The 230,686-nt window shown below is 49.2% G+C and carries 223 protein-coding genes, 3 tRNA genes and 6 pseudogenes (1 of these 232 cut by a window edge); 162 read left to right on the plus strand and 70 right to left on the minus strand.

The window, feature by feature from the left end; genetic code table 11:
- Window positions 1–39: 39 nt before the first annotated feature.
- Both U6B65_13265 and U6B65_13270 read left to right on the plus strand, forming a co-directional pair.
- On the plus strand, window positions 40–813 hold the full coding sequence (locus tag U6B65_13265; GenBank protein ID WRS27282.1) for a threonine/serine exporter family protein: 774 nt from the start codon (window positions 40–42) through the stop codon (window positions 811–813).
- Window positions 810–1,262 carry a threonine/serine exporter family protein gene (locus U6B65_13270; protein ID WRS27283.1) on the plus strand — a complete coding sequence of 151 codons (453 nt, stop codon included), beginning with the start codon at window positions 810–812 and terminating at the stop codon, window positions 1,260–1,262. The genes U6B65_13265 and U6B65_13270 overlap by 4 nt, the downstream gene beginning before the upstream one ends.
- 59 nt (window positions 1,263–1,321) lie before the next feature.
- On the opposite strand, the gene U6B65_13275 is transcribed toward U6B65_13270, so the two are convergent.
- The 5 genes from U6B65_13275 to U6B65_13295 all read right to left on the minus strand — a co-directional run bounded on the left by U6B65_13275 (window position 1,322) and on the right by U6B65_13295 (window position 7,790).
- The gene (locus tag U6B65_13275) at window positions 1,322–2,821 is read right to left on the minus strand and encodes a 2-isopropylmalate synthase (protein ID WRS27284.1); all 1,500 of its coding nucleotides are present in this window, start codon (window positions 2,819–2,821) and stop codon (window positions 1,322–1,324) included.
- 92 nt (window positions 2,822–2,913) lie between these two features.
- The gene (locus tag U6B65_13280) at window positions 2,914–4,035 is read right to left on the minus strand and encodes a class I SAM-dependent RNA methyltransferase (protein ID WRS27285.1); all 1,122 of its coding nucleotides are present in this window, start codon (window positions 4,033–4,035) and stop codon (window positions 2,914–2,916) included.
- Window positions 4,036–4,068: 33 nt separating this feature from the next.
- Window positions 4,069–4,938 carry a DegV family protein gene (locus U6B65_13285; protein ID WRS27286.1) on the minus strand — a complete coding sequence of 290 codons (870 nt, stop codon included), beginning with the start codon at window positions 4,936–4,938 and terminating at the stop codon, window positions 4,069–4,071.
- A gap of 290 nt (window positions 4,939–5,228) precedes the next feature.
- Complete coding sequence (locus U6B65_13290; protein ID WRS27287.1) at window positions 5,229–7,016, minus strand: penicillin-binding protein 2; 1,788 nt, start codon at window positions 7,014–7,016, stop codon at window positions 5,229–5,231.
- A 216-nt stretch (window positions 7,017–7,232) separates the two neighbouring features.
- Window positions 7,233–7,790, minus strand: a complete 558-nt coding sequence (locus U6B65_13295; GenBank protein WRS27288.1) for a hypothetical protein — start codon at window positions 7,788–7,790, stop codon at window positions 7,233–7,235.
- Between the two features lie 267 nt (window positions 7,791–8,057).
- On the opposite strand from U6B65_13295, the gene U6B65_13300 reads away from it, so the two are divergent.
- Both U6B65_13300 and sigE read left to right on the plus strand, forming a co-directional pair.
- Complete coding sequence (locus U6B65_13300) at window positions 8,058–8,930, plus strand: sigma-E processing peptidase SpoIIGA (protein WRS27289.1); 873 nt, start codon at window positions 8,058–8,060, stop codon at window positions 8,928–8,930.
- Between the two features lie 185 nt (window positions 8,931–9,115).
- Window positions 9,116–9,844 carry an RNA polymerase sporulation sigma factor SigE gene (gene sigE, locus U6B65_13305; protein WRS27290.1) on the plus strand — a complete coding sequence of 243 codons (729 nt, stop codon included), beginning with the start codon at window positions 9,116–9,118 and terminating at the stop codon, window positions 9,842–9,844.
- A 229-nt stretch (window positions 9,845–10,073) separates the two neighbouring features.
- Here sigE and U6B65_13310 read toward each other — a convergent pair whose 3' ends face one another.
- The 5 genes from U6B65_13310 to U6B65_13330 all read right to left on the minus strand — a co-directional run bounded on the left by U6B65_13310 (window position 10,074) and on the right by U6B65_13330 (window position 18,376).
- A complete protein-coding gene (locus U6B65_13310) occupies window positions 10,074–10,685 on the minus strand; it encodes a hypothetical protein (protein ID WRS27291.1) in 612 nt (203 codons plus the stop codon).
- Between the two features lie 20 nt (window positions 10,686–10,705).
- On the minus strand, window positions 10,706–16,258 hold the full coding sequence (locus U6B65_13315; GenBank protein ID WRS27292.1) for an RHS repeat-associated core domain-containing protein: 5,553 nt from the start codon (window positions 16,256–16,258) through the stop codon (window positions 10,706–10,708).
- A 20-nt stretch (window positions 16,259–16,278) separates the two neighbouring features.
- Window positions 16,279–17,439 carry a hypothetical protein gene (locus tag U6B65_13320; GenBank protein WRS27293.1) on the minus strand — a complete coding sequence of 387 codons (1,161 nt, stop codon included), beginning with the start codon at window positions 17,437–17,439 and terminating at the stop codon, window positions 16,279–16,281.
- Window positions 17,440–17,539: 100 nt separating this feature from the next.
- Window positions 17,540–17,788, minus strand: a complete 249-nt coding sequence (locus tag U6B65_13325) for a hypothetical protein (protein WRS27294.1) — start codon at window positions 17,786–17,788, stop codon at window positions 17,540–17,542.
- A gap of 15 nt (window positions 17,789–17,803) precedes the next feature.
- Window positions 17,804–18,376: a hypothetical protein gene (locus U6B65_13330; GenBank protein ID WRS27295.1), complete on the minus strand. Its 573-nt coding sequence runs from the start codon at window positions 18,374–18,376 to the stop codon at window positions 17,804–17,806.
- A 434-nt stretch (window positions 18,377–18,810) separates the two neighbouring features.
- On the opposite strand from U6B65_13330, the pseudogene U6B65_13335 reads away from it, so the two are divergent.
- The 12 genes and pseudogenes from U6B65_13335 to glf all read left to right on the plus strand — a co-directional run bounded on the left by U6B65_13335 (window position 18,811) and on the right by glf (window position 31,791).
- Window positions 18,811–19,239, plus strand: a pseudogene (locus U6B65_13335) (sigma-70 family RNA polymerase sigma factor).
- Window positions 19,240–20,063: 824 nt separating this feature from the next.
- On the plus strand, window positions 20,064–21,551 hold the full coding sequence (locus tag U6B65_13340) for an ABC transporter permease (protein WRS27296.1): 1,488 nt from the start codon (window positions 20,064–20,066) through the stop codon (window positions 21,549–21,551).
- 17 nt (window positions 21,552–21,568) lie between these two features.
- Window positions 21,569–22,297 carry an ABC transporter ATP-binding protein gene (locus U6B65_13345; GenBank protein WRS27297.1) on the plus strand — a complete coding sequence of 243 codons (729 nt, stop codon included), beginning with the start codon at window positions 21,569–21,571 and terminating at the stop codon, window positions 22,295–22,297.
- A gap of 61 nt (window positions 22,298–22,358) precedes the next feature.
- Complete coding sequence (locus U6B65_13350; protein ID WRS27298.1) at window positions 22,359–23,135, plus strand: glycosyltransferase; 777 nt, start codon at window positions 22,359–22,361, stop codon at window positions 23,133–23,135.
- Window positions 23,128–24,132 carry a DUF4422 domain-containing protein gene (locus U6B65_13355; protein WRS27299.1) on the plus strand — a complete coding sequence of 335 codons (1,005 nt, stop codon included), beginning with the start codon at window positions 23,128–23,130 and terminating at the stop codon, window positions 24,130–24,132. Before U6B65_13350 ends, U6B65_13355 begins: the two co-directional genes overlap by 8 nt.
- Before the next feature lie 33 nt (window positions 24,133–24,165).
- Window positions 24,166–26,172, plus strand: coding sequence for a DUF4422 domain-containing protein (locus tag U6B65_13360; GenBank protein ID WRS27300.1), 2,007 nt, complete (start codon window positions 24,166–24,168; stop codon window positions 26,170–26,172).
- Window positions 26,173–26,207: 35 nt separating this feature from the next.
- Window positions 26,208–26,984 (plus strand): glucose-1-phosphate cytidylyltransferase, encoded by a 777-nt coding sequence (rfbF, locus tag U6B65_13365; protein WRS27301.1) that lies wholly within the window; start codon window positions 26,208–26,210, stop codon window positions 26,982–26,984.
- Window positions 26,984–28,039, plus strand: coding sequence for a CDP-glucose 4,6-dehydratase (rfbG, locus tag U6B65_13370; protein WRS27302.1), 1,056 nt, complete (start codon window positions 26,984–26,986; stop codon window positions 28,037–28,039). The genes rfbF and rfbG overlap by 1 nt, the downstream gene beginning before the upstream one ends.
- A complete protein-coding gene (locus U6B65_13375; protein WRS27303.1) occupies window positions 28,040–28,966 on the plus strand; it encodes an NAD(P)-dependent oxidoreductase in 927 nt (308 codons plus the stop codon).
- A complete protein-coding gene (gene rfbC, locus U6B65_13380) occupies window positions 28,963–29,538 on the plus strand; it encodes a dTDP-4-dehydrorhamnose 3,5-epimerase (GenBank protein ID WRS27304.1) in 576 nt (191 codons plus the stop codon). Before U6B65_13375 ends, rfbC begins: the two co-directional genes overlap by 4 nt.
- 1 nt (window position 29,539) lies before the next feature.
- Window positions 29,540–30,634, plus strand: a complete 1,095-nt coding sequence (locus tag U6B65_13385; GenBank protein ID WRS27305.1) for an acyltransferase — start codon at window positions 29,540–29,542, stop codon at window positions 30,632–30,634.
- 5 nt (window positions 30,635–30,639) lie between these two features.
- The gene (glf, locus tag U6B65_13390; protein ID WRS27306.1) at window positions 30,640–31,791 is read left to right on the plus strand and encodes a UDP-galactopyranose mutase; all 1,152 of its coding nucleotides are present in this window, start codon (window positions 30,640–30,642) and stop codon (window positions 31,789–31,791) included.
- Window positions 31,792–31,869: 78 nt separating this feature from the next.
- On the opposite strand, the gene U6B65_13395 is transcribed toward glf, so the two are convergent.
- Together U6B65_13395 and U6B65_13400 are read right to left on the minus strand one after the other, a co-directional pair.
- A complete protein-coding gene (locus U6B65_13395) occupies window positions 31,870–34,974 on the minus strand; it encodes a polysaccharide pyruvyl transferase family protein (GenBank protein WRS27307.1) in 3,105 nt (1,034 codons plus the stop codon).
- Window positions 34,975–35,025: 51 nt separating this feature from the next.
- Window positions 35,026–36,129, minus strand: a complete 1,104-nt coding sequence (locus tag U6B65_13400; protein ID WRS27308.1) for a glycosyltransferase — start codon at window positions 36,127–36,129, stop codon at window positions 35,026–35,028.
- Between the two features lie 212 nt (window positions 36,130–36,341).
- Between U6B65_13400 and U6B65_13405 the strand changes: the two genes are divergently transcribed.
- Both U6B65_13405 and U6B65_13410 read left to right on the plus strand, forming a co-directional pair.
- Complete coding sequence (locus tag U6B65_13405) at window positions 36,342–36,464, plus strand: hypothetical protein (GenBank protein ID WRS27309.1); 123 nt, start codon at window positions 36,342–36,344, stop codon at window positions 36,462–36,464.
- A 74-nt stretch (window positions 36,465–36,538) separates the two neighbouring features.
- The gene (locus U6B65_13410; protein ID WRS27310.1) at window positions 36,539–37,372 is read left to right on the plus strand and encodes a zinc-binding protein; all 834 of its coding nucleotides are present in this window, start codon (window positions 36,539–36,541) and stop codon (window positions 37,370–37,372) included.
- A gap of 57 nt (window positions 37,373–37,429) precedes the next feature.
- Here U6B65_13410 and istB (U6B65_13415) read toward each other — a convergent pair whose 3' ends face one another.
- Together istB (U6B65_13415) and istA (U6B65_13420) are read right to left on the minus strand one after the other, a co-directional pair.
- Window positions 37,430–38,227: an IS21-like element helper ATPase IstB gene (gene istB, locus U6B65_13415; protein ID WRS27311.1), complete on the minus strand. Its 798-nt coding sequence runs from the start codon at window positions 38,225–38,227 to the stop codon at window positions 37,430–37,432.
- Window positions 38,220–39,437 carry an IS21 family transposase gene (istA, locus tag U6B65_13420; protein ID WRS27312.1) on the minus strand — a complete coding sequence of 406 codons (1,218 nt, stop codon included), beginning with the start codon at window positions 39,435–39,437 and terminating at the stop codon, window positions 38,220–38,222. The genes istB (U6B65_13415) and istA (U6B65_13420) overlap by 8 nt, the downstream gene beginning before the upstream one ends.
- A 198-nt stretch (window positions 39,438–39,635) precedes the next feature.
- Here istA (U6B65_13420) and U6B65_13425 point away from each other — a divergent pair, with 198 nt between their 5' ends.
- From U6B65_13425 to U6B65_13435, 3 genes are all read left to right on the plus strand, one after another.
- Entirely contained in the window at window positions 39,636–39,971 is a 336-nt protein-coding gene (locus U6B65_13425) for a type II toxin-antitoxin system RelE/ParE family toxin (protein WRS27313.1), read from the plus strand.
- A 181-nt stretch (window positions 39,972–40,152) separates the two neighbouring features.
- Entirely contained in the window at window positions 40,153–41,139 is a 987-nt protein-coding gene (locus U6B65_13430; protein ID WRS27314.1) for a Fic family protein, read from the plus strand.
- Between the two features lie 551 nt (window positions 41,140–41,690).
- Complete coding sequence (locus U6B65_13435; protein WRS27315.1) at window positions 41,691–42,725, plus strand: hypothetical protein; 1,035 nt, start codon at window positions 41,691–41,693, stop codon at window positions 42,723–42,725.
- Between the two features lie 131 nt (window positions 42,726–42,856).
- Here the strand turns inward: U6B65_13435 and U6B65_13440 are convergent, their stop codons facing one another.
- On the minus strand, window positions 42,857–43,186 hold the full coding sequence (locus U6B65_13440) for a helix-turn-helix transcriptional regulator (protein ID WRS27316.1): 330 nt from the start codon (window positions 43,184–43,186) through the stop codon (window positions 42,857–42,859).
- A 266-nt stretch (window positions 43,187–43,452) separates the two neighbouring features.
- Here U6B65_13440 and U6B65_13445 point away from each other — a divergent pair, with 266 nt between their 5' ends.
- Both U6B65_13445 and U6B65_13450 read left to right on the plus strand, forming a co-directional pair.
- Window positions 43,453–43,980, plus strand: a complete 528-nt coding sequence (locus tag U6B65_13445) for a hypothetical protein (protein WRS27317.1) — start codon at window positions 43,453–43,455, stop codon at window positions 43,978–43,980.
- Entirely contained in the window at window positions 43,977–46,010 is a 2,034-nt protein-coding gene (locus U6B65_13450) for a hypothetical protein (GenBank protein WRS27318.1), read from the plus strand. Before U6B65_13445 ends, U6B65_13450 begins: the two co-directional genes overlap by 4 nt.
- A 350-nt stretch (window positions 46,011–46,360) precedes the next feature.
- On the opposite strand, the gene U6B65_13455 is transcribed toward U6B65_13450, so the two are convergent.
- Window positions 46,361–47,404: a hypothetical protein gene (locus U6B65_13455; GenBank protein WRS27319.1), complete on the minus strand. Its 1,044-nt coding sequence runs from the start codon at window positions 47,402–47,404 to the stop codon at window positions 46,361–46,363.
- A 142-nt stretch (window positions 47,405–47,546) separates the two neighbouring features.
- Between U6B65_13455 and U6B65_13460 the strand changes: the two genes are divergently transcribed.
- The 8 genes and pseudogenes from U6B65_13460 (at window position 47,547) to pseI (ending at window position 55,721) form a co-directional block, all read left to right on the plus strand.
- The gene (locus U6B65_13460) at window positions 47,547–47,912 is read left to right on the plus strand and encodes a hypothetical protein (GenBank protein WRS27320.1); all 366 of its coding nucleotides are present in this window, start codon (window positions 47,547–47,549) and stop codon (window positions 47,910–47,912) included.
- A gap of 236 nt (window positions 47,913–48,148) precedes the next feature.
- Window positions 48,149–49,597 (plus strand): FtsK/SpoIIIE domain-containing protein, encoded by a 1,449-nt coding sequence (locus U6B65_13465; protein ID WRS27321.1) that lies wholly within the window; start codon window positions 48,149–48,151, stop codon window positions 49,595–49,597.
- The gene (locus U6B65_13470) at window positions 49,590–49,796 is read left to right on the plus strand and encodes a helix-turn-helix domain-containing protein (GenBank protein WRS27322.1); all 207 of its coding nucleotides are present in this window, start codon (window positions 49,590–49,592) and stop codon (window positions 49,794–49,796) included. The genes U6B65_13465 and U6B65_13470 overlap by 8 nt, the downstream gene beginning before the upstream one ends.
- Before the next feature lie 195 nt (window positions 49,797–49,991).
- Complete coding sequence (locus U6B65_13475) at window positions 49,992–50,162, plus strand: hypothetical protein (GenBank protein ID WRS27323.1); 171 nt, start codon at window positions 49,992–49,994, stop codon at window positions 50,160–50,162.
- Between the two features lie 70 nt (window positions 50,163–50,232).
- Window positions 50,233–51,603, plus strand: a complete 1,371-nt coding sequence (locus tag U6B65_13480; protein ID WRS27324.1) for a recombinase family protein — start codon at window positions 50,233–50,235, stop codon at window positions 51,601–51,603.
- Window positions 51,604–51,618: 15 nt separating this feature from the next.
- Window positions 51,619–52,113 (plus strand): annotated as a pseudogene (locus tag U6B65_13485) (sigma-70 family RNA polymerase sigma factor).
- A 299-nt stretch (window positions 52,114–52,412) separates the two neighbouring features.
- A complete protein-coding gene (locus U6B65_13490) occupies window positions 52,413–53,981 on the plus strand; it encodes a M23 family metallopeptidase (GenBank protein WRS27325.1) in 1,569 nt (522 codons plus the stop codon).
- A gap of 195 nt (window positions 53,982–54,176) precedes the next feature.
- The gene (gene pseI / locus U6B65_13495) at window positions 54,177–55,721 is read left to right on the plus strand and encodes a pseudaminic acid synthase (GenBank protein ID WRS28959.1); all 1,545 of its coding nucleotides are present in this window, start codon (window positions 54,177–54,179) and stop codon (window positions 55,719–55,721) included.
- 66 nt (window positions 55,722–55,787) lie between these two features.
- On the opposite strand, the gene U6B65_13500 is transcribed toward pseI, so the two are convergent.
- Both U6B65_13500 and U6B65_13505 read right to left on the minus strand, forming a co-directional pair.
- Window positions 55,788–56,174: a thioesterase family protein gene (locus U6B65_13500; GenBank protein ID WRS27326.1), complete on the minus strand. Its 387-nt coding sequence runs from the start codon at window positions 56,172–56,174 to the stop codon at window positions 55,788–55,790.
- 130 nt (window positions 56,175–56,304) lie between these two features.
- Window positions 56,305–58,764, minus strand: a complete 2,460-nt coding sequence (locus tag U6B65_13505; protein ID WRS27327.1) for an ATP-dependent Clp protease ATP-binding subunit — start codon at window positions 58,762–58,764, stop codon at window positions 56,305–56,307.
- Between the two features lie 455 nt (window positions 58,765–59,219).
- On the opposite strand from U6B65_13505, the gene U6B65_13510 reads away from it, so the two are divergent.
- A complete protein-coding gene (locus U6B65_13510) occupies window positions 59,220–59,375 on the plus strand; it encodes a hypothetical protein (protein ID WRS27328.1) in 156 nt (51 codons plus the stop codon).
- 333 nt (window positions 59,376–59,708) lie between these two features.
- A complete protein-coding gene (locus U6B65_13515; GenBank protein WRS27329.1) occupies window positions 59,709–60,881 on the plus strand; it encodes an NADP-dependent malic enzyme in 1,173 nt (390 codons plus the stop codon).
- A 74-nt stretch (window positions 60,882–60,955) separates the two neighbouring features.
- On the opposite strand, the gene U6B65_13520 is transcribed toward U6B65_13515, so the two are convergent.
- The 3 genes from U6B65_13520 to U6B65_13530 are packed head-to-tail and all read right to left on the minus strand — an operon-like array spanning window position 60,956 to window position 64,364.
- Window positions 60,956–61,855, minus strand: a complete 900-nt coding sequence (locus U6B65_13520; GenBank protein WRS27330.1) for a bifunctional enoyl-CoA hydratase/phosphate acetyltransferase — start codon at window positions 61,853–61,855, stop codon at window positions 60,956–60,958.
- Window positions 61,856–61,894: 39 nt separating this feature from the next.
- Window positions 61,895–62,611, minus strand: a complete 717-nt coding sequence (locus U6B65_13525; GenBank protein ID WRS27331.1) for a YebC/PmpR family DNA-binding transcriptional regulator — start codon at window positions 62,609–62,611, stop codon at window positions 61,895–61,897.
- Window positions 62,612–62,639: 28 nt separating this feature from the next.
- Entirely contained in the window at window positions 62,640–64,364 is a 1,725-nt protein-coding gene (locus U6B65_13530) for a PASTA domain-containing protein (GenBank protein WRS27332.1), read from the minus strand.
- 674 nt (window positions 64,365–65,038) lie between these two features.
- Between U6B65_13530 and U6B65_13535 the strand changes: the two genes are divergently transcribed.
- The 12 genes from U6B65_13535 to U6B65_13590 all read left to right on the plus strand — a co-directional run bounded on the left by U6B65_13535 (window position 65,039) and on the right by U6B65_13590 (window position 77,019).
- Window positions 65,039–66,241: a flagellin gene (locus U6B65_13535; GenBank protein ID WRS27333.1), complete on the plus strand. Its 1,203-nt coding sequence runs from the start codon at window positions 65,039–65,041 to the stop codon at window positions 66,239–66,241.
- A gap of 251 nt (window positions 66,242–66,492) precedes the next feature.
- On the plus strand, window positions 66,493–67,674 hold the full coding sequence (locus U6B65_13540; protein WRS27334.1) for a flagellin: 1,182 nt from the start codon (window positions 66,493–66,495) through the stop codon (window positions 67,672–67,674).
- A gap of 108 nt (window positions 67,675–67,782) precedes the next feature.
- Window positions 67,783–69,000: a flagellin gene (locus tag U6B65_13545; protein ID WRS27335.1), complete on the plus strand. Its 1,218-nt coding sequence runs from the start codon at window positions 67,783–67,785 to the stop codon at window positions 68,998–69,000.
- 293 nt (window positions 69,001–69,293) lie between these two features.
- The gene (locus tag U6B65_13550) at window positions 69,294–70,532 is read left to right on the plus strand and encodes a flagellin (protein WRS27336.1); all 1,239 of its coding nucleotides are present in this window, start codon (window positions 69,294–69,296) and stop codon (window positions 70,530–70,532) included.
- 108 nt (window positions 70,533–70,640) lie between these two features.
- On the plus strand, window positions 70,641–71,831 hold the full coding sequence (locus U6B65_13555; GenBank protein ID WRS27337.1) for a flagellin: 1,191 nt from the start codon (window positions 70,641–70,643) through the stop codon (window positions 71,829–71,831).
- Between the two features lie 108 nt (window positions 71,832–71,939).
- Window positions 71,940–73,118, plus strand: coding sequence for a flagellin (locus U6B65_13560; protein ID WRS27338.1), 1,179 nt, complete (start codon window positions 71,940–71,942; stop codon window positions 73,116–73,118).
- Window positions 73,119–73,309: 191 nt separating this feature from the next.
- A complete protein-coding gene (gene rplU, locus U6B65_13565) occupies window positions 73,310–73,621 on the plus strand; it encodes a 50S ribosomal protein L21 (GenBank protein WRS27339.1) in 312 nt (103 codons plus the stop codon).
- Window positions 73,622–73,626: 5 nt separating this feature from the next.
- Window positions 73,627–73,944 (plus strand): ribosomal-processing cysteine protease Prp, encoded by a 318-nt coding sequence (locus tag U6B65_13570; protein ID WRS27340.1) that lies wholly within the window; start codon window positions 73,627–73,629, stop codon window positions 73,942–73,944.
- 3 nt (window positions 73,945–73,947) lie between these two features.
- Window positions 73,948–74,229, plus strand: a complete 282-nt coding sequence (gene rpmA / locus U6B65_13575) for a 50S ribosomal protein L27 (GenBank protein WRS27341.1) — start codon at window positions 73,948–73,950, stop codon at window positions 74,227–74,229.
- 172 nt (window positions 74,230–74,401) lie between these two features.
- Window positions 74,402–75,673 carry a GTPase ObgE gene (gene obgE / locus U6B65_13580; protein ID WRS27342.1) on the plus strand — a complete coding sequence of 424 codons (1,272 nt, stop codon included), beginning with the start codon at window positions 74,402–74,404 and terminating at the stop codon, window positions 75,671–75,673.
- A 48-nt stretch (window positions 75,674–75,721) separates the two neighbouring features.
- On the plus strand, window positions 75,722–76,129 hold the full coding sequence (locus U6B65_13585; GenBank protein WRS27343.1) for a ribonuclease III domain-containing protein: 408 nt from the start codon (window positions 75,722–75,724) through the stop codon (window positions 76,127–76,129).
- An 8-nt stretch (window positions 76,130–76,137) separates the two neighbouring features.
- On the plus strand, window positions 76,138–77,019 hold the full coding sequence (locus tag U6B65_13590; GenBank protein WRS27344.1) for a YitT family protein: 882 nt from the start codon (window positions 76,138–76,140) through the stop codon (window positions 77,017–77,019).
- Window positions 77,020–77,187: 168 nt separating this feature from the next.
- Here the strand turns inward: U6B65_13590 and U6B65_13595 are convergent, their stop codons facing one another.
- Window positions 77,188–77,352, minus strand: coding sequence for a hypothetical protein (locus U6B65_13595; GenBank protein WRS27345.1), 165 nt, complete (start codon window positions 77,350–77,352; stop codon window positions 77,188–77,190).
- 236 nt (window positions 77,353–77,588) lie between these two features.
- Here U6B65_13595 and U6B65_13600 point away from each other — a divergent pair, with 236 nt between their 5' ends.
- Window positions 77,589–78,134: a ferritin family protein gene (locus tag U6B65_13600; GenBank protein ID WRS27346.1), complete on the plus strand. Its 546-nt coding sequence runs from the start codon at window positions 77,589–77,591 to the stop codon at window positions 78,132–78,134.
- 117 nt (window positions 78,135–78,251) lie between these two features.
- On the opposite strand, the gene U6B65_13605 is transcribed toward U6B65_13600, so the two are convergent.
- Window positions 78,252–78,764 carry a hydrolase gene (locus U6B65_13605; protein WRS27347.1) on the minus strand — a complete coding sequence of 171 codons (513 nt, stop codon included), beginning with the start codon at window positions 78,762–78,764 and terminating at the stop codon, window positions 78,252–78,254.
- Window positions 78,765–79,212: 448 nt separating this feature from the next.
- Between U6B65_13605 and U6B65_13610 the strand changes: the two genes are divergently transcribed.
- The 3 genes from U6B65_13610 to U6B65_13620 all read left to right on the plus strand — a co-directional run bounded on the left by U6B65_13610 (window position 79,213) and on the right by U6B65_13620 (window position 81,143).
- A tRNA-Val gene (locus U6B65_13610) sits at window positions 79,213–79,288 on the plus strand.
- Between the two features lie 134 nt (window positions 79,289–79,422).
- The gene (gene pepD / locus U6B65_13615) at window positions 79,423–80,874 is read left to right on the plus strand and encodes a beta-Ala-His dipeptidase (GenBank protein WRS27348.1); all 1,452 of its coding nucleotides are present in this window, start codon (window positions 79,423–79,425) and stop codon (window positions 80,872–80,874) included.
- A 193-nt stretch (window positions 80,875–81,067) separates the two neighbouring features.
- Window positions 81,068–81,143: transfer RNA gene (locus U6B65_13620), tRNA-Lys, on the plus strand.
- A gap of 274 nt (window positions 81,144–81,417) precedes the next feature.
- Here U6B65_13620 and U6B65_13625 read toward each other — a convergent pair.
- The 9 genes from U6B65_13625 to U6B65_13665 all read right to left on the minus strand — a co-directional run bounded on the left by U6B65_13625 (window position 81,418) and on the right by U6B65_13665 (window position 90,883).
- A complete protein-coding gene (locus tag U6B65_13625) occupies window positions 81,418–82,146 on the minus strand; it encodes an ABC transporter ATP-binding protein (protein WRS27349.1) in 729 nt (242 codons plus the stop codon).
- 3 nt (window positions 82,147–82,149) lie between these two features.
- Window positions 82,150–82,899, minus strand: coding sequence for an ABC transporter ATP-binding protein (locus U6B65_13630; protein WRS27350.1), 750 nt, complete (start codon window positions 82,897–82,899; stop codon window positions 82,150–82,152).
- Window positions 82,892–83,926 carry a branched-chain amino acid ABC transporter permease gene (locus U6B65_13635; GenBank protein ID WRS27351.1) on the minus strand — a complete coding sequence of 345 codons (1,035 nt, stop codon included), beginning with the start codon at window positions 83,924–83,926 and terminating at the stop codon, window positions 82,892–82,894. Before U6B65_13635 ends, U6B65_13630 begins: the two co-directional genes overlap by 8 nt.
- 7 nt (window positions 83,927–83,933) lie before the next feature.
- Window positions 83,934–84,830, minus strand: a complete 897-nt coding sequence (locus tag U6B65_13640) for a branched-chain amino acid ABC transporter permease (protein ID WRS27352.1) — start codon at window positions 84,828–84,830, stop codon at window positions 83,934–83,936.
- A gap of 250 nt (window positions 84,831–85,080) precedes the next feature.
- Entirely contained in the window at window positions 85,081–86,322 is a 1,242-nt protein-coding gene (locus U6B65_13645; protein ID WRS27353.1) for an ABC transporter substrate-binding protein, read from the minus strand.
- A gap of 158 nt (window positions 86,323–86,480) precedes the next feature.
- Window positions 86,481–88,010 carry an FGGY family carbohydrate kinase gene (locus U6B65_13650; GenBank protein WRS27354.1) on the minus strand — a complete coding sequence of 510 codons (1,530 nt, stop codon included), beginning with the start codon at window positions 88,008–88,010 and terminating at the stop codon, window positions 86,481–86,483.
- A 75-nt stretch (window positions 88,011–88,085) separates the two neighbouring features.
- Window positions 88,086–88,913 carry a fructose-bisphosphate aldolase gene (locus tag U6B65_13655; protein ID WRS27355.1) on the minus strand — a complete coding sequence of 276 codons (828 nt, stop codon included), beginning with the start codon at window positions 88,911–88,913 and terminating at the stop codon, window positions 88,086–88,088.
- A gap of 49 nt (window positions 88,914–88,962) precedes the next feature.
- Entirely contained in the window at window positions 88,963–90,000 is a 1,038-nt protein-coding gene (locus U6B65_13660) for a zinc-dependent dehydrogenase (GenBank protein ID WRS27356.1), read from the minus strand.
- 31 nt (window positions 90,001–90,031) lie between these two features.
- The gene (locus U6B65_13665) at window positions 90,032–90,883 is read right to left on the minus strand and encodes a MurR/RpiR family transcriptional regulator (protein WRS27357.1); all 852 of its coding nucleotides are present in this window, start codon (window positions 90,881–90,883) and stop codon (window positions 90,032–90,034) included.
- A 408-nt stretch (window positions 90,884–91,291) separates the two neighbouring features.
- Here U6B65_13665 and U6B65_13670 point away from each other — a divergent pair, with 408 nt between their 5' ends.
- The 8 genes and pseudogenes from U6B65_13670 to U6B65_13705 all read left to right on the plus strand — a co-directional run bounded on the left by U6B65_13670 (window position 91,292) and on the right by U6B65_13705 (window position 98,439).
- On the plus strand, window positions 91,292–92,278 hold the full coding sequence (locus U6B65_13670; GenBank protein WRS27358.1) for a hypothetical protein: 987 nt from the start codon (window positions 91,292–91,294) through the stop codon (window positions 92,276–92,278).
- Window positions 92,275–93,198 (plus strand): protein-glutamine gamma-glutamyltransferase, encoded by a 924-nt coding sequence (locus U6B65_13675; GenBank protein ID WRS27359.1) that lies wholly within the window; start codon window positions 92,275–92,277, stop codon window positions 93,196–93,198. The genes U6B65_13670 and U6B65_13675 overlap by 4 nt, the downstream gene beginning before the upstream one ends.
- Before the next feature lie 160 nt (window positions 93,199–93,358).
- A pseudogene (locus U6B65_13680) lies at window positions 93,359–93,484 on the plus strand (zinc transporter ZupT).
- Between the two features lie 386 nt (window positions 93,485–93,870).
- Entirely contained in the window at window positions 93,871–94,770 is a 900-nt protein-coding gene (locus U6B65_13685) for a transporter substrate-binding domain-containing protein (protein ID WRS27360.1), read from the plus strand.
- Window positions 94,771–95,005: 235 nt separating this feature from the next.
- The gene (locus U6B65_13690) at window positions 95,006–95,746 is read left to right on the plus strand and encodes an amino acid ABC transporter permease (GenBank protein WRS27361.1); all 741 of its coding nucleotides are present in this window, start codon (window positions 95,006–95,008) and stop codon (window positions 95,744–95,746) included.
- Window positions 95,747–95,757: 11 nt separating this feature from the next.
- On the plus strand, window positions 95,758–96,492 hold the full coding sequence (locus tag U6B65_13695; protein WRS27362.1) for an amino acid ABC transporter ATP-binding protein: 735 nt from the start codon (window positions 95,758–95,760) through the stop codon (window positions 96,490–96,492).
- A 62-nt stretch (window positions 96,493–96,554) separates the two neighbouring features.
- The gene (locus U6B65_13700; protein ID WRS27363.1) at window positions 96,555–97,769 is read left to right on the plus strand and encodes an acetylornithine/succinylornithine family transaminase; all 1,215 of its coding nucleotides are present in this window, start codon (window positions 96,555–96,557) and stop codon (window positions 97,767–97,769) included.
- Window positions 97,770–97,806: 37 nt separating this feature from the next.
- Window positions 97,807–98,439: a cytidylate kinase-like family protein gene (locus U6B65_13705; GenBank protein WRS27364.1), complete on the plus strand. Its 633-nt coding sequence runs from the start codon at window positions 97,807–97,809 to the stop codon at window positions 98,437–98,439.
- Window positions 98,440–98,562: 123 nt separating this feature from the next.
- Here U6B65_13705 and U6B65_13710 read toward each other — a convergent pair whose 3' ends face one another.
- Entirely contained in the window at window positions 98,563–99,582 is a 1,020-nt protein-coding gene (locus U6B65_13710) for a putative sulfate exporter family transporter (GenBank protein ID WRS27365.1), read from the minus strand.
- Between the two features lie 121 nt (window positions 99,583–99,703).
- Between U6B65_13710 and U6B65_13715 the strand changes: the two genes are divergently transcribed.
- From U6B65_13715 to tnpA (U6B65_13780), 14 genes are all read left to right on the plus strand, one after another.
- On the plus strand, window positions 99,704–100,600 hold the full coding sequence (locus U6B65_13715; protein WRS27366.1) for a LysR family transcriptional regulator: 897 nt from the start codon (window positions 99,704–99,706) through the stop codon (window positions 100,598–100,600).
- Between the two features lie 214 nt (window positions 100,601–100,814).
- A complete protein-coding gene (ugpC, locus tag U6B65_13720; GenBank protein ID WRS27367.1) occupies window positions 100,815–101,927 on the plus strand; it encodes a sn-glycerol-3-phosphate ABC transporter ATP-binding protein UgpC in 1,113 nt (370 codons plus the stop codon).
- A gap of 508 nt (window positions 101,928–102,435) precedes the next feature.
- Window positions 102,436–103,473, plus strand: a complete 1,038-nt coding sequence (locus U6B65_13725) for a Gfo/Idh/MocA family oxidoreductase (GenBank protein ID WRS27368.1) — start codon at window positions 102,436–102,438, stop codon at window positions 103,471–103,473.
- Window positions 103,474–103,486: 13 nt separating this feature from the next.
- Window positions 103,487–104,548, plus strand: a complete 1,062-nt coding sequence (locus U6B65_13730; protein ID WRS27369.1) for a uroporphyrinogen decarboxylase family protein — start codon at window positions 103,487–103,489, stop codon at window positions 104,546–104,548.
- Window positions 104,549–104,606: 58 nt separating this feature from the next.
- Window positions 104,607–105,488 (plus strand): transporter substrate-binding domain-containing protein, encoded by an 882-nt coding sequence (locus tag U6B65_13735; GenBank protein WRS27370.1) that lies wholly within the window; start codon window positions 104,607–104,609, stop codon window positions 105,486–105,488.
- Between the two features lie 330 nt (window positions 105,489–105,818).
- Window positions 105,819–106,547, plus strand: a complete 729-nt coding sequence (locus U6B65_13740; GenBank protein WRS27371.1) for an amino acid ABC transporter permease — start codon at window positions 105,819–105,821, stop codon at window positions 106,545–106,547.
- Window positions 106,540–107,295, plus strand: a complete 756-nt coding sequence (locus U6B65_13745; GenBank protein WRS27372.1) for an amino acid ABC transporter permease — start codon at window positions 106,540–106,542, stop codon at window positions 107,293–107,295. The genes U6B65_13740 and U6B65_13745 overlap by 8 nt, the downstream gene beginning before the upstream one ends.
- Entirely contained in the window at window positions 107,282–108,034 is a 753-nt protein-coding gene (locus U6B65_13750; protein WRS27373.1) for an amino acid ABC transporter ATP-binding protein, read from the plus strand. Before U6B65_13745 ends, U6B65_13750 begins: the two co-directional genes overlap by 14 nt.
- A 431-nt stretch (window positions 108,035–108,465) precedes the next feature.
- Window positions 108,466–109,506 (plus strand): ABC transporter substrate-binding protein, encoded by a 1,041-nt coding sequence (locus tag U6B65_13755; protein ID WRS27374.1) that lies wholly within the window; start codon window positions 108,466–108,468, stop codon window positions 109,504–109,506.
- Between the two features lie 222 nt (window positions 109,507–109,728).
- The gene (locus U6B65_13760; protein WRS28960.1) at window positions 109,729–110,646 is read left to right on the plus strand and encodes an ABC transporter permease; all 918 of its coding nucleotides are present in this window, start codon (window positions 109,729–109,731) and stop codon (window positions 110,644–110,646) included.
- Window positions 110,639–111,433, plus strand: coding sequence for an ATP-binding cassette domain-containing protein (locus U6B65_13765; GenBank protein ID WRS27375.1), 795 nt, complete (start codon window positions 110,639–110,641; stop codon window positions 111,431–111,433). The genes U6B65_13760 and U6B65_13765 overlap by 8 nt, the downstream gene beginning before the upstream one ends.
- 202 nt (window positions 111,434–111,635) lie before the next feature.
- Window positions 111,636–112,553: a LysR family transcriptional regulator gene (locus U6B65_13770; GenBank protein ID WRS27376.1), complete on the plus strand. Its 918-nt coding sequence runs from the start codon at window positions 111,636–111,638 to the stop codon at window positions 112,551–112,553.
- Between the two features lie 95 nt (window positions 112,554–112,648).
- On the plus strand, window positions 112,649–113,785 hold the full coding sequence (locus U6B65_13775; GenBank protein WRS27377.1) for a 5-methyltetrahydropteroyltriglutamate--homocysteine S-methyltransferase: 1,137 nt from the start codon (window positions 112,649–112,651) through the stop codon (window positions 113,783–113,785).
- A 375-nt stretch (window positions 113,786–114,160) separates the two neighbouring features.
- Window positions 114,161–114,631 carry an IS200/IS605 family transposase gene (gene tnpA / locus U6B65_13780; GenBank protein ID WRS27378.1) on the plus strand — a complete coding sequence of 157 codons (471 nt, stop codon included), beginning with the start codon at window positions 114,161–114,163 and terminating at the stop codon, window positions 114,629–114,631.
- Between the two features lie 152 nt (window positions 114,632–114,783).
- Here the strand turns inward: tnpA (U6B65_13780) and U6B65_13785 are convergent, their stop codons facing one another.
- The 5 genes from U6B65_13785 to U6B65_13805 form a co-directional block, all read right to left on the minus strand.
- The gene (locus U6B65_13785) at window positions 114,784–115,485 is read right to left on the minus strand and encodes an ABC transporter ATP-binding protein (protein ID WRS27379.1); all 702 of its coding nucleotides are present in this window, start codon (window positions 115,483–115,485) and stop codon (window positions 114,784–114,786) included.
- A gap of 5 nt (window positions 115,486–115,490) precedes the next feature.
- Entirely contained in the window at window positions 115,491–116,342 is an 852-nt protein-coding gene (locus U6B65_13790; GenBank protein WRS27380.1) for an ABC transporter ATP-binding protein, read from the minus strand.
- The gene (locus U6B65_13795) at window positions 116,339–117,403 is read right to left on the minus strand and encodes a branched-chain amino acid ABC transporter permease (protein WRS27381.1); all 1,065 of its coding nucleotides are present in this window, start codon (window positions 117,401–117,403) and stop codon (window positions 116,339–116,341) included. The genes U6B65_13790 and U6B65_13795 overlap by 4 nt, the downstream gene beginning before the upstream one ends.
- 10 nt (window positions 117,404–117,413) lie before the next feature.
- On the minus strand, window positions 117,414–118,295 hold the full coding sequence (locus tag U6B65_13800) for a branched-chain amino acid ABC transporter permease (GenBank protein ID WRS27382.1): 882 nt from the start codon (window positions 118,293–118,295) through the stop codon (window positions 117,414–117,416).
- A 322-nt stretch (window positions 118,296–118,617) separates the two neighbouring features.
- Window positions 118,618–119,826 (minus strand): ABC transporter substrate-binding protein, encoded by a 1,209-nt coding sequence (locus U6B65_13805; protein ID WRS27383.1) that lies wholly within the window; start codon window positions 119,824–119,826, stop codon window positions 118,618–118,620.
- 806 nt (window positions 119,827–120,632) lie between these two features.
- Between U6B65_13805 and U6B65_13810 the strand changes: the two genes are divergently transcribed.
- The 12 genes from U6B65_13810 to U6B65_13865 all read left to right on the plus strand — a co-directional run bounded on the left by U6B65_13810 (window position 120,633) and on the right by U6B65_13865 (window position 130,082).
- A complete protein-coding gene (locus U6B65_13810; protein WRS27384.1) occupies window positions 120,633–120,893 on the plus strand; it encodes an HPr family phosphocarrier protein in 261 nt (86 codons plus the stop codon).
- Window positions 120,894–120,896: 3 nt separating this feature from the next.
- Window positions 120,897–122,603, plus strand: a complete 1,707-nt coding sequence (gene ptsP, locus U6B65_13815; protein ID WRS27385.1) for a phosphoenolpyruvate--protein phosphotransferase — start codon at window positions 120,897–120,899, stop codon at window positions 122,601–122,603.
- A gap of 136 nt (window positions 122,604–122,739) precedes the next feature.
- Window positions 122,740–123,483: a PTS sugar transporter subunit IIC gene (locus U6B65_13820; GenBank protein WRS27386.1), complete on the plus strand. Its 744-nt coding sequence runs from the start codon at window positions 122,740–122,742 to the stop codon at window positions 123,481–123,483.
- A gap of 2 nt (window positions 123,484–123,485) precedes the next feature.
- Entirely contained in the window at window positions 123,486–124,316 is an 831-nt protein-coding gene (locus U6B65_13825) for a PTS system mannose/fructose/sorbose family transporter subunit IID (protein WRS27387.1), read from the plus strand.
- A 238-nt stretch (window positions 124,317–124,554) separates the two neighbouring features.
- Window positions 124,555–125,226 (plus strand): ribulose-phosphate 3-epimerase, encoded by a 672-nt coding sequence (locus U6B65_13830; GenBank protein ID WRS27388.1) that lies wholly within the window; start codon window positions 124,555–124,557, stop codon window positions 125,224–125,226.
- Between the two features lie 53 nt (window positions 125,227–125,279).
- Window positions 125,280–125,669 (plus strand): PTS sugar transporter subunit IIA, encoded by a 390-nt coding sequence (locus tag U6B65_13835; protein WRS27389.1) that lies wholly within the window; start codon window positions 125,280–125,282, stop codon window positions 125,667–125,669.
- Between the two features lie 27 nt (window positions 125,670–125,696).
- Window positions 125,697–126,179: a PTS sugar transporter subunit IIB gene (locus U6B65_13840; protein ID WRS27390.1), complete on the plus strand. Its 483-nt coding sequence runs from the start codon at window positions 125,697–125,699 to the stop codon at window positions 126,177–126,179.
- 26 nt (window positions 126,180–126,205) lie between these two features.
- Window positions 126,206–127,267: a galactitol-1-phosphate 5-dehydrogenase gene (locus U6B65_13845; protein ID WRS27391.1), complete on the plus strand. Its 1,062-nt coding sequence runs from the start codon at window positions 126,206–126,208 to the stop codon at window positions 127,265–127,267.
- Entirely contained in the window at window positions 127,264–127,821 is a 558-nt protein-coding gene (locus tag U6B65_13850) for a sugar isomerase (protein WRS27392.1), read from the plus strand. The genes U6B65_13845 and U6B65_13850 overlap by 4 nt, the downstream gene beginning before the upstream one ends.
- Before the next feature lie 186 nt (window positions 127,822–128,007).
- Window positions 128,008–128,586, plus strand: a complete 579-nt coding sequence (locus tag U6B65_13855; GenBank protein WRS27393.1) for a hypothetical protein — start codon at window positions 128,008–128,010, stop codon at window positions 128,584–128,586.
- A gap of 18 nt (window positions 128,587–128,604) precedes the next feature.
- A complete protein-coding gene (gene deoC, locus U6B65_13860) occupies window positions 128,605–129,273 on the plus strand; it encodes a deoxyribose-phosphate aldolase (protein WRS27394.1) in 669 nt (222 codons plus the stop codon).
- Between the two features lie 20 nt (window positions 129,274–129,293).
- Window positions 129,294–130,082, plus strand: coding sequence for an SDR family NAD(P)-dependent oxidoreductase (locus tag U6B65_13865; GenBank protein WRS27395.1), 789 nt, complete (start codon window positions 129,294–129,296; stop codon window positions 130,080–130,082).
- A gap of 255 nt (window positions 130,083–130,337) precedes the next feature.
- Here U6B65_13865 and U6B65_13870 read toward each other — a convergent pair whose 3' ends face one another.
- From U6B65_13870 to U6B65_13950, 17 genes and pseudogenes are all read right to left on the minus strand, one after another.
- A complete protein-coding gene (locus tag U6B65_13870; GenBank protein ID WRS27396.1) occupies window positions 130,338–133,094 on the minus strand; it encodes a sigma 54-interacting transcriptional regulator in 2,757 nt (918 codons plus the stop codon).
- Entirely contained in the window at window positions 133,091–134,356 is a 1,266-nt protein-coding gene (locus U6B65_13875) for a hypothetical protein (GenBank protein ID WRS27397.1), read from the minus strand. Before U6B65_13875 ends, U6B65_13870 begins: the two co-directional genes overlap by 4 nt.
- 2,118 nt (window positions 134,357–136,474) lie before the next feature.
- Window positions 136,475–138,154, minus strand: a complete 1,680-nt coding sequence (locus tag U6B65_13880) for a recombinase family protein (GenBank protein WRS27398.1) — start codon at window positions 138,152–138,154, stop codon at window positions 136,475–136,477.
- An 84-nt stretch (window positions 138,155–138,238) separates the two neighbouring features.
- The gene (locus U6B65_13885; GenBank protein ID WRS27399.1) at window positions 138,239–138,502 is read right to left on the minus strand and encodes a hypothetical protein; all 264 of its coding nucleotides are present in this window, start codon (window positions 138,500–138,502) and stop codon (window positions 138,239–138,241) included.
- Window positions 138,503–138,638: 136 nt separating this feature from the next.
- Window positions 138,639–138,833 carry a hypothetical protein gene (locus U6B65_13890; GenBank protein WRS27400.1) on the minus strand — a complete coding sequence of 65 codons (195 nt, stop codon included), beginning with the start codon at window positions 138,831–138,833 and terminating at the stop codon, window positions 138,639–138,641.
- Window positions 138,834–139,284: 451 nt separating this feature from the next.
- Complete coding sequence (locus U6B65_13895; protein WRS27401.1) at window positions 139,285–139,707, minus strand: sigma-70 family RNA polymerase sigma factor; 423 nt, start codon at window positions 139,705–139,707, stop codon at window positions 139,285–139,287.
- Window positions 139,708–140,223: 516 nt separating this feature from the next.
- On the minus strand, window positions 140,224–140,997 hold the full coding sequence (locus U6B65_13900) for a MerR family transcriptional regulator (GenBank protein ID WRS27402.1): 774 nt from the start codon (window positions 140,995–140,997) through the stop codon (window positions 140,224–140,226).
- Window positions 140,990–141,901, minus strand: coding sequence for a DUF2268 domain-containing protein (locus tag U6B65_13905; GenBank protein WRS27403.1), 912 nt, complete (start codon window positions 141,899–141,901; stop codon window positions 140,990–140,992). Before U6B65_13905 ends, U6B65_13900 begins: the two co-directional genes overlap by 8 nt.
- Window positions 141,902–142,039: 138 nt before the next feature.
- Entirely contained in the window at window positions 142,040–142,201 is a 162-nt protein-coding gene (locus U6B65_13910; protein ID WRS27404.1) for a hypothetical protein, read from the minus strand.
- Between the two features lie 5 nt (window positions 142,202–142,206).
- Window positions 142,207–142,689 (minus strand): annotated as a pseudogene (locus tag U6B65_13915) (hypothetical protein).
- A gap of 86 nt (window positions 142,690–142,775) precedes the next feature.
- Window positions 142,776–143,573 (minus strand): IS21-like element helper ATPase IstB, encoded by a 798-nt coding sequence (istB, locus tag U6B65_13920; GenBank protein WRS27405.1) that lies wholly within the window; start codon window positions 143,571–143,573, stop codon window positions 142,776–142,778.
- Window positions 143,566–144,783 carry an IS21 family transposase gene (gene istA, locus U6B65_13925; GenBank protein WRS27406.1) on the minus strand — a complete coding sequence of 406 codons (1,218 nt, stop codon included), beginning with the start codon at window positions 144,781–144,783 and terminating at the stop codon, window positions 143,566–143,568. The genes istB (U6B65_13920) and istA (U6B65_13925) overlap by 8 nt, the downstream gene beginning before the upstream one ends.
- A 140-nt stretch (window positions 144,784–144,923) precedes the next feature.
- Window positions 144,924–145,253 (minus strand): annotated as a pseudogene (locus tag U6B65_13930) (type IV secretory system conjugative DNA transfer family protein).
- Entirely contained in the window at window positions 145,250–145,723 is a 474-nt protein-coding gene (locus U6B65_13935; protein WRS27407.1) for a PcfB family protein, read from the minus strand. The pseudogene U6B65_13930 and the gene U6B65_13935 overlap by 4 nt, the downstream one beginning before the upstream one ends.
- A 3-nt stretch (window positions 145,724–145,726) precedes the next feature.
- On the minus strand, window positions 145,727–146,602 hold the full coding sequence (locus tag U6B65_13940) for a DUF6017 domain-containing protein (protein WRS27408.1): 876 nt from the start codon (window positions 146,600–146,602) through the stop codon (window positions 145,727–145,729).
- 32 nt (window positions 146,603–146,634) lie between these two features.
- Window positions 146,635–146,946 carry a DUF5720 family protein gene (locus tag U6B65_13945; protein WRS27409.1) on the minus strand — a complete coding sequence of 104 codons (312 nt, stop codon included), beginning with the start codon at window positions 146,944–146,946 and terminating at the stop codon, window positions 146,635–146,637.
- 142 nt (window positions 146,947–147,088) lie between these two features.
- Window positions 147,089–148,555, minus strand: coding sequence for a hypothetical protein (locus tag U6B65_13950; GenBank protein WRS27410.1), 1,467 nt, complete (start codon window positions 148,553–148,555; stop codon window positions 147,089–147,091).
- Window positions 148,556–148,978: 423 nt separating this feature from the next.
- On the opposite strand from U6B65_13950, the gene U6B65_13955 reads away from it, so the two are divergent.
- The gene (locus U6B65_13955) at window positions 148,979–150,037 is read left to right on the plus strand and encodes an NAD(P)-dependent alcohol dehydrogenase (GenBank protein ID WRS27411.1); all 1,059 of its coding nucleotides are present in this window, start codon (window positions 148,979–148,981) and stop codon (window positions 150,035–150,037) included.
- Between the two features lie 186 nt (window positions 150,038–150,223).
- Here U6B65_13955 and U6B65_13960 read toward each other — a convergent pair whose 3' ends face one another.
- A complete protein-coding gene (locus tag U6B65_13960; protein WRS27412.1) occupies window positions 150,224–151,162 on the minus strand; it encodes a CAP domain-containing protein in 939 nt (312 codons plus the stop codon).
- 703 nt (window positions 151,163–151,865) lie between these two features.
- Here U6B65_13960 and U6B65_13965 point away from each other — a divergent pair.
- The 7 genes from U6B65_13965 (at window position 151,866) to tnpA (U6B65_13995) (ending at window position 159,785) form a co-directional block, all read left to right on the plus strand.
- Window positions 151,866–152,879 (plus strand): LacI family DNA-binding transcriptional regulator, encoded by a 1,014-nt coding sequence (locus U6B65_13965; GenBank protein ID WRS27413.1) that lies wholly within the window; start codon window positions 151,866–151,868, stop codon window positions 152,877–152,879.
- Window positions 152,880–152,910: 31 nt separating this feature from the next.
- Window positions 152,911–154,014, plus strand: a complete 1,104-nt coding sequence (locus U6B65_13970) for a substrate-binding domain-containing protein (protein WRS27414.1) — start codon at window positions 152,911–152,913, stop codon at window positions 154,012–154,014.
- A gap of 396 nt (window positions 154,015–154,410) precedes the next feature.
- Window positions 154,411–155,916, plus strand: coding sequence for a sugar ABC transporter ATP-binding protein (locus tag U6B65_13975; protein ID WRS27415.1), 1,506 nt, complete (start codon window positions 154,411–154,413; stop codon window positions 155,914–155,916).
- Window positions 155,913–156,905 carry an ABC transporter permease gene (locus tag U6B65_13980; GenBank protein ID WRS27416.1) on the plus strand — a complete coding sequence of 331 codons (993 nt, stop codon included), beginning with the start codon at window positions 155,913–155,915 and terminating at the stop codon, window positions 156,903–156,905. Before U6B65_13975 ends, U6B65_13980 begins: the two co-directional genes overlap by 4 nt.
- A 149-nt stretch (window positions 156,906–157,054) precedes the next feature.
- Window positions 157,055–158,101 carry a Gfo/Idh/MocA family oxidoreductase gene (locus tag U6B65_13985; GenBank protein ID WRS27417.1) on the plus strand — a complete coding sequence of 349 codons (1,047 nt, stop codon included), beginning with the start codon at window positions 157,055–157,057 and terminating at the stop codon, window positions 158,099–158,101.
- Window positions 158,102–158,139: 38 nt separating this feature from the next.
- Window positions 158,140–159,129: a sugar phosphate isomerase/epimerase gene (locus U6B65_13990; GenBank protein WRS27418.1), complete on the plus strand. Its 990-nt coding sequence runs from the start codon at window positions 158,140–158,142 to the stop codon at window positions 159,127–159,129.
- A 185-nt stretch (window positions 159,130–159,314) separates the two neighbouring features.
- Window positions 159,315–159,785, plus strand: a complete 471-nt coding sequence (gene tnpA / locus U6B65_13995) for an IS200/IS605 family transposase (GenBank protein ID WRS27419.1) — start codon at window positions 159,315–159,317, stop codon at window positions 159,783–159,785.
- Window positions 159,786–159,928: 143 nt separating this feature from the next.
- Here tnpA (U6B65_13995) and U6B65_14000 read toward each other — a convergent pair whose 3' ends face one another.
- Window positions 159,929–161,002 (minus strand): dihydrodipicolinate synthase family protein, encoded by a 1,074-nt coding sequence (locus U6B65_14000; GenBank protein WRS28961.1) that lies wholly within the window; start codon window positions 161,000–161,002, stop codon window positions 159,929–159,931.
- A gap of 448 nt (window positions 161,003–161,450) precedes the next feature.
- Between U6B65_14000 and U6B65_14005 the strand changes: the two genes are divergently transcribed.
- From U6B65_14005 to U6B65_14050, 10 genes and pseudogenes are all read left to right on the plus strand, one after another.
- Entirely contained in the window at window positions 161,451–162,488 is a 1,038-nt protein-coding gene (locus tag U6B65_14005; protein WRS27420.1) for a LacI family DNA-binding transcriptional regulator, read from the plus strand.
- Window positions 162,489–162,670: 182 nt separating this feature from the next.
- A complete protein-coding gene (locus tag U6B65_14010; GenBank protein ID WRS27421.1) occupies window positions 162,671–163,906 on the plus strand; it encodes an ABC transporter substrate-binding protein in 1,236 nt (411 codons plus the stop codon).
- A gap of 298 nt (window positions 163,907–164,204) precedes the next feature.
- Window positions 164,205–165,089 carry a branched-chain amino acid ABC transporter permease gene (locus U6B65_14015; GenBank protein WRS27422.1) on the plus strand — a complete coding sequence of 295 codons (885 nt, stop codon included), beginning with the start codon at window positions 164,205–164,207 and terminating at the stop codon, window positions 165,087–165,089.
- A gap of 14 nt (window positions 165,090–165,103) precedes the next feature.
- A complete protein-coding gene (locus U6B65_14020) occupies window positions 165,104–165,976 on the plus strand; it encodes a branched-chain amino acid ABC transporter permease (GenBank protein WRS27423.1) in 873 nt (290 codons plus the stop codon).
- Window positions 165,976–166,740 (plus strand): ABC transporter ATP-binding protein, encoded by a 765-nt coding sequence (locus U6B65_14025; GenBank protein ID WRS27424.1) that lies wholly within the window; start codon window positions 165,976–165,978, stop codon window positions 166,738–166,740. The genes U6B65_14020 and U6B65_14025 overlap by 1 nt, the downstream gene beginning before the upstream one ends.
- A gap of 1 nt (window position 166,741) precedes the next feature.
- Window positions 166,742–167,437 (plus strand): annotated as a pseudogene (locus U6B65_14030) (ABC transporter ATP-binding protein).
- Between the two features lie 70 nt (window positions 167,438–167,507).
- Complete coding sequence (locus tag U6B65_14035; protein WRS27425.1) at window positions 167,508–168,278, plus strand: glucosamine-6-phosphate deaminase; 771 nt, start codon at window positions 167,508–167,510, stop codon at window positions 168,276–168,278.
- Between the two features lie 39 nt (window positions 168,279–168,317).
- Window positions 168,318–169,061 (plus strand): creatininase family protein, encoded by a 744-nt coding sequence (locus U6B65_14040; GenBank protein ID WRS27426.1) that lies wholly within the window; start codon window positions 168,318–168,320, stop codon window positions 169,059–169,061.
- A gap of 51 nt (window positions 169,062–169,112) precedes the next feature.
- Window positions 169,113–170,189, plus strand: a complete 1,077-nt coding sequence (locus U6B65_14045) for a Gfo/Idh/MocA family oxidoreductase (protein ID WRS27427.1) — start codon at window positions 169,113–169,115, stop codon at window positions 170,187–170,189.
- The gene (locus U6B65_14050; GenBank protein WRS27428.1) at window positions 170,186–171,814 is read left to right on the plus strand and encodes a 4Fe-4S binding protein; all 1,629 of its coding nucleotides are present in this window, start codon (window positions 170,186–170,188) and stop codon (window positions 171,812–171,814) included. The genes U6B65_14045 and U6B65_14050 overlap by 4 nt, the downstream gene beginning before the upstream one ends.
- A 535-nt stretch (window positions 171,815–172,349) precedes the next feature.
- Here the strand turns inward: U6B65_14050 and U6B65_14055 are convergent.
- Together U6B65_14055 and U6B65_14060 are read right to left on the minus strand one after the other, a co-directional pair.
- The gene (locus tag U6B65_14055) at window positions 172,350–172,787 is read right to left on the minus strand and encodes a hypothetical protein (protein ID WRS27429.1); all 438 of its coding nucleotides are present in this window, start codon (window positions 172,785–172,787) and stop codon (window positions 172,350–172,352) included.
- A gap of 46 nt (window positions 172,788–172,833) precedes the next feature.
- On the minus strand, window positions 172,834–173,043 hold the full coding sequence (locus U6B65_14060) for a helix-turn-helix transcriptional regulator (protein WRS27430.1): 210 nt from the start codon (window positions 173,041–173,043) through the stop codon (window positions 172,834–172,836).
- A gap of 158 nt (window positions 173,044–173,201) precedes the next feature.
- On the opposite strand from U6B65_14060, the gene U6B65_14065 reads away from it, so the two are divergent.
- On the plus strand, window positions 173,202–173,477 hold the full coding sequence (locus U6B65_14065; GenBank protein WRS27431.1) for a hypothetical protein: 276 nt from the start codon (window positions 173,202–173,204) through the stop codon (window positions 173,475–173,477).
- A gap of 89 nt (window positions 173,478–173,566) precedes the next feature.
- Here U6B65_14065 and U6B65_14070 read toward each other — a convergent pair.
- The 3 genes from U6B65_14070 to U6B65_14080 form a co-directional block, all read right to left on the minus strand.
- A tRNA-Arg gene (locus tag U6B65_14070) sits at window positions 173,567–173,641 on the minus strand.
- An 80-nt stretch (window positions 173,642–173,721) separates the two neighbouring features.
- Window positions 173,722–173,973, minus strand: coding sequence for a preprotein translocase subunit SecG (gene secG, locus U6B65_14075; protein ID WRS27432.1), 252 nt, complete (start codon window positions 173,971–173,973; stop codon window positions 173,722–173,724).
- A 131-nt stretch (window positions 173,974–174,104) separates the two neighbouring features.
- On the minus strand, window positions 174,105–174,467 hold the full coding sequence (locus U6B65_14080) for a metalloregulator ArsR/SmtB family transcription factor (protein WRS27433.1): 363 nt from the start codon (window positions 174,465–174,467) through the stop codon (window positions 174,105–174,107).
- Between the two features lie 209 nt (window positions 174,468–174,676).
- On the opposite strand from U6B65_14080, the gene lysS reads away from it, so the two are divergent.
- The 17 genes from lysS to U6B65_14165 all read left to right on the plus strand — a co-directional run bounded on the left by lysS (window position 174,677) and on the right by U6B65_14165 (window position 191,890).
- Window positions 174,677–176,176, plus strand: coding sequence for a lysine--tRNA ligase (lysS, locus tag U6B65_14085; GenBank protein WRS27434.1), 1,500 nt, complete (start codon window positions 174,677–174,679; stop codon window positions 176,174–176,176).
- Between the two features lie 151 nt (window positions 176,177–176,327).
- A complete protein-coding gene (locus tag U6B65_14090; protein WRS27435.1) occupies window positions 176,328–177,308 on the plus strand; it encodes a Gfo/Idh/MocA family oxidoreductase in 981 nt (326 codons plus the stop codon).
- Between the two features lie 178 nt (window positions 177,309–177,486).
- Entirely contained in the window at window positions 177,487–177,849 is a 363-nt protein-coding gene (locus U6B65_14095) for a YlxM family DNA-binding protein (protein ID WRS27436.1), read from the plus strand.
- A gap of 24 nt (window positions 177,850–177,873) precedes the next feature.
- Window positions 177,874–179,244: a signal recognition particle protein gene (gene ffh / locus U6B65_14100; GenBank protein WRS27437.1), complete on the plus strand. Its 1,371-nt coding sequence runs from the start codon at window positions 177,874–177,876 to the stop codon at window positions 179,242–179,244.
- Window positions 179,245–179,311: 67 nt separating this feature from the next.
- On the plus strand, window positions 179,312–179,554 hold the full coding sequence (gene rpsP / locus U6B65_14105) for a 30S ribosomal protein S16 (protein ID WRS27438.1): 243 nt from the start codon (window positions 179,312–179,314) through the stop codon (window positions 179,552–179,554).
- An 83-nt stretch (window positions 179,555–179,637) separates the two neighbouring features.
- Window positions 179,638–179,871 (plus strand): KH domain-containing protein, encoded by a 234-nt coding sequence (locus U6B65_14110; GenBank protein ID WRS27439.1) that lies wholly within the window; start codon window positions 179,638–179,640, stop codon window positions 179,869–179,871.
- Window positions 179,872–180,018: 147 nt separating this feature from the next.
- Window positions 180,019–180,528 (plus strand): ribosome maturation factor RimM, encoded by a 510-nt coding sequence (gene rimM / locus U6B65_14115; protein WRS27440.1) that lies wholly within the window; start codon window positions 180,019–180,021, stop codon window positions 180,526–180,528.
- Window positions 180,518–181,267 (plus strand): tRNA (guanosine(37)-N1)-methyltransferase TrmD, encoded by a 750-nt coding sequence (trmD, locus tag U6B65_14120; GenBank protein ID WRS27441.1) that lies wholly within the window; start codon window positions 180,518–180,520, stop codon window positions 181,265–181,267. The genes rimM and trmD overlap by 11 nt, the downstream gene beginning before the upstream one ends.
- Window positions 181,268–181,604: 337 nt before the next feature.
- Window positions 181,605–181,868: an HPr family phosphocarrier protein gene (locus tag U6B65_14125; GenBank protein ID WRS27442.1), complete on the plus strand. Its 264-nt coding sequence runs from the start codon at window positions 181,605–181,607 to the stop codon at window positions 181,866–181,868.
- 125 nt (window positions 181,869–181,993) lie between these two features.
- Window positions 181,994–183,832 (plus strand): excinuclease ABC subunit UvrC, encoded by a 1,839-nt coding sequence (gene uvrC, locus U6B65_14130; GenBank protein WRS27443.1) that lies wholly within the window; start codon window positions 181,994–181,996, stop codon window positions 183,830–183,832.
- A gap of 260 nt (window positions 183,833–184,092) precedes the next feature.
- Complete coding sequence (gene rsmD, locus U6B65_14135; protein WRS27444.1) at window positions 184,093–184,647, plus strand: 16S rRNA (guanine(966)-N(2))-methyltransferase RsmD; 555 nt, start codon at window positions 184,093–184,095, stop codon at window positions 184,645–184,647.
- Entirely contained in the window at window positions 184,644–185,138 is a 495-nt protein-coding gene (gene coaD / locus U6B65_14140) for a pantetheine-phosphate adenylyltransferase (GenBank protein ID WRS27445.1), read from the plus strand. Before rsmD ends, coaD begins: the two co-directional genes overlap by 4 nt.
- A gap of 19 nt (window positions 185,139–185,157) precedes the next feature.
- Window positions 185,158–185,640 carry an ATPase gene (locus U6B65_14145; protein WRS27446.1) on the plus strand — a complete coding sequence of 161 codons (483 nt, stop codon included), beginning with the start codon at window positions 185,158–185,160 and terminating at the stop codon, window positions 185,638–185,640.
- A 38-nt stretch (window positions 185,641–185,678) separates the two neighbouring features.
- Window positions 185,679–186,509, plus strand: a complete 831-nt coding sequence (locus U6B65_14150) for a hypothetical protein (protein WRS27447.1) — start codon at window positions 185,679–185,681, stop codon at window positions 186,507–186,509.
- Between the two features lie 159 nt (window positions 186,510–186,668).
- Window positions 186,669–187,208 (plus strand): FumA C-terminus/TtdB family hydratase beta subunit, encoded by a 540-nt coding sequence (locus tag U6B65_14155; GenBank protein ID WRS27448.1) that lies wholly within the window; start codon window positions 186,669–186,671, stop codon window positions 187,206–187,208.
- A 403-nt stretch (window positions 187,209–187,611) separates the two neighbouring features.
- On the plus strand, window positions 187,612–190,566 hold the full coding sequence (locus tag U6B65_14160) for an acyl-CoA dehydratase activase (protein ID WRS27449.1): 2,955 nt from the start codon (window positions 187,612–187,614) through the stop codon (window positions 190,564–190,566).
- Window positions 190,559–191,890, plus strand: coding sequence for a 2-hydroxyglutaryl-CoA dehydratase (locus tag U6B65_14165; GenBank protein WRS27450.1), 1,332 nt, complete (start codon window positions 190,559–190,561; stop codon window positions 191,888–191,890). The genes U6B65_14160 and U6B65_14165 overlap by 8 nt, the downstream gene beginning before the upstream one ends.
- Window positions 191,891–191,948: 58 nt before the next feature.
- Here the strand turns inward: U6B65_14165 and U6B65_14170 are convergent, their stop codons facing one another.
- Window positions 191,949–193,136, minus strand: coding sequence for a nucleotidyltransferase family protein (locus tag U6B65_14170; GenBank protein WRS27451.1), 1,188 nt, complete (start codon window positions 193,134–193,136; stop codon window positions 191,949–191,951).
- A 547-nt stretch (window positions 193,137–193,683) separates the two neighbouring features.
- Between U6B65_14170 and U6B65_14175 the strand changes: the two genes are divergently transcribed.
- On the plus strand, window positions 193,684–194,889 hold the full coding sequence (locus U6B65_14175) for an acetate kinase (protein ID WRS27452.1): 1,206 nt from the start codon (window positions 193,684–193,686) through the stop codon (window positions 194,887–194,889).
- Window positions 194,890–195,082: 193 nt separating this feature from the next.
- On the opposite strand, the gene U6B65_14180 is transcribed toward U6B65_14175, so the two are convergent.
- Window positions 195,083–195,292 (minus strand): DUF378 domain-containing protein, encoded by a 210-nt coding sequence (locus U6B65_14180; GenBank protein ID WRS27453.1) that lies wholly within the window; start codon window positions 195,290–195,292, stop codon window positions 195,083–195,085.
- Between the two features lie 405 nt (window positions 195,293–195,697).
- Between U6B65_14180 and U6B65_14185 the strand changes: the two genes are divergently transcribed.
- Entirely contained in the window at window positions 195,698–196,063 is a 366-nt protein-coding gene (locus U6B65_14185; protein ID WRS27454.1) for an OadG family transporter subunit, read from the plus strand.
- 223 nt (window positions 196,064–196,286) lie between these two features.
- On the plus strand, window positions 196,287–196,757 hold the full coding sequence (gene tnpA / locus U6B65_14190) for an IS200/IS605 family transposase (protein WRS27455.1): 471 nt from the start codon (window positions 196,287–196,289) through the stop codon (window positions 196,755–196,757).
- Window positions 196,758–196,937: 180 nt separating this feature from the next.
- On the opposite strand, the gene U6B65_14195 is transcribed toward tnpA (U6B65_14190), so the two are convergent.
- Window positions 196,938–198,101, minus strand: coding sequence for an aminotransferase class I/II-fold pyridoxal phosphate-dependent enzyme (locus tag U6B65_14195; protein ID WRS27456.1), 1,164 nt, complete (start codon window positions 198,099–198,101; stop codon window positions 196,938–196,940).
- Window positions 198,102–198,515: 414 nt separating this feature from the next.
- Here U6B65_14195 and U6B65_14200 point away from each other — a divergent pair, with 414 nt between their 5' ends.
- On the plus strand, window positions 198,516–199,559 hold the full coding sequence (locus tag U6B65_14200; GenBank protein ID WRS27457.1) for an aldose epimerase family protein: 1,044 nt from the start codon (window positions 198,516–198,518) through the stop codon (window positions 199,557–199,559).
- Window positions 199,560–199,624: 65 nt separating this feature from the next.
- Here U6B65_14200 and U6B65_14205 read toward each other — a convergent pair whose 3' ends face one another.
- From U6B65_14205 to U6B65_14220, 4 genes are all read right to left on the minus strand, one after another.
- Entirely contained in the window at window positions 199,625–200,449 is an 825-nt protein-coding gene (locus U6B65_14205) for an amidohydrolase family protein (protein ID WRS27458.1), read from the minus strand.
- A gap of 71 nt (window positions 200,450–200,520) precedes the next feature.
- Window positions 200,521–201,735, minus strand: a complete 1,215-nt coding sequence (locus tag U6B65_14210) for a PLP-dependent aspartate aminotransferase family protein (protein ID WRS27459.1) — start codon at window positions 201,733–201,735, stop codon at window positions 200,521–200,523.
- Between the two features lie 330 nt (window positions 201,736–202,065).
- Window positions 202,066–203,652, minus strand: a complete 1,587-nt coding sequence (locus U6B65_14215; protein ID WRS27460.1) for a diguanylate cyclase — start codon at window positions 203,650–203,652, stop codon at window positions 202,066–202,068.
- Between the two features lie 103 nt (window positions 203,653–203,755).
- Window positions 203,756–205,285: a diguanylate cyclase gene (locus tag U6B65_14220; protein WRS27461.1), complete on the minus strand. Its 1,530-nt coding sequence runs from the start codon at window positions 205,283–205,285 to the stop codon at window positions 203,756–203,758.
- Between the two features lie 1,250 nt (window positions 205,286–206,535).
- Between U6B65_14220 and U6B65_14225 the strand changes: the two genes are divergently transcribed.
- The 4 genes from U6B65_14225 to U6B65_14240 all read left to right on the plus strand — a co-directional run bounded on the left by U6B65_14225 (window position 206,536) and on the right by U6B65_14240 (window position 210,553).
- A complete protein-coding gene (locus U6B65_14225) occupies window positions 206,536–207,552 on the plus strand; it encodes a Gfo/Idh/MocA family oxidoreductase (protein ID WRS27462.1) in 1,017 nt (338 codons plus the stop codon).
- 165 nt (window positions 207,553–207,717) lie between these two features.
- Window positions 207,718–208,377 carry a YIP1 family protein gene (locus tag U6B65_14230; protein ID WRS27463.1) on the plus strand — a complete coding sequence of 220 codons (660 nt, stop codon included), beginning with the start codon at window positions 207,718–207,720 and terminating at the stop codon, window positions 208,375–208,377.
- Between the two features lie 80 nt (window positions 208,378–208,457).
- Complete coding sequence (locus U6B65_14235) at window positions 208,458–208,964, plus strand: L-2-amino-thiazoline-4-carboxylic acid hydrolase (GenBank protein WRS27464.1); 507 nt, start codon at window positions 208,458–208,460, stop codon at window positions 208,962–208,964.
- A gap of 365 nt (window positions 208,965–209,329) precedes the next feature.
- Window positions 209,330–210,553, plus strand: a complete 1,224-nt coding sequence (locus U6B65_14240; protein ID WRS27465.1) for a BTAD domain-containing putative transcriptional regulator — start codon at window positions 209,330–209,332, stop codon at window positions 210,551–210,553.
- Window positions 210,554–210,793: 240 nt separating this feature from the next.
- Here U6B65_14240 and U6B65_14245 read toward each other — a convergent pair whose 3' ends face one another.
- The gene (locus U6B65_14245; GenBank protein WRS28962.1) at window positions 210,794–211,978 is read right to left on the minus strand and encodes an MFS transporter; all 1,185 of its coding nucleotides are present in this window, start codon (window positions 211,976–211,978) and stop codon (window positions 210,794–210,796) included.
- Between the two features lie 321 nt (window positions 211,979–212,299).
- On the opposite strand from U6B65_14245, the gene U6B65_14250 reads away from it, so the two are divergent.
- From U6B65_14250 to U6B65_14420, 35 genes are all read left to right on the plus strand, one after another.
- Window positions 212,300–213,082 carry an inositol monophosphatase family protein gene (locus tag U6B65_14250; protein WRS27466.1) on the plus strand — a complete coding sequence of 261 codons (783 nt, stop codon included), beginning with the start codon at window positions 212,300–212,302 and terminating at the stop codon, window positions 213,080–213,082.
- Window positions 213,083–213,232: 150 nt separating this feature from the next.
- The gene (locus tag U6B65_14255) at window positions 213,233–213,400 is read left to right on the plus strand and encodes a hypothetical protein (GenBank protein WRS27467.1); all 168 of its coding nucleotides are present in this window, start codon (window positions 213,233–213,235) and stop codon (window positions 213,398–213,400) included.
- Window positions 213,401–213,475: 75 nt separating this feature from the next.
- On the plus strand, window positions 213,476–214,672 hold the full coding sequence (gene alr, locus U6B65_14260) for an alanine racemase (protein ID WRS27468.1): 1,197 nt from the start codon (window positions 213,476–213,478) through the stop codon (window positions 214,670–214,672).
- Between the two features lie 109 nt (window positions 214,673–214,781).
- Window positions 214,782–215,516: a DUF1266 domain-containing protein gene (locus U6B65_14265; GenBank protein WRS27469.1), complete on the plus strand. Its 735-nt coding sequence runs from the start codon at window positions 214,782–214,784 to the stop codon at window positions 215,514–215,516.
- Between the two features lie 756 nt (window positions 215,517–216,272).
- Window positions 216,273–216,584, plus strand: a complete 312-nt coding sequence (gene rpsJ, locus U6B65_14270; GenBank protein ID WRS27470.1) for a 30S ribosomal protein S10 — start codon at window positions 216,273–216,275, stop codon at window positions 216,582–216,584.
- A 62-nt stretch (window positions 216,585–216,646) separates the two neighbouring features.
- Window positions 216,647–217,282 carry a 50S ribosomal protein L3 gene (gene rplC, locus U6B65_14275; protein ID WRS27471.1) on the plus strand — a complete coding sequence of 212 codons (636 nt, stop codon included), beginning with the start codon at window positions 216,647–216,649 and terminating at the stop codon, window positions 217,280–217,282.
- 17 nt (window positions 217,283–217,299) lie between these two features.
- Window positions 217,300–217,923 carry a 50S ribosomal protein L4 gene (gene rplD, locus U6B65_14280; GenBank protein WRS27472.1) on the plus strand — a complete coding sequence of 208 codons (624 nt, stop codon included), beginning with the start codon at window positions 217,300–217,302 and terminating at the stop codon, window positions 217,921–217,923.
- Window positions 217,923–218,219, plus strand: a complete 297-nt coding sequence (rplW, locus tag U6B65_14285) for a 50S ribosomal protein L23 (GenBank protein WRS27473.1) — start codon at window positions 217,923–217,925, stop codon at window positions 218,217–218,219. The genes rplD and rplW overlap by 1 nt, the downstream gene beginning before the upstream one ends.
- A 73-nt stretch (window positions 218,220–218,292) precedes the next feature.
- Window positions 218,293–219,126 carry a 50S ribosomal protein L2 gene (rplB, locus tag U6B65_14290; protein ID WRS27474.1) on the plus strand — a complete coding sequence of 278 codons (834 nt, stop codon included), beginning with the start codon at window positions 218,293–218,295 and terminating at the stop codon, window positions 219,124–219,126.
- A gap of 23 nt (window positions 219,127–219,149) precedes the next feature.
- On the plus strand, window positions 219,150–219,425 hold the full coding sequence (gene rpsS, locus U6B65_14295) for a 30S ribosomal protein S19 (GenBank protein ID WRS27475.1): 276 nt from the start codon (window positions 219,150–219,152) through the stop codon (window positions 219,423–219,425).
- A 24-nt stretch (window positions 219,426–219,449) separates the two neighbouring features.
- Window positions 219,450–219,788: a 50S ribosomal protein L22 gene (gene rplV / locus U6B65_14300; protein ID WRS27476.1), complete on the plus strand. Its 339-nt coding sequence runs from the start codon at window positions 219,450–219,452 to the stop codon at window positions 219,786–219,788.
- A 19-nt stretch (window positions 219,789–219,807) separates the two neighbouring features.
- Window positions 219,808–220,503, plus strand: a complete 696-nt coding sequence (gene rpsC / locus U6B65_14305) for a 30S ribosomal protein S3 (GenBank protein WRS27477.1) — start codon at window positions 219,808–219,810, stop codon at window positions 220,501–220,503.
- Window positions 220,503–220,931: a 50S ribosomal protein L16 gene (rplP, locus tag U6B65_14310; GenBank protein ID WRS27478.1), complete on the plus strand. Its 429-nt coding sequence runs from the start codon at window positions 220,503–220,505 to the stop codon at window positions 220,929–220,931. Before rpsC ends, rplP begins: the two co-directional genes overlap by 1 nt.
- Entirely contained in the window at window positions 220,928–221,131 is a 204-nt protein-coding gene (rpmC, locus tag U6B65_14315) for a 50S ribosomal protein L29 (GenBank protein WRS27479.1), read from the plus strand. Before rplP ends, rpmC begins: the two co-directional genes overlap by 4 nt.
- A gap of 19 nt (window positions 221,132–221,150) precedes the next feature.
- Complete coding sequence (rpsQ, locus tag U6B65_14320; protein WRS27480.1) at window positions 221,151–221,408, plus strand: 30S ribosomal protein S17; 258 nt, start codon at window positions 221,151–221,153, stop codon at window positions 221,406–221,408.
- Window positions 221,409–221,509: 101 nt separating this feature from the next.
- A complete protein-coding gene (rplN, locus tag U6B65_14325; GenBank protein WRS27481.1) occupies window positions 221,510–221,878 on the plus strand; it encodes a 50S ribosomal protein L14 in 369 nt (122 codons plus the stop codon).
- A 16-nt stretch (window positions 221,879–221,894) separates the two neighbouring features.
- Complete coding sequence (gene rplX, locus U6B65_14330; protein ID WRS27482.1) at window positions 221,895–222,218, plus strand: 50S ribosomal protein L24; 324 nt, start codon at window positions 221,895–221,897, stop codon at window positions 222,216–222,218.
- A 17-nt stretch (window positions 222,219–222,235) separates the two neighbouring features.
- On the plus strand, window positions 222,236–222,775 hold the full coding sequence (gene rplE, locus U6B65_14335) for a 50S ribosomal protein L5 (GenBank protein WRS27483.1): 540 nt from the start codon (window positions 222,236–222,238) through the stop codon (window positions 222,773–222,775).
- A 13-nt stretch (window positions 222,776–222,788) separates the two neighbouring features.
- Window positions 222,789–222,974 (plus strand): type Z 30S ribosomal protein S14, encoded by a 186-nt coding sequence (locus U6B65_14340; protein ID WRS27484.1) that lies wholly within the window; start codon window positions 222,789–222,791, stop codon window positions 222,972–222,974.
- A 65-nt stretch (window positions 222,975–223,039) separates the two neighbouring features.
- Window positions 223,040–223,438, plus strand: a complete 399-nt coding sequence (gene rpsH, locus U6B65_14345) for a 30S ribosomal protein S8 (GenBank protein ID WRS27485.1) — start codon at window positions 223,040–223,042, stop codon at window positions 223,436–223,438.
- A 15-nt stretch (window positions 223,439–223,453) separates the two neighbouring features.
- Window positions 223,454–223,999, plus strand: coding sequence for a 50S ribosomal protein L6 (rplF, locus tag U6B65_14350; GenBank protein ID WRS27486.1), 546 nt, complete (start codon window positions 223,454–223,456; stop codon window positions 223,997–223,999).
- A gap of 18 nt (window positions 224,000–224,017) precedes the next feature.
- Window positions 224,018–224,377 carry a 50S ribosomal protein L18 gene (rplR, locus tag U6B65_14355; GenBank protein WRS27487.1) on the plus strand — a complete coding sequence of 120 codons (360 nt, stop codon included), beginning with the start codon at window positions 224,018–224,020 and terminating at the stop codon, window positions 224,375–224,377.
- Between the two features lie 17 nt (window positions 224,378–224,394).
- On the plus strand, window positions 224,395–224,895 hold the full coding sequence (gene rpsE, locus U6B65_14360; GenBank protein ID WRS27488.1) for a 30S ribosomal protein S5: 501 nt from the start codon (window positions 224,395–224,397) through the stop codon (window positions 224,893–224,895).
- A gap of 16 nt (window positions 224,896–224,911) precedes the next feature.
- Window positions 224,912–225,088: a 50S ribosomal protein L30 gene (gene rpmD, locus U6B65_14365; protein WRS27489.1), complete on the plus strand. Its 177-nt coding sequence runs from the start codon at window positions 224,912–224,914 to the stop codon at window positions 225,086–225,088.
- Between the two features lie 19 nt (window positions 225,089–225,107).
- On the plus strand, window positions 225,108–225,545 hold the full coding sequence (gene rplO / locus U6B65_14370; protein ID WRS27490.1) for a 50S ribosomal protein L15: 438 nt from the start codon (window positions 225,108–225,110) through the stop codon (window positions 225,543–225,545).
- The gene (gene secY, locus U6B65_14375) at window positions 225,546–226,859 is read left to right on the plus strand and encodes a preprotein translocase subunit SecY (GenBank protein WRS27491.1); all 1,314 of its coding nucleotides are present in this window, start codon (window positions 225,546–225,548) and stop codon (window positions 226,857–226,859) included.
- A 30-nt stretch (window positions 226,860–226,889) separates the two neighbouring features.
- Entirely contained in the window at window positions 226,890–227,522 is a 633-nt protein-coding gene (locus U6B65_14380; GenBank protein WRS27492.1) for an adenylate kinase, read from the plus strand.
- Between the two features lie 4 nt (window positions 227,523–227,526).
- A complete protein-coding gene (gene map, locus U6B65_14385) occupies window positions 227,527–228,273 on the plus strand; it encodes a type I methionyl aminopeptidase (protein ID WRS27493.1) in 747 nt (248 codons plus the stop codon).
- A gap of 16 nt (window positions 228,274–228,289) precedes the next feature.
- Window positions 228,290–228,556, plus strand: coding sequence for a KOW domain-containing RNA-binding protein (locus U6B65_14390; GenBank protein WRS27494.1), 267 nt, complete (start codon window positions 228,290–228,292; stop codon window positions 228,554–228,556).
- A 1-nt stretch (window position 228,557) separates the two neighbouring features.
- Entirely contained in the window at window positions 228,558–228,776 is a 219-nt protein-coding gene (infA, locus tag U6B65_14395) for a translation initiation factor IF-1 (protein ID WRS27495.1), read from the plus strand.
- Window positions 228,777–228,866: 90 nt separating this feature from the next.
- Window positions 228,867–228,980, plus strand: coding sequence for a 50S ribosomal protein L36 (gene rpmJ, locus U6B65_14400; protein WRS27496.1), 114 nt, complete (start codon window positions 228,867–228,869; stop codon window positions 228,978–228,980).
- A 36-nt stretch (window positions 228,981–229,016) separates the two neighbouring features.
- Entirely contained in the window at window positions 229,017–229,385 is a 369-nt protein-coding gene (gene rpsM, locus U6B65_14405; GenBank protein WRS27497.1) for a 30S ribosomal protein S13, read from the plus strand.
- A 17-nt stretch (window positions 229,386–229,402) separates the two neighbouring features.
- Complete coding sequence (rpsK, locus tag U6B65_14410; protein WRS27498.1) at window positions 229,403–229,804, plus strand: 30S ribosomal protein S11; 402 nt, start codon at window positions 229,403–229,405, stop codon at window positions 229,802–229,804.
- Window positions 229,805–229,832: 28 nt separating this feature from the next.
- A complete protein-coding gene (gene rpsD, locus U6B65_14415) occupies window positions 229,833–230,423 on the plus strand; it encodes a 30S ribosomal protein S4 (protein WRS27499.1) in 591 nt (196 codons plus the stop codon).
- A 154-nt stretch (window positions 230,424–230,577) separates the two neighbouring features.
- Window positions 230,578–230,686, plus strand: the 5' end (the start) of a protein-coding gene (locus U6B65_14420) for a DNA-directed RNA polymerase subunit alpha (protein WRS27500.1). The gene runs 848 nt beyond the window's last position; 109 of the gene's 957 nt are visible here — the first part of the coding sequence; it begins with the start codon at window positions 230,578–230,580; its stop codon lies off the right edge, out of view.

Raw genomic sequence — 230,686 nt, forward strand, 5'->3', positions numbered from 1 at the left:
CTCATACAGGAAGAAAGTTATTTTAAAAGGATAAAAGCAATGAACGATCAGGAGCTATTGAATATAGGGGTGGAAATTGGCAAGCTTTTGCTGGTGAATGGCGGAGAAATCTACCGGGTGGAAGAATCCATGCAGCGGATATTTGCCGCTTATGGGGTGCATCAGGCGGATGTTTTTGTGATCCCCTCTTATATTCATGCAACCCTCACCAACTCGGAGGGAGCAAGCGCCACTACCATGCGGCGCATTTACACCCGCAAAACCCATCTGGACCGTGTGGAGCGTGCCAACGATCTCTGCCGGCGCATCTGCCGGGATAAACCGGATTTAGACCAGATTCGCAAAGAGATTGAGGCCATTTCCCGAATGCCTTCCTACAGCTTGGGCATGGAGTGCCTGTGCTTTGCTTTAGGCTCCAGTGCCTTTACGATGTTTTTTGGCGGCAGTGTTTTTGATGCCATGATTTCGGCTGTATGCGGTGTTGTTATCCGGCTGATCTTGTATCACAGCCTGCGCCTGAAAGGTAACGTATTCTTCACCAACATTGTTGCCAGCTTTATGGCCTCTCTGATCGCTTTTACAGTGGCTCTGGTGTTTCCCGGCCTTGTGGCGGATAAAATCATCATCGGTGCGCTGATGACACTGGTGCCCGGTATTGCCATCACCAGCTTTATGCGGGATATTATGGCGGGTGACCTGATGGCAGGCATGATGCGCCTTGCGGAAAGCCTGATGGTGGCGGCCGCCATTGCGCTTGGCTCCGGTGCGGCCCTGAGCCTGACCCATCTTTTTATGGGAGGGATTGGCGCATGAATTGGATGCAGTGCCTGTGGGCCTTTGTGGGCTGTATGTGCTTTGCCCTTGTGTTTAACATCCGCAGCCGCCGAATTTTAATTTTAGCCTCATTGGGAGCAGGCTTGGGGTGGATGGTATACCTTCTGCTTTCCTTTATGGGCAGCGATGTGATGCAGAGCTTTTTTGCAACCATTGTCCTCTCTTTTTATTCCGAAATTATGGCGCGGGTCTTTTTGGTTCCGGTTACCACCTTTCAGACCATCGCCTTGCTGCCTCTTGTACCCGGCAGCGGCATCTACCGCACCATGGAGTATTATGTTATGGGTGATACAGAGCTGTTTATCCAAACAGGGCTGCATACCTTTGCCATAGCGGGGGCGCTGGCTATTGGAGTTCTAATGGTTTCTTCCCTAGTTCGGGCATGGACTATGCTGCGCCGTCAGCGAAAGAAAAAAGGCACATGCTAAAGAGTAGTTTCATATAATAAGGCACTCCCGGGGGCTTTAAAGCCTGCCGGGGGTGTTTTTTAGCTTATGCACAGGGATTTGTTTACTGCGCTGATATAGGCGTGGATGCAGGCTCCCACAATATCATTGGCAAGGCCACGGCCAATAAAGGATTGACCCTTTAGACCCAGCTGCACCACCACTTCGCCCAGAGAATCCCGGCCTGCCGCCATGGACTGAATCACAAAGGATTCCAGCTGATAAACCTCCCCCACGATTTTATCCACAGCGTTGAAAGCCGCCAGTATAGGACTGGGGCCCCGGGCTACCTTCTCGTAGCATTGGCTGTCCTTTTCCAGGCAAACCACCGCCGTGGCCGAAATCAAAGTGCCGCTGTTGACAACAAAGCTTTTGAGGGAATAGGTCTGGCGGATTTGGGCCGCACCCTCTACCAAAGAGCACAGCTCCCGGTCGGTGATCGCCTTTTGGTGGTCTGCCAGCTGCTTAAAGCTTTTAAAAGCCGCCGCCAGTTTTTCCCCATCCAACGCATAACCCAGCTCCTTCATGCGCTGCTCAAAGGCCGCTTTGCCTGAATGTTTGCCCAACACAAGGGAGTTGGTTTGCAAACCAATGTCTGCCGGGGACATGATTTCATAGGTGAGGGGATTGTTCATCATACCGTGCTGATGCACCCCGGCCTCGTGAACAAAGGCATTTTCACCCACCACAGCCTTGTTGTGGGCTACGGGCTTATCAATAATGGTGGAAACAAGCCGGCTGCTGCGGTAAAGCTCCCGGGTGTTGATGCGGGTCTGGCAGCCCAGCAAATCCTGCCGGGTTTTCAGCGCCATAATGACTTCTTCCAGAGCGGCGTTGCCTGCCCGTTCCCCGATGCCGTTGATGGTGCCTTCAATATGGTCGGCTCCGGCGGCCACGGCAGCCAGCGTGTTGGCTGTGGCCATCCCCAAATCGTTGTGGCAATGAATGCCCACAGGGATAGCGGGGTTGATCAGATTTTGCTTGACATACCGGATAAGGGATTCTGTTTCCTGCGGGAGCAGATAACCCACCGTATCGGTTACATTGATGAGGGTTGCCCCCGCCTGTATGACCCGGTTGTATACCTCCATGAGGAAATCCCGGTCGGTGCGGGTGGCATCCTCGGCGGAAAATTCCACATCCGGGAGAAAGCGGCGGGCAAAGGCCACGGCGGAGACGGCTTTATCCAGCACTTCTTCCCGGGAGATGCCCAACTTATAGCGCAAATGAATATCGCTGGTGGCCAAAAAAATGTGGATACGGGGGGCAGCAGCCCCCTTTAGCGCCTCCCATGCGCAGGAGATATCCCCGGCAGTGGCCCGGCAAAGCCCGGCGATACCGGCTCCTTTGATGGTATTGGCAATGGCTTTCACCGCTTGAAAGTCGTCCGGTGAAGCAATGGGGAAGCCTGCCTCAATAAAATCCACCCCAAGGTGTTCCAGCTGCTTGGCAACCTCCAGCTTTTCTTTTAACTGCATGCTGCACCCGGGGGATTGCTCCCCATCCCGTAAAGTGGTATCCAACACAGTCAGTGTTTTCATATGGGTTCCTCCGCCTGTTGGCAAAAGCGTAGGGCAGTCAAACAAATGCTTTTGACCGCCCTGTGTTCACTCGATTTAATTCGTATGATCGCTTAGTTATAATACATAAACAGCTGGCACTTGATCATGCCATTATAGAGCTTGCGGCGCTTGTCCGCTTTGCGGCCAAACAAATCCTCAAAATCTTCATGTGGGGTGATGATATAATAGCTGAGCCCTTTCCGCTTGGGGAAGACCCGGCCCATGAGGCGGTAAAGATCTTCGGTTTCTTTGATTTCCATCATACGCTCGCCATAAGGCGGGTTGCATAAAATCACAGCCTGCTCCGCATCCACGGTGAATTGTGCCAGCCCGCGCATGGTGGCTTCAATTTTACTGCCGATTCCCGCTTTCACTGCATTGGCACGGGTTAAATCCGAGGCGGCTTTATCCAGATCATAGCCGATGCCGTGGAAACCAGAGGTGCGGTCAATGGCGGACAAAGCGGCCTTCCGCTCATCCTTCCAGATGGATGCATCGAAATAATCCCAGCTTTCGGCGGCAAAATGACGATGGATACCCGGTGCGATGTTATAAGCCCGCAGGGCCGATTCAATCAGCAGGGTTCCCGAGCCGCACATAGGGTCAATGACGAGGGCATCCTTGCGGATATGGGCAAGATCGGCGATTCCGGCGGCCAGCGTTTCCTTGATGGGTGCTTCCAATGCATCCCGGCGGTAGCCCCGCTTGTGGAGCCCGGTGCCGGACGTATCCAGCATAATGGTGACTTCATCCTTCATAATGGAAAACTGGATTTGGTGAACAGGCCCGGTTTCTTCAAACCAGCTTTGGCCGTAAACCTTTTCCAGACGTTTAACAGCGGCCTTTTTGAGGATGGACTGGCAATCGGATATGCTGAAAAGCTGAGATTTCAGCGACCAGCCCTTGACAGGGAAAGCATCGTTTATGCCAACAAACTCCTCCAGAGGCAGCTTTTCCATTTCATCAAAAAGCTGTGTGAAGGTGGTGGCCTGAAAGGTGCCCAGCACAATGCAGACACGCTCGGCCGTGCGAAGCCACAAGTTAGACCGGGCCACGAGAGAAGGGGCTCCTTCAAAGGTGACCCGGCCGTCGGCAACTTGTATATTCTGCCCGCCAATTTTTTTAACTTCGTATGAAAGCACGCTTTCCAGCCCGAAATGGCATGGACAGCAAATGGTCAAAGAGCTTTGCATGGTAATATTCTCCTATGTTGTGGGGCGAAGGGGTCAGCGCTGATTTCCCAGAATGAACAGAGCCATCGTGCCCGGCCCCGAGTGAGTGCCGATCACAGAACCTACATAATCGATGATGCCGGGCTTAATGCCGGTTTTTTCTTCCATCACCTTTGCCACGTATTGTGCCTCCTCGAGGCAGTCACCATGGCTGATGAAAAAGACCTCGTTGTGCCACTGGCCCATGTTGGCAGCGGCGTACTCTACTAGATAGTTCAGGGATTGCCTGCGTCCCCGAACCTTATGAATGGGGATGAGCCTGCCTGCATTATCCACATGCAGAATAGGCTTGATGCCCAGCATGGAGCCCATAATGGCCGAGGCTTTGGAAACCCGCCCGCCCCGGTGCAGATGCATCAGATCATCCACTGTGAAAACATGAACCAGATGGAGCTTGGTATCCTCCGCCCACTGAGCCACTTCTTCTATAGACATGCCCTGCTGCTTTTTCTGGTTGGCCAGATGCACCAACAGACCCTGCCCCAAAGAAGCACAAAGGGTATCCACAACGATGATTTTGCGCTGCGGGTATTCCGCCGCCAGCTCCTTGGCAGCGATCTGGCCGCTTTGGCAGGTGCCGGAAAGCCCGGAGGAAAAGCCGAGATACAGCACATCCAGCCCTTGGGTCAGAATGTTCTCAAAAAAGGAACGCATGCTTTCTACATTTACCTGTGCAGTTTGGGGCATTTCACCATCCCGCATCCGTTGATACAGGGTGCCAATGGGCATTGCAGCATCATAGGCCGCATATTCTTTGCCGCCGATGGTATAAAGCAGCTCCACTGAGCCGATATCGTTTTCCGCCAGATAGTCCAGCGGCAGATCACAGCTGCTGTCGGTTACCAGTTTGAAGGTATTGTTCATCCATGTTTCCCCCCTGCATAATTCCTAAAAAAGTCTGCTATAAAAGCGAATATGATGTCATTGCGCATCAGAGCGGGCGTGGCAAAGCGAGCGGATTACCCTGCCCATGGTAAAGCACAGTATTTACATCTGAAAATAGGATACCATGAACGCAGTGAATGGTAGAATTGGCCATCGCCGTAAGGTGAGCCATAGAAATGAAGTATAGTAGCGCTCTGTAATTATTATACCTTATTCGTCTGCCGAATGCAACCGCAATCCTCCATAGGGCCCTTTGGCAGCGAAGTTATTCAGGGGATAGGCACGGTTTTCTCCGCCGAGGAAAGCCCAAGGGTCTTAGAGGAACCGGCGGCCAAATCCAAGCCGATGATTCCATCCGCAACCTGTTTGAAAATAGGCCCCGCTGCATTTTCACCGGATTCCCCGCCTTCCACGAAAACGACAGCCGCATATTTGGGCTTGGCAGCCGGAAAAAAGCCTGCAAACCAAGCATGAACGATTTCTTTGCCGTTTTCATCGTATATTCCGGTCTGGGCAGAGGAGGTCTTGCCGCCCGCTCCGCCGGTGATGGGTCTTGCTTTGCGGCCGGAGCCTTCTTCAATGACCTTGACCATTAGTCCCTGCACGGTTTTGGCGGTGTTCTCGGATAAAATACGGTTGGGGGAATAGCTGGGATAGGAAACACTGAGGGAAGAACCGTCTTCCGTTTCGCCCATAACTAACCGGGGGGTTACGGCCATACCTGAATTGGCGATAGCGGAAATAGCCTGAGCCATTTGCAGGGGAGTGGCCAGCGAGCTGCCTTGCCCAAAGCCAAAGTTGGCAAGGGACGCCCGGTTGCTCAGCTCCTGCCGGGTGGGCAGATTACCGGATTGTGTGGTAAAGCCTTCCGCCAGCTCAGAGGCACTGCCCAGTCCCATATAGCTGGAAAGGGCAGGGATATAATCCGGCCCCAAGGTCAGGGCTAGGTTGATAAAATAGGTGTTGCAGGAAACCTCCAGTGCCCGCTCCATATCCACAGTGCCGTGAATGGCGTGGTTGTTGCAGCGGAAAACCTGCCCATCCACATCGATGGAGCCCTGACAGGTATAAGAAAAATCGGGGGTAATGCCGTTTTCCAGAGCGGCGGCGGATACAATTACCTTAAAAACAGAGCCGATGTTATAGCCGCTGATGGCCCGGTTGATAAAGGGGGCGTCCTTGCTTTCCAGGCTGGCGGCAATGTTGCCGGGGTCAAAATCCGGCACACTGGCCATAGCCAGAATGTCTCCGGTGCCGATATCCATAACCACTACAGCACCCTTTTCACAGCCTTTTTCCAGAGCGCTCTGAGTGGCGGCCTGCATGGAGGCATCCAAGGTCAGCACAACGCCGCCCCGGTCGTTTTCGCCGCTCCGGTCAATCTGCACCGCTCCGTTTTCCATGGAACGCCCCATAGCGTCCACCTGGTAGCGGGCCACGATCTGGCCGCCGCTTTTTTTCAGAAGGCTGTCAAAAGCCTTTTCAATGCCTGCGGCACCCGTTTGCTCCTGCCCGTTCAGGTAGCCGATGATATGGGGGGCAAGCTGCGGATTCTGGGAATACCGTTGGGAAACACGAAACACATCCACTCCCAGAGCGTAGAGATCGTTGGTGGGCACCTCCAGCGCAAAGGGGGAGCCGGCTGTGAGCATATTGAGTACAGCCGGGCGCTGTTTTTCCTCCAGAGCGGGCAGCAGCACGCCCGCCGCCTGTGGGGTGGGCAGCACCGAGGCAATGTATTTGGAACTGCTGTTGACAAGAGGCACCATACTGCGGTCATAGATGGTTCCCCGTGTGGTGGAGACCACCAACGCCTGTCTGCTCTGTACATCCGCCGCCATAGTCAGCGAATCAGATACATTGATGGCATACACACGAAAAAGGCAGACAGTCAGAAGCACCGCCATACAGCAGTAAACTCCGATCATACGCTTATACAAGGCTAACACCGACTCTCTGAATGAAATAGGTTCTTTGGGTATATTGTGGGCAGAGCCGCAGGCAAACATACCGCCCACAAAAAGAAAACGCCCTCCCACAGCCTTTTTCTCAGGCATTGTGGAAGGAGCGCATATGTATACTCATATAGTTTTAAAATTGTGGAGCAATTTTAAAACTATGGGCTTCGCCCACAGACACGCACTGCATGTATATGAGTATGAAGCCGGTATAGACCGCCTATGGCGGTTAGCGGCAGATTGCCGCTGTTTAAAACCACGTTGCGATTTTAAACCTATACAACTATAGCTGGCCTCGGGGTAGCGGGATCAAGATCATTCCAGACGTGTGCTGTAAAGCTCGGCGCAGGTGAGCCACCGGGGGCGGGTAAAGGTGGGCCAGAAGGTGTCGCGGCTGGATGCCAGATATTTGCCGCAGCCGCTGACAGTATCGCAGCATTCCCGAATATCGCCGGATTCCGCTGCTTCTTGAATAACAGTGCAATCGGTTGTGGGGGTGCTCACCAACTGTGTGGTGTTGACAGAGCTGACAACACCATTGGAATTGAGGCACCGTCCACAGAATCGGCAGCGGCAGGGAACACTAAAGCATTCACCCCGGCAAACCCCTTCGTTGGCGGCTTGTGTCAGGCAGGATTCGGTAGCTGCGGCACGGGTGGTAACCGCTCCCGCCCGATTCAGGCAGTTCCCGCAAAAGCGGCATCTGCCCAAAATGTTGAACAGTGTATTGCCGTTGGTACAGGTGCGGCAGGCACACCCGAGCTGGGTCTGGCGGGCCAGAGGTGAGGATGCGGTGGTGCCTTGGGTAAAATTGTTTCCCGAAATAGAAGTGGCCACATTTTGGCCATTGGAACGAACATTAGAACATGCCATGATTCATCACTCCATATGCAATCAAAAATGCGTCCTGTCAGCAAAGCCTGCAAAATGATATTCTCTTTATATACTATGGGAATCTGGCCAATATGTGAGGCTTTTTTACCCCGATTCGGTTAATTTGCCTCAAAACACATTTTCCGACAGAATCAAATCCTCTTTGTCCCCTATAATGGATGGCGATGGGACAATGAGCAGGCATGAATAATGGGGAGAAGGGTTTTACCATGTCCGTGCCGGGCCTGCAATGGGGAAGAGGCTGAAATGGATACATATGTTTATGTGGATGTGCTGATGGTCCTCAACTATGCTGTGACCATGCTGCTGATACTTTGCTGTTCCCGGCTTTCCGGCCGGATGCCCCGCCGCTCCCGGGTAATTCTGGGAAGCCTTGCGGGGGCCGCCAGCTCGCTGGTGATTTTTTTACCCTATATGGGTTTTATCCTTTCCACTTTGATCAAGCTGGCTGTTTCCAGCCTGATTGTAGCGGTGGTTTATGCGCCTTTGCGCAGGGGTGCTTTTTTAATGCAGCTTTTTCTGTTTTTTACGGTGAATTTCCTTTTTGCCGGCGTTATGGTGGCCTTGTGGTTTGCTTTTGCTCCCCAAGGGATGCTGTGTTTTAACGGCGCTGTGTATTTTGATATTTCCCCTGTGGTTCTTATTGGCTGTACCGGTGCCGCTTATCTAGTGCTGACGGTGGCAAACCGTATTTTCAGGGGAAGCCGCCTGCCTGCCAGCGTGTTTGAGGTGAAAATCTTCCTGAATAAAAAAAACACCCGAGTGACAGGGCTTCTGGATACGGGCAACAGCCTGTATGAGCCTTTTAGTGCCACTCCGGTGATGATCTGCTGGGTGGGTGATCTTGTTGAAATCTTGCCTCCCCAAGTGGTGGATTCGGTGCTTTCGGGAGAATACCTCACCGGGAAGGATTTGCCTCTTTCTCTGCGCTTGATCCCTTATGAAGGATTGGGCCAGGCAGGGCTGATCCCCGCCTTTCGGCCGGATCGGCTGGAGCTTTCCCGAAGTGGGCACTGCCACCGGGTGGAGAGAGTTTACATTGGGCTTTCTCCAAAAAAGGTAGGCACAAGTGATTACAATGCGATTTTGAACCCTGATTTGGCCAGTGTTCCGATCTAAGCCTAGGGGATAACAAATTCTGAAATACTGACAAAATACATTCATGGGGTGCTTCTCTACCGTATCACACGAATTCAACTATAAAATTCGGCGTGTCGCTGGCCGTAAAAAGCGACAGCCGCAGAACAGGGCCGGCTTAGGGCCTCCTTGCCGGTTTTGCGAAGGGCGGAGGATGGAGAGGGATTATGGAAAAGGGAACAAGGCTGCTGAGTCTGGAGAGCATTCGGATTTTTATCCTAACCCGCATACTGCGGGCAAAAATACGCAAAATTTATTACATAAACGGCCCGGATACGCTGCCGCCTCCCTTAACCAAAGAAGAAGAAGCCGGGGTTTTCCTCAAGCTGGAGGTGGGGGATGATCAGGCCAAACAGGAGCTGATTGTGCATAATCTGCGCCTTGTGGTGTATATTGCCCGTAAATTTGAATCCTCCGGTGTGGGGGTGGAGGATCTCATTTCCATTGGTACCATTGGCCTTATTAAAGCGGTCAACACCTTTTGCCCTGCCCGGGGCATTAAGCTGGCCACCTATGCCAGCCGCTGTATAGAAAACGAAATCTTGATGTTTATGCGCAAATGCCAATCGCAAAAGCATGAGATTTCCATTGATGAGCCTCTTAATATTGATTGGGACGGCAACGAGCTTTTGCTTTCGGATATACTGGGAACCGATTCAGATAGCATCAATCGGCCCATTGAGCAGGCCATTGAAAAAAATATACTGCTTGAAACGGTTAACAAGCTGGGAGAGCGAGAAAAAAAGATCATGCAGCTCCGTTTTGGTTTGCTGGATGGCGAGGAACGCACCCAGAAGGAAGTTGCGGATATTATTGGGATTTCCCAATCCTATATCTCACGGCTGGAAAAAAGAATTGTCAAAAGGCTGAAAAAAGAATTGGAACGTATTTCGTAAAAAATGAAATTTTGGATTGAAGGATGAAAGTGCCCCCTATCCAACCTGCTTACTATATGTAAGTAGATTGGATAGGGGGCACTAAGTGTGTTGATTGATAAAGAGGGTATTTAAGACAAGTAAAAAGATAAAGCTTCTGGTTCATATTAAAAATGGCGGTGAAGCAATATTATTGCCTGCAAAAGAAAGGCCTCCGGATTCACCGAAATTAAATTCGGTGGCTAATGTCTTATTTCGCTATTTCAAAACTTTCAGAATAAACTCTGCTTGGTTGGATGGCTTGATCAGGAAAGTCCTTTAATTCGCCTTTGTCTACAGCATAGAAATAAACTGTATTAGGCTCATATACCTTTGACATAAGTGGTACACCGTAGGGACAATACGGTTGATTGGAATAACCTTTATCCAGTAGGCTATAATATTTTTCTTTATAAGGTGGGTACATGCTTGCTTTAATATAACGTAGCTTTTCAATAGCTCTACCGTATGAAAATATAAGTTCTTGGTTTTCTTGAATTTTAGGATACTCAATCCCAAGTCCATTTGGATAATGCTGGTCTGTAACTATATCTCTAAAGCACCAGAATGTAGGAGTTGCCACTTCTTCTTCGGGTACATAATACAGAAAAGGCAAACATGCTTCCGGATTGACTTTATATACAGTTGAAATATAGGATATTGAAACTTCGTTGTACTCGAATGTACCATCTGCCAATAAAACTTCTTGTTGCTTGATGTTATATATTTTCACTCCTCCTATACAGAGAATGAATAGGCCAACCAAGATAAAAAGCACAGTCCTATACTTATATAAAAAAGATTTCATTTGTAATTTTTTCATCTTGGTTGGCCTCATTTCTATTATTTTGTCAAATTTGCCAACTGTGCAAAGGTCGGTTTAAAAGGGTCTTTTAATGGGACAGGTACCCCGCTAGACGTGCTATTCCACATTAACATTCCTTGCGGGGTATAACTGGAATTTGAGCTCGTGGAAGAAACGTTGATTGTAACGCCAGTAATATTTTTGTTAAACCAAGAACGCTCTCTGTTAAAGCCTACCCCTGCATCTGCTGCAAACATTGTTGTAATATTCATCTTATCCCAAAATGCTTGCGCAATATTATTGTTGCCGCCATTACCGGGAGCACCTGGTTCACATCCTAATAGATAAAGTGCCTCAATGGTTTTGACATCTAAATCGATGTCAACATCATTGATATTTATGTGGTGCATTGGACCTTTACCTCTAAGTTTGCGGGTAAGTTGTATTAAGTCTGGGTTTGCATGGGCATTAAATATTATTGCATCGGGATCGGATTCCATCGTATTATTCCAATAGTCCTTAAAGTCATTATAATCCTTTAGGGCATAAAGTACAATTTCCGAATCCATGTCTTTTTTTGAAATACCGTATCGTTTTGCCAACATTCGCTGAAAAGCCTGTGCAGTTTCATATGATAGCGCATTAGGATTCTTATCAATTTCGTTGTCTGCATCATCTCCAAATGGGTCGTAAAAGATATAGCTTTTTAGCCCTAGTGGGTCGATATACAGAATTGGATTTCCTCCACAATATGCATACCAATTTAGCCCCCACATTATCGGGTCTTCACTTATAAAGCGCCCGGTTACGGGCTCATAGTTCCTCGCCCTTAAATAAACTGTCCCGGCCTCCCGGTCAAAATACTCCCCGCAATAGCGGAAGGGGTTCCCATCCAGCTTCTCCGGGCTTTTCTCCACCCCAAAGGCATCGTAATCATAATTCTTGAGGGTGGTGCCGCTTTGATCGGTTCGCTCCACCGCATCCCCATGGGCGTTGAACAGGTAATACTGGCAAAGTCCGTCCTGCTCTCTGGCAATGAGGTTTATGCCCCGTAAATACCGTGCGAATATCCGACCACTTTCACCATACTCCGCCACCATATTTTGCCCATCCCAGATGTGGGTATGGCTGGTGCCATCGGCAAAACTCTTTTTGTGCCGCAGGCCGTCCGGGCGGTAGGCATAGCTTGTCACCAAGGTATCCCGATACAGGCTAACAAGCTGATTAAACCCATTATACCCTCGCTTTTCCAGAATGACAACATCCTGCCCGAACTTATTCGAATAGAAGCCGACCCGTCCCGGTTGCTTTTTTTCAGCATCGCCCTGCGGCGTGAGCCGCTCCCATTCCCGATAAAGTTGGTTGCCGTTGTAATCGTAGCGGTAATGGAAAATCTCCCTTGCGCCCTTGTGATCGGTTTTGGTTTCGGTTTCCAAACGGTTTCGCAGGTCGTATGCATAGGAGGTAACGGTATTTTTGCCGGATGCGTCGGTGACCGTCATGCGGGAGCGGTTGGAGAAGCGGTCATACTGGTATAGAATCCTTCTGCCGTCCTGCTCCTTTTCTTCGGTGAGCCGGCCAAGGCCATCATACAGATAATCGGTGATCCTATCCGCTCGCCCAGAACCCTTGCTGAGCTTGCGAGCTTGGTTGCCGTCCGGGAAGTAGCTGTAGTGGTAGGAGGAACAATGAGCACCACTCTTTTTGTTGGTTAGCCCGGTCACCAGATTGGCAGCGTTGTAAACATACTCGGTCGTGATACCGCTTTGTGGATAGACAAGGCTCTTGCGGTTGCCGTTTTCATCATAGGCGTAGGTGGCAAGACTGTGGCCATCCTTTTTCAGAACCGTAAGCCGATTCTGCCTGTCGTAATCGTAGGCAAGAGACAGTTCGGTAACGCCATCCTTACGGAGAATGAAGCTTTTGCGGTTGCCATACAGATCATAGGTATAGTTTTTGGTTACGGTGCTGGCGGAGCTGGAAAGGCAGACCTCGGTTTGGGAAAGCAGGCGGCCCATGCTGTCGTAGGCATACCGGATGCGAAGCTGGCTGTTTTCCTCCATGGCTGTTTGCCCGGTTTTGGTATAGACATACAAGCGAAAGGCATCCGCCTGCTTTTTCTCGCTGTCGGCGGCTCGCTCAGAAAGCACTCTGCCCAAGCCATCATAGGTATAGGTGGTCAGATCGCCGTTGCGGTCTTGTTTGGTGCGCAGCTTCCCGTAAGCATCGTAGCTGTAGAACTCGGTACGCCTTTCGGGGCTTGAAGGGCTGGGACTGTTGCCAATGGGATCGGTCATGGTTTGTACGCTGCCGAAGCGATCGTAGGTATAGGTGGTCTTGGCGGCTCCGGCGATGGAACTGCCCAGCATACCGGTATACACAGCGGCTTTGTTGCCAAGTGCATCGTACTCGAAACGGGTACGGGTTTCGGCCTTGCCGTCATACAGAATGGTATCCACCACCCGACTGCGACTGTCGTAGGTATAGCCGGTTTCCCGCCACACGCCATTATTCGCAAGGCTTTTCTGGCTGGTGACCTCACCGGAGGGATTGTAGGCATACCGAGTAATCATCCTTTCGGAGCCGTTTAAATCCACCGATTGCTCCAGCAGTCTGCCTGCGGCATCGTGCAGAAAGGTGGTGCTGTTCCCCCGAAAATCCCGGAAGTTTTGCTTGTGACCCAGCGGATTGTAGCTGGTAACAGCGGTAACCGATCCACTCTCGGTCGTTCGGGTCTCGGTTTCCATTCTGCCGGCATAATCATAGGCCCACAGGGTGATATTCCCCAAGGGGTCGGTCTGGGAAATCCGGTTGCCTGCCTGATTGTAGGCGTACCGGGTGACGGCGGCTCCCACCGCTTCTTCCCGCACCCTTTCCAACACATCCCTGAGTACTGTGGAAATCACAGTGGGGGAGTTGGCATCACCGATGACCTCTTTGGTATCTTTTCGCAGTCCCTGGGCCGGGTCAAAGGCATCATCATAGCTGTATCTTTCTTCGTATGGCGTTATGCCCGGCCCGGTTGTGGTCTTGGAAAGGATACGGTCGAAGGCATCGTAGGTATAGGCGGTAGCGGTGGTGCCTTCGGTGCTGTAGGCATATTCACGGACAAGGCGATTCCGGGCATCATAGGTGTGGTAGGTCAGGCAGGTTTCAGGATTCAGGGCATAGGTTCGCTGGATTTTGCCCAGAGGGGTGTATTCCAACCGATTCTGCCGCAGCAGCTTGCCGCTGGTATCCTTTTCGGATACCATAATCCAGTTTTGCGACTCGGAAACTACATACTGGGTTTCCTTGTGGGATTGATCGGGATAAACCTCCCGAATAACCCTGCCAAGCCTGTCGTAGGTATAGTTGGTCACCCGCCCGCTGGGATCGGTCACTCGCAGTGCCCGCCCATGGGCATCCCTACTGTATTTCTCCACCACATCGGGCAGTACTGCACCATTTGCATCTCGGAGGCCGATTATTCTCTTTTCGGTTAGGTATACGCCGCTATAGATGTTACTGTCCAGTTGGGGATTAGTGTTGCTGTAGGAATAGGAAATCACAGCATCATATGGGGAAGGCGTAAGGTTGAGGTTGGCATAGTGCCGCTCACTGGAAAGGTTGTTGTTTGCATCATACTGATACTGTGTGGCCTCTTTGAGGGTTTCCACACCGTTTTTCTGCTCATAGACCTTTTTCCACTCCACAAGCTTCTGATCGGAGCGCAAGGAATAGTTCTCCCGGATTTGGGTGGAGGCATCCTTGTACCAAAGCTTTTCTGTGAGCAGGCTGTAGGCGGCATCGTAGTCAAAGGTGGTGGTGCCCTGTAGGGGCAGGGTTTGGGTTTTCACATTTCCCTTTGGATCGTAGGTCCAGTTTGTCTGCGCCTGTAGAATCGGACGGGGAGAAGCTGTAACGGCATTATACCGTTTAGTGATCTGCTGGGTGCGCTGTTTGTTTTTATCATTGTCGTAATCAAAGAAATCTTCCTGCATAGCTACATTGTTATGAACTTCGGTAATCGATTGAAGCATGGATTTTTCGTTGAAGAGGAAAGTGCGCACCACCGGGATACCGGATTTTTCTTCCTGAATGGTAGCCTTGGACATGTAATGTAGAAAAACCCTTCTGCTACGCTTTTCATATACCCCTCCGGTGAAGGTGTAGTCCTGCCGATTCAGCGCTTGAGTACCATCATGATCCTGCCTCCACTGGAGCACATTGTATTGCCGCTGGCGGCCATATGAATATTCGCCAAACCGTTTACCCGACCAATTTCTTTTTTCCTGAGAGGAGAGCTCCTTAGGCGGATCTTCAACGTCAAATTCCCAATATTCCTCTTCCTGTGTTACCGTACTATATTTATACGTACTTTGAAGTCCAGTAGGATGAACAATTTCTTTAAGGTTGAGATAGGAGACTTTCTTATTAGTGTCCCCACTAATATTCTTGTTAATCTGCTGAAAGGTGTCGTTGATGGCGTAGTCATAGGAAGTTAACTGGTTTTCCTGATCCCTTACTTGTGAAAGACGAACACCTTCCTCAGCCTTGGAAATAGTGTATATGATTTTGCCGGTATCGGGGAGTTCCCAAGTCAGGGTATATCCGCTAGAGGTGTTGGTTCTGGTCAGCCTGACTGTACGCCCCAGCGAGTCAACCATCTCAGCGCCGCTGTCCTTGGTAAAGCGAAACAGGATGGTGTTGCCAAAGCGATCCTGGCGGGCGACAATGGTGCTGGAGCTCAGATAGTCTTTCTGGCCGTTTTTATAGGATAGGATGTATTCATAGGATGCCTGTGAACCGGCATGACTGATGGTACCTCCTGTTTGCTGGATGCGCACATCCCCCAGAGAGTAATCCACCAGATTGCTGCCGCTGGTGCTGGTGGGGGTATCTTTCAGACGGAGGGTTCTGCCATCGGCCAGATGCAGATACGGTCTGTTTTCCACATCCTTTCCGTTGCTCTTGACCTCGGCAATCTGCTCAATGGAGGGAAAGGCAAAGCTCCAGCCGTGCCCCAATCCATACGCATCTACAAAATAATTGTTTTCCTCTGTTTCGGTGTGACGGATGTAATACTCCACTTGGGTGTCCTTATACTTGAGGGTTTCTGTGATTTCTTCATCATCTTGGATAATGGATTTTATTACTTCATCTTTATATTCATCCATAGCCTTCGCTCTTGCTGCAGTGCGCTGATCACGATCCTGAAAATCGCATTCTCCCCACAAAGGCACATTGTTGGTTTCAATGGTACCGCCAGTTTTAATATTTTTCCTTACCGCATATTTGTAAATCACATAGCCATAACGTCTTTCTTTGCCGGTTACCTCACGAGATACTAGATTGTGCAGGGCAGCATTGCTGGAATTGTATTGCCGGGTCATGACCAAATCCAGACCGTTTTTACCGGGTAGGATAAAGTCGGTAGCAGTCAGCTGAAATGCACCTGTGCCCATGGAGGCACTTTCGTTTTCAGCCGATGAATAGGAAAACGGAGCATCGGGATAGTTCTTAAGAGGGGTAACATCTCCTTCTGTGTCGGATGATACGGCTTGGGCGGCAAGTTTATTTATAGAATCAGCTTTATATTTGTTATTCATCCTTTTATTCCTCCATTCTTTTAGGATAGGGTTAATAGAGCGTTCCCGGCCTGCAAGGCAGTAAACTGTGCGGATATTACTAGACCGTCCCATTCATAGCCTTTGGTGAGGGGTTGGGTGTATCTGAACTTCACCTGACCGGCCTTTTGGGAAACCAGTTGGATGGCAGGCTTGTAGGTCTTGCTGACAAAATCGCATTTTCCGGTGGGGGTTTCAAGGCCAAGCTCATCCAGCCTCAGCATGGTGGTGGGATATTCTAAAGCCATAACAATGCTCTTAAAATCATCGATATCCTTCGCATGAAGCTGCACTGCATAGCTGGAACCAGCTTTGACGGCAAGGGTCAGGCTATCCTCCCGGTAAAATATGGGGACAATGGGGAGCAAGCTCGTTTCCAGATAGGGAGACGCTACAGAATCCTCATAGGAGCGTACACGAAAGGTCGCTTTCTTCTTATGAGTGGGTATTTTAACGGTATGGGTGATGTGGGTCTTAGCATCGGCGGGATGCTTTTCAAGCTGCTGCCACGTGAGCCCCAGTTCCTCAAATTCATTCCAAGTAAGATAATGTCCATCTAGACTGCCCCAAGTTAAGCCGTAAGGCACCTGATTCTCAAGTTCCTGCCACGTCCAGCCTCTGGCCTCGATCTGTGTCCAAGTCAGGTTTTCGTTGTCAATTTGCGCCCAGTTCAAGCCAACGGACGGTTGCAGCTCAAAGTTCTGCCAGCTCCAGGCTCGGGCTTCGATCTGTGCCCAAGTTAGTCCCATACTGTCAATGTTCTGCCATGTCAGCCCCTGATCGGGTGCGGGTGTTTTTTCTCCGGTACCCTTGTAGACAGTAAAACGCACCGGCAGGCGCTGAATCTCAGACCAGCTCAGATTTTTCTGTTCTATCTCCGCCCAGGAAAGGTTGTGGTACTCGATGTTCTGCCAAGTCAGGCCCTGTGCAGGCAGTTTTTCAATCTGCGCCCACGTTAGGCCCTGCACATCAATCTGCATCCAAGTTAGGCCCGCTTCGTCCATGTCCCCCCATGTTTTGCCGATCGATGCCGCTTCAAAATCCTCGTCATAATGAATATCCAGCTCGTAACCCTCTGCACCGTCCACCGACTCCCAGCTTATGCAAGCCATGCTCTCCTCATAGAGGTCGGGGATGCGCAGGCAGGTGGGTCTTGCTAACATACGTTTTCCTCCTTTCGATGAAGAAGGCCGCCACGCAATGGGCGGCCTTCTTTAATTGTTATTTGTTTGAGTTCGATTCGCTTAAGGCAAATAAGGCGAATTAGAAAGTGGACGCTTGCTCCTTCATTTCAGTCTGTTTCTGCTGCCAAGCCGCAATAACCTCCGGTGTCCAGAGAGCTTCCATCACAGCGTATAAGTTGTCAGGTAGCATTTCCATTGCTCTCTCAAATTGGCCCGGAACAAGGGCCTCCCGGTGGTTTTGCGCCTCAAAGGTTTCGGGATCAATTTCTCTGATAAGTATCGAGCATGTACCAGTATCACTGATATTATCAATAAATATTTTTCTCATAATATTATTATCCTCCTATGTAATATTGTAAACTACATGGCCGAAGGGTGCGAATTTATCGGTAATGTCAACGCCAAACAGGCTTACAGTCCCTCCATTGCTATATGCCTTGTATAAATTAATAATATTGCCGCCTAGACCACCTAGACCGCCTGTAACGCCAAACAGACCGGATGACAATCCCCCATATCCTACGCCCGCGACCCCCACAAAGAATAAGCTTCCGGACTGAGCTGCGAAGGGAATCCCCGTTATCTGTAGTTGCCCCGATAAATCGCCTACCCCACTTATTGCAATATCAAACCGTGCCATGACGATATTTCCCATCCGCATGTAAGTCCCGGAACGTATTGTATACCCCGAAGGGGACCCTCCGTTCGCCCCTGTTATCGTAGGTTCCCATGTGCCACTTTCTATGGGAAAATTCCCACTGTCCCAACTAGTTGCACCTAAGACAGACAAGTTCGCCTTATTTGCCAATTGTGAATCAACGGCAGTGAAAGCTTCATTATAATCCCTCATACTAGGTTTGTCGTTCGGCTCCCATTGCGGGAGGTTATAGTTGGCTGTTTTCTTTGAGTAAGACATATTCAAAATTCCTCCTAAAGTGTAAAGTAGCGCATAAATCCGAATGCGCCTTTCGGATTTACACGCCAGTTTAATAATATAAACATATGTTCTATAATTAATTATAGCATTGATTTTTTAACCTGTCAAAGGAATATTGTTGCCACAGATCATCCTCTCCTTATAGACTGAAGCGCTGCTAGCCTGTTTACCTGTTTATATGTAACTCAACAATAAAATTCAGCAGCTATAAGGTGGGGCATACTGGAAATACTGTATTTAATAACCTGAAAAAGAATTGGAACGTATTTCCTGAAAACTGAAAATCCGATACTGAAAGCCTTTTGAAGGATTTTCCTGTCAGTGAATAAAATTCCCCGCTAAGCGTATGCATTTTGCACCCCTGCTATGCCAATACTTACATATGTAAGAAGGTTGGATAGGGGGAACAGAGTGTGCTGATTAATAAAGTGGAAATCTGCGGGGTAAACACTTCCAAGCTGAAGGTACTTAAGGAAAGTGAAAAGATAGAGCTGCTGGAACGGATCAAAAAAGGCGATGAAAAGGCTCGCAATGAGCTAATTAGCGGTAATCTACGCCTTGTTCTCAGCGTTGTGCAGAAATTCACCAACAGGGGCGAAAATCTGGATGACCTGTTTCAGGTGGGCTGCATCGGTCTGATTAAATCCATTGATAATTTTGATACCAGCCATAACGTGCGGTTTTCTACCTATGCTGTGCCAATGACTATATTTAGTCGAAATAGAAGGAGAAAAGAACCTGAAATGAATAGAAAGCAAGCATTGATGCGGGTCTGCGAGATGTTATCTACATATGAGCAAACAGCAGAAATCACCGAAATTACAGCCAAACTGCAGGAGGTAATGGCAGAGATCCCCTTTACCGCATGGTCGGAGGCAACCATCTTTGATACCATAGACCAGTGGATTTTGGAGAATGGAAGAGTTCCCAATACCAGAGATTTGACGAAAAAAGGGCTGCCACCTGTTCCGGTGATTAAGAACCGGTTTGGGATGACAGCCCGGGAATTCCTTGATGCCCATTACCCCAAGTCCCAGCTGCTGTGCCAGTCCCAGCGATACGGCCACAAAAGCACGGAGGATTGGGTGCGGGATTTTGCGGTGCAATATAAAGCAATTGACCCCGATTCGGCGGCTATGTATAACCGGAATCGCAGGGCAAATTCGCCTACTTGGGCTACTGTTGCACGAATGTGCGGGCTCACGCGGTGGGAGGAGCTGCTGGAGTATTGCGGGGTGGAGAGGGTGCGGAAGGTATGTGAGGGTGGTAGGACAAGGGTTGGGACTGTTTTGGAGGTCAGCCGGCAGAGTGATGTGGAGGAGATGCTGGGGCGGTTGTGAATCACAAAATATCCCTTGTTGCGAAGTGGATGCAGCAAGGGATATTTTATGTGAAAGCTATAAAGTCTGTCATATAGATTATCAGCTATGTTTGTAAACTGATAAAAGTAATTATGAACACTTGCATATTGAATCTTTGGCGCCTTAGAGAATTATGAACAGTAGGTGTGTGCCACATATATACTAAGCTTGACAGCGAATATCCGTTGTAGTAAACTAAAAAGTATAAAATTGCGGTAATATGGTGTTTTTTGTCAAAATAGTATTGAGTTGTAGTAAAGAATATAATAAAAAAGCTTCCTAAGTGAAGGGAATATAGGTGTTTTATGGAACCGAATATACAGCAATCAAGAGAGGAAAATCGATTAATTTCAAATCCAGTATTTAACCAAACCATGCTACGCAAAATAAGTGTTGTAATGATGCTTGGTTATTTGGCTTTATCCGTACTTTTTTATTTTTTAGCAGGGCGTCAACTTCATTTTCGACAATCCAGAGAGAATATAAGTATGCCTACACCTAATTCTGGATCGGTGGAGATAGTTACTGGGAATCAAGTTGAGCAAACGTTTATCAATAAAATTCAGCGTCTTACATCTATTTCTGTGGCTTGGGGAACTTATGGTAGAAGCAATTCAGGAACAGTGTTCGTTGATCTTTATGAGTTGAACGGAAACACACAACTTCTACATCAGGAGTTATCTGCTGCAGAAATAACGGAAGGATTCGTCAGTCTTATAACTTTGGAGCAACCCAAAGAGGGCTTATATGGTGTACCTTTATTGCTGAGAATTACTGCAGACTCCAATATAGGGAGTGCACTATCTCCCTTAATGAATACGGCTGCAGTAGAAGACGGCTTTCAGCTTTACTTGAATGGGCAGCCTGCTTCTGGCATGCTTTGTTTTTCAGTTCAAGGAGAAGAGTATATTTGGACGGGTCTGCATTATTGGAAGTTTGTTGCTGGCGGTGCAATTCTGCTTGTTCTTTATTTATGGACCACGCTGAGGTACGTTAAAAAAGGTAAAAAGCCCTTGATTCTTATGGCTTTCATTGCTATCCGAAAATATCGGTTTTTGATTCAGCAATTGGTTGCTAGAGACTTTAAGGCAAAATATAAGCGCTCTGTTTTAGGCGTTTTATGGAGCTTGCTAAATCCGCTTTTAACAATGATAGTACAATACCTTGTATTCTCCAGCTTATTCCGATTTGATATTCCCTATTATACGGTTTATTTGTTGTGTGGTATCGTAATGTTCAATTATTTTTCTGAAGCATGTGGTATGACTTTAGGAGCTATTGTTGGTAATGCAAATTTAATTACTAAAGTGTATGTACCCAAATATATTTATCCACTTACAAGAGTGATATCTTCATTCATTAATTTGCTGATTGCCATGGTTCCGCTTTTTATTGTAGCATTTGTCTCTGGACTTCATCCGACCAAAGCTTATTTCCTGTTGCCGTTTGTTTTGGTATGTTTGGCGGTACTTTGTTTGGGCCTTGGTATGCTATTGGCAGCCGCTATGGTATTTTTTAGAGATATGCAGTTTTTGTGGGGTGTGATTAGCATGATCTGGATGTATTTAACCCCCATATTTTATCCGGAGAGTATCCTTCCTTCCAATGTGGCTATGCTTTTAAAAGGAAATCCTCTTTATTATTTTATCAAATTTGTACGAACTTGTGTTATAGATGGGGTTTCTCCTGAGCTGATTATATATGTGCAATGTTTTCTTTTCGCTATCGGCTTCCTTGCGCTTGGTGCCTTTGTGTTTAAAAGGACACAGGATCGTTTTGTATTGTATTTATAAAAAAGGGGCTTTAAAGCATGAAAGAAAAAATGATAGATGTCAAAAACGTTTCCATGCAATTCCGACTGGCAGGTGATCGAATTATGTCGCTGAAGGAATTCATCACTGCAAAACTGGGTAGAAAGCTTACCTACCGTGAATTCTGGGCTTTAAAAGATGTGTCGTTTGAGGTGTTCCAAGGCGAGGTTCTGGGAATTATTGGACGTAACGGCTCAGGAAAAAGTACCTTGCTTAAGGTGATTTCAGGTATTCTAAATCCTACCCAAGGGACGAGTGTGTGCGGCGGCAATATTGTTCCTATGTTGGAGCTGGGTTCCGGTTTTGATATGGATTTAACCGGAAAGGAAAACATTTTCTTGAATGGCGCTATTCTAGGATACTCGGAAGAGTTTCTTAAGTCTGAATATGAGAAAATACTGGAGTTTTCAGAGTTGGGCCAGTTTATAGATGTCCCTATACGCAATTATTCATCCGGGATGTTAATGAGACTGGCTTTTTCTATCGCCACAGTGGTTAACCCCCAAATATTGATTGTTGATGAAATTTTAGCTGTAGGGGATGAGGCGTTCCAGAAAAAAAGTCGGGACCGCATGATGCAGCTAATGTCGGGCGGTACAACAGTGTTGTTTGTTTCTCACAATTTGAGTCAGATTAAAAAAATGTGTGACCGGGTTTTGTGGTTGGATCAAGGACGAGTTCGCATGTTGGGATTAACTGAAGAAATATGTGATCAATATGTACTTTGAAAAGAAACCATTTGTTTCTGTTATTATGGGTGTGCGTTACCAGAGGCGGGACACGCTGCTTTTGGAACGTTCTGTAAGATCGATTTTAAAACAAACATATTCGCATTTTGAATTTTTAATTTGTCAGTATAATTCTACCACTTCTGCTTGTGAATTGCTTGAAAGTTTGCAAAAAGAGGATGGTCGTATACGCTTAATCGATGGTACAAGTGCAGATACGTTGGCCCAAAAACTTAACCGCTGCCTAAAAGAAGCCAAGGGTACTTTGATTGCCCGACAGGATGATGATGATTATTCTCAACCTGCACGATTGGAAAGGCAAGTTTATTACTTAAGTAATAATCCAGGGATAGCGTTTGTCGGTTGCGAGGTTAGGCTAATGCAAGGCAAACGTATTGTTGGTATGTATCGTTTTCCCGAACGGCCGATTGTTCGCGATTTTCTTTTTACCCAACCTTTTATACATCCAACATTAGTATTTTATAAAAATGTATTAAATGCAGTTGACGGATATTGTGAAGAAAATCGATGTGATGGATGCGAGGATTATGATTTGCTGTTACGCCTCTATGAAAGAGGCTATATGGGGGCAAATATACAGCATCCATATTTTATATATACTATTCCGGACAAGGGAAAGACTAATGGAACTATCCATAGAAGAATCAATGAAATGAAGACTCGTTTTGTTTTGTTTCGGCGAATGGGACTGCTACCAAAAGCATTTCCTTATGTCTGCAAACCTGTTTTAGTTGGACTGATACCATCAGTTCTTTTAGATAGGCTAAAAGTTTTTAGACGCAATACTCCTCTCGGGAAGGATGGGTCAGTTGAGTAACATCAAAATATTAGTATCACACCGCATTGATATGGATAGTGAACTGATTTCTACTCCTCTGTATGTTCCTGTACGTTGCGGAGCTGTATTTGATACCAAAAATCGCATGAATATTCTGGGCGATGATGCGGGTGACAACATTTCGGAAAATCGCTTGAGCTTTTGCGAATATACTGTGCAATATTGGGCGTGGAAAAATGTACAGGCAGATTATTACGGACTGTGTCATTATCGAAGGTACCTTTCATTTTCCCAGCGCAGGTTTAAGACAGATGCGTTTAATATGGTTCAAGGCGCAGCTTTAATGCCAGCCAGTAAAAAACGATATGGATTGTTAAATGCTTCTATGATGGAACAGATGATTTCTAACTATGACATTATTGTATCCGAGTATGCAGATGTTCGGAAGATTCCAACCCCAAGAAATAAGCAGGACACTGTAAATCAAATGTGGAATGCCTATGTGGGCGAATTTTTTGAACAGTCATCCATAGATTTAATGTTTCAACTGGTTGATAAAATGGCTCCCCAATATAGTAGTTCAGCGAGAGAATATTTTGCCGGCAACCTACATAGAGGATTTAATTGTTATATATTGAAAAAAGAGTTATTCGAACGGTTGTGTGAATTTCAATTTCCAATTATGTTTGAAGTAGCGCGTAGGTTAGATACTACTGGTTATACGCAAACCATGCTTCGTACGCCAGCTTTTATTGGAGAGATGCTATATGGCATTTTTATCTATCATGTTTCCACCTATGAGCAGTGGAAGGTAAAAGAACTTCAACTGGTATTTTTTAATAAAACCAATCGAATAAAGGGCTTTTTAGATTTAATTGAGCGGTATATATTGAGTTGCATGGACCGTGGACTACGGGCTCTAATTGACCCAGTTATGCCGGTGGGTTCAAAAAAACGAGAAATTTTAAAAAGTATTTATTACTGGGTAGTAGCAGTTAAAAATAAAGAACATGGACAAAGCAAGGGCGCGCGATAGCCCACCATATAATTGCTAGAGGAGTTCTGAAAAATGGGAAAACCGATACAAAAGAAGCCTGACATCAAAATATTTGTATCCCACCGCATTGATCAAGATAGCGAAACGATTGACAATCCATTGTATGTAAATGTACGGTGTGGTGCGGTTTATGATAAACGTGAGAATATCACTATGTTGGGGGACAATACAGGGGATAATATTTCGGAGAAAAAAGATAGTTTTTGCGAATTAACAGTCCTGTATTGGGCGTGGAAGAATATCGAGACAGATTATTATGGTTTATGCCATTATAGAAGATTTTTGTCGTTCTCCGAGAAGAATTTTTCTGCAGCTGTTAATGATAGAAGTAGGACTGGCCTGGTATATTCACCTGATTTTGACACAAGTACCCAGAAATTCAAGTTAAATAATATAAAATTAATGCAGAATAAAATTGCAGATACCGATGCGTTAGTTTTAGAAAGATATGATGTAAAATCTGTAGGACACAATTCTGTCTATGAAATGTGGAAGCGCGATATTACAAATTTTGATGTAAATGTAATAGATACTGTTTTAAAAATTATTAAAACAGATTATGCTGATGCATTTAAATATGCGCAGGACTATTTCAATCAATCTAAAACAACGTTTTATAACCTTTTTATAATGAATAAAGAATTGTTTAATGAATATTGCGAATTCTTATTTGGAGTATTATTTAAACTTGAAACTGAAATTGATACTTCTCATTATAATTCTGAAAAAAAGCGTATTATAGGTTATGTAGGAGAACATCTGCTTGGGATTTTTCTATTAAAAATAGATAAGGATAACAAAAAAATACTATACACACAAGGAGTATTTATAGATGAAGTTGTAAAAAGATCGCCTTTGACTCCGGCTTTCCAAATCAAAAATAATGTAATTGTATTTTCCTCTAGTGATTTTTTTTGTCCTTATCTCGCTGTTGCTTTAGGATCATTAGTCGAGCATTCCACAGAACAAGAAAATTATGATATTATTATATTGGAAAAAAGCATAAGTGAACTTAATAAAAAGAAATTAAAATCAATTTTTAAAAAAGCGAATTTTTCTTTGCGCTTTATCAATGTCAAAACAATAGTTTATAATGCCAAATTTTATTTGCCGGAGGACAACGAAGAGTTGTCAGAAGAAACATACTATACCATTTTAGTTCCGTGGCTACTTGAAAATTATAAGAAAGCATTGGTTTTAGATTGTGATATCCTAATTAAAGATGATCTGTCAAAGCTATATACCTTGAATTTACAAGATAATTATATTGCGGCTGCAAAGGAAATTTTGTTTCATGGATTCCTTAACAATCCATATATCAATGTGGATAAAAGTATAACAAAATATTGCAAAGAAAATTTAGGACTCAAGGATGAATACAGTTATTTTAACGCGGGCGTACTGCTGATAAATCTCGAAGCATTTAGAGCAAAATTTACTCTGAAAAGTTTATTACAACAAATTTCCCAAAACAATTTTAGAATAGTAGAACAGGATTTGCTAAACAAAATATGTGAAGGAAAAATTGTTAATTTAGACTACAGATGGAATTTTATGGCTTGTATTAGTGATGAAACCAAGCCGCAGCTTTCTCTTGTTTCAGAAAATGAAAAGAAGCTCTATGATCTAGCGTCTGAATCACCCAGCATTTTGCATTATATCACGCAATGTAAGCCGTGGAAATATCCGGAATTGCAATATGCAGATGAGTGGTGGACTATTGCACGAAGGTCTGCTTTCTATGAGATTTGTCTCTATAGAATGATGGAGAACTGCACAGTTCGGAGAATTAAAAATATTGAGCCCGCAATTTATGATTTACAGGTATTTGCCGGATTTCATAAATTAATTGATCCTCGTTCCGGTGTGCGTAAATTAGCGGATAAGTTACTGCCGAAGGGTACACTTCGCCGAGAATTTGCTAAGAGGATTTTGCCAAAAGGTTCCAAGCGTTGGCGATTTTGCAAGCAGATTTATTACATATTCAGACCTCAATATCGACCCATTAAAGTAAAATAAAATATTGAGGATTAATAGAAAGTGGGGAAGCGATTATGAAAGTTGTACTTTTAGCTGGCGGTTTCGGTACCCGTATTTCGGAAGAAAGTCACCTTAAACCCAAGCCCATGATTGAAATCGGTGAACAGCCAATCCTTTGGCACATTATGAAATCCTACTCTTACTATGGCTTAAATGAGTTTGTAATCTGCGCAGGATATAAACAGCATGTAATCAAAGAATATTTTGCTGATTATTATCTTCACCGCTCGGACATTACCTTTGATTTTTGTAACGGAAACTGTATGACCATACACAACAATGTTGCCGAGCCATGGAAGGTTACAGTAGTGGACACCGGGCTGAATACTATGACAGGCGGTCGCATTAAGCGAGTAAAGGATTATATAGGCAATGAACCATTTATGCTGACCTACGGGGATGGCGTATGCGATATTGATTTGAGCAAACTACTGGAATTCCATCAGTCCCATGGCAAGTTGGCCACGATGACTGCGGTCCAACCTGGCGGGCGTTTTGGCACTTTGGAGATTTCTAAGGACAACACGATCAGTCGCTTTGCGGAAAAGCGGAAAGAAGACGGCGGCTGGATCAACGGCGGATTCATGGTATTAGAGCCACAAGTTTTGGACTACATTGCAGGAGATGCGATTGTTTTTGAACGGGAGCCCCTAGAACAATTGTCCGGAGAGGGACAGTTGGTTGCTTACCAATATGATGGCTTCTGGCAGTGTATGGATACGTTGAGGGACAAGCAGCATCTGGAGGAACTGTTGGAAAAAGGACAAGCCCCTTGGAAGGTGTGGAAGTGATGGCTGATCTTTCTTTTTATCAAGGTAAGCGAGTTTTTGTTACCGGACATACTGGTTTTAAAGGAGCTTGGCTCTCTCGTATACTGGTTGGTGCAGGCGCAATTGTAACCGGGTATTCATTGCCCGCACCTACTGAACCCAATCTCTTTTCCCTAGCTGGTCTTGCAGGGAAAATGACTTCTGTCATTGGCGATATTAGGGATCTTAGCACACTGAAAAAAGTTTTCGACAATGCCCATCCGGAAATCGTTTTGCATTTGGCGGCACAGCCAATTGTACGGGCCAGCTATAAAGATCCAGTATATACCTATGAAACGAATGTTATGGGAACAGTGAATATTCTGGAGTGTGTCCGGCAATCGCAGAGTGTAAAAAGTGTACTGAATGTAACCACTGATAAGGTGTATCACAACAACGAGTGGGAATGGGGATACCGGGAGAATGAACCGCTGGATGGGTTTGATCCCTATTCTAACTCCAAATCTTGTTCGGAGCTTGTGACTCACAGTTATGTGAACAGCTTCTTTGCTGAGAACGGAGTGGCTGTCAGTACAGCCCGGGCGGGAAATGTCATTGGCGGTGGAGACTTTGCCAATGATCGAATCATTCCTGATTGTGTAAGGGCGGTTAAGAATCGTGAGGTTATTATTGTGCGCAATCCTCATTCTACCCGTCCTTATCAGCATGTGCTTGAGCCGTTATATGCCTATCTTATGATTGCTCAAAAGCAGTATGAAGATAAAAAGTTTGCCGGTTGGTATAATGTTGGGCCCGATGATTGTGACTGCGTTACCACTGGTGAACTGGTGGATATTTTTTGTGCGACATGGGGTGTGGGTGCCAGTTGGGAAAATCGCTGGGTCGGAGGCCCTCATGAAGCAAATTTTCTTAAGTTGGACTGCTCTAAGATCAAATCAGTTTTTGGCTGGAAGCCACGCTGGCACGTTGTAGATGCAATTGATAAGACCTGCGAATGGGCAAAAGCATGGTTGGCTAAGGAAGATGTTGCAGGGGTTATGGATAGACAGATTAACGAGTATGGGAGTGAACTATAAATGAAGACAGCCGTCATTACCGGTGCAAATGGTTTTGTCGGAAGTGCTGTGGTGCGTGAGCTCCTTCAACATGATTACCGGATTTATGCATTGGATTTGGAAGGATGCAATCATAATATTCCGACTGATTCTCGAGTCCAATTTGTTGCCTGCGATCTTTCCAATTTAGCCTCTCTTACAGAAAAAACTCCTCTGCTAGAAGATGCTCTGTTTTTCCATTTTGCTTGGGCCGGGAGTGCAGGGCCTGCTCGTGCAGACACTGCCTTGCAGTTACAAAATGCACAGTGGACAGTGGATGCATTGCGGGTAGCAAAGCAGATTGGTTGCAGGCGCTTTCTGTGTGCAGGAAGCATCATGGAGCATGAAACAATGGCGGCTGCATATACCCAAGGTAATCGTCCGGGATTGGGGTACATTTATGGAGGCGGAAAACTGATTGCACACGTTATGTGTATGTCGGTGGCTGCTGAAATTGGCATCGAGATTGTCTGGCCGGAGATCACCAATGCTTATGGTGTTGGGGAACGCAGTCCTCGAATGGTCAATACTACAATTCAAAAATGCTTACGGGGGGAGTCTCCTCAATTTACAGCAGGTACGCAAAATTACGATTTTGTGTACATTGATGATGTAGCAAGAGCATTCCGCCTAATTGGAGAAAAGGGGAAACCGTTCCATGAATATCTCATAGGCAGTTCCACCGCCCGCCCTCTCAAGGAATTCTTATTGGAGATGCAATCCGCTATTGCCGTCGATCTGCCATTCCACTTTGGAGATGTTCCATTTACCGGCATTGATTTGCCTTTGTCCCGATTTGATTGTTCCGAGACTCAGCGTGACACTGGTTTTCGGGCTGAAATAAGCTTTGCTGAAGGTTGCCGGAAAACGATGCAATGGTGGAAGCCACAGGAGAGTGTAAGCAAATGATTCAAAAGTTTGAATTTCATGAAACACAAATTCCGGGTTTGTTGGAGATTACCTCATTTAATGCGGATGATATTCGGGGCTGCTTTACCAAAGACTACTCAAAAGAAGTTTTTGAAGCCAACGGCATCAAACATGACTTACAGGAAGTATTTTATACAACCTCTCACAAAGGCGTTATTCGTGCTTTGCATTTTCAGCGTGTCAAGCAGCAGCCAAAGCTGGTACGGTGTATTTGGGGTCATGTGTGGGATGTTGTTGTTGATTTAAGGAAGGATAGCCCAACATTTAAAAGCTGGTTGGCTTTTGACCTGATTGGGCAAAAGTATAACGAGATTTTAGTTCCTGCCGGTTGTGCTCATGGTTATCTGGTATTAGAGCAATCTGTTGTTTCCTATAAATGTGCTGAAAAGTTTTATGGTGAGTATGATGACGGCATTATGTGGAATGACCCGGATATTGCGATTGACTGGCCTTTGGACCGGATTGGTGGAGTGGAGCATTTAATTTTAGCGGATAAGGATAGAAACCTACAGCTTTTTAAAGCTTTTATGGAAACACATGGTGGGTTCTAAAGTGGTTGGCTGTGCATTTGCGGAAAAGCAGTCCGTTGTAGTGAACAGAGAACTAAACTTGCTTAGAATGTTGTTTGCATTTGTAGTGCATATGGTTCACACCAGTGGGCTGTCACCGGAGGATACTTACAGTTATCCTTTTACTGAGGGATATTTAGCAGTTGAATTCTTCTTTCTTCTGTCCGGTTTCTTTGCGGTACAATCCGTTCAAAAATCGACGATTGTTTCGAGGGCAGAGATTATGCGAATAGTTTGGAATAAATATCGTCGCATAATGTGTTATGTTATTCCGTCCACTCTTATTCATTATATTCTAATCAATCTGCTCGAAAAGCCAAGTCCATGGGTATTTGTACGCTCGCTGGTATATAGTGTGTTTGAAATGGCGCTGTTGCCGATGTCTGGGGTATACGTTACTTTTCTTAATCTGCCATTGTGGTATCTTTCTGCTCTATTTATAAGTCTTCCGTTTTTTATGCTGTTGGTTCAGGAGTGGGGGGAGTCTTTTTTATACATCGTTGCTCCCAGTGCTAGTTTGGTACTATATGGATATCTGTGTATGCGTACAGGGCATATTGATATTTGGGCAGAGCAGTATGGATTGATCTCGATTTCTCTGTTGCGAGCATTTGCGGGCCTTTGTCTAGGCGGGTGTTGTTACGTTTTGGCACTTCGTTTAAAGGCGGTATCTTTTACGATAGTGGGATCTAGAGCTTTAGCGTGTATACAGTTTATGTGTTTTGGTATTGCGTTTTTTTATATGTACACCCATAGGTATTCCAAGTTGGATTTTTTAGTTATTGCCATAATAGCGATGGGATGTATCATCGTCTTCTCCCAAAAAAGTTCAGTGAATTCAGTCTTAAATCTACCGTGGTTTAATCAGTTGGCGGACTATTCGCTGGCACTTTATGTGAGTCATTGGAGTATCCGCACGTACATTCCAATTTTGATGCCAAATGCTACCTATTGGCAGATGCTTTTTCCGTATATCATATGCTCGCTCGCATATGCAGCTCTCATACTTTGGGTGGCTAAAAGAGCACAAGGTGCTGCAGTGTGGGGAAAATGGCGAAACCTTTTCGTTAGAGAGTGATAAAAATGGATGTTTTGATTATTGGTTGTGGATTATGTGGTTCTGTTATCGCACGCCAGTTAGCTGAAAAAGGGTTACGGGTTCAAATTTGGGAACGCCGAGATCACATCGGTGGAAATATGTACGATTATCGAGATACTCATGGCATTTTGATTCAAAAATATGGGCCTCACACATTCCATACTAAAGAGCAGTACCTATATGAATATATATGCCGTTACGCTGATTGGCAGCCATACAAACTGACTTGTGGCGCAGTTTGGGATGATAAATATACCCCTACACCTTTCAATTTCACCACTATTGATACTTTTTATCCAAAAGAAGAGGCGGCAAAGTTGAAAGAAAAGCTGCGGAAGGCTTTTTCAGGACAGTTAACTGCTACTGTCGTGGAAGTTTTGCAGCATTCAGATCCGGATATCCGTGGCTATGCGGAATTTTTGTTTCGAGAGGACTACGCGCCTTATACCGCTAAGCAATGGGGTGTCCCTCCGTCAGAAATCGATCCCAGCGTTCTGAAAAGGGTACCATTACGTTTTTCCTATGATGAGGGATATTTCGATGATCCCTACCAAGTGATGCCTGCTCATAGTTTTGTAGCTTTCTTTCAGAAGTTGCTGGACCATCCTAACATTTCAATCCAACTGGGACAAGAGGCATTCGAATCTCTTACTGTTTCCCCTTCAGGGACGGAACTCTTGCAGGATGGACGGGCCGTTTTGATACCTGTGATTTATACAGGTGCGTTGGATGAGTTGTTTGGGTGTTGCGCTGGCCGGCTTCCGTATCGTTCCTTGCGTTTTGATTGGAAATATGAAGAGAAGGAGAGTTTACAGGATGCCCCGGTGGTTGCCTATCCTCAGGAGCCGGGCTACACTAGAATTACCGAATTTAAGAAGCTGCCGTTCCAGGATGTACGTGGGACTTCGTATGCAGTGGAATATCCGCTTCATTATGACCCTGAAGAGGTGAATGAACCGTATTATCCTGTACTCACGGACGAAAGCAAACGACAATATGACATCTACCGTAAGATGGCAGAAAGAATTTCTAACCTTATTCCTTGTGGTAGACTGGCAGATTTTCAGTACTACAATATGGACCAGGTACTGGCTAGGGCCTTGGAAACAAGTAAGAAACTTCTTGAACAAGCTTAAATTATAGGACATTATCTGTATAAGGGATTCAAAAGGGCCTTCCGGCTAAATGGAAGGCCCTTTCTAATTGATAGCAGGCTACCGTTTAAGTTTTTTATAAATTTTTTGTAGTATAGCGACAAACTTGCCGGGGAGGAAGGCGATACATCTCCCAATAAAATAAGATTTAGAACCATAAATATAAAGCAATTCATTCTCCAACATTGCAATTCGTTGTTCTATAAGCTGCTGTTTGGCCGTATACACTGAGATGTCCATAGTGGTTTGTGCACAGGCGGTTTCTATCAAAGAAATTTTGTCTGCTATATGTTTGGCAAACTCGTTATTTTGCTGAATCCTCTGGTGAACATTGCTTAATGTTTCGTCATTTAGCCTAAAATGCTGGTGCGCATTATTTACAAATTCATCATTCTGTTGGAGCCGCTGATGCACATTGCTTGTGAACTCATCTACGCCCGCAAAGCGTTCTCCGAAAATTTGTGCATAATCTTTTAAAAAATCATAGGTAGACTTGGATTTGCCCATTACCGGAACCAGCGCTTTTTCCAGCCACGTACGGCTCTTTTCAACTTCTTTTTCTAGCAGGAGAAATACACGATCATAATCGATGTCAAGCAAATGAGAAAGCCTTTCTTGAAGCTGATCTAAATGGCTGATTAGCCTGTCTTGCAGCCCCAATGTTTCCAGCAACGAAGTGAAGCGTGCGGTTCCTCTCCCTTCATTTGGGATGGCAAGAAAGGGTTTGCGATATATAATGGCAAAGCACATACCATGAAAAGAATCAGTGACAACAAATTCACTTTGCACAATACTTCTCAGCCAATCCTCGTTAAAAGTATCTTCGCTGGACGATATTCCCCATATTTGGCCAATGGCATCATGTTTGTACGCTATATCGGTGTGAATATTAGATTTTAATTGTAAACACTCCTCAATGGATGCAAGGATTGCCTTTTTATCAACATCCGGATCTAAAATATATGCTGCAACGTATTTTTTATCTGGTGCCTTGCCTTTTGCTGCTAAGTCATTAAAATGTTTTTTATCGCATAAAAATACAGGATCCAGCACAAGGTCTGCATCTACCTCCATCTGGCTTTTTGCAAAGTCCATGCTCGGACTATCCCGGAATGACAGGCAGTCAAACTTTTTCAGGAAATATGCTATTTCGGCCCTTATATCATCCCTTTGCACAAAACGATCTGCACCAAATGAAGTAGCGTAGGCGATTTTCTTTTTCCTATCTTCCACCCAATTCAGGGTGATATATTGTCCAAACTGCAGATACAAGTGGCCGTTCAAAAGTTGATCGGAACCTACTAGAAATAGGTCGCATTCGTTGTTCAGTTGCTGTAGTTCTCCTGAATTTGCATACAAGGGTGCTAAATCAAAAGGTCGATATGGGTTATGCTTGAATCCGGTTGGAGTCGGGTGTGGTTTCCACTCCGAATCGAGTGGCCGCTCAATCATAAGTGGTTCAAGACCCATGTCACGGATGATCCGATATAAAGCATAATAGGTCATATTGGAGCCATAGTTCTCTACACTCCATACCCCTACAATTCCTACATCATACCGAGGTTTTATAGCATACTCTGCTGCTTTATTAAAAGGTAAATATTTTGCGAGAGCATAGAGACGGTCTCTAGCGGGATGTACAGGAAACTGATTGTTTACGCGGTTGTTCATAATCCATTCAAGGGGTACTTCCTTACAAATCGTGTTATTCTCTTGGAGCATTTGTAAAAGGTATTTGCCCTTTGAATTATTTACAAGAATTACGCTTGTCCCTTTTCCGTCATTCAACGCAGGATCATAGCCTCCTATTCCATGAAAATCTCCGATGGTAATATCGCCCTGCCGGGGGAAACTAGAGAATCGGCAAATTTCACAGGCATCATTCATCAAAAGTCTACCGTGAAAACTTTGTTGATAAAAGTCCTGATCAAAAAGACGGTTTTGTTCGGTATTATCTTTAAAAGTCACATTATGAGCGTTACAGTTCCATCCTAACTCTTTAGTACGAAAAGTACAACTCGCAATGTTTTGCTTGCCGAAGGTATCATCCAAATATTGCTGGAAATGCTTGGATGATGGAGAATAATGGCATAATAAATCTATCGTATAAAGCAATTCGTACGGCTTTCCTAAATAAGCATTAAGAGCAGCCACCTGACAGGGGCATCCCGAAAACAGCACAGGCAATCCTGCTTCAAGATTATTTTGAATCTGTCGATAAACAAGCCTCACCTCACTTTGCAGATATTTTGAGCGGAGCAGGGTAGGCAGTTCTTCCAAATTATCTATGAGAATATGCTGAACACCAAAGTCTTTTTTCCAAGCGACGCCGCATGCAATACCGCCTTTGTCAAGGATTCTATGGGCGAGTAAAGGGAAAACACCACCAGAGGAACTATGAAAACGTGTATGATCATCTGCACAATAAGCATAGCAGGACGGAGCAGATGTATTGCTATATAGAGGATGCAAAACCGGGCATACCTGCACACATTTGTTACAGCTAATGCATTTTTGTAAAGATATCTGGGGACGAAAAAATCCGTCTTCATCTGGTTCCAGAACCAAAGCGTCAACAGGACAAATATTGGCGCAGGCTGCACAACCTGAGCAAAGATAATTTTTATTCAAATGCTCTGGCGTTGCCTGAATAAAACATAAAATGGCAGGTGTGCAAGGACGGATATTTTTTTTCGTCAGCATAAAACCTTTTGCGTGCAGAGTCGCTATAATCTGATCTATTGTGAAATCGTTAATCCAACCATATCCTCTTCGAAAATTCACGCTGGGAAAGGCTTCTTGGTCATGATAGGACAGAATAATTTTTTTTGCACAAGATGTAACATGGGTGAGAAACCATTCCATATCTTGAATATATTCTAGTACACCCGCAAGAAAAGCAATATCAGCTGAAATATGGGGAAATTCTTTTTTATTAAAATCACAAACCAATGTTTCTGAACATCGCTGTATGAAATCTACGGGGTAATATATAATATGCGGAGAAAGTAGCTTTTGGAGATACATATGTCTTGCAAACATATCTATAACGGAAGTATCTTCTTCATCTATAAATTCCGACATTTCTAAGATTCTTGCCTCATGCACACTCCAGTCCGTCTGATCATCTAAGCCACTATAGGATAATAATTTAATATTCTTCATTTGCGATATCTCCCCATCAAGATGAATATACATATTCATTCTTTGCATGCGCTATATAAAATGTTCTATATGCATATATTTCCCTAAAACCATTGGTAGGATACTATCAGTGGAACATTTGTCCAGTATATCGAACCAATCTATCAGTTTCATCCTTATTTGTGCATATTGGGCAAGCTTATCACAGAGTTCTAGCTCTGTATCAAACAAAAACTCTGCTTTATTTTGGACCAAATCACGATGGCCCTTTACATTACTTATTAATACAGGAAGCCCGCATGCCATCGCTTCCATAATATTAAAAGGGAGACCCTCTATTTTGCTCGAAGAAACAGCGGCATCGCAAAGCGGATAGAGTTCTTGCATTTGTCGCACATACCCTAAAAAATGAATACGATCTTGCATATGCAGTTTATCAACTAATTCTCTACATTGTTTTAGCAAGACACCGCTACCAGCCAAAAGCAGGTGAGCCTGTGGAATTTGATGGGCTACCTTGGCAAAAGCTTTAATCAATAATTGCTGGTTTTTCCGTTTGGAGAATTCTGCAGCATAGATATATAGGAAATCCGATGGAGAAAATCCCATTGCCTGGCGTCTTTTGCACCGATCTTCGTCAGAAAGTAGTTTAAATCGAGAAGAATCAAATCCTATTCCATGGATAAAGCAAAGCTGCTCTTTATAAAGATAATATCTTTTCGCCAGCTCTAAATCCTCCTGATTCATGACCATCAATACGTTGGTAACAGGAGCACATATTTTTTCAGGCAATAGATATATCCACTTTTTCCATCCATCTGATTCACCAAAGAGAAAACCATGTGCAATATAATATACGCGAGGCCTCTGATCTTTTGGCAAAAGTAAAATGGCCAACCGCAGGATTACGCTGGCAAGGGCAGTATGAGTACTGATTTTATCAAACCGCTCATTTTTAAGAAATTTTCTAAACTTAAAAATAGCGGTGATATTGCTAAAACTAAAAAGACTTTTTTTAAAGGGAAAAGCAACTGCACGCTTTGCATAAGGAATGGATTCGGCGCTGTTTGTCGCTACCCAAACTTCGTAGCCTCTTTCACTGAGCGCTTTTATATAGGGAAGGTGGAAATTTCGCATGTGTGATGCAGTAGAAGCGCAAAAGAGTATTTTATTCATAATAGTTTAAATAGTTTCCTTTCAAACCCAAGTACACACTCGACTAAGAGTATTATAACATGGGATTATGGTTTTGCGACGGTTTCCTTATAGTTTTGGCTGTACTAAATTTTCCCCCTATGACATATTAACGCAAAAGTGAATCTCCCGCATCCTCCACCCCTCCAGTCATATATTATCCCTCTAAATATATATAGAATGGAGGGGTCGCAATGACCAAGCTAAAAATAGCGGAGCTTGTGGTATTAGCCATATCCGCACTGGTGGCTGCTGTAAAGTCTGCTGTCCAGTTTATTGGCTATGTCGGTAAGCTCAGAAAAAAGAAACCCGCCTAACAATTGAAGAAGCGGTAACCTGCAAGGGCCTCCACCAAGGAGGCTCTATTTTTATGCTTGAAGGAGGAATCATCTTGAAAGAAACCATATTAATCTGCTGCAAATGTGGCTGTGAATTGACCGAGGATACCTACCAAACCTTTGATGGCAAGGTCTATTGTTCCCGCTGCATTGAGAAAGAAGCTATTTGCTGTGCCCGTTGTGGTGAGCTCATTGCAAATGATGGTGCCACTGTATGTGATCACTGCTACGATTATCATTACACCAACTGCGAACGCTGCGGAACCTTAGTTCCCAACGAGGATGTCTACTACACCGAGGATGACGATGACAATGACTACCCCTATTGCCAGACCTGCTATGATCGTCACGAGAAAAACATCTATCTGCATTCCTACAGCTACAAGCCCGAACCCATCTTCTATGGAGAAGGCACACGCTTCTTCGGTGTGGAGCTGGAAATCGACGATGCCGGGAAGGATGAATGCAATGCTCAAAAGCTCTGCGAGCTTGCCAACAGCCAGAGAAAGCGTATCTACATCAAATCTGATTCCAGTCTGGACGATGGTCTTGAGATTGTTACCCACCCCATGAGCCTTACTTACCACATGGAATCTATGCCGTGGAAGGTATTACTGGAGCAAGCATTGTCACTGGGATACAAAAGCCATATGGCACATACCTGCGGCCTCCACATTCATGTGGATCGCACTAGCTTTACCGACAGCTACGAATATCAGGAGGAATGCATTGCCCGTGTCCTGTATCTGGTGGAGCGCTTTTGGGAGGAGCTGCTTCGGTTCAGTCGCCGAACACAATCCCAACTGAAACGCTGGGCCAACCGATACGGTTACAAGGAAAAGCCCAATGATATTTTGGATGTCAACGGCGGTTTAAATTTGCAATAAAACGCCGAATAAATTTTGTAGGTTTTCGGCGGGAGGAATGTCGGGTATAAAGTTAGATTACTGAGCGTTCTGCTCAAACAAGGTATTGACGATTTGCTGCTTTTGCTTCATGTACTCTTTGCGCTCTTTCAGGCGATAACTTTCGCCCTTGATGTTGATGACGGTACAGTGGTGAAGCACTCTGTCGAGGATAGCGGAAGCAATGGTAACATCGGCAAAAACTTCATTCCACTGGGAAAAAGTCTTGTTTGAGGTAAAGATGGTAGAGGCTTTCTCGTATCTTTTGGCAATGAGTTGAAAGAACAAGTTAGCGCCTTGAATATCCATGGGCAAATACCCAATTTCGTCGATGATGAGCACCTTGTAACGGATGAGGGTGCGGAGTTTGTCTGGTAGCCGATTCTCGTAGTGGCTTTTCTTCAGCTGCTCAATGAGGGTATGGCAGTTGATGTAGTAGGTGGAGTAGCGGTTTTTGGCGGCAACCATACCCAGCGCATTGGCCAGATGGGTTTTGCCAACGCCAGGTGGCCCCAAAAACACTACATTCTCAGCATTCTCCACGAACCGCATGGTAGAAAGCTCGTCGATCTGGCGCTTGTCGATGGAGGGTTGAAAAGAGAAATCAAAGTCCTCCAAGGTCTTCTTGATGGGGAAGCCGGACATCTGAATCTGCTTCTCGTAAGCTCTCTGACGCTTGCTCCTAGCCTCTTCGGTGAAGATATGATCGAGGACATCCACAATGTTGAGTTCATCCTTGATAGCTCGTTCCAGGTAGTTGTCGATGATCTCCAGGGTATTGCGCATTTTGAGGGATTCCAGGTTTTCTTTGAGTCGCTCGTACAAAACTTCACTCATACTGCGCCACCTCCGCTACTTCATCGTATGCGGACAGACTTGGCGGCCGGATAGGAAAATCAATGACATTGTCGCCGTCCAGCAAGGTGTTTTCGATGTCAAATGATTGCTTAAGGGTTAATCTTCGGTAATGTTGGGCATTGACTACCATATCTTTTTTCTGGTACGATATGCGGTGCAGGGCGATTTGCTTTCCTTCGTAGTAGGCGGCAAGCATGTTGTCCAGGGCTACGACTGCCACATCTCTGCCGACGTATTCTGCTGGTACAGAATACTGATTGCCGGCATACGAGATGAGGCAGTCTTTTTGTACCCGGCGCAGGTTGATTTTGTCGATGATATATTCTCTGGAAAGGGGGCTGAGGCCCTCTTTTTTTAGCCTCTCAAATGGAATCTCATTTGTGGTGGCGTGCACTTTCCCATTGACCTTGTTGCACCATGCCACGGCCTGTCCGTTTAGGTCGTCAAGCGAATTGTACCGGATTCCCACCATGAAATTATCCCGAACAAACGCCACTGTCCGCTCCACCTTGCCCTTTGTCTGGCCCCGGTAGGGTCGGCACAATACCGGCTTGAACCCGTAGAATCCAGCAAAATCCTCAAATTGTCGGTTGAGCGTGCTGTCCTCCTGCCGGAGCAGACGCTTGACGACCACCTGCTTCATGTTGTCGTACAGTATCTCCTCCGGGTAGCCGTGAAAGTACCGAAATGCGTTCTGGTGGCAGCGGATCAGCGTGTTGGTGCTCATGTCCGTCACAAATTCTATGTACCGCATCCGGGAGTATCCCAGCACCATCAGGAAGCAGTACAGCTTCTTCTGTTTCCCATCTTCCAGCACAACATGATCTTCAAAGAATGCCCAGTCCACCTGGCCTTGTAGCCCCGGCATCGTCTCAAACCGCACCGTTGCTTTCTCATCCAACTGTCCTTTTTTCCCTCGCACGTAGTGCTTCACGATGGAGTATTCTCCCGGAAATCCCATTTCCTTGATCTTCTCCAGTATCCGCAGCGCCGAATACGGCGCTTCTTCCAGCCACACGTCAATCTGTTCTTTGTATGGATCCAGTTTTGATGGCTTGGGATCTGTCAGGCTGTACACCGGTTTTGTGTCGGCCTGGGCATATCGTTTTGCTGTGCGTGGGTCTATGTTGTACTTGCGGGCGATCTCTGTGTAGCTCATTCCTTTTTGGCGGTCGCTTCGGATGTCCATCCAGTTGTCTCCTTCCATTTTGCCACCCTTTCTATCTGCTTTTTACAGACAGAAAAAAGTGTATCATATGTCATCCCTATCCGCCAGAAAACTGCATTTTTTAATTGGCACTTTCCTTCATTTTATCATCGGCGCTGACAAAGTTGGAAGAAGCCCAGATACAAGCAAACGATCCAACTACCAAGTGGTTGAGCCATAATGAAGTATTCGGCAGGTTCAGGGAAAAATATGGCCATGAAGAAATATAGGGTCCGGTATTTGTCTATAGCAAATTTAGACCTAATGGTAATCGATGAGCAATTGGGTGCATTTCTAGCAAAGGCCGCAAGATTCTTTTCTATACTGGATAAGCAAGCCCCACAACTTGCAGACATGCCTGTGATGCATCCCATTTACGATGACATTTCTTTGTATCGCAAGATGGTTGTGCTTGATTATCTGGTGTTCTATATCGTGAATGAGACGAAAAAGACGGTGGATATTCACAGGATTATCAATGGCAAGATGGATGTACAAAGACAGTTCGCAAACTGAACAATGGCTATAATCGGTAGATTTGAAGGTATCTGCCGGTTATTTTTATTCAGGCTTATAGGGTAAACGACAAGCCTGCTTGTTCTGATAACATTCTTTTATGAGAGATAAAATGAGTGATGCGTTGTTTTTTCAATAGGCGTCGAGTATAATTAATATACCATTAATATGGAGGAGTAGCATGAAAAACAAGAAGCCTCCCTTCGAAATTACCAGCCAGATTATTAATTATGTGGCGGAAATTGCTGAGCAGATAGGGCATCTGACCTCTGTTCAACGGCTTTCCGGTAACCCCACCTTGCGGGGGGAAAACCGTATCCGGACAATTCATGGTTCTCTGGCTATTGAACAGAATACGCTGAGCATTGAACAGGTGACAGCCGTGCTCAACGGCAAGCAGGTTCTAGCGCCGCCCAAGGATATTGCCGAGGTTAAAAATGCTTACGAAATCTATGAGCGGATGGATGCGCTTGATCCCTACTCGGTGGATGACCTGCTTGTTGCTCATGGTGTCATGACTCACGGCCTGGTAGAAGAATCTGGTATATTCCGTACCCGGCCTGTAGGGGTAGCAGACCAAAGAGGAAACATTCTGCATATTGGGACCTTGCCGCAGTATGTTCCAGATCTGGTTGTGGAGCTATTGGATTGGATTAAGAACAGCGATTTGCATATGCTCATTCGCAGCTGTGTATTTCACTACGAGCTGGAACTGATTCATCCTTTTGCAGATGCTAACGGTCGTATTGGCCGCCTATGGCATACTCTGCTTCTTTCCAAATGGAATTCCATGTTTGCGTGGCTGCCCGTGGAATCGATGATTTATGCGCATCAGCAGGAATACTATGCAGCCATCAATGCGTCCAATAGTGCCGGTGAATCCACCGTATTTATCGAGTTTATGCTCTCAGTCATCAACTCATCGCTCATTGATGCGATTGAATTGATGGATGATATGAGTGATGTAACGATGGATAAGGCAGCAATGCGCTGGGGCAAGATACAAGCCTTTCTGGAAAGCCATCCCTTTATTATGAATGCTGATGTTCGAAAAATTTGTGGAGTATCTGCCGCTACGGCCAATCGGATTTTGGCAAAACAAGTGGTTGAGGGCAATTTGGTTAAATATCGTCAAGGCGGGCACTGGGCATATGGGTTAAAGCAGTAAATCCTTGCTTTCCGCAATTCTCTATAGTGCGCAGGATACGCTAGTCTGTCCATAAGATGATTTCACAATAAGCTATTAAAAGCAAGTCACTGGTTGGAGAGCAACCAGTGACTTGCTTTTATCTTTAATTAAAATTTGTATATATATTATTAATAAACAGAAATAATTGATATAGATATGTACAATATATCCATATTGCATACATACGAAACACGTGTGTCTTTAACAATATAAGGATTATATAAAATCTTAAAAATGCGTATACAAAAAAAGTAATCTGAATACCAAAATAATTAAAAAACACACTGGAGGAAATTGTTATGAATTTTAGTTCTATTGGATTCCACACGTTTACAATATCTCAAAGACTGACCACCAATGAGGCCATACAATTGTTAAAGGCATTTAAAGTCTACGAAGATGTCTATATTTTTTTAAGCAATCCCACTAGGATTCCTCCAGATGCGGATGCATTCGCACAATATTTATTTTCCCGTAGAACCAGATATTACTACATAAAATACAAGAATGCCCATAGAGGAATCAGTTGGATGATTACAACGGCAAGTGATTCTCCCGGATACATGAACAATTCACCTGCAGAGAACAAGCCTTGCAGCATCAAGGTGACAATCAATCCGAAACTGCTTGCAGGGATTACAGACTATATAACAGCGGCCAATGAGAGCTATCTGAATGTGGTGGAAAAAAACTTCAATCTTGAGGCAGGAAAAATATCACCGATTCTGAAAGACTTTACTTCCTATTTTTTGAATCGCATTGATTTTTGTGTGAATTTTGAGCTGCGGGAGCTGGATATAAATTGTGCTGTGGATCTGATCATGAAGCTGATTCAGAAGGCAGATATCCCCAATCATTTTGAGGAATGGACAGAATACCATAAGACCTCCAAGCGACAGAAGCCGTGTGAAAACAGTTTTTATTTGAAAAACGCCTGTGTAAACATCAATTGTTACGGAAAGTACAGCCAGCTTCAAAAAAAATATCCCGATAACCCCAGTCTGAAAGATGCTGTGGCTGTCATACGATTTGAGGTTCAGATCAAATATTTGAAAATTTATAGCGTATCCCAAGCAATGAAAAGCCCAGATATGTCCGGCTTTAACCTAATCCATGCACTTCTTTCCGATGAGTTTTCACAAGAGATGGTTACCCAATACTATTATAAAACCATCCGACGGGGCGATTATTACACCCTTAAAACTGCAAGGGAAAAAGTGAAGCGCTTCAACTTCAATGTCAACAAAAACGATCGGCTCATAGAGGCACTGGAGCTGGTCAATGCGTGTCGTGGAATCCCTAAGGCTCAAGAAACATTGCAGGGAAAAGAGTTGGAGGATTTCAGGCGCTCACTGAAAGACTTGGAGACAATTGGAATCAATCCTGTCACCATTCCTCAAAATTGGAAAATTCAGCACATTCCTAATTTATTAGATACATATATCGAAAAGATTGAATCCGAACGAAGTAAGAAGAAGCTGGAGCAGTTTCGACAGGAAGCCTTTGAAGAGTATGTCCGTGATTGTAAGAAATATAAAAAGTCTTGGCTGCATCCAGTCTCTTAGTTTGTATTGTTCTGGCGGGGTAAGGCTGTTTGGCAACACTGAATCATATCTGTTTATCCATAAAAATTTCCGGGATGGAATGGTGGGTTTTCCACTGTTCCACTCCGGATATGGTTTCTCCAACAATTTCTCTATCTGCTTGGGGATTCAGCATCCGCCTGTCTTTCAACAAAAGCGATAAACTGTTTGATCTGGTCAATCTGCTCTTGGCTCAGTGACCTGTTTAGTACAAGGGCATATTCATCCCGCCGATAGGAAGCTCGCTCCCGAATCAGCCCCAATAAGTAATCGGCCGAAATATCAAAGAGCTTTGCAATTTTGATCAGCATTTCATGGTTTGGTTGGCTTATATTTCGCTCATAAGAAGAAATTGTGTGATACGATACCTGCAGCTGATTTGCCAGCTCCCGCTGATCCCAGTCCCTATCCTTGCGCAGCTCTGCTAATCTTTCACCAATCAAGACCCTCGCCTCCTGTTGCTATACTGATTTTAGTATAAGCATTTGACGAGTACGGCTTAAATTTTCAGTAGAATCCTACGTTTGGTTCTTGAATTGCGCATGATTCTTATGTATAATTTTGGTAGATACGCAAGAAATCTGCGGTTTTAGAGGGAACACAAATAATTATGCCGGGGATCATAAGGGAGGGCGTGATGATGGAGGGGACAAAACGGTATCAGGAGACTCGGAGAATTTATACAAATACATGATTAAGGGTGAAGAATATGGACTTGAAACTGATTTTCGCAATATTTTTACGCTTGCCTGTGTGGGTCAAGGTTTTACTTGTTCTGATTGTGATTGGAATCCCTGTGACCATCTTTGAAAAAATACGGGAGATTGTTTTTGATCCCATTGAAAAGAAGGAAAATGCCCGGAAAGAACTGGAGGCTCTGAAAGCAAGATATGGAAGCGAAGAAAAAGTAGAAAAAGTCAAATCCATGTGGGAAAAAATCCGGATGCTTAACGACAAGAATCTGATCCTTACCATTGGTCTGGGTGGCAAGGAAAATATCCGGGAGCTGAAAGAAAACAAGAGTTACGGAGGGTTTCTCGATGTTTTGGTTTGGGATGCCGAAAAGGTGCGCATGGATTATATTGAAGCTGTCTATACAGTGAAATCCATAGAGTATGGGATTGTCAAATTGAACCTTCCATATAGTGAAAACGCTGACGCAGTGATCAAATCTTTACAGGAGTTTTGGACCAAAAGAGCTTCCGAGGTGACTACGTTAAAAGGAGCGGTGCTATGATTTATATCATCATAATCCTGGTGGCACTTTTCATAATTATGGCTCCTTTTTACGCATTGTATTTCAAGATTAAGGAGAAGGTACAGCGCAGCTCCCATGTATCCAGCTTAAAGCAGGACAGTCCCCAAAAGCTTTATCAGGATGCCATACGCCTGTTGGGCAAGGAGGAAGCCGACAGCATCGATCGGGAGATTGCCGCAAGCAAATTGATTGCCGTCGCCGAAAGAGGCCATCAGGCGGCCATGCTTGATTTGCTGGAGCTTACTTCGGATGATGGCCAGCTAAAGGACATATCTCTCCATCAAAAATATGTGGAGCTGTTTGCGCAAAAAGGCTTTGTCCCTGCCATTGTAGAGTTGTTTGGCATCAGCGATATTTCAATGGGCTCCAAGGATTATGACAGGGCCCTTGCCTGTCTGGCCAAGGCAAAAGGCGGCGGGCCGGATGAGGATGTGTATATCGAGTATTATAAGGGCGTCGTGACGCTGGAAAAGGATGACGCTGAAAAAGCGGCGGCCATCTTTGAATCCATTGACATGAAAGAAGCCTATGCTCTTTCCAATGAGCTTTGCGGCGCCATTCAATATTTGTCGGGCCTTAGCTACGAAAAGATGGGCAAATTTGTACCGGCTTCACAAGCATTTGCAGCAGCTTCGGAAATGGAAGGCGGCGGCTATGCCGAGGCTCAAAAAAGACTTTGGGAGTATTATTCCCATGGGCGGGAGGGGGTTCCGGTTAACTTACTCAAGTCCGCTTATTATGGCAAGCAATACTATGACAACGACGACAGTGACAAAGATTCGGCCGCAAAGGCCCTAGGGTGGTCCTACCACAATATCGCCGTGAAAATCTATGGCAAAGACAGTGTTTCACGGGACGATGAAAAGGCAATTTCCTCTTATGAGGCTGCCGCAATTCTAGGCGAATACAATTCCAGATACGTGGTAGCGCTATGCAGCCTCCAGGGCAGGTATGAATCGGTCCTTTTTCCTTATAACTATAACCGGGCGTGCGATTATCTGTCTGATGTCGCAACCAACAGCACCGGCTCCATGCAGGAGGCCGCCCGGGATATTCTGGCCCAATATGCTGTTGAGGATATACTGGTTATACCTGTATACTTGCCGGAGCTTCACTTTGCACTAAGCGGCGGCTACGAGCTATCCTGCTCCAAAGAGGGCTGGCAAGGCATCTATATCATCAATGCGACAGCGCGCAAGCGGCAAATGATTGTTGACCAGTTTAACCAGCTTTACTATGAGCACATGACAAGCTTTGGCATGCTCATGGCCAGAATTGAAAAAATCTACAGCACCTGTTTAATGCTTGCTCTCATGTGGGGCACGGGGGTGCTCTTAAAATTCGGAATCGATATCTATGATGCGGAAGCCCTGTATAACCTGTGCACGGATCGTTTGGCGCTGGAGGATAAAATACCGGCTTTCCTCAAAAAGGTTCGGCGCATTGAGGAGAGGGCCTCCGAATTGCAGATCAAGCGTGCCTACTCGCAGGCGGGTCGGGGACAGTGGATCGGCGGCGGCTTCGGAATAGAAGGAGCCATCAAGGGTGCCGTAGGCGCAGGGGTACTCAACGCCGCTAGCGGGGCAGTGCATTCCCTTGGAGACGGAATCATAAAATCCATGAACAATTCCGAAATAAACAGCCTTGAGGAAAAGCTGTTTAAGGACCCCGCAACCTGCCGAGGCTTTGAGAGCGCTGTAACGGTGGGGTGCACCCATATTTTTAACACAGTGGCTCTCATTCTGAGTGATAACGGTTTGGCACTTCCGGATTTTGAGGTTCCGATTGTTTTCCGACAAGAAAATCTGGGTGAGTTTAATGACCGTGAGCTGGAGGCAAAACAAAAAAGCAATGCCCACAATCCGCAGTATCGGTTTGCGCTGCTTACTGAAATGCTGCGCAGGGATTATAACAATACCGCTATCCTGCAAGAAATGCTGGACATTGCAAATGAACACGATAAAAAAGTAATAGAGCGGTTTGCTTCCGTTGTAACCGACAGGATGTAGTATTTGGGCCTCCACCATGGGGGCCTTTTTTGTTTGGAAAACTTACCCTGACCAAAGCCGCCTCCGACTGTGATATGTCTGTAGGCTGACCACTGCGACCAGTCCTGTCTTCAGAGGGGCCCTCATTTGGGAAAGAGGGGGCCTTCTATCGGTTCTTCTGTCCGTATGTGGTTCCATCGTCCACCGTCAGCAATTTGAAGCATCGCTCATTTATGCCATTGAGATGAAGGATGAAATGAGTGATGGAACGATAGACGCCATCTTTTTTATAGTATACAGCAAACATAGACTCCGGCAAGTTTGACGGCGATCCTCCTGCCAAAAGGCGGGGGATCGCCGTTGCTCTCTATCTATAAATGGAAATAGGCACCAAACTGGCTGATCAGAGCATCAAAAGCTTCTTGCTCAGAAATATCTGCATCTTCTTCAGCTTTTGGCAATGGCGGTACTAATGAGATGCCACAGATCTTTTCATGCAATGAGCTGATTTTAAAGCGGTAATCCATGGATTGAGAGTAGAATTCCATCATCAGCTCAATGGTGCTGTTTCTCAGTTTTATAATGTCACCAGATAATACAATGTGCTTACATATATACTCGTGATAATTTTCAAGAAGCTGCCCGAACTGTTGAATCTGTTGATAAATGCTCCCTTCTTGGTCAAGCACAAATGGGACTATGATCTTTGTTTCAACGTATTCAATAAATTGTCTTACTATTGATAGGGAGACCATCTTAATAGTCGACGGTGTTTCACCGGTGTTTGGAGAATCATTGGAAGACTCTTTCAGACGCTTTAAAGCATTGTCATCCATGACAAAATCATCAATCATTGGCGGCTGATCCATGCAAGTGTTTAGAACAAAAGGCCGGTACACCTTGAATAATTCATTATTAATGAAATCCGCAACCGAATAATCACGTATTGCTTGATTAAAGATGCCAAGCATCGCTTCCGATACCAGTTCACTATGAGACTTAGCATTAATTGAATTGGCCTTGCTAGCATAGGTAGCCAGTTCTTTCAAGATTAACACAAAGAGATCGTTACATTCATCAATGATGTCATTTTCGGTATATGTATCGATCTTTTTATTTTCCCATATATCATCACCAATTCGCTTAAGCACATGGTTTGGTAATTCCGACAAAAACCCCTTAAAGTTTTCGGAATCTAAATGTGAGAGAATCCATATGGCATCCTTGCGGCTTAAATCTTTTGTTCCGTTGAAAATTCTTCTAAGCGTATCATCTTGTTTGTTGGCAAGAGGAAAATCTGCATCCACAAAAGAATCCTTCATGATTTGGGCGGTCAAAAAAACGACAAACTCAGAGGGCTTTTTGTTTGTTCCAAGATATGGATATAAAATTTGCGCAAACTTGCTAAAAGTCAACGTATTGCACCTCTTTCCAAACGGGTTGTCCGCAAGCGTCCGCGTATGTCCGGTTCTGTCCTGCGTTGAAGCCCTATATTTGATATTTTATGCTTGTACCATGAGAAACCAATCAGCACCATAGAGAGAGGAGAAAAGCATTATGACACCAGACGGCACCTATACAGTTTTCCCAGTGGAATCCGACATGGCCTCTGCTTCAGCTGACAGCCAGATTGCACAAGAAGTCTACCGACTAATCCGCGATCAGGAAAAGCGAAAAAAGAAAAAGAAATCTAAAAAAAAGAAAAAAAGAGAAAAAGCGTTGGACAAGCTTCCAAAATCTAAGAAGAAGCCTAAAAAAAAATCTCGGAAAAAGAGCAAGAAGAAAGGCAAGTCCAAGAAGATCAATTGCTCTGACTGGGTCGACGATATCATTCGGGATTCGGCATCAACTATACTAAAAATAACAGAAATGTATGCGGAAAGTAAGTTCTTTCCCGGCGGCCGTACATCAAAGCTGCGGTAGCCTTAAATGAGGTTGGGTGCCCCTGAGCCAATTCTTCTCCTGGGCTTCCCGCCAACTATCACAACCGCAAAGAAGATCGGCTGGAAATAGACCAACAACACGTTGCTTCGTTCATTCGTTTACTTTGATATTCTATTATTCCGCTCTATCTTTACTTGAGCGGGTAATTGGCATCTGAATCTTAGACCAAATGTATGAAAGAAGGAACGATATTTTAAAATAAGGAGTTGTTCCATATGAATTATATGAAGAGGGCGAACAGGCTTGCCAATAAAATTAGAAAACACTATCGACACCATGGCGCTGATATTACGGTGACAGCGGTGCAGGTTATTTATGACTTGCAGAGGTATGTCTTTACCATCAGGCTAGCCCCCGGCACCAGAGTTCAAACAATTCTTGATCGTGCCAACGATGTTCAGGTTGCAATGGGGCTCCCCTTTTTTCACCCATTCAAAGAGGGAATATTTATCCGTATCGCACTCTCCGAGCATAAGGTTAGTGAAAATCGCTTGCTTAAAATACTGCGTAGCCCAATTTTCACTAACAGCAATATGATGCTCTCTCTTGCTCTTGGATATGATCTGCGAGGAAATATGGTTGTTGTTGATCTGGCAGCTATGCCGCATTTATTAGTTGCCGGTCCAACCGGAACCGGCAAGAGTGTGGCACTCCAATGTATTATCGTGAGCATCATTGTTGCTTGCCCCGTTTCGGATGTAAATCTGTTGTTGTTCGATATCGGTGCAAATAGCTTGTCACTATTCAATGATATTCCCAATCTTTCCCATCCGGTTATAAAGGATATCGAAACAGGCATCAGAGTATTCGATCAAGTGGTTGATGAAATGGAACAGCGGTTGAGCCTAGATGAAAATGAACTGCACAACAAGCCGTTCCTCGTTTGTATCATAGACGAATTTCTTTCCATGATCTCTCATGTGGACGATAAACAGGCGGCGAAAAAATTAGTGACAGCAGTAAACCATTTGTTGCGTCGAGGCCGCAAAGCCAAGATCAGCATGATTTTGGCAACTCATGATCCTACGCTGAAGAATGCCAAAGTGGATTTGAGTGAGATTATCTGCCGGATAGCGTTTCAATGCGCCAATCATCATAATTCTTCAACGGCGCTCGGGTTTGCTGGGGCAGAAAAGCTGCCCGGTGAGGGGGCGATGCTCTTTAAATCACAAAAAGGTGTTCAATCCCTTCAAGGCGCATATGTAGCGCCTGAAGAAATCAAACAAATACTCGCTGTTCCGCCTGTTGGCTATGATGAAACAAATAAATTTGTAATCAGCACAGCGGAGAAAGTCTCTGATGAAGCTATAAAAAATATTGTGTTTTATGATAAGCCTGTTGAAAAAGACACCAAAGAACTGGCTGATGTCCTTCTGTGGGCTTTGGGGCGTGACAGCATTTCAGCCCATCAAATTCAGAAACAATTTCGAATGGGCAATCGAGCTGCCGCTATTGTCGATGAGCTGTTTCGCCTGAACATCATCTCCGAAAAATTTGCAAACCAGCCAAGACGTGTGATTCCGCATAAGGTGGAGGATTTGTCAGATGAGGCAAAAAGGATTCTATTTAAATATGGTGTTTCGATGGATACCATTGCGACTGAATGTGGAAAGCAGCAAAGACCTAATTGCAGTCAACTGGAAGGAGGTGATTTTTGTGAATAATATCGAAGCTGTGAATGGGTTATTCGCTGACTACCCAGACATCGTTACCCATGCGAACCTGTGTGATATGTTGCGCATCAGCAAGAATACCGCATACGAGTTGTTGCGATCCGGGCAATTGCCCTATATCAAGATAGGGAGCAAATACCTGATACCTAAAAGCAGTATCATCGACTATGTGGCGCACCACCTTAGGTAATCACTTTATCTATCTTACCCTTGTAATATGCAGTTCGGGTCCATTACGCTCAGAAAGGCGTAAAGGGGGTCACTCCCTCATCCGCACATTCCAGCTCCCGGATGCTATATTCTTCTGTTGAACCGCAATCTTTTCCCTTACCTGATTACCACCAATTAACGTGGTGCATACTCTTATTACAAAGGAGGTGATGGCATGGTTGTCACGCTGTATATGGGCGGTCAGGAAATCTCCGAGGCCGATCTCCGCAAAGTCGCCATAACCCAAAGTGATCACGTTAATGCAATTATAGGCCGTGTCATTGCCCGTGTCAACGCCTCAGCACCGGAGCTTTCGACACAGAACCTTCCAGATCAAAAACGGTAGAAATTTTATCGTGAATATGTTACAATATAGGGGCTGTATAGTCTCTATTTTTTTTGTTGGGAGTGCTGAAATGGAACCTAAAAAAAAGGCAGCTTTATACATCCGTGTTTCCACCGAGGCCCAGCGTGAGGAAGGTTATTCCATCGATGCCCAGAAAGAGATGCTGGAGGCCCACTGCAAATCCAAGCGGATTGCAGCTTATGATTTTTATGTGGATGGTGGGTTTACCGGCTCCAACATTGAGCGTCCGGAGATGCAGCGCCTGATCGATGATGTGAAGCAGAATCGGATCAGCCATGTGATCGTCTACAAGCTGGACCGCCTTTCCCGTAGCCAGAAGGATACCTTGTACCTCATTGAGGATGTGTTCAATCCCCACAACGCTGACTTTGTCTCCCTCAATGAAAGTCTGGATACCTCCACCTCAATGGGCCGGGCCATGCTGGGCATCATGTCCGCCTTTGCCCAGCTGGAGCGGGAGCAGATTCGGGAGCGTACCCGCATGGGGATGAAGGAACGGGTTAAAACCGGCCTGTGGATGGGCGGGGGACGCGTCCCCTTTGGCTATGATTATGACCGTGATAAGGGAATTCTGGTACCCAACCGGGATGCGGAAACGGTGCGGCGTATCTATGAGCTGTATTTGCAGGGCTATTCTGTCAACCGGGTGGCCGAGATGGTGGGCCTTAAGTATGACCGGCTGGCCACTCAGATTCTTACCCGAAAGACCAACATCGGCGTCATCTGCTACAACGGCGTGGAATATCAGGGACAGCATCAGCCGATTATCGATGCGGAGACCTATGAAAGAGCCATGGAGATGATGCGGCAGCGATCGGTTCAGCGAACCACCACCACCGATAATCTTCTCACCGGCCTTGTGGAGTGCGGCCGCTGCGGCGCCAAAATGCGGTATCAGAAGTGGGGCAAAAACGGGCACAAGCTGGTCTGCTATTCCCAGCAGAAAACCAAGGCCTACCTGATCAAAGACCCCGACTGCGACAACGAAAAGGTGTGGGCCGATGAGGTGGAGGATGCGGTGGTCAAAAGTCTGTTCCAGTTTGCCGTTGACCAGCGGGACCCCGACAAAGCTCTGGTCACCGAAACAAACGCTCTGGAAATTCTACAGCAGCAATACCAGCAGGTTTCGGGGAAGATCAAGCGTCTGTATACCCTTTATGCCAACGATGGAAATGAATTGCTTCTGGAGACCATTGAGGAGCATAAGAAGGAGCTGGAGGGTCTCCATAAGCAGATGATCAGGGAACAGGAGCGTGGCACTGCCACCAATCGGGCCAGAGAAACCCTCTCCAAAATCGAAAGCCTGTCCGAGGTGTGGGACTACATGACCATCAAGGAAAAGCAGGAGGTGGTGCGCTGGTGCATCGAAAAGGTGGTTATCAAGGATAACCATGTGGGCGTTCATTTTAAATTACTATAATTTTTTCTACATGATACATTCATTCCAATGATAATAGGGGAAATCCGGCGCTACCTGCGGGATAACAACAGCATCCGTGTCAGCCGCAGTATGCGGGATACGGCCTATCGGGCCATGCAGGTCAAGGAGCGGCTGGTCAACGAGCAGCTCAAAGAGCCTACCATCGAGGAAATCGCCAAGGAAATGGGCGTAAAAAAAGAAGAGGTTGTGCTGGCCATTGAGGCCATTGTGGAGCCTATGTCCCTGTATGAGCCTGCCTATTCCGATGGCGGCGATACCATTTTTGTGATGGATCAGGTAGGGGATAAGCAAAGCGATAAGGATTGGCTGGATGAAATTTCCCTCAAAGAAGCCATCGAAAATCTGGGCGAGCGCGAAAAGAAAATTCTTTCCCTGCGCTTTTTTGTGGGTAAAACCCAAATGGAGGTGGCGGAAGAAATCGGCATCTCTCAGGCACAGGTGAGCCGTCTGGAAAAATCCGCCCTGAGCCGCATCAAAAAACAGATGTAATACGGCAAGATTATCCTGAAGCCTCTGGTTTAAAGAAGTAGTATCTTTATTATTAATTCTGGCCCAGTCGAATTGATTTCGACGCAGGAATTCCCGATTGTGCCGAAGTGGCCGGGTCGGGGGAGAATATGGAGGGCATTGGATGCCCCACATAGAGGGTGTAGACAAAAGTCTACACCCTTAAGTCTTTCCTTCGGGGAAGGATTTTTTCTTTTTATTGGCACAGCCTGCTCCGGTGTCTGTAAACCGAATGCTTTTTATGCTATACTCATACTATTAAGCAGAGGGGAGAGAGTGCCATGAAGAAAAGATGGAAGCTGATCCTGCTGATTGTGGTGCTGGCAGGCCTTGCTATTGGTATGCTCACGGTGCAGGGAGCCTATACGCCAGAAAAAGTGACAGCCTTTACCGTTTCGGGGGATGCCCAAATGCTTTCGCCCCGGCGGGTAGAGGATTCTAAACTGGTGGAGGCGTTCAACCAGCTTTTGATCCAATCCTCAAAAGCGGCTTCGCCGGAGGATGCCGGGGAGTTAGCACGATTCCAAACCGAGACCAAAGAGGGGAGCGGCACTCTGTATCGGGTGCTGTCGGATGAATCCAAGCTTTTTCTCCAGTTTTGGGGGAACTGCCGCCAGATTTCCACAGAAGCCTATGGGGCACTGTGGGAAGCCTTAGGGACGGATTTCTATCTTAACCGCCCTATCCCGAAGGCTGTTGCAGATTATGAGGAAAGCAGACAGGAGCTTATGCCCCTCGAGAGCACCTACAGCTATCTCCGCCCGGATGGGAAGTATTGCCGTACTGCCTTTACTCCCGCTGAAAGCACTCCCAGCTTTGTGTTGGAAGGGAAGGCCGCCTTCCCTAAGATAGAGCTTTCCCTTGAGCCTCAGTCCGCCGCTGTGCGTATAGCGCTGGCCGGAAAAACGGTTTTTGAAGGGCCTCTTGCACAGGCGGGGGATTTTCAGCCAGAGGCCAGTGGACGCTATCTGGCGCAAATCACAGCTGTATACGACTCCACCTACTATAGGGGCGAAGTTGTCTGGCCGCTGGAGCTGGAATACACTCTGCCGGTTACCTTTGAGGTGGCGGGCAGTGATACCTACCCCGGTGAGCTTGCTATTCTGCGGGCCTATAACGTGCCCAAGGGGCAGAGCGTTACCGCCTCTACCAATCTCAACTTTACCCCCACCTTTTTTGACCGGGGAGACGGCACACACGTGGCGCTTCTGCCGGTGAGCTGCTTTACCCAGAAGGGGGAATACAGCCTGACTTTGAGCAGCGGGGATGTTTCCGGTACATATAGCATCCGTGCCCAAAACAAAGAATTCCATGTCCAGCAGCTTACGGTCAGTGCTTCCACAGCGGAGCAGACCATTCTTTCTCAGAAGGCCAATGCGGAATATGCCCGGATTATTAACCCGCTCAAGGAAGTGCGGGATGCGGAAGCTTACTGGGAGGGACGCTTTATTTTGCCCGTTCAGGGAGGAAAAATTACCACGCCCTTTGGAACCATCCGCTATACCAATGGCTCTAAAGAAGGCTCCGTCCACGGGGCGGCTGATATTGCCCTGCCTGTGGGAACCCGGGTGGGTGCGACCAACAATGGCCGGGTGCTGTATGCAGGCTATTTGCAGCTCACCGGCAACACCGTTTTGATTGAGCATGGGTATGGCCTGAAAAGCTGGTATTATCACATGAATTCTCTTGCGGTTTCCACCGGGGATATGGTGACCACCGGGCAGAAAATCGGCGAGGTGGGCAGCACAGGCTTTTCCACCGGGCCGCACCTGCATTTTGGGGTAACGGTCAACAACGTTTCCATCAATCCCTATACAGCTATCGAAACGGATTTACTGGCTTGGAACTAGGGCGTGTTTGAAAAATCCAATTCAGTGTCGGATTGACTATCTTTTGCGCCTTTCAGCGTTGTTGTCAGTCGGAATGCGTCAGCATTCCTTCCTACTCCGCCTTGAAATGCATCAAAATCTGGTCAACTAGACCTCCAAAGCAATTTATCAAACATACCCTAGAAGCATCGGACGGAGGAAATTGGCAGCGTGACTATGTTTGAAAAGCTCACCCAAGGGGTGTATACCATTGCGGAAATGTCGGCCAATCATGCCGGCAAACTGGAAAACGCCCTTGAAATTGTCCGGGCGGCCAAGGAGGCGGGAGCGGACTGCCTGAAAATTCAGACCTATACCGCCGATACTCTGACCCTTGACTGTGATAATGAGTATTTCCGCATTGAAGGCGGACTGTGGGATGGTTATACCCTCCACGATTTATACAAAGAGGCATATACCCCTTGGGAGTGGCACGGCCCTATACAGGCGGAATGCCGCAAGGTGGGGCTGGATTTCCTTTCCACTCCCTTTGATGCCACAGCGGTGGATTTTCTCGAAGAGCTGGGGGTGGAATTCTATAAAATCGCCTCCTTTGAGCTGGTGGATATTCCCCTGATTGAATACACCGCCTCTAAAGGGAAGCCCATGGTGATTTCCTGCGGTTTGGGTTCACCCGAGGATATCGGCGAGGCATTGGTTGCCTGCCGCCGCATGGGAAACGAGCAGGTGATTCTTTTGAAATGCTGCAGCGAATACCCGGCCAATTGGGCAGACATGAATCTGGCGGTGATCCCGGAAATGCAGGCACGCTTCGGGGTGCCGATCGGGCTGTCGGATCATTCCATGGGGAGCCTTGCCGCTGTGGTAGCGGTTTCCATGGGGGCTTGTGTGGTGGAAAAGCACTTTTGCCTGAGCCGGGCCATTAAAAATCCGGACAGCGCCTTTTCCATGGAACCGGAAGAATTCTGTCAGCTGGTGCGGTATACCCAAGCTGCCCGGCAAATCCGGGGCCAAGGAGGCTACCGCCTGACCCCCAGTGAAACAAGCTCGCTGGCCTTTCGAAAGTCTATCTTTGTATCCAAACCCATTGTAAAGGGACAGCCCTTTACGGCCAATTGTGTCCGGGTGGTGCGCCCGGGCTACGGCCTGCGCCCCTCCTTTTGGAACGAGGTATTGGAGGCTACCGCTGCTCGTGATCTTTTACCCGGCCAGCCGCTGCACTTAGGGGATATTGAAGAGAAAAGTCTTTTTTTACCACGACTGAAAAATTTGGACTTTGAATCGGAACGACTGCTTTTCCGAGGTATTCGTCTGGAGGATAGCGCGGATATTTCTCGCTGGCGCAGCGATGAGGCCATTATCCGCTGGTTTAAAAATCCCCACAAGGTCACCCTTTCTGGACAGGAGCAGTGGTTTGGCCGGTATACTGAAGATGCCACTCGGCTGGATTTTATGGTGGAGGAGAAAGCAAGCGGCCAAAACATAGGTGTGGTGGGGCTTCAGAGCATCGACTATGGAATCGGCAACGGGGAAATTGCTTATCTGATCGGGGAGAAGCAAAGCCAAAACAAGGGTTATGCCACGGAGGCGGTCATGCGGCTGGAAAAATTGGCCAAGGAGATTCTGCTGCTTCGGCGGTTGGTTTGCACCGTGCATCCTCAAAATCTTCCTTCCCTGCGGCTGGCAGAGCGGCTGGGATACGCTCAGATTGAAGCGGGGGATTTTCTCACCTTTGAGAAGTCCCTTGGGTCGAAAAAATAACAGAAAGAAGCACCGCGGAACTTTTTTGTTCCGGGGTGCTTCTTTCTCAATACGCCATTGGTTTGATTAGGCGTTGCCCTGTGCTTTGGCCATAAACGCTTCTTCTTCTACGATAAAACGGGTATGGGTGCCTTTGCCGATTTCCTGTGCGCCGTCGTGGGCGGATACATCAAAAACCACCTTGCGGCGATCCACCAGCGTGACAGTGGCGGTGGCCGTTACCGTTTTGCCAACGGGGGTGGCGGCGGAATGGGTAGTCTGAATCTGCGTTCCCACCGAAGTTTGCCCGGGCTGTAAAGCGGGGACAATGCACCCGGCGGCAGCTTTTTCCATTAAGGCAATCATCATAGGGGTAGCGAAAACAGCCACGCTGCCGCTTCCCACCGCGGCGGCCGTGTTCTCCTGCGTCACCGTAGTAACAGCGGTGGCGGTTAATCCTGTTGTAAGCTCCATAGAGGGATACCTCCTGTTATTGGTTTCATTGAAAGTATACCTTTTGTAGAGCCGCCCGTCAAGAATACAGTATGCAAAGAAAGCAGAGAACCGGGAGATCGGTTCTCTGCTTTCTTGAAATTTCAGCCCTTTAGCTTTTCAGAAAAACAAATTCATCTTTGAAATCGCAAACCAATGATTCGCCGGATTTGATCTGGCCTGCCAGAATCTTTTCGGCCAAGCGATCCTCGATCTTCTGCTGAACAGCTCTGCGAAGAGGCCGTGCACCATAAATTAGGTCAAAGCCCGCCAGTGAAATCTGCTCCACAGCCGATTCGGTAAACTCCAGATTGATTCCCATTTCTTTTGTGCGCTGGGCAAGCTGACCAAACAGCTTTTCAGCAATCTTTTTGATTTCTTCCTGTGTCAGCTTGTTGAATACAATAATCTCATCCACACGGGTGATAAACTCCGGCTTAAAGGTCTGCTTGAGCTCGTTCATTACATCCCGCTTCATTTCGCTGTGCTCGGCGGATAAATCCTCCACCAGGCTGGTGAAGCCAAAGCTTTTTTTGCCTACAATATGCCGTGCACCAAGGTTGGAGGTCATGATAATCACGGTATTCTTAAAGCTGACTGTACGGCCTTGGGCGTCGGTGAGGATGCCATCCTCCAAAATTTGCAGCAGCAGGTTGAAAACATCCGGGTGGGCTTTTTCCATCTCGTCAAAAAGCAAAACCGAATAAGGCTTGCGGCGCACCCGTTCGGTGAGCTGGCCCCCATCATCGTAGCCGATGTAGCCGGGAGGGGAGCCGGTCAGCTTGGAGACAGCATGTTTTTCCATATACTCCGACATATCCAGCCGGATGAGGGAATCCTTCTTGGAAAAGAGACTTTCGGCCAGTGCCAGACACAGCTCAGTTTTGCCCACACCAGTGGGCCCTAGGAAAATAAAGGAGCCGATGGGGCGGTGGGGGTCCTTGAGGCCCACACGGCTGCGGCGAATGGCGTTGGAAACAGCGGCAACCGCCTCCTGTTGGCCAATCACCCGCTTATGCAGGCTTTGCTCCAGATTGATGAGCCTCAGGTTTTGCTCTTGGGTCAGGCTTTCCACCTGTATGCCGGTGGAAGCGGCCACAAGCTGGGCAATATCCTCCCGGGTTACCTGACGCTCGGTCGGAGCATCGATACCCGGCTTCATCATACGCAGCCCGGATATTTTGCTGTGCAGCTGTCGTTCCCGATCCCGAATCCCGGCGGCCAGCTCAAAATCCTGTGAATTGATAGCTCCTTCTTTCTCGGAGCGGAGCTGGGTGAGGCGCAGTTCCATATCACTGATATCCCGAGGGCCTGTAAAAGTTTTTAGCTTTACACGGCTGGCGGCCTCATCAATGAGGTCAATGGCTTTATCAGGCAGATAACGATCCTGAATATACTTGGAGGATAAATCCACGGCGGCCAAAATGGCTTCATCGGTTATTTTAATACGGTGGTGCTGCTCATAGCGGCTGCGTAGCCCCTTGAGAATGCAGATGGTATCCTCTTCGTTGGGGGGATCAACCATAATGCTCTGAAAGCGGCGCTCCAAAGCAGAATCCTTTTCGATATGCTTGCGGTATTCCGCAATGGTGGTGGCTCCGATCAGCTGGAGGCTGCCTCGGGCCAGCTGGGGCTTGAGAATATTGGCGGCATCGATAGCGCCTTCAGCGGCGCCTGCGCCCATAATGGTGTGGATTTCGTCAATAAACAGAATCACATCGCAGGCCCCTGAAACCTCCTGCAACACACTTTTAATGCGGTCCTCAAAATCACCCCGATATTTTGCACCCGCCACCATACTGGTCAAATCCAGCGTTACAAGGCGCTTTCCTTGCAGGGAATCCGGCACCATGCCATTGACAATGCGTTGAGCCAGCCCTTCCACAATAGCCGTTTTACCCACCCCTGCTTCACCGATGAGGCAAGGATTGTTTTTTGTGCGGCGGGAAAGAATCTGGATCAGGCGCTCAACCTCCTGCTCCCGGCCGATTACCGGGTCCAGATTGCCAAACCGGGCCTGATCGGTCAAATCCTGGCTGTATTTGTCTAGTGAAGGAGTGCGGCTGGTTCCGGTTTTGGGCGGGCGCACCATATTTCGCTTGTTTTTATCCAGTGGGTTCAGCTCCGAAAGCTCGGAGGATATGGCCTCGGTCATGGTGTTGTAGATATTATCCGGCTCACAGCCCAAATCCTTGAGCAGCTTGAGGCCATAGCTGTCGGTTTCCTTAATGAGCACCATTAAGATGTGCTCGGTTCCCACATAGGATTGCCCCAGCATGCGTGCCTTGATGATGGACATTTCGAGTATTTTCTTACACCGTGGAGTAAAATCCTCCGGTGTTAAAGCCGTTTTCTCACCTTTTCCCACTGTGGTGACCAAGCATTTTTCATAAGCCGCATAAGTGACGTTCTTTTGAGAAAGCACCGTATAGGCAGTCCCGCTGCCTTCATCCAGCATACCCAAAATAAGGTGCTCGCTTCCCACATAGGTATGCCCCATATTGGCGGCCTGGTTCATGGCAACATTGATGGCGTTGTTGGCCTTTTGGGTAAATCCACTGAATCGAAACATGAAAATCATCCCTTCCCATTGGAGCGCCGTCATTATGGCCTCCATGAAATATATGCGCACCACAAGCCCCTTTATTATACCCGTTTGCTATAGTTGTATAGGTTTAAAACTGCAGTGGGGTTTTAAACCTGCGGCGATCTGCCGCTAACCGCCAAAGGCGGTCTATACTGGCTTCATACTCATATGCACGTAGTGCGTGTTTGTGGGCGAAGCTATATGAGTATATAAACAGGTCTGCCAGGCCGTTTATACCCAATTCATTCGCTGGGGGAGCCCTTCGGCAGAGCCAGTGCAAATAGGGTGCGGTGATCTGATTTAGCGGCTTCTGGCCGCATCCATAATATTGACTGAGATAAAGAACCTTATGCCAAATGAAATTCCTAATTTTGCTGTAACCAACCGATGCCCAATCACATAGTATAGATTGAACCCAATGAAAAGGAGGAACTGCTTTTATGTTTAACAATTTCGGAGGAAATAGCTGCTGTTGGATCATCATCATTCTTCTCCTGGTATTCTGCTGCTGCGGAAATAGCTGGGGCGGATGCGGAAACAGCTGTGGAGACGGCTGCGGAAACAACTGTGGCGGTTGCGGCGGCGGATGCTGCTAGTCCTTGGTACACATTCCCTATAGAAAAAGGCCCCGGTAATAACCGGGGCCTTTTTGCATCTTATGAAGGCCGAGCCTTCAGGTGCAAAAATATTTTTTTCTTAAAACATATGCGGCCTTTAGATGGCCGTTAGCAAAAATGTGTGATTATAAAAAGTTTTTTCTGCAATTTGGGTGATATAAAAATATTCTGAAAGGAAAAAAGAATGTTTGATTTTTCACATAGGAACTAGTAAAATGAAAAAAGAAAGCAGTGTTTCCTTCACGGAGCTTTTGCATAGAGGGGCAAGCCACTGGCTGGAAGCGGAATAAGTATAAAAAAGAGGGGCTATTTATGACAAATCAGGAAAAAGCACTGGAGCTTCATAAACAGTGGCGCGGAAAAATCCGAGTGGAACCCAATTGCCCTATGGGAACAAGAGAAGAGCTGGCCTTGGCTTATACACCGGGGGTGGCGGAGCCTTGCAAGCTGATCAGCAAGGAGCCCGAACTGAGCTACCTTTATACCCGCCGGTGGAATACGGTGGCGGTGGTAACCGATGGAACCGCTGTGCTGGGGTTGGGGGATATCGGCCCGGAGGCTGGTATGCCGGTTATGGAAGGCAAATGTGCCTTGTTCAGTGCCTTTGGGGGGATTGATGCCATTCCTCTATGCGTGCGCAGCAAGGAAGTGGAGGATATAGTCAAAACTGTTACTTTGTTGGCAGGCAGCTTTGGCGGCATAAATTTAGAGGATATTTCGGCTCCCCGCTGTTTTGAAATTGAGCGCAGGCTCAAGGAAAGCTGCGATATACCGATTTTTCATGACGATCAGCACGGCACTGCGGTGGTGGTGGTTGCGGCAGTATTCAACGCCTTAAAGCTGGTTAAAAAAGAAATTGGGCAAATTCGAGTGGTGGTCAGCGGTGCAGGAGCCGCCGGTATGGCGGTAGCCTCCCTTCTGATGGAGGTAGGGGTGCGCCATCTTGCCATGGCGGATATTCACGGCCCTCTCTATAAAGGCCGGGTCAATATGGATGCTTTTCAGAAAGAAATGGCGGAGGTGACCAACATGGAAGGCATAACCGGGGCTTTGGCGGATTTGATGGTGGGTGCCGACCTATTTGTGGGGGTTTCCGCTCCCAATTTGGTAACCGCCGAAATGGTCAGAAGCATGAACCGTGACCCGATTATTTTTGCTATGGCCAACCCGGTGCCGGAAATTGATTATGACCTTGCTAAAGAAAACGGTGTGGCGGTTATGGGCACCGGGCGTTCTGATTACCCCAACCAGATCAACAATGTTCTGGCTTTTCCCGGGATTTTCCGTGGTGTGCTGGATGCAAGAGCCAAAGAGGTCAACGATGAAATGAAAATTGCGGCGGCAAAAGCGATTGCAGACTTGGTCAGCGATGAAGAGCTTTCACCTGAGTTTATTATTCCCTCTGCGCTGGACCCAAAGGTTGCCCCAGCTGTTGCGGCGGCGGTTGCAAAGGCTGCGGCGGAAAGTGGAACAGCCCGGATTTGATTTCACCACATATTCAATAATAAAAGAGGATGCAGGCTTGTCTGCATCCTCTTCTTGCATAAAGTGCGCATAATCTATTGGCAGGCTCCCACAGCCGCCGCACAGGCAATGGAATACACCTTGCTCTGGTGGGAATCGGCCCGGGAGGTCAGCGCAATGGGAACACGAGCGCCCATGACCACGCCGCCCATCAAGCAGTCGCCCATATTCACCATTGCCTTCATAGCGGCGTTGCCGGCTTCTATGTTGGGCATCAGAAGAATATCGGCCTGACCAGCCACCGGGGAATCCACCCCTTTGTGGCGGGCGGCTTCGGCATTCAGCACTAGATCCATAGCGAGAGGGCCATCCACAATGCAGTCTCGAATCTGGCCCCGACGGTTCATCATGGTTAATAAGGCAGCATCGATTGTGGGAGGCATATCCGGGTTCACCAGCTCTACAGCGGCAATAGCGGCCACCTTAGGCTGTTTCACCCCCATAGCCGAAGCCATTTTGACTGCATTGGCAATGAGCTCGGCTTTGGTTTTTAGGTCCGGATACATCACCATGGCGCTATCTGTGATAAAAAGGGTGCGCCCGGTGGAAAGGCAGTGCATGGCCCCCACATGAGAGAGGGTTTTCCCGGTACGCAGTCCTTTTTCTCGATGAAGCACTGCCCGTAGCAGATCGGCTGTTTGGAGCAAGCCCTTCATCAGCATATCCGCTTCCCCTTGGCGCACCAGCTCCACCGCCAATGCGGCAGAGCGGATAGGGCCTTCCGATTGGATTACAGGCATACCGGTCAAATCCAAGCTGAGCCGGCGGGCAAGCTCTTGAATCGTGGTGGTATCTCCAATTAAAACAGGCAATGTTATGCCCAAATGCAAACTTTCATGAGCCGCCTTGAGAACCTCGTCGTCTTCGGCGGCTGCGATAGCCAGCCTTTGGGGAGAGCGGGTTTTCAATTGGGCGGTTAAGGCTTCTAAATTCATAAACAGATTTCTCCTTAAAGGCCCCACAGTAACAGGCTTCTATTCTTCCCAGTTGTGCCAGACATTCTGCACATCGTCGTTATCTTCCAACATATCCAGCAGCTTTTCCATTTTGACTCTATTATCGTCATCCAGCCGCACATAGGTGGAAGGAACATATTCCGGCTCGGCGGATTCAAAGGTATAGCCTTTGGCCTCCAAAGCCTCACGGGTTTTTCCTACTTCATTGGGGGAGGTGAAAATTTCAACGGCCTCGGCTTCAATATCAAAGTCGATGGCGCCGCATTCCAAGCAGTCCTCCATCACTTTATCCTCATCCAGACCATTGTTTTCAATAATCAGTATGCCCTTGCGCTCAAATAAAAATCCAACGCTTCCGCTCTGGCCGAGATTACCGCCGTTTTTATCAAAATAATGGCGAAGATCACCTGCTGTGCGGTTGCGGTTATCGGTGAGGCACTCCACCATAACAGCCACGCCATTAGGGCCGTAGCCTTCGTAGGTGATGCTCTCGTAATTATCGTTATCCTTATCCCCGGCCTTTTTAATGGCCCGCTCAATGTTATCGTTGGGGACATTGAGCGATTTGGCTTTGGAAATCAAATCCCGCAGCTTGCCGTTGGCGATGGGGTCTGAGCCGCCCTCGCGAATGGCAACAGCCATTTCACGGCCGATCTTGGTGAAAATCTTGGCTCTCTGGGCATCGGTCTTGCCCTTTTTGCGTTTGATGGTGCTCCATTTAGAATGACCTGACATAAAAGAAATCGCCCTTTCCTAAAAAAATCTATTCATCGTCATCCAAATCCAGACTGTCAAAAAAGGATGGAGGCCGGGAGGAAGAAGCCTCCTGTGCCGGCGTAGATTTACTGGAGGAATCCGCAGCAGGGGTAATCATCAAAATCACCTTATCCCGCTTGAGGTCTATTTTGGTTCCTTCCTCCGGTAAAGTGGTGATAACAGTATCGGGGCTGATAGAAGGCTCTGCCTTTTCCAAGAATTCAAACTGAATGCCCAGCTCGGTGAGAATTACCATGGCCTCGCTGCGGGTTTTACCCACAAGTGCAGGAACCTCCAGCTCTTCTTTGCCTTTGCTGACAACCAGAGTAACATTGCCACGGTTGACCATTGCGGTTCCCTCTGTGGGAGATTGGCTGACCACAATGCCAGCTTCGTATATATCGTTGAATTCTTCCTTAATGACAAAATCAAAGCGTTCCTGATAGGCCTGATTGCTTTGAATATCCACCAGCTTTTTGCCCACAAACAGGGGGACGGCATTATCGGGGACAGCGGCGCCTGATTCTTCCTCCCAAAGGGAAGATTCTGCCGATGAAGAGGAATGGTTGCCCCTGATCGCATCAGCACCGTAATGAGTTACATAATACCACACTGCGCCAAAAAGGAAAAGTACCGTAACCACCAAAGCCAGCGCCACATATAAGATGTTGCGCAGGGTAAGCCGGTGCTTTTCTGCTCGTTCCTGAGCACGAATGCGGGCAAGCTCTTTTTTTTCACGGGCCAGATTGTCATAAACCATGGTGCTGTCGGATTCCCTTTGCAGCAGCTGGCCGGCCACACTGCCCACAACCTGTGTGCGCTGGTTGGTGGAAAGCTCCATCGCCTTTTGAACCGCATCGGAAATCGCCTGTGGAACATCAGTCAGCTCAGCCAGAGTGGCCAGAGGCCGATCCGGGCTGCGCATGATGGATTTAGGCGGAACAAAGCCGGTCAAAACCCGGTAAAGCAATGCGCCCAAGGCATAAACATCGGTCCAAGAGCCCTGCCAGCCGTTGGCGGAATATTGCTCGGGAGCGCTGTAGCCGTTGAACAGCTCTGCGCTCAGCTCGCTTTTTGCTGTGCGGGTGGCAGCCAGCGCAAAATCCCACAGGTAAAGCCTGCCCGCTTCATCGATGTAGATGGTGTAAGGGGAAAGACCCCGGTGGAGAGAGCCTTGTGCATGGATATTATCCACTGTATTCAGCAGAGGCATCATCAGCTTTTGAGTTTCCTCTAAAGAAAGCTTGCCCCCGTGATCGATGAGATAATCCTCCAGACTTTGTACACCCAGATCCTCATAGATGGCGTATACGGTGTTGTTGGCGCAGAAGGCATCCAGAATGGGAATCACCGCATCCGAAATGCTCAGTCTCCGAACCTCGTTGCAGAGATCCTGAAAATCCGACATCAACGCCTTGCACTGTGCACCCATGCCGGGAAGCGGCTCTAAAAAGCCGGTATCCGCTCGGCGGCCAGCTAAAGTGGTGGGGAAGTATTCCCGGATCCAAACCCGGCTTTTGCGCAGGCGGTCATAGCCTATGTAAGTGGCGCCCTCGCCGTTATAGCGATCCACACGCCCCAGCAGATAGCGGTCTTGCAGGCTGGTTCCCGGTGGGAGATAATCAGGGTTGTGAAAAGCGTGGTCGCCCTGATATTCACAAAACCCACAGCTTCCATCCTCCCGGAGAGGATTCATACAGCCCATGCAAAGGGATGTATCACTTTTATTCATGAAAATAATCACCCTTCAAAACAGTTCCCTGCTGTGCTCAAAATACTCCGAGCCGCAGGATAAGAATGCAGTATTGCTTGGTTTCAGTTCCCGGTATGCAAAGATTCAATAATGTTGCAGATCAATTCTGCCTACAAAAAAAGCCGTCACAACCGCTTAGTTTATCATACAATGTTTACGTGCCTTTTTCAAGTTTCGAATGGTGACAAACAGTTATGGAAAAATGAAAAAGCTCGTCTGCCCATGGTATGCAGCCGGAGCAGCAGGAGCGGGCTTTGGTCAATAGGCCAACCGGCCAAGGCATCGCAGATAAGAAAATGGATATATGGTGTAAACGATGCATCTGTCTAAAAGCTTATAGGCAATAAATATGTCCATATGATTATCAAGGGAAAATACAAAAGGACCATGGCGAATTGTAACATGCGCTTTAAAATTTTTCAAATAAAATTTTATGCGTAGCCATGCGGGTTTGAGTGAAAAGAGCAGCTGCAATTTTCGGAAATTCACTAAAGTGGATTAAAGTTATGCCGGATGATTCCCGATAATACTAATGAAAGCGGTGCAGAGAGCCGCACAGCAAAACAAAACCCGGCTTGGATAAAGGATTTATCAGGGCTGCGGGGTTTAGAAGGCGTATTTATAGAAGGACTATCGCAAGGAGGAAAAAACCAATGATTATTCAGCATAATATTTCTGCTCTGAATGCCCAAAGACAGTTGGGCATAAACAATTCTAGTTCTGCCAGCAATTTGGAAAAGCTTTCTTCCGGTTATAAGATCAACCGTGCTGCCGATGATGCCGCCGGTCTTGCCATCTCAGAAAAAATGAGAGGCCAGATTCGGGGCTTGGCTATGGCCGAAAGCAATGCCCAGAACGGTATCTCTCTGATCAAAACAGCAGAGGGTGGCCTTAACGAGACCCATGCCATTCTCCAGAGAATGAGAGAATTGGCAGTGCAGTCTGCCAACGGTACTTATGATGACGAAGTGGATCGCCTGAATATTAATAAGGAAGTCAGTGCCCTCAAGCTGGAAATTGACCGTATCGCTGCTTCCACCAATTATAACGGCATCAGCCTCTTGGATGGTTCCTTGGGCGGTGAGGTTATGAAAACAAAATCCGCTGCTTTGGAAGGGGTCGGCATTAAAAGTGCGGCTACTTTCGTCATGACAGGAACTAAGGTCGCCTCCGGCACCACCGTTAATTTGGTTGTGCGCCATAGCGGAACGGCCAAAGGAATTGCCTTACAAGTGGGTACCGAAACCATTACTGGTAAAACATCGGATGGCAACACCTATACTTTTAGCACAACTGATGGGGCTATCTTCACCTTGGCACAGGCTGCGGGTGTTTTTAAGTCTGATAGCACAGTTGGCGGCGTTATCACCGGAATGAAGGTAAATGCAGGCGGTGATACTCTTAATTATAGTGATCTCATGGTTGCAAAGGCTGCCTCTGAATTATCCTTCCAAATCGGGGCCAACGGCACTGCCGATCAGCAGGTGGGTCTCAAGGTCTTTAATATGTCTACCGCTTATATTGGAGACAGGGAAAGCGGAAATTACATCAATGATGTGACGGTTACTGTACAGGACGATGCCAATGCGGCTATCGGCGTTATTGACAAAGCCATCAATCAGGTTTCTACCCAGCGTGCAGGCCTTGGTGCTCTGCAAAACCGTTTGGAGCACACCATCAACAACTTGGGCGTAACACAGGAAAACCTGCAGGCTGCTGAAAGCACCGTCCGTGATGTAGACATGGCGAAGGAGATGATGGAGTTCACCAAAAACAACATCCTTTCGCAGGCCGCACAGGCTATGCTGGCACAGGCAAACCAGCTTCCTCAGGGCGTGCTTCAGCTGCTTCGGTAAGTGTGGGTGCCTCATCTATATTATTTATGCAACCAAAAGTGGGCGGATTCTTTCTGCCCGCTTTTTTTGTCCTATTCTCTCTAAAGTGCGAGATGGATCGCCCGATATACAGTGTATAGAAGGTCTATCTTCTGTATCAGGCAATATTACCGCGCAGATATTACCTGATAGCTCCTGACCGGCTGACGGAACAGCTGGGGGGCTGGGACAATATACAAAAAACCTTAGAAAATCACAAGGAGGAATTTCGTATGATTATTCAACACAATATTTCTGCTCTGAATTCCCACAGACAGCTTGGCATCAACAATGCCAGCACTGCAAAGAATCTGGAGAAGCTCTCATCCGGTTATCGGATCAACCGTGCCGGTGACGATGCCGCCGGTCTTGCTATCTCTGAAAAAATGAGAGGCCAGATCCGTGGTCTTGAAATGGCCACCCAGAATGCCCAGAACGGCGTATCCCTGATTCAGACAGCAGAGGGCGGCCTCAATGAGACCCATGCCATCCTGCAGAGAATGAGAGAGCTGGCTGTTCAGTCTGCCAACGGCACCTATGACGATGACGTTGACCGTCTCAATCTGGATGAAGAAGTTCAGGCTCTGAAAGCTGAGATTGACCGCATCGCTGAGTATACCTCCTACAACGGCATTAAGCTGCTGGATGGCTCTTTGGGCGGCAAGGAGGTGGCTTCTGCTGGTGATGTTCGGACTGCAATCGGTGGTTCTGCTGCTGCTGCTGTGACCATTGTTCTCAATTCTGGTGCTGGGGCTCAGGCTCTTTCCGGAAAAACCGCTACTCTTATTATGCGCAGCGGTGGTAAGTATGCTCTTCAGGTAGACGGCAAGACCTATTCTATGGGCACTGGCAATGCTTTTAAGGTAGGCACTGGTGCCGATGATACTGTTATTTTGGGAACTGGCTTTGCAGCCTCTACCAAAGCGGGTGTTATCACAGGCGTTGAGTTAACTGCTGCTGGTGCTGACTATTCCAATGCCATGGTGGGCAACAAAGCCTCCGAGCTGACCTTCCAGATCGGAGCCAACGGCACAGCCGACCAGAAGGTTGGCCTCCATGTGGATAACATGGCCACCGGCTATCTGGGCAACGCTACCGATGGTTATGTAGCGGCTGTTTCGGTTGCTTCTCAGACCTCTGCTAATGCTGCTATCGGCACCATTGATGCAGCTATCAACCAGGTTTCCACCCAGCGTGCAGGTCTTGGTGCTCTCCAGAACCGTTTGGAGCACACCATCAACAACCTGGGCGTAACACGGGAGAATCTGCAGTCTGCTGAAAGCTCTATCCGTGATGTAGATATGGCAAAAGAAATGATGGATTTCACTAAGAACAACATCCTTTCTCAGGCTGCTCAGGCAATGCTGGCTCAGGCCAATCAGCTGCCTCAGGGTATCCTCCAGCTGCTCCGGTAATTATTATCTTGACTTTTGCAGGCGCCGGAAGTGGAAAAAGGAAATGACCCTTCCGGCAGGTCTGCGGCTTTTGTATAGACTTAACACACTTACAAGGAGGAACATTTCATGATTATTCAACACAATATTTCCGCCCTGAATTCTCACAGACAGCTTGGCATCAACAATGCCAGCACTGCAAAGAATCTGGAGAAGCTTTCTTCCGGTTACCGGATCAACCGTGCCGGTGACGATGCCGCCGGTCTTGCTATCTCTGAAAAAATGAGAGGCCAGATCCGTGGCCTTGAAATGGCAACCCAGAATGCCCAGAACGGCGTATCCCTGATTCAGACAGCAGAGGGCGGCCTCAATGAGACCCATGCCATCCTGCAGAGAATGAGAGAGCTTGCTGTTCAGTCTGCCAACGGCACCTACGATGATGACGTTGACCGTCTCAATCTGGATGAAGAGGTTCAGGCTCTGAAGGCTGAGATTGACCGTATCGCCACCTACACCTCCTACAACGGCATTAAGCTGCTGGATGGTTCTTTGGGCGGTAAGGCTGGTTCTGCCGCAATGGCTGATGTAGGCCTTGGTGCCTTGAATACCAACTACACTATTGCTGGTGGTACTGGTTTTGCATCAGGGGCATCTTACAGCGGCTCCGCTACTTTTATTATCCGGGAGAATGATGTTCTGGTTCAGGTTGCGGGGATGAGCGGTGTTCAAAAGGTTACCAAGGCTGCTGCTGCTTTTGCCTTTAAAGATGCACAGGGTGCTACTATTACAGCTAGCGTAAACTCCACCGCCATGAAGGAAGGCGTTGTTTCTGGATTCAAGTGGTCTTATACAGCAGTTGCCGATGGTACGGCTATTGATGGTGCTACTGACACTGCTGACCTTTCTGGAGTAATGGTTGCTAACAAAAATTCTGAGCTGACCTTCCAAATCGGAGCCAACGGCACCGCTGACCAGAAGGTGGGTCTCCATGTGGATAACATGTCTACCATGTATCTGGGCAACACAGACGATGGCTATGTGATGGATGTATCGGTTACAACCCAGACCTCTGCTAACACTGCTATCGGCACCATTGATGCAGCTATCAACCAGGTTTCCACCCAGCGTGCAGGCCTTGGTGCTCTCCAGAACCGTTTGGAGCACACCATCAACAACCTGGGTGTAACACGGGAGAATCTGCAGTCTGCTGAAAGCTCTATCCGTGATGTAGACATGGCAAAAGAAATGATGGATTTCACCAAGAATAACATCCTTTCTCAGGCTGCTCAGGCAATGCTGGCTCAGGCCAATCAGCTGCCTCAGGGTATCCTCCAGCTGCTCCGGTAATTTCAGTTATTTCAAAATTCTCACTGTTGAAAGAGCTTTCGCTGCGCTTGCAGCGGAGGCTCCTTTGCGTGTGAAAAAATTATCTAATGTAGCTGCTCAAGTGAATAACAAATCGGACGAAATATGTAAGGAAGACGTAGAAGTATTTTACATTTGCGTCGGGCCCTTCGGTATATTTTGCGCGGATATACTGGTTGGCCGCAGGCTTGTCGACTGTGAGGAGAAAATGGAAATGAACCTCCAGCCGCTTTATATGTTTTATTTCTATAGACCTATTACAAGGAGGAAAAAGTATGATTATTCAACACAATATTTCTGCTCTGAATTCCCACAGACAGCTTGGCATCAACAATGCCAGCACTGCAAAGAATCTGGAGAAGCTTTCTTCCGGTTACCGGATCAACCGCGCTGGTGACGATGCCGCCGGTCTTGCTATCTCTGAAAAAATGAGAGGCCAGATTCGTGGTCTTGAAATGGCAACCCAGAATGCCCAGAACGGCGTATCCCTGATTCAGACAGCAGAGGGCGGCCTCAATGAGACCCATGCCATCCTGCAGAGAATGAGAGAGCTCGCTGTTCAGTCTGCCAACGGCACCTACGATGATGACGTTGACCGCCTCAATCTGGATGAAGAGGTTCAGGCTCTGAAGGCTGAGATTGACCGCATCGCTGAGTATACCTCCTACAACGGCATTAAGCTGTTGGATGGTTCCTTGGGCGGTAAGAAGGTAGATACAGCGGTTAACAAAACCACTGGCTCACAGGCAAAGTTCTTGATGGGCGAATTGGGCTTAGGTTCAGCTGCCTTTGCAATCACTGGCGGTACCGGACTGAAAGATATTAATGGTACTCTGATTGTTAGGGGAAGTGGTGCTACTGCTACCTTTGCTTTGCAGGTAGGAGATCAGGTTATTGCTGGCTCCGCTAATGATGCCACCTATGCAGATGCTACTGGTTTTGGTTTTACCTTTGAGGATGGGACGAAAGTCACCATGAGTATTGATGGTGCAATGAGCACTAAGACTGGAGCAAAGCAGGGCGTTATTACTGGCGTTCACTTTAACGCCGCTGGTACTGCAATTACTCTGAGTGATGCTATGGCTGGTACTAAGACCTCCGAATTGACCTTCCAGATTGGAGCCAACGGCACCGCTGACCAGAAGGTAGGCCTCCATGTGGACAACATGGCCACCGGTTTCCTTGGCAACGCCACCGATGGGTATGTGGCGGCTGTTTCGGTTGCTTCTCAGACCTCTGCTAATGCTGCTATCGGCACCATTGATGCAGCTATCAACCAGGTTTCCACTCAGCGTGCAGGTCTTGGTGCTCTTCAGAACCGTTTGGAGCACACCATCAATAACCTGGGTGTAACACGGGAGAATCTGCAGTCTGCTGAAAGCTCTATCCGTGATGTAGACATGGCAAAAGAGATGATGAATTTCACCAAGAATAACATCCTTTCTCAGGCTGCTCAGGCAATGCTGGCTCAGGCCAATCAGCTGCCTCAGGGTATCCTCCAGCTGCTCCGGTAATTATTATCTTGACTTTTGCAGGCGCCGGAAGTGGAAAAAGGAAATGACCCTTCCGGCAGGTCTGCGGCTTTTGTATAGACTTAAAACAATTACAAGGAGGAACATTTCATGATTATTCAACACAATATTTCCGCTCTGAATTCTCACAGACAGCTTGGCATCAACAATGCCAGCACTGCAAAGAATCTGGAGAAGCTTTCTTCCGGTTACCGGATCAACCGTGCCGGTGACGATGCCGCCGGTCTTGCTATCTCTGAAAAAATGAGAGGCCAGATTCGTGGCCTTGAAATGGCAACCCAGAATGCCCAGAATGGCGTATCCCTGATTCAGACAGCAGAGGGCGGCCTCAATGAGACCCATGCCATCCTGCAGAGAATGAGAGAGCTTGCTGTTCAGTCTGCCAACGGCACCTACGATGATGACGTTGACCGTCTCAATCTGGATGAAGAGGTTCAGGCTCTGAAATCCGAAATCGACCGTATCGCCAACTATACCTCCTACAACGGCATCAAGCTGCTGGATGGTTCTTTGGGTGGAACTGAGACTTCTACTTCCGCAGCTGCTCGTGGAGCGCTGGGATTCGGCGCTACCGGAGAAATTACACTTTCCGGTGCTGCAGCCACAACTTTTTCTGGTAAAACCGCAACATTTATCGTTCGCGGCAATGGAACCGATGCTACCTTTGCTCTGCAGGTGGATGACAAGACTTATGAGGGCAAAGCGTCTGGCACCGCTACGGTCTTCCAGATTTCCGATACTTTGGCGGTCAGCTTTGCCGGAGTTGCAGCTGGAACAGGTGTTAAAGAAGGCGTTATCACCGGTATTAAGTTGTCCGTTGCCGGTACAGATGCTTTTGCTAATACAATGGCTGGTATCGATAGCTCTGCGCTGACCTTCCAGATTGGAGCCAATGGCACCGCTGACCAGAAGGTAGGCCTCCATGTGGACAACATGGCCACTGGTTTCCTTGGCAATGCCACCGATGGGTATGTAATGGATGTTTCCGTGACAACTCAGACCGGCGCCAACAATGCTATTGGTGCAATTGATGCAGCCATCAATCAGGTTTCCACCCAGCGTGCAGGCCTTGGTGCTCTCCAGAACCGCTTGGAGCACACCATCAATAACCTGGGTGTAACACGGGAGAATCTGCAGTCTGCTGAAAGCTCTATCCGTGATGTAGACATGGCAAAAGAGATGATGGATTTCACCAAGAATAACATCCTTTCTCAGGCTGCTCAGGCAATGCTGGCTCAGGCCAATCAGCTGCCTCAGGGTATCCTCCAGCTGCTCCGGTAATTATTATCTTGACTTTTGCAGGCGCCGGAAGTGGAAAAAGGAAATGACCGTTCCGGCAGGTCTGCGGTTTTTGTATAGACTTAAAACAATTACAAGGAGGAATATTTCATGATTATTCAACACAATATTTCCGCTCTGAATTCTCACAGACAGCTTGGCATCAACAATGCCAGCACTGCAAAGAATCTGGAGAAGCTCTCTTCCGGTTACCGGATCAACCGTGCCGGTGACGATGCCGCCGGTCTTGCTATCTCTGAAAAAATGAGAGGCCAGATTCGTGGCCTTGAAATGGCAACCCAGAATGCCCAGAACGGCGTATCCCTGATTCAGACAGCAGAGGGCGGCCTCAATGAGACCCATGCCATCCTGCAGAGAATGAGAGAGCTGGCTGTTCAGTCTGCCAACGGCACCTATGACGATGACGTTGACCGTCTCAATCTGGATGAAGAAGTTCAGGCTCTGAAATCCGAAATCGACCGTATCGCCGAGTATACCTCCTACAACGGCATTAAGCTGCTGGACGGCTCTTTGGGTGGTAAGGAGACTGCTTCAGCAGGTGCTGTGTCTGCAGCTATCGGCGCAGGTGCCACCACAAACACCACGATTGCTCTTGGTGCTGGTACTGCGGCTCAAGCTTTGGATGGAAAAACCGCTACTGTTATTATGCGCAGCGGTGGTAAATATGCCTTGCAGGTAGACGGAAAAACCTATTCTGCTACTGGCAATGTGTTTAAGGTGGGTTCCGGTGCTACAGATACCGTAACTTTAGGAGATGCTTTTGATAGTGACACCAAAGCTGGTGTTATCACCGGTGTCAAATTGACTACTTCTGGTGCTGATTATGCCAATGCCATGGTGGGCAACAAAGCCTCCGAGCTGACCTTCCAGATCGGAGCCAACGGCACAGCCGACCAGAAGGTTGGCCTCCATGTGGATAACATGGCCACCGGCTATCTGGGCAACGCTACCGATGGTTATGTAGCGGCTGTTTCGGTTGCTTCTCAGACCTCTGCTAATGCTGCTATCGGCACCATTGATGCAGCTATCAACCAGGTTTCCACTCAGCGTGCAGGCCTTGGTGCTCTCCAGAACCGTTTGGAGCACACCATCAACAACCTGGGTGTAACACGGGAGAATCTGCAGTCTGCTGAAAGCTCTATCCGTGATGTAGACATGGCAAAAGAAATGATGGATTTCACCAAGAATAACATCCTTTCTCAGGCTGCTCAGGCAATGCTGGCTCAGGCCAATCAGCTGCCCCAGGGTATCCTCCAGCTGCTCCGGTAAACGCATAAACTTTTTGATTGGAAAAGGGCAGGATTTATTCCTGCCCTTTTTTGTTTTTGCCCTAAACTTACGGCTTGACAGGCTTTCTTATATATGGTAACATATATGTTGCCGCATGTTCCGGGTAGAAGTGCGCCCAGAGCGCCACCTTGATGAGCAGCGAGACTGAAGAAAGATACAGGTGTTTTTGTATGTACGCAGTTATTACCACTGGCGGAAAACAGTACCGTGTGCAGGAAGGCGATATGCTTTTCATTGAGAAGCTTGATGTTGAAGCTGACCAGACTGTGCAGTTCGATGAAGTTGTCATGATTGGCAAGGATGACGGCGTGGTTGTGGGCGATCCCACTGTGAAGGGTGCCAAGGTTACCGCCAAGGTTCTCAAAAACGGCAAAGCCAAGAAGATTACTGTCTTCACTTATCGTGCTAAGAAGGGCTCCAAGCGTAAGATGGGCCATCGTCAGCCCTATACCAAGGTGGAGATCCAGTCCATCCAGGGTTAGTCCCTGTGATACACGCAGCTTTTGAGCGCCAGGGAGATCAGATCACAGCAGTTTCAGTCAGCGGACATGCAGGCTATGCGCAGGCAGGTCGGGATGTTGTCTGTGCGGCGGTGACCTCAGCGGTTCAACTGACCGCCAATGCTCTCACTGAAGTGCTTCAAGAAAAAGCGCAGGTCGGATTGGAAGAAAACCTTATTTCCATAAGGCTTTCTGAGCCATTTTCCCCGCAGGCCACAGCTTTTATGCAGGCACTTTATCTGCATTTGGGGCTTCTGGCTGAGGATTATACGAAAAATTTAAGATTAACCGTTTCGGAGGTGTAAGCAATGCTGAGACTTAATATGCAGTTCTTTGCTCATAAAAAGGGAATGGGATCCACCAAGAACGGCCGTGATTCCGAATCCAAGAGACTGGGCGCAAAACGTGCCGATGGCCAGTTCGTTCTGGCTGGCAACATTCTGGTTCGCCAGAGAGGCACCAAGATTCATCCCGGCACCAACGTTGGGATCGGTTCCGATGATACCCTCTTCGCAACATCCGATGGTATTGTCCGCTTTGAGCGCTGGGGCCGCGATCGCAAGAAGGTTTCCATTTATCCTGCCAGCTAGTGGAAGAATGAATATGCCGCCAAAGTCTCAAGTCTAGCACTTGAGACTTTTTTGGTGTATAGAGGCTTTTAGCAGGAGATTGGATGTTTTTCAGTGGTTTCTGGGAACTCTATAGGCAATACCATTTCAAAGGCAGGCTGGTGCCTGCATTCCAAAAGGAGGTGTCCGGCGCATGTTTATTGATACCGCACGGATAAGAATAAAGGCTGGTGACGGTGGCGCAGGGGCAGTTACCTTCCACAGAGAAAAATATGTAGCTGCCGGCGGCCCCGATGGCGGCGATGGTGGCCGAGGCGGCGATGTGGTTTTTGTAGCGGATACAAATCTTTCCACTTTGGCTGACTTTCGCCTGCGCAAAAAATACGCCGCTGAAGACGGCGAACCCGGCAGAGGAAAGCGCTGTTTTGGTCGGGGTGGAAAAAATTTGGTTATTCGGGTTCCTAAGGGTACCTTGATTACCGAAAGCGAAACAGGCCGGGTGCTGGCCGATGTTTCCGGCACAGAGCCTATTACCGTAGCCCGGGGCGGTAAAGGCGGCTGGGGTAACTCCCACTTCGCCACACCCACCCGCCAGATTCCCCGCTTTGCAAAACCCGGTCTGCCCGGTGAAGCTTTTCATGTAAAGCTTGAATTGAAACTGCTGGCGGATGTCGGATTAGCCGGGTTCCCCAACGTGGGCAAATCTACCTTAATTTCCGCTGTCAGCGAGGCCAAGCCTGCCATTGCAAGCTATCCCTTCACCACCATTACCCCGGTTTTGGGTGTTGTGCGGGTGGATGATGAAAAATCCTTTGTCATGGCCGATATTCCCGGCTTGATCGAAGGTGCCAGCGATGGGGTGGGGCTTGGGCATGAATTCCTGCGCCACATCGACCGCTGCCGTCTGCTGGTGCATGTGGTGGATATATCCGGTCTGGAAGGGCGGGATCCCATTGAGGATTTTGCCATTATCAACGCTGAACTGACCAAGTTTAACACTGAGCTGGCTGCACGCCCTATGCTGGTGGCGGGCAACAAAGCGGATATCGCCGAGCCTGAGCAGCGGGAGCGTTTCAAGGCCCATATTGAGAGCCTTGGCTATGAATACTTTGAAATTTCTGCTGCTGCCTTCCAAGGGCTGGAGCCGCTGATTTATGCGGTATCCCGCAAGCTGGATACTTTGCCGCCCATTAAGGAATATGCGCCTGAGGCACCCTCTGTGGAGCAGCTGGAAAAGAAAATCGGCAATGCCTTTACTGTTACAGTGGAGGATGGGGTTTATCTGGTGGATGCAGATTGGCTTGCCCCTGTTCTTGGTTCTGTGAATATGGAGGATTACGAATCTCTCCAGTATTTCCAGCGTGTTCTGCGCAGTTCCGGCATCATAGACCGGCTGGTGGAGATGGGCGTACAGGATGGCGACACTGTCAGCATTCTGGATTTTGAATTTGATTATGTATCCTGACCGGTTGGGGCGGGAACGTTTTTAAGTTTTGGAAAGGAGGCTGTGCCATTGGAACAGCAGCTGCATACAGCCGATCCGAAAACCTACAGCCCGCTTACATTGGCTTTCTTGGGCGATGTGGTTTATGAGCTGATGGTTCGGGAAAAGCTGGTTGCACAGGGCAGCCGGCCGGCTGGCGAGCTTCATCGGCTGGCCGTGGGCATGGTGAGCGCTACGGCGCAGGCCAGCGTATACCCGGCGGTGGAAGCCTTATTAAATGAGAAGGAATTGGCTATACTAAAACGGGGGCGCAACGCCAATTCCACCAAAGCGCCCAAAAGCTGCACGGTGGATGAATACCGAAAGGCAACTGCCTTGGAGACCTTGTTTGGTTACCTTTACATGGAAGGCCAAATAGAGCGGGTCCGTGAGCTTTATCAGGTCATGGAGAGCAGCCTGAATACCATCGGGGAGTGATGCATTCGATGCAGATGCGAGGAGTAAAAAGAACCCCAAAGGAAATTTTTCTTGATATTTTCTGCGATGTGGTGGGAGGCGGCTTGTATGCCGTTGCCCTTCAGACCTTCAGTGTGCCCAATAGCATTGCACCCGGCGGGGTATCTGGTATTGCCGTTCTGATTAACCATTTAGTTGGTTTTTCAGTGGCAGGAGCCTCACTGGCCATTAACATACCTTTGCTGGCGCTGGCTTTTGCCTTTTTGGGCCACGGATTTACCCTAAAGACTCTCCAATCCGTTCTGATTATGACAGTGGAGCTGGAATTGGCGGCTGTTTATCTTCCCATTTATCAGGAGGACCATATGCTGGCCGCCCTTTGCTGCGGCGTGCTGGGTGGCATTGGTCTGGCGCTTGTTTTTATGCGGGGCAGCACCACGGGCGGCACCGATATTGTAATTCGCCTGATTCAGCGCAGGCTCCCTTATATGCAGGTGGGCAGGCTTATGCTGATTATTGATATCTGCGTGCTGCTTGCTTCAGCGGTGGTCTTTAGATCGCTGAGCAGTGCACTATATGGCATGGTTGCCATCTTCACCACCACCCGTATTTTGGATAGTATGCTCTATGGATTGGATAGCGGAAAAATGCTGATGATTATTTCTGATGCTACCGAGGATATTGTGCAGAAAATATCCGAGCAGCTTGGCCGGGGCTCCACGCTGGTGCGGGGCAGGGGAGCCTATACCCGTCAGGAAAAGGATATCATCTACTGCGCTGTCCGCCAGTCCCAGCTGTATGAGCTCAAGCAGATTGTTTACAGCTCGGACCGCCGTGCCTTTATCATCGCCACCGATGCGGTGGAGATTCTGGGTGAGGGCTTTCGAGAAAATTACCACCAGCACCGCTAGCAGAGCTTGGGTGGCAGCGACATAAAAAACAGCCGGAGCACACGGATGAAGGGTGCTCCGGCTGTTTGCAAGGTAAAGAAAATAATCAGACAGATTTTCCGGGAAAATTTCTCTTAAGGTCTTTGCGGGGGCTGTTTGCCGGGCTCCGCAAGGAAGTAAGGAGAGAGGCTATTTAAAATTATTGGTGCCGCCAGGATTGCCAGCCTTATTGGTGGAACCCTTCTTGTTGTTCATTTTGCTTTCCCCGGTGGTATGGTTCATCTGGGCATTCATCATATCCGCATTGTTTGTGGATTGGTTATCCTGGGATTGCTTATTTTTATTTTTGGCCATTTTTATCACCTCACTTTACCAGTAGTTTGAGCAAAAAGAATACAATTATTCAGGAGATATTTACCTTTTTATTTTTTGGATAAAATCTACAAAATAAGTATAATATAATTTCTGGCCACAGAAAAGGCATTGTTTATAGCAATTTGTTATGATATAATATTTACATGATCCGGCCGGGGAAAATGCGCGGCCAGATCCAGGGATAGGGGTTTATTAATATGAGGGAGGCAATAGCAATGGCAAAATACATTTGTTCTGTTTGTGGATATGTACATGAAGGGGATGCTCCTCCGGAATTTTGCCCTCAGTGTAAGGCGGCTTCTACCAAGTTTAAGCTTCAGAGCCAAGAGGGCCTTGCCTGGGCCGATGAGCACCGTATCGGCGTGGCCGAGGGTGTGGATAAGGAAATTTTGGATGATCTGCGGGCCAACTTCACCGGTGAGTGCACCGAGGTGGGTATGTATTTGGCCATGAGCCGTCAGGCTGACCGTGAGGGTTACCCTGAGATCGCTGAGGCCTATAAGCGTATCGCCTATGAAGAAGCTGAGCATGCAGCACGTTTTGCCGAGCTGTTGGGCGAGGTTGTGTGGGCCGATACCAAAAAGAATCTGGAAGCCAGAGTGGCGGCCGAATATGGCGCTTGCGAAGGCAAGAAAAAGCTGGCCACCATCACCAAACAGATGGGTCTGGATGCCATTCACGACACTGTTCACGAAATGTGCAAAGACGAAGCACGCCACGGCTGTGCATTTAAGGGCCTGCTGGACCGTTATTTCAAATAAGCTTCACAAAAAAGGAACAGCGCCTGCTGTTCCTTTTTTATATTTTTATAAGCTGCCATACATAGCAAAATAAAAGCCCCATTCCCGAAGGAAAGGGGCCGTTTTTATTCTTTTAGACTATACGTGAGCGTTGGCGGTGCGAACACGGCCTCTGGCGAAAATCCCAATGGAAAACTCGCGCAAAGCGCAGTATTTATCAACAAAGGTCACCACAAAGGCTTCTTTATATCGGGGAGGGGTCAAAGTGATCAGCCACATATGCTTGCGGATAATGTCCTCCTCTACGTGGTTTAGCTCACAAAGGTTCCGGGCATTTTCAAGAGCAACGATGGGGTGCGAGACCAAGTGCTGGCGACCAGTATGTATTTCCCGCCAATCGTAATAAAACAGATCGTGGAGAAGGCCACCTCGGGCCGCTGACTTAAAATCCCACCGAAACAGCCTTGTGATAAAAAAGCTGAAATAAGCCACATCCAAGGAGTGCCGCAGACGAGTGAAACAATGATGCTGAACAAAACTGTCAAGAGACTGAACCTCTTCTGATTCCAAAAGGTCTGCAACAATCTGCAAAAATTCTTCCATAGCATTAAGACGATACGTTTTAAATTTTGAAAACAAGGCAAATGCCATCGGATCAAACTCTCCTAATCAGTAGTCGTTGGTGTGCCATATGCTAATACCTTACTATATAGAGGCCGAAGCATCATTTCAGCTCAGAGCCTCTCTAAAATGCATACATCATTATCTGCCAAAAACAGGCCAAACAAAACGCTTATAACTTTGCCAACGATTTAAAGTATAGCATATTATTCAGAAAAGTACAGAGCAATTCTATAAGGATATTATGGAATCATTTTTTATTTTACCAGATATTTTCCTTCTCTTTTATTTTTTACAAAAAACCTTAGCAGTTTTTGGCGGAATACCCAGCCTTTATGTATAAACGCTACAATTTCTGTCAAGAATCCTTCTTACATAATAGAAATTTAACAATATTTTCATAACCTGTTGCGTTTTTTGTCATTTTAGGTTATAATCCATTATGTTGTGTACAGGCTGTGCCTGACATGCAAAACTTGGACGATTAGCTCAGCTGGTAGAGCATTCGCTTGACGTGCGAAGGGTCAGCGGTTCGAACCCGTTATCGTCCACCACGGGGTGCTGTCTCTGCAATAGTGGGGGCGGTACTTTTTTGCGTCTTTTTGGGGGTATATCCCCCTTTTTTGTATTTGGCCCAAAAGGGCATAGAATTTTGCGTTGGCTCAAATGCCAGAAATGGAGGCAGTTCATGGAATACTTGCTCAGGGATCGGCAGCCCCAGCACATCATGCGTTTTTTTGAGGAGATTAGCGCCATTCCCCGCTGCTCCGGCAATGAAAAGCAGATCAGCGATTATGTGGTGGATTTTGCGAAAAAGCAAAGGCTCTCTTTCCATCAGGATTCGTTTTTTAATGTAGTGGTTCGCAAGCCTGCCTCTCCGGGCTGTGAGAATAAGCCGGGTGTGATTTTGCAGGGGCATCTGGATATGGTTGGTGAAAAAGCCGAAGGTTCCAGCCATGATTTTGAATCCGATCCGCTTACCCTTGTGGTGGAGGGCGATATTTTAAGAGCTAAGGATACTACATTGGGGGCTGATAACGGCGTAGCCGTAGCCTATATGCTGGCGGCGTTGGAGGATCAGGCCTTAGTGCACCCGCCTTTGGAGTGCGTTTTTACGACTCAGGAAGAAGTCGGGCTTGTGGGTGCCACGAATTTGGATGGCAGCCAAATCGCCGGAAGGCGCTTAATTAATTTGGATTGCGGCCCCGAGGGAGCTCTCTTTTCAACCTGTGCCGGTGGCTTGCGCATTACATTGGATGCAGAAGTTCAGTGGGAACAGGCTAAGGGAACCGGTTTTTCTGTTGCGGTTCGAGGGCTGAAGGGTGGCCACTCCGGTGTGGAAATCGGTAAGCAGCGGGGCAATGCCTGCAAGCTCTTGGCTCGGGTTTTAGCTTGCCTGCGGGATTCCTTTGATGTTCGACTGGTTTCACTGGCCGGTGGGGATAAGGATAATGTAATCCCCAATAACTGCACCGGTGTGATGCAGCTGGTAACCGGTGATATGGGGCAAGTGGAGCAGGAAGTGCGCAAACTGGCGGCTGTGATCCAGAAAGAGCTGGCTGTTTTGGAGCCTGAGGTGGAAATCCACGTTGCTTCTGTGGGCAAGGTGCAGAAATCCCTCAGCAAGGCCGATACAGCCCGTCTGTTGGATCTTCTGCTGGCCCTGCCCAATGGTGTCAGAGGCATGAGCACGGCCATAGAAGGCCTTGTAGCCCTCTCAGCCAACCTTGCCAGTGTTTGCACCACCGATACAGGCTTTGCCGTTCGCATGTCCCTGCGTGCCAATGCGGACAGCCAGAAGGCGGCCCTGTATCAGGAAGTGGAGGCGATTGCCAGAGGCTTGGGAGTAACCTGTACCCCCAGCAACGGATATCCCGGTTGGGCCCATGCAGAGCATTCCCCCCTGCGGGAGCTTTGCCAGAAGGTTTATGGCAGCCTTTATAATAAGGAGTTCTCGATGGAGGGCACCCATGGAGGCTTGGAATGTGGTATATTGGGAGCCAAGCTGCCGGGCGTGGATATGGTAGCCATTGGCCCGGATAATATGGATTTCCATTCGGTTAAGGAAACTCTGGATCTGGCCTCTTTTTCCAGAGTGTGGGAGTTCCTTGCCACACTGATGGCAGAAATGTGCAAATAAAAACAAAATGTAAGAGATCCCCGCCTTTTCCGACTGGGCGAGGCGGGGGATTTTTAGCCCAATCTTCTTTTTCGATGAGGAAAGTGGTAAAGAGATTAAAAAAACTATTTTTCCCTATAATATTTGGTCAAAGAGTGTTGACAATGGGTTCTGTTATTGATATAATAGACAAGCGTCATGACCAGATACAGTTGATCCACTAGCTCAGTTGGCAGAGCACCTGACTTTTAATCAGGGTGTCCGGGGTTCGAATCCCCGGTGGATCACCAAGAAAGAGCCTATCATTTGATAGGCTCTTTCTTTCTATTATAAGTACTATTAAGGGTGGAGATGGCTGAGTCCTCTCTCCTTTAAGCCATAGTAGAATGTGTCTTAAACAGGTTTGCGGTTGGGCGTGTATAGCTATAAGCATTGCAGCCATTGGAATATGGGTATACAATAAAAAATCTTGCAGGTTTTAGGCCTGCAAGATTTTTTATTATAACCGATCCGTGAAACGTGTGAAAATACATGAGATTTGCCTAATTTATAACTACACTGATTTTATGCACCGGCCAGCTTGCCCAGATAGGCCTCCACCACACGGGAATCCTGCCGCATCTGTTCACTGGGGCCTTCCATGATGATTTGCCCGCCTTCCAATACATATGTGTAGTGTGAAACACCCATAGCCAGCTTGGCGTTCTGCTCCACCAGAAGCACAGGAACCCGCAGCTTCTCATTGATCTCCACAATCTTTTCAAATAGCTCGTTTACCACCACCGGAGCAAGCCCCATAGAGGGCTCATCCAGCATTAAAACCTTTGGGTGCGCCATAATGGCACGGCCAACCGCCAGCATTTGCTGCTCGCCGCCCGAAAGGCTCCAGCTCAGCTGTTTGCGCCTCTCCTTTAAACGGGGGAAAAGGCAGTAGACCTCTTCCAGCTCCTTGGTATAAGGCTTTCTACCAAAAAAGCCGTGCCAATTGATGGTGCCTGTCTCCAAGTTTTCTTCCACAGTCAATCCCGGAAAAATGTGGCGGCCCTCGGGAACATGAATAATGCCCTGCTTGGCCATATAGGTGGATTTCTTATCAATGAGCTGGCCGGTTTGGTTGAATACGATAGAACCAGTGCGCCGGATCATCCCGCTGATGGATTTGAGCAAGGTGGTTTTTCCTGCACCGTTGCTGCCGATCAGGGCTGTAATATTCCCTTCACCCACAACCAGATTAATCCCTTTCAGAGCTTCCACCTGTCCGTAATAGGCGTGCAAATCCTTGATTTCAATCATTGCCTACACACCTCCCAGATAAGCTGTAATAACCTGTTGATTGGTTGAAATCTCTCCCGGTGTGCCCCGGGCAATCAGCTGGCCGAAGCTGAGCACCACAATGTATTTGCAGATGTTCATAACCATATCCATCTGGTGTTCAATGAGAACCACACCGATGTTCTTTTCCTGTGCTGCATAATTGAGCAGAGCCATGGCGTATTCGATTTCCTTGGTATTCAGCCCGGCGGCCGGCTCATCCACCAGCATAACCTTTGGATGGCCCAGCAGGGAACGGACAATTTCCAGCAATTTAAGCTTTCCGTAGCTTAGGGAGGTAATGTCGCTCTCTAAATCCACCGAAAAGCCTGCAAGCTTCAGATAAATGGCAAGCTCATCCTCGAAATGATGGTTTCGTTTGCCGAAAAAGCTTTTCAGGTATCCCTTTTGATCGGCCAGATCGGTTCCCATCAGAAGGTTATCCCGGATGTTGGAGCGCTGCAAAAAGCGGGGTGTCTGAAAGGTGCGTCCGATTCCCATGCATGCCCGGGTATAAGGGGGCAGCTTGGTTACGTCCTGATCATTGAAGGTAATGGAACCGCCATCCACCTCATAGATACCGCTAATCATGTTCAGCATGGTGCTTTTTCCCGCACCATTGGGGCCGATCAGACCAATGACTTGCCCCTTGGGAACTGCAAAGCTTACATCGTCTGCAGCAACCACGCCACCGAAGCGTTTGCAGACCCGATCCAGTACCAATATATCACTCATGCACCCCAACCTCCTTTTCTGCCACTGGAGCATTGGCTTTTTTACTGATAAACGCCTTGAACCTTTTGCTGAGTGCAGAGGCCATACCGGCAAGGCCCATGGGCATAAATACCATCAGTACAATGACCAGCAGGCCATAGGAAAGCTGAAGGTAACGGTCGATTCCGGGGACACCCCGTAAAACCTCCGGCAACACGGTAATCACCAACGAACCGATGATGATGCCGAAGGAATTGTTGACACCGCCCACCATAGCCATGATGATAAACAAAGTGCTGCGCTCATAGGTAAACATATCCGCTCCAATAAAGCGCATTTGCAGCGCATAGCAGGCACCTGCCAGCCCGGCGAAGATACCGGCAATGGCGAAGGCCAGCACCTTGGTGCGGTAGACATTCACACCGAGGGTCAGGGCTGCTGTGTCGTTATCTCGGATGGAGGCCAAAGAGCGGCCAAGCTGGGTTTGACGAATGCGCTCCACCACAAAAGCCACAATGGCCAACACCACTACCAGAAAATAGAACCACAGATTGTAGTTGTTGCCAAAGCCGACGCCAAAAATCTTCATCTCGGCAATGTTGGAGATACCGCCCGCTCCGCCAAACAAAGGCTTGTAGTTGACAAAGAAGGTATAAGCCACCTGCACCAGAGCAATGGTGGAAAAAGTAAAATAAGTATCTTTCAGCTTTAGAAGAATCAGCCCAAGGCCGAAAGCCATCACACCCATTAACAGTGCGCTTATTAGAATAGCCAGAACCGGATCGAGCCAGAAGCCCAGCCGGCCGCTGCACAAATTGGCTGCGGTAAAAGCGCCGCCGCCCATAAAGGCAAGACCACCAAAGGTGAGCTGCCCGCCCATGCCCAGCATAATGGAAAGGCCATAGGAAACAATGGCAAAAATCAGTGCGTTGTTGACCACACGCATGGAATAATCGTTTGTTTGGCCCGGCAGAAACAGAACCGCCGCAATGCACAAGGCAAACAGAAGAATGGTGGAAATTTTCACCTTAGCTTTTGTATTTTCCATATTCACCTCACGCCTTATCCTTTATTTTCATGCCAAACAAGCCCTGGGGACGGAAGATGAGGAAGAGTAGCAACACAATAAACACCACCGCATCTTTGTAGGCACCCACCCAGACAGAAGCAAAGCTTTCCAGCAGGCCCACAAAAATAGAACCGATGATAGCGCCTTTAATATTGCCCATTCCTCCGATAATAACCCCGGCAAAGGCACGGAGCTGCAAGGTTCCCAGCGTGACATTTACAGTCAGCAAGGGAGCCATCATGAAGCCGCCCACACTGGCAAGACTGATGGAAATAACATAGGTAGCGGCTACCGTGAGTATGGTGGGGATACCCAAAAGCTCAGCTGAGTATTTATCCTGAGCCGCCGCTTCCATCATGCGGCCTGCATACAGCTTTTCAAACAAAACAAAGACCAGTATGATCGCGGCAATGCCCACCATCATGGTAATGAGCATCTGCCATTGGAGCTTTACACCGCTAATTTCCAGCAGCAAGCCGCCGCCGGTTTCCTCATTTTCCAGCAGAGGAGGCATAGGCCGGGGGAGACTGCCCCAAATAATTGTTACCAGTTCTTTGATCATAATGGATGTGCCGATGGTTGCAATAACGATGGCTGCCGGGTATTTGGCGTTGCGCAGCGGCCAGTAAATGCAAAACATAAAGATTAGCCCAATCATGGCATAGGCCAGCAGCGCTACCGGAATCATAATAGGCAGCGGCAGCTTCAGGTCAACCAGAAGACCCAGAGCCACATAGGCCCCCAGCATCAGGAAATCTCCCTGAGCAAAGTTTAGAACACCAATAGCCCGAACCAGCAAAATAATTCCCATGGCCATGAGCGCATAGACCATCCCCATGGCGGTGCCGTTAACCAGCAATGACAGCATTACATTTAGATTCAAACCTGCGTCACCTCATTCAGTACCAATTTAAAATCACCCTGTGTTGCTGCCCTTTTAAAGGAACATTTCCAAAACAGCAGCCCTTTTTTGGTGTTGTGTCATTTAAAACGGTGCTACCGTTTTAAACGCATACTATACAGCCTTGAATTTGCCCCATAAGGCGTTAGCCGGGGCGGAGATGCTTTTAGCAGCTCCCCGCCCGGGCTTCGGCAGCTCCTGTATCAAGCTCCGTGCCTTTTTCCGCGATGGCTTAGCGGTATTTTACCTTATCCTTAAGCATGATCTTGCCATCTTCGATCTGAACCAGGAACACTTCGCTCAGGAAACCGTGATCCCTCTGTGCATTGTAGGTTCCCAGAACGCCTTCCATATCCTTGATGTTGCCGAAGCCGGTATTGATGGCTTCCCGGTCATAGCAGTCATTTGCGGTTTCCATGGCTTTTTTCACCAGATAAACGGAATCGTAGGTATAAGCCATGGAGCCTTCGGTGTGCTTGCCATACTTTTCAAAGTAAGCCTTCTCAAAGGCCGCGCCCACTTCGGTATCCAAGGTGTAGGCCCAGTCGGTGGTGGAGAACCAGCCGTTGGCGGCTTTGCCAGCGTTGTCGATAACAATGCTGGAGGTGATGGGGGCGTTGGCCAGCCGGGGGATATCCAAGCCGTTGTCGGCAATGGCCTTGCTGATCAGAGCATGAGGCTGCTGGTTGCCGAAGGAAAGCAGGCCGTCGGCACCGCTGTTGGCGATTTGAGCAATGATGGGGGCGAAGTTCTTTTCTTCCTCGTTGTATTCAAAATAGCGGTCATCTGTAATAGGCAGGTTGTATTGGGATTTATAGTAATCCCGAACAGCCTGGCCAGGGCCCTGTGCATTGGGGAGAGTGCTGCACAGAACAGCCGGGTTCTTAATGCCCAGGGTATCGTGAGCATAGGTGGAAAGAATTCTGGCGTTGCCGGCATCGTGGTTGCGGGGCTGCCATACATAAGGGTTGCCCTCTGCGGCAATGGCATCGTTGGAACCAAGAGCGATAAAGGAAATTTTCTTTTCCAGAATCTGAGGCATGGTAGCCAGAATATTCTGGCTGTACTGGGAGCCAATGATAACCGAGATGCGGGGGTCGCTGAGCAGTCGGGCCGAAGCGTTGACAGAGGCATCCAGATTGTCGATTTCGTCTGCAATGACAAGCTCGATTTGTTTGCCCAGAATACCGCCGGCGGCATTGACCTGCTCCACTGCCAAAGTGGCGCCGTTGATGGCCATTTCACCGGTTGCCTTGTTTGTGCCGGTTTGGGCGGCAACCAGACCGATATACACCTTTTCATCGCCCGGTACAGCAACATTGTCGCTGCCTGCTGCTGCCGGGGTGGAGGATGCGGCGTTGGTGCTGGCAGGGGCGGAGGATGCGGGGGTTTCGGAGGGCGGGGTGGTGGAGCAACCGGCCACCAGCATAGCTACCATTAGGAGGGCTGCCAGAAATCGCACTGACTTTTTCATAGTATACTCCTTTTTCATTTCACATTATTTTTATCTCACCAGATCAAAATCCATTTTGATCGGTGGTGATTCAAAATTGGGCCTGTATGCGTATGATGTGAATACCCTTATGGCTCTCGGTGTATAGCTGCGTGGCGGATGCTCTGCCATCCGCTTTTTTATTCTTCCTGATTGATCAGGAACAGTTCCTTGACTCGGGGATACAGCTGGCTGTATACGGCAAACCGGGTGTCGTATATTTTTTTGTGGCTGGGATCGCTCTTAATGTGTGTGGATACAGACCGCTGTACCCTGTTTGCTGCCTCCAAAACCGATGGAAAGATTCCGGCGCCAACCCCGGCCAGCAATGCGGCTCCAACCGGTGCGGCATCCTTAATGTGGAGAAGGTCAATGTCCTTTCCGGTAATATCGGCTTTGATTTGTGCCCATATCTCACTTTTGGCGCCTCCGCCCAGAGAGGAAAACCGTGAGAATTGCATGGATGCAACCTCCTCGGCAATGGTAATCAGCTGGCGCTGGCCATAGCCGCAGCTTTCCAAAACAGCCCGGAGCATATCGGCTCGGGTAGTTTCCAGCGACATCCCAAAAAAGATTCCCCGCGCGTGGCTATCCCATATGGGACTGCGCTCCCCCTGCATATATGGTAAAAAAACAATGCCGTTTGCGCCCGGCATCACAGCAGCAGCTTGTTGATCCATCAGCGCTAAAGTGTCTTTGCCCTGCGTGTGCGCTGTGGCCCTTAGATCATCGCAAAAGGTATCCTTAAACCATGTTAGGGAAGAACCCGCATGAGAGATGGCTCCCTGATAAATCCAGGTGCCGTCCACCACATGACACCGGTTGATGAAGGCCCGGTGAAAATGGGGCTTGTCCACACAAACAGTGAGAACATTGGTGGTGCCTGCACTCTCACAGATATCCCCTGCCTTGACAATACCGGCGGCCAGAGAGGCACAGGCAGTATCGCCGCCGCCTGCCACAACCGGAATGCCCCGGGGAAGCCCCAGCTGCAGCAAATCCGGATTGGAAAGCAGGCCTACAACTTCTTCGCTCCCCAAAACCTTGGGCAGCTTGTGGATGGAGATACCGGCTTTTTCACACAGTAAAGGCGAAAATTCCCGGCTTCCGGCCACATCAAAAAGTCCTGTATAGGAGGCATTGGAGCGATCAATGGCAAAATTCCCTGTCATTTTGTGACCGAACAAGGTATTCAGATGGCCGAATACTGCTGTATGTGCATAGACCTGCGGAAGATGATTTTTGATCCATAGAATGCTGGTTGCGCTCATAGCACCGGACATGGGGGTGTTGGCGGTCAGAGCGAAAAAATCATCCGACGGCATCATGGTTTTGATGTATTCGGCTTCCGCAACACTTCGCCGATCCGAATAAAGAATGGGATTGGTTAAAACAGCGCCGTTTTGATCCATAGCCACCAGCCCGGGGCACAGGCAAGCCACACCGATGCCGCCTACAGCGGATGGATCGTGGTGAGCAAACAACTGCTTGGCCGCCTGCAAAAATGCCTGCCATAATTCCTGCGGGTCTATTTCAGCCCAACCCGGTCTTGGGTGAAGGATTTCGTAGGGTATGGCACTTTTTGCAAGCAGGTGGGCTGTTTGATCGATCAGCGCCAGTTTCAGACTGCCGGTACCGATATCAATACCCAACAGCAAATCGCCTGCCAATGGATTCCCTCCTTTGTATGCTATCTATAAAACTTTCACCCGCAGCCTTTGTGCGGGTGAAAGTTTGAAAGCTGGTTATTTCTGTTTAGCGTTATCGCTTTCCAGATCGGCCAGCATTTCAAGCCCCTGCTTGACTGTTGCGTTATCGTGAATAATGCTCTTGAGAGCCTTTACCATTGCAGTGATATGGGGGTATTCCCACACAAAGCGCCCAAAGGTAACGCCGCCCACGCCTGCATCCATAGCATCACGGGTCATCTGCATATAATCTTCGGCAGTGCTGCCCACATCGCCGCCCTGAATAACCACACGAGCCGGGCAGGCTTTTACAACCTTTTCCATGGTTTTAGGGTCACCGGTATAGGTGGTTTTGATAATATCCACTCCAAGCTCTGCACCTGCGCGGCAGCAATAGGCGATGTTTTCCCACTTGGTGCGGTCTGCGGGAGCTACGCTTTCACCCTTGGGGTAGATGTGCCCGATCAGAGGCATACCCAGAGACATGGCCTCCTTGGAAATACGGCCGATATCGGCAATCTGCTCTGCCTGGAAATCGCCCAGCATCATAGCGCCTACCGAGATTGCATCCGCTCCCATGCGTACTGCTTCTTCCACATCTCCGAAAAGAATATCCCGGGTGGACTGAACAGGGGAATAGCTGGAGCATTTGAGCAGCAGCGAGACCTTGCCTGCATGCTGCGGCAGGCAAAGCTCGGCAATGCCCTTGGTCATGGTCATGGCATCGGGGCCGCCGGCCACAATTTTGTCAATGGTTTCCTGAATGGGGATCAGTCCCTGCATAATGCCGCGGGAAATGGAGTGATCCACTGTGATTGCCATCATTTTTCCGCTCTTGGGGTTTACCAGTCTGCTCATTCTTACTGCTTTGCCTAACATTGCCATGGTTTACCGTCTCCTTCTATGTATACAAATTTATAAGCTGTTTTGGTGGTTAAGGCTGGATGATTACCTTTAAGCCTTCACTGCTCTTGCACACCTCATAGGCGCTCTGGAACTCTTCAATCTTATAGGTATGGGTTACAATCTCTGCCAGATTGATCTTGTGGGCGGCTACCATACGGGCTGCCTCGTGATAATCTTGGCGCATATAGGCGGTGCTGCCGTTTACGTTGATTTCGTTATAATGAATCAGGTTTGCCTCAATGGTGCTCTCGCCGGTTCCGGTAAAGCCTGCAAATAGATTTACAGTACCACCCCGCCTGCAAAGCTTCAGGCAGCTGTTGACAACAGCAGGCACGCCGATTGCCAAAACAACTACATCTGCGCCCAGCCCATTGGTATGTTCTTTTACGATGGCGTCCAAATCCTCTTCAAGGGGATTGACTATTACATCCGCCCCAAGCTGAGCGGCTTTTTGCCGCCGGGATTCAATCGGCTCGCTGACCATTACCAGAGAAGCGCCCGCCGCCTTGGCAAGCTGCATGTGCATCAAGCCAATGGGACCTGCGCCTACAATCAGCACAACGTGCCCAAAGCCGACTCCTGCGTTGCGCATACCCCGGAGGCAGCAGGCCAAGGGTTCAATGAGAGCGCCTTCCGCAAAGCTGATGTCATCGGGGAGCTTGATGATGTTGCCACGCTTGATGGCGATTTCAGGGATCAGCACATACTCGGCAAAGCCGCCGTCAAACTCATAGCCAATGGCCTGACGTGCAAGGCAGGCATTTTCCCGCCCGCCCAGGCAGCTGCTGCAATTGCCGCAGGGAATTACATTGGCAATGGCAACCCGATCACCCACAGCGATGCCTTCAACCTGCTCGCCTACTTGACTGACAACACCGCAGATTTCATGGCCAATAACAGAAGGATATCGCACACCCTTGGTCTTTTTACCCTCCAAAATGCGAATATCGGTACCGCAGATTGCAGCGGCTTGCATCTGAACCAGAATTTCACCGGATTTTGGCACCGGGATGGGGATTTCCCCCGGAGCAAATTGATCCGGGCCAGATAATATAACAGCTCTCATGTTCATACTCCTTTTCTTTGAGCGTAATGGGTCAATATTTTCCTTCGGAAGTAGCGTTGCGGGTCATCTGTATGGCTTTGTAGGATTTATCATAGTCACACAGCGCAATCATGGCAATCAGCGAATCCAGCATGGCAAGCTGCGCAATTCGGGCTGTAACCGATTCACTGCGGAATACCGTTTCTTTGGTGGAGGTGTAAAGGACAATATCCGCCGCTTTGCTGAGGGGATTTTTGCCTTGGGTTGTCAGCCCCACGGTAAAAGCACCGTTTTCTTTTGCCAGTTTCAGGCAATGAACAGTCTGCCGGTTGCTGCCGGAGTGAGAAATGCCAAAAGCCAAATCCTTTTCGCCTAAAATAGAGGCACACATAGCTTGACTGTCTGCATCCCCATGAACCAAAACCTGGTGGCCAATTTTCAAAAGCTTATGCTGGGCATCTGTTGCAACCAGATTGCTGCCGCCGCTGCCAAAAAAGGCAATTTTTTCAGCCTGAGCCATGGCCTTGGCTGTTTGCTCCAAGGCGGGAATATCCAACATCATCAGCGTTTCATTGAGCACATCTATTTCGGAGGTGAATACCTTTTGACATACCATTGCGGCATCGTCACTGCTGTTGAAATTGGGGCTTAAATGCCGGTTGGGCGGCAGAGTATCCACCGCTGCGCAGATTTTAAAATCCTGATAGCCCTTAAAGCCAATGTTTTTGCAGAATCTCACCACGGTAGCGTCACTGGTGCCGGATTTTTCAGCCAGCTCGGTTACAGTGAACCCCAGCACATCGCTCATATTTTCCAATATGTAGTCCGCCAAACGCTTTTCTGTTTTGGTCAGCCCTTGTTTTCGATTCTCAATAATAATGCGGCATGATTTTGTTGCCTTCATTTCGCTCAGTCCTTATATTTCATTCAAACTTGAAGTTGTTGAAAATTAATTTCAAAAACATTGTATAAAAATTGAAGTAAAATTACAATATTGATTTTGAATGAAAATAATGTCTGTTTTTGATAGATTGTGACGAATAAAATAACATTTTGCTTAATAAAGAAGGGGTTTAAGTGAACGCTTGTTTCTTTCATTGATTATTTGACCGGTAGGAGGGTCCAGAACCAAGGCCCTTTAACCGCACAAGAGAACTTGATTGGCTCCCGCACACGATAGTTCTATTCATGCTGGCTAAATCATTAGCAAGAATGCCTTTTTCTTAATATGATGGAATAGAATGCAAAAACGCTGAAATAGTGCTGTCCTTTCTATAGAATGGGCGAGAAATCAAAGAAAGAGGTTGATTTGATGAATGAGAATCCCTTGGCGGGCTTCAGTTATCTGGATGAAATTCGGATAAAGCAGGGCCCTGATCAGTGCAGGAATACCTTGACCAGCATTTTGCAAAAAGATACACGGCGGGCTGTTGCCCTGCTCAATGATCGCCGGCTTACCTTTCCCTGCCTCTACATATTGAGTGAGCCGATCCTGAGGCGGGGCATACAAAGAAACTTGAGCATCCGCCCTTCAACCGCCTTGCGAATTCTGGGGCGGATACGGGAATCCAAAGCGGCCGGCACGCATTATCTTACATCCAAGGGCAACTCAGTATACCCTGTTCTCAAGTGGATTTTAGAAACAGGCTCTGCCGAGGATATTCCCGAAGATCACTATGCACATATGCTGGATGTGACCAGTTCGGTGCTGCTGAATGTGTATAAAGATACCGCTATATTGCCTCTGGTGGTGGAGCTGACCTTTAAGCGCAACCGGCAAGACAGCTATATCCACGATCTTGTATGGGTACTGTTCCGCTTTCACGATCCGAATATTTTAAAGCTAATTGCCGGTTATCTCCAATCTTCCAACCAAAGAGACATTAAGCTTGCGGCGGAGCTGCTGAATCTGGATGAAGTTGAACTTTCCACAACCACCGGTGAGGCGATGTATCAAAAGTATCTGCGCTGGCTGGAGGAAAACCAGCCGTATTTGTATTTCACGGAGGAAACCCTTCAATACACCAGCAAGCCGGTATTCTGCACAGTGGATCTGGAGCGCAAATATCTTCAGAAAGCGGCTTCAGCCCATAAGAAACAGCCAATATCCTCTTTGGAGGAAGATGAGGCCGTATGCATAGAAGGCTTTAAACAGCTGAGCGCTCAGGAGCAAAAAATCCTATCAGGCTATTCTCACAATATTCACAGCAAAAGTGTACCCACATGGAAAGAATGGCTGCATACCCCTGTAAAGGAACAGATCAAGGCTGCAAAAGCTGGATGGGAGGCAGAAAAATGATTGTAATATCCGGCTCCCCCTTAGAAATTGCTGAAATCATTCAGGAGTTCGAAGAGAACAGTGTGGAAAGGCAGCTTCTGGAAAAAATGAATAAAAGCGAAGAAACCTATCGGTATAAATCGCTGGAGCATCTTAAATTCGAGCTGGCCTTGCGCAGAGAAATTGTGGCGGCAGCCAAGGCTCTCAACGCCAGCGGGATGCGGTTTTCGGTTTTTCATAAAACAGAAACCAACCCGGATTATTGGGATAGAACCGGTAACGGCGGTTTCCGATCGAAAAAGGATGTAAAGGCCAGCGATGCCATTCGGGATATCTTTGAAAACGGCTCAGCATATGCCACAGAATGCGCCACAGCCATGGTGATTGTATATTATAAAGCTCTGCTGGAGGTGTGGCCGGAAGAAACCTTCAATAAGCTGTTCCCCTCCATTTATCTGATGAATTGGCACAAGCTACATCCTTTAATCAAAGAGGTCGGAACGCCCGCAAAAGTTGCGGATATTTTGCTGGGCGACCGAGGCTATTTCATAAACCCGCAGGTTGACCCGGAGGTTTCGGAGCTGCAGGGAGAAAACGTTATTATATTGCCGGATGGTCTGTTTTACGGCCATGGCATGGGAATTGCCGATGCCGATCGAATTATTCGTGTGCTCAACGCCAACAGGGAGGAAGGCGCAACAGAATCAGCTCATTTCATTGAAGGTTCTGCGGCCCGACCCAACTTCAAAAAGCTGATGGAAGCTGCCCGAGAACTCGCCCAAGAGTCTGTCCAAGAGCCTGTCCAAGAGCCCACCCAACAGCCTACCCAAGAGGCTACCCAACGGCCTACCCAACGGCCTACCCAAGAGGCCACCCAGGAGCCTACTCCACGCTCCTCTGTTTTGCGCTGGAGACCTTTCCCGCGGCCTATTTCAAGCTAGGGGTTTCCACATATCAGCTACAAAACAAACACGCTATATACGCCTAATACCTAAAAGCAGGCAGAGCATTTTAGCTCCGCCTGCTTGACACATTGACCGTTTGTAATGGAGAATGGCCTGACTGATACAAGTATCGGATAAGCTGTGGGCATGCAGCCCGATGGCATATATGAGTCTGGATAAGTTTTTGCCCTCAGCCAGAAAATATGGCGAACATCAGTCGGTTATTTACGGCCTTATCGGGGGCACGTCTGCTATGGTTTGGAGCCTTTTGCTGTTCATGTGAGTGGCTTGTATATAGGGGCTGCATGTGTTTTGAGTATACAAAAAGCTTGGGTCGGCAGTAAAAATAGGGAGTATTCCACAGATCGGCCTCGGCTTAATAAAAATGTTTGTTGGAAATGCTGCTGCATTTTCTGTTGACAAATCTGGTTAATGTGTATAGAATATTAACATAAAACAAAGGCGTTGAACCGTGTTACGGTTTGACGCCTTTGTTGTTTTTTACCTTTTGGTTCATGGATACAGGCTTATCTATAAACTCTACCAAAGGATTGCTGCAGCGGTCACCTCTGTGTTTATCGGGGGCTTCAAAAGCAACACCCTTTTGAAGTTTGGCGAGTGTAAGCACACACAAACGCCCACAATTTTTTTCTACAGGAGGTAATCCAAATGTTAAAAAAGATGACCAGCCTCATCATTGCTATGCTTCTGCTTGTAACCGCACTTACAGGGTGCGGCGCAGGTGGTGCTTCAAAAGCAGAATCCTCAGCTATTACCAGCGCCAGCACCGGCACTGAACCTGAGAAAAAAGTTTTGCGAATCGGTATGGAGTGTGCCTATGCTCCCTTTAACTGGACTCAAGCCTCACCTGAGGTTTCCAATGGTGAGCAGGCCGTACCCATTAAAGGCACCGGCGATTATGCCTATGGATACGACGTTATTCTGGCTAAAAAGCTTGCCGACCATCTGGGCTGGGAGCTTGAGATAACCAAGGTGGAATGGTCCAGCATTGTGCTGGGGCTGAATGCAGGCAACTACGATGCAATTCTCGCCGGCATGGGCTATACAGAAGAACGTGACAAAACCGTTGATTTTACACAGCCCTATTACATCCGCAACAATGTTCTGATTGTCAAGGCGGATGGCAAATTTGCTAATGCCACCAAGCTTTCTGAATTTGACGGCGCTTCCGCCACCACACAGCTTGGCACCACTTGGGAGCAGTATGTACCCCAGATTCCCAATGTGAATCAGCAGACCTATTATGAAACCACCGCAGAAGTTGTGATGGCGGTTGCCATGGGTTCGGCAGAGGCCGGTGTTCTGGATGCACCCACCGCGATATCCGCCGCCATCGCCAACCCCGATATCAAGGTTATTACTCTGGATCCTGCAGATGGCTTTACAGTCCCCGCGGGCCAATCCCTGAATGTCTGTATCGCTGTTAAAGAGGGCGACAAGGAGCTTTTGGATACTCTGAACAGCGCTCTCAAAGAAATCAGCTGGGATGAGGGAGAGATGACGGAAATCATGGATCTTGCCATCCAACTTCAGCCTCTGAGCAATTGATTATTCCGGCTATACCGCTGATGCACTCAGTTGCAGAGGAACGGCGGCAGCTTAGCCAAGGCCATTCTGTTTCAAAACGGCATTGCCGTTTTGAAACAAGGTATGGCTGATAATAGCAAGAAAACCATTGCCCCTAGGGGCGGGAATCCGCTGCAAGCACAGCGGAAAGCGTTTGCGGCATTATTTAGCGTATCATAAACCGCTGGGCAGCAGCGGATGAAGGGAGCAAAAATATATGGATCGCAATATCTTCCAATGGATTGCTTTCCTGCTACAGGAATATGGATCATATTTTTGGGAGGGTACAATCATAACGGTGGAGATAGCCGTCCTCGGCACGCTTCTCGGCTTTATGCTGGGCTATTTCATTGGAATTGTTCAATCCTCACCGGCACATCCTCAGGATAACTTTTTTTATAAAGCCCTTCGGTACATACCCAAGGTGATCTGTAATGCTTATATTCAACTGTTCCGGGGCACTCCCATGATGGTGCAGGCCATGGTGATCTATTATGGGCTGCGGCAAAACGGCTCAAATATATCTTCCTTTTCGGCGGCTATGCTGGTGGTGCTGCTGAACACAGGAGCCTATATGGCAGAATCGGTTCGTGGCGCCATTTTGGCTATTGACAGCGGCCAGTTCGAGGGCGGCAAAGCATTGGGCATGTCCCACTTCACCATTATGTTTTCGGTGGTTCTGCCGCAGGTGCTTCGCAATCTAATCCCCGAAATGGGCAACCAGTTTATCACCAATCTTAAAATGACCTCTGTGCTCAATGTTATTGGCATCAGCGAGCTTTATTTTGCAACCAAGACTGCCGCCAATACCTACTACCGGTATTTTGAAGCCTTTTTAATTACAGGTGCCATTTATTTTGTGCTCTGCGCAATTTCGAGCGGCCTTCTCAAGCTGTTGGAAAAGAAAATGGCAGGCAAAAATCAGTATGAAATTGCCGCCGAATATCTTACGGAATAGGAGGAGCGACTATGCCTATTATCAATGTCAGCCATTTAAGCAAATCCTTTGGCAGCAATCAGGTGCTGCGGGATATCGATTTCAGCATAGAAAAGGGTGAGGTAGTCTGTATCATTGGCTCCTCGGGCTCGGGCAAATCCACTCTGCTGCGATGCATGAATCTGCTGGAGATGAAAACCAGCGGCACCATTGCTTTTAATGATGAGGAGATTGGCGGGTCCGCCCGTAAAATCAATAAATACCGTGCACAGGTGGGGATGGTTTTTCAATCCTTTAATTTGTTCAACAATATGAACGTGCTTGAAAACTGTATGGCAGGCAGCCGAAAGGTTATGGGCCGAGGCAAGGAGGAATCCAAAAGTCTTGCCATTAAATATCTGAAAAAGGTGGGTATGGCCCCTTATATCAATGCAAAACCCTCACAGCTTTCCGGTGGGCAGAAGCAGCGTGTGGCCATAGCAAGGGCATTGACCATGGAGCCGGAGGTTCTTCTTTTTGATGAACCCACCAGCGCCCTTGACCCGGAGATGGTGGGCGAGGTGCTCAGTGTTATGAAGGAGCTTGCCGCAGAGGGGCTCACCATGATTATTGTAACCCATGAGATGGCTTTTGCCCGGGATGTATCGGATCGAACCATTTTTATGGATGGAGGCGTTATTGCCGAGAGCGGGCCACCGGCACAGCTGTTTAAAAACCCGGAGAATCCCAGAACAAGGGAATTTCTCACGCGATTCATGTCCAGTTGAGTCAGCACCCCGAAACCGAGAAATTGCCCTTGTTAATATGAAATAATAGGAGATGCGTAGTTATGAAATTAGCAGATACCGGCCTCACCGCTGCCCAGCTGAAAGAGAAAGCCCACAAGTATATCATGGAGCTTTGTGAGCGGTTTGATTTGATTGCCGAAACAGGCAAGGATATGTACCTGTACGATGAAAACGGTACTCCATATCTGGATTTTTATGCGGGCATCGCTGTAAACAGCGCAGGCAATGCCAACAAAAAGGTGGTGGCTGCTGTTCAGGAACAGGTGGCCGATCTGATTCATACCTTTAATTACCCCTATACCATTCCACAGATTATGCTGGCCGAAAAAATCTGCGAAACCATTGGCATGGATAAGATTTTCTTCGAAAATTCCGGTGCGGAATCCAACGAAGCCATGATCAAGCTGGCCCGAAAATACGGCACGGAAAAACTAGGCCCCCAGCGGTATGAGATTATTACAGCCGAAAAATCCTTTCATGGCCGCACCTTTGGCGCCATGAGTGCCACCGGCCAGCCCGACAGCTCCATTCAAATCGGCTTTGGCAGCATGACCCCTGGCTTTAAATACGCCCAGTTCAACAATTTGCAATCCTTTGCCGATGCCATTACTGAAAACACCGTTGCCATTATGGTGGAGCCGGTTCAGGGGGAAGGCGGTGTGGTACCTGCCACCCACGAGTTTATGACCGGTCTGCGCAAGCTCTGCGATGAAAAAGGCCTTCTCCTTCTGCTGGATGAGGTGCAGACCGGCTGGTGCAGAACCGGAACGGTCATGGCCTTTATGGATTATGGTGTGAAACCGGATATAGTCTCCATGGCAAAGGCAATGGGTGGTGGCATGCCCATTGGTGCCATCTGTGCCAGCGAGGAGGTGGCCAAAAGCTTTACCTCCGGTTCTCACGGCACCACCTACGGCGGAAACCCGGTGGCCTGCGCGGCATCATTGGCTCAGATCAACGAGCTGCTGGATAGGGGCTTTGCCGAAAACGCCAAAGTTATGGGGGATTATTTCCGCTCGCTGCTGGAAACGCTGCCCCACGTGAAGGAAGTCCGTGGCAAAGGCCTGCTGGTGGGTGTGGAGTTTGAGGAACCCATTACAGCTCTGGATGTGAAGCATGGCTGCTTTGACCGCAAGCTTCTTGTCACCAACATTGGCACAAGCATTGTGCGTATGGTGCCTCCTCTGATTCTCACCAAGGAAGATTGCGATCAGGCCTATGCTATTTTGAAAGAGACGGTGGAGAGCCTTTCCTAGTTTTGAAAAATTGCTTATGAGAAAGGGAGAAAGCCTCGTGGAAAATGTTGTAGTTACCCTTGCCAGAGGTTTTGGCAGCGGCGGCAAGGAGATCGCCTCCAAGCTGGCCCACCGGCTCGGAATAAGCTGCTATGAGAACCGTATCCTTACATTGGCATCTCAGCTCAGCGGGCTGGATGAGGAGCTTTTTTCTGAAGTCAACGAAAAAATCCGAGGCAAAAAGTTTGCAGGCTTGCTCAGGGGGCTTCCCCGGTCGGTAAAGCCCAACCCCATGGATGGGTTTATTTCGGATGACCGTCTTTTCGAGTTTCAAAGCCAGATTCTCCGCAATTTGGCCCAGTCCGAATCCTGTGTGATTGTGGGCAAGTGCGCCGACCATGTGCTCCGGGATTTCCCCAATGTAATCAGCGTCTACATTGAGGCACCTCGTGCCTTCTGTCTGGAGCGGATTATGGACCGCATGGGTGTAAATGAAGAAACAGCCCATATTTCCATCACTAAAACCGATCAGTACCGGGCGGCCTACTATGCCCATTATACAGGCGGCAATTATTGGACCAACCCGGTAAACTACGATATGACACTCAACAGTGCCCGTGTTGGAATTGACAACTGTGTTACAGTCATCGAGGAGTATCTAAAAATACGGTTCCCGGATATTCAGTTCTAGATCAGTATGCTTTCAGCCTGTGCCAAAAGCGGCAGTGGCATTTTAAAGAGAGATGGCTCCATAAAAAAAGTCTTGCAGGCTATATACCTGCAAGACTTTTTTGCGGAACATCGTTTCTGCTTCTTACACAAATGCCTGTATCAGCGCCTGTGCACCCAATGCAACAAAAACCACGGAAGTATCGATGCTCACACCCAACAGCATAGGCTTCCACCCGATGCCTTTGATCTCTTGAAAGCTGGTTTTAAGTCCAATGGCACTCAGCGCCATAACCATAAACAGCTTGGATAAGCGGGCAATAGCGGTAACGGCTGGCTGGGGAACCAAGCCTGTGCTTTTCAGGGCCACCACCGCCAAGAAGGCCAAAATAAACCAAGGGAAAATGGAGCTTAGCTTTATTTTTTTGCCTGCACCGGCTCCTTCACCGGCCCGGGCCTTGCTTCTGGCGTGGATATAAGAGAATACCAGAACAACCGGCACAATAAACAGCGTTCTGGTCAGCTTGACAATAACCGCAAAGCTGCCCGCCGCCTCAGAAAATCCATAGCCTGCGGCTACAACAGAGGAAGTGTCGTTTACCGCTGTTCCAACCCAAAGGCCATAGCTGGTGTCACTCAGCCTAAGAAGATGCCCAATCCACGGAAAGGCAATAACCGTCAGCAGATCAAACAGAAAGGTTGCCGAAATGGCATAGGCGATATCCCGATCCTCAGCTTCAATAGCGGGCCCCAGCGTGGCAACGGCTGTGCCGCCGCAGATCGCTGTGCTGGCCGAAAGCAAGCTGGTCAACTTCCAGTTGACCTTAAACAAGCTCCCCAGCAGGTGGCCGCCGCCAAAAGCAGTGAGAAGAGTAAAGGTCATTAAAAGCAAAGCATATTTGCCCACAAACAGCACCTGCGAAAAGCTAAGCGTAATTCCCATCAGGATGATACCCAGACGCAGCACCTTCCCGGATGCAAGCTGAACACCGGCTGTTAGTGCGGGAATTTTTTTCAAAACGGGGTTTAGGAGCATTCCAAAAAGCAGGGCAAAAACGCTGGAGCCGATCAAATCACCGGGAATCAGCCCGCTGATCAGCAGGGAGAAAATGCCAAGTGCCGCTGTAAAGCCCAGCCCGGGGATGAACTTCTTATATTGTACCATATAAAACCAGATCCTTTTCGTCCATAAATTGAAAGTCTGGCTTGATTATAGTGGATCATGCTGATAAAATCAAATTATACATTCTTATTATTCTATTAGATAAATTTATGGAGGCTTGGGAATGCTGGATTATAGGCACGAAACCTTTTTGACCCTCTGCCGCATTCGGAGCTACACCAAAACGGCGCAGGCACTGCATTTAACCCAGCCCGCCGTCACCCAGCATATTAAAGCGCTGGAGGCCCATTATGGACACAGCCTGTTTGTTTATGCCGACAAAACCCTTTCGTTGACCGAGCATGGGGAACAGCTTTATAAGTTTGCTTCCACTATGGCGGCAGACAGCGACTATATGACCGGGCTTTTGCGCAGAGAAAAGCTGGCCAATCATCCGCTCCGTTTTGGTGCAACCCTGAGCATTGGCGAGTATGTTATGGCACCCATACTGGAGCAGCTGATGCGAACCCAGCCCGGTACCCCCATTTCCATGCTGGTGGAAAACACCCGGCATTTGCTGAAAAAACTCAACAGCGGCGAGATTCAGTTTGCCCTGTTGGAAGGCTTTTTTGACAAAGCGGCCTATCGCTCTGAGCTGTTTTCACTGGAACCGTTTATTGCCGTTTGCGCCAAGGATTCCCCACTGGCAAGCCGAACCCTGCGTTTTGAAGAAGCCGCGGGGAACAATCTGATTCTGCGGGAGAAGGGCTCGGGCACCCGTGAAATACTGGAGCATCTTTTACAGGAGCAAAATCTTTCCATCGCTAGCTTTGCCAGTGTAACCGAAATTGGCAACATGGCGGTGATAAAAAAGCTGGTTGAGAGAGGGCAGGGAATCACCTTTTTATATCATGCGGCGGCTAAAAAGGAGCTGGAGCAGGGCCGCCTGCGGCAATTAACCATAGAGGGCCTCAATGCCCGCCGTGAATTCAACTTTGTTTTCTTAAAAAACAGCCTGCATACAGATGAGTTTTTAGAGCATTATCGCATGTTTAAAGCCATACGGGATCGGATGAGATGAATGACATCCAGAGGAGATTATATCCCCACGCAGCCGTTGATTTTCAGCTGGGGCCTATTTGTTGTTTAATGCACAAGTGATTCTTCAGTTAATATGCAGTAGCTTTTGTTGTCTTTTCCGGGAAAAATAGAGCCTTTGTGGTATAGAATGAATTGTAATACACTGCCCGAGCTGCCCAAGGTTCAACTGAGACTGTATTATGGGAGGAACAAACATGGCGAGCATCTCCTTAAAGGACATTTGCAAGATTTATTCTGGGAACGTAACCGCTGTAGATAACTTTAACCTTGAAATTCAGGATAAGGAATTCATTATTTTAGTGGGGCCTTCGGGCTGTGGAAAATCCACGACCCTGCGTATGATTGCGGGCCTTGAAGAAATTTCTGGGGGAGAGCTTTATATCGGGGATAAACTTGTAAACGATGTGGCGCCCAAGGATCGTGACATCGCCATGGTATTCCAGAACTATGCGCTGTATCCCCATATGACCGTGTTCAAGAACATGGCCTTTGGTCTCCAGCTGCGAAAAATCCCCAAGGCAGAGATCAAGCGCAAGGTGGAGGAGGCGGCCAAAATTCTGGATATTGAGCATCTCCTTGAGAGAAAACCCAAGGCTCTTTCGGGTGGTCAGCGCCAGCGTGTGGCCCTTGGGCGGGCTATGGTGCGGGACCCGGCGGTGTTTTTGCTGGATGAGCCTCTTTCCAATCTGGATGCCAAGCTGCGAACGGCCATGCGCTCCGAGATTACCAAGCTCCACAAACGTTTGGGCACCACCTTTGTCTATGTCACACACGATCAAATTGAAGCTATGACCATGGGTGACCGCATTGTTGTGATGAAGGATGGCTTTATCCAACAGGTGGATACTCCCCAGAATCTTTACGATGCTCCCTGCAACATGTTTGTGGCCGAGTTTATCGGTTCGCCTCAGATGAATTTTCTTCCGGTTACCATTCAAAGGCAAGAGAATGGCTTTGCCGCCCTGTTCGGCAGCATTGCTATATCCATACCCCCGGGCAAGGCCCCGGAGGAGGTCTTGGCTTCCTATGAGGGCAAAGAAGTTATGCTGGGTATCCGCCCGGAAAATCTCCATGAAAAAGAGGGTCATGCAAACCTTTCCATAGCCAGCTCTTTGGAGGTTACCGTCGATCTGGCGGAGCTGATGGGCTCGGAAATATACCTTTACACCAGCGCAGATGACTGCAAGCTGACTGCCAAGGTATCTTCCCACAGCAAGGCACGGAGCGGCGAGCAGATCAGACTTTCGGTGGACTGCACGAAAATCCACCTGTTTGATAAAGAAACGCAGGAAACCATTTGCAACTAGAAGCCACAAGACATCTTCTGGATTTCTTGCCCTACGGGGATATTCTGCACGCCCGAGAAACACACAAAGAATCCATTCGCTAGGCGGGTGGATTTTTTATTTTCGAAAATTTTCGTGTAGTCCGCAGGCCAGTGGTGGTGCTTGTTCACAAAACAAAGCGAACTTTTTTTGACGAAGTGCATAAAATGTTATTGACAAATCACTGCAAGTAGAGTATAGTAATGCGTAAATAAAACATATAATTTATATAGGTTTAGTATAAAAAGGAGAAAGAGCCATGTTTATTCTAACAGTAAGCCTTGTTTGTGCATGTTGTATGGCGATGTGTTGTAGCATCGTTTCTATTGCTTTGCACAAAAGGCTTGCTGTTTTAAGGCGTTTCCGGTGTACATAAGTTGTTGTATACAGAAGAAGCGGCAGACAGTAACGTCTGCCGCTATTTTTATAGGTTGAAATCGATAACCCCATATAACTGCTGTGCCTGCAAAAAATAGAAACGAGGTGTCAAATGGTTAATTTAGTGATTATCGGCTGCGGAGATGTAACGGAAAAACGCCACGGCCCGCTGGCTGCACGAAGCCAAAAGGTTAAGCTTAAAGGTTTTTATAACCGCTCTCCCCATAAAGCGGAAGCCTTTGCCCGGAAATATGGCGGTAAGGCCTATGCATCACTGATTCAGATATGGGAAGACGATGCAGTGGATGCGGTTCTGGTGGCCACACCGGAAGAATCCCATGCAGAAATTGCCGTTGCAGCGTTAAGGGCAGGTAAGCATGTATTATGTGAAAAGCCTTTGGCGGCCAGTGCAGAAGAGGCCTACCGAATGCTGGAGGCCGAAAAGGAATCGGGTAAAATCCTGACCATTGTCAACACGCAGCGGCTGTATCCCGCTCACCAATGGGTGAAGCATCAGCTGGATTCCGGCGAAGTGGGGCGTGTGGTTGCCTTTCACAGTGAATACGCCACCGGTGGTTTGGAAGTCACGGCTTCCAAGGAGCAGCAAGAAGATTTTTACGATCGAAGCGGTTACACCAACGGGGTCTTGGCGCAGGTGGGGAACCATCGAATTGATCTGCTCCACTATTTGCTGGGCGAGAAGTCAAGTGAGGTTTTGCTCAACGCCGGGTCACATGTAAAAACCCTTGCCAATGGGAGCCCCATTCCCTATGAGGATTATGCGGTACTTAATCTCCGCTACGACAGCGGTGTGCAGGGAACCATTGCAGTCAACTGGTTCCATTACGGGGAGCTGAGGCGGGAAAGCTGTATTTACGGAACAGAAGGAACACTGGTGACCTACGCCGGGGGTGCCGATGCGGTTCTTTACCGCAAGAATGGTGAAAAGCTGGCCTTCTCGGCCCCGGCGGCCTACAAGGAGCTGTATCCCGAGCCGCTTACCCCCATCATCGAGCTTTTTGCCGATTCCATAGCACAGGGGAAGAAACCCTTTGTGCTGTCTGAGGATGGATTGTATGCTCTGGCAGTTCAAGAAGCGGCCTACGCTTCTCTTGCCGCCGGAGGTTGGATAAAGGTTAAAACATTTTAAGGAGGAATTGAGAATGACCAGTACAGAAAGAGTTAAGGCGACACTTGCCAACCAGCCGGTGGATCGTATTCCCATTTCAGGATGGAGGCATTTTCCTCTCGTTGATCAGCACCCCGAAAAGTTCATTGAGAAAACCATTGAATACACCGACCGGAACGACTGGGATATTATCAAGCTGATGTCCCAAGGGCAGTTTTTCGCACAGGCTTATGGGGCCGAAATCCAGTTTTCCACCGATCCTTTGGAGTGGGGTGGAAAAGTAATCCGGTATGTTGTAGAGGCACCTGCGGATTTGGAGAAGCTCCAGCCTCTTCCGGCCTCCAACCCTATACTTGACCGAGAGGTTAAGCTTGCCAAAGGTGTTGTGGAGCATTACAAAGGCAGTAAGGTGATCATTGGCACAACCTTTACGCCTCTTTCGTGGCTCAAGCAGCTTTCACCGGGTAACCCGGCCATTGCGCACATACAGCCGGTTAAAGAAACCAGCCCCCTGCCTGATTTTATCCAAAACCATAAAGAGGCCTTGCACAGAGCATTGCGGGCGATCAACCAGACCAACAAGAATTTTGTGGATGCCCAGATTGCCGCAGGCGTGGATGGCTTTTTCATCGCCGAGCAATTTGCTTCGGAGGATGATCTTTCCCGGGAGGCCTATGCGGAATTCGGAAAGCCCTATCTGGAAGAACTGCTGGCTTACATCAAGGGGCGGACTTGGTTTAACATGCTGCATATCCATGGTTCCCGCAAGCTGATCTTTGATGAGCTGGCAGGCGCGGATGTGCAGTCCATCAACTGGGAGGATCGGGACCCGGCAATAAAGGATGACCAGCAGAAAAGCCTTGGTGAAATTCGCAGTATAACCGACAAGGTGCTAGTGGGTGGAATCGAGAAAGCGCTGCCATTTAAGCTGGCGGGGCAAAGAGAGCAGCTCAAAGCACATTTAACCAGACGCTATCAGGCCCTTCAGGAAGAAACAGGCGGCAAGGGCGTTGTCTTTGCACCGGGCTGCGGCTTCGGGCTGGATGTGGATGAAAGCCTGTATTCCGTGGTTTTGGAGGTGGTTCAAGGTAAATAGCTTGAACAGGCCGCAGATCTTAAACCCATTTAAATTATTACAAGAGGAGAAATTCCCAATGAAAAAGAAAAGTTTAACCGGTATTCTGGCTGCTGTTCTGGTGGTTTCACTGGCAGCCTGCGGCCAAACTGCCCCGGCAGCCCCGGCTTCCTCCGCCGGCAGTGAAGCTCCTGCTTCCACAGCAGAGGCCTCCCCAGGAGTGGAAAAGGTCTATGTGGCCCATACACAAAGCTCCAAGCCTATGAACTATGTAAACGAAAAAGGCGAATCCGATGGCTACGAGGTAAAGGTAATGAAGCTCATCGACGAGCTTCTGCCCGAATATGAGTTTGAGTTTGTTCCCACCTCTGACGATGACCTGCTTATCGGCATCGAGACCGGCAAATACGATGTGGGCACCAAGGGCGCTTGGTGGACTGAGGAACGCTCCAAAAAATTTATTTTCCCCAAAGAGGCCATTGGTGCCAGCAGCATCGGCATTCTGGTTCGCACTGCGGATAGCGAAACCGTTACAGACCTGCTCAGCTTTGCCAAAACAGGCGGCAAGCTGGTTCCCATTGCCCCCAACAATGCACAGTATAATGTAATCTTGGAATACAACAAAGAAAACCCCGATAACGCCATCAACTTGGAAGCAGCGGATACCTTTGAGATTGCCGATGCCTACCAGTGGGTGATTGAAGGCCGATACGATGCCTTCTTCTGCACCAAAACCTCCTATGTTAACAACGTGACCTTGGATGAATCCCCTTATTCCCAGTATAACGACCAGCTCAAGTATATTGTTCACCGCTCTCTGCCCACATGGCCCCTTTTTAACAAAGAGAATCAGGCCTTTGCAGATGCCTATGACAAGGCCTTTAAACAGCTGCTGGACAGCGGCAAGATCAATGAGGTCATGCATGAATATCTGGGTGAAAACACCTTCGATTATCTATAAGCCTTTTTAGGTTCGGCTGCTACAGAGCAAAGGTTCTGGGTTCAAAGGGCAGTTCTTACGGCAGCTTCCATGCAGTCAGCCAATGTTGGTTCTTCTTTGGCTATTATATAGTCAATCAATATCAAAATCCTATGGAATTTTGATACAGCGGATTTTTATCCGCTGGCACGCCTTTGGCGTGGGATTGACTATGCAGCAAGGTTAATGCCGCCAAAAGGCGGCGTGCGGCATACGCCGCAGCTTGAAAACACTATAGTGTTTTCAAGCTAACCAGCTGTAACCTCCTTTTCGGATAGAACCAATTAATACACTTACCGGGAGGACTTAAACATGGTTTTTCCTTTTAAACCAAGCGTTGTTTTCGAATCAATGCTTGCTGTGCTGCCCTATTTGCCCTTTACTCTGCTGATTGTTCTGCTTGCCATTGTATTGGGGCTTCTTTTGGGAGGCATTCTGGCAAGAATGAAGCTTTCCTCCAATAGAGGGCTTCGCTTGCTGGCCGATGGTTATACTTCCATTATGCGCTGCACACCCAGCATTGTTCTTCTTTTCATTGTCTTTTATGGCGTTCCCAAGCTGGTCTGGGTGCTCTTTCGCACCGATATCAATTATCTGCACCGGGGCTTTTTCACCGTTATCACCTTCCTCCTTTTATATGCGGCTACCTCCTCGGAGCTCATGCGCTCCGCCTATGAATCGGTGGATAAGGGCCAGAGGGAAGCGGCTGTGAGCATCGGCCTTTCGGAGTTCCAGAGCTTCTGGCGAATTTTGCTGCCCCAGTGCTTTGCCGTGGCACTCCCAGCCTTTGCCACCTCTGCCGTGGGGCTTCTCAAAGAAACAGCGCTGGCCTTCACCATCGGCCTTGTTGATATTATGGGCAAAGCCAAGCTGGTGATTTCCAACAACTACAATGCGTATGCCATTGAGACCTATCTGGGGCTGGCACTGATATACTGGGCGATCTCACTGTTGGCCCAACTGGGTGTCTCGCTTCTGGAAAAAAGGCTGATGCGGGGCAAGCGCCAGCTGCAAGCGGGGAGGGGGGCCAAAAATGTTTAACACCGAATTTTTTGCCAAAACCTTTTTTCTGGCCCTTTCCGGTATTCCCACAACCCTGAATATCACGGCGGTTTCTCTGCTTATAGCCGTTCCATTGGCATTTTTTATGGCGCTGTCCAGAATATACCGGGTACCGATGGCACGGCAGGCAGTTACCCTTTATGTTTCCTTTGTGCGGGGAACACCGCTGATCTTGCAGATACTCATTGTCTATAGCCTTGTGCCTTCACTGCTGGCAGCTTTTTTCAAAGAAATAGGGAGCAGCTACAATATCTTTGACCTGAACCCCATCGTATATGGCTATACGGTTTTTTCCCTGAATACAGCGGCTCTGCTCACCGAGGTTTTCCGCTCCGCTCTGCTAACAGTGGATAAAGGCCAGCTGGAAGCGGCCCACTCCATCGGGATTGGCACAGTCCGGGCTTATACCCGTATTATTCTGCCGCAGGCACTGGTGGTGGCGCTGCCCAATCTGGCCAATACCACCATCACCCTGATCAAAAGCACCTCCCTTGCCTTTATGATGACCATCAAGGAAATCACAGCGCTGGCAAAGCTGGAGGCAAACTACGGCTACAATTACATTGAAGCCTATCTGGATATCTGGATTGTCTATATCCTGCTTTGCTCGGCCATTGAGTTTCTGTTCCGGTGGGCAGAAAAGGCAATGAAGGTCTATAAAAGCGGCAAAACCGGTTCTGTGCGAAAAAATAGCCGAAAGGAGGCTGTATCACATGCTGAAGGTTAAAAATATCCACAAGGCATTCCACCACAATGAGGTGCTCAAGGGCATTGATCTGGAGGTGGAAAAGGGAGATGTGGTGGTGATTCTGGGCCCCAGCGGCTCGGGCAAAACAACACTGCTGCGCTGCATCAATTTTTTGGAGCGGGCCGATAAAGGTGAACTGGAGCTGGGTGAAATCCATACCCCCTTTAAAGGGGCTGGCAAGAAAACCATCCGGGAGGTACGCAAGAGAACAGCCTTTGTTTTTCAGCACTACAATCTCTTTAACAACAAAACCGTGCTCCAAAATGTCACCGAGGGGCTGATCATTGGCCGCAAAATGCCCAAGGCACAGGCAGAAGAAATTGCAGCCAAGGCTTTGGAAAAGGTTGGCCTTTCGGATAAGCACGATGCTTATGCCTCTCAGCTTTCCGGCGGGCAGCAGCAGCGGGTGGGCATTGCCCGGGCCATTGCCGTGAACCCCGATGTAATTTTATTTGATGAGCCTACCTCCGCTTTGGACCCTGAGCTGATCGGCGAGGTTTTGCAGGTCATGAAGAATCTGGCCAAAGAAGGCACCACCATGATTGTGGTGACCCATGAAATGAACTTTGCCCAAAATGTGGGCACCAAAATTGTGTTTATGGATAAGGGCGTGGTGGTGGAACAGGGAACACCCCGGGAGGTTATCCAGAACCCCCAGGAGGAGCGCACCAAGCAGTTCCTGCGCTTGTTCCTGGCGGAACACGATTATGTTATATAGCTAACATCCAAAGCAGAATTTATACGGAGAGCGAAGGCAATAGCTGTGGAAAGGTGCAGTTTTTATGGCACACCAAGCAGCTATTGCTTTTGCCTTTTATACATAGTTTTCATATTAAAAGCCTTGGCCTATGGCAGCCCGCGGCTAGCCCGATCAGCGGGAATAATGGCATTAAATAAAAATTCGTGCATTATAGCAAATTTAACCTCCCTTTATCCTAGGCTTTACAAAAAAAAGAACAAAGAATGCCGGCTTTTTCGGGCAATAACAAGGATTTTATACGGGGTAAAAGGGCTGAAAAACAGGGTTTCACTAGGGGCGGTTAGCAATTTACTCTTGACATTTTCGGCAGAAAGTTTATAATTCAAGTAGCACTTTACCACTTAAAATCGATAAAGCAAACAATGTGTACATTTGGGAGGATGAATGAAATGAAAAAACTGCGCAAACTGACTGCGCTGGCTGCATGTGTTGCCATGTTGGCTTCTTTGGCCGCCTGCTCCGGCGGTGGAAGCTCTTCTGTGCCTGCCGCATCTGCTCCGGAAGCACCTGCCGCTTCTCAGGCTGCTGAAAGCACCGAAGCTGGGGACGGTAAAACCTATGTTGTGGGCATTTCCCAGCTGGTTCAGCATGAGGCTCTGGATGCTGCCACAGCGGGTTTCCGTGCGGCTCTCACTGAAAAGCTCAACAATAAGGTAACCTTTGACGAGCAGAACGCACAGGGCGATCCTGCCACCTGCTCCGCCATTGCCAGCGGCTTTGTTTCTTCCAATGTTGACCTGATTATGGCCAACGCAACCCCCGCCCTTCAGGCTGCGGCCGCCGCCACCTCCGATATTCCCATTCTGGGAACCTCCATTACAGAATATGGCGTGGCTCTGGACATAGCAGATTTTAACGGTACGGTAGGCGGCAACATCTCTGGTACCTCCGATTTGGCTCCGCTGGATCAGCAGGCCACTATGATCAAGGAGTTCTTCCCGGATGCCAAAAAAGTGGGCCTGATTTACTGCTCCGCCGAGGCAAACTCCCTGTATCAGGTCAACACTGTCAAGGCTGCTCTGGAAGGAATGGGCTATGCCTGTGAGCTGTATCCTTTCTCTGATTCCAATGATCTTGCCTCCATTACCACGAATGCAACTAAAAGCTGCGATGTGATCTATGTGCCCACCGATAACACTGTGGCTTCCAACACCGGTATCATCGATAACATCTGCCAGCCTGCCAAAATCCCTGTCATCGCAGGTGAAAAAGGCATCGCTGCCGGCTGCGGCGTGGCAACGCTCTCCATCGATTATTATGATCTTGGATACAGCACCGGCTTGATGGCCGCTAAAATTTTAACCGGTGAGAGCGATATCTCCACCATGCCCGTGGAGTATGCCCCAAATTTCACCAAGATGTATAACCCCGCCATCTGCGAGGCTTTGGGCATCACCCCGCCTGCAGGTTATGAGCCCATCGAAGCCTAAATTTGCATAAATAACCATTTGAACCGGCAGAAAAGGAGTTCCCTTTTTTGCCGGTTTCTGTTATACTTAATAAGATTTATGTTGTATGTCAGCTATATGTAAAGTGGAAGTTCCGCCTTGGATATGCAGGCTATGCAGCTAAAGCGTGCAGAACGCGCGTATCTTATACAGGTTATCGGGGGAATCAACTTGGCGCTCAATCCGCTTGATCTGCTCGGCCAGATGCCGGGCGCTGTGGCACAGGGCCTGATTTGGGGCATAATGGCCATAGGTGTGTATATTACTTACAAAATTTTGGATGTTGCCGATCTGACAGTAGATGGCTCTTTCTGCACCGGTGGTGCGGTATGCGTTATGATGCTGATGGCTGGCTTCGATGTCGGGTTTGCTTTGTTTGCTGCCTTTGTGGTGGGCCTGCTCACCGGGCTGGCTACCGGCTTTTTCCATACCTTTTGCGGGATCTCGGCTATTTTGGCCGGTATTTTAACCCAGCTTGGGCTGTGGTCGGTAAATCTGGCTATTATGGGCAAGGCCAATCAGTCCATCAATGTGAACAACTACCAGCTTTTGGTTTCCCTGCGCTATTTGCAGGAGGTGCTGAAAGGGATCCGGCCTTTTTACTGGTCGCCGATTCTGGTTGTGAGCCTATTTGTGGCGGCTATCATTGCTTTGCTTTATTGGTTTTTCGGCACCGAACTGGGCGCCGCTATCCGGGCCACCGGTGCAAACCTGAATATGGCCAGAGCACAGGGCATCAACACCGATTTTAACAAGGTGTTGGGGCTGATGCTCTCCAATGGGATTGTAGCTCTTTCTGGCGGGCTGCTGGCTCAGTATCAGGGCTTTGCGGATATCAACATGGGCCGTGGTGCCATTGTCATTGGGCTCGCTGCCGTGATCATCGGGGAAGTTCTTTTTGCCCGGATTTTCCGCAACTTTGCTCTGCGTCTGCTGGGCGTTGCCGCCGGCGCCATTATCTATTACATGGTCATTCAGGCTGTTCTGTGGCTGCGGCTGGATTCCAACTACCTGAAGCTGCTTTCTGCGCTGGTGGTTGCCGTTTTCCTTGCGGTTCCTTACTGGAAGGGAAAATATTTTTCTGCTGCCTTTGCCCGCAAAGGAGGTGCAGACCGTGCTTAAAATCGAAAATATTTCAAAAACCTTCAATCCCAACACCGTGAACCAGAAGGTGGCACTTAACAATCTTTCCCTGACTTTGAACGACGGCGATTTTGTCACCGTTATTGGCGGCAACGGTGCGGGAAAATCCACCATGCTCAATGCGGTGGCCGGTGTCTTTACAGTGGATGAAGGCCAGATTCTTATTGATGGAAACAATGTTACCAGCCTGCCTGAATACAAACGGGCTACCTTTATCGGCCGTGTCTTTCAGGACCCTATGATGGGAACCGCCGCCAGCATGGGCATTGAGGAAAACCTTGCCCTTGCACTGCGCAGGGGCCAGACCAGAAGCCTGCGCTGGGGCATTACAGGCAAGGAGAGGGCTGAGTATCGGGAGCTGCTCAAAACGCTGGATTTGGGCTTGGAACAGCGTCTGACCTCTAAGGTAGGGCTGTTATCCGGTGGGCAGAGGCAGGCTCTTACCCTGCTGATGGCCACACTGAAAAAACCCAAACTGCTTTTGCTGGATGAACATACCGCCGCCCTTGACCCTAAAACGGCCGCTAAGGTGCTGGAAACCACCGAGAATATCATTCGCCGGGATCATTTAACCACCCTGATGATTACACACAACATGAAGGATGCCATTACCCATGGCAACCGCCTTGTGATGCTGTATGAGGGCCGGGTTGTCATTGATGTGGGCGGCGAGGATAAAAAGAAGCTGACTGTAGAAAAGCTGCTGGAGATGTTCAGCAAGGTCAGCGGCTCGGATGAAGCCAACGATAAGATGCTTCTCTCGTAAAGAGGTATCATTCATTTATGAAAAGGCCGCCTTTGCAGCTCTATGCTGTAAGGCGGTTTGCTTTTATACACCCACAAACACGCACTGCATGCATATGAGTATAAAGTCGGTATAGACCGCCTATGGCGGTTGGTGGCAAATTGCCGCAGTTTAAAACCGCACTGCGGTTTTAAACCTATACAACTATAAGGGAGGGGTTGCCATGACTATACAAAAGCTCCGCTACATTATTGAAATTGTCGGCAGCGGCTCCATGAGTGAGGCGGCCAAGCGCCTTTTCATCACACAGCCCAGCCTTTCCGGTATGGTGAAGGAGCTGGAGGAGCAGCTTGGCTTTACCATTTTCCTGCGTACCAACAAGGGAGTGACCCTCTCGCAGGAGGGGGCGGAGTTTCTGGGCTATGCCCGGCAGGTGGTGGAGCAGACCGACCTGCTGGAACAGCGCTACCTCCATGTCAAACCCTCCCGCCAGCTGCTTTCGGTCTCCACCCAGCACTATGCCTTTGTGGTACAGGCTTTTGTGCGGCTCATTGAGGAGTTTGGAGCCGATGAATATGAATTTACCTTCCGAGATACCCGAACCCACGAAATTCTGGAGGATGTACGCACCCTGCGCAGTGAAATCGGGGTGATCTATATGAACGATTTCAACGAAAAGGTGCTCAGCCAGATTCTGCGGCAGTATGGGTTGGAGTTCCACAAGCTCTTTACTGCAAAGCCCCATATCTTTGTGGGAGCCTCCAACCCTCTTGCCCAGAAAAAGGCGGTTACCTTGGAGGATTTGGAGGAATACCCCTGCCTCTCTTTTGAGCAGGGGGAATACAATTCCTTTTACTATTCGGAGGAAATCCTCAGTACGCTGGTTCATAAAAAAAGCATCCGGGTCTCCGACCGGGCCACGATCTTTAACCTGATGATCGGGCTTGGGGGTTACACCATTTCTACAGGCGTGATTAATGCAGACCTCAACGGCAGTGACATTGTCTCGGTTCCGCTGCTGGTGGATGAGACCATAACAGTGGGGTGGATAGCCCATAAAAGCGTTACCCTTTCCCGGCTGGCGGAGCAGCTGGTGATAAAGCTGGAGGAGGCTGCTCAAGCCTCTGGGTATATAGGATAAAGCTATACCAAACCAATTATACTATGTATTATCCGATATCCTATTCCTGTGGTATACTTTGTTCAACGAAGATTACCGTATGGAGGGAATAGACTATGAGCCAATATGCAAATGTCAAACAGAGGAACCTGCCCCCTTTCCGTTTTGACAGTGTCGGCAGCTTTTTGCGGTCGGAGGCGCTGAAACAAGCCCGGGAGCAGTTTAACCAAGGAACCCTTACACAGGCCCAGCTCACACAGGTTGAGAACGATGAAATCACCAAGCTGGTTGCAAAGCAAAAGGAAGTGGGCCTTCGTGCCGTTACTGATGGTGAGTTTCGCCGCAGCTACTGGCACCTTGATTTCTTTTGGGGCTTTCAGGGAGTCAAGCATGTGGTGCTGGATCAGGGCTATCAGTTCCATGGGGAGGAAACCCGGGCTGATTCCGCTATCCTGACCGGTAAGCTGGGCCTTGACGGCCATCCTTTTCTGGAACATTACCGCTTCTTGAAAAGCCTTGTGGGTGAGGATACAGTCGCCAAGCAGTGCATCCCGGCACCCGCCCAATTCTATGCCGAACTGGTGCGAGGCGATAATGAAAAGCTGGTGGATACATATTACCCCGATAGGGAAGAGCTTTATAAAGATATCGCCCATGTTTACCGGCAGGCAATCCTGGCCTTTTATGAACTGGGCTGCCGCAACCTTCAGCTGGATGACTGCACTTGGGGCATGGTCTGTGATGAAAACTTCTGGAAGCTGATGGCAGGGGAGGGCTATGACCTGCAATCTCTCATGGAGCTGTACCTGCGCCTGAACAACGATGCGCTCACCGATTTGCCGAAGGATTTGGTTGTGACCACCCATGTGTGCCGGGGCAATTATCACTCCACTTGGGCGGCCTCCGGCGGCTACGATACAGCGGCCCCGGTTCTTTTTGCCAGGGAAAATGTGGATGCCTTCTTCCTCGAGTTTGATACAGACCGTGCCGGTGGCTTTGCCCCTTTGAGCTATGTTCCCGCCCACAAGCAGGTGGTGCTGGGGGTCTTTTCCTCCAAGACTGGTCAGCTGGAAGACAAGGAGGCTATTTTGAGCCGCATTAAGGATGCAATAGAGTTTGTTTCCATTGATAATATCTGCCTGAGCCCCCAGTGTGGGTTTGCCTCCACCGAGGAGGGTAACATCCTCACCGAGGAGCAGCAATGGGCTAAGCTGCGGTTTATTAAGGACATTGCAGACGAGCTTTGGAAATAAGCCCTGTTTTTTCTATAGTTATACCTATGGCTGCTGCCCAGTTTCAAAGCCTTCACGGTATAGCCAATAAACTTGAAAACGAAGGTTTCGTTTTCAAAAGCAAGCTTTGCTTGCTTTGCGCCAAAGGCGCAGTTTTGCTTCTTAGTATGCCGTTCTCCCGCTTGTTTTCAAGTTTGGCTACTATAAAATTGAAGCAGAGGAATGAAAGATCAAAAGAGGCATGGAATTTGCATTCCACGCCTCTTTATTATTGCTTAAGAACCACCGGCTTTGCCGGTGGAGAAAGACCTTATAGGTATGGACAAGAAAAAAGCTCCCCGATATATTAAAAGTTAAGGTCTGCCAACCTAACTAAAAAATCGAGGAGGTCTTTAAATGAAAGACATAAACAGTTTAGAACATACCAAGTGGAGATGTCAATACCACGTAGTATTTGCACCAAAATACAGGAGACAAGTAATATATCGGGAAATTAAAGCAGACATAGGGTTTATCCTAAGGAAATTGTGTGATCAAAAAGGGGTAGAAATTATAGAAGCGAACGCATGCCCAGATCACATCCATATGCTAATCAGTATACCACCAAAGTTTAGTGTATCGCAGATAATGGGGTATCTAAAAGGGAAGAGCAGCTTAATGATATTCGACCGTCATGCAAATTTGAAGTACAAATATGGAAATAGGCATTTCTGGGCAAGAGGGTATTATGTGGATACAGTAGGGCGGAATAAAAAGCAGATACAGGAGTATATCAAAAAGCAATTGGAGGAAGATGAGCTATCCGATCAGATGAGTCTCAAGGAGTACACTGACCCGTTTACGGGTAGCAAGAACACCAAGGCATAAAAACGTACCCCTTTAGGGGTTGCCCGAGAAAGCAATGCGGATGGCAGATCTTTCGGGACCCCTTTAGGGGTACTGTCTGTATTGTGCCCTTCTAGGGCTTATTCAAGCCTCCGGCTTAGCCGGAGGTTTTGACTATTGCAAGTATTTGCAGTCTAGCCGCCCAGATAAGCTTTACGGATACTGTCGCTTTCCGCCAGCTCTTTACCGGTACCGGAAATGGCAATCTTGCCTGTTTCCAGCACATAGGCCCGGTCAGCAATGGAAAGGGCCATCTGTGCATTCTGCTCCACCAGCAGAATGGTGGTGCCAGCCTTGTTCATCTCGTGGATAATGGAGAAAATCTGCTCCACCAGAATGGGAGCAAGACCCATGGAAGGCTCATCCAGCATCAGCAGCTTGGGGCGGCTCATCAAAGCCCGGCCCATGGCCAGCATCTGCTGTTCACCGCCGGAAAGAGTACCGGCAACCTGCTTGCGGCGCTCCAAAAGGCGGGGGAACAATTCATACACCTTTTTCAGATCAGGATCAAATTCATTGGAAGGGCGGGTATAGGCGCCCATTTCCAAATTTTCTTCCACGCTCATCTGTAAAAAGATACGCCGCCCCTCGGGAACATGGGCCAGCCCACGCTTCACAATACGGTCGGGGGCAATGGCGGCAATGTTTTCACCCATAAAGGTGACCGAGCCGGTACGGGAATGGAGAAGCCCGGAGATGGTATGCAAAACGGTGGTTTTGCCTGCACCGTTTGCGCCGATCAGAGTGACGATTTCGCCCTCGTTAACCTCCAGCGAAACATTCTTGATGGCATGAATGGCATCGTAGTAGACATTGATTTCTTCAACCTTCAGCATTGCCCTCAGCCCTCCTTTTTCTTGCCCAGATAGGCCTCGATGACCTGCGGGTTATTCTGAATCTCGCCGGGAGTGCCTTTGGCAATGACCTTGCCGAAGTTCAGCACACAGATTCCCTCACAGATGCCCATAACCAGATTCATATCGTGCTCGATGAGCATAATGGCAATCTGGAAGGTATCCCGAACCTTGACGATGTTTTCCATCAACTCGGCGGTTTCGGAGGGATTCATGCCGGCAGCCGGTTCATCCAGCAGAAGAAGGGAAGGATTAGTTGCCAGTGCCCGAACAATTTCCAGCCTGCGCTGTGCGCCATAGGGCAGAGAGCCGGCCTGATGATGGGCGAAATCCTGCATGTCAAAAATAGAAAGCAGCTCCAAGGCCCGGTCATGAGCCAGCTTTTCCGCCTTCCAATAGGCAGGCAGGCGAAGAATGCCGCTCCACATATCGTAGTTGATGTGGTTGTGCAGGCCCAGCTTCACATTATCCTCAACAGTCAGGTTGGAGAAAAGGCGGATATTCTGGAAGGTACGGGCAATACCGGAGCGGTTCACCTGCATGGTGGTCATGCTGTGGGTATCCCGGCCATCCAGCAAAATGGTTCCGCGGGTGGGCTGATAAACCTTGGTGAGCAGGTTGAAAACGGTGGTTTTACCGGCACCGTTGGGGCCGATCAGACCGGCAATTTCGGTGCGTCCAACTGTAAGATTGAAACTGTCTACAGCGGTCAGGCCACCAAAATCAATACCCAGATTGCGGACATCCAGAACAGGCAGCTTATCGATATCCCGCTCGGGAATGATGCTGTTGGAAGGAACTGGAATCATTTTAGTGGGGGGTCTTTTCTCAAAATTCATTTGGATGCGCCCCCTTTCTTGTTGGCAGGGCGAATGGCTGCGAGGCCACGGTTGATGATGCTGCGGAAGGAGCCGCTGTTGGTAGTCAGCATAACGAGAATCAGCACCACGGCGTAGATCAGCATACGGTAATCATTGAACTGGCGAAGCATTTCGGGCAAAACGGTGAGAATCGTTGCCGAAACGATGGAGCCCCACATGTTGCCAAGGCCGCCCAATACCACAAACACCAGAATTAGGATAGAGGTGTTGAAGTTGAACTTGGTGGCAATGATGGTGGAAAAATTCATGGCATAAAGAGCGCCTGCACCACCGGCTAAGGCCGCAGAGGTGACAAAAGCCATCATTTTATACTTGGTAACCGGGATGCCGACACTTTCGGCGGCAATGCGGTTGTCACGCACTGCCATGATCGCCCGGCCCGAACGGCTCTTTACCAGATTGAGAACAATGACCAGAGTGAGTATAATCAGCACAAAGCCGGTGGTGAAGGTGGAAAGCTTAGGTATAGCTGAAATACCCATCGGTCCATCGATGATGATGCGCCCGCCCGGGTTCAGCTCCAAAGCAGCGGCACTGCTTAAAAAGCCGAAGTGAAGCCCGCGGTCATCCACGCCTACATACAGGCAGGTGATGATGTTTTTGATAATCTCACCGAAGGCCAGTGTTACGATGGCCAGATAGTCACCTGCCAGCCGCAGAACCGGTATACCAATGAGAACCCCGGCCAGTGCTGCAAAGAGAGTACCTGCTAAAATACCAACACCCAAGCGTACCATCGGAATGGGGATTACATTTTCCAGACTGATGCAGGCCACCACACCGGTAAAAGCGCCAACGCTCATAAACCCGGCATGTCCAAGTGAAAGCTCACCCAAAACACCAACAGTCAAGTTTAGGGAAATGGCCATAATCACATATGCGCAGATGGGCACCAGCTGCCCCTTCAGGGAAGAGCTGAGATTGCCGCCAGCCATCAAAAACTGAAGGACTACATAAGCCACAATGACAGTGCCGTAGATGCAGGTGTTGGTGCGGACAGCCTTACTGAATTTATTCATACTGCCCACCTCAAACTTTCTCGGTAATCTGCTTCCCTAGAAGCCCAGTAGGCTTTACAAGCAGAATGATAATCAAAACAGCGAATACAATGGCATCGGAAAGCTGTGTGGAGATATAGCCTTTTCCGAATATCTCGATAATACCCAGTAGAATTCCACCCAGCATAGCACCGGGAATGGAACCGATACCACCGAATACGGCAGCGGTAAAGGCTTTGATGCCCGGCATAGCGCCGGTGGTGGGCATCAAAGTGGGGTAAGCGGAGCAAAGCAGCACACCGGCAATGGCAGCCAGTGCGGAGCCAATGGCAAAAGTGACCGAAATGGTCATATTCACGCTGATGCCCATGAGCTGGGCGGCACCCTTATCCTCCGAGCAGGCACGCATGGCCTTACCCATTTTGGTGGTTCCGGTGAACCAAGTCAACCCCAGCATAATCACAATGCAGGTGATAACTGTGACAATGGCAATGGAAGAAATGGAAAGCTGCCCATCAAAGAGCTTGAGGGCGGTTTCCGGCACAACGGGAAGAAACACCTTGGGGCTGGAGCTCCAAAGAAGCTGTGCTCCATTTTGGAGGAAATAGCTGACACCAATGGCGGTGATCAAAACCGCCAGAGAGGGAGCGGAACGCAGTGGCTTGTAGGCAAGACGTTCAATAACAACGCCCAGCATGGTACACACCACCATAGCCAGCAAAACGCCTGCTATAGGCGGGAGCTGCCATCGGGAGGTAGCGAAGAAGCAGACATAAGCGCCAACCATGATCACATCGCCGTGTGCAAAGTTAAGCATCTTGGCAATACCATATACCATCGTGTAACCCAGGGCGATGATGGCGTAAACACTGCCAAGACTCAGTCCGCTGATCAGATAGGAAAGGAACGTCATGATATACACACCTTCATTCTTGTTTGAGCGTATAGGAAAAACCGCATCCAACTCGCTCGTATCCTCTTAACATCACAAAAAACAAGCCTGGGAAATTCTTCTTCAGAGCCACTTAGAGCATTTTGTCCGGTGGGTTTTGGCGGCATACATAAAACAGACTCTACTATTATGTATCAATGACCCTATAAAAATCAAGATGTATTCCCGGGCAGGCAGTGGCCATAACCGGGGCATCCAAAAGTTAACCATACAATACAATAGAAGGGCTGCCGAATTTGCTCGGCAGCCCTCCCTTAAAACAATCTGAAAGGGCAAGGGCAGCTTAGTCCATACCGACGTAGGCGCCGCTCTGAATAACCATGCCCTTGGGGCTCTTGGAAACTTCACCACTAGCGGCCCAGGTCATATCCTGACCGGTCAGGCCATCAACAGAAATGGTGGGGAAAGTGGCAACCAGCTTTTCGCAGATATCCTGTGCACTCATGTCAGGAGTAGCGCCGGCAGCTTCCAAAGCAGCTTTATAGGCATAAATGCAGTCGTAACCGTCAGCAGCAAACTGGTTGGGGGTTTCGCCGAACTTCTCTTTGTATTTGGCAACAAAGCTGGTGGTCAGCTCGTCGGTGGAATCTGCATTAAAGGGAGTCAACAGCATTACGTTTTCAGCCAAGGAGGTATCAAAGTTTTCCAGAGCAAGGATACCGTCCATGCCGTCTACACCAAAGAACTTAGGAGCAAAATCCATTGCCTTGGCCTGCTGGAAGATCAAAGAAGCGGGGGTATAGTAAATGGGCAGGAACACAAGGTCAGCGCCTTTGTTTTTAGCATCGGTCAGCTGAACGGAGAAATCGTTCTGGCTATCCTCGGTAAAGGTGGTTGCAGAAACAATTTCAAGGCCAAGCTCTTTGGCTTTGCTCTCAAAAGTGGAGTAGATACCGGAGGAATAAACATCATCGTTCTTGTAGATAACAGCGATCTTGGTGCCCAGCTTCTTATCAGAGATATACTGTGCGGAGGCCAAACCCTGGTTGGGGTCGGTGAAGCACATCTGATACATATTGTCTTTGCCATCAATGACTGCGGTAGCAGAAGCAGAAGGAGTCAAAGCAAAGATGCGGTCTGCAAAGGTTTCAGCAGCAGTGGCAGCACAGGGGGTGCTGGTAACCGAACCCAAGGAAATCTGCATGCCCCAGTCTTTCAGCTGGTTGTAAGCATTGACTGCCTTCTCAGCGTCATGCTCATCATCTTCATAGCGCAGCTCAAACTGGATGCCGCCCAAGGCGTTGATTTCTTCCACGGCGATTTGTGCGCCGTTTTTAGCTGCGATGCCATAGATGGCTGCGCCGCCGGTGAGGGGGCCGGTGCCGCCTACCTTATAAGCAGCCTGTGCTGTGCCAGCCTGAGCAGGGGCAGAAGCATCCGTTCCGGTAGAAGCAGCCTGGCTGGAAGCAGCGCTGCTACCGCTGCCGCCACAGCCGGCAAGGCTGCCCAGCACCAATGCCAAGGTCAGTAAAGAAGCAAATATTTTTTTCATTGTTGTGTTCTCCTTGTAGTAAAAATTTGCAGGTTTTTGTTTTGCAGCCGTCTTACAGAATGAGACAATTTGAATCGTAGTAGGAGACCTCACTGCGTTCTTTGGCCGAAAACACCAAAAATAGCTGCATAGATTTTACAGCTTCTTTAAATTTTAGCTGTCTAACGTCCACATGTCAAGGGATGAAAGAATATTTTTGCAGGATTAAGCTGGTAATTATACAAAAAATCAAAATTTCGGAGGAAAAAAATCTTCCAATTAGTCTTTTTCAAAGGTAAGCGGCCTAAATCTTTTCAATCAAATATATCTTAACCATTTAGGATGGAATATTGCCAAATCTGCTTTGTACGCCAGAGAAATACACTCTTACCCCATCAATCATTCAGCGGTCTCTTCTTTTTGATATAGAAAATAAATCCTTTTTGAGAAAATATACAATTTTGATTTATTGTTTAGCAAACATTAAATCAAATGCGTGAATGTGAGGGTTTTCTTCCATAGACGTATTTTTTTGCCCATTTCAGGCACAACCAACAAGAATTAAGCCAATTTATTGAAACACAAACACACATGGATAAAAACTGTATCAATTGTATCGAAGCAAAACCCGATAATCAAGGCATTTGTATTGGCACAGAAATTGCAATATATAGGGTAGGAGACATACACTCCCGGTTAAACACATACCAATCCAAACACTTCCACATACAAAATCGGCATCCTCCGTGAAAAGAAGAGCCGGCTCCTTAGAATTTGTGTATATCCGGCGGGAGGTTTCAGAAATAGCAGAGAATGGGGAGAACACATTGATTCAGATTAAAACTGTGGTGAAAAATGCAACTGGTCTGCATGCTCGCCCCGCCGCGAGGCTGGTGAAGCTCTGCAAAACCTATAAAAGCAAAGTTACGTTACAGGCAGGGGGGCGCTGCTGCGATGCAAAAAGTATTTTTAAGCTGCTGCAATGCGCTATTAAGGTGGGAGAGATTGTTATCGTTCAGGCAGAAGGCGAGGATGAAGCACAGGCCGCCACAGCTGTGGCCCAGTTGATTGATGCATTGGAGGAATAAACCATGATGATCACGGGAACGCCGGTTTGTCCGGGAAAGGTGCTGTGCAAAACAAAAATATTAAAGGCAATGCCCCACTTCGATCTGGAGCTTCAAAGTGAGGAAGCTTTTGAAGAGGCCCGCAGCAGGGTATGGAGTGCCATTGAAGCTGTATCCGCCCAGCTGGCCCACACAGCCGGCAAGATGCCCGAGCGAGAAGCTGAGATGATTGATGTTCAGCGGACCATGCTGGAGGAAGAAGGCTTTCTGGAGGAAATTGAACGCTTTCTCATGCAGGGCTCCGCTCCGGAGGCTGCTGTTCTAAAGGCCGCCAAGGTGCAGGAGGAACTGCTGCTGGCACTGGAGGATGAGTATCTGTCGGCCAGAGCGGAGGATATCCACGATGTAAGCCATCGGGTTGCCTGTCTGCTGGCCGAGGTTCCCTACCCCGATATCAGCCTTTTGGAGGAAAAGGTTATTCTCATAGCCCAAGAACTGCTCCCCTCCATGCTGATGAGCGCTGATCTGAAAAATCTCAGCGGCATTATCCTGCAAAAGGGAACCCCAACCTCTCATGTTTCCATTCTGGCTTCCAGCCTGAATATTCCCGCTTTGGTGGCCTGTTCCAGAGCCTTGGAGCTGCCGGAAAATCGGCTGATCTTTTTGGATAGTGTCGAAGGCAAGGTGGTTTATGGGGCCGCATCCTTTAAAGAGGAACGCAGGCAGGCGGAAGCCTATGCACAAGAGCAGGCCCTGCTCAAGGATTACTGTGGGAAGAGCGCCATTACTGCGAATGGGCAAACTTTGCTGGTTGCGGCCAACATTATCGAGCCTTCTGTGCTGAGCAGCGTAAAAGAGCAGGGGTTGGATGGCGTGGGGCTGTTCCGCACCGAGTTTTTATATATGAACAGAGCCTCCCCGCCCGGGGAAGAGGAGCAGTTGGCTGTTTACTGCAGAGCGGCGCAGATGCTGGAGGGCAAACCCCTGACTATTCGTACCATGGATATCGGCGGCGATAAAGAGGTGGATTATCTGGGCATTCCCCACGAGGAAAACCCGTTTCTGGGTTTTAGGGCTATACGCATCTGCCTCGATCGCACCGAGCTTTTTAAAACCCAGCTTCGTGCTGTGCTGCGAGCGAGCAGTGAGGGGAGTATCCGGCTGATGTTCCCCATGATTGCCACTAAAGAAGAATTGACCGAGGCCTTGGAGCTGCTGGAGGAATGCAGGCAGGAGCTCCGCTGGGAGCGGCTCCCCTTTGACACCAATATGCCGGTGGGCATGATGGTGGAGGTGCCTTCGGCGGCCATTATGCTGGATACCATGGCCCCTCTTATCCGGTTTGTAAGCATTGGCAGCAACGATCTGCTGCAATATACCTTTGCCGCCGATCGCCTGAATCCCAAGGTGGGGTACCTCTATAACTGTATGCATCCGGCCATGCTGAGGCTGCTCGGACATATTATCGGGGTTTGCCGGCAGGCTGAAATTGAATGCTCATTGTGCGGCGAAATGGCCGGAGATGCTCTTGGCCTTGCGGCCTTGGCCGCTCTGGGGCTGCGCAAGTTCAGTGTATCCCCAGCCTTGGGGCTGGTGACCAAAAAGCGGATACACCTGTTGAATCTGGGCCGCTTGGAAAAAGCAGGCAGGCAAATGCTTGGCAGCGAAAGCGCAGAACAGGCTGCCGCTGTTCTCAAAGAAGCGCTGCCCAATGACTATCCGGCTTTATGAAGGTATTGTTTATTGTGCGAAAGGAGGCTCAGGGGAATTTCTGATCCCGGCAAATGTGAGGTGTATGCCGCAGCCGATCCGGTGACATTCCATATGCCTGTGGCTGTGGCGCAAAAGAAAGATAGGAGTGAGTAGATTGGTAGTAAACGCATTACTCGTTGCATTGGTTACAACCTGCAGCACCTGGTGGTTCAGCCATGCTATCACCAGAACCTGGCTGTATCCTCTTTGGTCGGGCTTTTTGGTTGGCATCATGATGGGCAAACCTATGGAGGGCATGATGATTGCGGCGGCCATCAACCTGCCTTATGTGGGATTCATTACAGCCGGCGGCTCCATGCCCGGAAACCCCATGTTTGCCGGCCCGGTGGGAACCGCTCTGGCGCTGGTTTCCGGGCTGGATATCCACACAGCCACCACAGCCGGTGTGATTTTGGGCTCTGTGGCGATCCTGACTTGGAACGCCTACATGACCATCAATTCCCTGTGGGTTCACCTTGCCGATAAATACGCCGCACAGGGTGACCTGAAAATGATCCGCATCCTCAACTATGTGCCCTCTTTTTTCCTTTCCCTGATTTTTAATGGTCTGCCTGCCTTCTTTATTGTTCTTTACGGTTCCAGCTTTGGTGCGTGGCTCCAGCAGTTCCCCACCTTTATTATTGATGCTTTTGGGGTGGTGGGTGCTCTGATGCCTGCCCTTGGTATTGGCATGCTGCTCAATTACTTAGGCAAAAAGAAGCTGATCCCCTTCTTCTTTGCAGGCTTCTTCCTTACTGTTTATTTTGGCTTGGATACCATGGCTATCGCTGTGATTGCAGCCATCATCGGCTGTGTTCTCTACCTGTTTAACGATGCCAAGCAGAAGGAGGTTGCATAACAATGGCTGAAAAAACACTGAGAAAATCTGATCTTGTCAAGCACTGGCTCCTTGGCTATTCCAGCGAAACCTCCTACAACTACGAGCGTTTGCAGGCACTGGGCAATGCCAACTCCATCCAGCCCATTATCAAGCGCCTTTACAGCAAAGAACAGTATCCGGAGGAAATCTCCAAGTATCTGGTGTTCTTTAACACAGAGCCTTCCTTTATGGGAACTGTCATCCACGGCATTACCGCCGCTATGGAAGAAAAACGTGCCAATGGCGAGGATATCTCCGCCGAGGATATCAACTCGGTGCGTCTGGCGCTGATGGGCCCTCTTGCCGGTATGGGCGATGTGGTTTCCCAATCCATTGTATACCCCGTGCTGGCCGGTATCTGCATCCAGCTGGCTTTGGCTGGCAACTATTTCGGGCCGCTGCTTTTTGAGTTTGGCTATAAAATCATCATGCTCACCATGGGCTACAACATGTATATGCTGGGCTACCGCAAGGGCCGTGACGCCATTTTGGACTTTTTGCAGGGTGGCATTCTCAACCGCCTTATCGAAGTGTTCAGCATCATCGGTCTGATGGTTGTAGGCAATATGGCGGTGAGCCGTGTGGCTGTTCGGGTGCCGCTGGAATGGGTCTTTACCAATGAGCTGGGGCAGGTTAACTTCGCTTTCCAGACTGGTGTTCTGGATGCACTGCTGCCCGGTCTGCTGCCGCTGGCCATTACCATGGGTGTGTGGACTATGCTGAGAAAACGTGTGAAGCCCCTCACCATTGTAGCCATTCTGTTTGCCGCCGGTATTGTGCTTTCACTGCTTGGTTTGCTTGCTGCCGCATGAGGGTCCTCTATGGGGGGCATCCAATGCCCCCCATATGCCCCCCGGATTGCGCCGACTCGGCGCAAAAAGTGGAATTCCTTCGTCGAAATCAATTCGACTTAGAAAGAATTACGAATAAGAAGCCATAACATTCTCTAAACAAAGATAGCTATGTCTATAGCCTGTACCCTGCAAACAGGGCTGATTGTATGAGGGGTATGGCATATCCCTCATACAGCCAACCCGGAAGGAGCTGCTTATGGAAAGGAAAATCATGATCTCCCCCTCGATTATGTGCTGCCGGTTCTGGGAGCTGGAGGGGTTTATCCGCAGCTTTGAGCAGTGCGGCGTTGATACCATCCACTTTGATGTGATGGATGGGCACTATGTGAGCAACGTTATGCTGGGCACCGCCTTTTATAAGCAATTAAAGGAATTCACCAGCATTCCGGTGGATTTGCATTTTATGTGTGAGAATCCCGAAACCTTTATCGATTACTTTATGCCAGAGCCGGGGGATTGGGTGAGCTTTCACCCCGAAACCTGCCGCCAGCCCTATCGTCTGCTGCAAGACCTGCGCAAGCGGGGTTTGCGTCCCGGTCTGGTACTTAACCCCGGAACCCCTCTCAGCTATCTGGAAGAAAACAAATCCCTTATCGATTTTGCCATGCTGATGACGGTAAATCCCGGCTTTGCGGGACAAACCACGGTTCCCGATGCCCTGAGCAAAATGAGCCGAATCAAAAAGCTTTTGGAGGATTACCGGCTGGATGCCGATCTTGTGGTGGATGGCAACACCACTTTTGAAAACGCAAAAAAAATGAAAGAAACCGGTGCCAACGTTTTTGTTGTGGGGACCTCTTCCATTTTAAAAGATATCGATGCATTCCCGGATCAGTTTGCGGCCTATACAGCGCATTTGGCAGAATAGCCGGGTTGGAGATGTTACTGTCTCTGCATCCGGCGAAAGGAATGGTTAACCATATGATTGGAATACTCGTAGTCAGTCACGGTGCTTTGGCAAAGGAGCTGGTTGCCAGTGCACAAATGCTCATGGGGGAGGGCCTCCAGCTGGGGTATGAAGGCATTATGCCGGAAGATTCCTCCGAGTGCTTTTACCAAAGAGTGAATCAGCTGGCCGATCAGGTGGATACTGGAACAGGGGTTCTAGTCTTGGCTGATCTCTATGGGGGAACCCCCTGCAATACCGTAGCCCTCCTTTCCCGCCAGCGGAGTATACGGGTTGTTACCGGTGTCAACCTCCCCATGGTGATGGCCGCTATCTCGGAGCGCACCGAAGAAACCACTCTTGATGAATTGGCGGAGCTGCTGGCCGCTACCGGAACCGAAGGCATTGCCCGTTTCTCAATATGATTTCAACCAAAGGCAGGAGGAAAAATCATGGCAGATAAGAATCTGGTTTTTACCCGCATCGATGATCGGCTGATCCACGGGCAGGTCTGCGCCGCTTGGCTGCGTGCCTATTCCAATGTTGAACACATTATGGTGATCGACGATAAGGTCTCACAGGATGCCTTTATGCAGCAGATGTTCCAGATGCTGGTTCCCACTGGAATCACCATTGAAATTATTGATATTGCCACTGCTGAGGGGCTTCTCAAGGCCGGCCTGAAAAAGCCTACTATGGTTATTGTTAAGGTGCCGGATACCTTAAAACAGCTGATGGATGACGGGGTGGAAATCCCCAAGGTCAACATTGGCGGTATGGGCATGAGTGCAGGGCGCAAAAAGTTTTTCCAAAACATTTCCACCACCCCGGCCGAAAATGATATTTTCCGTGAAATGGTGAGCAAGGGTGTTGTGGTGGAAATCCAGATTATTCCCGCCGCCAAAACCGTTAACGTGGCCAATCTGCTCAAGTAAAAGATAGGAGAAAGGGAGCCTGCATCATGAAAGCAGCCCGTTTACACGCCATCGGCGATTTTCGCACAGGTTCTGTCCCAACTCCTGCACCCGCAGGGGAGCAGCTTTTGCTCAAAGTGGGGGCCTGCGGCATCTGTGGCTCGGATATCCCCCGCATTTTTGAGCTGGGCACCAGCAAACAGAAGTATCCTCTGGCCTTAGGCCATGAATTTGGCGGGGAGATTGTTGGGCTCGGCGAAAAGGCAGACCCCGCCCTTTTGGGCAAAAGAGGGGCTATATTCCCCTGCATTCCCTGCCGCCGGTGTGCCCCCTGCCTTGCCGGGGATTATGCCATGTGCTTGGATTATGATTACCTCGGTTCCCGCAGTGACGGCGGCTTTGCTGATTACTGCTTGATTCCCTCGGCATGGCATTTTGTTCCTTCTCATAATCCCGATACCACGGATGAGGCACTTTCCATGGTGGAACCCTGCACCGTAGCACAGCACGCTATCCGCAAGGCTGGGGTATCTGCGGGCTATTCGGTGCTGATTTTTGGTGCCGGGCCAATCGGTATCATGGCCGCCCGCTGGGCAAAGCTTTTTGGAGCAGGCACTGTGGCGCTGGTGGATGTGGCGGAGGAAAAAGCCTCCTTTGCCCGGGAGAGGGGGCAAGTCTGCATCAATGCCATGACAGAGGATGTAAACAGCGCCTTTCGAGCCTTGAACAACGGCAAGCCTGCGGATGTGGTCATAGAGGGCACCGGCACAGCCGCCGCACTGAATCAGGCCATCGAATGTGTGCGCACCTTCGGAACCATTGCCATGCTGGGCAACCCCCACAAGGATACCACTCTGCACCTTGGCTCCCACAGCAATATCCTGCGCAAAGAAATTCATCTGGTGGGGGTGTGGAATTCTCACTATTTCGATTTGCCCATCAATGAATGGCACTTTACTGTTCGCATGCTGGATGAGCAGAAGATGCAGGTGGAGGATTTAATTACCCACCGAAGTAGTCTGGATGATCTGCCTTCTCTCTGCGAGGATATCTACAACAAAAAGGTGAACATCTGCAAGGCAATCTACAGTGCGGAGGAAAACCAATGAGCCTGCACGAGCAAGTCCGCATTATAACCGATGAGCTGACGAGGGCTATGGCAGAGATTGATGAGCTCCAATGTGAAGCATTGGTGGAGCAGATTCTCGGAGCACGCCGGGTATTGGTTACGGGGGTAGGGCGGGTGCTGATTTCCCTTAAGGCATGGGTTAAAAGGCTTCTCCAGCTGGGCATTGACATTAACTTTGTGGGCAGTGAAACCGAAGGCCCCATTTTTGCGGGCGACTTGCTGCTGGTGGCTTCCTCCTCGGGGGAAAGTGCCATTCCCAAGGCCATTGCCGCCATTGCCAAAGAAAAAGGCACCCATGTGGCTTACATAGGCTGTACTCGTGGCAGCACCATTGAAAAGCTGGCTCACAGCCGCCTGCTGCTGGTGGGCCGAACCAAGTTTGCTCGGCCCGGGGAATTTGCTTCGGTTCAACCCATGTCCACCTTGTTTGAACAGCAGCTTTATCTGCTGGGGGATGTTCTCGCTCTTATGATTATGGAGCGCAAGGGCCTGAGCGAAGCCGATGTAAAGAACACCCACGCCAACTTGGAATAAAGGATTTTATAGTTGTATAGGTTTAAAACCACAACGTGGTTTTAAACAGCGGCAATCTGCCGCTAGCCGCCATAGGCGGTCTATACCAACTTCATACTCATATAGCTTCAAAATTGCGCAACAGTTTTGAAGCTATATGAGTATACAATACGATAGCCGCTTTTGGGCGGCGGATTGGAGCGTATAATGGCAATCAGAGAATTGCAGCCTCGTTTGCAGCTATCCTTTCATGAATTTGCCGAGACTTGGTGCACCTTGATTGAAGAATTCCACAGCCGGGGTATGCATGCAGACATTGTGGAGGCGGGCCTGCGGCTCTCCGAGGAAGAACAGGTGGTCTATGCCGCCGAGCTGGCCGCTGTGCTGCTGTTTATTGCCATGGAAAGCTGGAATTCCCGCAAGCGCGTGTCACAGGATATCCGCGGAAAAAGCACACAGGCCATTGTAGAAAGCTTGTATGAGCTGCTTTATCAAGGGCATGCCGAAGAGAACCGAGAACTTTACCAGAGCCGTTCCCAGCTGTTTCGGCAGCTCAGCCGCAATAGTGCCGATGCTTCCCCCCAGAAGCGGCAGCCGGAGCTAATCGGGTTTGCCCGATTTCTGACCGCACAGGTTTCCACCCTGCCGGAGCAGGAGAATCTAGAGGTCATCCAGAGGTTGAGCATCCTTTTTATTGAGGCCTCTGCCACCTTTTTTCGTCTGGCCTCCAACAGCTTCCCGGATTTACAGGGCTTTGGAAAGACTAAGTTTATTGTACAAAAATGACTTTCAGGAGGTTATGGGATGCGAAAGCCCGAATATGCCCAAACCATAGATCACACGGTTTTAAAGGCAACCACCACTCGGGAAACCATCAGCCAATTTTGCCGTGAGGCGATTGAATACGGCTTTGCCAGTGTATGTGTCAATCCCTCTCATGTGGCTTTTGCCGCCGAAAATTTGGCGGGAAGCGGTGTGAAAACCTGCTGTGTTATCGGCTTTCCCCTTGGTGCCACCACCACATTGGTGAAAACGGTGGAAACAGCTGAGGCTGTGAAAAACGGAGCCCATGAGTTGGATATGGTTATCAACATCGGCGCTCTCAAGGAGGGCCGGGAGGATTTCGTTTATGGGGATATTCTGGCGGTGGTGCAGGCCGCACATCCCCATGCTTTAGTAAAGGTGATCATTGAATCCAGCGACCTGACCGAAGAAGAAATTGTCACCGCTTGCCTGCTGGCCAAAAGGGCGGGAGCAGATTTTGTCAAAACCTCCAGCGGCTTTGGGAACGGCGGTGCCACCGTTGAGGCTGTCCGCTTAATGAAACAAACAGTGGGGGAGAGCATGCAGGTGAAAGCCTCCACCGGGATCAACAACCGGGAAATCTGCGAAGCCATGCTTGAGTCGGGGGCTGTGCGAATGGGAACCAGCAAGGGGATGCTGATTGTGGATGGAGAGCCAACCTTGGAATAACGAGAGTGAGGAGCGAGATCATGGGGATTTCAAGTGATCGAATTGAAGGAAAGGTCTGTGTTGTGACCGGTGCCGCTAAAAGCATAGGCTTGGGCATTGCGCAAAAATATGCACAGGCAGGAGCTAAAACCATTCTTCTGGATATTGACCCGGCGGTGGAAAAAAGCGCCCGGGAGCTTGCGGAACAGGGCTTTTTTGCCAAAGGCATTGTATGCGATATCACCGACCGAATCGCTGTGCTTGCCTTGTTTGAGGAGCTTGCCAGCCTCTATGGCCCGGTGTTTTGCCTTGTCAACAATGCCGGTGTGGTGGATCAGCGGCCCTTTGAGGAAAATACACCCGAAATCTTTGACAACATGTTCCGGGTGAATGTAAACGGTGCGGCATGGTGCATGCAGGGGGCTCTTCCCAGTATGAAGGCGGCCCGAGAGGGTAAGATCATCAACTTTTCTTCCAAATCCGGTAAAACCGGCTCGGCTCTGATGACACCCTACAGTGCGGCTAAGGGGGCGGTGATTGCCCTTACCCAGTCCCTTGCCTATGAGCTGGCGGATTGTGGCATCAATGTCAACTGTGTATGCCCCGGTATCACCGATGCCACCGGCGTTTGGGATAGTGTCAGCGAAAGCTATACCCAGAATCTGCACATGTCTCACGATGCGGTAGCGGAGAAATTTTCCGCTAAGATTCCTCTAAAGAGGCTGACCGCCATCAGCGATGTGGTGGAATATGTGTTTTTCCTGACGGTTTCCGGTGATTACTGCACCGGTCAGGCGCTGAATATTACCGGCGGCCGGGAGATGCACTGATGCAGGGAGCATAAGAAACAGCGGAACCGCTCTTGGTTCCGCTGAGGGTGTAGACAAAAATCTACACCCTCTATGGGGGGCATCCAATGCCCCCCATATTCCCCCCGGACCCGGCCGCTCCGGCGCAAGAAGTGGTATTCCTGCGTCCAAATCAATTCGACTGGGTCAGAATTACGCATCAAACCCATAAGGTCTTCAAGTTAAAGGCAGTTATGTCTATAGTCTAAGCGGAACCGCTCTTGGCTTCGCTGTTTTTTATTTGTTGAGCACCAGAGCAAAAATTTGCTCCACCATTTCAAACTCTTCGTCCGGGATGGTGATGTGGTAGGTCTGTTCAATGGCCTCAAAGGCGGCAATTAAATCCTCGGCTGCGTGCTGGGCGGGGAGCTGCTCCTCCTTTTCAAAAAGCAGCCTCTCGATCATAGAGCAAATGTGGATAAAAAGCATCATACGCTTGCCCGGTTGCATCTCTCCACGACTGGATTCAAGCTTCTGGGTGCAGTCCAGCAGAAAAGGTGCCAGCTTTTCACCATCCAGATAGAAAAGGTAGTTGCTCAGATATTTGCCCGATACAAACACATTTTCGATTTGATTGCCACAGTCAGCCTGAAAAACAGGGACTTTTTCATACACCTGATAGTTGCTGAGAATGTGGGAGAGCTGGCGGATTCCGTTGCCAATCACAATATCCTCTGCGGAGATAAAGGGGAAGGTGGCCTCCAGCCCCACATCCATGCCGATGACACAAATCACCTCCCGCACAGCGCCAATTTGTGCCAAACGGTTTTTAAGAGATTCAATGGAAGGGATATCGATGGTGATAATTTCGATATCATCGGGGAAGGCAAACTGGCTTTCGATCATACGTTTTAGCCGGGCGGCGGCCCCACACCCGGAAATGCAGGCTGTGATGATCACTTTTTTTTGAGCGCTGCTGGCCAGCTTCTTGGATTCCAGCTCAAAAAGCTCGTTGAAGCCCTGTTCGAATTTTTTCAGGTGATAATAAATCTGCTGGGCGGTGGCGTTGTGCTCCACAGCCAGTAAGGAGGCTTCCACCACCATAGCGGTGCTGATGTTGAACACCTTATATATGGGGCTGCTGGAAAGCTCCTGAATGGCAAGTCCGATGTGGCTGAACCGCTCGGATTCAAACATCACCACCAGACCACTGGGGTATTGGCTGATGCCGTGCAGGTGCTGGGCGGCCCACGCAACCATTTTCGAATGGCTCTCGCCGGAAAGATCGGCCGTATCCAGCCAGTGGACAAACTCCTTGTTTACAATTCCATTGGCAACCTTGGCCATGGTTTTGGCGCTGGCTATGCCTTGGCAGACCACAATCACCCCGCAGCGTTCCCGCCCTTCTGTGCGGGCGAACATTTTAATCAGCAGATTGGCAATAAATCCGGCTTCATCACAGGGCACCGAGAGGCGGGTTTCCTTCTGCATCAGCGCTACAATGTGCTCAGCCAGCGCAAAAACACCAGCGTATTCATGGCGGATGGCCGAAAGTATAGGGCAAATGATATTCTTTCCCTCTTGTATGCGGCGAATGGCAATGTTTAGATGCAGAGCCAGCACAGTGCGGTCATTTTGGCTGAACTTGTGATTCAGCTCCTCCTCAATTAGTTTTTGGGCTTGACTGGCGATGACCTCGGCTCTTTTGTCCATGCAGTCCATCACACTGCTGCTCGGTTGTTCCAGCCGGTAACTGCCCAGCAGGTTGTTAAAATAGCTTTCAATATCCAGCATCATAGCCAGCTGGAGATATTCCCCATCAATGGCACTTTCGGAATATTCCTTGTGGCGATGCTCCAAAAGATCATAGATATCCCACTTGTCAGGTTCTGGAGTAATCTCCTGCACCAGCTCACCAATCGGGGCAAATTCCAGATCGCCGGAGCAGATCAGGTTGATATCGGAATAAACATGGCGGATGCTGCGGATGCCGTCCTTCACATGCAGGGGTAGATCGAGAATGCCCACCGAAACAGCTTCACGCTTTTCCATCAGACAGGCCACATACCCCTTGGCGCAGGCAGTGCGAACATCGTTTTCCAGCTGACCCACATTGCCGGGGCAGTCATAAGCTAAAAGCGCTTTAATAGCCAGCGAATCAACTCGCAGGTCAAAGCCCAGCTTGCGGGCTTCGGAAGAAAAAAGCCGCTTGATAAGGCTCAGCCGTTCCAAAAGGCTGCGCTGGCTCAGCTCCGGCAGTGTGACAGTAATGGGAATACGCCGGTTAAAGGTGGAGAGCAGGGCAGAGTTTTTATCCTCGGTGGTAGCCAGCATGATAATGGGGGTGGAATTTCTGGTGATATCCGGCTCACCAAGGCGGTGAAACTGCCCGAAATCCATCAGATAAAAGAGCATTTCCTGTGCGGTTTCCGGCAGTCGGTGAACCTCATCCAAAAACAGAACACCCTGATCCGCCTGCTCCACAAGTCCCACTCGCTCTTCCTCCGCACCGGTATAAGCACCTTTGGCACAGCCAAAAAGCTGTGCCATAATCAGCTGGGGGTTGCTGGCGTAATCGGCGCAGTTGAAGGAAATGAACTTGGCATCAGAGCGGATTCGTCTGGCACGCTTGGCATAATCATACATTACCTTGGCAAATGTGGTTTTACCTGTGCCGGTTTTGCCTTCAATCAGGATAGGCAGGCCCCCGAGGGGATAAAGCACACCGGCCTTGGCTTTTTCAATTTCCATACTCATACTGCCGTTGTAGCCTATGTAGCCTGCAAAGACACTGTCAGCACTTTCCCCGGCAGGGGAGCCAACCATTTTTGGCGGCATAGGGGTAAGCACAGCGGCACTGGCCCGGTATTTCACCGGCCAACCGGGCAGCTTATCCACCATCCCCTCGGCAAACAGCTTGTTTAAATCAGAGCTGACATTAGAACGGGCCACCCCCACCGTGCCTGCAATCTGCTGGGTGCTGTAGGCGGCATCGTTTCCGTGCTGGCTTTTCATTTTACGCAAAAACTCATAAATCATTTGTTTTCTGGTCATGGCAAAGTCCTCCCTTTGGCGCCAGCCAAACCAAGCTGCAGGCGGTATTTGGCTACTGTACGCCGGGCTATACTGGTTTCCGATTTTTCAGAAAGCAGGTTTGCAAGAGCCTGATCGCTCAAGGGTGCGTTTTTATCCTCCTGCAGGATGACCTGTGCCAAAAGCTCTTTAAACTGGTCGGCTGAGAAATCTCCCACAACCCGCCGGGCAAACAGGGCCTTGGCAGGCAGGATTCTTTGACCCCAAATCAGGTATTTATCCTGCATGGCATGGGTAGCGGTGGAGGGGTGGATTTCAAGCTGTTGAGCGGCTTCCCGCAGCAAGCAGACCTGCCGGTTGCCGCCCCCTAAAAACGCCTGCTGCCGCTCCACACCATATTCCAGAATCTTCAGCAGTGTTTGATTGCGCTGTTCCAAGCAATATAGAAAGCGGCGTGCATAAAAGATGCCTTCCCGAGCAAACCGCTTACTGCCATACTGGGCGGAAAGACTTTCCAGATAGGCGGAACTGACCGTTACCTTAGGCAGTGCATGCTCCAGCAGGCGGACGGTGAAAATGCCGCTTTCATCCCATACAATTTCTGCATCGGGGACGATAGGTGCAGCGGTGGTGTTGTCCGCTTCTATGGGGTAGGGATATAGCTTTGCCAATTGTTCTCGAGCCTGTTCCAACCGCTCTTTGTTCCAGTCAAGCTGTGCCAGCACGGCAATCTCATCCCCTCGGGATAAAGGCGAGAAGGCTTCGTAGAGCAGCACCCAGCCATCGCTGCCCCGCTGGCCCTTTCGGGCAAGCTGGAGCAAAAAGCATTCACGCAGGCTGCGTGCTCCGATTCCGGCAGGTTCAAGCGACTGCACCCGGCGCAGAGCGTGCCTGACTTTTTCGATTGGTTCATCCAACAGCGAAGCCATATCCTGTATTTTTTCGCGGCAATAGCCGTAGTTATCCAACATAGCGATGATGTACCGTTCCAGCGGTGTGATTTCGCCTTGACCGGTAGTCAGCTGGAGAATCAGCTCATGCCGGAAATCTTCTCCTTTTGTATCCACTGCAAATTCAGCAGGATCGCCGAATTTCCGGGATACACTGGGAAGGCCCCCTGCCTCAAGCACCTCGAGACAGGGGTTGCGGTCTGCCTGCTGCCGGATATGTTCGGCAAGCTGTGCAGTGTTCAGGCTTAGCATATGCGTGAGCTGATGGCGCCAGAAGTTCCATGAAGGCTCCGGGCGCTGCTGCTGGCGAATTTCAATTTGCTGATTTTGCATGGGGTTCTTTTTTGCTCCTTACAATAGCATTTAAACATATTATGCGGACAGGCGATAACCTATGCGGCTTTTACTCAATCAATAGCTAAGGTGTCTGAAATAACAGGCTACAGGAAAAATTGTAATAAATAGATAAATAGCCCTCTGCGTTTAAAATGCAGAGAGCTATTTATTATATGGTGTGACTACGTGCTATCCTGCTATGCGCTGCACAATAAGTGCTGCACCACAACCAGCAGAGAGACTTGTTGAAGCGCTGGCTTCACCAGATCCCAGACGCAGAGATATAGTGTCTCCCGGAGCAAGAAGCTGAATCGTTTCGCAAACTAGACTGCTTATAAGGTCTCCCGTATCAACACCACTCTCATCAATGTCAGTACCATTGAGAACAGCATACGAATACGCTTGAATCGGCGTGACAAGGTTAATATAATAAGAGACTCTATAAATACCGTTTTCCGGAACTGTGAAAGTGGTATCGCCACTGCCTAATACGACACCACCACTCACAAACTGATGGGAAGGCAAGGGTATCAATACGCTGGAGTTTGTAAAAGTATACGATGGCGTTTCGCTATTTACCGCATATCCCACAACTGCCGGAGGTATCTCGATGCTGACAGTGGCAGGCGCTGAGGCTACATCAATCCTAAGCGATGCTGATGTGAAGTTGAGAGTATCCCCAAGATTAATATCTACAGGAGTAGCATTGCTTTCAACACTAAATAGAACCTGATCAGGATCAAAGGTTCCTGTTGCGCCATTGACGCCGGCAACACCGGTAGGACCGGTTGGTCCGGTTGGTCCGGTGGGACCTGTTGCTCCGTCAGCGCCGGTTGGTCCGGTAGGACCAGTGGGACCTGTTACTCCGTCAGCGCCGGTTGGGCCAGTGGGACCAGTCGCCCCGTCAGCGCCGGTAGGACCTGTCGCTCCATCAGCACCAGTAGGGCCAGTGGGACCAGTCGCCCCGTCAGCGCCGGTAGGGCCAGTCGCACCAGTTGCCCCGTCAGCACCGGTTGGGCCAGTAGGGCCAGTGGGACCTGTTGCACCATCAGTACCGGTAGGGCCGGTAGGGCCAGTGGGACCTGTTGCACCATCAGTACCGGTAGGGCCGGTAGGGCCAGTGGGACCTGTTGCACCATCAGTACCGGTAGGGCCGGTAGGGCCAGTGGGACCTGTTGCACCATCTGTACCGGTAGGGCCGGTTGGGCCAGTGGGACCAGTCGCACCAGTTGCGCCGTCGGTTCCGGTTGGGCCAGTGGGACCTGTTGCACCATCAGTACCGGTAGGGCCGGTAGGGCCAGTGGGACCTGTTGCACCATCTGTACCGGTAGGACCAGTGGGACCAGTCGCACCAGTTGCGCCGTCGGTTCCGGTTGGGCCAGTGGGACCTGTCGCACCATCTGTGCCGGTAGGACCAGTTGCACCTGTTGCGCCATCAGTGCCGGTTGGTCCGGTAGGACCTGTCGCCCCGTCAGCGCCTGTTGGGCCAGTGGGACCAGTTGCGCCGTCTGTGCCGGTAGGACCAGTTGCACCTGTTGCGCCATCAGTGCCGGTTGGTCCGGTAGGACCAGTTGCACCCGTTGCGCCATCAGTGCCGGTTGGTCCGGTAGAACCTGTTGCCCCGTCAGCGCCAGTAGGACCGGTTGGTCCAGTGGAACCTGTCGCCCCGTCAGCGCCGGTAGGACCGGTTGGGCCAGTAGGACCAGTGGGACCTGTTGCTCCGTCAGCGCCTGTTGGGCCGGTAGGACCAGTTGCACCCGTTGCGCCATCAGTGCCGGTTGGTCCGGTAGAACCTGTTGCCCCGTCAGCGCCAGTAGGACCGGTTGGTCCAGTGGAACCTGTCGCCCCGTCAGCGCCGGTAGGACCGGTTGGGCCAGTAGGACCAGTGGGACCTGTTGCTCCGTCAGCGCCTGTTGGGCCGGTTGGTCCAGTGGGACCTGTTGCACCATCTGTGCCGGTAGGACCAGTAGGTCCAGTGGGACCTGTTGTGCCGTCAGCGCCGGTAGGACCGGTTGGTCCAGTTGAACCCGTCTCGCCTTCGGTGCCAGTAGGACCGGTGGGACCTGTTGACCCGGTAATATAAGGAAAACAAACTGCCTTTTTATTAGCGGCCTGTTAAACCGCTTGTTCTTGGGTGTTGATTTCAATGTATTCCATTACTCGGCGTAGCTGGTCGGCAACCTTAAACTTTACACTGATGTTGCCATTCTCATGTACCTTGATATGGTCTACAAGCTCAACCAAAACTTCTCTTGTCAGTTTGTCAATAGTCTCAAACTTCTTGAAAACCACCAAGCAAGGGCTTTCGGCGGTAATACCGTTTTGCAATTCCTCACGCTCTGCATGGAGGTTTTTCAAAACTTCGCCTAAAGCGGCTATTTGCCGCTCGTAATCTTCGCTCATGTGGCGGTAGTCGCTATGGGTGATTTCTCCGTCTTTCCAATCCTGATAAATAGATTGCTTGTAACGCATGATTTTGGAGCGTTCCTTTTCTTTTGCTTCTATCAAGGCTTCAATCCGAATGGACTGGCTTATTTGAAGCGGTACGGTGCTGATGTATTCCAGAGTGTTTGCGTAGTGTACCGCAAGATATACCTGTTGTTGAATGGCATACAGTACAGCCGCTTCCAGCCGATTATGCTTGATGGAATGTTTGGTGCAAGCCATTTTTGACTGGTCTTTATAGGTTCGGCAGAAGTAGTACACAGTTCCTTTTACTTGACTGCGGCTCATTGCCTTGCCGCAATCAGCGCAACGGAGAAAACCACTGAACAGATAGAGCTTCTTTTTCTGCGGAGCAGTGCGGGTGTCACGCTTTAGCAACTCCTGCACTTTCTCAAAGATAGGCCGTTCTATGATTGGCTCATGGGTATTTTCCACGATATACCACTCGTTTTCGGGAACCTGTTCCTGCGTGTGTATCTTATAGCTTTTCACACGCTGGCGGCCCTGCACCATATCTCCGATATAAAGGCGGTTTTTCAAAATGTCGCTTATCGTCTTTGCGCTCCATAACGGTCTTTCTGAACCGCTCGGATTTTGGTAGTTTAAGCCCTTGCTTTTCTTGTATTCGGACGGACACAAAATGCCACGATCATTGAGATTTCGTACTATGGCGTTTTTGCTCATACCGTCCAAAAAACATTCGTAAATGTTTTTTACAACCTCGGAGGCTTCTTCATCAACGATTAGAGCGTTTTTGTCCTTTGGGTTTTTCATGTAGCCATAGGCGGCAAACCCGCCGATAAACTCACCATTACGCCGCTTCATATCAAATACCTGTCGTATCTTCTTTGAAGTCTGATAGCAGAAATTGTCGTTGATAACATTGGTAATCGGCACAATGAGGTTGGAAATGCTATCCGGGTTCAAGTAACTGTCAATGCCCTCTGCCAAGCTGATAAACCGTACATTCATCTGCACAAACAAATTTTCAATCAAGCTCCCTGCGTCCGTGTAGTTACGGGATAGGCGGGAAAGGTCTTTGACGATAACACAGTTCACCTTTTTGGCGTATATGTCGGAGAGCAGTTTTTGAAAGCTGTCCCGGTTGGTATCTGTCCCGGTGTACCCATCGTCCACATAAGGCGGTTCAACGCTTTCAAACTCGGCTATGTGCTGTTGGTAATAATCATCAAGTAAAGCCTTTTGGTTGGTAACGCTGTTGCTGTCGTCCTTATCTTTGCCACGGTTTATGTCCTCTTTGGATAAACGGATATATTCACCAAGTTTCCAGCGGACAATTTGAGAAGCGGATATTTTTTCCTCAAAGCCCCTGTTTTTTGTGCGTGCCATGTGTCCTCCTTCCTATCACATTACACTTATATTATACCATTTCGGCGTAATGCGAACAATGTTGTCACGGCCTGTAAACTGGCTTTACAGGCCGCTTTTCTTGCGTTTAAGGAAGTCGGCAAACACATCTTGTAATGGAGGAGCATTCTCTGGAAACTCCAGTTTTACGCCCATATCGCCCACACGAAAACAATAAGGATTTTTTACTGCCGCAATGACTTTTGCCGCACGTTGTTCCTGCGGTACAGTCGTATCAAAGGTGAAGCCGCTAACATCAACTAAATCCTCTTTGTTTACCGCCTCTATGTCTACGTTTGCCAACTCTGATATTGGAATACGTTTCTTCAACCACAATCGCCCCCTCCTTTCCATGTATATGAATTGCTCTGATTGTCCTATGAGGAAACACAAAAAGCCACCACTTTTACGGTCAAAGTGATGGCTTTTAATCTTCCCGCATACTTCGGGACAAGTTGGCCCGAAGTCAATAAGGGCTGTTTTGATAATGTTGTTCCGCTTCTTCTATGCCGAATATATCAAAAACATAGTGAAGCTCCGATACCACACGTTTTATATCATCTGGGCTGAACTCACAGTTTTCCATAGCCTGAATGACATAGCCACGGCAAGCGCCGTTGCTCCATTGCTGAAACAGCAATGACTGTAATTCCTTATCCATAGGAATCTCCATTCATCAATCGGGAGTATGCCGTACCGTTATGGGTTGGCCTGTCATAAGACAGAAAGGAACGGTACGGCACTCCCTTTATATAAAAACGTTGGCCCGGACGGGCGGCGGCAACCGCCCTCATAGGAATCTCACCTCACCCCATGCTGATGGCGTGGCGGTCAATGCTGTGAAGCGTTCAAACCGCAAGTATCAATATACCAATCAAAAGATTATCGCCGGGCGGTTTGCCATATCCACCCTGTCACAATAAGTATAAATCGCTCACGCCCCGTGAGGTCTTTCCCCCTTTCACACGGGCGGTCTTGGCGTACTCTGTGGCTTGGCTCCCTCCTGATTGAACGTATCCGGGCCAACGGTATTTAGTTGTCAAAGTGCAGGATATTGAGGGAGAAAATCTCCCTTCAATATCCGTGAGAAATGAAAGCTGAAAGTTCCGGGGTCAACGCAAATTTTTCAGAAAAAGTTCCATGTTCCGAAGTCCCCGCTCGACACTTTCGGATATGCGGCTCTTTGACACCCCCTCTGCCCGTGCAATGGCCGATTTACTCATGCCGAGTATGTAGTGGGCGTAAATTCGTTTTCCCTGCTTGTCCGGCAGAGAAGCCATAGCGGCTTGTAATTGTTCAGCGGTCACTTTTTGCTCATAGATTTCATAGAGCGTAAGCGGAACGAACAAAATATCCTTTTCAATTCCGTCGTTAGCGTCCAGCGAATAGTGAGCTTTGTTATAGAAACGGCGTCGAATGTAGTTGTTCTCTAAGCGTTCCGCTTCCAGTAAAGCGTCTTTGATTTCATCGGGTATCTCAATAAAAAAGTCTGAATTATAAAATGGGTAATAGTCCCGCAGATTGATTTTAGCCATAGGGCGTTCCTCCATTTCGATTTTGGGGTTAGCAAATCGAATGGAGAGGGCGGGAAGCGGCAGCGAGGTCGGACTTCGGGCCAAGTTGGCCCGAAGTGACAAGGTTTATCAAATACGTTGCCAATAAGAAAAGGGTACAAAAAAACACCTAAGTGCAAAATTACACGAAAGGTGTCGAATAAAAAATGACCGCACTGGTCGGCCATAAATTGGTATATTATTTTAAAGTTATTTAGGATTTGAACGTCAGCTAAGCCAAGCCATTACAAATAGGTAATGGCTCCTCCCATACATAATATTGTAGCTTTGAGTACATAACAGGCTCCTATCTCAAAGCCGCGCAGACAAAGGGAGTATATTTTTCGCACCCCTCACTTTCTATGCAAAACAAAGCGGCGGCCTTGAATCTTTTTGATTACAAAACCGCCACTTAATTATATATTTTTCATTGGGCACAACATATTGCCTGCCAAATGACGGCTTTTTTTATATGCCGTCTGGCAGTAATTTTTTTATTCAGTTTCCATCACCTGCATTGTTATCACAGTAAATTGTGATTGCTTGGTTTATAAATTCTGATAAGCGTTCATCTCCATAGCTGTTGATAGTATTTGAAAAGCGTTCGTCCGAAATATATAGAATCCCTAAATACTGCAACATTTCAATAGAACAGTGATAATAATTTTCTGAAATGAAACTTCTCCATTCATGGATAACAGACTGAACACTTTTACTATCAGGGGATTCATTAATATGCTGAAAAACCTTCCCGAAAATTTCCCGAGCGGCACGGTCTAATACCTGCCACTCCTTGCTTTTTTCCATGCCAGCATATTTATTTTTATATTGCTGATAGGCTGTTGTATTTTCCCATCGTTCTAAAACTTCTTGATGATAACGCCGCTGTAATTCAATAATTTTATCCTCATTGAACACCGAAAAATTTATTTTACTTTCTCCTTTCAACGCTTTGCCAATAAGTTCAATTAATTCGTCGATACGCTTTCTTTTTAAAACGAGAATATCAACGTGTTTTTTTAGAGCTTCTTCTTTGTTGTAAACAGGTGCGGACATGATAGCTTTGATTTCTTTAAGATTGAAACCGACCTCTTTAAAAAAAAGAATTTGCTGTAATCTATCTAAATCTTTATTAGAGTAAAAGCGATATTTTGCGTCTGAAACACAAGAGGGGGATAATAATTCGATTTGGTCGTAATAATGCAAGGTGCGAATGGTTATACCCGTCATTTTCGCAACAGTATTCACTGTCATTAGCTCGTCTTTATTCATCCCAAAAGTCCTCAATCTCTCTAAGAATTTCTTCCGTAGATGTCAGAGTAGCTTCAATAATGGTTTTGCTTGTTTTCTTCAAATAATGCTTAATCATGTGGTAACCGCAAGCATATCCGGCGCAATATGGCAGACCTACAGGGAAATAACCTTGCATATTTGCCATTTCATCACCATAAAGATACGCTGTTATATTATCTAATCCTGTTGCGTCAAGTCCCTCTTTGATGATAGGCTTTATATATCCATTAAGCGTATCTGCATCTGTTTTTGCTACCCAAGGACCAACCATTTTTTCACCATAGATTGACACAGCAAAGTTTTCCGCTAACCCTTCGTTAACCATCATTCCGGCGAGTGATATATCATTTCTCCATTTCTCAAATTGGAATCGGATATTATGGTTACACTCATGTGCAAGAGCGACAGGCATGCGGTTCAAGGTATAGTCATTCGGAGTTAACGAGCCAAAAATATAACCGGGTATTCCACCGTCTCCGCAATATCCTTCGTTCAGTATGGTATATGGACTTTCCGGGTCAGCAAGCAGTATCGTAAAAAGATAATTTTTCACTGGAAGCTCAATACCTTCATTCACAAAAGCGTTAATAGAAACTTCGATAGATTTTTGACACTTGTCCCAAAACTGATTTGCAGAAAGCAATTCAACGCTTTCCCTTTGGGTGTCATTAATTTTTGTTGGTGTTAGAAAACCCAACATACTACTTGCCATAATCACATCATATCCATTTTTTTGCGGAGCTTTCAAAGGGATATTGTAGCAAGACCACTTAAATTCAAAGGGCTTCATTAACTCGTAGCGATAAATATCATCTTTTTTATCTGTTGGTGCGGTTAATATTTTTTTGTAAGTTTCGTCCGAACGGACACTTTTAATTTCCATATCATAAACTCCATTTCTGCTATTTCTATATATCACTATACACTATGACGTAACGAGAGAGTCAATAGATTCCTAAAAAAATTTCAAAGACTTTTATACTGGTTTTGGTATATATTTAAATGGTTTTACAATTATCCGCTAATCGGCAAGCAGGGCAAGTGTATTGACACTTGCACATTTTTGAGATTTTTCCTGACGGGAAAACTCAAAAATTGCTTGTTGGGGAGTGCCTTCCCCAAACCCTGCAACTTCGGGCCAAGTTGGCCCGAAGTCGGTGCGTTGCACCTCATGTTGCGTCATGTTCGCTATCGCTCCATTTCCTTATTTTTTTGCGCGTCCGTCAGGCCGAGCAGGTGGTCTATGTTGCTTTTCACCGTAACAATTTCCTGCATGGTCTTTTTGGTTTCCCGATACTCTCGGTAAGCCTTTTTCTTGTCGGCCGACAACCGCTGAAACTCCGCTTTGAGCGTATCCATTTTGGGGAGCTTCGCCCCGGACAGTAAACGCTGGAATGTATCCTGCGCCGCCCTGTAGGCGGCAATATCCGCTTCATGCTCCGCAAGATATTTCCGGCTATACTTCGCCGCTTTGTATCCTTCAAATACAGGCCGGACTTTTGCATAATCTACCACCGCCGCCTTTAGCTCCGTATTGATACGCAGAGCGGCTTCGGTGGCTTTTATGCTGTCTGAAAGCGCATGGAAATGGTCGGTAAGCTCTGTGGTCTTTTGCTCCAAATCCGCGTATTCCATCAGGCCGTTTTCTTGCAAATACTGTAACGCCGCCGCCTGTCAACGGCGGTTTAAATTTGCAATAAAACGCCGAATAAATTTTGTAGGTTTTCGGCGGGAGGAATGTCGGGTATAAAGTTAGATTACTGAGCGTTCTGCTCAAACAAGGTATTGACGATTTGCTGCTTTTGCTTCATGTACTCTTTGCGCTCTTTCAGGCGATAACTTTCGCCCTTGATGTTGATGACGGTACAGTGGTGAAGCACTCTGTCGAGGATAGCGGAAGCAATGGTAACATCGGCAAAAACTTCATTCCACTGGGAAAAAGTCTTGTTTGAGGTAAAGATGGTAGAGGCTTTCTCGTATCTTTTGGCAATGAGTTGAAAGAACAAGTTAGCGCCTTGAATATCCATGGGCAAATACCCAATTTCGTCGATGATGAGCACCTTGTAACGGATGAGGGTGCGGAGTTTGTCTGGTAGCCGATTCTCGTAGTGGCTTTTCTTCAGCTGCTCAATGAGGGTATGGCAGTTGATGTAGTAGGTGGAGTAGCGGTTTTTGGCGGCAACCATACCCAGCGCATTGGCCAGATGGGTTTTGCCAACGCCAGGTGGCCCCAAAAACACTACATTCTCAGCATTCTCCACGAACCGCATGGTAGAAAGCTCGTCGATCTGGCGCTTGTCGATGGAGGGTTGAAAAGAGAAATCAAAGTCCTCCAAGGTCTTCTTGATGGGGAAGCCGGACATCTGAATCTGCTTCTCGTAAGCTCTCTGACGCTTGCTCCTAGCCTCTTCGGTGAAGATATGATCGAGGACATCCACAATGTTGAGTTCATCCTTGATAGCTCGTTCCAGGTAGTTGTCGATGATCTCCAGGGTATTGCGCATTTTGAGGGATTCCAGGTTTTCTTTGAGTCGCTCGTACAAAACTTCACTCATACTGCGCCACCTCCGCTACTTCATCGTATGCGGACAGACTTGGCGGCCGGATAGGAAAATCAATGACATTGTCGCCGTCCAGCAAGGTGTTTTCGATGTCAAATGATTGCTTAAGGGTTAATCTTCGGTAATGTTGGGCATTGACTACCATATCTTTTTTCTGGTACGATATGCGGTGCAGGGCGATTTGCTTTCCTTCGTAGTAGGCGGCAAGCATGTTGTCCAGGGCTACGACTGCCACATCTCTGCCGACGTATTCTGCTGGTACAGAATACTGATTGCCGGCATACGAGATGAGGCAGTCTTTTTGTACCCGGCGCAGGTTGATTTTGTCGATGATATATTCTCTGGAAAGGGGGCTGAGGCCCTCTTTTTTTAGCCTCTCAAATGGAATCTCATTTGTGGTGGCGTGCACTTTCCCATTGACCTTGTTGCACCATGCCACGGCCTGTCCGTTTAGGTCGTCAAGCGAATTGTACCGGATTCCCACCATGAAATTATCCCGAACAAACGCCACTGTCCGCTCCACCTTGCCCTTTGTCTGGCCCCGGTAGGGTCGGCACAATACCGGCTTGAACCCGTAGAATCCAGCAAAATCCTCAAATTGTCGGTTGAGCGTGCTGTCCTCCTGCCGGAGCAGACGCTTGACGACCACCTGCTTCATGTTGTCGTACAGTATCTCCTCCGGGTAGCCGTGAAAGTACCGAAATGCGTTCTGGTGGCAGCGGATCAGCGTGTTGGTGCTCATGTCCGTCACAAATTCTATGTACCGCATCCGGGAGTATCCCAGCACCATCAGGAAGCAGTACAGCTTCTTCTGTTTCCCATCTTCCAGCACAACATGATCTTCAAAGAATGCCCAGTCCACCTGGCCTTGTAGCCCCGGCATCGTCTCAAACCGCACCGTTGCTTTCTCATCCAACTGTCCTTTTTTCCCTCGCACGTAGTGCTTCACGATGGAGTATTCTCCCGGAAATCCCATTTCCTTGATCTTCTCCAGTATCCGCAGCGCCGAATACGGCGCTTCTTCCAGCCACACGTCAATCTGTTCTTTGTATGGATCCAGTTTTGATGGCTTGGGATCTGTCAGGCTGTACACCGGTTTTGTGTCGGCCTGGGCATATCGTTTTGCTGTGCGTGGGTCTATGTTGTACTTGCGGGCGATCTCTGTGTAGCTCATTCCTTTTTGGCGGTCGCTTCGGATGTCCATCCAGTTGTCTCCTTCCATTTTGCCACCCTTTCTATCTGCTTTTTACAGACAGAAAAAAGTGTATCATATGTCATCCCTATCCGCCAGAAAACTGCATTTTTTAATTGGCACTTTCCTTCATTTTATCATCGGCGCTGACAGTCCATGTACGGGGCAATATCCTGGGCGTTTCCCCACCGGGCCGAGCCGTATTCAATGCCCTGGCGGTATTTCTTAGCGTTCTTGCCTTTGAAATAAACAACCAAGCGAATAACGGTCATACCCACAATGCCGACACAGAGGTCGAGCAGATGGAGAGAGGGCGCTATATTTTCAAAGGCTGCGTTAAAGCCTCCGCCCAGGTTAATGATTTTTGCGGAGAGGTCCGCACCGACCGCAAGCCGGAACGCCTGTCCGACTTTATCAAACAACCATAGGAACAGTACGTAAGGCAGGTTCGGGAGAATGATTTTCTTGATATTCACATTCATAGCTCCTGCCCCCGTTCTTTGGTCTTGACTTTTTCCCGCGGCCTATGCTGCTTTGCTTTCTGCCGCATTTGGGAAAGCAGTTTTCGGATGGAGGGCTTTTTCTCCCGGTCAAGGTTCTTTGCGGAAAACTCCTTGAATGCCGCTGTCAGCACATCAGCGTCTCGCCCTTTGAAAAACACCAAGTAACGGGGCGGCTGCGTGGAAATATCTTTTTTCAGGGCAAAGTCAACACCGTATTTTTTCGCCGTGTGCTCAAAGGCTTTGATATTCTCGTCAGTGATTTCAATGTTTGAAACGCCTGTATTGTGTTTCATAAGCTGCCGCAAGGTCTGTTTGCCTTGATGAAACCGGGGCTTTTTCTTTTTCTGCGCCTCCAGCAGCTTTTTAAGGGCTTTCTGTAAAACAGAGGCGGTCAGCTTTGCCGTTTGAATGGATAAGGCTATGGTTTTTTGAGTAACTTCTTCCTGCAAGGGCTACCTCCTTTCTCCGCTGCCGTACAGGTCGTGGTTTACCAGGGCAGAGTAATAATTTCCAATGGTGGCCGGAGCATTGAACAGTGCTGCCAGAAGATATTTCTTGATGTTGCGGACATAAGTGGTGTTGGCCGCCATACAGTCAAGCACATACTGGATGTGGCTGCTGTCCAGCTTCAAAAGCCGGGACTTTACCACCCCGGCGGGGAAGTCATCCCCCGATATGCGGATGGTCTGCCTTGCGGAACAAACCGTATCCACAAGCAGTTCCACGATTTCATCCAGACGGTCACGGTCAAGTTTGCGGTCCTGAATGAGAATGTCATACTCGATATTTTCTAAAATGATTTCACGGTATGTTTCTCTCGTATCCATTCCTATCCCATCCGCCGCCTGCGGCTCATAAGGATTTGATAAGATAGGATTTGATGGTTCCGTACTTGATAAATCAGTTATTGATTTTTGGTTACTTGATTTCTTAGTATTTAATTGTGCGGGATTTCCCTGTTCAGGTTCTTCCATGACTGGATTATCCAAAACTGGATTTTCCCGTTCAGGTTTTTCCTGTTCAGGCAACGGCAGTTTAGGGTGCTCCAAGATGGTGTATTCAATCGTGGTGAGTTGCCCTTTGGAATTGCGGATACGCTCACGGATGATGTACCCGTGTTCTTCCAGTTCCTTTACCGTGGCGCAAATGCTGTCCACGCCATCCCTGCATATCCGGGCAAGCCCCTTTGTGGTGTAATCCCAATTTTCCGGCAGGGAGAGCATGAGGGAGAGAAGCCCCTTTGCTTTCAGCGAAAGTGCCGTGTTGCGTAGATGGTGGTTTGCCATCACCGTATAATCCCTGGTTTTTTCTATGCGGAATACTGCCATTGCGTATCAGCTCCTTTCCGGGCGGCTCCGCATTATAGAGGCTGTTCCCTATGGTCGTAGAGAAGATGGCCGGATGATACTCTGGCATGGTTTCTGATTTTAATTTCATTGCGCCCCTGAGAGGCCAATGCTTTTTTGTATCCCTCGTCCGTCAGGAACAGACGCATACGCTCACCTTTGAAACCAACGGGGGATTCATGGGAAAGCACATCAAAGAAAATCATGTGCCGGGTATCGGGAGCGAAACGCTCCAGGTCCATAATGTCGTGCCCTGCCAGTTTGGAGGCGCCGGATTTCTTCCGGGCTTCTTCCAACAGTTCACCAATGGTTTTTCCTTTGCTCATGTGTAACAGCTCCTTTCCTAAAAATGGGCATAAAAAAACGCCATCCGTAGGCTTGTGTGCCATTCAGATAGCGTTTGGTGTGGTTATTCGGTTATATGTTTTAGTTTGTTGTTGCGTGAAACCCTTGTAAACAAAGGCTTTTTCAGCTTTGAGCATAAATGTATGTAGCCGTGGGACCAGTGGGGCCTGTCGCCCCGTCAGTGCCGGTTGGTCCGGTGGGACCAGTTGAACCAGTAGAACCTGTAGCACCGGTAGGACCTGTAGAACCAGTCGCACCTGTTGTACCATCGGTGCCAGTAGGACCTGTAGGACCAGTGGGACCTGTCGCCCCGTCAGTGCCGGTTGCGCCTGTAGGACCGGTAGGACCAGTGGGACCTGTCGCCCCGTCAGCGCCGGTAGAACCGGTTGGCCCAGTTGAACCCGTCGTGCCATCGGTGCCGGTCGGTCCAGTGGGACCTGTTACGCCATCAGCACCGGTAGAACCTGTAGGACCAGTGGGACCGGTAGGACCAGTTGCGCCATCGGTGCCAGTAGGACCTGTTGGCCCAGTAGAACCGGTTGCACCACCGGTGCCTGTTGCTCCGGTAGGACCAGTGGCACCCGTTGCTCCAGTTGTGCCTGTCGATCCGGTGGGACCTGTTGGTCCGGTCGCACCTGTCGCCCCGTCAGCACCGGTAGGTCCGGTAGGACCAGTGGAACCTGTTGGTCCGGTAGGGCCAGTTGAACCCGTCGAGCCTTCGGTGCCAGTAGGACCGATTGGTCCAGTGGAACCTGTTGGTCCGGTAGGGCCAGTTGAGCCAGTCGCGCCTGTTGCCCCATCAATGCCGGTTGGTCCGGTTGCCCCGTCAGCACCAGTAGGGCCGGTTACGTTGGGATTTTCAATCGAGACAATGGCAGAGCCCTGTGTTACTGTAATATCCAGAGTCGTGGATTCAAAGATTAGGTTGTCTCCGACTCCCATGGTGGCAGAGCCAGTGGTTCCAATTACATTAAACAATAGATCGCCTGCAAAGGTGCCGGTAGGACCAGTAGCACCGGTCGGTCCGGTGGGACCCGTTGCGCCGGTTGCACCAGTGGCACCGTCAGTACCAGTAGGGCCTGTAGCTCCGGTGACCCCTTGAATACCCTGAGGGCCGGTAGCCCCGGTGACCCCTTGAATACCCTGAGGGCCGGTAGCCCCAGTGACCCCTTGAATACCTTGAGGACCAGTGGCCCCGGTGACCCCTTGAATACCCTGAGGGCCGGTAGCCCCGGTGACCCCTTGAATACCCTGAGGGCCGGTAGCCCCTGTGAGCCCTTGAATACCTTGAGGGCCTGTAGCTCCGGTGACCCCTTGAATACCCTGAGGGCCAGTAGCCCCGGTGACCCCTTGAGTACCTTGAGGGCCGGTAGCCCCGGTGACCCCCTGAATACCCTGAGGGCCGGTAGCCCCGGTGGTGCCCTGAATACCCTGAGGGCCGGTAGCCCCGGTGGCACCTTGAGCGCCCTGAGGACCAGCAGGGCCTTGAACGCCCATGGGCCCTCTGGGCCCGGGAGGGCCAACACAGCAACACCCGCCGCCACAATTGCATTGATTGTGGTGGTAGGATGAATCAAAATTATTTGACATGAAATACCTCCGCCCATGATTTGATCTTAAATAGGTGCATTTTTCACACTGCAATTTAGTATATGTGGGTTCAGCACATGGTGATATTCAGGGGATTTATAAAAAATTTACAGTGATGGATAAATTGAAATCATCCATAAAATACCTATATTATAATTTTGATTCTTTTTAAAGAATTTTTTGCATTCTTGAGCATGCTGTATGATGTTTTCTCGATGATATAAGTATTCTGCGCGCAATAACTTTGACCGAGAAATATTCAAAAATGAATATCAAAAGGTTTACTGTGGGATACTTTTAAAGCACAAAATGGAAGTGCATGCTGACAAAAAGAAACATGAGAAAACAGTATTTCGATATTGATATACAATTAACAATATGCTATACTAATTTTATCTTTAATAAAGTCAAAGGAGGATCTTCATGAAAGGCTTTGCAATGAAAAAAATTGGTGAAATAGGCTGGACCGAGAAAGAGATTCCGGCTATCGGCCCCAACGATGCGTTGGTTCGCCCCACTGCCATTTCACCCTGTACTTCCGATGTACACACCGTATGGGCAGGTGCGATCGGCGATCGTGAGGATATGATTCTGGGCCACGAAGCAGTTGGCGTTGTAGAAGCTGTCGGCGAATTGGTTAAGGATTTTAAACCCGGTGACCGTGTTGTGGTTCCTGCCATTACACCGGATTGGAATTCTCTGGAGGCACAGGGCGGATATTCCATGCATTCGGGCGGTATGCTGGCGGGCTGGAAATTCTCCAATTTTAAGGATGGTGTATTTGCTGAGTTTTTCCATGTCAATGATGCAGACGGAAATTTGGCCCATCTGCCTGATTCCATTGATGATGCAGCAGGTGTTATGCTTTGTGATATGATGCCCACCGGTCTTCACGGCGTGGAGCTGGCTGATGTACAGTTTGGTGATAAGGTGCTGGTTATCGGTATCGGGCCTGTAGGCTTGATGAGCGTGGCCGGAGCGGCTCTGCGGGGTGCCTCTGAAATTTTTGCTGTAGGCAGCCGGCCCAACTGCATTGAAATTGCCAAGGAATACGGCGCTACCCATATTATCAATTACCGCAGCGGCTCTATCGAAGATCAGGTGATGGAGCTCACCCAAGGCAAGGGCGTGGATCGCGTCATCATCGCTGGCGGTGATGTGGATACCTTTGCCACCGCTATTAGAGTACTCAAGCCGGGCGGCAGAATCGGAAATGTTAACTATCTGGGCGAGGGCGATTACATTCAGATCCCCCGTGTAGAGTGGGGCTGCGGTATGGCTCATAAGCAAATTGCCGGTGGATTGATGCCGGGCGGCAGACTGCGTATGGAAAAACTGATTGCTTTGGTAGAGGCTGGACGTATTGATCCTTCCAAGCTGATCACGCACCGCTTTGATAGTTTTGATAAGGTTGAGGAAGCTCTTCTCATGATGAAGGACAAGCCCAAGAATCTGATTAAGCCTGTGGTTTTTATGAAATAGGGATTGTTGAATAGGAAAAAGGCCGGTGCTCGAACGCACCGGCCTTTTTCCTATTCACCCAAGCTATGAGAAACATTTTCCGACTGCCTCTCAAGATTTTTTAGGGTGATTTTAGAATCCAGACGAATCATAAAAAAACCGGCGCAGCTTTATGCTGTGCCGGTATACTGCAAGTGGTTTCAAAAATTAGCCGATAAACATCTGGGTAATATACAGGTAACCGTTGGAATCGGTCACAATTCCCAAGCCGATTTCAGTGAAGGAACTGTTGAGAATATTTTTGCGGTGCCCTTCGGACTGCATCAGAGAAGTGTGAGCGCTGTTGAGGAAAGCATTTTTAGCCAAATTTTCACCTGCTGTTTTGTAGCTGATGCCAAAATCGCTCATCATTTCAAAGGGAGTGCCATAGGTAGGAGAAGTGTGATCAAAATATCCACGGTCGATCATATCCTGCGATTTGAGGCGAGCGACTTTGCTCAGTTCGGAATTCAAGGTCAGAGGAGCAACACCTGCATTTTTACGCTCGGCGTTGATCAAATCCAGCATCTGGGTCTCCAAAGTGGTGGCGCTTCCATCGTCCGAATTGGAATTATCGCTGCTTCCGGGATTGGAAGGAGTAGGGTTGGAGGGCTTGGGGTTGGAAGGCGTGGGCGCAGAAGGCTCAGATACCTCAGGCTCAGAAGGCGTGGGGGTTACCGGAACCGATGGACAAGAAGAGCCTGTATTACAGTCCGGGTTTGTGGGAGTTGTCTGATTGGGGCAGAGGGAATTGTAAAGATTGTTCAGATCGACATTCCCACTTTGGAAAGAATTTAAAAGATCAGAAGGGGAATAAGAGCTGATTACAGTATTGCCATTGTTGCAGTTTGCATTGCTGCCGTTGTTGCCATTCAAATTGTTACCATTGCTGCCATTGTTGCAATTCGAATTGTTACTGTTGTTGCAGTTTGCACTGCCGGAACTGAACTGCCGAACAATACCCGCATATGTACAACTGGGATCGCTGTTGGTAATGTATCGGTAGCTGGATGCTGCCATTGCGGGTGTTGCCATTGCGGCCACCACCAATGCACTTGCTGCACCGGAGGCAATAAGCCTTAAATTCTTTTTCCACTGCTTGTTCATTTAAGAATCCTCCTTTGGATCAAAGTTTAGGCACAGTATACAACTCAAATTCCAATTAAGCAATAAAAATAGGGGAATCTTGCCATGGTAATATCTGCTCCCATTTTTAGGAATATATAAATTCCCTATGATCATCAGGGAATGCAGGGATTTTCTAAGCACCAAAATATCTTGAATTTTTTAATTAAAAAGCATTTTTTATAGAAAATTTGCTGAAAAATATCGAGTTTTTCCTTTTAAGCCTTTAGGCAGGGGGGGCATAAAAGGAGACGTAAAAACACAAAATTCGCTGAAGTTTTTGAAGCATAGAAAAACTCGAAATTTAATATATATGAATTTTTTTGAAAGAGCTGAAATCAATTGCAGAATAAAAAAATGCCGCCGCTGCTGTTTTTTTATTTTAAAGCCATAAAAGGTACAATTATCCCGAAAAAAGGCGATTTCCGACAAATTTGTAGGTATTATTCATAAAATAATTGCTTGACATGGCTTTTTTTATATGCAATAATAAATTTAGCAACAAAATGTAATCGATTACATTTTTTGTCGAAAGTCTGTCATTTCAGCTACAATCAGTATCCAAATGACTATACAGAACGAGTGATGTTGCGCTTTTGCACCGTAATAAAGCCCTTTGAGGCTGTTGTGTTGCACAGCAATAACTGGTTAGCAAGAATTTTATCATAAAGGAGCGAGAGATATCATGGCCACTATAGCGGATGTTGCAAAAAAAGCCGGTGTATCGGTCGCCACGGTATCCAGAGTGCTCAACAAACAATCCACAGTGTCGGGCAAAACAGTTTCGCGGGTGAAGGCTGCCATTGAGGAGCTCAGCTATGAGCCAAACATGCTGGCAAGGAATTTCAGGCGAAGCGAAAGCCGGGTTATTCTGATTCTGGCGCCCAACATCACCAACCCCTACTATGCGCACATCCTCTCGGGCATCGGCGCAAAGGCACGAAGCCTTGGCTACAGTGCTCTCATTTGCACAACCGAAGAGGATAAAGCCCGAGAGGCCGAATACCTGGATATGTTGGCCAAAAATAGGGCGGATGGTGCAATTCTGCTGGCTACAGAAAACGACGAGGATTACTTCCGGGAGATCGTTTCTCAATACTCGCTGGTGCAGTGCTCGGAGCCTTTTACTCACTTAGAAACCGCTCATGTTTCCATCGATAATTACAAAGCCGCCCGCCATGTGGTGCGGCATTTGCTGGATACGGGGCACCAGCGGATTGCCACCATCAGCAGTGTGAACAACTATACCTCCACCGGCCAGCGCCTCATGGGTTACAAGGATGAGCTTCTGGAAGCAGGCCTTGCGGCAGAGCCGGAGATGATTGTTTACGGCAGCCGGGATTATAGCTTTGCCAGCGGCTACGAGGCGGCAAAAAAACTTTTGCAGCAAAGGCCCAGGCCCTCCGCCATTTTCTGTATATCGGATATGTTGGCGCTGGGGGCTGTGCATGCGGCAAAGGATATGGGGCTTTTGGTTCCGGGAGAGCTTTCGGTCATCGGCTTTGATGATGTTGAATACGCCACCACCTTTTCGCCTGCTCTTTCCACGGTAGCCCAGCCCTGTTATCAGCTTGGGGAATGCTCTATGGAGCTGCTTTTCTCTCTGATGAATGGTGGGGATGTGAGCAAAAAGCAAATGGTTTTGGATTTCAATCTTATTATTCGGGATTCATCGGCTCCGCTTCATGCGGGGCTATGAAAATAAAAAAAATCAGGGGGTCCTTTTCACCATGAAAACAAGAAAGCTTTTATGTGCAGCTGTTGCCCTGATGCTTGTAATGGGTGCCTTGACAGGCTGTGGAGGCACACAGGCTCCGGCCGGCAGTGCCGCTTCGGCAGCACCCAGCGCAGCAGCGCCAGCATCATCTGACTCAAAGGAAGCACCTACCGAAAATATTCGTATCGGTGTTATCATGCCCTCCGCAACCCACGGCTTTACCGGTGAGAGCATTCAGCATGCCGAGGCCGAAATTAAAAAGCTGGCCGAAGAGCGTGGCTTTGAGTACAAATTCCTCACTGCTGAGGAAGCTTCCGGTCAGGTTACACATGTGGAAACTCTTTTGACTTGGGAACCCCAAGCCATTGTGATGTGGCCCATCGAGGGCGATGCCCTGCGCAGTGCCGCTCAATCCATTCTGGATGCCAACATCAAGCTCGTTATTTATGACCGGTTGATTGAAGGCTTTACCCCGACTGCCGAAATCATGGGTGATAACGAAACCATCGGCAAAATGACCGGCGAATACTTCAATAAATTCTTTGCAGATGATCTCGCCGCAGGCAAGAAGATCAGTTATCTGGAATTCATGGGCGATTCCTCCACTGTTCCGAAACAGCGTTCCGATGGCTTTAAATCCACCATTAACGAGGCCTTTGTTGTGGCCAATGAGCCTTACAGCACCGGCTGGCAGCGCCAGACCGCCATGGAGCAGATGGAAAACTGGCTCAACACCAGTGATGCCGCCAAGATCGAAGAATTGAGGGCTATCTTTACGCATGACGATGAAGTGGTTCTCGGTGTTCTGGATGCACTGAAAAACTACAGCGGTCCTGCCAAGCTCAGTGTCAAGCTCCTTTCCGGCGTGGGCGGGCGTAAAGAAAACATTGCCACCTTTGCTGACCCCGGTGTGGAAGGTCTCAAGCAGGTTACTTATATGTTCAGCCCTTCTATGATTCGCAATGCTGTTCAAATGGGTGTTAACGCCGCTTATGGTGAGCAGTATAACGGCAAGGATATTGGTGGGCTGGTTCTGATTGATACTGTGGAAATTGATGAAAGCAATCTGGCCGAATACGAGGCCTCCGACCTGTTTAAAGAGCGCTACAGCATCTAAAAGCCAAGCACTCATTCTGCATGCCGGCAGATACAAGCATTTGTTTGAATGAAGGGGCCGACCGGCTGTAGTCGGTCGGCCCCGCAGGCTGTAGACATAACTACCTTTAGCTTGAAAACCTCATGGTTCTGATGCGTAATTCTTCCGAAGTCGAATTGATTTCGACGCAGGAATACTACTTTTTGCGCCGGAGCGGTGCAATCCGGGGGGAATATGGGGGGCATTGGATGCCCCCCATAGAGGGTGTAGACTTTTGTCTACACCCTCAGGGGCCGACCGGCGGGCAGTCGGTCGGCTCCGGCCTTTTGAGCACACCGGGGCAACCCGGAAGAAAATTCACTCCAAGCCAAATGCTCCGGGCAAAAATCCGGGTGAAGAAAGTGAGATGAGCCCCTTATGCTGGTAGAAATGAAAAACATTTCCATGGATTTTGGGCCTGTGCGTGCACTCAATAACGTCAGCTTTACTGTTGGCCCTTCTGAAATACACGGGCTCTTGGGTGAGAACGGTGCGGGAAAATCCACCCTGATGAACATTCTGGCCGGATCTTTCTTGCCCAGTGAGGGGGAAATCTGGATAGATGGCCGCGGGGTTGTGATGGATGGGGCAAAAACAGCCAACCACAACGGCATACGGTTTATCCATCAGGAGCTAAACCTGTGCAACGACTTGACTGTTTTTGAAAACCTGTTTTTGACTGAGGAAATCAAAACAAAGCTTGGCTTTTTGGATAGAAAAGCCATGATCGAAAGAACCGCCTCGGTGTTCCAGCGAATGAAGGTCAGCATTGATCCCACGGCGCTGGTGGCCGATTTGGAAGCCTCCAAAAAGCAGATGGCGGAAATCGCCAAGGCCCTGCTCTTTGACTGCAAGCTTATTATTATGGATGAACCCACCACCAGCCTCACCAGCAGTGAGATTGAGGTTTTGTTTGAGATTATGAACCAGCTCAAGGCGGAGGGTGTCAGCTTTATTTACATATCCCACAAAATGCCGGAAATTTTTGAAGTTTGTGATCGCTACACTGTTCTGCGGGATGGTACCTTTATCCAGAGCGGCCAGCTGGCTGAAATGGATGAGCACCGGATCACCGAGCTGCTCATCGGTAAATCCTTGGTGGATGCCGACCTAAAAGAGGCGGCAGGCACCGCCGTTGCCGAAGAGGTGGTGCTCTCCCTGGAGGGGCTCAGCGGCAGTGGCTTTTCGGATATAGATTTGGAGCTGCATCGAGGCGAGGTTGTAGCGATAACTGGCTTGCAAGGCTCGGGCAGCAGCCAGCTTGTGGATGCCCTGTTTGGGGCCGCTCCCATTAAAAGCGGGCGCATCCTGCTGGATGGTAAGCCGGTCAATGCCCGCTCCAACATTCGCAGCCGTATGCGGGGCGGTTTAGCTCTTGTACCCCGCAACCGAAAAGAACGGGGAATCCTCACCGATCTTTCTATTTACGATAACCTTTCCATGGGCTTTTTCAACACCAAGCACAAGCGCCCTTTCATCAGCAAAAAAGAAGAAACACAGCGCTTTTCCCGCCAAAAAGAAGCCCTTGCCATCAAGACCGATCACCCCTCCAACCCCATCACCTCCCTTTCCGGGGGCAACCAGCAAAAGGTGATTCTGGCCCGCTGGCTGGAAACGGACGCCGATGTTTTCCTGCTGGATAACCCCACACAGGGAATCGATGTGGGCAGCAAGCACGAAATCTATAAGCTGATTCTTTCGTTGGCAAAGCAGGGCAAAGCGCTGATCGTGTTCACCAAGGAATTCCCGGAGCTTTATAAGGTAGCCGATCGGTGTGTGGTGCTCTATAAGGGGAAAATCAACGCCCGGCTGGAACGGGATGAGCTGGATGAATCCACCGTGATGTATTATTCCACAGGCTCGAATCTGGAGGTAACGAGATGAACGGACTAAAATTGGGCGGTTCCAAAAAAATGGCCCTGCGCAGCTTTATGACCAACTATAACTTTGTGGTATCCTTTGTGCTGCTTCTCATTGCGGCTGTGGCGGTCAATCCCTCCTTCCTGCGGTGGAACAACATCTCCAACCTGTTTGTGCAGGGCACCATTGTGGGTATTGTAGCTATGGGAATGAGCATGATTGTTTCTGCCGGCATGATCGATATTTCGGTGGGTGCGCAGGTGGCTTTGATTTCCGGCCTTGGGGTGCTGGTGCTCAACCAGACCGGCAGTGTTTTTGTCATGCTGCTGTTCTGCTGTGCCCTTGGCGGTTTAATCGGATTGTTTAACGGCCTGTTGGTGGCCAAAGGCAAAATGGCCCCCATGATTGCCACGCTGGCCATGCAGTCCATCTGCCGTTCCATTATCACCCAGCTGGGGCAGGGTGGGCCTTTCACCGTTTCCAACGAAAATTACGAAAGCTTTCGCCTCATTGCCGCCAGCGGCTTTCAACTTACCGAAAAGGTTCGCCTGCCCTATATGATGATTATTTTCTGCATCGTTTCCTTTGGTTTTGCAGTAACTATGGACCGCACCAAGTTTGGCAAGCATGTCTATGCTGTGGGCAGCAACGAAACCGCCGCATGGCTGGCCGGCATTAATGTGCACCGCATCAAAATTGCCGTGTTTGTGATCACCGGGCTTATGAGCGGTGTGGCTTCTCTGCTGTATGCCTCCCGCCTTACTGCTATTCAGGCCTCCAATGCGGGGCTTAACTTTGAGATGGATGCCATTGCGGCCGTTGCCATCGGCGGCACCGCCATGAGCGGAGGCCGGGGCAAAATTATGGGCACCTTCCTGGGTATCCTCATGTTCCGCATGATCAACAACATTTTGACCATGGCCAATGTACCGCCCTTCCTCAGCGGTCTTGTCAGCGGCATTATCATCATTGTGGCGGTGCTCATGCAAAACTTCCAAAATAAAAAAAGATAAAAGAGGGTGGTCAGCGTGAAAAATCAGGCTGACCGTGATGTGCCAATCGCTCTCCGCTTATGGCGGGAACCGCGATTGATGCACAAAGAGACCATTCCTTTTTATGGTCTTTTTGTGTCAGAACATATGCGAAAGGAATGGTCTTAATCATGCTGAAAATTGGTATCATCGGCTGCGGCAAGATCACAGAGGTACGCCATGCCCCGGAATACCACGAGAACCCGGCATGCAGCCTGACTGCCTACTACGATGCCGACCCGGCTCGCTCCCAGACTATGGCGGCTCTTTACGGCGGCAAGGCCTGCTCTTCGGTGGAGGAACTGCTGGCCGAAAATCTGGATGCAGTCAGCGTCTGTGTAGCCAATAAGGATCACGCCGCCGTTTCGATAGCGGCTTTGGAAGCAGGCTTCCATGTGCTGTGCGAGAAGCCGATGGCTTCCACCTTAGAGGAGTGCTTGGCCATGAACGCCGCCGCCCAAAAAGCGGGAAAGCTGCTGATGATTGGACACAACCAGCGGTATGCCAGAGCCCATGTCAAGGCAAGGGAGCTGATTGCCCGGGGTGAGATCGGGGAGATTTTAAGCTTTGCCACCACCTTTGGCCATTCGGGGCCAGAGGGCTGGACCGGGCTGCGCAACTCTTGGTTTTTTGATAAAAGCAGGGCCAGCTTTGGCTCTATGGCGGATTTGGGTGTACATAAAACCGACCTGCTCCATTACCTGTGCGGCCAGCGGATTGTGGAGGTTACCGCTACTTTGCAAACCTTGCACAAGACCTTCCCGGATGGTTCTCCCATCACGGTGGATGACAACGCTGTCTGCCTGTATAAAATGGAAAACGGCGCAGTGGGTACCATGCGGGTCAGCTGGACCTTTTATGGCGAAGAGGATAATTCCACCCGCATTTACGGAACGGGGGGCTGTATCCGTCTCTACGATCACCCCCGGTATGCGCTCATTGTGGAGAAGCCCCAAGGGGAAAATACCTATTATGAGCTGGATAAAATGACCAGCAACGAGGAGCAGACCACCGGCCGCCGCACCAGCACCGGTGTGATCGACGCTTTTGTGGATAGCATTCAAAACGGAACCCCTACCGTGGCCTCAGGGGAGGAAGCCCTCAAAGCCATGCGGGTGATCTTTGCGGCGGAAGAATCGGCCAGAACCGGAAATACCATTCAGGTCTCGGAGGACTGAGCGACCTGGGAATACCATAAAATGAGGAGGAATTTGCCATGGCAAGACCCATAACGTTGCTGACCGCCCAGTATGGTGATCTTTCCCTGGAGGAGGTTTGCCGTCTGGCCGGCTCCATCGGATACGAAGGGCTGGAGCTGCCTACCCAATGCCACATTGATGTTCACAAGGTGGTGGAGGAGCCGGGCTATGCCCAAAGACTCAAGGGAACACTGTCCGAATATAACCTTTCTGTCTGGGCGATTTCCGCCCATTTGGCGGGGCAGTGCGTGGGGGATAACTGGGATCAGCGGCTGGATACCTTTGCCCCCTCCCGGCTGTCCGGTAACCCGGAGGGTATCCGAAAGTGGGCTGTAGAAGAAATGAAAACCACTGCCCGGGCCGCACAGGCTCTGGGAGTAAAAGTGATTACCGGCTTTTTAGGCTCCACCATCTGGGGTTATTGGTATTCCTTCCCGCCCACCACTAAGGAAATGGTGGATGAAGGTTTTCGCAGAATCAAGGAGCTTTGGTCACCCATTTTTGATGTATTCGATGAATGCGGTGTCAAGTTTGCACTGGAGGTGCATCCCACCGAGATTGCCTTTGATTATTATAGTACCCAGCGCCTACTGGAAGAGTTTGAATACCGCCCCACGCTGGGCATCAACTTTGACCCTAGCCATCTGGTCTGGCAGGGGGTGAACCCAACCACCTATCTGCGGGATTTTCAGAGCCGTATTTACCATGTCCACATGAAGGATGTGAAGCTGAGCCGGGATGGCAGAGGCGGTATTTTAGGCTCTCATTTGGATTTTGGAGACACCCGCCGGGGCTGGAATTTTGTTTCGCTGGGTCACGGGGATGTGGATTTTGATGGAATTATCCGGGAGCTGAACCAGATGGGCTACGATGGCCCCCTTTCGGTGGAGTGGGAGGATTCCGGTATGGAGCGCAACTTCGGGGCGACCGAGGCCTTTGAATTTGTAAAGAAAATCAACTTTTCTCCCTCAGATGTAAGCTTCGATGCCTCCATGAAAATGAAATAGCCGATATGCTCGCAATAAAAAAGGTTCATCTGCTGTAAGGCAGATGAACCTTTTTTCGTTTTGCTTAAGAACCACCGGCTTTGCCGGTGGAGAAAGACCTTATAGGTATGGACAAGAAAAAAGCTCCCCGATATATTAAAAGTTAAGGTCTGCCAACCTAACTAAAAAATCGAGGAGGTCTTTAAATGAAAGACATAAACAGTTTAGAACATACCAAGTGGAGATGTCAATACCACGTAGTATTTGCACCAAAATACAGGAGACAAGTAATATATCGGGAAATTAAAGCAGACATAGGGTTTATCCTAAGGAAATTGTGTGATCAAAAAGGGGTAGAAATTATAGAAGCGAACGCATGCCCAGATCACATCCATATGCTAATCAGTATACCACCAAAGTTTAGTGTATCGCAGATAATGGGGTATCTAAAAGGGAAGAGCAGCTTAATGATATTCGACCGTCATGCAAATTTGAAGTACAAATATGGAAATAGGCATTTCTGGGCAAGAGGGTATTATGTGGATACAGTAGGGCGGAATAAAAAGCAGATACAGGAGTATATCAAAAAGCAATTGGAGGAAGATGAGCTATCCGATCAGATGAGTCTCAAGGAGTACACTGACCCGTTTACGGGTAGCAAGAACACCAAGGCATAAAAACGTACCCCTTTAGGGGTTGCCCGAGAAAGCAATGCGGATGGCAGATCTTTCGGGACCCCTTTAGGGGTACTGTCTGTATTGTGCCCTTCTAGGGCTTATTCAAGCCTCCGGCTTAGCCGGAGGTTTTGACTGGCGGGGTATTAGTCTTTCAGCCAGCGCTCTAAATTGGCTGTGACAAATGCATCGTCATTGAGATGTGGATACATGGCATAAACACGGTCAATTTCTTCTTTCTGGCCGGGGGAAAGAGTTTCCTCCGGGTTTAGGCACCAGATGCCTTCCAGCAGACCCTGACGGTGCAGCACCTCGTGAACCCCGGCGATGCATCCGGCAAAGCCGTGGGATGGATCAAAAAAAGCAGCGTTGGCATCGGTAATCTGGGCGGCTAAGGTCATCAGCTCGGGAGTGAACTGCCCCTCTTTCCGATACTGGCGAATATTTTCCAGCAGCTCCACCGCTTTTTGTGTCCAGACAGCCCAGTGCCCCAGCAGGCCGCCTTCAAAGCCTTTCCGGTAAGTTATGCCACTTTCCTCAAAGCAGAAGGTGGTCATTAAGTCGGCCACAATGTTGTCGTCGTTGCCGGTATAGAGGGTGATTTGATCGGCACGGGGCGAGGTTGCAGCGGCACGAACCATATCCAGTGTCTGGTATCGGTCAAAGGGGGCGGATTTCAGTGCCACCATATTTTCGATGGCGCAGAATTCCCGCCAGAAATCATAGGAAAGCCGCCGCCCTCCGCAGCTGGTCTGCAAATAAAACCCAATAACCGGCAAAATGGCAGCCACTTTCCGGGCCCTTTCCAGCAGGTAGCGGTCATCGTATGCAGACAGTCCACCCGGGCTGAGCAAAACAGCATGATAGCCCAGCTTTTTGGCTAGGGTGGCCTCCGCTACCGCTTGCTCCACCGGCCCGCAGACACCGGCTACCTTGACCACTGGCCGGCTGCTTGTGCGGATATAAGCCTCTGTTTCTTCAGCGGCCAACTGCAGCAAAGGCTGATAAAGGCCATATTCCGGCTTGCGGATTTCAAACTGGGTGGTGTGAACCGCCACGGCCAAACCGCCTGCACCGGACTCCAAATAATAGCGGAGCAGGGCACGCTGTCTTTTCTGATCCCAGCTTCTGTTTTTGTCCAAAGCCAGCGGCACGGCCGGAATCACACAGCCGGCCCGCAAAAGCTCCAGAGCGTCCATTGATTGTTTCAAGCAACACACCAGCCTTTTCATATTGTTGAATTGTTTCTGCTTTTCTGGCAGTCGGTCAGAGTGGAATCGTCCTGCCTGTTTTGTTGGTATTATATAGTGCAATTTTGCTAAATGCAAATGGGCCATGTGGTTCAGAACAGTTTCTGGGGATACTCTTATTCTATAGCCCGCCATAAAAGGTTTCTCTTTAAAATGCCGGTATAATAAGGAAAAATCAATTAGGAACAAAGGCGCTGCTATTAAATTGCAAAGGAGATATAGAAACTTTTTTCTTTTCCTCATGGACAATTAACAAGAGGAAAAAGCCAATATTGTTAAATCGAATGAAAAAAATTCAGCCTATTGCAATGCTGTTTCGAGTTGATATAATAGAAATATGGACAGAATAATTTTTCTTTATTTTAGAAATAATTCTGCAATTTCACAACTCAAACAGAAACTCAGGTGATGGCGATTCATGGGAAAAGTAACGATCAATGATGTTGCAAAAATGGCGGGAGCATCCAGGGCTACAGTATCCAGGGTTCTCAGCAACCCGGATTATCCGGTCGCCAGAGAAACAAGGGAAAAGGTTCTCCATGCTGTGCAGGAGCTTGGCTATATGCCCAACATGGTGGCCAACAGCACACAAAAGGCTTCGATGATGGATATCGGGGTGATTGTTCCCAATATAACCAACCAGTTTTATGCACTCACGATTCTGGGCATTGAAAAAGAGTTTCGCAAGCAGGGCTATAACATTCTGCTGTGCAATTCCTTTCGTGATCCCCAGCAGGAGCGCAAGCTGCTCCAATCCCTTTACAACAAAAAAGCGCAGGGGGTAATTATTTCCTCCGTTGCCAAGGAAGGGGGCAATGTGATTGAATTCAGCAAAAAAGGCATGCAGTTTATCCTGCTGGATCAAAAAATTGAAGAGCTTGAATGCAACCACATTTCCTTCGAGTATGAAGAAGGCGCTCATAAAGCCATGGAGTATCTCCATGAAATGGGCCACCGGCAGGTATGCTTGGCAACAACACCCCTGACCCGATGGAGCCGGCAGGAAATTTACTCCGGGTTTCGGCGGGCCATTTCCGAAGCGGGCATTGCCTTTGAGGAAAACATGCTGCTGGTAGCGGATCAGGAAAATGAATCCGACGAAGAGGGTATCTACGAAAACCGCTCGGGGCAGCTTTTGGCCAGAAAGTTTTTGCAGGGTCAGAATAAAGCCACAGCGGTGCTTTGTGTCAACGATATGGTGGCTTTCGGCTTCATACAGGAGCTGCATGCCCATGGCGTGCGGGTGCCGGAGGATATTTCGGTGGTGGGCTTTGATGATATTCCCTTTGCTTCGATGTTTTCACCGGCGCTGACCACTGTACATTGCCCCACTGTGGAAACCGGAAGCCTTGCCGCACAGCTCATGATTCAAAAGCTGGAGGGTAAAATCCCCTTTGGATTTGGGGTTAAGCTGGAAGCGCGGCTGGTTCAGCGCAGCTCTGTTATGCAGCGCTAAAGGAGTAGAATGCGGCACAGCCCGCTGGGGGCTGCTGTGAGGGAGCAGCTCTGCTATAACGGACCAGCCGTTTCTAAATAAAGCAGAATAAACGGGTCAGCCACATCCGTAAAAGGGTATTGTTTTGGTTTTGGAGGAACAGCCCGTGGCGGCTTTTTAATCGAATGGAGAGGTGAGTTTATTTGAAAAAGAAAATCTTAGTCCTTGCACTGTCCCTGCTTATCACATTGGCGGCTTGCGGCCAAACCCCGGGAAGCGGTTCCTCGGCAGCTCCTGCGGAGGCTTCTCAGCCTGCCAGTTCCAGTGAGCAGGTAGCCGGCGATTTTGACGGTGAAATTGTCATTGGCAGTATTTTGGATACCAGCGGCAACATGGCAGTAGCTGGCCAGGCCACTGTCTGGGGCGCCGATTATGCCGTAAACGAGATCAACGAAAACGGCGGCATTGGCGGCAAAAAGCTGCGGATTGTCCATTATGATGTCAAGGGCGACCCCAACGAGGCTATCAACGCTTATAACCGTTTGGTTGATCAGGATAAGGCTGTGGCCGTTGTTGGCCCCGGGCTGAGCAACATCGGTATCGCTCTGGCCCCCATCGCTGAACAAAAGAAGGTTCCCATTGTATCCCACTTCATGGATGAGCGTGCCACCACCAACGAGCAGACCGGCGAAGCATGGAAATATATTTTTCTGGCAGAGCCCAGCTGCAACCAGCAGGCCGAAGCCATTGCCTCTTATACAGTAGAAGAGCTGAAGGTTAAAACCGCTGCTGTGCTCTACGATAGCTCCAATGCTTATTCCGTTACCCATGCTATTCCGTTTAAAGAATACTGCCAGGCCAATGGTGTTGAGATTGTTGCTGAGGAGTCCTTTGGTAAGGACGCTAAGGATTACAAAGCTCAGATTTCCAAGATTATTGCTGCCAAGCCGGAAGCCGTTTTTGTTCCCGCTTATGTGCAGCAGAATGCTCTGGCCTACAAACAGCTCCGCCAGCTGGGATACACCGGCCTTGTAGTGGGCAACAATACTTATAACCAGCCCTTCAACACCCTGATTGAAGGTGTATCCCCTGAAGGCCTCTATTTCATCTTCAACGTGGATTACAGTTCCGAATACACCAAGTTCCTGGGCGATGCCTATAAAGCAGCCAAAAACGGTGAAGAACCCCAGATCAACGTTGCTTTTGGCTATGACAATGTAAAAATCATTGCCAATGCACTGGCTATGTCTCAGGATACCAGCGATACCGAAGCTTTGGCCGATATCATCGCAAACAAAACCGTTGAAGTCATGACCGCCTCCGGCCCCATCACGCTGGACCCCAAAACACACCGCCCTGTGGGCATGGGTGTTTATATCTCCCAGTGGGATGAAAAGGCAGAATCGGTTAACCTGCTCCAGTACTATATGGCTAAGTAGAAGTCTGCTGCAACCACCATCAGGTTATCTCAGCCTAGAACATCGTAGACAAATAGGGTACCTGATTCGTAATTCTGACCCAGTCGAATTGATTTCGACGTAGAAATCCCACTTTTCGCGCCTTAGAGGCGCAATCCGGGGGGCTTATGGGGGGCATGGGATGCCCCCCATAGAGCTTGAAGGCGAAAGCATTCAAGCGAAAAACGGCAAAAAAGCCTGTGCGACATGTGGAGACAAAGGGTCGTACAGGCTTTGATGCCCAATTGCCGGATGCAAATTTGTTAAGTCTGGAGGAAATATGGACGTTACATTTCTTGTGCAGCAGCTGATTAACGGACTTTCCCGGGGCGCTGTTTATGCGCTGATTGCTACCGGGTTTGCCCTTATATTCAGCGTGCTGAAGTTTTCCAATTTTGCCCATGGCGGCCTGATCAGCGTTTCGGCTTACGCCGGTTATTTTTTCAGCTCCCAGCTGAAAATGAACCCGGTGCTGGCGGTGATCTGCACTGCATTGACAGGGGCCGTGTTGGGGACTCTTTTGGATTTTATCGCCTTCCGTAACCTGCGGAAGAGAAACAGCTCCAACATCTTTTATTTTGTCAGCTCCATTACCTGTGGCATCCTGTTTATGAACCTGATGACCCTGTCTTTTGGAACTACCTTTTATTCCATTCCGCCTTTTTTCAAAGACCCCATTCTCTTTTTGGGAGATTTGATTGTTATAAAAATGGATTTGGCAATCTTTCTGATTTCCATTGGCCTGCTCCTTTTGCTGATGCTGGTTATGGAAAAAACCAAGATGGGCCTTGCCCTGCGCACCGTTGCCATTGACCGTGAGATGGCCATGCTTATGGGCATCAACTCCAATGTAATCATCACCATCACCTTTTTGATTGCGGGTGCGCTGGCCGGAGTCAGCGGCATTCTTCTTGGTTCCAGCTTTACCATTGATCCCTTTTTGGGCAACATGGTGGTTAAAGGCTTTGTGGCTTCGGTTATCGGTGGCCTAGGCTCTTTGCCCGGTGCCATCATCGGCGCTGTTTTGCTGGGTGTGGTGGAGGTTTTCCTTACCGTTGGCGTGGGGGATATCCTGACCCCTGCCGTTGTGTTTGTATTTACACTGTTCTTTTTGCTGGTACGCCCTCAGGGCATTCGCGGGCAATTTGTTCAAGAGAAAGCATAGGGGGAACAGCGAAAATGAACGATTATGTAGCTTCTCTTATTCAGACCACCTGTATCACTATGATCGGTGTGGTCAGTATCTTTCCCCTGACTGGTATGACAGGGCTTTTTTCCTTTGGCCAGGCGGCCTATATGGCGGTTGGCGCTTATGTGGCGGGTATTGCCGCCGTTAAATTTGGCATTCCTTTTGTGGGATGTCTGGTGTTGGGGGTTCTGGCCTCCGGCCTGATGGCTCTCATTGTGGGTATTCCCACCCTTAAACTGCGCCGGGATTATTTTTCCCTGATGTCCCTTTGCTTGGGCGAGGCCATTACCTCGGTGCTCAACAAGTTCAGCACCGTCACCGGCGGTGCGGCGGGGCTTAGCAATATTCCCAAATCGGTGAATCTGCCGGGTGTTATTTTCAGTGCCGCTTTGGTGGTGGCTATGGTGGCCTTTTATAAGAACTCCCGCTTTGGCCGTATGAGCCTTGCCATCAAAACCGATGAGCTGGCCGCCAAATCCTTTGGCATTGATGTGTTTGCCCATAAGATCAAGGTGTATATCTTCACCTCTATGCTGGCCGGTTTTTCCGGGGTGCTGTATGCCTTTTATCTTACTTATATCGACCCCAACCTCTTTGGCTGGACTCGTTCCAGCGAGTGGGTTATCTTCCTGTTCTTCGGCGGAGTCAACAGTCTTACCGGCTCGGTGATTTCCACTGTATTCCTGACTTTGATGCCTGAGGTTCTGCGTTTTGCTACAGCAGGCCGCATTGTTATGTATACTGTGATGATTTTGCTGGTCATCAACTTTATGCCCCAGGGGCTTCTGGGTGAAAAGGAACTGAGTATCAAAGGTATCCGGGCCTTCTTTACCCGCAAAACCGCAAAGGAGGGGAAAGCATAATGGCACTGCTGAAAGTGGAAAACATTGCAAAATCCTTTGGCGGAGTCAATGCCGTTGTGGATTTCTCCATGGAGATGGATAAGGGAGAGGTTGTTGGCATCATCGGCCCCAACGGAGCCGGAAAAACCACCATCTTCAACCTGATCTCTAAGGTTTATACACCCGATCAAGGCAAGCTTTGGCTGGATGGGGAAGAAATTTCCGGATTCACACAGGAGCAGGCCGCCCGTAGGGGAATCGGCCGTACCTTTCAGAATATCCGCCTGTTTTCCGGCCTGAGTGTGCTGGATAACGTCAAGGTATCCTGCGATTATAAGCCCCGTTATTCCATGGCGGAGGCGGTGTTCTCACTGCCCCGATGCGCCAAGGGAAATAAAGAAACAACTCGTGAGGCGATGGAATGCCTCTGCTCGGTGGGCATGGAAAAATATGCCTATGACCGCCCTTCCAACCTGCCTTATGGCTTGCAGCGCAGGCTGGAAATTGCCCGTGCTCTTGCCCTGCGGCCAAAGGTTTTGATGCTGGATGAGCCGGCGGCGGGTCTCAACCCCGAGGAATGCCTCAACATGGTGGATTTTCTGCGGGAGATTATTGAAAAGTTTGGCTTGGCTCTTTTGATCATCGAGCATCGGATGGATGTTGTGATGAATCTGTGTGATAAAATCTATGTGCAGGATTTCGGGAAGAACATTGCCTCCGGCACCCCGCTGGAGATTCAGTGTAACCCCAAGGTTCTGGCTGCTTATCTGGGGGAGGAGGATTAATATGCTTCAGGTTCAAGGTCTCTCGGTAAGCTATGGCAAAACCCAAGCGCTCAAGGATGTTTCCTTTTCGGTGGAAAAGGGGCAGATTGTCAGTATCATCGGCGCCAACGGAGCGGGTAAAACCAGCCTGCTCAAATGCATTTCCGGCCTTGTCCGGCCTGCTGCCGGCACGGTAACCTATTTAGGTAAGCCGCTGGAACAGGAGCCCTTCCGCATTGTCAGCCGGGGCATTGTTCATGTGCCGGAGGGGCGTCGAGTCTTTTCTGCCCTGACAGTGGAGGATAACCTGCGTGCGGGTGCTTATCTCACCAAAAGCAAAAAAGAGGTAGCCCGCCAAATTGAGGAGCAGTATGACCGTTTCCCTCGGCTGGGTGAGCGGCGGAGCCAGTTCAGCGCCACTCTTTCCGGCGGTGAGCAGCAGATGCTTGCCATCGCCCGGGCGATGATGTCCAACCCCAAAATGATTCTTCTGGATGAGCCTTCCCTAGGTCTAGCGCCCATTATTGTGGCAGAGGTCTTTAAAATCATACAGGAGATCCGTGAAAACGAGATCACCGTTTTGCTGGTGGAGCAGAACGCCAAAAAGGCACTGAGCATTGCCGATCATGCCCTAGTGCTGGAAAACGGAAAAATCAAAAAGACTGGAACAGGCCGGGAGCTGCTGGCCGATCCTTCCATTGCCGAGGCTTATCTTGGCATGCGCGAAAGCGCCTGCCCGGTGCCGGAGCAGGCAAATCAATCAGTAACTGTAAATAAGGAGATAGCAAATGATGAACCCCGTAATGACTAAGCAGTATGACCAGATATGTGTTCGGAAATATGCCACTCGTGAGGAAATGGGCAAGGCTGCGGCAGAGGATGTAGCCCAGCGCATCGGCAAAACCATTGCGGCCAAGGGCAGCGCCAACGTTGTGTTTGCCTCCGCCCCCTCTCAGAATGAGTTTCTGGCCCATCTGCTGGAATGCCCGGTGGAGTGGGATAAGGTTCGAGCCTTCCACATGGATGAATACATTGGCCTTGCGGCAGATGCCCCTCAGGGTTTTGGCAATTTCCTGCGGGATGCCCTCCTTTCCAAGGTAGCGGTCAAGGAGGCCCATTACATAGACGGTCAGAACCCCAACCCTCAGGCCGCCTGTGATGCCTATTCCGCCCTGCTTTCTCAGTATACGCCGGATATTATCTGCCTTGGCATCGGCGAAAACGGCCACCTTGCCTTCAACGATCCGCCGGTTGCAGATTTTGCTGATCCTCTCAAGGTGAAAATTGTGGAGCTGGACCCTGTCTGCCGTATGCAGCAGGTCAACGACGGGTGCTTTACTTCCATTGATCAGGTTCCTACCCACGCTCTTACCCTAACCATGTCGGCTATTCTTTCGATTCCCGAGGCTGTAGCTATTGTTCCCAGTGCGACCAAGGCACAGGCGCTGTTTGGCACCACCCACGGCGAAATTTCCGAGGCATGCCCGGCCAGCGGTCTGCGCCGCAAGGCAGGAGCCGCCATTTACACCGATATGGATGCAGGCGCACTGCTGAAATAACAAATAAGGCTATTGTACATATCCAGAAGGAGGCAAGGCATGAGCTGCTATAACCAAACAATAGATGAAATCGAAAAAATGGGAGAAATGGCGCTGATTCCCGTGGGCTCGCTGGAACAGCATGGCCACCATCTGCCCATTAATACCGATGTGGTCATCACCCAGGCCTATGGGGATATGCTGGGGGAGCGGCTGGGGGCCTTTGTACTCCCTTGCCTGCCCATCAGCACCAACCGGGAGCATATGGGCAAAAAGGGCTCGGTCTGGATGAAGCCGGATACTTTTTACACCATGCTGGGCGATATTATCATGAGCCTTTCGGAGCAGGGCTTCAAGAAAATTGTTGTGGTGCAGGGTCATGGCGGCGTGTTTGTGATTCCGCCGCTGATTCGCCAGCTCAACGCCACCCTGAACCCGGAGGTGCAGGTCTGCAAGCTGGAGCTGTTCAACTTCTTTGAGGCTTATCGCAAGGAAGGCATTCTGGAATCGCCCCATATTATGCACGCCGATGAGCTGGAAACCTCGGTAATGCTCCATCTGGTTCCCCAGTATGTTCATATGGAAAAGGCTGTGGATTTTGTGCCCAAGGAGCCTCGGGAGTATCTCAACTATGCCTCCCTGCTTTCTCTTTGCCCCGATGGGGTGTGGGGGGAGCCCTCCAGCGCCACCGCTGAAAAGGGCAAAAGGATACTGGAGCTGGGCACCAAGCTGGGCGAAGCCTATGTAAAAGAAGTTTTTGATTTGATAAAAAATAAGCGGCCTTATGGATACAGCCGCTTTTGAGGGAAAAATACGGACTCAATTGCCTCATAAGAGGCAGAAAGGAGCCTGAAAATGGATAAAATCAGAGTATTGATGGTGGGTTCCGCCTTTAGTGCGGATTTGCACATGGATGGTTATGCCCGCTTCAAGGATAAAATGGAGATTGTGGCCATTTGCAGCAAAAACCCCGAGCAGATCGAGGCGCTGACCACTCGCTACGGCATCACCGGCTATCAGGTGTTTGAGGATTTTGACGAAGCGCTGGAGCAGGTTGAATGCGATGTAGTGGATATCTGCCTGCCAAACTTCCTGCATCATGCGGTTTGCATGAAGGCACTGGCTAAAAACCGCCATGTCATCTGCGAGAAGCCTTTGGCTACAACAGTGGAGGATGCCCGGGAAATGGTGGCAAAAGCCAAAGAGGTTGGCCGCCAGATTTATTATGCCGAGGATTGGCTGTTTGCTCCGGCTGTATTGCGTGCGCTGGATATACTGGAGGAAGGCGCCATCGGCAAGCCCCTTTATATGCGTGCCAGAGAATGCCACAGCGGTTCCCACAGCCCCTTTGCCCAGAAGATCGAATTCTGCGGCGGCGGCACCATGGTGCATTTGGGCATTCACCCGGTGGCTTTTGCCTTGGCGCTGAAAAACAACCAGTGGACTGAGCTGGTGGCTATGACCTCCGGCGGCTCGGAAAACAACCTGATCCATACAGGCATGGAAGGGGAGGACTGGTCCACTGCCATCATCCGCTTTGCCGATGGCACCAGCGCCACGCTGGAAGCCAACTATGTGACCATGGGCGGCATGGAGGATATCATCGATTTTTATGGTGACAAAGGCTGCCTCCATGTTGATCTCAATTTTACCAGTGCTGTTTCCTGTTTCTCGGTGCCGGGCGTGAATTATACCGTTGAAAAAGCGGAGGTGACCACTGGCTGGTCTCGCCCGGCTGTGGATGAAAAATACAATCTGGGCTATGTGGGCGAAATCGGCCATTTTCTGGATTGCTGCCGCACCGGCAGCCCGGCTAAGGTTGGCCTGCGGGGCGAAGATGGTTTAGCTGCCCTAGAAGTGGTTCAGCTTATTTACCAATCCGCCCGGGAGGGCCGGAAAATCATCAATCCAAGGTTGGGTGAAAAGCAATGAGCCGGGAGCTGTATCTGCCGGTTAAGGTAGCCGGCATCGAGTTCAAAAATCCCTTTTATGTAGCCTCTGGCCCCACTGCACGGACTGTGGAGCAGTTGCTGGCGATCGAAAAGGCCGGGTGGGCAGGAGCCAGCCTCAAGCTTGCCATTGATCCCGCCCCCTATATCAACCGCTATCCCCGTTATGCCCTCTTTAAAGATCGGGATGCACTGGGTTTTACAGCAGAAAAACGCCTCACCTATGCCCAAGGCTTGGAGCTGATGGCGGCCGCCAAAAAGCGGGTTACCGATCTGATCCTCATGGCCAACATTACCTATGCCGGGGAAGAGGGAACCTCTGGCTGGGTCAATATGGCAAAGGGCTTTTATGAGGCTGGGGCGGATATCATCGAGCTGAACATGTGCTGCCCCAATATGTCTTTCAACGTGGAAACCACCAGCGGCGATGCAGGAGCCAGCCTCAAGCAGACCGGCGCCAGCCTTGGCAAGCAGGGAGAAGCGGTAGCGGAAATTGTGGCGGCTATCAAAAAGGCAGTACCTATCCCGCTGTTTGTTAAGCTCACCCCTGAGGGCGGCGAAATCGGCAACATTGCCAAAGCGGCCTATTTGGCAGGAGCGGACGCTGTGGGCGGAACCGGCAACCGTCTGGGAATTCCCCCCATTGATCTGGAAAATCCCGAATCCGCTATTTATCATTTGCAGGATGAAATCAGCATGACCTGCTACTGCGGCGGCTGGCTCAAGCCCTTGGCCCAGCGGGATACCTATGAAATGCGCAAAATCTGCGGGCCGGATATGCCCATTATGGCGGCTGGCGGCATTCGCAACGCCACGGATTCCCTTGAAATGGTGATGTGCGGAGCCGATTTGCTGGGTATCTGTGCCGAAACTTTGATTCGGGGCTATGATTTTATCGGGGATGTGATCCGGGAAACCAGCGGCTGGCTGGAAAGCCACGGCCACAGCAGTCTGCGGGATATCCGGGATCGGATTGTCCCTGCTGTGAAATCCGCCCCTGAGCTGACCCTTTACAAAGGCTATGCCCAGGTGCAAAAGCCGGAGATGATCGCCCCTTGTATGGCAGTCTGCCCCAAGGGAATTCCGGTGCAGTCGGTTCTCAAACAGGTCAGCGAAAGAAACTGGGAGAGAGCCTATGCTCTGGCGGCAGGCAGTGAACACTGTGCCCAGTGCCCCGCACCCTGCAAAAAAGCCTGTGTAAAAGGCCGTGCCTCCGGCTCTATCCTGATTCCCGAGATTATGCTGTTTCTGCGGGAAAAAGCCGCAGAAGAAGGCATTGCCATTGCCGAAAAGGCAGATGGCCGCCCGACCGACCGGCCGGTGGCCAAGGCCTCTCAGGTTTTGGAGCTGCGGCAGGGCCCATTCCAGGAGCCCGCAAGCAAAATTCTCACTAAGGAAGATGCCGTGCAGGAGGCTTCTGGCTGTCTGCGCTGCGGCTGTGGTGAAGGATGCCACCTTTGTGCAGAGATTTGCTGTGAATTTGCCATCTCTCTGGATGAAAAGGATCAGATTCTCATTGATTCAGAAAAATGTGTGGCCTGCGGCATGTGCTACAACCGCTGCCCCAACCGCAACATTGCCATGATCAACACTGGTGTTAAGATCTAACTATGCTTTATTTTAAGGCTCCTCCTTCCGGGAGCCTGCCCAATAAAGAAACATACGAACTGTTCTGCAAACATTATTCAAAGGGAGCCCTTGTATCCGCATTGCGGTACAAGGGCTCCCTTTGAATGGTTATATACTCAGTGCAGGGTTACTTCTTTTTGCATATGAAGACAAAAACAGTTATCAAGGCGGCCACTGCAACCACAGACCCGATCACAAAAGCCCATATGCTAGCAGGGGAGGAGACCAAGACAGAGGTTGGCCCATCTGCACTGCCGATTATCCCGATACTTACCGGAAACTGTTTCATACTCATTTATCCATCCTTCTAAGAACATATTTTCAATTAGCCTTTTAATATCAGCAGCTTAGTAAGCGATTCAAGGAAAGAAATTTTACTTTGAAGCGGTATATGAGGCTATGCCACGGCGTTGGCATAATTCGTCGGCTCAGCTGCCGCTCAGAGCCATTCCAGCCATACGGCAGATCACATTACACAGCCTCAGATGTGTAGCAAGGGTACACTTCTCGTTCCTTATTCCTGCATTTTAGAAGGCTTTTGCCCGGTGGGGACATCTCGGTATCCAATAACCGAACAGCCTTTTTGCTCAATCAGCTGTATAGTGCCTTCCCGGCTTTCTTTGCTTTCGCCGCCAGCAGAGCAGAAGAACAAATCCACTTCTTTGCCCGCTGGCAGCAAATTAACAATGGCATTAAAGGCAGGGGCCGGATGCCCGGCCCAGATGGGGCAACCCACAATAATACGGTCATATGCCTGCAAATCTACACCAAGGGGCTGGATAGCCGAGGCCCTGCGGCCTATAGCGGCAGGAACGCTGAAAAAGGAGCCGAGCAAACCCCGCCTGTGCTTTTCTCTGACCCGGCATAGGGGTGCCCCCAGCTCTTTGGATAGGCGCTGGGCTTCTTTCTGGGTGGAGCCACCGAAGGTATAGTATACAATAATGGCGTTCATGGTCAGCCTCCTTTATAGGGCGTTTTATCGCTCTTATCAAATGAATTCAGACCGTTTTATATTCAATTAAGTCTGATAAATTACATTCCAACGCATCGCAAAGCTTGACAAGCGTTTCCAGCTTAAGTGTCTCCAAATCTGTATTGCGAAACAATTTATTAATTGAATTGCGGCTTACCCCTGAAATCTCGATCAATTGGCTAATATCGTCAATGCTTTTATCGGCCATACGATGCCGCAAATAGCTTTTGAGCATGTTTGCACTTCCTTTTCGGTTCCTCTGTAGATATTCATAATATACTTGTAAGTGTAAAAAACATCAATACAAAGTGAAAAAGTCATTGACAAAAAACCTTTTAAAGGTTATATTATATCTGTAAAGAATTACAAATTAACTTTATGAGGTGAATGAAAATGTCTTGCGTATTGGAAGAACTCTTTTTTGGGAATATAGTTCCTAATGAAAAAACATTTACCCGAGATGCTGAATCGAATGAAGCCATTCAGGTAATTTCTACAAATGAAGATGAATTGGCTCAATTGTTGAAGGATAAAGAAAGGTCGTTGTTTTTTGATTATGCAAATGCCCAGAGTGAGCTTAATAGCATTATTGCTATTGAATATTTTGAAGATGGATTCCGGTTAGGAGCAAAAATTATGATGGAGGTTATGGCATATGCAACCGATTGAAAAGGTGCTTCAATGCTATTGGGCACAAACGTAAAACAAAACGCTCTTCACAAAGTGAAGAGCGTAAATTGGAAGGGGGCACTGCCCCCTGGTACCCTCGGCGAGAATCGAACTCACAACTAACCCTTAGGAGGGGTTTGTTATATCCATTTAACTACGAAGGCCTAAGGAAAGAAATCAAAACAAAAAGACAACCCAGCGGCATAACAAAACCCGCCGTGTTGTCTCTTGATTTTAAACAAGCTTACCCTACAGCGATTTCCAGAATATAAACCACCACGGTGATCAGCATAAAAGCGATAGAAGCATATTTGGTATAGCGGCCAAGTGTGGCCTCACGGGAACGGCCGGAGTTTTTGCCAAAATAGGAATCACTGGAAGAACCGGTCAAAGCGTTGGTAGCACCTCTGCTGCCCTCTTGAACCAGAACCAGCAAGGTAATGGCAATGCTGATAAGCAGCAAAAAGATACCGCCGATAATTTCAGGTGCGTTCATAAATAATTTCACAATCCTTTCAAAATCATTCCCAAAGGTATTGAAGGCCCACAAACAGGGCTTTTATTGGTCGTTTTAAAATTTTATCATATTCAGGCGGGTTTTGCAAGAGCAAAGTTGCCGTTTTTCCCTCATTCAGCCACATGCTTGAGGCCTTCTAAAAGAATGGAAAAAATGTGGGAGTCATCCAGAGCATAAAACACTGATTTTCCCTCCCGCCGGGAGCGCACAAGGCGGTGGTTTTTCAGCAGCCGAAGCTGGTGGGAAATCGCCGATTGGTTCATGCCCAAAAGCTCTGAAATATCGCAGACACACATTTCTCCCGAAAGCAGTGAGGTCATAATGCGGATACGGGTGGAATCGCCGAAAACCTTGAATATCTCAGCCAGATTAAAGAGTTTTTCATCGTCCGGCATCATTTCAATGGCTTTTTCCAGCAGGTTTTTATGGACCAAGCATTCCCCACAGGTTATGATTTCCTTTTCCTGCGGCATTAAAAGGCCCCCCTTATGTTTAGTAATGTACACTACACTATCTTACATCATATCAAGCCTTGCTCGCCCTGTCAATCAGGCGGGAAAAAGCGAAATTCTCTTATTTTTTAAAGGCTTTGTAAAAAAGTTGAAGTCTGACTGCAAAATTGGTATACTAAACAGCATAAGGAGTTTAAAACCGAATGGTTAAATAGAAATGAGGAAGATCAATGGAACCCGTTAACCCGCAGAACACAGAAGAGCAGCAGGCTCCTCTTTCGGAACTACTTCAGATTCGTCAGGATAAGCTGGCTCAGCTTAAAGCCGATGGAAACGACCCCTTTACTTTGACCACCTATGACCGCACTGCTTACGCCAAAGCCATTGTGGAGGAATTTGAGCAGTATGAGGGCAAGGCAGTTTCTCTCGCCGGGCGCATTACCGGCTGGCGCGATATGGGAAAAGCTTCCTTTCTGGATATCAGCGATTCCAGCGGCCGCATTCAGGTTTATATCAAAATCGATCAGGTAGGCGAAGAAACCTACACCCAGTTCCGCAAATGGGATTTGGGCGATATTGTCGGCGTAAAAGGCGAGGCCTTCCGCACCCGCCGGGGCGAGATTTCGGTGAAAGCCACCGCCCTTGTGCTGCTTTCCAAATCCCTGCGGCCTCTCCCTGAAAAATGGCACGGCCTCAAGGATACTGACCTGCGCTACCGTCAGCGGTATTTGGATTTGATTGTAAATCCCCAAGTGCGGGAAAGCTTTGTTAAGCGCTCCAAGATCATTGCAGAAATTCGCCGCTATCTGGATGGCCACGGCTATCTGGAGGTGGAAACCCCTCTGCTGCACACCGTGGCAGGCGGAGCGGCTGCCCGCCCCTTTATCACCCACCACAATGCGCTGGATGTGGATATGTACCTGCGCATCGCTCTGGAACTTCACCTGAAAAGGCTGATTGTGGGAGGCTTTGACAAGGTCTATGAAATTGGCCGTGTTTTCCGCAACGAGGGCATTTCGGTGCGCCACAACCCGGAATTCACTCTTCTGGAGCTTTATGAAGCCTATACCGATTACTACGGCATGATGGATTTGTGCGAGAATTTGATCCGCCATGTATCCGCAGAGGTTCTGGGAACCGGGCAGATTGTGTTTAACGGGCAGGAAATCGATCTGGAGAAGCCTTTTGTGCGCCTGACCATGCTGGATGCAGTCAAGCAGTATGCCAAGGTGGATTTCAATGAGGTTAAGGATGTGGAGCAGGCCCGGGCACTGGCCAAGGAGCATCACATTGCATTTGAGCAGCGCCACGGTAAGGGCGATATCCTCAACCTGTTCTTCGAGCATTATGTGGAAGAGCATCTGGTTCAGCCCACCTTTATTATGGACCATCCTGTGGAAATTTCGCCTCTTGCCAAGCGCAAGCCGGGGAATCCCGAATACACCGAGCGCTTTGAGCTGTTTGTCATCGGCCGTGAGCATGCCAATGCCTTCTCCGAGCTCAACGATCCTGTGGATCAGCGCCAGCGCTTTGAGCACCAGCTTGCCATGAAGGCCGCCGGTGACGACGAAGCCAACGATCTGGATGAGGATTTCCTCAACGCTTTGGAATACGGTATGCCCCCCACAGGCGGCATCGGCATCGGCATTGACCGCTTGATCATGCTGTTGACTGACAGCTACTCCATCCGAGATGTACTGCTGTTCCCAACCATGAAGCCATTATCTTAAACATGGGCATGTAGGCAATATAAAAAGGGGAGGCCTGCGGGCTTTCCCTTTTTCATCGCAAAAAGCGACTTCTGCCACTTGACGGGGCAAAGCCCGTTCCCTATACTAAAAGAAAACCCAACTTCTGGAAATGGAAAGGTGAGGTGCCTCTATGAGAAAGTTGAACTGGGCTATTTTAGGGCCGGGCTGGATCGGCTGCGATTTTGCTGCGGATTTCCCCCACGATATCGGAAACCTCTATGCGGTTGGTTCCCGCTCGCTGGAAAGAGCACAGGAGGTCGCCAAAAAATATGGCATTACCAAGGCATATGGTGATTATGAGGAGCTTCTCCGTGACCCAGAGGTGGATGTGGTTTATGTGGCCACCCCGAACGACAGCCATTACCGCTATATGATGCTTAGTCTTCAGCATGGCAAGCATGTGCTGTGTGAAAAGGCCATCACGGTCAACGGACAGCAGTTGCGGGAGGTTAAAGAGCTGGCGGCACAGAAGGGCCTTGTGGTAGCCGAAGCCATGACCATTTTCCATATGCCTCTTTATGAAGAGCTAAGCAAAATCATCAAAGCAGGCAAAATCGGTGAATTTAAAATGGTGCAGGTCGCCTTCGGAAGCTGCAAGGAATACGATGTGAACAACCGCTTTTTCAATCCCGATTTGGGCGGCGGCGCTCTGCTGGATATCGGAACCTATGCCCTTTCCTTTGCCCGGTATTTTCTTTCCTCGGCTCCGGATAGTGTTCTGACCACAGTCAAGCGCTTTGAAACCGGTGTGGATGAATGCTCCGGGATTATCCTCAAAAACAAGGAGGATGAAATGAGTGTGGTAACCCTGACCATGCGGGCCAGAATGCCCAAGCGAGGTGTAGTTACCGGCGATGAGGGCTATATTGTGGTGGATAATTACCCCCGTGCCACCAAGGCCACCATCGTTTATAATGACGGCACCTCCGAGGAGGTTACAGCCTCCCAAGAGCGCCCAGCACTGGCTTGCGAAGCGATTTATATGACCCAATGTGTGGCAGAGGGCAGACCCAACCACACCCTTGGCTGGACCACCGATGTGCTCAGTATTATGGATGAGGTTACCCGTCAGTGGGAGGCTTCCTGCCCATGGGCAGGTCCGGCGCAATAGCAGCAGCTTAGGTACCGGTTGTAAGGAGCAAAAGTGTTTTTCTTTGTTTCTTTCTTTTTTCTAAAAAGAAAGAAAGGTTGTAAAGCCCAGGTACTTGACAGCTGCGCTCGCATGCGCTATAATAACTTTGGCCGAGCTGTAAAGCCAAACCCTTTACAGATGAGGGAGGTGTGTTGCAGTGGCAAAAAATTTAAAAATTGCGGTGCTGCTCGATTTCTATGGTCAAATGCTGACTGAAAAGCAGCGGGGTGCCATTGAGCTTTATTACAACGAGGATTTATCGCTGGCGGAAATTTCCGAGCACAGCGGTATTACCCGTCAGGGTGTGCGGGATAGCATCAAGCGGGCGGAGCTTCAGCTCCTTGAATATGAGGAAAAGCTTGGGCTTGCTTTGCGTTTTCGCACCATCAAGGAGGGGCTGGATGAAATCATCCGCCATGCAGGGGAGCTTCAGGCAGCCGGGCTGCGAAGCGGCTCTGCAGATGAACTTTACCGGCATACCCAGCGCATCATTGATGTAGCCGGTTCCCTCAATTCATAAATTACCCCCAAAGGAGGCTCATCCATGGCATTTGAAGGCTTGTCCGATAAGCTGGCACAGGCATTTAAAAAGCTTCGCTCAAAAGGTAAGTTGAAAGAAGCTGATGTGAAGGAGGCTATGCGGGAGGTTCGTCTGGCTCTGTTAGAGGCGGATGTTAACTATAAGGTAGCCAAGGAATTCATTGCCAGTGTTACCGAAAAGGCCATTGGGGATGAGATTCTCGAGAGCCTGACCCCGGCTCAGCATATTATTAAAATTGTCAACGATGAGTTGACCGCTCTCATGGGTTCAGAAGCGGCTAAAATCAAGTTTGCCAGCAAAGGCCCCACTGTTGTGATGATGTGCGGCTTGCAGGGCTCCGGTAAAACTACCCATTCGGGCAAGTTGGCCCGGTATTTTAAAGCGCAGGGCAAGCGCCCTTTGCTGGTAGCCTGCGACATTTACCGCCCCGCTGCTATTGAGCAGCTGAAAGTGGTGGGTGCTAAGGTTGAGGTTCCTGTTTTTGAGATGGGGAAGGAAAACCCGGTGACTATAGCCAAAAAGGCCCTGAATCACGCCCGGGATTACGGCAACGATCTGGTTATTCTGGATACGGCCGGCCGGCTCCACATTGACGAAGAATTGATGGGTGAGCTGCAAAACATTAAAAGTGAGATTAACCCGGCGGAGATTCTGCTGGTTATCGATTCCATGACCGGTCAGGATGCGGTTAATGTGGCCAAAAGCTTTGATGAGGCCATGGGCATCACCGGTGTAATTCTCACCAAGCTGGATGGCGATACCCGAGGCGGTGCGGCCTTATCGGTTCGTGCCGTTACCGGACAGCCTATCAAGTTCGTTGGTATGGGCGAAAAGCTGGATGCTTTGGAGCCCTTTTACCCCGATCGTATGGCTTCCCGTATTTTGGGTATGGGCGATGTGCTGACCCTGATTGAAAAGGCACAGAGCGGCATCGATGCAAAAGAAGCCGAAGCCATGGCTCAAAAGCTCAAGGAAAATTCCTTTGACCTGAACGATTTGCTGGATCAGATGAAGCAAATTCGCAAAATGGGCTCCTTTGGCCAGCTGCTGGGAATGCTTCCCGGTGTGGCCGGTAAGATCAAGGAGGAGGACGCTCAGCAGGGCGAGGAACAAATGCGCCGGGTGGAAGCTCTTATTCATTCCATGACCCCCCGAGAGCGGGAAAAGCCCTCCATCATCAATCCCAGCCGTAAAAAGCGCATCGCCGCAGGCTGTGGCCAAAAGGTTGAGGATGTGAACAAGCTGCTGCGCCAGTTTGAGCAGATGCAGAAAATGATGAAGCAAATGACCGGGTTTAACAAAAAAGGCAAAAGAAAACGCATGCCGTTTGGCGGTATGGGCGGCATGGGAAATATGGGCAACATGCCATTTTAATGGTTTTCGGCGGGCGACCGCTTAAAATAATGATTTTATCCTATTTTTGATTCAGGAGGTGACTGAGTTGGCAGTTAAAATTAGATTGCGGCGTATGGGCGCCAAGAAAGCGCCTTTCTACCGTGTGGTGGTGGCGGATTCCCGGTACCCTCGCGATGGTCGGTTTATTGAGGAGGTCGGTTACTACGATCCCACCAAGGAGCCCTCTATTGTGAAGATCGATGGCGAAAAAGTTCAGAAGTGGCTTTCCAATGGGGCACAGCCTACGGATACTGTCCGTGCGCTGCTCAAAGCAAACAACATCATCTAGTTTCTGGTTTAACAGCAGTGCAGTCTCAGCCGGCCGCCTTAAGCGGTCCCCTGAGGGTGTGCGTTGTGCGGAGGAGTCACATTATGGAAGAACTGATTAAGGTAATCGTGAGAGGCCTGGTGGATGAAAAAGATGCCATCAGTGTAACCCAGGATCAGCCCGATGAGGAAGGCGTTGTGGTTTATCACATCCATGTTGCGCCGGATGATATGGGCCGTGTTATTGGGAAGCAGGGCCGGATTGCCAAGGCCATTCGCACCGTGGTACGAGCGGCAGCCAATCGGCTGGATCAGCGGGTTGCGGTGGAAATTGACTAACAAAGTGCAGGGGAGCGAATCGCTCTCCTTTACTTCTTTTTATAGGAAACACAAATTCAAAACCAGCGGTTTCTAACTTGTGTTTCTTATAAAGCGCAGGCCTAGGCTTGCCACAGCTTTAAATCAGCGTATGGAGGAAAGGCCGGAATGAAGGAATATCTGGAATGCGGAAAAATTGTGGCCCCCCAGGGGCTTAAAGGGGAAGTTCGGGTGCAGCCTTGGTGCGATTCTCCTGAATATTTGTGCCAGTTTTCACGGCTGTATCTATCCGGCGGCACCGCCTGCCTGAAAGTAGAAAAGGCTCGCACCAAGGGCAATCTGGCGATTCTTAAGCTGGAGGGCTGCAATACCATCGATGATGCCAACAATCTGCGGGGCAAGGTTTTGTATATCAACCGGGAGGATGATCCCGAAGATGGCGGCTATTTTATACAGGATTTGCTGGGGTTGGAGGCTGTTGATGCCGACACTGGCGCTTCTTATGGAAAGGTCACCGATATTTTTTCCACCGGTGCCAACGATGTGTATGAGCTGACCGGAGAGGATGGCATCAAGCGCCTGATTCCGGTGATTCCACAGGTGGTGCTGGAAACTCAAATTACAGAAGGTCGCCTGCTGATACGGCCTCTTGAAGGATTGTTTGACAATGCGGATTGATATAGCAACACTTTTCCCGGAAATGTGCGAGGCCTTTTTGAGCGAAAGCATTATCGGGCGTGCCCGTCGGGCCAACCTGATCAAAATTTACTGCCACAATTTCCGGGATAACACCACCGACCGGCATCACCGGGTGGATGATACCCCTTATGGCGGCGGTAAGGGGATGCTTCTGCTGGCAGAGCCCATCTACCGCTGCTATCGGCAGGTGGCGGATACTGTATCCACCAAGCCTCATGTGATCTATCTCAGCCCTCGGGGCAAGGTGCTGACACAGGAAAAAGCCGGGGAACTGGCAAAAATGCCCCACCTTTTTCTGCTTTGCGGCCACTATGAGGGCGTAGATCAGCGGGTATTGGATGAAATTGTGGATGAAGAGCTTTCCATTGGTGATTATGTCCTCACCGGAGGAGAATTGGCGGCTATGGTATTGGCCGATAGTGTTGCCCGTTTGTGCGATGGCGTTTTGGCCGATGAAAGCTGCTTTACTGAGGAAAGCCACCAGGGCGGCTTGCTCGAGTATCCCCATTACACCAAGCCTGCTGTATGGAACGGCCGGGAGGTGCCACCTGTTTTGGTCAGCGGGCACCATGCCAACATCCAGCGCTGGCGGCGTGAACAATCGTTGAAAATTACCCGCCAAAATCGCCCGGATATGCTGGAAACGGCTCCTCTTACTTCGGAGGATTTGCGCTATCTTCAAAAGCTGGATACTGCCGAAGAATCCAGCGAGGAGTAGCTTTTTGCTTTTTGGTGCGTATGCTTATTTTTCGCAAGAACTGGCGCGTTTTCTGGAAAATAAGTGAAAATGCCCACATTGTTGAAAACTTTATAGGTATATATGATAAAAGCCACTGCTTATTTTATGGATTATATGGAATATAAACAGAAAATCCCTATGATTGCCTCAAAGCATCCTTTTTATTGGTTGACGAAGCCCCTCTTTATGCTATAATGTCAAAAGAAGGTTTTTGTCCTGCAATAACTGTTGCAAATTTTGTGGCCTTCTTACAAGCCGGTTACGACGCAGCGGGTTAGCCGCATGCAGATGATTGATTTAATAGGAGAGATAAGATATGTTTGTGAAAGAGGTTTCGGTTCAGAATCAGGTAGGATTGCACGCTCGCCCCGCTACATTTTTTATTCAGAAAGCCAATGAATACAAATCCTCCATTTGGGTGGAAAAAGACGAGCGCCGTGTCAACGCCAAGAGCCTGCTGGGTGTTCTTTCCTTGGGCATTGTCGGTGGAACCGATATCAAAATCATCGCTGATGGTGCCGATGAGCAGCAAGCGGTGGAAGGTCTGGTTAAGCTGGTTGAATCCGGCTTTGCTGACTAATTTATTCCCACTTAAAACTGAAATCCCTTCTGTGTGCCCTAAGCGCCACCGTTTGTCGGGGGCGCTTTTTCTTCATCTCGGTTGGCACCGGGGGAATGTCTGAAGAAGTCAGGAGGTGATGGCCCATGCTGGAAAGGCTCCCGTTCTTAAAAGAAAAAGCAAAGCAGCTTCCCCTTGATCCCGGGGTGTATATCATGAAGGATACCGCCGGAAAGATTATTTATATCGGCAAGGCCAAGGCTCTTCGCAATCGTGTTTCCAGCTATTTCCGCAGTCTGGATAAACACCTGCCCAAGGTTCTGCGCATGGTGGAAAATGTTCACGATTTCACCACCATTGTAACTTCAAGCGAATTCGAGGCACTGGTGCTGGAATGCAGCCTCATTAAGCAGCACCGCCCCAAATACAACATTCTCCTCAAGGATGATAAGGGTTATCACTACATCCGGGTATCCCCCGGCCCATACCCCCGCATCACAGCGGAGAAGCAGCGGCTGGAGGATGGAGCCCGCTATTTTGGCCCTTATACCTCCTCCTTTGTGGTGAACCAGACGGTGGAAGAGGTCAATCAGGTGTTTATGCTGCCGGCCTGCAACCGCCGCTTCCCCGAGGATTTTCGCAAGGCAAGGCCCTGCCTGAATTACCACATCAAGCGCTGTATGGGGCTTTGCACGGGCAAAATCCGAGAAAAGCAATATGCTGAAATCATTGAGCAGGCTTTGGATTTTATCGATGGAGGCGGTTCCGGTGCTACTCAGCTGCTGACCGATAAAATGGAGCAGGCCGCTGAAAGCATGGATTTTGAAAAAGCCGCCATGTATCGGGACCGCATCCGGGCTATTCAGAGAATCACCGATCACCAGAATGTTGTGTTTTCCCGTGCCGCTGATATGGATGTGGTGGCGCTGGTTCAGAACGAGGCCAACTGCTGTGCCTCGGTGCTGAAAATCCGGGGGCATCGCTTGGTGGATAAGCAGGATCATCTGCTGGGTGAGATCGACAGTCTGGAAAATGCCCGAGGCCAGTTCTTACTGGGCTATTATAGCGGTGCTGCACAGAGCGATATTCCCCGGCAGGTTTCTATGGATGGCCCCTGTGAGGATCAGGAGCTGATTGAGGAGTATCTCACCAAGCAGGCGGGGGTTAAGGTTCAGCTTCATATTCCTGTCCGAGGGGAACAGCTTCAACTGGTGCGCATGGCTTCTGCTAATGCGGCTCAGATGCTGGCTCATAAAATCCAGCGTACCGGTAAGGAGCTTTCCGCTCTGGACGAGCTTTCCCGCCTTTTGGGTCTTGCAAAGCCCCCCATTTATATTGAGGCCTATGATATTTCAAACATGGGCAGCGATACCGTGGTGGCCGGGATGGTTACCTTTGAAAATGGCCGCCCCCTAAAAAGCGGCTATCGGAAGTTTAACATCAAAACAATCGAAGGTACCGATGATTACGGCTCTATGCGGGAGGTTCTGTTCCGCCGCCTTTCCCGTTATGAGGAGGAAAAGGCCTCCGGTGAAGGCTTTGGCCGCCTGCCGGATTTGATCCTGCTGGATGGAGGAAAAGGCCACGTGGCCGCTATCCAGCCCATTTTGGAGCAGTTTGGCCTGCAAGTTCCTTTGTTCGGTATGGTGAAGGATGATAAGCACCGCACCCGTGCCATTGCCCGGGATGGGGGAGAAATCTCCATTCTTTCCAGCCGAAGTGCATTTACATTGGTTTCCAAAATTCAGGATGAGGTACATCGTTTTTCCATAACCCATATGAAAAGCCGCCACACCAGCACCGCCTTTGAGCTGAAAATCACACAGGTTCCTTCTATTGGGCCCAAGCGAGCGGCGGCTCTCTATAAGCATTTCAAAACGGTCCGTGCCATTGAGGCGGCGGATGAGCAGACCCTTGCCGAAGCGCCGGGCATGACTAAGGCGGCGGCAGCGGCTTTGTATGAATTTCTTCACGGCGGCCAGTGAGCCTTGTCATTTCGTGTTGACAGACGGGGAGAAAACGGAGATAATATACTCATATGCAAATGAAACAGCTACACTGTTTCATTTAAGCAGGCAAAGCCTGCCACGCAGACACCACGACATATGAGTATGAAGAACGAATGCGCCGCTTACAGCGGCATACGGCAAAAGTGCCGTTGTACCAAACAGCGTTCCTGTTTGGTACGCATTCTACTTTAGAAAAGAGAAAAGCCCCATGCATTTTGGGGTCAGGGAGGGTATTCATGAGAGTTATTACCGGATCAGCCCGGGGAAGAAGGCTTGCCACACCCCCGGGAACCGATGTGCGTCCCACCTCCGATATGGCGAAGGAAGCCATATTCAGCATTTTGCAGATGGAGCTGGAGGAAGCGGCGGTTCTCGATCTCTTTGCCGGTTCCGGTCAACTCGGTATAGAGGCACTCAGCCGGGGGGCCCGCTCCTGTGTTTTTGTGGATAACGCCAAGCTTAGCCAAAAGGCTGTGCGGGAAAATCTGGCCTCCACCCAGCTTGCCTCCAAGGGGCGGTTGATCCCGATGGATGCTGTGACCTTTTTGCAGTCCACCGCCGAGATTTTTGATATTGCCCTATTGGATCCCCCTTATCAGCAGGGGATACTGGAAAAAGCTCTGCCGCTGGTTGCTTCCCATATGCGGGAGAGCGGCATTATAGTATGCGAAACCGAACGGGGAGAGGATTTGCCGGAGGTGGCGGGTTCTTTCACCAAACACCGTGAATATCGCTATGGAAAGGCCAAGGTGACTGTTTACCGCCAGCCTTTGGAGGAGGAGCTCCAATGAAGAAGGTAATTTGCCCGGGCAGCTTTGACCCGGTTACCAAAGGACATATTGACATCATTACCCGAGCCAGCAGCCTGTTTGATCAGGTAACCGCATTGGTGGTGATCAACCCGGAGAAAAACCCTTCCTTTACCGGGGAGGAGCGGGTTCAGATGCTGAAAAAGGCCACCCAGCACCTGCCCAATGTGACAGTGGATCACTATGAGGGGCTGCTTGCCAATTATGTACGCCGTGAGGGCGCAGTGGCCATAGCCAAAGGCCTGCGGGCTATGTCAGATTTTGAGTATGAATTCCAGATGGCTTTGACCAACAAAAAGCTGGTGCCGGAGGCGGAAACGGTGTTTCTGACCACCCAGAGCGAAAATATGTATTTATCCTCCAGTCTGGTTAAGCAGGTCGCTACCTTTAACGGGGATATTTCCGACTTTGTTCCGGAATGCCTCTTGGATGAAATCACACGGCGGCTTTGCAGCAAATACCGTAAAATTTAGGGAAAGGGGATTAACTGCCATGAATATTGAAGAAGTATTGGATACACTGGATGAACTGCTGGATAAGGCTTGGAGCCTGCCCCTTTCTGGCGGCCGGTGCGTGGTGGATGCCGAAAAGGTGCGGGATTTGATCGATGATATCCGCATCAATCTGCCCACCGAAATCAAGCAGGCCCGCTCCATTGTGGATGACCGCAGCGAGATTCTGAATGTGGCCCGCCGTGAGGGCGAGGGGATTATCCGCAAAGCAGAAGAAAGAGCCAAGAGCCTGATTACCCAAGAAGAAGTGGTGAAGCAGGCACAGGCAAGAGCGGCGGATATTCAGACCCAAACACAGGTTAAGGCCCGTGAAATGCGTACAGCGGCTCAGGAGTTTTCCGACGATATCCTGCGGGTTACCGAGGAATCGATGGTTAAAGCTCTCAGCGAACTAAAAAGCACCCGGCAGGCACTGCGCAACGCCAACCGCACCTCACCGCCCAAGCAAGGCGGTCAGGGCTGAGAAAAGCCCACCACACTGTGTGAGAAGGAGCCTTTATTATGGATAATCAAGTGATTTTTAAGAACAGCGCTTTCGGCGGCTTCGACAAAAAAGAGGTTATGACCTATATTTATGAATTGACCTCCCAATCCCAGAGCGAACAGGAAGGCCTGAACCACCGGATTGAGGAGCTGCTTCAGGAGCGGGATGCGCTCCAGCAGCAGCTTGGGCTGGCGGATAGCCGTATCCGTACTCTGGAAACCCATGTGGAGCAGACCTCCTCTGAGCTGACCGGCGAAAAAGCCCGTGTCATGGAAATGAACGAGAGCATCGCCAAGCTGACACAGGATCAGGATCGCCAGAAGGAAATGCTGGCCGCCCGGGAGCGGCAGGTTTCCGAGGCGCAGAACCGTCAGGTGGAAATGGCCCAGCGAATTCGGGAGCTGGAAAAATCCAGTGCCGATGTGGAAGCGGCCAAGCTGCAAATCGGCAGCCTGCTGATGGATGCCACCACCAAGTCGGATCAAATTATTGCCGCTGCTCATGAAAAGGCGGAGGAAACCGTGCAGGAGGCACAACAGCGGGCGGATACCCTTATGGAGGAGGCCAATGTCTCTCTCACGGGGATTTACCGCCAGTTCAACAGCCTGCATGATCAGATTAAAGGCATTAAGGCGGCGCTCACCGAATCCATCAGCACCATGACCGAGCAGGTGGAGCTTGTGGATGAGCTGGTACAGGAGGCTGAAAGCTCTCTTGAAGAAAGCTGCCTGCGTGAAACTGCCCCCGCCCTCGTTGTGGAAGAGGAGCTGGAAACCCCAGAAGATGAGCAGTCCCCTGATTACCCGGAACATGAGGAGCATTTTTTTCGCGTGGCCGCAGACGAATAAAGGCCCTTCGCTAAGCGGCGGGGAGACTTTCAGGCGGGAGAAAAACCCGCAGGCCCGGGCAGCGGAGGCAATCCGATCCAAGCGCAAATCCAAGCGGGATTGGGGGCCCATTGATTCTCCGGCGGGCATCAAAAATGCATTGACACATTGGATAGGCGGGTGGTTCCGATAGAATCACGGATTGAGGTCTCAGAGCTGAGGGCGAAAATTCCTCAGCTTTCGGCCTGTGATAAAATATTGCTTTCCGGCGTGGTTTATACCGCCCGGGATGCGGCTCACGGACGCATGTTTCAGGCTCTGGAGCAGGGCAGGCCCCTGCCCTTTGAACTGAGAGATTCTGTTATCTATTATGCCGGGCCTACCCCCACTCAACCGGGGCGGGTCATCGGTTCCTGCGGCCCCACCACCTCCGGCCGGATGGATGGCTTCACCCCCCGGCTTATGGATTTGGGCCTTGTGGCAACCATTGGCAAAGGGGTGCGTTCCCCCCAGGTGGTGGAAGCCATTGTGCGCAATGGCGGAATTTACCTCTGTGCGCTGGGCGGTGCCGGTGCACTGGTGGCCAGCTGCGTGAAGGATTGCTGTGTGGTGGATTACGAAGACTTGGGCTGTGAATCGATAAAACGGCTTACAGTGCGGGATTTACCTCTGATTGTCGGGGTGGATTCCCGGGGGAAAAGTATATTTGATCGAGGCTGAAATGTCTGGTGAGGAGTGCCCTCGGCAGGCATTTTTTTATAATCGTTAAATTTCAAATTGTCTTTGTTCACAAATATGCAATGAATTCTTGTGGGATATGCCTTAAAATAGAGGTGTATCAATTTGCTCTCTATCTTTTTCGGGGGGACAGCTCGGGATATACTGATATCCAAAAGCGGGTCATACATATATAGGGAGAGCAGAAAATTGCAGCTTTCAGCACACTGTGTATTTGAAAGCGTGCAGTATATAGTCATTTGCACATAAAACAGGTTCCAAATGACTATGAAGGACGAATTCATGCAGGTGCATCCGCACCGCATGGTAGCTCTTGGGGGCTGTTGTGTCAAACTGCTATGACTGTTTGATGCGAATTCTACTATAAAGAAAATTTGGTGAAACCATGTATTATACTCTGGGCATAGACGTTGGCTCCACCACGCTGAAAACGGTGGTACTCAACGAAAAAAACGAGATTGTTGAAAAAAGCTACCAGCGGCACTTCTCTAAGGTGAGAGAAATGACGGTGGAGCATTTGCATTCCCTGAGCGAGCTTCTTGAGGGAAAAGCCCTCAAGGTGGCGGTGACCGGCTCGGCCGGGCTGGGTATTGCCAAAAGCTGCGGTCTTGAGTTTGTGCAGGAGGTTTTTGCAGCGGCCGGGGCGGTGCGGCAGCTGATTCCTCAAACCGATGTAGTCATCGAGTTGGGTGGAGAAGATGCCAAGATCATCTTCTTGGGTGATGTGGTGGAGGAGCGGATGAACGGCACCTGTGCCGGCGGAACCGGCGCTTTTATCGACCAAATGGCTACCCTGCTGGATGTGAGTGTGCAGGAGCTGGACCGCCTGAGCCTGCACAGCGAAAAGATTTATCCCATTGCCTCCCGGTGTGGGGTGTTTGCCAAGTCGGACATACAGCCCCTGCTGAATCAGGGAGCAAAAAAAGAGGATTTGGCGGCCAGTATCTTTCAGGCGGTGGTGGATCAGACCATTACCGGTCTGGCACAGGGCAGACCCATTGAGGGGAACATTCTGTTCCTCGGCGGCCCGCTCTCCTTTCTTAAAGGCCTTCAGGATCGCTTTGTGAAAACCCTGAATCTGACGGTGAAAAACGCCATTTTCCCGGCTCTTGCCCCTTATTTTGTGGCCTTGGGCAGTGCCTATTATGCAGGAGGCTTGGGAGCTGACCGCCTCATGACCTTTGAAGAGCTTCTCGGCAAGCTGGAATCCATGGGGGATTCGGTGGGGGATATTCATATCCTGCCGCCCCTGTTTGCCAACGGGGAGGAATACCGGGCCTTTAAGGAGCGCCACGCCTCTATGACGGTGGCGGAACAGCCAATCGAAGCCTACACCGGTAAGGCTTATCTGGGCATTGATGCGGGCAGCACCACAACCAAACTGGCATTGATTGATGCACAGGGGCAGCTTTTATACCGCCACTATGTTTCCAACGGCGGAAACCCTCTGCCGGTGGTCAAGGGGCAGCTGGAAAAAATATATGCCCTTTGCGGCGACCGCATTGAGATTGCCGGGTGTGCTGTCACCGGTTACGGCGAAGAGCTGATGAAAAACGCCTTTTCCATTGACCACGGTCTGGTGGAAACCATGGCTCACTATACAGCTGCCAAGCATTTTGACCCAGAAGTGGATTTTATTATCGACATCGGCGGGCAGGATATCAAGTGCTTCACCATCCGGGATGGCACAGTGGATGAGGTTATCCTCAACGAAGCCTGCTCCTCCGGGTGCGGCTCCTTTATCGAGACCTTTGCCAAATCCATGGGCTATTCCATTGCAGAGTTTGCAGAGCTGGCAACCCGTTCCCGTGCGCCAGTGGATTTGGGCAGCCGGTGTACCGTCTTTATGAACTCTTCGGTGAAACAAGCCCAAAAAGACGGAGCCAGCGTGGAAGATATCTCTGCCGGCCTTGCCATCAGTGTTATCAAGAATGTGGTCTACAAGGTGATTCGGGCCAAAAGCGCCGAGGATTTGGGCAAAAATGTGGTGGTGCAGGGGGGAACCTTCCTCAACGATGCGGTGCTTCGCAGCTTTGAGGTGGAGCTTGGCCGCCCGGTAATCCGTCTTTCCATTTCCGAACTGATGGGTGCCTATGGTGCGGCCCTTTATGCCCGGGCCCATACCGCTCGCCCCAGCACTTTGATTTCCCCCGAAGAGCTGCAAGGCTTTACCCATACTTCTGTAACCGCCACCTGCAAGCGCTGCACCAACAAATGCAGCCTGACAGTCAATACTTTCCCCGGCGGCAAGCGGTTTATTTCCGGCAACAAGTGCGAGAAGGGGGCGGGAGCCTCTGTGGCCAGCAGCCTGCCCAATATGGTGGAGTTTAAATACAATTACCTGCACGCTCTGGATGGCAGGGGCGGTGACCGCCTGCGGGTGGGTCTGCCCATGGCACTGAACTTTTACGATCTCCTGCCTTTTTGGAACACCTTTTTCACCCAGCTGGGCTGTGAGGTGGTGATTTCAAGCCGTTCCTCCCGGGAGCTGTATATGAAGGGGCAGCATACCATCCCTTCGGATACAGTTTGCTATCCTGCCAAGCTGGTTCATGGGCATATGGAGGATTTGCTGGATCAGGGAGTCGACTTGATCTTCTACCCCTGTATGACTTATAATTTTGACGAGGGCATTTCGGATAACTGCTACAACTGCCCGGTGGTGGCCTATTATCCCGAGCTTTTGCAGGCCAATATGACCCGGCTTTCCGAGACAAAATTCCTTTATCCCCACATCAGCTTGGGCGACAAGGGCTTTTTTGTAAAACGTATTTTTGAACTGCTCAAAGAGGAAATTCCCAACCTGAACCGCCGGGAAGTCAAGGCGGCGGCAGAAAAAGCCTACAAGGCCTATGAAAAATACCACATGGATGTGGTGGAAGAGGGCCGAAAGGCACTGGTATATGCCCGTACCCATGGGAATAGTGTAATTGTGCTGGCCGGTCGCCCTTATCACATTGACCCGGAAATCAATCACGGTATCGATAAGCTGCTGGGCACTTTGGGTTTTGTTTTGGTCACCGAGGATTGTGTAAGCCCCTTGGAGAAAAAGCGGGGCCATAATGTGCTCAACCAATGGACCTACCACGCCCGGATGTACAACGCCGCTGACTTTGTCATTAAGCAGAAAAATATGGAAATGATTCAGCTTGTTTCTTTTGGCTGCGGGCTGGATGCGGTGACTTCCGACGAGGTTCGGGATATCCTGAGGAAAAACGGGAAACTATACACACAGTTGAAAATAGACGAAATTAGCAATTTGGGTGCGGCTAAAATTCGGCTGCGAAGCCTGCAAGCCGCAATGCTGGAACGAGAGGAGGCGGATTATACCAATGGATGATGTGAAGGTGGTTCCCTTTACAAAAGAAATGAAAGCAACTCATACCATTCTGGTGCCGAACATGCTGCCCATCCACTTCGATTTTATCGGCAAGGTGCTTTGTCAGGATGGCTATAAGGTGGAAATCCTCAAAACGGATCACCGCAATATTGTGGATGAAGGGCTTAAAAATGTCCACAACGATACCTGCTATCCCGCACTGCTGGTCATTGGCCAGTTTATCGATGCACTGAAAAGCGGAAAATACGATGTCAACAAAACGGCACTGCTAATCAGCCAGACCGGGGGAGGCTGCCGGGCTTCCAACTACATATTTCTTCTGCGCAAGGCGTTGGTGAAAAGCGGTCTTGGTCATGTTCCGGTGATTTCTCTGAACTTTTCGGGGCTTGAGAAAACCAGCGGCTTTCAGTTGAGCACCAAGGTGCTGATTAAAATGATATTCAGCCTGCTTTACGGCGATTTCATGATGTGCCTCGCCAACCAGTGCCTGCCCTATGAGCGCCATAAGGGCGATACACAAAAGGTGCTGGAAAAATGGACCGACTCCCTGCTCCACCAGATGGAAGGGCCGGGGTTTGTTCGCCTCAAGAAAAATTACCGGGCTATTCTGCGAGATTTTGCATCTATACCGCTGGATAAAACCGAGAAAATCAAAGTGGGTATTGTCGGGGAGATTTACCTGAAATATGCTCCCTTGGGCAACAACGATCTTGAAAAATATTTGGTTTCGGAAGGGGCCGAGGTGGTCAACTCCGGGTTGTTGGATTTTATATTATACTGTGTGTATAACGGAATATTCGACAAAAACCTTTATGGAATGGGAAAATTGCGTGGAAGCCTCTCCAAGCCTATAGCTGGTTATTTGGTTTCCAAGCAGCGTGAAATGATCAAGGTGATCGCCGATCATGGAGCCTTCAACCCGCCTGCGGATTTTGCCCGGGTGGTGAAAATGAACGAAGGCTATATCGGCCACGGTGTTAAGATGGGGGAGGGCTGGCTGCTCACCGCCGAAATGCTGGAGCTGATTCACAGCGGTGTTAACAACATTGTTACCGCACAGCCCTTTGGGTGTTTGCCCAACCACATTGTGGCCAAGGGCATGATTCGCAAAATCAAGGATGCCTACCCCATGGCCAACATTGTGGCGGTGGATTACGATCCCGGAGCCAGCCGCATCAATCAGGAGAATCGAATTAAGCTGATGCTTGCCAATGCAAAAATGGCACAGGGGCTTACTCATATTCAAGAGCCTACGCTGGAATACCAGAGGGTTCCCGAGCCTGCCGCAGAGGAAAAGAAAGAGAAGGAAAAAGTGCTGGCCTAAAAGGAAAGCCTCATAGTGTAAAAAGGACTGTGCAGTTTGGAAGCACAGTCCTTTTCGTTTATTTTACGATTACAGCCGGAGCCCGGTAATCCCACCCGCAGGGCAGGGGCTGGGGCAGGCACAACGCATACTGATCGGTTGAAGCCGCTTCCAGCCGGGCAAGCTGGCCGGCATAGCCCCCGAGGCTTTCCAGCCGTGCAAGGCTAACCGAAAGGGGGAGAGAAGCGGTTTTCTTAGCCCGGGAAAGAATCTCCCTCCCGGCACTGTTCATACCCAATACCCGCAGATAAGGCGGCGGCTGGCGGCAAAAGCCGCTTTCAATTTCCAGAAACGCAGAAAGCACTAAGCGGCGTATCCGGGCCAGTGTATACCGTTTGGTTTTCACCCCAAAGTATAGCTCCTCCAACGACCCGGCTTTACCAATAGCGATGGCCAGCCGGTTTTCAAGCCCTTCGGAAAGATCGGGGAGAGCGGCCAGCCGGTCAGGGGGCAAGCGGCGCAGATAGCTGAGGATAGCGGTTTCCAGCTTTTCCAGCCGCCCGGGCAGCAGCTGGGCATACTGGCTGTAAAGAGGCAGAGCTTCCGGGGGAACCAACCCTTCCAAGGCCTTGGCATCGGCATAAGTGCTGCGGATAAAGGAGGCAGAAGGCATCCCACCATGGGGTATGTGGCTGTCATGGGCTGCGCCCTCCCGGCGGATGGTGACAACCTGCGGATTCCAGCCCAGTGCCAGAGCCTGCCCGATGTATTCCAAACCGAGGGTGTTGTTGGGATGGGAAAGGAGCGCCGCCAATTCCGGGCCGGCCACCTGCTCCACGGCCATTTGGCGGGCTTTGGCGTAGGTGATTTTTTCTGCCATTTTTTCTCGAATCAGCGCTGAAACATCCGGCTTCTGCAAAAGGCGGGCCAGTGCATACAAAGGCTGGCTGTCTCCCGCCTCACTGCCAAAGCCCAGCATATCCACACACCCCAGACTGTGGAGGATACCCATTGCGCCAAAGGCAAATCGCTGTGCTGTTGCCATGGCATAAGGCAGAGGGAGCTCCAGCACCAGATCACAGCCGCAAGCCAGTGCCCAAGCGGTTCTTAGATGCTTTTCCGCAAAGGCAGGCTCCCCCCGCTGAACAAAATTGCCGCTCATCACGGCCACCATGTGGGTGGCTCCGCTGCGGCGCAGAGAATGCAGCAAAAACTGATGACCATTGTGCAGAGGGTTGAATTCTGCCACTACACCGCATATTTTCAAAAACGGTTCCTCCCTGTATTTTCAAAGGTTTTTGCAAGAGTATGCATTTATATCATAGCCGCTGAGCAAACCAAAAAACCACTCAAATCAATACTTCCAACGTGTTTTTGGTTTGTTCAGGTGCAAAGGTTTGCGGCATGTGTCCCCAATCCAAGCGACAGTCATTCAATGCATTTGCTCAGTGGACATTATATTAATTAAAAGCTGTGTTTTGAACCTTAACAACCGATATTTTATTTAGCAGGGGCCTAAAAACGGTTAGAATGGGAGGGAGAATTTTCTGGAAAACCAACTTTGTTCTTCTCTATAGGTTAAAAACCAGGCACTTTCAGCCACAAAATGCACAGAAAACAGACTCAGTAATTGTCAAAAGGACGAGAGCGTGTCGAATTTTAGAAATATAGGTCGATCCAAAAGCTCCCATCGTCAATAATGAGCATAAATACTTGAATTTCTTTACGTTTTATTGTATATTGTTAGCATATCGAATGAGCTGGGGTGTGTCAAGGGCGGCCCAGAAAAACAGTAGGAGGCTTAATTACAAACGATGAAAGTACTAGTCATAAACGCAGGGAGTTCCTCTCTGAAATATCAATTAATTGATATGGACGGGGAAAAAGTGTTAGCCAAGGGTAACTGTGAAAAAATCGGCCTGGATGGCCTGATTACTCACAAAACGCACAAGGGACATGTAGATTCCCACGAGTGCAGCTTCCCCACACATGCAGAGGCATTTCAGGAACTGCTTCGTCTGCTGGTTTCCGGCGATGAGGCGGTTATTGCTGATCCTTCCGAGATTTCGGCTGTGGGTCACAGGGTTGTGCAGGGCGGCGAAAAATACAGCTCCTCGGTGATGGTTACACCTGAAATTCTCAGTGATCTGGAAGAGCTGGGCGCATTGGCTCCTCTGCACAATCCCGCACATGTAATGGCAATTCGTGCCTGCCAGGCCGTTCTGCCTAAGAGCGTTCCCCAAGTGGTGGTCTTTGATACTTCCTTCCATCAGACTATCCCCCCCAAGGCCTATATGTTCCCTATCCCTTATGAGATGTATAAAAAACATCATATTCGCCGCTATGGCTTCCATGGAACCAGTCATCGCTTTGTCAGCGCACGGCTGGCTAAATTTATGGGCAAACCCTTGCAGGATCTGAAAATTGTAACCTGCCATTTGGGAAATGGTTCCTCCATCACGGCTGTGGATGGCGGCAAATCGGTGGATACTACCATGGGCTTTACTCCTTTGGACGGCCTGATTATGGGAACCCGCTGCGGCAGCATTGATCCTTCTGTTGTCACTTTCTTGATGGAGAAGGAAAACCTCAATTACCAGCAGATGAATGACCTGCTCAATAAAAAATCCGGTTATCTGGGTGTTTCCGGTGTTACCAGCGATCAGCGTGATCTGGTGGTTGCCGCTGAGGCAGGCAATTCCCGTGCTCAGTTGGCTCTGGATATCCAGCGCTATGGCATTAAGAAATACATAGGTGCTTATGCAGCCGCTATGGGCGGTATTGATGCCGTTGTCTTTACTGGCGGTATCGGTGAGAACTCTGCTACTACTCGTGAGGTTGCTTGCGAGGGGCTTGAATTCATGGGCATCCATATGGATAAAGAGCGCAACCGCATTGTTCCCAACGGCATTGATGCTGAGATCTCCGCTCCCGGCTCCACGGTAAAGGTTTTTGTAATTCCTACCAACGAGGAGCTGTTGATTGCACAGGATACAGCCGCTCTTGTTTCTGCTCTCTAATTGATTTAAAATTTAATAAGCATAAAAGGAACGAGGTTACAGAAAAACTCCTGTAACCTCGTTCCTTTTGACTTTCAGACAAAAAGTTGCTTCTTTGAATCAGGATAAAGGCAATACTATTCCCTTGCACCAACGGCGGGGAAATTGTACTATTGGGCAGCAGTCAAGGGCCGCCCTGCCTTTACAACGCAGACTACTCTCTGATTCTGGAGGTTTCGCTGTCCTTAAAGAGCAGGGAGATGGCCCAGATACCGGCCAATGCCACAAGGGTATAAATAACGCGGCTTAAAACAGCGCCAGCTCCACCGAACAGGAACGCAACCAGGTCAAATTGAAATAACCCAACCAAACCCCAGTTAATTGCGCCGATTATCACCAGGATAAGGGCAATTTTATCAAGCATTCTATTCACTCCTAACCTTCTGGACAAGGGCATACCCTTACCATGCACCCGGTCCGTTTAAATACAGACTTTTTTATAGGGAAATCAAAGGCAGAATTTCCTTTGAAAATTGGGGCAGCTCTGCTGCCGAAAGTCCGCTGCATCTGTGTATAACGAATCGAACAACGGGTTACAATCATGAGGAAAGCCAAACCGATTTACGATCCCTTATACGAATGCATGTTTAGTATTGACCGTTTGAAAAGGGATTATACAGTCGAATATTGGTTGCATACTGCCGAAATAGTGGTAGCTGCTGTTGCAAAAGCTTGGATTTTATTGTATACTTAATTTTAGAAAAAAACCAAAAAAATACATTTGACAGACGCTTGGACGATGGGCAATTTTGCAAAAGAGAGGTAAAGTATGGTGGATCAAATTCAGATGGGCAACCCGGTGGTTGTATTTGGTGTAATTATCGCTTTTGGCATGTTGGTAACCGTTCTTCTGCTGGTGCGGCTTATGAATATGATAAAGGATAGCACTGGCACACAGGTTCAGCAGCCCGCTTTAGCTGTTGCAGCTTCTGGTTCAGCCGCACCTTCTGTGAGCGCACAGGGAGAAGATTTTTCTGAAGAAACTGTGGCGGCTATTACAGCGGCTGTCGCTTGCCTCTGGGGGCAGGAATCTTCCCAGAACCCGTTTGTGATTACCCGGATTTCTTCTGTGGGCCGGGCCGCTCGCTCTGAATGGAGTGCGGCTGGTATGCGCCAGAATACACGCTCCTTCTAATACTTATCTGCGCTGAAAGCACGGGCAGACCGCATGAGATGCGAACCGATTTTTCAAAATAAAAACAGGTCTCTTTTACAGAGGCCTGTTTTTTTCTTTTGCTTAAGAACCACCGGCTTTGCCGGTGGAGAAAGACCTTATAGGTATGGACAAGAAAAAAGCTCCCCGATATATTAAAAGTTAAGGTCTGCCAACCTAACTAAAAAATCGAGGAGGTCTTTAAATGAAAGACATAAACAGTTTAGAACATACCAAGTGGAGATGTCAATACCACGTAGTATTTGCACCAAAATACAGGAGACAAGTAATATATCGGGAAATTAAAGCAGACATAGGGTTTATCCTAAGGAAATTGTGTGATCAAAAAGGGGTAGAAATTATAGAAGCGAACGCATGCCCAGATCACATCCATATGCTAATCAGTATACCACCAAAGTTTAGTGTATCGCAGATAATGGGGTATCTAAAAGGGAAGAGCAGCTTAATGATATTCGACCGTCATGCAAATTTGAAGTACAAATATGGAAATAGGCATTTCTGGGCAAGAGGGTATTATGTGGATACAGTAGGGCGGAATAAAAAGCAGATACAGGAGTATATCAAAAAGCAATTGGAGGAAGATGAGCTATCCGATCAGATGAGTCTCAAGGAGTACACTGACCCGTTTACGGGTAGCAAGAACACCAAGGCATAAAAACGTACCCCTTTAGGGGTTGCCCGAGAAAGCAATGCGGATGGCAGATCTTTCGGGACCCCTTTAGGGGTACTGTCTGTATTGTGCCCTTCTAGGGCTTATTCAAGCCTCCGGCTTAGCCGGAGGTTTTGACTTGTTTTACCGATGCGGCCTATGGAAAATGCGACAGAACGGGCATTTCTACCCCAGCATACCGCTGCTGCCGATGGCCTCGCAGGCCTGCTTCAATACATCCTCCGGCTGAACCAATGCCATACGCACATAGCCTTCACCCAATGTACCAAAGGTAATGCCCGGCACACACATCACGCCGGTCTTCTGCAAAAGCTCCACGCTGAAAGCAGTGGAATCGGTGGCACCTCCCGGCAGGGGGAACCATGTGAACATGGTGCTGTCGCAGTCAGGCACCGCCCAGCCAACCCTGCGTAGCCCCTGACACAGCACATCCTGGCGGCTGCGATAGATTTCCCGGTTGCGGGCAACAATGTCCTGGGGGCCGTTCAGAGCGGCCACAGCGGCCAGCTGCACGGCGGGGAAGATACCGTAATCGATTTGAGAGCGCAGCTTGCGGAAGTTTTCCAGCACCTTTTTATTGCCTAAAGCAAAAGAAATACGTGCCCCAGTGAGATTGTAGCTTTTGGAAAGGGAATTGAACTCCACACCCACATCCTTGGCACCGGGGAAGGAAAGGAAAGATTGCGCCGGCTCACCGGTGAGGACAAGCTCGGAATAGGCATTGTCGTGCAGCACAATAATGTCATGCCGCTTGGCAAAGGCCACAAGGCGCTCATAGAATTCATCGGTGGCCCGGGCAGTAACCGGGTTGTTGGGGTAGGAGACAACCATCAGCTTGGCTTTATCCGCCACAGCACTGGGGATGGCATCAAAATCAATCAGGTAGCCGTTTTTCTCCAAGAGAGGCATTTTAACCAGCTTTGCACCGGAAAGAAAAGGCCCAAAGCTGAAAATAGGATACCCCGGATCGGGAACCAGACAAATGTCCCTCGGATCACAGATAGAAAGGCCGATGTGAGCCATCCCTTCCTGCGAGCCATAGACACTCATCAGCTCGTCCGGTTCCAGCTCCACATTATACCGGCGTTTGTACCAATTGATCACAGCGGTTGTCAGCTCCGGCTTATCAACAATGGCGTATTTATAGTTTTCAGGGTTTAGCGCTTCACGGCTGAGGGTTTCCATAACATGCCGGTCAGGGGGAAGATCCGGGGTTCCCACCGAGAGATTGAATACCCGGCCACCCTTAGCCAATATACGCTGTTTTTCCTGTTCCAGCTGCAAAAAAATATTGGAGGAAAGCCCCTCCAGACGCTCGGAAAATTCCATGGTAAAGCCTCCTGCATAAGTAAATGTGGTGAACCCAGAGTTTCTGACAGAATGGTGACGGATATAACCATGCACCAAGCCTAAAAGTTACATTTAGCTCAATTTCGGCTCTGGGGGGTGCTAAGGGGGAGCGCCCCCTTAGCGATTCTTTGCATCCTTTCTCATCGTGGAGAAAGGATGTGCCAGCCGCACGGCATGAGTGCGGAAGGAAACGATTTGATGCTGTTTATACCAAAAGCTCAACTTAAAGTTATTATAACACAAAACCAAGGGTTAGGGAGCAAAGAAAATTTCAGGTTTTCCGCAAAAACCCCCTTGTCCCAGAATTTTTGTGCTATAATAACCAAGAAGACCAGAGGCCCCGGCAACTGTCTGGGGAGATACAACAAACTGAAATTATAAGGAGATGGTTGTGTGAGCGTTACTGTGAAGCCTTTTGGAACCATGCCCGATGGGCGAGAGGTAAGCAACTACATTCTGGATAATGGCTGGATGCAGGTTGAGTTGATCGATTTTGGTGCTACCATCAAGAATATTTGGGTGCCGGATAAAAACGGCAAGAAGGCCGATGTGGTGCTGGGCAAGGATTGCCTCGAGGATTTTCTCGCAAACCGTGCCGCCACCGCCGCAACCATAGGCCGTCACGCCAACCGGGTAGAGGGCGCAGTCTATGAGTTTGAGGGCAAACTTCACCACATGGAGGCCAACGCAGCCGGCAACAACCTGCACAGCGGAAAATACAACTATGGCATCCAGCTGTTCGATGCCCGCACAGTGGGTGACAATGCCGTGGCTTTCACCTATTTGGATAAAGGCGGCGATGATTTCTTCCCCGGTGATGTGCTGGCCACTGTTACATATACCCTGACCGATGACAACCAGCTGATTCTTCACTACTTAGGCCTTGCTACCCACCGCACTCCCATCAACATGACCAATCATGCTTATTTCAATCTGGCAGGCCACGAAAGCGGCCCCATCTATGACCAGATTTTGCAGATGGATTGCGATTTCTTCACCCATGCCAACGATACCTGCTCTGCCACCGGTGAAATCAGCCGTGTGGAGGGGACTCCCTTTGATTTCAGAGAGCCCACCCCCATTGGCAAGAACATTCGCTCCGAGCATCACATGATCAAGGGCAACAATGGCTATGATGTAAACTTTGTGCTCAACGGGCGTGATTACCGCAAGGTTGGTTATGCACGTGATGAGGCCAGCGGCCGCACCATGGAGATATATACCGATCTGCCGGGCTGCCAGTTGTATACCACCAATGCCATTGATCCTACCATCCGTTTTAAGGATGATGTGAAGTATGTCCCTCATCAGGGCTTCTGCCTGGAAACTCAATACTTCACCAATTTCATGAAGTATGCTCACCTTTCCCCCCAGGCCTTCTTTGATAAGAACCACCCCTATGAAACCCAGACCTCTTACAAGTTTATTGTGGAATAAACAGCCTATACAGTCTATGGTAAAAGGAGAGCTTTTTCGGAAGCTCTCCTTTTTAATGTTAGTCTTTATTGTTCGTTTAGTCCCAAAAGTCCGGCACCGTTTCTCCAGAGAATACACGCCAGTTCCTCATCATTCAAGCCAAGGCTGGTTATGGCCTTGATTTGTTCTGCTTGACCATCCCAAGGGGAATCGGTACCAAAAAGAATGCGCTGGATGCCATGGCGGCGGAGTAGGCGCAGAAACTGTTCCTGCGGCATATGGCCCAAGCAAAAGCTGGTGTCCAAATAAACTGGCCGGCCCACCAGCAGGGCCTCTGCATCGTCCCAGTAACGATAACCGCCTCCGTGGGCCAAAATCACCGAAGCGGTACGGTGGGCTAAAGGCTTTTTGGCCTCCAACGTATCCAGCAGAGCGGCCAGACGGTGAGGTGTTCCATGGGTGATTTCAGGCCGCCCATTATCAAAGCCGGTGTGCAAAAGAACATGAAGTCCCAATTCCAAAGCGGTATCCACAAGAGGAAGCATGGCGGGATCATCGGCAAAACAAGTCTGATAATCCGGGTGAAGCTTAATACCGGGAAGGCCAAGGCCTGCAATCCGTTTCAGTTCTGCCTCCCATCCCTCCAGCCGGGGGTGCATGCCGCCAAAGGAGGTAATACCGGGCAGCGAATTGCTTTGCGCCGCCAGATTGTTGATGTTCTCCGTGTGTAATGGGTTGGTGACCACCGGCAGAATCACGCTGTGATCGATCCCCGAGGCTTTCATGGAATTCAGCAGGCCGTTTAGGGTGCCATCGGTAAAAGCGGTGAGGTTAGAAGCAGCTTCCAGCTTGGCGACAGCTCGAGGCGCCAGACTGTCGGGAAATGTATGGGTGTGAAAATCCAGTATCATATGTCTCTCCTAGAAAAAGGAGCCGGCCGCTTTACGGCCTGCTCCTTTAAAATTTACAGCATAGGATCCCATTAAAGGCGAGCGAAGCTCTGCTCAAAATCGGCAATGAGATCGGCGGCATTCTCAATGCCCACAGAGAGGCGAATGAGGCCATCGGTAATGCCAAGAGCCTCCCGCTCCTCCTTGGGAACACAGGAGTGGGTCATGCTGGCAGGGTGCTGGATAATGGTATCGGGATCACCAAGGCTTACGGCAATCAGAATCAGCTTCAGGTTGTTCACCAGTTCCTGACCAGCTTCGTAAGCGCTTCTGCCATTGATGTTATCCTTCAGCTCAAAGGCCATAATACCGGTGAAAACGCCGTTCATCTGTTTCTTTGCCAGTTCGTGGCCGGGATGGCTTTCCAGACCCGGGTAATATACCGTTTCCACGGCCGGATTGGCTTCCAAATAGCGGGCAATCTCCATGGCATTTTCACAGTGCTTTTTCAGGCGCAGGCTCAGGGTTTTCATACCCCGCAGCACCAGATAGGAATTGAAGGGGCTGGGGGTGCAGCCGCAAAGCTTCTGAACAGCGGAGCTGGAAATCAGGCTGATATCCGCCGCTTTGCCGATAATGGCACCGCCGATGACATCACCGTGGCCATTGAGGTATTTTGTGACACTGTGCACCACCAGATCAATCCCATGGGAAAGAGGAAACTGAATGGGCGGCGGAGCAAAGGTGTTATCCACAACAGTGCGAATGCTGTGCTTTTTGCCAATAGCCGCCACAGCCTCCAGATCAATGATTTTCATGGTTGGGTTGGTGGGGGTCTCCATATAGATCAGCTTGGTTTTGGGTGTGATGGCAGCCTCCAAAGCCGAAAGATCGCAGGCATCCACAAAGGTAACCTCTATTCCCAGCTGGGAAAGGTTGGTGTGCATGACAAAGGAGGTTCCGCCATAGAGGGTATCATCGCACACAATATGGTCACCGGTCTTGAGAAAAGCCACCAGAATCGCACCGATGGCACCAATCCCGGAGGAAGTTACAACACAATCCTCACCGCCTTCAATGGCGGCCAGCTTGGTTTCCAGTGCCCGGGTGGTGGGGTTGCCCGCACGGGTATAAACATAACCGGGCTTAGCGGCGCAAAATTTATCCGAACCATCCTGAACGCTGTCAAAGCAGAAGGTGGAGGTTTGATAAATAGGGGTGGTCAAAGCGCCGGATACAGGGTCAGGGGCTTGACCGGCATGAATCAGCATAGTATCAAAATGTGCATTGCTCCAATTGGTTTCCATCAATAAGGTGCCTCCCTTTGGTTAATTAACCGGATTCTTCAAACCCAGCGGTTACAGCAGAATGTGTCAAACAGCCACACAGCTGGGTGCATATGGCTTGTCTGCCTTGTTGCCGGGTAAATCTGCTTAAAACAATACCGCCCATTGCGGGTACAGCAACAGACGGTTGGTAAATCCCATATACGGCCATTCCTGTGCCTTTTGCCGGGAGGCGAACCCATTTTTGCCCCAAAGCAGCAGGGGAAAGAATGCTGGACTTTCATTTACTTAATTTAACCAAGTTTAGCCTATATGTCAAGAGCAGTTTCATAAAATTGTGGGCCGCAAGCCCTATACCTCGCCGAAAACCGTCTCGCATAGGGCAACCTCGGTTCGTTCCTGAAGGCGCTTTTTAGCACTGCGGATTTTATCGGCATACATTTCCCGGTCAGCCTGATGAAACAAAGCGTCCGGTGTGCGCAGAAACTCATTTTTCATGGCACTGCCCAGAGACATACCCACTGCAAAAGGATAGCCTTCGATTAATGCAAGCTTGGCTCGCACATTTTCGATCACCTGATGTGCCTGCTGGGCGGTACGCCCGGGCAGGAGCATGGCATATTCATCTCCACCCAGCCGGTAGGTGCGCCCTGTAGGCGGGCAGCAGGATTTGAGAACATCAGCCGCCACCTGAAGCAATACATCCCCCTGGTGGTGCCCGAAGTTGTCGTTAATGGATTTCAGGCCGTTTACATCGCCCAAAATCAGGGCCAAGGGAAGAGCACGGTCTTTCAGGGCGTGCTGAAGAGCCAGATCAAAGCCACGTCGGTTGCAAAGGCCGGTCAGCACATCGATCTCGGCGTTTTCTTCCAGACGGTCAATCAGGAGCCGGTTGCGGGTAACATCCACGCAGGTTACAAGGGTGCCAAAGCTCTGACCATCCTTACCCATGATGGGGCGCTCCCGTATATTGAAAACAGCGGTGGTGCTACTCCGGTGGGCGTATAAGTCAATCCCAAGATCAGGGCTTTTCTTTTGATCTACACTCACAGAGTGATGAATACGGGTGCCATGTTTTTTCATCAAAAGAGGGATTTTATCAAAGTTTTTAACCGATTTTGGAATACCGAACAGATCCAGCATTTTGTGAGAGGCTTGGTTCAGGTCAACAATCTGGCGGTTGTCATCCAAAATCAAAATGCCGGTGCCTAGGTTATCAAAAATATTGTTGCGGGCCAAAATAAAAAAATCCATCTGGCTGTTTTTGAACATGGAGAAATATAGAATAATCACCGTCAGGCTAATGCCAATTAGAAAAATATCCGGCAATATCTTTTGTGAACTGAAGGAGTAAAAAACACCGAGTATTAGAGTGGGGGCAATGGTGAGGACAGATAAACAAGAGGAAAACCGGACTTTCTTGGGGAGGTGAATATTCTGGTAAATCACCACGGCCAAAGTGGACGCAAGAAGAAGATAGCAATAGGACATAAGCACCCAGAACCATACACCTTGAACCTGTTCGATTCTATTTGTACGTGCGACAGAGGTAACTTGAATGCATTGAGGCAGAAAACGGTGGAGCTCTGTGCTGACAGCCAGTATACCGGTTGTCAGAGGAATCACCATGATCAATATCACCAAGGCTCGCCCCAAAAATCGGCGCAGCTGGTAAAAATGCAGAATAAAGATCAGCATCGAAAATACAGTCAGTGCCATAAAGTGAAGCCTAATATCCAACAGCCATCTGATTGTAGTGGGATTGTGGGAAAAAGTGTAGAGCAGAGAGACTACTTGCCATAAAAAGCAGGAAATACCCAAATGTATAAAATGAAAAAACATCCGGTGCTTCCGGTTTTGCAAAAATGCCATTAAAATAGTGAGCGCAGTAAAGATGCATAAGGGGAGGTAAAAGTTAAAGATAACAGTGTTGATCACAAGAGAGGCCTCCTAAGCTAAGCGGTCGGAAGACGACAGTGATAGAACAGTTACATAGGCACAAGAACATATAGCCTGAATAAAACGGCTGCAATGCAGGGTGTTAAATTTCGGCAACCGAAGGCGGCATTTTGGCCTCGTCGATTCCTTTGGTGCGATACATATTTCGATCAGCCAGACGAACCAATGTTTCCAAGGATTGCTCCGGTGCGGTTTTCACTACAAAGCCAAAGGCGATGGAAGGAACAAAGTTGCCCACTTCCAATTCATTCAGTTCTTGAGCGATACTGTCAATCAAGATTCGAAGCTGCTGTCTGTTATGGCGGGGGAGCAGCAGCACAAATTCATCTCCCCCTACGCGGGCAATCCGGCCTTCAGGCGGGCAAATATCCTGAAGCACCTGTGCAATGGCTTTGAGAAAGGCATCGCCTTCCTGATGGCCAAGGGTGTCGTTGACCTCTTTCAGGCCGTTGGCATCCCCTACCACCACCCCGAGGGGAAGGTTCTCCGGGATATCCAGTTCATCCCGCATATGCTGGTAACTGCGGCGGTTGGGAAGCCCTGTGAGAGTATCTGTCCCCGCAATTTCCCTGAGCCAGTCAATGACCAGCCGATTGCGGGTGACATCCGTCAGGGTAATATAAGAGCCGAGCAAAGCACCTGTTTCGCTGGTAATGGACTGTTCATTCATGCAATAAACAGTCGGACGAGACCCTTCGGAAAAGATCAAATCCACACCATCCTCAGCTGGCCGTCTGCTCAGGTGGCCGGCATTTTCCAGTTGTGAAAGTATATCTTCAAACAGGGTTGCCTCCAATGGAATTCCCCATGCCTCTGCCCATTTCCGTGCCATTAAATTGGCATCCAGCACACGCTTGTCAACATTTAAAATAAAAATAAGCTCTTCCAGACAGTTGAATATTTCACTGCGGGTGATCTTCATATAGTCAGACCGGGGACCCATGGTGGCCACGTAGATGAAAATAGTAGAAACAGAAAAACCCAGTATGATTAAGTTAAAGGGAATAGTCAGGATGGGAATATATCGCAGGAACAGGCAGATGAAGAAGACCCCGCTGCCCATAAGCAAAATATTAGAGCTGCCCCGATAGGCGGCGGGGAGCTGCCTGTGACGCAAGAAAATCAGCACAGCGCATGCAAAAACCAAGGCGTAGCAATAAATCATATAGAAATAGAGCCATACATTGGGGGCGTGTTCCAGTATACGCAAGGGCTCCATTTGACGAATGGTGACCGCAGTGTCGAAAAAAGGCCCCAGCGGGCTTAATAAAGCCAGGAAAACAGCGATACCGGGCGGGATAGCCAATACCGTAGAAAGCCATGAAGGCACCCGCTGCATCAAGCGATAGAAACCAAGCACCAAGAAAAAGGTGTTGTATGCTGTAAAAGCAGTTAAACCGGCTTTTAAATGGTAAAAATACAAAATAAAAAACGCATCGGGCAACAGGAAGATCAATAGCTCGCAGATTTGCCATGCCGCAAGGCTGATAGAAAGAAAGATATATCGACGAATTACATATTGACCCAAATCCCGGCGAAAACCCAAAACAATCATCATGATGTTTACCACCAGAAAGGGTGTATAAATAGACGCAACAACAAAATTATTCACCAAAATTTCTCCTTTGGCGGCCGTTCCGGCTTCTGCACACATCGACCAGTCGGCAGAAACGGAACTGCAATTGTAGAGGTAAAATACTTTAGCAGGTGGTTGATGCTTTTTAGCTCAGGCGTGTGGCTGCTAAACAAGACAGCTACGGCTGCTGCTTGCAGATTTTGGATGAAATATAAGTTGTATTTACCAGTTAGCTGAGTGTTTGTGTTCGATTCTGCGTAATCAATCCCTGGATCCACCCAATATAAATGCTTGGCATTCTTATAAATGACTGGTATTATAGATGCAAGAAAGCCGCTTGAAAATAAGCCCAGAAGACTGGCCAGAGTATCCGGTCAGCCGGGCTTTTATTTCAGCGGGGGTAATGCGATCTTTAGAGTTGGTTGTATATTCACTTTCTGCATCTGCCTCCCGGCAAACGGAGCTTTTACTGTTCATGAGCTGAGACCACCGGCGAGGCTGGCAGCTTTGCCCTTATGGATACTGTTTTCAAGCTTAATGTTAAAGATACGCCGGAAGAACAGTCCTGCTGCCGTATCTCCAGTACCTGTATTAAAAATGCCCACGCCTTATGCCGCAAGGATGCAACCGGCACAAACGGGGCTTGTATCTCTGGTATAAGGTGCTTCGTAGTCAGAATTAGCTATCTTACAAAGGCCCGATAGAAGTGTAATCAATCCGCATTGAGGCCCGAAACAAGGTATACTTCCATAATTGCAGGAAGACGGCCATTGCAAAGCTGAGGGCCTTCGGAGAAAGAAGGCGGAATAGACAAGAAAAGTACAGAATTTATTATACTTGTTTTCAAAAAGAAAAGCAATGGGTTCAGTCACAAAAATGGATATTGAACGGTAGGTAATATCCGTTGAATCTGACTAAATTTGCCTTAGTAATAAGGGGTTTCTACTTTGTGTGACTGGGGTTTCTGGATGCTTTGTGACTGGATGCGTGCTGTTTTTGTTGAAAAAGCGAGATGTTTTTTAAAAAATATGAGAACCCACAAGCGCAAAAAATAAATTTTATTCGTAATATTGTAATTTTTAAGGATAGGAATCGTTAGAAACACATTGCTGCACAAATGCAAAAATGCTATACCATGCTTGATTATAAAAGGGAATTAGGCACCTGTCTCATACGATACAGGTATATGCTTGGCTTCTGTTTCCATCAAAGCGTATTGTGTGATATATTTCATAAAAATGATGATATTTTGTGACTGAATGTGCTGAAAAAATAGTTTTGATTTCATGCAGCAAAACAACGGAAAGGAGGGCTATATCATAATCCGATACGCCACAATTGGAAGCAGCTGGATTGTAGCTGAATTTATCAAAGGTGCCCGCTTAACCCCTGAATTGGAATGGTCCGCCATGTATTCCCGCAAGGAGGAAACGGCCAAGGCATTTATGCATACTCTTAATGAAGAAGTCACGATCTATACAAGTCTTTTGGAGCTGGCTAAGGCCCCTTCAGTGGAAGGAGTCTATGTGGCCAGCCCAAATGCTTTGCATTATGAGCAGTGTAAGATGCTCTTAGAGCATGGTAAGCATATTATCTGTGAAAAATCCGTAACTGCCAAAGGGGAGCAGACAAAAGAGTTGGTTCGCCTTGCCCGGGAAAAAGGCTTGGTGTTTATGGAAGCTATTATGATGCTGCACTGCCCGCAGCGCAAAATTCTTCTGGAGGCTATGAAAAAAATTGGGAATATCACCACAGCCCATGTGGATGTCTCTAAATTTTCTTCCAAATATCCGCAGCTCATGGCGGGAGAGCTGCCGAATATTTTTAATCCCCGGCTTGCGGCAGGCGGGCTTATGGATATGGGTGTTTATGGGGTATACCCCGTTCTGGATTGGTTTGGGGTTCCTCAAAAGCTGCATTTTTCCGCAGGGTTCCTTTCTTCAGGCGCAGATGGCTATGGGAGTGCCCAGTTTATTTACCCGGATCGGCTGGTGACTATGAGCTATTCCAAGGTAGGGCAGTCCTGTCAGGGCAGCCAAATCATGGGTGATAAGGGCACGATTGTGATTGACCGGGTCACGCAGTTAACCGGGATGCGGGTGATTTGGCAGGATGGTTCCCGTGAGGAGCTTTTTGGCGGGGCGGAGAAATCCGCTTTGATGGGCAACGAAGCGAGAAGCTTCTATCATTATGTAACCAATCCGGAGCAGTACCGGGAAGAGTATCAGTATGCCACCCATCTAATGATGCAGGTGAGCGAAACCATGGAAGCTATGCGAAGCTTAGCAGAATTTCCTTTTTAAAAAAGACACAATTCTATCTAATTATTTTTACAAATAGCCCATAATGTGTTACAATGAATCTGCTCATACATTGAGCCTTGGATAAACCACAGACTGCATTGACTGGCTTTGGCGGATACTTTAATTAGTTCGCTGTGAAAAAGCTTTCATTGAGGAGGAAGACAGATGGATTTTCTGAATATTTTTATTGCCCCGGCCAAGGTGGGGCAGAACGTTCTTAAAAAGAAGACTTTCCCATGGATTCTGCTGGTGGCCATTATTTTTCTTTCACTGATTACCTTCGCGCTTTCCATGCAGCAAACCCGGGAGATGGTGATTCAGCAGCTCAAGCGGCAATATGAAATGATGGGCCAGCAGCTGACTGCCTCTGCGCTGGAATCCATGATTGGCATTACCATGATATCGGCTTTGGTGGGAGTGGTGCTTTCTCCCATTGTTCTGTGGTTTCTTTTCTCGCTGGTTTTGTTTTTGCTAGGCGGCTTCCGGGATAGTGAGGGCAGCTTTAAGCAGACTCTCACCCTTGTTGGCTACTGCAATCTTATTTCCGCCTTGGGTGGGATTATTACCGCCGGTCTGATGATGGCGGGAATTCAAAACGTAGATTTTTCACCAGCCCTTTTCATTTCGGCAGAAGCCGCTCCGGGTCTGCTTGTAACTTCCCTGCTCCAGAGTTTTAACCTGTTTCGGATTTGGAAGTATGTGGCACTGGGTATAGCCTATGGCAGCTTTATGGAGAAAAAATCTTCTGCGGTTACATTGACGGTTGTTTTGTTCGTGCTTTCCACGGCAGCCATGACCGTGCCAGTTTTGTTTATGCCGAAATAAGCTGGTGATTGGCAAGCGTGCTATGCTGGTTTGGGGGCAGATGTGCTTTAAAAGGGAATATTTGGCAAAGGGGAAAAACAATGGAATTTATAAACAATGCGTCCATTCATGATGAGGCCACAGTGGAGCTGCGCAAACAATGCGGGAAACGGGCCACTACAATGTGTTATATGCTGGAGGAGGCACAGGTAGCCGGAGCCCAGGGTATTGAGCATGCTCGGCGTGCCCTTTACCGTTATGGGGAACTGGCGGGAAAAGAGACCAAAGCTGCTATGAAGAATCCTGCGGATATGCTGGAATTTGCCACCCTTTTTGGGCAGGGCCTTGACCGCAACATTTATGAGATGGAAACTGTGCGTTCGGATGAGGACCATCTTTATATTGATTTTCACTATTGCCCTTATGTGGCGCAATGGCTCAAAATTGGCCGTGCACCGGAAGAAATTGATATGCTGTGCGATCTGGCAATGGAAGGTGATCGGGCCATTGGTGACTGCTTTGAAGATTTTAACTTTACTTTGGGCAAAACCATTGCACAGGGTCACCCTGTATGCCAAATTCGGTTTGATCGATTGAAAAAGTCATAAATCACAAAATACTTACACAATTTTAATCGGGGGTGTGACGGTATCGGAAAAAGATATCGATCCACCCTTTTTCAATTTTTCAGCACAGGTGCTTTTTGTAAGAAGAAAAATACGCAATAAGCCTTTATACTGGCGTTGCTGGTCTATTTTTCCAATTGTGCGGCTTTGGGCGAAATTTTCAGGAGCCACTTTCCAATTTTCCCGAATTATGGTATACTGAAAAAAGTTTGTGACATATTTTGTCTTTTAAGGTCTTATCCACCTTCCGGTAAGTCCTATTACACATCTTTTTCGGAGCACAAGTGTGACCTGCCGAAATTGACAGAAGCGTTTTAACAATGGAACAGAAATGGTGGGGGGAAGCAATGCGGAAGATTAAACATGATGTTGGCCAGCTGCCGCTGAAAATCACGATGTTTGGCGAATTCAGCATAACTTCGGGCGATGCGCATATTTCCGATACCAGTATGCGCACCCATCAGCTTTGGCATCTTATGGAATATTTGATAGCGTATCGCCATCGGAGCATTACACAGGGTGAGCTTATTGAGGCTTTGTGGCCGGATGATAACATCGAAAATCCCGCCAACGCCCTTAAAAATTTGGTTTATCGTGTCCGTTCGGCTTTGGCTGCTCATGGATTTCCTGGCGCCAAGCGTATTGTGCTGTATGAGATGGGGCGTTACCACTGGAATAACGATATTCCCTGTGAGGTGGATACAGAGCGCTTTGTTCAGCTTTGTCAGGCTGTTTCCAACTCCGGCCTGAGTATACAGGAGCGTATTGATCACTACAAAGCCATTGTGGAGCTGTATAAAGGTGATTTTGTAGCAGCCTCTCGTTATGAAAGCTGGGTTGTGCCCTTAAGTGTGGAATACCGAAATATGTATTTCAAATGTGTCCATGAGGTTTTGGAGCTTTTGCAGGAATCTCAGCAGTATAAAACCATGGAAGAGATTTGCCGCAAGGCTTTGGCCATCGATCCTTTTGAGCAATCCACTCACAAATACCTGATGATGTCTTTGATTCATCAAGGGGAGCAGGCTCAGGCCATTGCCCACTACAATGCCCTCACCGATCTTTATTATCGGGAGCTGGGAGTCAGCCTTTCAACAGAAATGCGCCAGATGTACCAGGCGATTTCCCGCAAAATCCATGATGTTGAAATTGATCTGGATCTGGTTAAAGAAGAGCTGCGGGAGCCCAAGGATGTAGATGGTGCTTTTTACTGTGAATATGAAGTGTTTAAAAATATGTATCGTATTCGCGCCAGAACGGCCGCACGCTCTGGACAAGCTGTTTTTATCGGCCTTTTGACGGTTACAGATTTGGCGGGGGAGGCTCTGGATTTAAAGGCGCAGACCAAGGCAATGGATGGCCTGTTCTGCATCATCCGGGATAGCCTGCGCAAAGGGGATATATACGCCCGGTTCAGCACCTCGCAGTATGTGCTGATGCTGCCCACTCTGACTTATGAAAATTGCGAGCGGGTGCTGGGGCGCATCGTGAAAAAATACAAGCAAACCTACCGCCCTAAAACCACCATGATTCATGTGAAGCTGCGGCCTTTAGATCCGGTGGAGCTTTAAAAAATATCCGAAGCCTACTATCTGCGCTTACCAGATAGTAGGCTTCGTTTTTTCATAGCGGTTTTTATGGCTGGCAAATTTAATACCCCGATTTTACCAATATGAATCTGCCAATTTTTTATGCTTTTTACCTCATTCACAAACACAATGGTGTTAAATATATGGGGGCAGCAAAACGCATCTTCCTATAAAAAATACCCTCCTCCGGCTTTCCCGAAAGAGGGTGAAGGGTGATCAAGATTAAGGTTTGCGAATAAACAGGGAAGCAACCCCTGCGGCCAGACCCATAATTAAAATGGCCAGAAAAGAAGCGGCGTATGTACCGGTTGCATCCCGCAGGGCGGCGGCCACATAAGGGCCAAGCACAGAGGAGAAAAGAATGTTGGAGGTCATAAGGCTGAAATTCAGCCCGAAATTCTCCATGCCATAGAAGGCGGCAGGGTAGCTGGAATTGTAATTGGCGATGGCGCCGTAAGAGAAGCCGGCGAAGGCAAAGCCGATAAACAGCAGAGGCAGGCTCCCTTGCAGGATCGCCACTGTCAGCAAGGCACCCCCCAATCCAGTGGGGATCAGAGCTACACGCAGGGCCTTGGATACTTCCAGCCTGTCAAAAATCAGGCCAAACAAAATGCGGCCCAGACCGTTGCAGATGGAGAATACACCCACCGACAAAGCGGCGGTGGATTGATTGGCCTGCAAATCCATGGCGGCTGTAGCGGCATGTCCAATTACGACGAGGCCGCTGGAAGTAAGCATGATCGAGAAGAAATAAAACAGCCAAAAGGAGGGCCGCTGTAACACCTTGAGAGGAGGCAGGTTTAACCCCTGAAAAGCACCGGCCGCTTTTTCGGGAACCGGCGGAGCAAAATCCTGCGGAGGCTTTGCCACAGTCAGGCCGCCTAAGGCAATTAATCCACCGAAGATAAGGCCGAACAGCATAAAGGTCTGCCGCCAGCCGATGCTTTTCATCATAGCAGTAGCCGTGGAAGAAAGAAGCATGCTCCCAAGGCCAAAGCCCATAAGCATAATGCCGGAGGCAAGCCCTTTGCGATCGGGGAACCAGCGGCTGGTGATGTTGATCAGTACATTATAAGAAAGCCCGACACCGAAGCCGATGCACACACCATAAGAAAGATATAGTCCCATGAGGGTGCTCACTCGGGAAGCCAGAATAAATCCTGAAAACAAAAGAACGGCCGATAGCATGAGCGCCAGACGTGGGGATTTTTTTGCGGTAATAAAGCCGCCTCCAAGACAGCCCAAACAAAAACAGGACATAACCACAGTAAAGGTCATGGTGGTTTGAGCTCTTACCCAGCCAAATTCGGCCTCCAGAGGGCTGACAAAAACAGACCAGGCGTAAATAAGGCCAAGGGAAATCAGCAGTACTACCGCTGCGCTCAGACGCAGCCAACGGGTTTTCATTGCCACAGTATCGTCCTCCAGACAGTGTTAAAAGGGTGATGTGTGAGGCTACCAATGCAGCACGCCAATGGAAAGGCGGCAACGGTCTCATTTTAGCAGGATAGCCGCTTAAATGCAACGATTCTCTAAAAAAATGGAGCAAAGAATGAAAAACTGCCGGAAAGCTTGCGGGTGGGTGCGGAGTGTGTCATAATATACCCTGCAGGATTAGTCGTTTTTTGAGCATAGCCTGTTTGTGAGAAGCGGTGTTCTCAGGTTTGGAACCACGCAGCAAAAAAAAGAAACCATGCACAGGCATGGAACGATAGTGGGAGGCGCAGCATGAATTTGGAAAAGCTTCATCAGGAGGTAATCCGGCTGGTGCTGGAAGCAGGACGTTTGGCCAAAGAAAAAAGTGTAACCGGCATCAAGGCCAAGGGCGCTTTTGATTTTGTTACTCAAACCGATCAGATGGTGGATGCCCTTTTGCGCAAGGAGCTGGCAGAGCTTTTGCCGGGGAGCCACTTTGTAACGGAAGAGAACGATGACCGTGATTACAGCTATGTGGAGCCCACTTGGGTGGTAGATCCTATTGATGGAACCAGCAACCTGATTTTTGGCATGAACCAGTCCGCCGTTTCGGTGGCCTTGCTGGTGGAGGGGGTTCCAACCTCTGGTGTGGTATACAATCCCTTTACCGACGAACTGTTTACTGCTCTGCGGGGAGCCGGCGCCTATCTCAACGGGGAACCCATTCATGTTTCCGGGCACCGCACCATGGGTGAAACCCTTATTGGTGTGGGAACCAACCCTTATAATAAAGAAAATACAGCCGTAACCTTTGCTATTATTGAGGCTGTCTTCCGGGATTGTGTGGATATCCGCAGAATGGGAGCCGGCGCGTTGGATATCTGTCTGGTAGCCTGCGGGCGGCTGGGCGGCTTCTTTGAGAAAAACCTGAAGCCTTGGGATATTGCCGCAGGTATGGTGATTTTGCTGGAGGCCGGGGGCGTATGCGTTGGATGGGATGGCAAGCCTCTTGCTTTGACTGGGCCGGAGGATGTTTTGTGCTCCAACGGCTTTTTGCAGGAAACACTGATGGGGTATATTTCCCGAAAGGGGTAAAAGGTACCCATTAAAACCTGAGTGCTATAGCTGGTCTAATTTTGGCCGCTTGTTCGTATATATACTTAGAGGCTTGAAAGCTGTCCGCTTTGTGCAGGCAGAGGCTTCTGTATACATGGAAGATGAATGCCACAGGAGGAGAAAGAAAGCGTGAAGCAAAAAAAACTTGGAATTTGGCTGCTGCTTGCGGGAGTCTTGTGCCTGCTGGTGGCCCTTATACTGATGATCACAGTGGAAACCTTTTGGACCTCCATTTTGTTTGTCACTTCACTGCTGCTGAACACAGCGGGGATTACATTGATGCGTTCCAAATCATAACACGAGGATTCACAGCCCGGCACCCCCTGAGGGCGCAGTGGCAACGAAGATTTATATATAGAGAAGGTGAGCCCTATGCCTGAATTTTTAAAACGGAGCTGGGCTGTAGTCAATCTGGATCATCTGGCGCACAATGTCGGGGTGATCCGGGAGCAGCTCCAGCCTGCGTGTATGCTTATGGGAGTGGTCAAGGCAGATGCCTACGGCCACGGGGAATGTTATATATCCGCCGAGCTGGAAAGGCTGGGTGTCAACTGGTTCGGTGTTTCTAATATCAACGAGGCAATTGCTCTTCGGGAGCAGGGAATTGAAAAGCCCATTCTTATTTTTGGCGCTACCCCGCCGGAGCACGCTGGGGCGCTGAGCCGGCACAGCATTACCCAAGCGGTTTACTCGCTGGAATATGCCGGCCTTCTTCAAGCGGCGGCGGCGGATGCGGGCGTTACATTGCAGATGCATATTAAGGTGGATACCGGCATGTCCCGTCTGGGCTTTGTGGCGGCGGAGGATAAATGGGAACAAACGGTGGAGGACATTACCAAGGCATGCCGCCTCCCCAACCTGCGGGCACAGGGGATTTTCACCCACTTTGCCAGCGCCGATGAGTTGGATGAGGATGGCGCCGGGTATACCAGCCGGCAGTTCGAAGCCTTTGAACAAATCATTTTGCAGTTGAGTGAGCGGGGGATTCTCTTTGAGCTGCACCACTGCTGCAACAGCGCCGGTGTGATGAACTATCCCCATATGCATATGGATATGGTGCGGCCCGGTATTTTGCTTTATGGGCTTCTGCCCAGCGGGGACTGTGCCGGCAAACTGGATATTAAGCCGGTGATGGAGCTGTATTCATCTGTTTCTATGGTTAAGGAAATCCCGGAGAATACCGCTGTCAGCTATGGGCGGATTTATCACTCCCATCGCCCGACCCGGGTTGCCACTGTGGCTATTGGCTATGCCGATGGCTATGAGCGGGCGCTTTCCAACAAATCTCGGATGCTGGTGCGGGGGCAATATGCCAATGTCATAGGCCGGGTGTGTATGGATCAGCTAATGCTGGATGTGACCCATATCCCGGAGGTATCTGCCGGGGATTTGGTTACCATTGTAGGGCAGGATGGCGAAAACACCCTGACCTTTGATGAAATGGCGGAGCTTTGCGGCACTGTAAATTATGAGAAGGTCTGCCTTTTGGGGCGACGTGTGCCCCGGGTTTACCGCAGGAATGGCAAAGATATCGTGGTGGTGGATTACAGCAGAATCCCGGTGAAATAGCAGAAAACCACCTGCATGCAGGGAAGTTAAAAAGCAATGGACTCTAAACGCAGACTGCACGGCCCGGCTGTATCTGGCAGGTCTATGAGTATAAAGGAGTGTGCTTTTTATGAGTGTCAAACGTTTTTTTGCTTTGCTGCTTAGTGTGGTGCTTATGCTCAGCGTAGCGGGCTGTGCACAGGCTGACCCGGAGGTGGATACCGAGCTCCAGCGCAAGCTGGCCTTCGGCGCCGTTCTGGCTCAGCGCAATGGGATGGATTTCACCACTCTTGGCCCTATGAACGATCTGGATAAGTTGCGCCATAAGGAAATGCTGGTTACATACTGGGGCATTTTGGATTACGATACAGCGGTATCCACTATGGAGCGCCTTCTTTATGATGGCATGACCGCTTCTACCGATGATTTTATTGGTTCCGATGAGCTGATGGCTATTTTCAGCGGACGCATGGAGGTTACTTCCGAAGTCAAGCAATATCTGGCGGCGGATTTGGCCGATTACCAAAAGGCCATAGACTTTTTGGAGGAGTATGGTTACGAGCGGGAGAAGCTGGGGGCCATGACCACTTCTATAGCATGGGATTTGGATCGCCTTGTCACCGTAGCCCGGTGGTGCGTGGGCGTGGAATATCTCACCAAGGAAGAAGCTATGCCTTATATCGATGAAGCGGTTTCCAAGGCTGTGGATAGTTATGAGAGCTGGGAAGATTATTTTGCCGGTGTGGTTCTGGGCCGCTGCCTGACCTATGATGGTGATGTGGAGCAAAACCGGCAGGTGGCCGACGATTTGCTCAAGAACAAAAACAGCATCTATAAAAAGGTTGACTTTAAGCTGGCTGTTTAACTTACTTTCTTTTTAGAAAAAAAGAAAGTAAGCAAAGAAAAACCGTATTCTTTTGCACTTATCCCCGCCGGAGGCTGGAGGGGGTCTATGGGGGAACTGGTTCCCCCATAAGGCGCTTTGTGGCCGCAGCTTTGCGAAGGACACTTTTGCATTTTCCGCAGAAAATGTAAGCGCCCAAAAGTAGGCAAAGAAAAACCATATTCTTTCAAATTGTCCTTAGAAAATGCAAGCGCCGAAAAGCAGGTAAAGGGACGTTAAACTGGGTTTAACGAATCACTCCATTTGGGGCTGTATTGGCTTCCCCGGAACAAGATTTGCTCCGGGGAAGTGCTTTTTGTTATTCGAGCAGCCAGATTTGGACATATTATCTAAATTTATGTCTATAATTAATCCTGTAGCCGTCAAATAAGGGAATTTTTGTTAAATTAAAAAAAAGATTGCAAAATTCCTCAAAATTTGGTATTCTAATCAAGCGTGACTGCACAAGATATGCGTTGAAGCAGGAGGTTGCCGCTTATTGGCGGGGAATTTCTGTGGAGTATGTCCGATTTCAAACCGGGCGACTTTTATTATTGTTCACAAAAGAGCCAAAGCCCTTAGGGGTTTTGCGGCTGTTTTGCTTTACTGCGAAAAGTCCCGGATAAACCCATGCTTGCATGGTTTAGCCGGGTTTTTACATGGGAAAGTTTGAAACACACGGCACAGTGGATGATAGGAAAAGCGTCACCAAAAGCAAAACTTAAGGAGGCGATAAATGTGGCAGTCAAGGAAAAAATTCGGATCAGACTAAAAGGATACGACCCTCAGTTGGTGGATGCCTCTTCGGCTAAGATCGTGGAGACAGCCAAGCGGACCGGAGCCCGTGTAAGCGGCCCCATCCCCCTTCCCACCGAAAAAGAGATCGTAACCGTTCTCCGTGCTGTTCATAAGTACAAGGACAGCCGTGAGCAGTTTGAGATGAGAACCCACAAAAGACTCATTGACATTCTGAGACCTTCCAACAAAACAATGGAAGCCCTCACTAGTCTTGAGCTCCCTGCTGGCGTCGAAGTTGAAATTAAACTTTAAGGCGTAGGCAAGGTCACGTTGGCTAAGGGCCAACCAATAACCTGAAGGAGGAAAAACAGAGTATGCAAAAATGCATCGTAGGCAAAAAAATCGGCATGACCCAGATTTTTGACGAGAACGGAAAAGTGATCCCTGTAACCGTTTTGGAAGCTGGCCCCTGTGTTGTCGTTCAAAAGAAAACAGTCGAAAACGACGGCTACGAAGCCGTGCAGATCGGCTATGGCGACATCTCGGATAAGGCTGCAAGCAAACCCCTCAAGGGCCACTTTGCAAAATCCGATCTGCCTGTCAAGCGCCATCTGAAGGAGTTTCGTTTAGACGATTGCTCCGCTGTCAGCGTAGGCGACATCATCAAGCCCGATACCTTTGTGGTGGGCGATACTGTTGATGTTTGCGGCGTGTCCAAAGGTAAAGGCTATGCCGGTACCGTTAAGCGTCACAATGGCGCTATCCAGAAGAAATCCCACGGTGGCGGCCCTGTTCATCGGCACGCCGGTTCCATGGGCGCCTGCTCCACACCTTCCCGTGTTATGAAGGGCAAGAAACTGCCTGGTCACATGGGCGCTGAGCAGGTCACCGTTCAAAATCTCGATGTTGTGAAGATCGACGCTGAGAACAACCTGATTGCGCTGCGGGGCGCTGTGCCCGGCCCTAAGGGCGGCATCGTTTACCTGACTGACAGCGTCAAGCAGGCTTAAGGGAAGGAGGAAACACAATGCCTAAAGTAACAGTATATGATATGACCGGCAAATCGGTCGGCGATATGGAGCTTGCGGATACCGTTTTTGGTATTAACCCCAGCAAGTCCGTTATGCACGCCGCGGTTGTGAATTACCTCGCCAATCAGCGTCAGGGCACACAGTCCACACTGACCCGGACCGAGGTACAGGGAGGCGGCCGCAAGCCCTGGAGACAAAAAGGAACCGGACATGCCCGCCAGGGTTCCATCCGGGCTCCCCAGTGGAGACACGGCGGTATTGCCTTGGGCCCCAAGCCCCGGGATTACAGCTACTCTCTCAACAAAAAGGTGAAGAGACTGGCCATTAAATCGGCTTTCTCCTCCAAGGTGCTGGATAACGATATGATCGTTGTTGATTCCATCACACTGGATGCCTACAAAACCAAGGATATGGTCAAAATGCTGACCGCTCTTGGCGCAAAGAAAAAGGCCCTTATCGTGATGCCCAGCGTGGATGACAAAATCATCCGCAGTGCTGGCAACATCCCCGGCGTCAAAACCGCAATCCCCGGTACCCTCAATGTGTACGACATTCTTAACTGCGACACATTTATTGTGGCAAAAGATGCCGTGACCAAGATCGCGGAGGTGTATGCATAATGAAAGCACCACAGGATATTATTCTGGCTCCGGTTATCACCGAGCGCAGCATGTCCGGAATCGCCATCAAGAAATATACCTTCAAGGTAGCCAAGGATGCCGGCAAGATCGAGATCCGCCACGCGGTGGAAAGCCTCTTCCCCGGTACCAAGGTTAAGGCGGTCAACACCATGCATGTCCGTGGCCATGAGCGTCGGCAGGGCCGTTACACCGGCTTTACCCCCAGCTGGAAAAAGGCCATTGTTACTGTCACTGAGGACAGCAAGGGCATCGAGTTCTTCGAGAGCATGGTCTAAGGGCAGGTTCTCCTAGCCTAGTGTATGGGGTTCTCATAACCCCGCAAAATAATATGAGGAGAGTGAAACTCACATGGCTATAAAGAGCTTTAAGCCGACAACCCCTTCCCGCCGCCAAATGACGGTTACGGATTACTCGGGGCTGTCAAAGGTTGAGCCGGAAAGAAGCCTGCTCACCAGCCTGAAGAAAAATTCAGGCCGCAACAACTTGGGCCGTATCACTGTTCGCCATAGAGGCGGCGGCAATCGGCGCAAATACCGTATCATCGACTTCAAGCGGGACAAGGCCGGCATTCCTGCCACTGTTCTGACTCTGGAGTATGATCCTAACCGCAGCGCCCACATTGCTCTTCTTCAGTATGAAGACGGCGAAAAGCGCTATATCATCGCTCCCAACGAGCTGAAAGTCGGCGACACTGTCGTTTCTGGTGCTGGCGCAGACATCAAGCCCGGTAATGCAATGCCTATGGCCAGCATTCCGGTTGGTACCTTTATCCATAACGTAGAGCTTTATCCCGGAAAAGGCGCTCAGCTGGCCCGCTCCGCTGGTATCATGGCTCAGCTCATGGCTAAAGAAGGTGCCTACGCACTGGTTAGACTGCCCTCCGGCGAGCTTCGCAACGTACCGGTTGGCTGCATGGCTACCATCGGTCAGGTCGGCAACACCGACCATGAAAATGTATCCTACGGTAAAGCCGGCCGTAAACGCCACATGGGTTGGAGACCTCAGGTTCGTGGTTCTGTCATGAACCCCTGCGATCACCCCCACGGCGGTGGTGAAGGCAAGAGCCCTGTGGGCCGTTCCGGACCTGTTACCCCTTGGGGCAAGCCGGCTTTGGGTTACAAGACTCGCAAGAAGCATAACCGGAGCGATAAGTTCATTGTTAAGCGCAGAGGCGCCAAGTAAGGGCTGAAAGGAGGCATTCACAGATGGGCAGAAGCGTAAAAAAGGGACCATTCGTGCAACCTAAGCTGCTCAAGCGCGTTCAGGATATGAACGAGAACAAAGAGAAAAAGGTACTCAGGACATGGAGCCGCGCATCCACCATTTTCCCCGATTTTGTGGGTCACACCTTTGCGGTGCATGACGGCAGAAAGCATGTTCCTGTATATGTTACAGAGGATATGGTTGGCCACAAGCTGGGAGAATTTGCGCCTACGCGCACATACCGCGGCCATGCCGGAGCCAAAAAGAGCGGCAAATAGAAGGTGCCGAAAGGAGGAAGACACATGGAAGCAAGGGCTTATTTAAAACATGCCCGTATTTCGCCCCGCAAGGTGCAAATTGTGCTTGATTTGATTCGCAACAAGCCGGTTGATATGGCAACTGCTATATTGAAGTATACCCCCAAATCCGCATGCGAGCCGCTTGAGAAGCTTCTGAAATCGGCAATGGCCAATGCGGAAAACAACCACAACATGGATAAAAACTCCCTGTATGTGGCGGAATGCTTTGTAACCCCCGGGCCGACCCTCAAGAGGATTCGTCCCTCGGCCAAGGGCAGAGCTTTCCGGGTTCTGAAAAGAACCTCACACGTTACCATTGTGCTTAAAGAGCGCGAAGAATAGTCGAAAGAGGAGGTAAACTATGGGCCAAAAAGTAAATCCGCACGGTCTTCGTGTTGGTGTAATCAAGGATTGGGATTCCCGCTGGTTTGCTCGTGACAATGCTTTCGGCGATACTTTGGTTGAGGATTATAACCTGCGCAAGTACCTCAAGAAAGCTCTGTATGACGCTGGTATCCCCCGCATTGAAATCGAGCGTGATGCCACTAAGGTGCGCATTCACATTCACTGCGCCCGCCCCGGTATTGTTATCGGCAAGGGTGGTTCCGAAATCGAAAAAACCCGCAAGCAGTGCGAAACTATCATCAACAAAAACCGCTCTGAGAAGCTGGCTGTTTATGTTAATGTGGTTGAAGTCAAGCAGGTGGATAAAAACGCCCAGCTTGTCAGCGAAAACATTGCAGCTCAGTTGGAGGGACGTGTTTCTTTCCGCCGCTGCATGAAGCAGGCCATCGGCAGAGCCATGCGCTTTGGTGCCAAGGGTATCAAGGTTCAGGTTTCCGGCCGTTTGGGCGGCGCTGAAATCGCCCGTACTGAACATTATCATGAGGGCACCATTCCTCTGCAGACCCTGAGAGCTGACATTGACTACGGCTTTGCCGAAGCCAACACCACCTACGGGAAAATCGGCGTCAAGGTCTGGATCTACGCCGGAGAGGTGCTACAGGATGTCAGAAAGCAGCAGCCCCGCAGGGATCGGGAAGGAGGCAAACGTTAATGCTTCTGCCTAAGAGAGTTAAATACAGACGTGTTCACAGAGGCCGCATGAAGGGCAAGGCCACCCGCGGCAATAAGGTCACCTACGGTGATTTCGGCCTGCAGGCCACCGAGCCGGCTTGGATTACTTCCAACCAGATCGAGGCCGCTCGTATCGCCATGACCCGTTACATCAAGCGTGGCGGTCAGGTATGGATCAAGATTTTCCCCGATAAGCCGGTTACTGAAAAACCCGCCGAAACCCGCATGGGCTCCGGTAAGGGCAGCCCGGAATACTGGGTGGCTGTTGTTAAGCCCGGCCGTGTTATGTTTGAAATCGGTGGCGTTTCTGAGGAACTTGCTCGTGAGGCTATGCGCCTTGCATCCCACAAGCTGCCGATCAAGTGCAAGTTTATTCTCAAGGAAGATAAGGAGGGCGATCAGATATGAAGGCTACCGAAATTCGGGAACTTTCCGAGGCTGAGCTGGGTCAAAAGCTGAGCGATCTTAAAGCCGAGCTTTTCAATCTTCGCTTCCAGCACGCTATCAACCAGCTTGAGAATCCCATGCGGCTCAAGACTGTCCGCAAGGATATTGCCCGGGTGAAAACCATTATCAAGCAGCGCGAACTTGGCAGCGTGAAACAGTAAGGGAAGGGAGGAATAAGCTGTGAGTGATCGGAACCTTAGAAAATCCAGAACCGGCAAGGTTGTCAGCGATAAGATGGATAAAACTGTTGTTGTTGCCATTGTTGACAATGTGCGGCACCCCCTTTACAAAAAGATCATCAAGCGCACCATCAAGGTTAAAGCCCACGACGAAAAGAACGAATGCGGCGTTGGCGATACTGTTGAATTGATGGAAACACGCCCCTTGTCTAAGGACAAACGGTGGCGGGTGGCCCGGATACTGGAAAAGGCGAAATAAGCAAATCCCCACATGCAGTCTAATTTAAGCGCCCGCCTTTTGCGGGTAGAGACTCTGCCAAAGCAGAGTACAGGTAAGTTAGTCGAAAGGAGGAACGCACTGTGATACAGATGCAGACCTATCTCAAGGTTGCGGATAACACCGGCGCAAAAGAGCTTATGTGTATCCGTGTTTTAGGCGGTTCCAGAAGACGTTATGCCAACATTGGCGATGTCGTTGTGGCTTCCGTTAAGAAAACCGCCCCCGGCAGCAATGTCAAAAAGGGCGATGTTGTAAAAGCTGTTATTGTTCGTTCCGCTAAGGGTCTTCGGAGAAGTGATGGTACCTACATCCGCTTTGATGACAATGCGGCGGTTATTATTCGTGAAGATAAAAACCCCAGAGGTACCCGTATTTTTGGGCCTGTGGCAAGAGAGCTGCGCGAAAAGGAATATCTTAAAATCCTGAGCCTTGCTCCCGAAGTATTGTGATTGGAGGTGTCGTGAAATGAATAAGGTTCATGTTAGAAAAGGCGACACAGTCGTGATCCTGTCGGGTAAGGATAAGGGCAAAAAGGGCAAGATCCTTGCGGTCAGCCCTAAAGAGGGAAAGGTCATTGTTGAAGGTCTCAACATGATGACCAAGCATGTCAAGCCTCGGCGTATGGGCGATCCCGGCGGTATTATTCCGGCTGAGGGCGCACTGTATTCCAGCAAGGTCATGCTGGTTTGCCCCAAATGTGGCAAACCCACCCGTCTTGGCCATAAGATCCTGAGCGACGGCGAGAAAAAGCGCCTGTGCAAGAACCAAGGCTGTGGCGAAACATTTTAAGTGAGGAGGATGGAAACATGGCAAGAATGCGAGAGCTCTACACAAGTGAGATCGCTCCTGCTCTGATGAAAAAGTTCGGCTATAAAAGTGTCATGCAAATCCCGAAGCTTGAAAAGATCGTCGTAAATATTGGTTGTGGCGAAGCCCGCGACAATCAAAAGATGATGGATGCAGTGATGGATGACCTGGCAAAAATCACCGGCCAAAAGGCTGTTGTGTGCAAGGCCCGCAAATCTGTGGCTAATTTCAAGCTCCGTGAGGGCATGGTGATCGGCGCCAAGGTAACGCTGCGCGGTGAGCGGATGTATGAATTTGCAGACCGCCTCTTTAATGTGGCACTGCCCCGTGTGCGTGACTTCCGTGGTATCAATCCCAACGGTTTTGATGGCAGAGGTAACTACTCCTTTGGCCTCAAAGAACAGCTGATCTTCCCCGAGATCGACTACGATAAGATCGATAAGGTTCGCGGCATGGATATCAACTTTGTTACCACCGCGAAAACCGACGAGGAATCCAAAGAGCTTTTGGGCCTTTTGGGCGCTCCGTTTACTAAGTAAGGAGGATTGGACTGTGGCTAAAAAGTCTATGATAGCGAAACAGCGCGGGTTGGCCAAATTTTCCACAAGAGCGTATAACCGCTGCAAAATTTGTGGAAGGCCACACGCCTACCTTCGCAAGTTCGGCGTTTGCCGCATCTGCTTCCGGGAGCTTGCCTATAAGGGCCAGATTCCTGGTGTTAAAAAAGCCAGCTGGTAATCAGCGGGTTTTGGCGGCTATTTAATGATAATGAGTTTTAAGCACGAGCAAAGGAGGTAGACGGCATGCATGTAACCGATACCATCGCTGACATGCTGACACGTATCCGCAACGCCAATTCGGCGAAGCATGATACTGTTGATATCCCTGCGTCTAAAATGAAGAAGGCTATTGCTCAGATTCTTGTTGACGAGGGATATGTTAAAAACTTCACCGTTGCGGAAGACGGCAAACAGGGCGTTATCCGCATCACTCTGAAGTATGGTCAAAGCAAATCCCAGGTTATCTGTGGACTGCGCAGAATTTCTAAGCCCGGTTTGCGTATTTATACTAGCTGTGAGGACATGCCAAAGGTTATGAAGGGGTTGGGTATTGCCATCCTTTCCACCTCTCGGGGCGTTATGACTGATAAGGCTGCTCGCAATGCCAAGGTTGGCGGCGAAGTCCTAGCTTATATCTGGTAAAGGGAGGGTAGAAAAATGAGTCGAATTGGTAAAAAACCCATCCCGGTTCCAAATGGCGTTGATGTTAACATCGATGGCAGCAAGGTGGTTGTCAAGGGCGCTAAGGGAACGCTTTCCGGCGAATTTTCCCCTCTTATGACCATCACCCGGGAAGGAAACGAAATTCTCGTAACACGCCCCAATGATGAAAAAGAAAACAGGAGCCTCCACGGTTTAACCCGGAGCCTGATTTTCAACATGGTGGTTGGTGTTTCTGAGGGCTTCAGCAAAACTCTGGAAGTCAACGGCGTTGGCTACAGAGCAGCAAAGCAGGGCAAAGACCTTGTTATGAATCTTGGATATTCTCATCAGGTTATTGTTCCGGAAGAAGAAGGCCTTTCTATCGAAGTGCCTGCTCCCAACCGCATTGTGGTTTCCGGCAGCGATAAGCAGAGAGTCGGCCAGCTGGCCGCTGAGATTCGCGGCAAGCGTCCTCCCGAGCCTTATAAGGGCAAGGGAATCAAATATGTTGACGAAGTTATCATCCGCAAGGAAGGTAAAGCCGGCAAGGGTAAAAAATAAGTAAGGAGGGAATAAGACATGGTGAAAAAGCCTGATCGTAACAAAGCAAGGCTGAAAAGACATGCGAGAATTCGCAACAAAGTCAGCGGCACTCCGCAGCGTCCCCGCCTGAATGTATTCCGCTCCAGCCAGCACATCTATGCACAGATTATTGATGATGTGGCCGGTGCTACACTGGTATGTGCCTCCACCCAGGATAAGGGCTTTGAAGGCAATGGCGGAAACAAAGATGCAGCCCACAAGGTGGGCAAGGCTCTGGCAGAGAAAGCTGCTGCCAAGGGCATAACCACAGTGGTTTTCGACCGCAGCGGTTATATCTATCACGGACGTATCAAAGAACTTGCAGAGGGAGCCCGCGAGGGCGGCCTGACATTCTAATTAAGGAGGGATGCTTTTTGGCACGAATTGATGGCTCTGTTCTGGACCTGACTGAGAGAGTCGTTTCCATTAACCGTGTTGCTAAAACGGTTAAGGGCGGACGTATATTCAAATTCGCAGCTCTGGTTGTTGTTGGCGACGGCAACGGCGTAGTGGGCTTTGGATTGGGAAAGGCATCCGAGGTTCCCGAGGCTATCCGCAAGGGAATTGAGGACGCCAAGAAAAACTTGCACAAGATTTCCCTGCGCGGCACAACCATTCCCCACGATGTAGTGGGCGTATTCGGAGCCGCACGGGTTTTGATGAAACCCGCCCCTCAAGGTACCGGCGTTATTGCCGGCGGTCCTGTGCGTGCGGTACTGGAAGTTGCAGGTATCAAGGATATCCGTACAAAATGCCTGCGCTCCAACAACCCCTGTAATGTGGTAACCGCAACAATCGAAGGCTTGGTATCTCTGCGTGATGCCGCCCAGATTGCCGCCACTCGGGGCAAAACTGTTCAGGAAATCCTGGGCTAGGGAAGGATGGTCGGTTATGAACTACAGTATCAAATTGGTTAAGAGCCTCATTGGTAGCAAGAAAGATCAGATCGCCACCGCCCATAGCCTTGGGCTTAAGAAAATCGGTCAGGTTGTTACTCAGCCTGACAATGCAGCTACCAAAGGTAAAATCGCAAAAATCGCTCACCTGGTTGAGGTGAAACAAGCTTAAGGTAAGGAGGTGCAGTGAAATGAAATTGCATGAGCTTTCTCCGGTTCCCGGGTCAAACAAAAAGGTATACCGCAAAGGCAGAGGCGCCGGCTCGGGTAACGGAAAAACAGCCGGTAAGGGCCATAAGGGACAAAAAGCTCGCTCCGGTGGTACACGTCCCGGCTTTGAAGGTGGCCAGATGCCTCTTCAAAGACGTATCCCCAAGCGCGGCTTCAACAACATTTTTGCTGTTCGTTATGCTACGCTGAATATTCAGGATCTCAATAAGCTTGAGGAGGGTTCTGTGGTGGATGTCCAGACTGTTATTGCAGCCGGACTTCTGAAAAAGCCATTGGATGGTCTCAAGATTCTTGGGAAGGGCGAGCTGACTAAAAAGCTGACTGTTAACGCAGCTGCTTTTTCAGCTACTGCTAAGCAAAAGATCGAACAGGCTGGCGGGAAGGCTGAGGTGATATAGGTGCTAGAAACCATAAGAAACGCTTGGAAAATAGCTGACCTTAGGTCTAAGATCCTATATACCTTGATGATTCTCATGGTCTATCGCATTGGTTCCGCCATACCCGTTCCCTTTCTTGACGCCTCTGTGCTGCAGACTATGATGAGTCAGGCCGGCGGCGGACTGCTGGGGTATGTGGATATACTCACCGGCGGCGCTTTTGCGAACGCAACGCTGTTTGCCATGGGTATTTCTCCCTATATCACATCATCTATTGTGGTTCAGCTTTTGGCTGTAGCAATCCCTTATTTGGAGCAACTTTCCAAAGAAGGCGAAGCAGGCCGCAAAAAGATGAATCTAATCACCCGCTGGGTTACTCTTGGGCTCGCTTTGATTCAGTCTTTCGCCTATTACATGCTGAATCGGCGCCCCACCAATACCGGCGCGGTTGCTGTTAAGTATCTGGATGGCTTCCCGGGTGTTTTCTCCGCACTGGTTATCATTCTCACCTTTACCGCTGGTTCTATGATGGTGGTATGGCTGGGTGAGCAGATCGACCACAAGGGCATTGGCAACGGTATTTCCATTATCCTGTTTGCCGGTATTATCTCCCGCGGACCCTCCATTGTCTTGAAAATGGCTGCTTACATTGGGCTTGCCAATGAAGGCCAGACCCAGTATTATGTGCTGGTTCCCCTGATTGTGGTAATGTTCGTTGTTATGATCGGGCTGATTATTCTCATGACCACTGCTGAGCGGAGAATTCCGGTTCAGTATGCCAAGAGAGTGGTAGGACGTAAGTTCTACGGCGGCCAGTCCAGCCATATTCCCGTAAAGGTAACCATGTCCGGCGTTATGCCGATCATCTTTGCCAGTGCTCTGCTGAGCATTCCGGGACTTATTCAGGGTTTTGTTGACCCTTACAACGAGCGCTGGATCGGCAAGGTGCTGTCTTTGTTCAATTACAACACCATCTGGTATGCACTTCTTTACTTGCTGCTGATCATTGCGTTTAACTATTTCTATGTGTCCATTCAGTATAATCCAATTGAAATGGCCAATAATCTGCGTAAAAACAACGGTGCCATCCCCGGTATCCGGCCCGGCAGACCTACTTCTGATTTCATTGCCCGGGTCATCAGCAAAATTACCTTGGTGGGCGCTTTGTTTATCGCTGGTGTTGCCATTCTACCCATCATCCTCGGCAACGTTTTCAAAATTAACATTGCCTTGGGCGGAACTTCCATCATCATTGTTGTGGGCGTGGCTCTGGATACAGTCCGGACTTTGGAATCCCAGATGATGATGCGTCACTACAAAGGCTTTCTTGAATAAGAAAGAGTAACCAGAGAGTGAGGTAGAGCTATGAATTTGATTTTACTGGGAGCCCCCGGAGCGGGGAAAGGCACACAGGCCGAGATTATCTGCGATAAGCTCCAGATTCCGGCCATCAGCACAGGAAACATTATCCGCGAGGCTCTTAAATCCGGCACTGAAGCTGGTCTTCAGGCTAAAAGCTACATGGAGGCAGGCGGTCTTGTCCCCGATGAGATCGTGATTGCCATCATCAAGGAGCGGCTGGCACAGCCGGATTGCCAAAACGGCTTCATTCTCGATGGTTTTCCCCGCACTGTGGGGCAGGCCAAGGCTCTGGATACCATGGGTGTGGTCATTGATAAGGTTATCGATATCGAAGTTTCAGACGAAGATATTGAGCGCCGCTTGACCCAGCGCCGTGTGTGCGGAGACTGTGGCTCCAGCTACCATCTGATCTATAAGCCCTCCGCCAAGGAAGGCCTTTGCGATCGGTGCGGCGGCGGCCTTGTCACCCGTAAGGATGACAGCCCCGAGACTGTGAGGGAGCGCCTGAAAGTTTACCACGATCAGACCGAACCCTTAAAGGATTACTACGATTCGGTAGGGAAGCTGTTTATTGTGGAAGGTCAGGAGGAGCTTGAGGATACAACCCGGCTCACCTTGGCAGCACTTGAGGCGTAAGCGGATGATTCTACTCAAGAATAAATCCGAGCTGGAACTCATGCGGGCGGCTGGCCGCATCTCCAATCAGGCTCTTTTGGTTGGCGGTGAGGCGGTCAAGCCGGGTGTCTCTACGGCACATATCAACCGGCTGATCGAGAACTATATCCGTTCTCAGGGGGCGATTCCCTCCTTTCTGGGTTACGGCGGTTTTCCGGCTTCGGCCTGTATTTCTATCAATGAGCAGGTGATTCACGGCATTCCCGGGGATCGCATCATTGAGGAAGGCGACATCGTCAGCATTGACGTTGGAGCGTATTATAAGGGATTTCACGGAGACAATGCGGCCACCTTTGGGGCGGGCGTAATTTCTCCCGAGGCAAGGTCCCTGCTGGAAGCCACCAAGGATAGCCTTTATAAGGGTATTGAAGCGGCAACAGTGGGAGCGAGGATCGGAGACGTTTCCTTCGCGGTGCAGAACCATGTTGAACAGTTTGGGTATGGAGTTGTCCGCAGCTTTGTAGGTCACGGTGTAGGCAAAGATATGCACGAATCCCCCGAGGTGCCCAATTATGGGAAGCCCGGGCGGGGCGTGCGGCTTGCTGCCGGCATGACCATCGCTATTGAACCCATGATTAACATCGGAACTCATGAGGTCAAGACGCTGTCGGATGGCTGGACCGTTGTTACTGCTGACGGCAGCCTTTCCGCCCACTTTGAACACAGCATTGCTATTACTGATAACGGCCCTGTCATTTTGACTCAGGCTTGAGAAGGCGGGCGGCGGTATGATAGAAGGCACTGTTGTAAAATCTGTGGCAGGCCACGATCAGAATCGGTTTTATGTGATCACTAAAATAGAGCCGGGCTTTGTGTGGATTGCCGATGGACGTTTAAGAAAGCTGGAAAAACCAAAGCGTAAAAATATACTCCATATCAAAAAAACCAATACGGCGCTGTCACTGGAAAAAATCAGCACCGATAAAAAACTCAGAGAGGCGCTGCGGCCTTTTAACGAGGCTCTGTGTGGTGCCCCCCAACAAGGAGGTTTTTAGCTTGTCGAAGGAAGACGTTATCGAAGTAGAAGGCGTAGTTCTTGAATCCTTACCCAACGCTCAGTTTCGTGTGGAGCTGCCCAACAAGCATGTGCTGTTGGCGCATATTTCAGGGAAGCTGCGTATGAATTTTATCCGGATTTTGCCTGGGGATAAAGTGACGGTGGAAATCTCACCCTATGATTTAACCAAGGGGCGCATTACCTGGCGCTCTAAGTAAAGCTTGAGGCAGAAACGGCTCTTTTGGGCCGGAGGCTTTGGCGCTCCCGAGGCCCGAAACTTTGCCTTAAACACTAGGAGGTAATTTTAAATGAAAGTGAGACCTTCTGTTAAGCCAATCTGCGAGAAGTGCAAGGTTATTAAACGCAAGGGCCGCATCATGGTCATTTGCAGCAATCCCAAGCACAAACAGCGTCAAGGCTAGATTCACAACTTTCTGTACAATGGAGGTGCAAACTAAATGGCTCGTATAGCTGGTGTAGACCTGCCCAGAGAAAAGAGAGTCGAGATCGGCCTGACCTATATTTTAGGAATCGGCCGCAAGACCGCCAAGGATATTCTGGCCGCCACCGGGGTGAATCCTGATATCCGTGTGCGCGACCTGACCGAGGCCGATGTAGCCACCCTGCGTGATTACATCGATAAGCACGTTATGGTAGAAGGCGACCTGCGCAGAGATACCGCCCTGAACATCAAACGTCTGATTGAGATTGGCTGCTACCGCGGCGTGCGTCACAGAAAGGGCCTGCCTGTAAGAGGCCAGCGCTCCAAGACCAACGCTCGCACAAGAAAAGGCCCCAAGAAGACTATTGCCAATAAGAAGAAGTAAGGGAGGGATTTCGCAAAATGGCAAAAGCAACTGCTAAAAAGGCTACCACCCGCCGCCGCCGCGAGAAAAAAAATATTGAGCGGGGCGCCGTGCATATTCAGTCCACTTTTAACAACACCATTGTTACCATTACCGATACTAAGGGCAATGCACTTTCCTGGGCAAGCGCCGGTGGCTTGGGCTTTAGAGGCTCTCGTAAGTCCACTCCTTTTGCTGCTCAGACTGCTGCTGAAACAGCCGCCAAGGCTGCTATGGAGCATGGCCTGAAAGTCGTTGAGGTCTTTGTTAAAGGCCCCGGTTCTGGTCGTGAAGCCGCAATCCGCGCCCTTCAGGCTGCTGGACTTGAGGTTAACATGATCAAGGATGTAACCCCCATCCCCCACAATGGTTGCCGCCCGCCCAAAAGACGGCGCGTATAATTTAACGGTTTCTACGGAGGTGAAATAGATGGCAGTAAACAGAGATCCGATTGTTAAAAAGTGCAGGGCGCTGGGAATCAGCACCGCTGTATTGGGCTATAGCAAGGAGTCCCGCCGTAATCCCGGCGGTCAGCGCCGCCGCAAGCCCAGTGAATATGGCCTGCAGCTCAAAGAGAAGCAGAAAGCCAAGTTCATCTACGGAGTTTTGGAAAAACAGTTCCGCAATACCTTTGAAAAGGCAGCTAAGATGCAGGGCATGACCGGTGAAAACCTGCTGGTGCTTCTCGAGAGACGCCTTGATAACGTAGCCTTTTTGATGGGCTTCGGTGAAACCAGAAGACAGGCTCGCCAGTTGGTTGGCCATGGTCATATTCTGGTAAACGGCAAGCGCGTAAACGTTGCCTCCTATCGTGTGAAGGTGGGCGATGTGATTGGTGTCAAATCCTCTGCTAAGGCTACTGAGCTTTGGAAGGGCTTTGCTGAAAACGCTAAGACTTTCCCTGCTTGGCTGAGCGGAACCACCGCTGGCTTTGAAGGCAAGGTTGAGCGCTTCCCCACTCGTGAAGATATCGATATTCCTGTGAATGAGACTCTTATCGTTGAGCTTTACAGCAAGTAACACCTTGTCAAAAGGGATCATCCGATTGGTTTTTTGGTCTGGCTGGGCTGCGTTTTTGCAGCTTGCCAAGGCTATATCCCATTCGTTAATCCGCCTAATCAGCAGGGAACGAAAAATAGGCAGTGCTTTGCTGCCTTTATAAGGAGGGACTCTTTTGGTAAAAATTATCGAACCGAAGATTGAAACGGCTGAGCTGAAACCCGATGGCACTTATGGCAAATTTATCGGCGAACCGCTCGATCGCGGCTTTGGTACAACGTTGG

It is taken from the genome of Oscillospiraceae bacterium MB08-C2-2, from assembly GCA_035621215.1.
Classification (GTDB): Bacteria; Bacillota; Clostridia; order Oscillospirales; family Ruminococcaceae; genus WRAV01.

Coding starts and splice junctions, on each gene's coding strand:
- U6B65_14180 (WRS27453.1), bottom strand. CDS start 195,292: ATGCTTGATAAAATTGCCCTTATCCTGGTGATAATCGGCGCAATTAAC.
- U6B65_13795 (WRS27381.1), bottom strand. CDS start 117,403: ATGAATAAATTCAGTAAGGCTGTCCGCACCAACACCTGCATCTACGGC.
- U6B65_13430 (WRS27314.1), top strand. CDS start 40,153: ATGAAAAACAAGAAGCCTCCCTTCGAAATTACCAGCCAGATTATTAAT.
- uvrC (WRS27443.1), top strand. CDS start 181,994: ATGCTGGAAAGGCTCCCGTTCTTAAAAGAAAAAGCAAAGCAGCTTCCC.
- U6B65_13685 (WRS27360.1), top strand. CDS start 93,871: ATGTTAAAAAAGATGACCAGCCTCATCATTGCTATGCTTCTGCTTGTA.
- glf (WRS27306.1), top strand. CDS start 30,640: ATGGATGTTTTGATTATTGGTTGTGGATTATGTGGTTCTGTTATCGCA.
- U6B65_14165 (WRS27450.1), top strand. CDS start 190,559: ATGGATGATGTGAAGGTGGTTCCCTTTACAAAAGAAATGAAAGCAACT.
- U6B65_14150 (WRS27447.1), top strand. CDS start 185,679: ATGGATAATCAAGTGATTTTTAAGAACAGCGCTTTCGGCGGCTTCGAC.
- U6B65_13990 (WRS27418.1), top strand. CDS start 158,140: ATGGCAAGACCCATAACGTTGCTGACCGCCCAGTATGGTGATCTTTCC.
- U6B65_13730 (WRS27369.1), top strand. CDS start 103,487: ATGACCAGTACAGAAAGAGTTAAGGCGACACTTGCCAACCAGCCGGTG.
- rpsM (WRS27497.1), top strand. CDS start 229,017: ATGGCTCGTATAGCTGGTGTAGACCTGCCCAGAGAAAAGAGAGTCGAG.
- U6B65_14205 (WRS27458.1), bottom strand. CDS start 200,449: ATGATACTGGATTTTCACACCCATACATTTCCCGACAGTCTGGCGCCT.
- U6B65_14015 (WRS27422.1), top strand. CDS start 164,205: ATGGACGTTACATTTCTTGTGCAGCAGCTGATTAACGGACTTTCCCGG.
- U6B65_13600 (WRS27346.1), top strand. CDS start 77,589: ATGGCAAAATACATTTGTTCTGTTTGTGGATATGTACATGAAGGGGAT.
- U6B65_14245 (WRS28962.1), bottom strand. CDS start 211,978: ATGAAAACCCGTTGGCTGCGTCTGAGCGCAGCGGTAGTACTGCTGATT.
- U6B65_13270 (WRS27283.1), top strand. CDS start 810: ATGAATTGGATGCAGTGCCTGTGGGCCTTTGTGGGCTGTATGTGCTTT.
- rplE (WRS27483.1), top strand. CDS start 222,236: ATGGCAAGAATGCGAGAGCTCTACACAAGTGAGATCGCTCCTGCTCTG.
- U6B65_13655 (WRS27355.1), bottom strand. CDS start 88,913: ATGGCAATGTTAGGCAAAGCAGTAAGAATGAGCAGACTGGTAAACCCC.
- rfbF (WRS27301.1), top strand. CDS start 26,208: ATGAAAGTTGTACTTTTAGCTGGCGGTTTCGGTACCCGTATTTCGGAA.
- U6B65_13945 (WRS27409.1), bottom strand. CDS start 146,946: ATGAGCAAAGGAAAAACCATTGGTGAACTGTTGGAAGAAGCCCGGAAG.
- rpsD (WRS27499.1), top strand. CDS start 229,833: ATGGCAGTAAACAGAGATCCGATTGTTAAAAAGTGCAGGGCGCTGGGA.
- obgE (WRS27342.1), top strand. CDS start 74,402: ATGTTTATTGATACCGCACGGATAAGAATAAAGGCTGGTGACGGTGGC.
- U6B65_13545 (WRS27335.1), top strand. CDS start 67,783: ATGATTATTCAACACAATATTTCCGCCCTGAATTCTCACAGACAGCTT.
- U6B65_13865 (WRS27395.1), top strand. CDS start 129,294: ATGGGGATTTCAAGTGATCGAATTGAAGGAAAGGTCTGTGTTGTGACC.
- U6B65_13510 (WRS27328.1), top strand. CDS start 59,220: ATGTTTAACAATTTCGGAGGAAATAGCTGCTGTTGGATCATCATCATT.
- U6B65_13955 (WRS27411.1), top strand. CDS start 148,979: ATGAAAGGCTTTGCAATGAAAAAAATTGGTGAAATAGGCTGGACCGAG.
- U6B65_13280 (WRS27285.1), bottom strand. CDS start 4,035: ATGCAAAGCTCTTTGACCATTTGCTGTCCATGCCATTTCGGGCTGGAA.
- U6B65_13695 (WRS27362.1), top strand. CDS start 95,758: ATGCCTATTATCAATGTCAGCCATTTAAGCAAATCCTTTGGCAGCAAT.
- U6B65_13330 (WRS27295.1), bottom strand. CDS start 18,376: ATGTCTTACTCAAAGAAAACAGCCAACTATAACCTCCCGCAATGGGAG.
- U6B65_13550 (WRS27336.1), top strand. CDS start 69,294: ATGATTATTCAACACAATATTTCTGCTCTGAATTCCCACAGACAGCTT.
- U6B65_13950 (WRS27410.1), bottom strand. CDS start 148,555: ATGTCAAATAATTTTGATTCATCCTACCACCACAATCAATGCAATTGT.
- U6B65_14250 (WRS27466.1), top strand. CDS start 212,300: ATGAATTTGGAAAAGCTTCATCAGGAGGTAATCCGGCTGGTGCTGGAA.
- U6B65_13835 (WRS27389.1), top strand. CDS start 125,280: ATGATTGGAATACTCGTAGTCAGTCACGGTGCTTTGGCAAAGGAGCTG.
- U6B65_13895 (WRS27401.1), bottom strand. CDS start 139,707: ATGGCTAAAATCAATCTGCGGGACTATTACCCATTTTATAATTCAGAC.
- U6B65_13555 (WRS27337.1), top strand. CDS start 70,641: ATGATTATTCAACACAATATTTCCGCTCTGAATTCTCACAGACAGCTT.
- istB (WRS27405.1), bottom strand. CDS start 143,573: ATGAGTGAAGTTTTGTACGAGCGACTCAAAGAAAACCTGGAATCCCTC.
- U6B65_14225 (WRS27462.1), top strand. CDS start 206,536: ATGCAGCAAAACAACGGAAAGGAGGGCTATATCATAATCCGATACGCC.
- U6B65_13400 (WRS27308.1), bottom strand. CDS start 36,129: ATGAATAAAATACTCTTTTGCGCTTCTACTGCATCACACATGCGAAAT.
- U6B65_13960 (WRS27412.1), bottom strand. CDS start 151,162: ATGAACAAGCAGTGGAAAAAGAATTTAAGGCTTATTGCCTCCGGTGCA.
- U6B65_14265 (WRS27469.1), top strand. CDS start 214,782: ATGAGTGTCAAACGTTTTTTTGCTTTGCTGCTTAGTGTGGTGCTTATG.
- sigE (WRS27290.1), top strand. CDS start 9,116: ATGGAAAAGGGAACAAGGCTGCTGAGTCTGGAGAGCATTCGGATTTTT.
- U6B65_14380 (WRS27492.1), top strand. CDS start 226,890: ATGAATTTGATTTTACTGGGAGCCCCCGGAGCGGGGAAAGGCACACAG.
- U6B65_13490 (WRS27325.1), top strand. CDS start 52,413: ATGAAGAAAAGATGGAAGCTGATCCTGCTGATTGTGGTGCTGGCAGGC.
- tnpA (WRS27455.1), top strand. CDS start 196,287: ATGAAAGACATAAACAGTTTAGAACATACCAAGTGGAGATGTCAATAC.
- rplC (WRS27471.1), top strand. CDS start 216,647: ATGCAAAAATGCATCGTAGGCAAAAAAATCGGCATGACCCAGATTTTT.
- rplX (WRS27482.1), top strand. CDS start 221,895: ATGAATAAGGTTCATGTTAGAAAAGGCGACACAGTCGTGATCCTGTCG.
- U6B65_13325 (WRS27294.1), bottom strand. CDS start 17,788: ATGAGAAAAATATTTATTGATAATATCAGTGATACTGGTACATGCTCG.
- U6B65_13840 (WRS27390.1), top strand. CDS start 125,697: ATGGCAGATAAGAATCTGGTTTTTACCCGCATCGATGATCGGCTGATC.
- U6B65_13450 (WRS27318.1), top strand. CDS start 43,977: ATGATTTATATCATCATAATCCTGGTGGCACTTTTCATAATTATGGCT.
- U6B65_14060 (WRS27430.1), bottom strand. CDS start 173,043: ATGCTCAAAAGCTATTTGCGGCATCGTATGGCCGATAAAAGCATTGAC.
- U6B65_14145 (WRS27446.1), top strand. CDS start 185,158: ATGAATATTGAAGAAGTATTGGATACACTGGATGAACTGCTGGATAAG.
- U6B65_13530 (WRS27332.1), bottom strand. CDS start 64,364: ATGAATAAAAGTGATACATCCCTTTGCATGGGCTGTATGAATCCTCTC.
- U6B65_13970 (WRS27414.1), top strand. CDS start 152,911: ATGAAAACAAGAAAGCTTTTATGTGCAGCTGTTGCCCTGATGCTTGTA.
- U6B65_14020 (WRS27423.1), top strand. CDS start 165,104: ATGAACGATTATGTAGCTTCTCTTATTCAGACCACCTGTATCACTATG.
- tnpA (WRS27378.1), top strand. CDS start 114,161: ATGAAAGACATAAACAGTTTAGAACATACCAAGTGGAGATGTCAATAC.
- rplF (WRS27486.1), top strand. CDS start 223,454: ATGAGTCGAATTGGTAAAAAACCCATCCCGGTTCCAAATGGCGTTGAT.
- U6B65_14210 (WRS27459.1), bottom strand. CDS start 201,735: ATGGAAACCAATTGGAGCAATGCACATTTTGATACTATGCTGATTCAT.
- rpmC (WRS27479.1), top strand. CDS start 220,928: ATGAAGGCTACCGAAATTCGGGAACTTTCCGAGGCTGAGCTGGGTCAA.
- rplU (WRS27339.1), top strand. CDS start 73,310: ATGTACGCAGTTATTACCACTGGCGGAAAACAGTACCGTGTGCAGGAA.
- rplW (WRS27473.1), top strand. CDS start 217,923: ATGAAAGCACCACAGGATATTATTCTGGCTCCGGTTATCACCGAGCGC.
- rfbG (WRS27302.1), top strand. CDS start 26,984: ATGGCTGATCTTTCTTTTTATCAAGGTAAGCGAGTTTTTGTTACCGGA.
- U6B65_13675 (WRS27359.1), top strand. CDS start 92,275: ATGATTGTAATATCCGGCTCCCCCTTAGAAATTGCTGAAATCATTCAG.
- pepD (WRS27348.1), top strand. CDS start 79,423: ATGGAATACTTGCTCAGGGATCGGCAGCCCCAGCACATCATGCGTTTT.
- U6B65_13825 (WRS27387.1), top strand. CDS start 123,486: ATGGCTGAAAAAACACTGAGAAAATCTGATCTTGTCAAGCACTGGCTC.
- U6B65_13525 (WRS27331.1), bottom strand. CDS start 62,611: ATGTCAGGTCATTCTAAATGGAGCACCATCAAACGCAAAAAGGGCAAG.
- U6B65_13265 (WRS27282.1), top strand. CDS start 40: ATGAACGATCAGGAGCTATTGAATATAGGGGTGGAAATTGGCAAGCTT.
- U6B65_13750 (WRS27373.1), top strand. CDS start 107,282: ATGCTGAAGGTTAAAAATATCCACAAGGCATTCCACCACAATGAGGTG.
- U6B65_14065 (WRS27431.1), top strand. CDS start 173,202: ATGTCTTGCGTATTGGAAGAACTCTTTTTTGGGAATATAGTTCCTAAT.
- map (WRS27493.1), top strand. CDS start 227,527: ATGATTCTACTCAAGAATAAATCCGAGCTGGAACTCATGCGGGCGGCT.
- U6B65_13625 (WRS27349.1), bottom strand. CDS start 82,146: ATGATTGAAATCAAGGATTTGCACGCCTATTACGGACAGGTGGAAGCT.
- U6B65_14040 (WRS27426.1), top strand. CDS start 168,318: ATGAGCTGCTATAACCAAACAATAGATGAAATCGAAAAAATGGGAGAA.
- U6B65_13515 (WRS27329.1), top strand. CDS start 59,709: ATGACAAATCAGGAAAAAGCACTGGAGCTTCATAAACAGTGGCGCGGA.
- U6B65_14195 (WRS27456.1), bottom strand. CDS start 198,101: ATGGAATTTTCCGAGCGTCTGGAGGGGCTTTCCTCCAATATTTTTTTG.
- istA (WRS27406.1), bottom strand. CDS start 144,783: ATGGACATCCGAAGCGACCGCCAAAAAGGAATGAGCTACACAGAGATC.
- lysS (WRS27434.1), top strand. CDS start 174,677: ATGGAACCCGTTAACCCGCAGAACACAGAAGAGCAGCAGGCTCCTCTT.
- rpmJ (WRS27496.1), top strand. CDS start 228,867: ATGAAAGTGAGACCTTCTGTTAAGCCAATCTGCGAGAAGTGCAAGGTT.
- U6B65_14160 (WRS27449.1), top strand. CDS start 187,612: ATGTATTATACTCTGGGCATAGACGTTGGCTCCACCACGCTGAAAACG.
- U6B65_14055 (WRS27429.1), bottom strand. CDS start 172,787: ATGAACGCCATTATTGTATACTATACCTTCGGTGGCTCCACCCAGAAA.
- secG (WRS27432.1), bottom strand. CDS start 173,973: ATGAACGCACCTGAAATTATCGGCGGTATCTTTTTGCTGCTTATCAGC.
- U6B65_13660 (WRS27356.1), bottom strand. CDS start 90,000: ATGAGAGCTGTTATATTATCTGGCCCGGATCAATTTGCTCCGGGGGAA.
- U6B65_14185 (WRS27454.1), top strand. CDS start 195,698: ATGGTGGATCAAATTCAGATGGGCAACCCGGTGGTTGTATTTGGTGTA.
- U6B65_13360 (WRS27300.1), top strand. CDS start 24,166: ATGGGAAAACCGATACAAAAGAAGCCTGACATCAAAATATTTGTATCC.
- rpmD (WRS27489.1), top strand. CDS start 224,912: ATGAACTACAGTATCAAATTGGTTAAGAGCCTCATTGGTAGCAAGAAA.
- ptsP (WRS27385.1), top strand. CDS start 120,897: ATGATGATCACGGGAACGCCGGTTTGTCCGGGAAAGGTGCTGTGCAAA.
- U6B65_14025 (WRS27424.1), top strand. CDS start 165,976: ATGGCACTGCTGAAAGTGGAAAACATTGCAAAATCCTTTGGCGGAGTC.
- U6B65_13300 (WRS27289.1), top strand. CDS start 8,058: ATGGATACATATGTTTATGTGGATGTGCTGATGGTCCTCAACTATGCT.
- U6B65_13665 (WRS27357.1), bottom strand. CDS start 90,883: ATGAAGGCAACAAAATCATGCCGCATTATTATTGAGAATCGAAAACAA.
- U6B65_13775 (WRS27377.1), top strand. CDS start 112,649: ATGAGCCAATATGCAAATGTCAAACAGAGGAACCTGCCCCCTTTCCGT.
- U6B65_13850 (WRS27392.1), top strand. CDS start 127,264: ATGAGCCTGCACGAGCAAGTCCGCATTATAACCGATGAGCTGACGAGG.
- rpsH (WRS27485.1), top strand. CDS start 223,040: ATGCATGTAACCGATACCATCGCTGACATGCTGACACGTATCCGCAAC.
- U6B65_13855 (WRS27393.1), top strand. CDS start 128,008: ATGGCAATCAGAGAATTGCAGCCTCGTTTGCAGCTATCCTTTCATGAA.
- U6B65_13465 (WRS27321.1), top strand. CDS start 48,149: ATGAATTATATGAAGAGGGCGAACAGGCTTGCCAATAAAATTAGAAAA.
- rplD (WRS27472.1), top strand. CDS start 217,300: ATGCCTAAAGTAACAGTATATGATATGACCGGCAAATCGGTCGGCGAT.
- U6B65_14050 (WRS27428.1), top strand. CDS start 170,186: ATGAGCCGGGAGCTGTATCTGCCGGTTAAGGTAGCCGGCATCGAGTTC.
- pseI (WRS28959.1), top strand. CDS start 54,177: ATGTTTGAAAAGCTCACCCAAGGGGTGTATACCATTGCGGAAATGTCG.
- U6B65_13605 (WRS27347.1), bottom strand. CDS start 78,764: ATGGCATTTGCCTTGTTTTCAAAATTTAAAACGTATCGTCTTAATGCT.
- U6B65_13295 (WRS27288.1), bottom strand. CDS start 7,790: ATGGCATGTTCTAATGTTCGTTCCAATGGCCAAAATGTGGCCACTTCT.
- U6B65_13875 (WRS27397.1), bottom strand. CDS start 134,356: ATGCAAAATCAGCAAATTGAAATTCGCCAGCAGCAGCGCCCGGAGCCT.
- U6B65_13520 (WRS27330.1), bottom strand. CDS start 61,855: ATGAATTTAGAAGCCTTAACCGCCCAATTGAAAACCCGCTCTCCCCAA.
- U6B65_13290 (WRS27287.1), bottom strand. CDS start 7,016: ATGCCTGAGAAAAAGGCTGTGGGAGGGCGTTTTCTTTTTGTGGGCGGT.
- rpsC (WRS27477.1), top strand. CDS start 219,808: ATGGGCCAAAAAGTAAATCCGCACGGTCTTCGTGTTGGTGTAATCAAG.
- trmD (WRS27441.1), top strand. CDS start 180,518: ATGCGGATTGATATAGCAACACTTTTCCCGGAAATGTGCGAGGCCTTT.
- U6B65_13395 (WRS27307.1), bottom strand. CDS start 34,974: ATGAAGAATATTAAATTATTATCCTATAGTGGCTTAGATGATCAGACG.
- U6B65_13965 (WRS27413.1), top strand. CDS start 151,866: ATGGCCACTATAGCGGATGTTGCAAAAAAAGCCGGTGTATCGGTCGCC.
- U6B65_13755 (WRS27374.1), top strand. CDS start 108,466: ATGAAAAAACTGCGCAAACTGACTGCGCTGGCTGCATGTGTTGCCATG.
- U6B65_13770 (WRS27376.1), top strand. CDS start 111,636: ATGACTATACAAAAGCTCCGCTACATTATTGAAATTGTCGGCAGCGGC.
- U6B65_13900 (WRS27402.1), bottom strand. CDS start 140,997: ATGAATAAAGACGAGCTAATGACAGTGAATACTGTTGCGAAAATGACG.
- U6B65_13745 (WRS27372.1), top strand. CDS start 106,540: ATGTTTAACACCGAATTTTTTGCCAAAACCTTTTTTCTGGCCCTTTCC.
- U6B65_13475 (WRS27323.1), top strand. CDS start 49,992: ATGGTTGTCACGCTGTATATGGGCGGTCAGGAAATCTCCGAGGCCGAT.
- coaD (WRS27445.1), top strand. CDS start 184,644: ATGAAGAAGGTAATTTGCCCGGGCAGCTTTGACCCGGTTACCAAAGGA.
- U6B65_14230 (WRS27463.1), top strand. CDS start 207,718: ATGGATTTTCTGAATATTTTTATTGCCCCGGCCAAGGTGGGGCAGAAC.
- rplR (WRS27487.1), top strand. CDS start 224,018: ATGGTGAAAAAGCCTGATCGTAACAAAGCAAGGCTGAAAAGACATGCG.
- U6B65_14235 (WRS27464.1), top strand. CDS start 208,458: ATGGAATTTATAAACAATGCGTCCATTCATGATGAGGCCACAGTGGAG.
- U6B65_14175 (WRS27452.1), top strand. CDS start 193,684: ATGAAAGTACTAGTCATAAACGCAGGGAGTTCCTCTCTGAAATATCAA.
- ffh (WRS27437.1), top strand. CDS start 177,874: ATGGCATTTGAAGGCTTGTCCGATAAGCTGGCACAGGCATTTAAAAAG.
- U6B65_13595 (WRS27345.1), bottom strand. CDS start 77,352: ATGGCCAAAAATAAAAATAAGCAATCCCAGGATAACCAATCCACAAAC.
- rplO (WRS27490.1), top strand. CDS start 225,108: ATGAAATTGCATGAGCTTTCTCCGGTTCCCGGGTCAAACAAAAAGGTA.
- U6B65_13805 (WRS27383.1), bottom strand. CDS start 119,826: ATGAAAAAAATATTTGCTTCTTTACTGACCTTGGCATTGGTGCTGGGC.
- U6B65_14125 (WRS27442.1), top strand. CDS start 181,605: ATGTTTGTGAAAGAGGTTTCGGTTCAGAATCAGGTAGGATTGCACGCT.
- U6B65_13340 (WRS27296.1), top strand. CDS start 20,064: ATGGAACCGAATATACAGCAATCAAGAGAGGAAAATCGATTAATTTCA.
- U6B65_13315 (WRS27292.1), bottom strand. CDS start 16,258: ATGAATAACAAATATAAAGCTGATTCTATAAATAAACTTGCCGCCCAA.
- U6B65_13375 (WRS27303.1), top strand. CDS start 28,040: ATGAAGACAGCCGTCATTACCGGTGCAAATGGTTTTGTCGGAAGTGCT.
- U6B65_13690 (WRS27361.1), top strand. CDS start 95,006: ATGGATCGCAATATCTTCCAATGGATTGCTTTCCTGCTACAGGAATAT.
- U6B65_13735 (WRS27370.1), top strand. CDS start 104,607: ATGAAAAAGAAAAGTTTAACCGGTATTCTGGCTGCTGTTCTGGTGGTT.
- U6B65_13785 (WRS27379.1), bottom strand. CDS start 115,485: ATGCTGAAGGTTGAAGAAATCAATGTCTACTACGATGCCATTCATGCC.
- ugpC (WRS27367.1), top strand. CDS start 100,815: ATGGCGAGCATCTCCTTAAAGGACATTTGCAAGATTTATTCTGGGAAC.
- U6B65_13635 (WRS27351.1), bottom strand. CDS start 83,926: ATGGAAAATACAAAAGCTAAGGTGAAAATTTCCACCATTCTTCTGTTT.
- istA (WRS27312.1), bottom strand. CDS start 39,437: ATGGACATCCGAAGCGACCGCCAAAAAGGAATGAGCTACACAGAGATC.
- tnpA (WRS27419.1), top strand. CDS start 159,315: ATGAAAGACATAAACAGTTTAGAACATACCAAGTGGAGATGTCAATAC.
- U6B65_13940 (WRS27408.1), bottom strand. CDS start 146,602: ATGGCAGTATTCCGCATAGAAAAAACCAGGGATTATACGGTGATGGCA.
- U6B65_14045 (WRS27427.1), top strand. CDS start 169,113: ATGGATAAAATCAGAGTATTGATGGTGGGTTCCGCCTTTAGTGCGGAT.
- U6B65_13275 (WRS27284.1), bottom strand. CDS start 2,821: ATGAAAACACTGACTGTGTTGGATACCACTTTACGGGATGGGGAGCAA.
- U6B65_13710 (WRS27365.1), bottom strand. CDS start 99,582: ATGGTACAATATAAGAAGTTCATCCCCGGGCTGGGCTTTACAGCGGCA.
- U6B65_13740 (WRS27371.1), top strand. CDS start 105,819: ATGGTTTTTCCTTTTAAACCAAGCGTTGTTTTCGAATCAATGCTTGCT.
- U6B65_14090 (WRS27435.1), top strand. CDS start 176,328: ATGAGAAAGTTGAACTGGGCTATTTTAGGGCCGGGCTGGATCGGCTGC.
- U6B65_14005 (WRS27420.1), top strand. CDS start 161,451: ATGGGAAAAGTAACGATCAATGATGTTGCAAAAATGGCGGGAGCATCC.
- U6B65_13480 (WRS27324.1), top strand. CDS start 50,233: ATGGAACCTAAAAAAAAGGCAGCTTTATACATCCGTGTTTCCACCGAG.
- U6B65_13405 (WRS27309.1), top strand. CDS start 36,342: ATGACCAAGCTAAAAATAGCGGAGCTTGTGGTATTAGCCATATCCGCA.
- U6B65_13790 (WRS27380.1), bottom strand. CDS start 116,342: ATGAATTTTGAGAAAAGACCCCCCACTAAAATGATTCCAGTTCCTTCC.
- U6B65_14390 (WRS27494.1), top strand. CDS start 228,290: ATGATAGAAGGCACTGTTGTAAAATCTGTGGCAGGCCACGATCAGAAT.
- rpmA (WRS27341.1), top strand. CDS start 73,948: ATGCTGAGACTTAATATGCAGTTCTTTGCTCATAAAAAGGGAATGGGA.
- U6B65_13975 (WRS27415.1), top strand. CDS start 154,411: ATGCTGGTAGAAATGAAAAACATTTCCATGGATTTTGGGCCTGTGCGT.
- rimM (WRS27440.1), top strand. CDS start 180,019: ATGAAGGAATATCTGGAATGCGGAAAAATTGTGGCCCCCCAGGGGCTT.
- U6B65_13845 (WRS27391.1), top strand. CDS start 126,206: ATGAAAGCAGCCCGTTTACACGCCATCGGCGATTTTCGCACAGGTTCT.
- U6B65_14240 (WRS27465.1), top strand. CDS start 209,330: ATGCGGAAGATTAAACATGATGTTGGCCAGCTGCCGCTGAAAATCACG.
- U6B65_13540 (WRS27334.1), top strand. CDS start 66,493: ATGATTATTCAACACAATATTTCTGCTCTGAATTCCCACAGACAGCTT.
- istB (WRS27311.1), bottom strand. CDS start 38,227: ATGAGTGAAGTTTTGTACGAGCGACTCAAAGAAAACCTGGAATCCCTC.
- deoC (WRS27394.1), top strand. CDS start 128,605: ATGCGAAAGCCCGAATATGCCCAAACCATAGATCACACGGTTTTAAAG.
- alr (WRS27468.1), top strand. CDS start 213,476: ATGCCTGAATTTTTAAAACGGAGCTGGGCTGTAGTCAATCTGGATCAT.
- U6B65_13890 (WRS27400.1), bottom strand. CDS start 138,833: ATGGATAAGGAATTACAGTCATTGCTGTTTCAGCAATGGAGCAACGGC.
- rfbC (WRS27304.1), top strand. CDS start 28,963: ATGATTCAAAAGTTTGAATTTCATGAAACACAAATTCCGGGTTTGTTG.
- U6B65_13670 (WRS27358.1), top strand. CDS start 91,292: ATGAATGAGAATCCCTTGGCGGGCTTCAGTTATCTGGATGAAATTCGG.
- U6B65_13645 (WRS27353.1), bottom strand. CDS start 86,322: ATGAAAAAGTCAGTGCGATTTCTGGCAGCCCTCCTAATGGTAGCTATG.
- U6B65_13505 (WRS27327.1), bottom strand. CDS start 58,764: ATGTTTCGATTCAGTGGATTTACCCAAAAGGCCAACAACGCCATCAAT.
- U6B65_13560 (WRS27338.1), top strand. CDS start 71,940: ATGATTATTCAACACAATATTTCCGCTCTGAATTCTCACAGACAGCTT.
- rplV (WRS27476.1), top strand. CDS start 219,450: ATGGAAGCAAGGGCTTATTTAAAACATGCCCGTATTTCGCCCCGCAAG.
- U6B65_13700 (WRS27363.1), top strand. CDS start 96,555: ATGAAATTAGCAGATACCGGCCTCACCGCTGCCCAGCTGAAAGAGAAA.
- U6B65_13985 (WRS27417.1), top strand. CDS start 157,055: ATGCTGAAAATTGGTATCATCGGCTGCGGCAAGATCACAGAGGTACGC.
- U6B65_13760 (WRS28960.1), top strand. CDS start 109,729: ATGCCGGGCGCTGTGGCACAGGGCCTGATTTGGGGCATAATGGCCATA.
- U6B65_13320 (WRS27293.1), bottom strand. CDS start 17,439: ATGTTAGCAAGACCCACCTGCCTGCGCATCCCCGACCTCTATGAGGAG.
- U6B65_13800 (WRS27382.1), bottom strand. CDS start 118,295: ATGACGTTCCTTTCCTATCTGATCAGCGGACTGAGTCTTGGCAGTGTT.
- U6B65_13630 (WRS27350.1), bottom strand. CDS start 82,899: ATGAGTGATATATTGGTACTGGATCGGGTCTGCAAACGCTTCGGTGGC.
- U6B65_13445 (WRS27317.1), top strand. CDS start 43,453: ATGGACTTGAAACTGATTTTCGCAATATTTTTACGCTTGCCTGTGTGG.
- rsmD (WRS27444.1), top strand. CDS start 184,093: ATGAGAGTTATTACCGGATCAGCCCGGGGAAGAAGGCTTGCCACACCC.
- U6B65_13830 (WRS27388.1), top strand. CDS start 124,555: ATGGAAAGGAAAATCATGATCTCCCCCTCGATTATGTGCTGCCGGTTC.
- U6B65_14080 (WRS27433.1), bottom strand. CDS start 174,467: ATGCCGCAGGAAAAGGAAATCATAACCTGTGGGGAATGCTTGGTCCAT.
- U6B65_13590 (WRS27344.1), top strand. CDS start 76,138: ATGCAGATGCGAGGAGTAAAAAGAACCCCAAAGGAAATTTTTCTTGAT.
- rpsK (WRS27498.1), top strand. CDS start 229,403: ATGGCAAAAGCAACTGCTAAAAAGGCTACCACCCGCCGCCGCCGCGAG.
- rpsS (WRS27475.1), top strand. CDS start 219,150: ATGGGCAGAAGCGTAAAAAAGGGACCATTCGTGCAACCTAAGCTGCTC.
- U6B65_13435 (WRS27315.1), top strand. CDS start 41,691: ATGATTACAACGGCAAGTGATTCTCCCGGATACATGAACAATTCACCT.
- U6B65_13880 (WRS27398.1), bottom strand. CDS start 138,154: ATGGCACGCACAAAAAACAGGGGCTTTGAGGAAAAAATATCCGCTTCT.
- U6B65_13285 (WRS27286.1), bottom strand. CDS start 4,938: ATGAACAATACCTTCAAACTGGTAACCGACAGCAGCTGTGATCTGCCG.
- U6B65_13460 (WRS27320.1), top strand. CDS start 47,547: ATGACACCAGACGGCACCTATACAGTTTTCCCAGTGGAATCCGACATG.
- U6B65_14110 (WRS27439.1), top strand. CDS start 179,638: ATGGAAGAACTGATTAAGGTAATCGTGAGAGGCCTGGTGGATGAAAAA.
- U6B65_13310 (WRS27291.1), bottom strand. CDS start 10,685: ATGAAAAAATTACAAATGAAATCTTTTTTATATAAGTATAGGACTGTG.
- U6B65_13870 (WRS27396.1), bottom strand. CDS start 133,094: ATGACCAGAAAACAAATGATTTATGAGTTTTTGCGTAAAATGAAAAGC.
- U6B65_13715 (WRS27366.1), top strand. CDS start 99,704: ATGCTGGATTATAGGCACGAAACCTTTTTGACCCTCTGCCGCATTCGG.
- U6B65_13980 (WRS27416.1), top strand. CDS start 155,913: ATGAACGGACTAAAATTGGGCGGTTCCAAAAAAATGGCCCTGCGCAGC.
- U6B65_13725 (WRS27368.1), top strand. CDS start 102,436: ATGGTTAATTTAGTGATTATCGGCTGCGGAGATGTAACGGAAAAACGC.
- U6B65_13500 (WRS27326.1), bottom strand. CDS start 56,174: ATGGAGCTTACAACAGGATTAACCGCCACCGCTGTTACTACGGTGACG.
- U6B65_13345 (WRS27297.1), top strand. CDS start 21,569: ATGAAAGAAAAAATGATAGATGTCAAAAACGTTTCCATGCAATTCCGA.
- rplB (WRS27474.1), top strand. CDS start 218,293: ATGGCTATAAAGAGCTTTAAGCCGACAACCCCTTCCCGCCGCCAAATG.
- rplP (WRS27478.1), top strand. CDS start 220,503: ATGCTTCTGCCTAAGAGAGTTAAATACAGACGTGTTCACAGAGGCCGC.
- U6B65_13535 (WRS27333.1), top strand. CDS start 65,039: ATGATTATTCAGCATAATATTTCTGCTCTGAATGCCCAAAGACAGTTG.
- U6B65_14035 (WRS27425.1), top strand. CDS start 167,508: ATGATGAACCCCGTAATGACTAAGCAGTATGACCAGATATGTGTTCGG.
- U6B65_13425 (WRS27313.1), top strand. CDS start 39,636: ATGAAGTATTCGGCAGGTTCAGGGAAAAATATGGCCATGAAGAAATAT.
- U6B65_13910 (WRS27404.1), bottom strand. CDS start 142,201: ATGACGCAACATGAGGTGCAACGCACCGACTTCGGGCCAACTTGGCCC.
- U6B65_13905 (WRS27403.1), bottom strand. CDS start 141,901: ATGGAAATTAAAAGTGTCCGTTCGGACGAAACTTACAAAAAAATATTA.